General features: G+C 33.0%; 185 protein-coding genes, 1 tRNA gene and 7 pseudogenes (1 of these 193 running past the window's edge). 72 read left to right on the top strand and 121 right to left on the bottom strand.

What is annotated here, in order from left to right; genetic code table 11:
* Positions 1-228: 228 nt before the first annotated feature.
* The 10 genes and pseudogenes from AAGD45_RS05840 to AAGD45_RS05885 form a co-directional block, all read right to left on the bottom strand.
* On the bottom strand, positions 229-1,032 hold the full coding sequence (locus AAGD45_RS05840; protein ID WP_341761010.1) for a DUF2163 domain-containing protein: 804 nt from the start codon (positions 1,030-1,032) through the stop codon (positions 229-231).
* A complete protein-coding gene (locus AAGD45_RS05845; RefSeq protein ID WP_341761011.1) occupies positions 1,029-1,619 on the bottom strand; it encodes a TIGR02217 family protein in 591 nt (196 codons plus the stop codon). Before AAGD45_RS05845 ends, AAGD45_RS05840 begins: the two co-directional genes overlap by 4 nt.
* Before the next feature lie 382 nt (positions 1,620-2,001).
* Complete coding sequence (locus AAGD45_RS05850; protein WP_341761012.1) at positions 2,002-2,283, bottom strand: nucleotidyltransferase domain-containing protein; 282 nt, start codon at positions 2,281-2,283, stop codon at positions 2,002-2,004.
* A gap of 33 nt (positions 2,284-2,316) precedes the next feature.
* A complete protein-coding gene (locus tag AAGD45_RS05855; RefSeq protein WP_341761013.1) occupies positions 2,317-3,177 on the bottom strand; it encodes an Rpn family recombination-promoting nuclease/putative transposase in 861 nt (286 codons plus the stop codon).
* Positions 3,178-3,214: 37 nt separating this feature from the next.
* Positions 3,215-3,622 carry a hypothetical protein gene (locus AAGD45_RS05860; RefSeq protein ID WP_341761014.1) on the bottom strand — a complete coding sequence of 136 codons (408 nt, stop codon included), beginning with the start codon at positions 3,620-3,622 and terminating at the stop codon, positions 3,215-3,217.
* A complete protein-coding gene (locus tag AAGD45_RS05865) occupies positions 3,612-3,950 on the bottom strand; it encodes a phage head closure protein (RefSeq protein ID WP_341761015.1) in 339 nt (112 codons plus the stop codon). Before AAGD45_RS05865 ends, AAGD45_RS05860 begins: the two co-directional genes overlap by 11 nt.
* A gap of 6 nt (positions 3,951-3,956) precedes the next feature.
* On the bottom strand, positions 3,957-4,496 hold the full coding sequence (locus AAGD45_RS05870; protein ID WP_341761016.1) for a head-tail connector protein: 540 nt from the start codon (positions 4,494-4,496) through the stop codon (positions 3,957-3,959).
* Between the two features lie 242 nt (positions 4,497-4,738).
* Positions 4,739-6,274 (bottom strand): phage major capsid protein, encoded by a 1,536-nt coding sequence (locus AAGD45_RS05875; protein WP_341761017.1) that lies wholly within the window; start codon positions 6,272-6,274, stop codon positions 4,739-4,741.
* A 706-nt stretch (positions 6,275-6,980) separates the two neighbouring features.
* On the bottom strand, positions 6,981-7,700 hold the full coding sequence (gene terL / locus AAGD45_RS05880; RefSeq protein WP_341761018.1) for a phage terminase large subunit: 720 nt from the start codon (positions 7,698-7,700) through the stop codon (positions 6,981-6,983).
* 37 nt (positions 7,701-7,737) lie between these two features.
* A pseudogene (locus AAGD45_RS05885) lies at positions 7,738-8,304 on the bottom strand (phage portal protein); the annotation flags it as partial.
* 552 nt (positions 8,305-8,856) lie between these two features.
* On the opposite strand from AAGD45_RS05885, the gene AAGD45_RS05890 reads away from it, so the two are divergent.
* From AAGD45_RS05890 to uvrC, 7 genes are all read left to right on the top strand, one after another.
* On the top strand, positions 8,857-9,531 hold the full coding sequence (locus tag AAGD45_RS05890; protein ID WP_341761019.1) for a hypothetical protein: 675 nt from the start codon (positions 8,857-8,859) through the stop codon (positions 9,529-9,531).
* Between the two features lie 177 nt (positions 9,532-9,708).
* Complete coding sequence (locus AAGD45_RS05895) at positions 9,709-10,533, top strand: IS110 family transposase (protein WP_341761020.1); 825 nt, start codon at positions 9,709-9,711, stop codon at positions 10,531-10,533.
* A gap of 224 nt (positions 10,534-10,757) precedes the next feature.
* Positions 10,758-11,189, top strand: coding sequence for a tRNA (adenosine(37)-N6)-threonylcarbamoyltransferase complex ATPase subunit type 1 TsaE (gene tsaE, locus AAGD45_RS05900; RefSeq protein WP_341761021.1), 432 nt, complete (start codon positions 10,758-10,760; stop codon positions 11,187-11,189).
* 54 nt (positions 11,190-11,243) lie between these two features.
* Positions 11,244-11,480: a DUF6290 family protein gene (locus AAGD45_RS05905; RefSeq protein WP_341761022.1), complete on the top strand. Its 237-nt coding sequence runs from the start codon at positions 11,244-11,246 to the stop codon at positions 11,478-11,480.
* Positions 11,471-11,749, top strand: a complete 279-nt coding sequence (locus AAGD45_RS05910; RefSeq protein WP_341761023.1) for a type II toxin-antitoxin system RelE/ParE family toxin — start codon at positions 11,471-11,473, stop codon at positions 11,747-11,749. Before AAGD45_RS05905 ends, AAGD45_RS05910 begins: the two co-directional genes overlap by 10 nt.
* 404 nt (positions 11,750-12,153) lie before the next feature.
* Positions 12,154-13,563, top strand: a complete 1,410-nt coding sequence (locus AAGD45_RS05915) for a sodium:solute symporter family protein (RefSeq protein ID WP_341762227.1) — start codon at positions 12,154-12,156, stop codon at positions 13,561-13,563.
* Positions 13,564-13,870: 307 nt separating this feature from the next.
* Positions 13,871-15,808 (top strand): excinuclease ABC subunit UvrC, encoded by a 1,938-nt coding sequence (gene uvrC, locus AAGD45_RS05920; protein ID WP_410521060.1) that lies wholly within the window; start codon positions 13,871-13,873, stop codon positions 15,806-15,808.
* 179 nt (positions 15,809-15,987) lie between these two features.
* On the opposite strand, the gene AAGD45_RS05925 is transcribed toward uvrC, so the two are convergent.
* The 7 genes from AAGD45_RS05925 to AAGD45_RS05955 form a co-directional block, all read right to left on the bottom strand.
* On the bottom strand, positions 15,988-17,658 hold the full coding sequence (locus AAGD45_RS05925; protein ID WP_341761024.1) for an IS1634 family transposase: 1,671 nt from the start codon (positions 17,656-17,658) through the stop codon (positions 15,988-15,990).
* Positions 17,659-17,963: 305 nt separating this feature from the next.
* A complete protein-coding gene (locus AAGD45_RS05930) occupies positions 17,964-19,385 on the bottom strand; it encodes an FAD-binding oxidoreductase (RefSeq protein ID WP_341761025.1) in 1,422 nt (473 codons plus the stop codon).
* Entirely contained in the window at positions 19,327-19,713 is a 387-nt protein-coding gene (locus AAGD45_RS05935; protein ID WP_341761026.1) for a cytochrome c maturation protein CcmE, read from the bottom strand. The genes AAGD45_RS05930 and AAGD45_RS05935 overlap by 59 nt, the downstream gene beginning before the upstream one ends.
* Before the next feature lie 365 nt (positions 19,714-20,078).
* Entirely contained in the window at positions 20,079-21,353 is a 1,275-nt protein-coding gene (locus AAGD45_RS05940) for an MFS transporter (protein WP_341762229.1), read from the bottom strand.
* 170 nt (positions 21,354-21,523) lie between these two features.
* Positions 21,524-23,338, bottom strand: coding sequence for an aspartate--tRNA ligase (gene aspS, locus AAGD45_RS05945; RefSeq protein ID WP_341761027.1), 1,815 nt, complete (start codon positions 23,336-23,338; stop codon positions 21,524-21,526).
* 131 nt (positions 23,339-23,469) lie between these two features.
* Positions 23,470-25,443, bottom strand: coding sequence for a UvrD-helicase domain-containing protein (locus tag AAGD45_RS05950; protein ID WP_341761028.1), 1,974 nt, complete (start codon positions 25,441-25,443; stop codon positions 23,470-23,472).
* A 125-nt stretch (positions 25,444-25,568) separates the two neighbouring features.
* The gene (locus AAGD45_RS05955) at positions 25,569-26,471 is read right to left on the bottom strand and encodes a PD-(D/E)XK nuclease family transposase (protein ID WP_341761029.1); all 903 of its coding nucleotides are present in this window, start codon (positions 26,469-26,471) and stop codon (positions 25,569-25,571) included.
* Between the two features lie 102 nt (positions 26,472-26,573).
* Here AAGD45_RS05955 and AAGD45_RS05960 point away from each other — a divergent pair, with 102 nt between their 5' ends.
* Entirely contained in the window at positions 26,574-26,804 is a 231-nt protein-coding gene (locus AAGD45_RS05960) for a palindromic element RPE1 domain-containing protein (RefSeq protein ID WP_341761030.1), read from the top strand.
* Between the two features lie 319 nt (positions 26,805-27,123).
* Here AAGD45_RS05960 and AAGD45_RS05965 read toward each other — a convergent pair whose 3' ends face one another.
* Positions 27,124-29,505, bottom strand: coding sequence for a glycosyltransferase (locus AAGD45_RS05965; protein WP_341761031.1), 2,382 nt, complete (start codon positions 29,503-29,505; stop codon positions 27,124-27,126).
* The gene (locus tag AAGD45_RS05970) at positions 29,502-30,416 is read right to left on the bottom strand and encodes an NAD-dependent epimerase/dehydratase family protein (protein ID WP_341761032.1); all 915 of its coding nucleotides are present in this window, start codon (positions 30,414-30,416) and stop codon (positions 29,502-29,504) included. Before AAGD45_RS05970 ends, AAGD45_RS05965 begins: the two co-directional genes overlap by 4 nt.
* Positions 30,417-30,505: 89 nt before the next feature.
* Between AAGD45_RS05970 and AAGD45_RS05975 the strand changes: the two genes are divergently transcribed.
* The gene (locus AAGD45_RS05975; RefSeq protein WP_341761033.1) at positions 30,506-31,642 is read left to right on the top strand and encodes a glycosyltransferase family 4 protein; all 1,137 of its coding nucleotides are present in this window, start codon (positions 30,506-30,508) and stop codon (positions 31,640-31,642) included.
* Positions 31,643-32,178: 536 nt separating this feature from the next.
* On the opposite strand, the gene AAGD45_RS05980 is transcribed toward AAGD45_RS05975, so the two are convergent.
* The 6 genes from AAGD45_RS05980 to AAGD45_RS06005 form a co-directional block, all read right to left on the bottom strand.
* Positions 32,179-33,360, bottom strand: coding sequence for a hypothetical protein (locus AAGD45_RS05980; RefSeq protein WP_341761034.1), 1,182 nt, complete (start codon positions 33,358-33,360; stop codon positions 32,179-32,181).
* Positions 33,361-33,593: 233 nt separating this feature from the next.
* Entirely contained in the window at positions 33,594-35,459 is a 1,866-nt protein-coding gene (locus AAGD45_RS05985) for a patatin-like phospholipase family protein (RefSeq protein WP_341761035.1), read from the bottom strand.
* A gap of 37 nt (positions 35,460-35,496) precedes the next feature.
* Positions 35,497-35,940 carry a DUF2335 domain-containing protein gene (locus AAGD45_RS05990; RefSeq protein ID WP_410521061.1) on the bottom strand — a complete coding sequence of 148 codons (444 nt, stop codon included), beginning with the start codon at positions 35,938-35,940 and terminating at the stop codon, positions 35,497-35,499.
* A complete protein-coding gene (locus AAGD45_RS05995) occupies positions 35,930-36,100 on the bottom strand; it encodes a hypothetical protein (RefSeq protein WP_341761036.1) in 171 nt (56 codons plus the stop codon). The genes AAGD45_RS05990 and AAGD45_RS05995 overlap by 11 nt, the downstream gene beginning before the upstream one ends.
* A gap of 522 nt (positions 36,101-36,622) precedes the next feature.
* On the bottom strand, positions 36,623-37,390 hold the full coding sequence (locus AAGD45_RS06000) for an NAD kinase (RefSeq protein ID WP_341762230.1): 768 nt from the start codon (positions 37,388-37,390) through the stop codon (positions 36,623-36,625).
* Positions 37,381-38,049 carry a phosphatase PAP2 family protein gene (locus AAGD45_RS06005; RefSeq protein ID WP_341761037.1) on the bottom strand — a complete coding sequence of 223 codons (669 nt, stop codon included), beginning with the start codon at positions 38,047-38,049 and terminating at the stop codon, positions 37,381-37,383. Before AAGD45_RS06005 ends, AAGD45_RS06000 begins: the two co-directional genes overlap by 10 nt.
* 256 nt (positions 38,050-38,305) lie before the next feature.
* Between AAGD45_RS06005 and AAGD45_RS06010 the strand changes: the two genes are divergently transcribed.
* Both AAGD45_RS06010 and AAGD45_RS06015 read left to right on the top strand, forming a co-directional pair.
* A complete protein-coding gene (locus AAGD45_RS06010) occupies positions 38,306-39,979 on the top strand; it encodes a ribonuclease J (protein WP_341761038.1) in 1,674 nt (557 codons plus the stop codon).
* 57 nt (positions 39,980-40,036) lie between these two features.
* On the top strand, positions 40,037-41,359 hold the full coding sequence (locus AAGD45_RS06015; protein WP_341761039.1) for a hypothetical protein: 1,323 nt from the start codon (positions 40,037-40,039) through the stop codon (positions 41,357-41,359).
* A gap of 250 nt (positions 41,360-41,609) precedes the next feature.
* On the opposite strand, the gene tsaB is transcribed toward AAGD45_RS06015, so the two are convergent.
* Positions 41,610-42,290 (bottom strand): tRNA (adenosine(37)-N6)-threonylcarbamoyltransferase complex dimerization subunit type 1 TsaB, encoded by a 681-nt coding sequence (gene tsaB / locus AAGD45_RS06020; protein WP_341761040.1) that lies wholly within the window; start codon positions 42,288-42,290, stop codon positions 41,610-41,612.
* Between the two features lie 53 nt (positions 42,291-42,343).
* Between tsaB and AAGD45_RS06025 the strand changes: the two genes are divergently transcribed.
* Positions 42,344-43,756, top strand: a complete 1,413-nt coding sequence (locus AAGD45_RS06025) for a phosphomannomutase/phosphoglucomutase (RefSeq protein WP_341761041.1) — start codon at positions 42,344-42,346, stop codon at positions 43,754-43,756.
* A 111-nt stretch (positions 43,757-43,867) separates the two neighbouring features.
* On the opposite strand, the gene AAGD45_RS06030 is transcribed toward AAGD45_RS06025, so the two are convergent.
* On the bottom strand, positions 43,868-44,467 hold the full coding sequence (locus tag AAGD45_RS06030; protein ID WP_341761042.1) for a bifunctional (p)ppGpp synthetase/guanosine-3',5'-bis(diphosphate) 3'-pyrophosphohydrolase: 600 nt from the start codon (positions 44,465-44,467) through the stop codon (positions 43,868-43,870).
* A 211-nt stretch (positions 44,468-44,678) separates the two neighbouring features.
* On the opposite strand from AAGD45_RS06030, the gene AAGD45_RS06035 reads away from it, so the two are divergent.
* The 5 genes from AAGD45_RS06035 (at position 44,679) to AAGD45_RS06055 (ending at position 49,182) form a co-directional block, all read left to right on the top strand.
* Positions 44,679-44,807: a hypothetical protein gene (locus AAGD45_RS06035; protein WP_341761043.1), complete on the top strand. Its 129-nt coding sequence runs from the start codon at positions 44,679-44,681 to the stop codon at positions 44,805-44,807.
* A 639-nt stretch (positions 44,808-45,446) separates the two neighbouring features.
* The gene (locus AAGD45_RS06040; protein ID WP_341761044.1) at positions 45,447-46,100 is read left to right on the top strand and encodes a queuosine precursor transporter; all 654 of its coding nucleotides are present in this window, start codon (positions 45,447-45,449) and stop codon (positions 46,098-46,100) included.
* Between the two features lie 427 nt (positions 46,101-46,527).
* Entirely contained in the window at positions 46,528-47,070 is a 543-nt protein-coding gene (locus AAGD45_RS06045; RefSeq protein ID WP_341761045.1) for a hypothetical protein, read from the top strand.
* A gap of 282 nt (positions 47,071-47,352) precedes the next feature.
* The gene (locus tag AAGD45_RS06050) at positions 47,353-48,699 is read left to right on the top strand and encodes an IS110 family transposase (RefSeq protein ID WP_341761046.1); all 1,347 of its coding nucleotides are present in this window, start codon (positions 47,353-47,355) and stop codon (positions 48,697-48,699) included.
* A gap of 15 nt (positions 48,700-48,714) precedes the next feature.
* A complete protein-coding gene (locus tag AAGD45_RS06055) occupies positions 48,715-49,182 on the top strand; it encodes a transposase (protein ID WP_341761047.1) in 468 nt (155 codons plus the stop codon).
* Here AAGD45_RS06055 and AAGD45_RS06060 read toward each other — a convergent pair.
* The 4 genes from AAGD45_RS06060 to AAGD45_RS06075 are packed head-to-tail and all read right to left on the bottom strand — an operon-like array spanning position 49,179 to position 50,824.
* Complete coding sequence (locus AAGD45_RS06060) at positions 49,179-49,286, bottom strand: hypothetical protein (RefSeq protein ID WP_341761048.1); 108 nt, start codon at positions 49,284-49,286, stop codon at positions 49,179-49,181. The two genes, AAGD45_RS06055 and AAGD45_RS06060, sit on opposite strands and share 4 nt — an antisense overlap.
* A 2-nt stretch (positions 49,287-49,288) precedes the next feature.
* Positions 49,289-49,909 (bottom strand): DUF2163 domain-containing protein, encoded by a 621-nt coding sequence (locus AAGD45_RS06065; RefSeq protein ID WP_341761049.1) that lies wholly within the window; start codon positions 49,907-49,909, stop codon positions 49,289-49,291.
* Complete coding sequence (locus tag AAGD45_RS06070) at positions 49,906-50,514, bottom strand: DUF2460 domain-containing protein (RefSeq protein WP_341761050.1); 609 nt, start codon at positions 50,512-50,514, stop codon at positions 49,906-49,908. The genes AAGD45_RS06065 and AAGD45_RS06070 overlap by 4 nt, the downstream gene beginning before the upstream one ends.
* Positions 50,515-50,569: 55 nt before the next feature.
* Positions 50,570-50,824, bottom strand: coding sequence for a type II toxin-antitoxin system Phd/YefM family antitoxin (locus AAGD45_RS06075; protein WP_341761051.1), 255 nt, complete (start codon positions 50,822-50,824; stop codon positions 50,570-50,572).
* A 114-nt stretch (positions 50,825-50,938) separates the two neighbouring features.
* On the opposite strand from AAGD45_RS06075, the gene AAGD45_RS06080 reads away from it, so the two are divergent.
* Both AAGD45_RS06080 and AAGD45_RS06085 read left to right on the top strand, forming a co-directional pair.
* Complete coding sequence (locus AAGD45_RS06080; protein ID WP_375331066.1) at positions 50,939-51,028, top strand: ATP-binding protein; 90 nt, start codon at positions 50,939-50,941, stop codon at positions 51,026-51,028.
* Positions 51,029-51,152: 124 nt separating this feature from the next.
* On the top strand, positions 51,153-51,866 hold the full coding sequence (locus AAGD45_RS06085; protein ID WP_341761052.1) for an Eco47II family restriction endonuclease: 714 nt from the start codon (positions 51,153-51,155) through the stop codon (positions 51,864-51,866).
* Here AAGD45_RS06085 and dcm read toward each other — a convergent pair.
* The gene (gene dcm / locus AAGD45_RS06090; protein ID WP_341761053.1) at positions 51,847-53,064 is read right to left on the bottom strand and encodes a DNA (cytosine-5-)-methyltransferase; all 1,218 of its coding nucleotides are present in this window, start codon (positions 53,062-53,064) and stop codon (positions 51,847-51,849) included. The two genes, AAGD45_RS06085 and dcm, sit on opposite strands and share 20 nt — an antisense overlap.
* Positions 53,065-53,410: 346 nt before the next feature.
* Here dcm and AAGD45_RS06095 point away from each other — a divergent pair, with 346 nt between their 5' ends.
* Both AAGD45_RS06095 and AAGD45_RS06105 read left to right on the top strand, forming a co-directional pair.
* On the top strand, positions 53,411-54,016 hold the full coding sequence (locus AAGD45_RS06095) for an IS110 family transposase (RefSeq protein ID WP_410521062.1): 606 nt from the start codon (positions 53,411-53,413) through the stop codon (positions 54,014-54,016).
* Positions 54,017-54,040: 24 nt separating this feature from the next.
* Positions 54,041-54,502 (top strand): transposase, encoded by a 462-nt coding sequence (locus AAGD45_RS06105; protein WP_341761054.1) that lies wholly within the window; start codon positions 54,041-54,043, stop codon positions 54,500-54,502.
* 128 nt (positions 54,503-54,630) lie between these two features.
* On the opposite strand, the gene AAGD45_RS06110 is transcribed toward AAGD45_RS06105, so the two are convergent.
* Complete coding sequence (locus tag AAGD45_RS06110) at positions 54,631-54,819, bottom strand: hypothetical protein (protein WP_341761055.1); 189 nt, start codon at positions 54,817-54,819, stop codon at positions 54,631-54,633.
* A gap of 345 nt (positions 54,820-55,164) precedes the next feature.
* Between AAGD45_RS06110 and AAGD45_RS06115 the strand changes: the two genes are divergently transcribed.
* Positions 55,165-55,503 carry a hypothetical protein gene (locus AAGD45_RS06115; protein ID WP_341761056.1) on the top strand — a complete coding sequence of 113 codons (339 nt, stop codon included), beginning with the start codon at positions 55,165-55,167 and terminating at the stop codon, positions 55,501-55,503.
* 183 nt (positions 55,504-55,686) lie between these two features.
* Here the strand turns inward: AAGD45_RS06115 and AAGD45_RS06120 are convergent, their stop codons facing one another.
* The 14 genes from AAGD45_RS06120 to AAGD45_RS06185 all read right to left on the bottom strand — a co-directional run bounded on the left by AAGD45_RS06120 (position 55,687) and on the right by AAGD45_RS06185 (position 69,044).
* The gene (locus AAGD45_RS06120; RefSeq protein WP_341762232.1) at positions 55,687-55,920 is read right to left on the bottom strand and encodes a type II toxin-antitoxin system RelE/ParE family toxin; all 234 of its coding nucleotides are present in this window, start codon (positions 55,918-55,920) and stop codon (positions 55,687-55,689) included.
* 116 nt (positions 55,921-56,036) lie between these two features.
* A complete protein-coding gene (locus AAGD45_RS06125) occupies positions 56,037-57,707 on the bottom strand; it encodes an IS1634 family transposase (protein WP_341760830.1) in 1,671 nt (556 codons plus the stop codon).
* A 215-nt stretch (positions 57,708-57,922) separates the two neighbouring features.
* Complete coding sequence (locus AAGD45_RS06130) at positions 57,923-58,219, bottom strand: type II toxin-antitoxin system RelE/ParE family toxin (RefSeq protein ID WP_341760859.1); 297 nt, start codon at positions 58,217-58,219, stop codon at positions 57,923-57,925.
* Entirely contained in the window at positions 58,209-58,460 is a 252-nt protein-coding gene (locus tag AAGD45_RS06135; RefSeq protein ID WP_341760858.1) for a type II toxin-antitoxin system Phd/YefM family antitoxin, read from the bottom strand. The genes AAGD45_RS06130 and AAGD45_RS06135 overlap by 11 nt, the downstream gene beginning before the upstream one ends.
* A gap of 72 nt (positions 58,461-58,532) precedes the next feature.
* A complete protein-coding gene (locus AAGD45_RS06140) occupies positions 58,533-60,380 on the bottom strand; it encodes a phage terminase large subunit family protein (RefSeq protein WP_341760857.1) in 1,848 nt (615 codons plus the stop codon).
* A gap of 33 nt (positions 60,381-60,413) precedes the next feature.
* Positions 60,414-60,878 (bottom strand): hypothetical protein, encoded by a 465-nt coding sequence (locus AAGD45_RS06145; protein WP_341760856.1) that lies wholly within the window; start codon positions 60,876-60,878, stop codon positions 60,414-60,416.
* A 252-nt stretch (positions 60,879-61,130) separates the two neighbouring features.
* Positions 61,131-61,421: a hypothetical protein gene (locus AAGD45_RS06150; protein ID WP_341760853.1), complete on the bottom strand. Its 291-nt coding sequence runs from the start codon at positions 61,419-61,421 to the stop codon at positions 61,131-61,133.
* A gap of 214 nt (positions 61,422-61,635) precedes the next feature.
* Positions 61,636-62,079, bottom strand: coding sequence for a hypothetical protein (locus AAGD45_RS06155; protein ID WP_341760852.1), 444 nt, complete (start codon positions 62,077-62,079; stop codon positions 61,636-61,638).
* A gap of 394 nt (positions 62,080-62,473) precedes the next feature.
* Positions 62,474-62,806 carry a hypothetical protein gene (locus AAGD45_RS06160; protein ID WP_341761057.1) on the bottom strand — a complete coding sequence of 111 codons (333 nt, stop codon included), beginning with the start codon at positions 62,804-62,806 and terminating at the stop codon, positions 62,474-62,476.
* Positions 62,807-64,191: 1,385 nt separating this feature from the next.
* Entirely contained in the window at positions 64,192-66,432 is a 2,241-nt protein-coding gene (locus AAGD45_RS06165; protein ID WP_341761058.1) for an AAA family ATPase, read from the bottom strand.
* A gap of 8 nt (positions 66,433-66,440) precedes the next feature.
* Entirely contained in the window at positions 66,441-67,211 is a 771-nt protein-coding gene (locus tag AAGD45_RS06170; protein ID WP_341761059.1) for a PD-(D/E)XK nuclease family protein, read from the bottom strand.
* Between the two features lie 2 nt (positions 67,212-67,213).
* Complete coding sequence (locus AAGD45_RS06175) at positions 67,214-67,750, bottom strand: hypothetical protein (RefSeq protein ID WP_341761060.1); 537 nt, start codon at positions 67,748-67,750, stop codon at positions 67,214-67,216.
* A gap of 2 nt (positions 67,751-67,752) precedes the next feature.
* Positions 67,753-68,574, bottom strand: coding sequence for an ATP-binding protein (locus tag AAGD45_RS06180; RefSeq protein WP_341761061.1), 822 nt, complete (start codon positions 68,572-68,574; stop codon positions 67,753-67,755).
* The gene (locus AAGD45_RS06185; protein ID WP_341761062.1) at positions 68,571-69,044 is read right to left on the bottom strand and encodes a hypothetical protein; all 474 of its coding nucleotides are present in this window, start codon (positions 69,042-69,044) and stop codon (positions 68,571-68,573) included. The genes AAGD45_RS06180 and AAGD45_RS06185 overlap by 4 nt, the downstream gene beginning before the upstream one ends.
* Positions 69,045-69,360: 316 nt before the next feature.
* Here AAGD45_RS06185 and AAGD45_RS06190 point away from each other — a divergent pair, with 316 nt between their 5' ends.
* From AAGD45_RS06190 to AAGD45_RS06205, 4 genes are all read left to right on the top strand, one after another.
* Positions 69,361-69,600, top strand: coding sequence for a hypothetical protein (locus AAGD45_RS06190; protein ID WP_341761063.1), 240 nt, complete (start codon positions 69,361-69,363; stop codon positions 69,598-69,600).
* Positions 69,593-69,904, top strand: coding sequence for a hypothetical protein (locus AAGD45_RS06195; RefSeq protein WP_341761064.1), 312 nt, complete (start codon positions 69,593-69,595; stop codon positions 69,902-69,904). The genes AAGD45_RS06190 and AAGD45_RS06195 overlap by 8 nt, the downstream gene beginning before the upstream one ends.
* Complete coding sequence (locus AAGD45_RS06200) at positions 69,901-70,152, top strand: hypothetical protein (protein WP_341761065.1); 252 nt, start codon at positions 69,901-69,903, stop codon at positions 70,150-70,152. Before AAGD45_RS06195 ends, AAGD45_RS06200 begins: the two co-directional genes overlap by 4 nt.
* A gap of 122 nt (positions 70,153-70,274) precedes the next feature.
* Complete coding sequence (locus AAGD45_RS06205) at positions 70,275-71,867, top strand: recombinase family protein (RefSeq protein WP_341761066.1); 1,593 nt, start codon at positions 70,275-70,277, stop codon at positions 71,865-71,867.
* A gap of 36 nt (positions 71,868-71,903) precedes the next feature.
* Here AAGD45_RS06205 and AAGD45_RS06210 read toward each other — a convergent pair whose 3' ends face one another.
* From AAGD45_RS06210 to AAGD45_RS06245, 8 genes are all read right to left on the bottom strand, one after another.
* Positions 71,904-73,712: an AAA family ATPase gene (locus AAGD45_RS06210; protein WP_341761067.1), complete on the bottom strand. Its 1,809-nt coding sequence runs from the start codon at positions 73,710-73,712 to the stop codon at positions 71,904-71,906.
* 382 nt (positions 73,713-74,094) lie between these two features.
* Positions 74,095-74,361, bottom strand: coding sequence for a transposase (locus AAGD45_RS06215; RefSeq protein WP_341760918.1), 267 nt, complete (start codon positions 74,359-74,361; stop codon positions 74,095-74,097).
* Positions 74,362-74,381: 20 nt separating this feature from the next.
* On the bottom strand, positions 74,382-74,762 hold the full coding sequence (locus tag AAGD45_RS06220; protein ID WP_341760917.1) for a transposase: 381 nt from the start codon (positions 74,760-74,762) through the stop codon (positions 74,382-74,384).
* Between the two features lie 94 nt (positions 74,763-74,856).
* Positions 74,857-80,274 carry a pentapeptide repeat-containing protein gene (locus tag AAGD45_RS06225; protein WP_341761068.1) on the bottom strand — a complete coding sequence of 1,806 codons (5,418 nt, stop codon included), beginning with the start codon at positions 80,272-80,274 and terminating at the stop codon, positions 74,857-74,859.
* A gap of 245 nt (positions 80,275-80,519) precedes the next feature.
* A complete protein-coding gene (locus tag AAGD45_RS06230; RefSeq protein WP_341761069.1) occupies positions 80,520-82,586 on the bottom strand; it encodes a tetratricopeptide repeat protein in 2,067 nt (688 codons plus the stop codon).
* A 270-nt stretch (positions 82,587-82,856) separates the two neighbouring features.
* Positions 82,857-85,472 (bottom strand): pentapeptide repeat-containing protein, encoded by a 2,616-nt coding sequence (locus tag AAGD45_RS06235; protein ID WP_341761070.1) that lies wholly within the window; start codon positions 85,470-85,472, stop codon positions 82,857-82,859.
* Positions 85,432-85,920 (bottom strand): hypothetical protein, encoded by a 489-nt coding sequence (locus AAGD45_RS06240; RefSeq protein WP_341761071.1) that lies wholly within the window; start codon positions 85,918-85,920, stop codon positions 85,432-85,434. Before AAGD45_RS06240 ends, AAGD45_RS06235 begins: the two co-directional genes overlap by 41 nt.
* Positions 85,921-85,968: 48 nt before the next feature.
* The gene (locus tag AAGD45_RS06245; protein WP_341761072.1) at positions 85,969-86,463 is read right to left on the bottom strand and encodes a hypothetical protein; all 495 of its coding nucleotides are present in this window, start codon (positions 86,461-86,463) and stop codon (positions 85,969-85,971) included.
* A gap of 1,180 nt (positions 86,464-87,643) precedes the next feature.
* On the opposite strand from AAGD45_RS06245, the gene AAGD45_RS06250 reads away from it, so the two are divergent.
* The 5 genes from AAGD45_RS06250 to AAGD45_RS06270 all read left to right on the top strand — a co-directional run bounded on the left by AAGD45_RS06250 (position 87,644) and on the right by AAGD45_RS06270 (position 92,001).
* Positions 87,644-88,363 carry a hypothetical protein gene (locus tag AAGD45_RS06250; RefSeq protein ID WP_341761073.1) on the top strand — a complete coding sequence of 240 codons (720 nt, stop codon included), beginning with the start codon at positions 87,644-87,646 and terminating at the stop codon, positions 88,361-88,363.
* Between the two features lie 496 nt (positions 88,364-88,859).
* Positions 88,860-89,015 (top strand): hypothetical protein, encoded by a 156-nt coding sequence (locus tag AAGD45_RS06255; protein WP_341761074.1) that lies wholly within the window; start codon positions 88,860-88,862, stop codon positions 89,013-89,015.
* Complete coding sequence (locus AAGD45_RS06260; RefSeq protein ID WP_341761075.1) at positions 88,984-89,169, top strand: hypothetical protein; 186 nt, start codon at positions 88,984-88,986, stop codon at positions 89,167-89,169. The genes AAGD45_RS06255 and AAGD45_RS06260 overlap by 32 nt, the downstream gene beginning before the upstream one ends.
* Positions 89,170-89,371: 202 nt before the next feature.
* Positions 89,372-90,187 carry a hypothetical protein gene (locus AAGD45_RS06265; RefSeq protein WP_341761076.1) on the top strand — a complete coding sequence of 272 codons (816 nt, stop codon included), beginning with the start codon at positions 89,372-89,374 and terminating at the stop codon, positions 90,185-90,187.
* A gap of 458 nt (positions 90,188-90,645) precedes the next feature.
* Positions 90,646-92,001 (top strand): recombinase family protein, encoded by a 1,356-nt coding sequence (locus AAGD45_RS06270; protein ID WP_341761077.1) that lies wholly within the window; start codon positions 90,646-90,648, stop codon positions 91,999-92,001.
* A 220-nt stretch (positions 92,002-92,221) separates the two neighbouring features.
* On the opposite strand, the gene AAGD45_RS06275 is transcribed toward AAGD45_RS06270, so the two are convergent.
* The 7 genes from AAGD45_RS06275 to AAGD45_RS06305 all read right to left on the bottom strand — a co-directional run bounded on the left by AAGD45_RS06275 (position 92,222) and on the right by AAGD45_RS06305 (position 113,937).
* The gene (locus AAGD45_RS06275) at positions 92,222-94,069 is read right to left on the bottom strand and encodes an AAA family ATPase (RefSeq protein ID WP_341761078.1); all 1,848 of its coding nucleotides are present in this window, start codon (positions 94,067-94,069) and stop codon (positions 92,222-92,224) included.
* 338 nt (positions 94,070-94,407) lie between these two features.
* The gene (locus AAGD45_RS06280; RefSeq protein ID WP_341761079.1) at positions 94,408-102,882 is read right to left on the bottom strand and encodes a Ulp1 family isopeptidase; all 8,475 of its coding nucleotides are present in this window, start codon (positions 102,880-102,882) and stop codon (positions 94,408-94,410) included.
* 49 nt (positions 102,883-102,931) lie between these two features.
* Complete coding sequence (locus AAGD45_RS06285) at positions 102,932-105,211, bottom strand: hypothetical protein (RefSeq protein ID WP_341761080.1); 2,280 nt, start codon at positions 105,209-105,211, stop codon at positions 102,932-102,934.
* A 20-nt stretch (positions 105,212-105,231) separates the two neighbouring features.
* Positions 105,232-105,729 carry a hypothetical protein gene (locus tag AAGD45_RS06290; RefSeq protein ID WP_341761081.1) on the bottom strand — a complete coding sequence of 166 codons (498 nt, stop codon included), beginning with the start codon at positions 105,727-105,729 and terminating at the stop codon, positions 105,232-105,234.
* Positions 105,716-108,694, bottom strand: a complete 2,979-nt coding sequence (locus tag AAGD45_RS06295) for a hypothetical protein (RefSeq protein ID WP_341761082.1) — start codon at positions 108,692-108,694, stop codon at positions 105,716-105,718. Before AAGD45_RS06295 ends, AAGD45_RS06290 begins: the two co-directional genes overlap by 14 nt.
* Positions 108,695-108,737: 43 nt before the next feature.
* Entirely contained in the window at positions 108,738-111,092 is a 2,355-nt protein-coding gene (locus AAGD45_RS06300; protein WP_341761083.1) for an ankyrin repeat domain-containing protein, read from the bottom strand.
* A 238-nt stretch (positions 111,093-111,330) separates the two neighbouring features.
* Positions 111,331-113,937, bottom strand: a complete 2,607-nt coding sequence (locus tag AAGD45_RS06305; RefSeq protein ID WP_341761084.1) for a hypothetical protein — start codon at positions 113,935-113,937, stop codon at positions 111,331-111,333.
* 309 nt (positions 113,938-114,246) lie between these two features.
* Between AAGD45_RS06305 and AAGD45_RS06310 the strand changes: the two genes are divergently transcribed.
* The 5 genes from AAGD45_RS06310 to AAGD45_RS06330 all read left to right on the top strand — a co-directional run bounded on the left by AAGD45_RS06310 (position 114,247) and on the right by AAGD45_RS06330 (position 122,042).
* On the top strand, positions 114,247-117,258 hold the full coding sequence (locus AAGD45_RS06310; protein WP_341761085.1) for a LuxR C-terminal-related transcriptional regulator: 3,012 nt from the start codon (positions 114,247-114,249) through the stop codon (positions 117,256-117,258).
* 262 nt (positions 117,259-117,520) lie between these two features.
* Positions 117,521-118,240, top strand: a complete 720-nt coding sequence (locus AAGD45_RS06315; RefSeq protein ID WP_341761086.1) for a hypothetical protein — start codon at positions 117,521-117,523, stop codon at positions 118,238-118,240.
* Between the two features lie 631 nt (positions 118,241-118,871).
* Positions 118,872-119,057: a hypothetical protein gene (locus tag AAGD45_RS06320; protein WP_341761087.1), complete on the top strand. Its 186-nt coding sequence runs from the start codon at positions 118,872-118,874 to the stop codon at positions 119,055-119,057.
* Positions 119,058-119,259: 202 nt separating this feature from the next.
* Positions 119,260-120,075: a hypothetical protein gene (locus AAGD45_RS06325; RefSeq protein ID WP_341761088.1), complete on the top strand. Its 816-nt coding sequence runs from the start codon at positions 119,260-119,262 to the stop codon at positions 120,073-120,075.
* A gap of 431 nt (positions 120,076-120,506) precedes the next feature.
* Positions 120,507-122,042 carry a recombinase family protein gene (locus AAGD45_RS06330; protein ID WP_341761089.1) on the top strand — a complete coding sequence of 512 codons (1,536 nt, stop codon included), beginning with the start codon at positions 120,507-120,509 and terminating at the stop codon, positions 122,040-122,042.
* Here AAGD45_RS06330 and AAGD45_RS06335 read toward each other — a convergent pair.
* Both AAGD45_RS06335 and AAGD45_RS08755 read right to left on the bottom strand, forming a co-directional pair.
* Positions 122,004-122,094: transfer RNA gene (locus AAGD45_RS06335), tRNA-Ser, on the bottom strand. The genes AAGD45_RS06330 and AAGD45_RS06335 overlap by 39 nt on opposite strands.
* A 146-nt stretch (positions 122,095-122,240) precedes the next feature.
* Positions 122,241-122,480 carry a transposase gene (locus AAGD45_RS08755; protein ID WP_375331516.1) on the bottom strand — a complete coding sequence of 80 codons (240 nt, stop codon included), beginning with the start codon at positions 122,478-122,480 and terminating at the stop codon, positions 122,241-122,243.
* 90 nt (positions 122,481-122,570) lie between these two features.
* On the opposite strand from AAGD45_RS08755, the pseudogene AAGD45_RS06340 reads away from it, so the two are divergent.
* A pseudogene (locus AAGD45_RS06340) lies at positions 122,571-123,174 on the top strand (IS5 family transposase); the annotation flags it as partial.
* An 86-nt stretch (positions 123,175-123,260) separates the two neighbouring features.
* On the opposite strand, the gene AAGD45_RS06345 reads toward AAGD45_RS06340, so the two are convergent.
* On the bottom strand, positions 123,261-124,931 hold the full coding sequence (locus AAGD45_RS06345; RefSeq protein ID WP_341760830.1) for an IS1634 family transposase: 1,671 nt from the start codon (positions 124,929-124,931) through the stop codon (positions 123,261-123,263).
* A gap of 167 nt (positions 124,932-125,098) precedes the next feature.
* Here AAGD45_RS06345 and AAGD45_RS06350 point away from each other — a divergent pair.
* Positions 125,099-125,347, top strand: a pseudogene (locus AAGD45_RS06350) (transposase); the annotation flags it as partial.
* 318 nt (positions 125,348-125,665) lie between these two features.
* Positions 125,666-126,656 (top strand): annotated as a pseudogene (locus AAGD45_RS06355) (IS481 family transposase).
* Between the two features lie 13 nt (positions 126,657-126,669).
* Here AAGD45_RS06355 and AAGD45_RS06360 read toward each other — a convergent pair.
* Positions 126,670-126,795: a hypothetical protein gene (locus AAGD45_RS06360; protein WP_341761090.1), complete on the bottom strand. Its 126-nt coding sequence runs from the start codon at positions 126,793-126,795 to the stop codon at positions 126,670-126,672.
* A gap of 8 nt (positions 126,796-126,803) precedes the next feature.
* Positions 126,804-127,679: a transposase gene (locus AAGD45_RS06365; RefSeq protein WP_341761091.1), complete on the bottom strand. Its 876-nt coding sequence runs from the start codon at positions 127,677-127,679 to the stop codon at positions 126,804-126,806.
* A 130-nt stretch (positions 127,680-127,809) separates the two neighbouring features.
* Here AAGD45_RS06365 and AAGD45_RS06370 point away from each other — a divergent pair.
* The 3 genes and pseudogenes from AAGD45_RS06370 to AAGD45_RS06380 all read left to right on the top strand — a co-directional run.
* Positions 127,810-127,977 (top strand): annotated as a pseudogene (locus AAGD45_RS06370) (transposase); the annotation flags it as partial.
* 257 nt (positions 127,978-128,234) lie between these two features.
* Positions 128,235-129,497 (top strand): ankyrin repeat domain-containing protein, encoded by a 1,263-nt coding sequence (locus AAGD45_RS06375; protein ID WP_341761092.1) that lies wholly within the window; start codon positions 128,235-128,237, stop codon positions 129,495-129,497.
* A 114-nt stretch (positions 129,498-129,611) separates the two neighbouring features.
* A pseudogene (locus AAGD45_RS06380) lies at positions 129,612-130,183 on the top strand (DDE-type integrase/transposase/recombinase); the annotation flags it as partial.
* 364 nt (positions 130,184-130,547) lie between these two features.
* Here the strand turns inward: AAGD45_RS06380 and AAGD45_RS06395 are convergent.
* Together AAGD45_RS06395 and AAGD45_RS06400 are read right to left on the bottom strand one after the other, a co-directional pair.
* Entirely contained in the window at positions 130,548-132,272 is a 1,725-nt protein-coding gene (locus AAGD45_RS06395; protein ID WP_341761093.1) for an aminopeptidase P family protein, read from the bottom strand.
* 24 nt (positions 132,273-132,296) lie between these two features.
* Positions 132,297-132,968, bottom strand: a complete 672-nt coding sequence (locus tag AAGD45_RS06400) for a helix-turn-helix transcriptional regulator (protein WP_341761094.1) — start codon at positions 132,966-132,968, stop codon at positions 132,297-132,299.
* A gap of 386 nt (positions 132,969-133,354) precedes the next feature.
* Between AAGD45_RS06400 and AAGD45_RS06405 the strand changes: the two genes are divergently transcribed.
* The gene (locus AAGD45_RS06405) at positions 133,355-133,582 is read left to right on the top strand and encodes a hypothetical protein (RefSeq protein WP_341761095.1); all 228 of its coding nucleotides are present in this window, start codon (positions 133,355-133,357) and stop codon (positions 133,580-133,582) included.
* Positions 133,583-133,763: 181 nt separating this feature from the next.
* Here the strand turns inward: AAGD45_RS06405 and AAGD45_RS06410 are convergent, their stop codons facing one another.
* The 7 genes from AAGD45_RS06410 to AAGD45_RS06440 all read right to left on the bottom strand — a co-directional run bounded on the left by AAGD45_RS06410 (position 133,764) and on the right by AAGD45_RS06440 (position 140,797).
* Positions 133,764-134,696 carry a lipid A biosynthesis lauroyl acyltransferase gene (locus AAGD45_RS06410; protein ID WP_341761096.1) on the bottom strand — a complete coding sequence of 311 codons (933 nt, stop codon included), beginning with the start codon at positions 134,694-134,696 and terminating at the stop codon, positions 133,764-133,766.
* Entirely contained in the window at positions 134,680-135,642 is a 963-nt protein-coding gene (gene lpxK, locus AAGD45_RS06415) for a tetraacyldisaccharide 4'-kinase (RefSeq protein ID WP_341761097.1), read from the bottom strand. Before lpxK ends, AAGD45_RS06410 begins: the two co-directional genes overlap by 17 nt.
* Before the next feature lie 4 nt (positions 135,643-135,646).
* Positions 135,647-135,964 carry a multidrug efflux SMR transporter gene (locus AAGD45_RS06420; RefSeq protein WP_341761098.1) on the bottom strand — a complete coding sequence of 106 codons (318 nt, stop codon included), beginning with the start codon at positions 135,962-135,964 and terminating at the stop codon, positions 135,647-135,649.
* A 4-nt stretch (positions 135,965-135,968) separates the two neighbouring features.
* Positions 135,969-136,994: an RP853 family protein gene (locus AAGD45_RS06425; RefSeq protein WP_341761099.1), complete on the bottom strand. Its 1,026-nt coding sequence runs from the start codon at positions 136,992-136,994 to the stop codon at positions 135,969-135,971.
* Between the two features lie 14 nt (positions 136,995-137,008).
* Positions 137,009-138,514, bottom strand: a complete 1,506-nt coding sequence (locus AAGD45_RS06430) for a hypothetical protein (RefSeq protein WP_341761100.1) — start codon at positions 138,512-138,514, stop codon at positions 137,009-137,011.
* A gap of 66 nt (positions 138,515-138,580) precedes the next feature.
* Positions 138,581-139,222 carry a hypothetical protein gene (locus AAGD45_RS06435; protein WP_341761101.1) on the bottom strand — a complete coding sequence of 214 codons (642 nt, stop codon included), beginning with the start codon at positions 139,220-139,222 and terminating at the stop codon, positions 138,581-138,583.
* 3 nt (positions 139,223-139,225) lie between these two features.
* Entirely contained in the window at positions 139,226-140,797 is a 1,572-nt protein-coding gene (locus AAGD45_RS06440) for a hypothetical protein (protein WP_341761102.1), read from the bottom strand.
* 414 nt (positions 140,798-141,211) lie between these two features.
* Between AAGD45_RS06440 and AAGD45_RS06445 the strand changes: the two genes are divergently transcribed.
* The 9 genes from AAGD45_RS06445 (at position 141,212) to AAGD45_RS06485 (ending at position 153,941) form a co-directional block, all read left to right on the top strand.
* Positions 141,212-141,937, top strand: a complete 726-nt coding sequence (locus AAGD45_RS06445) for a hypothetical protein (RefSeq protein ID WP_341761103.1) — start codon at positions 141,212-141,214, stop codon at positions 141,935-141,937.
* 314 nt (positions 141,938-142,251) lie between these two features.
* Positions 142,252-144,894 (top strand): alanine--tRNA ligase, encoded by a 2,643-nt coding sequence (alaS, locus tag AAGD45_RS06450; protein WP_341761104.1) that lies wholly within the window; start codon positions 142,252-142,254, stop codon positions 144,892-144,894.
* A 440-nt stretch (positions 144,895-145,334) separates the two neighbouring features.
* Complete coding sequence (gene pal / locus AAGD45_RS06455) at positions 145,335-145,799, top strand: peptidoglycan-associated lipoprotein Pal (protein WP_341761105.1); 465 nt, start codon at positions 145,335-145,337, stop codon at positions 145,797-145,799.
* 476 nt (positions 145,800-146,275) lie between these two features.
* The gene (locus AAGD45_RS06460) at positions 146,276-147,232 is read left to right on the top strand and encodes a transposase (protein WP_341760848.1); all 957 of its coding nucleotides are present in this window, start codon (positions 146,276-146,278) and stop codon (positions 147,230-147,232) included.
* A gap of 170 nt (positions 147,233-147,402) precedes the next feature.
* Positions 147,403-147,780: a Na+/H+ antiporter subunit C gene (locus AAGD45_RS06465; protein WP_410521063.1), complete on the top strand. Its 378-nt coding sequence runs from the start codon at positions 147,403-147,405 to the stop codon at positions 147,778-147,780.
* Entirely contained in the window at positions 147,777-149,327 is a 1,551-nt protein-coding gene (locus tag AAGD45_RS08760; RefSeq protein ID WP_410521064.1) for a proton-conducting transporter membrane subunit, read from the top strand. Before AAGD45_RS06465 ends, AAGD45_RS08760 begins: the two co-directional genes overlap by 4 nt.
* An 82-nt stretch (positions 149,328-149,409) precedes the next feature.
* Positions 149,410-150,879: a proton-conducting transporter membrane subunit gene (locus tag AAGD45_RS06475; RefSeq protein ID WP_341761106.1), complete on the top strand. Its 1,470-nt coding sequence runs from the start codon at positions 149,410-149,412 to the stop codon at positions 150,877-150,879.
* Positions 150,880-151,058: 179 nt separating this feature from the next.
* Complete coding sequence (locus AAGD45_RS06480) at positions 151,059-152,780, top strand: IS1634 family transposase (RefSeq protein ID WP_341760804.1); 1,722 nt, start codon at positions 151,059-151,061, stop codon at positions 152,778-152,780.
* 147 nt (positions 152,781-152,927) lie between these two features.
* Positions 152,928-153,941 carry an IS110 family transposase gene (locus tag AAGD45_RS06485; RefSeq protein ID WP_341762235.1) on the top strand — a complete coding sequence of 338 codons (1,014 nt, stop codon included), beginning with the start codon at positions 152,928-152,930 and terminating at the stop codon, positions 153,939-153,941.
* A 719-nt stretch (positions 153,942-154,660) separates the two neighbouring features.
* Here the strand turns inward: AAGD45_RS06485 and AAGD45_RS06490 are convergent.
* The gene (locus tag AAGD45_RS06490) at positions 154,661-157,012 is read right to left on the bottom strand and encodes a hypothetical protein (RefSeq protein ID WP_341761107.1); all 2,352 of its coding nucleotides are present in this window, start codon (positions 157,010-157,012) and stop codon (positions 154,661-154,663) included.
* Between the two features lie 547 nt (positions 157,013-157,559).
* On the opposite strand from AAGD45_RS06490, the gene AAGD45_RS06495 reads away from it, so the two are divergent.
* Positions 157,560-157,760 (top strand): transposase, encoded by a 201-nt coding sequence (locus AAGD45_RS06495; RefSeq protein WP_341761108.1) that lies wholly within the window; start codon positions 157,560-157,562, stop codon positions 157,758-157,760.
* On the opposite strand, the gene AAGD45_RS06500 is transcribed toward AAGD45_RS06495, so the two are convergent.
* Positions 157,750-157,881 carry a hypothetical protein gene (locus AAGD45_RS06500; RefSeq protein ID WP_341761109.1) on the bottom strand — a complete coding sequence of 44 codons (132 nt, stop codon included), beginning with the start codon at positions 157,879-157,881 and terminating at the stop codon, positions 157,750-157,752. The genes AAGD45_RS06495 and AAGD45_RS06500 overlap by 11 nt on opposite strands.
* Positions 157,882-158,408: 527 nt before the next feature.
* Here AAGD45_RS06500 and AAGD45_RS06515 point away from each other — a divergent pair.
* The 4 genes from AAGD45_RS06515 (at position 158,409) to AAGD45_RS06530 (ending at position 164,249) form a co-directional block, all read left to right on the top strand.
* Positions 158,409-158,789 (top strand): transposase, encoded by a 381-nt coding sequence (locus AAGD45_RS06515; protein WP_341760917.1) that lies wholly within the window; start codon positions 158,409-158,411, stop codon positions 158,787-158,789.
* A 20-nt stretch (positions 158,790-158,809) separates the two neighbouring features.
* Positions 158,810-159,076 (top strand): transposase, encoded by a 267-nt coding sequence (locus tag AAGD45_RS06520; RefSeq protein ID WP_341760918.1) that lies wholly within the window; start codon positions 158,810-158,812, stop codon positions 159,074-159,076.
* Positions 159,077-159,588: 512 nt separating this feature from the next.
* The gene (locus AAGD45_RS06525) at positions 159,589-161,430 is read left to right on the top strand and encodes an AAA family ATPase (protein ID WP_341761110.1); all 1,842 of its coding nucleotides are present in this window, start codon (positions 159,589-159,591) and stop codon (positions 161,428-161,430) included.
* Positions 161,431-162,848: 1,418 nt separating this feature from the next.
* Entirely contained in the window at positions 162,849-164,249 is a 1,401-nt protein-coding gene (locus AAGD45_RS06530) for a tyrosine-type recombinase/integrase (protein ID WP_341761111.1), read from the top strand.
* Positions 164,250-164,301: 52 nt separating this feature from the next.
* Here AAGD45_RS06530 and AAGD45_RS06535 read toward each other — a convergent pair whose 3' ends face one another.
* Entirely contained in the window at positions 164,302-165,126 is an 825-nt protein-coding gene (locus tag AAGD45_RS06535) for a Dam family site-specific DNA-(adenine-N6)-methyltransferase (RefSeq protein WP_341762236.1), read from the bottom strand.
* 501 nt (positions 165,127-165,627) lie between these two features.
* Here AAGD45_RS06535 and AAGD45_RS06540 point away from each other — a divergent pair.
* The 3 genes from AAGD45_RS06540 (at position 165,628) to AAGD45_RS06550 (ending at position 168,351) form a co-directional block, all read left to right on the top strand.
* Entirely contained in the window at positions 165,628-166,662 is a 1,035-nt protein-coding gene (locus AAGD45_RS06540) for a sensor histidine kinase (RefSeq protein ID WP_341761112.1), read from the top strand.
* Between the two features lie 353 nt (positions 166,663-167,015).
* The gene (locus AAGD45_RS06545; RefSeq protein WP_341761113.1) at positions 167,016-167,615 is read left to right on the top strand and encodes a bifunctional (p)ppGpp synthetase/guanosine-3',5'-bis(diphosphate) 3'-pyrophosphohydrolase; all 600 of its coding nucleotides are present in this window, start codon (positions 167,016-167,018) and stop codon (positions 167,613-167,615) included.
* Positions 167,616-167,685: 70 nt separating this feature from the next.
* Entirely contained in the window at positions 167,686-168,351 is a 666-nt protein-coding gene (locus AAGD45_RS06550; protein ID WP_341761114.1) for an HD domain-containing protein, read from the top strand.
* On the opposite strand, the gene AAGD45_RS06555 is transcribed toward AAGD45_RS06550, so the two are convergent.
* The 5 genes from AAGD45_RS06555 to AAGD45_RS06575 form a co-directional block, all read right to left on the bottom strand.
* On the bottom strand, positions 168,331-169,659 hold the full coding sequence (locus AAGD45_RS06555; protein WP_341761115.1) for an MFS transporter: 1,329 nt from the start codon (positions 169,657-169,659) through the stop codon (positions 168,331-168,333). The two genes, AAGD45_RS06550 and AAGD45_RS06555, sit on opposite strands and share 21 nt — an antisense overlap.
* 171 nt (positions 169,660-169,830) lie before the next feature.
* Entirely contained in the window at positions 169,831-170,349 is a 519-nt protein-coding gene (locus AAGD45_RS06560) for a hypothetical protein (protein WP_341761116.1), read from the bottom strand.
* Between the two features lie 51 nt (positions 170,350-170,400).
* Positions 170,401-170,922: a lysozyme gene (locus tag AAGD45_RS06565; protein ID WP_341761117.1), complete on the bottom strand. Its 522-nt coding sequence runs from the start codon at positions 170,920-170,922 to the stop codon at positions 170,401-170,403.
* Positions 170,852-171,370 (bottom strand): hypothetical protein, encoded by a 519-nt coding sequence (locus AAGD45_RS06570; RefSeq protein ID WP_341761118.1) that lies wholly within the window; start codon positions 171,368-171,370, stop codon positions 170,852-170,854. Before AAGD45_RS06570 ends, AAGD45_RS06565 begins: the two co-directional genes overlap by 71 nt.
* 17 nt (positions 171,371-171,387) lie before the next feature.
* Positions 171,388-172,263, bottom strand: coding sequence for a hypothetical protein (locus AAGD45_RS06575; protein WP_341761119.1), 876 nt, complete (start codon positions 172,261-172,263; stop codon positions 171,388-171,390).
* Between the two features lie 241 nt (positions 172,264-172,504).
* Here AAGD45_RS06575 and AAGD45_RS06580 point away from each other — a divergent pair, with 241 nt between their 5' ends.
* Positions 172,505-173,434, top strand: coding sequence for an Rpn family recombination-promoting nuclease/putative transposase (locus AAGD45_RS06580; RefSeq protein ID WP_341761120.1), 930 nt, complete (start codon positions 172,505-172,507; stop codon positions 173,432-173,434).
* A 105-nt stretch (positions 173,435-173,539) separates the two neighbouring features.
* On the opposite strand, the pseudogene AAGD45_RS06585 reads toward AAGD45_RS06580, so the two are convergent.
* From AAGD45_RS06585 to AAGD45_RS06685, 20 genes and pseudogenes are all read right to left on the bottom strand, one after another.
* Positions 173,540-174,359: pseudogene (locus AAGD45_RS06585) on the bottom strand (DNA adenine methylase).
* Between the two features lie 8 nt (positions 174,360-174,367).
* Positions 174,368-178,384, bottom strand: coding sequence for a hypothetical protein (locus tag AAGD45_RS06595; RefSeq protein WP_341761123.1), 4,017 nt, complete (start codon positions 178,382-178,384; stop codon positions 174,368-174,370).
* 4 nt (positions 178,385-178,388) lie between these two features.
* Complete coding sequence (locus AAGD45_RS06600; protein ID WP_341761124.1) at positions 178,389-180,512, bottom strand: hypothetical protein; 2,124 nt, start codon at positions 180,510-180,512, stop codon at positions 178,389-178,391.
* Positions 180,513-180,532: 20 nt separating this feature from the next.
* Positions 180,533-181,099: a hypothetical protein gene (locus AAGD45_RS06605; protein ID WP_341761125.1), complete on the bottom strand. Its 567-nt coding sequence runs from the start codon at positions 181,097-181,099 to the stop codon at positions 180,533-180,535.
* A gap of 434 nt (positions 181,100-181,533) precedes the next feature.
* The gene (locus tag AAGD45_RS06610; RefSeq protein ID WP_341761126.1) at positions 181,534-181,914 is read right to left on the bottom strand and encodes a hypothetical protein; all 381 of its coding nucleotides are present in this window, start codon (positions 181,912-181,914) and stop codon (positions 181,534-181,536) included.
* Positions 181,915-182,099: 185 nt separating this feature from the next.
* Positions 182,100-185,705 (bottom strand): hypothetical protein, encoded by a 3,606-nt coding sequence (locus tag AAGD45_RS06615; RefSeq protein WP_341761127.1) that lies wholly within the window; start codon positions 185,703-185,705, stop codon positions 182,100-182,102.
* Positions 185,706-185,882: 177 nt separating this feature from the next.
* A complete protein-coding gene (locus tag AAGD45_RS06620; RefSeq protein WP_341761128.1) occupies positions 185,883-187,112 on the bottom strand; it encodes an ankyrin repeat domain-containing protein in 1,230 nt (409 codons plus the stop codon).
* Positions 187,113-187,500: 388 nt separating this feature from the next.
* Positions 187,501-188,061, bottom strand: coding sequence for a hypothetical protein (locus AAGD45_RS06625; protein ID WP_341761129.1), 561 nt, complete (start codon positions 188,059-188,061; stop codon positions 187,501-187,503).
* A 54-nt stretch (positions 188,062-188,115) separates the two neighbouring features.
* On the bottom strand, positions 188,116-189,459 hold the full coding sequence (locus tag AAGD45_RS06630) for a phage capsid protein (protein WP_341761130.1): 1,344 nt from the start codon (positions 189,457-189,459) through the stop codon (positions 188,116-188,118).
* Between the two features lie 204 nt (positions 189,460-189,663).
* Entirely contained in the window at positions 189,664-190,455 is a 792-nt protein-coding gene (locus AAGD45_RS06635) for a hypothetical protein (protein ID WP_341761131.1), read from the bottom strand.
* 4 nt (positions 190,456-190,459) lie between these two features.
* Complete coding sequence (locus AAGD45_RS06640; RefSeq protein ID WP_341761132.1) at positions 190,460-191,419, bottom strand: Rpn family recombination-promoting nuclease/putative transposase; 960 nt, start codon at positions 191,417-191,419, stop codon at positions 190,460-190,462.
* Positions 191,420-191,452: 33 nt separating this feature from the next.
* Positions 191,453-191,746, bottom strand: coding sequence for a hypothetical protein (locus AAGD45_RS06645; protein ID WP_341761133.1), 294 nt, complete (start codon positions 191,744-191,746; stop codon positions 191,453-191,455).
* A gap of 7 nt (positions 191,747-191,753) precedes the next feature.
* Positions 191,754-193,331, bottom strand: coding sequence for a portal protein (locus AAGD45_RS06650; protein WP_341761134.1), 1,578 nt, complete (start codon positions 193,329-193,331; stop codon positions 191,754-191,756).
* Complete coding sequence (locus tag AAGD45_RS06655) at positions 193,324-194,751, bottom strand: hypothetical protein (protein WP_341761135.1); 1,428 nt, start codon at positions 194,749-194,751, stop codon at positions 193,324-193,326. Before AAGD45_RS06655 ends, AAGD45_RS06650 begins: the two co-directional genes overlap by 8 nt.
* A 79-nt stretch (positions 194,752-194,830) precedes the next feature.
* A complete protein-coding gene (locus tag AAGD45_RS06660; protein WP_341761136.1) occupies positions 194,831-196,279 on the bottom strand; it encodes a hypothetical protein in 1,449 nt (482 codons plus the stop codon).
* On the bottom strand, positions 196,245-196,781 hold the full coding sequence (locus AAGD45_RS06665; RefSeq protein WP_341761137.1) for a hypothetical protein: 537 nt from the start codon (positions 196,779-196,781) through the stop codon (positions 196,245-196,247). Before AAGD45_RS06665 ends, AAGD45_RS06660 begins: the two co-directional genes overlap by 35 nt.
* Positions 196,782-197,407: 626 nt before the next feature.
* Entirely contained in the window at positions 197,408-199,222 is a 1,815-nt protein-coding gene (locus AAGD45_RS06670; protein ID WP_341761138.1) for a DnaA N-terminal domain-containing protein, read from the bottom strand.
* Positions 199,223-199,709: 487 nt separating this feature from the next.
* Complete coding sequence (locus AAGD45_RS06675; RefSeq protein WP_341761139.1) at positions 199,710-200,249, bottom strand: demethoxyubiquinone hydroxylase family protein; 540 nt, start codon at positions 200,247-200,249, stop codon at positions 199,710-199,712.
* 41 nt (positions 200,250-200,290) lie between these two features.
* Positions 200,291-201,160 (bottom strand): phosphatase PAP2 family protein, encoded by an 870-nt coding sequence (locus AAGD45_RS06680; RefSeq protein WP_341761140.1) that lies wholly within the window; start codon positions 201,158-201,160, stop codon positions 200,291-200,293.
* The gene (locus tag AAGD45_RS06685) at positions 201,147-201,935 is read right to left on the bottom strand and encodes a phosphatase PAP2 family protein (RefSeq protein WP_341761141.1); all 789 of its coding nucleotides are present in this window, start codon (positions 201,933-201,935) and stop codon (positions 201,147-201,149) included. The genes AAGD45_RS06680 and AAGD45_RS06685 overlap by 14 nt, the downstream gene beginning before the upstream one ends.
* A 426-nt stretch (positions 201,936-202,361) precedes the next feature.
* Between AAGD45_RS06685 and AAGD45_RS06690 the strand changes: the two genes are divergently transcribed.
* The 4 genes from AAGD45_RS06690 (at position 202,362) to lpxC (ending at position 205,689) form a co-directional block, all read left to right on the top strand.
* Positions 202,362-202,736: a cupredoxin domain-containing protein gene (locus AAGD45_RS06690; protein ID WP_341761142.1), complete on the top strand. Its 375-nt coding sequence runs from the start codon at positions 202,362-202,364 to the stop codon at positions 202,734-202,736.
* Between the two features lie 16 nt (positions 202,737-202,752).
* Positions 202,753-203,580 (top strand): FTR1 family protein, encoded by an 828-nt coding sequence (locus AAGD45_RS06695; RefSeq protein ID WP_341761143.1) that lies wholly within the window; start codon positions 202,753-202,755, stop codon positions 203,578-203,580.
* Between the two features lie 8 nt (positions 203,581-203,588).
* The gene (locus AAGD45_RS06700) at positions 203,589-204,131 is read left to right on the top strand and encodes a septation protein A (RefSeq protein ID WP_341761144.1); all 543 of its coding nucleotides are present in this window, start codon (positions 203,589-203,591) and stop codon (positions 204,129-204,131) included.
* 697 nt (positions 204,132-204,828) lie between these two features.
* Entirely contained in the window at positions 204,829-205,689 is an 861-nt protein-coding gene (gene lpxC, locus AAGD45_RS06705; protein ID WP_341761145.1) for a UDP-3-O-acyl-N-acetylglucosamine deacetylase, read from the top strand.
* Between the two features lie 88 nt (positions 205,690-205,777).
* Here lpxC and AAGD45_RS06710 read toward each other — a convergent pair whose 3' ends face one another.
* Entirely contained in the window at positions 205,778-205,969 is a 192-nt protein-coding gene (locus AAGD45_RS06710) for a hypothetical protein (RefSeq protein WP_341761146.1), read from the bottom strand.
* Positions 205,970-206,200: 231 nt separating this feature from the next.
* On the opposite strand from AAGD45_RS06710, the gene AAGD45_RS06715 reads away from it, so the two are divergent.
* The 3 genes from AAGD45_RS06715 to AAGD45_RS06725 all read left to right on the top strand — a co-directional run bounded on the left by AAGD45_RS06715 (position 206,201) and on the right by AAGD45_RS06725 (position 207,992).
* Positions 206,201-206,389 (top strand): Rpn family recombination-promoting nuclease/putative transposase, encoded by a 189-nt coding sequence (locus AAGD45_RS06715; RefSeq protein ID WP_341761147.1) that lies wholly within the window; start codon positions 206,201-206,203, stop codon positions 206,387-206,389.
* A 234-nt stretch (positions 206,390-206,623) separates the two neighbouring features.
* Positions 206,624-206,785, top strand: a complete 162-nt coding sequence (locus AAGD45_RS06720) for a hypothetical protein (RefSeq protein WP_341761148.1) — start codon at positions 206,624-206,626, stop codon at positions 206,783-206,785.
* Positions 206,786-206,930: 145 nt separating this feature from the next.
* Positions 206,931-207,992 (top strand): IS110 family transposase, encoded by a 1,062-nt coding sequence (locus tag AAGD45_RS06725; RefSeq protein ID WP_341760931.1) that lies wholly within the window; start codon positions 206,931-206,933, stop codon positions 207,990-207,992.
* A gap of 371 nt (positions 207,993-208,363) precedes the next feature.
* Here AAGD45_RS06725 and AAGD45_RS06730 read toward each other — a convergent pair whose 3' ends face one another.
* The gene (locus AAGD45_RS06730) at positions 208,364-209,221 is read right to left on the bottom strand and encodes a hypothetical protein (RefSeq protein ID WP_341761149.1); all 858 of its coding nucleotides are present in this window, start codon (positions 209,219-209,221) and stop codon (positions 208,364-208,366) included.
* A gap of 19 nt (positions 209,222-209,240) precedes the next feature.
* Here AAGD45_RS06730 and AAGD45_RS06735 point away from each other — a divergent pair, with 19 nt between their 5' ends.
* Entirely contained in the window at positions 209,241-209,480 is a 240-nt protein-coding gene (locus tag AAGD45_RS06735; RefSeq protein ID WP_341761150.1) for a hypothetical protein, read from the top strand.
* Between the two features lie 201 nt (positions 209,481-209,681).
* Here the strand turns inward: AAGD45_RS06735 and AAGD45_RS06740 are convergent, their stop codons facing one another.
* The 12 genes from AAGD45_RS06740 to AAGD45_RS06795 form a co-directional block, all read right to left on the bottom strand.
* On the bottom strand, positions 209,682-211,802 hold the full coding sequence (locus tag AAGD45_RS06740) for a hypothetical protein (protein WP_341761151.1): 2,121 nt from the start codon (positions 211,800-211,802) through the stop codon (positions 209,682-209,684).
* 20 nt (positions 211,803-211,822) lie between these two features.
* Complete coding sequence (locus AAGD45_RS06745) at positions 211,823-212,389, bottom strand: hypothetical protein (protein ID WP_341761125.1); 567 nt, start codon at positions 212,387-212,389, stop codon at positions 211,823-211,825.
* A 2-nt stretch (positions 212,390-212,391) separates the two neighbouring features.
* Positions 212,392-212,973 (bottom strand): Panacea domain-containing protein, encoded by a 582-nt coding sequence (locus AAGD45_RS06750; protein WP_341761152.1) that lies wholly within the window; start codon positions 212,971-212,973, stop codon positions 212,392-212,394.
* On the bottom strand, positions 212,970-216,488 hold the full coding sequence (locus tag AAGD45_RS06755; RefSeq protein ID WP_341761153.1) for a hypothetical protein: 3,519 nt from the start codon (positions 216,486-216,488) through the stop codon (positions 212,970-212,972). The genes AAGD45_RS06750 and AAGD45_RS06755 overlap by 4 nt, the downstream gene beginning before the upstream one ends.
* A 264-nt stretch (positions 216,489-216,752) precedes the next feature.
* Entirely contained in the window at positions 216,753-217,742 is a 990-nt protein-coding gene (locus tag AAGD45_RS06760) for an ankyrin repeat domain-containing protein (protein ID WP_341761154.1), read from the bottom strand.
* Positions 217,743-218,271: 529 nt separating this feature from the next.
* On the bottom strand, positions 218,272-218,832 hold the full coding sequence (locus AAGD45_RS06765) for a hypothetical protein (protein ID WP_341761155.1): 561 nt from the start codon (positions 218,830-218,832) through the stop codon (positions 218,272-218,274).
* A 54-nt stretch (positions 218,833-218,886) separates the two neighbouring features.
* On the bottom strand, positions 218,887-220,197 hold the full coding sequence (locus tag AAGD45_RS06770; protein WP_341761156.1) for a phage capsid protein: 1,311 nt from the start codon (positions 220,195-220,197) through the stop codon (positions 218,887-218,889).
* 150 nt (positions 220,198-220,347) lie between these two features.
* Complete coding sequence (locus tag AAGD45_RS06775) at positions 220,348-221,136, bottom strand: hypothetical protein (RefSeq protein ID WP_341761157.1); 789 nt, start codon at positions 221,134-221,136, stop codon at positions 220,348-220,350.
* 4 nt (positions 221,137-221,140) lie between these two features.
* Positions 221,141-222,040 carry a PD-(D/E)XK nuclease family transposase gene (locus AAGD45_RS06780; protein WP_341761158.1) on the bottom strand — a complete coding sequence of 300 codons (900 nt, stop codon included), beginning with the start codon at positions 222,038-222,040 and terminating at the stop codon, positions 221,141-221,143.
* Positions 222,041-222,091: 51 nt separating this feature from the next.
* Positions 222,092-222,364 carry a hypothetical protein gene (locus AAGD45_RS06785; RefSeq protein WP_341761159.1) on the bottom strand — a complete coding sequence of 91 codons (273 nt, stop codon included), beginning with the start codon at positions 222,362-222,364 and terminating at the stop codon, positions 222,092-222,094.
* Positions 222,365-222,371: 7 nt separating this feature from the next.
* Positions 222,372-223,949: a portal protein gene (locus AAGD45_RS06790; protein WP_341761160.1), complete on the bottom strand. Its 1,578-nt coding sequence runs from the start codon at positions 223,947-223,949 to the stop codon at positions 222,372-222,374.
* Positions 223,942-225,303 carry a hypothetical protein gene (locus tag AAGD45_RS06795; protein ID WP_341761161.1) on the bottom strand — a complete coding sequence of 454 codons (1,362 nt, stop codon included), beginning with the start codon at positions 225,301-225,303 and terminating at the stop codon, positions 223,942-223,944. The genes AAGD45_RS06790 and AAGD45_RS06795 overlap by 8 nt, the downstream gene beginning before the upstream one ends.
* 511 nt (positions 225,304-225,814) lie before the next feature.
* On the opposite strand from AAGD45_RS06795, the gene ltrA reads away from it, so the two are divergent.
* The 3 genes from ltrA (at position 225,815) to AAGD45_RS06810 (ending at position 228,894) form a co-directional block, all read left to right on the top strand.
* Positions 225,815-227,278 (top strand): group II intron reverse transcriptase/maturase, encoded by a 1,464-nt coding sequence (gene ltrA / locus AAGD45_RS06800; RefSeq protein ID WP_341761162.1) that lies wholly within the window; start codon positions 225,815-225,817, stop codon positions 227,276-227,278.
* On the top strand, positions 227,238-227,609 hold the full coding sequence (locus tag AAGD45_RS06805) for an HNH endonuclease (RefSeq protein ID WP_341761163.1): 372 nt from the start codon (positions 227,238-227,240) through the stop codon (positions 227,607-227,609). The genes ltrA and AAGD45_RS06805 overlap by 41 nt, the downstream gene beginning before the upstream one ends.
* Before the next feature lie 202 nt (positions 227,610-227,811).
* Positions 227,812-228,894 carry an IS481 family transposase gene (locus AAGD45_RS06810; RefSeq protein ID WP_341761164.1) on the top strand — a complete coding sequence of 361 codons (1,083 nt, stop codon included), beginning with the start codon at positions 227,812-227,814 and terminating at the stop codon, positions 228,892-228,894.
* A gap of 368 nt (positions 228,895-229,262) precedes the next feature.
* On the opposite strand, the gene AAGD45_RS06815 is transcribed toward AAGD45_RS06810, so the two are convergent.
* From AAGD45_RS06815 to AAGD45_RS06825, 3 genes are all read right to left on the bottom strand, one after another.
* The gene (locus AAGD45_RS06815; protein WP_341761165.1) at positions 229,263-229,979 is read right to left on the bottom strand and encodes a recombinase family protein; all 717 of its coding nucleotides are present in this window, start codon (positions 229,977-229,979) and stop codon (positions 229,263-229,265) included.
* Between the two features lie 345 nt (positions 229,980-230,324).
* Complete coding sequence (locus AAGD45_RS06820) at positions 230,325-230,513, bottom strand: hypothetical protein (protein ID WP_341761166.1); 189 nt, start codon at positions 230,511-230,513, stop codon at positions 230,325-230,327.
* Between the two features lie 77 nt (positions 230,514-230,590).
* Positions 230,591-230,686, bottom strand: the final stretch of a protein-coding gene (locus AAGD45_RS06825) for a hypothetical protein (RefSeq protein WP_341761167.1). Its footprint extends 1,347 nt past the window's final position; the window shows 96 of its 1,443 coding nt (coding positions 1,348-1,443); its start codon lies off the right edge, out of view; the stop codon is at positions 230,591-230,593.

Here is a 230,686-nt window from a genome sequence, read left to right on the forward strand (position 1 = left end):
GCTGCTTTCAGCGACTCCTCGCTAATAGACGATCAGCAGCCATTTTAATAGTGGTTATATAAAAAATGTAGGGTACTATGGTTGACACTTATAAGACCAAAAACGATGTCATTCCCGCGTAGGCGGGAATCTAGAATGTTTAAAGCACCCTTCCTGTCTATTTTTTAGATCCCAGCTTTCGCTGGGATGACATCGTTCATACGATATATGACATTGGTTCTGCCTTACCTAAATCACTTTGATAAAGTTATCATCAGGAATCAATGGCTCTCCTCTGAAATTTACTGCATTGTTGAACTTATTGCAACAAGTTGTAAATTTTTTATCACAACCTACAGTAAGTAAAACAGTTTTATTATGCTTCATACTATCGGGAATTGTTTTATCCAATGTAATTAAATTCTCAGAATGACTAAGGATTTTACTATAAAATTGAACATCAGCTTGAACATCATCTAAAGTAGCATCCCCATAATTGAAATAACCATTTTCTTTATCAAGGTTTGAGATGACCATAGTTCTACCAAACATTTCCTTAATATTATATATCTGACTATAAACTGTTTTATCTATTTTGCATTTCAAATCACCAAAATTAGCACGACAATTCTTACTAAAAGATTGCAATAATGACTGATTATATACATCTATATTTGGCTCTAAACGTAAAGTAAAATCCAAATCTCTTTTAGTATAAGTGATGCAGCGATAAGTAACAAAATGCCTACAAGAGTTAGCAAAACAAACATATATCTTGACCATAGCCTCTGCTAAATCATGCTGTTGCTTTACTCCCTCATTCTCAAAAACTCCTTCTAAGATAATGTAATTCTGAGCAGAATCATTAAATCCTCCTTCCTTTAAAGTCACTCCAGAATTCGGAACAAATATTACATTATCAATTGATAAAGATCTATCAGACTCGGTAAGATACAGATCAAGACTATCTTGTAGTTTTATATGGAAACAATAAGTAAACCCCTGTAATTCAGCTATGGGATTATCAATATTTTCTGCTAAAGCTACTGTCATACAACCTCCAATAGTTCTATGGGAGATAATTCTATTGACCCATCAGAAGAATAAAAATACTCAAAACTATCACTAGCAAATCGCACAGCTACATCAAAAATAAAATTACCTGTCAAAATTTGATCTTTATCTAATGGTTTTGGCAAGCTTACTACTCCAGTATTATAATCAACTTGAACCTCTGTATTGATATTATTAACATAGAATTCTCCACTAGCAAATACCGGTTTACTAATTATCCTAGCATAGGGCAAAATTGGGTCTTCATATAGTTTAACCAGTTGGAATTGCGTTAGTTCCCCATCACCTTTGCCAATAATTTGCCTTGATACTTGATAATCGACATTATCTCTAAAGCGGAAGGCAAAATTCCCTCCCCTTCTTGCTCTAAAGAAAGAACTAAACTGTTCAAATTCGAGACTACTCAGACGACAATTTTTAATCAAATATTTTTGTTTAGCATATTCTCTATCTAAATTTCTTACTTCCCTGCCCGATAATGTCATAGCACAAGAAGTAGCAAATTCTGGTCTGCCAACAGCAAAAGTTTCAATAAATTTTGGCATACGTATATCATGAAAATTCATAATTTCTCCTATAAATACGCGAATTCGGGATAAGAATTGACAAATTCTTATCCCAAATTCGGTAAAATTATAGATTGCTTCGTCGACCTACGGTCTCCTCGCAATGACGTTTTATAGACGTATATGTCTATTAGCGAGCGAACGTACGTGAGCGTGGCAATCCATGAAGCTTGTCATATCGAAACAATTAGATTTGAGACGGCTCTGCATCTGATTGTTAAATTAATATTTTGCTAAAAACATGATTTTAATTTTTTAAAATCATGTTTTTAGCTTTAGAAAGGTTTAAAATGCATTTGCGTTAGCCGCTTTAAGAATGCATTTTTCCTTATATTAAAGCCAGTTTTGGATTAAAATTAAAAATTTTAATCCGAAATTGAGGTTATAAATGTGTTATATCTTTTTCTATCAGCGACCTAAAATCCTCATTCATATCAACAAGCCATCTTTTAACATCTACTTTAATTGGCAAATCAGATTCTTCTAATTCCTCTTGCAAGTTAAGTAATTCTTCATCACTTATTAGTTCCATAATGTAGAGGTCAAGATCAGAAAATTTCCTATTGCTACCTTTACTGCGAGAGCCATATGCTTTAAATGTATATGGATATTTTTTTAAGATAGATTTCAATAATAAAAAATCTTCTTGTTCAAGATTAATCATTTAATTTCTCCAAATCATTTGAGTATACAAAGCTTATTTCTTTATCTGTTCTATTTCTTCTATTGATAATTTTGTATATTTAACTATTTTTTCTATCGGCTCATTATTAGCTAGCATTTCTTTTGCTATTGTTATTTTTTCTTCAGCTTTACCTTCATTAAAATTTTCTGCTAGAGCAAGTTCTTCTGCATCTTCCTGCAATTTGGTTCTAATATATAAGTCGTATTCTGCTGGGGTAAGCTTATACCGTTCAATCATATGGTAAGCATCTAATACCTTACTGCTCTTAATATCTTTAGGTGGTTCTGTCTCTTGTGTTGCACATTTGAATAGATGTAACCACTCATCAGCAACACTGGTTAATTGTGTTTTTTTAAATTTTCCAAGCTCTATAAATATATAAGAGAGGTCAAATAAATATTGTTTATTAGTAGTAGTCTCAACATTTTTATGAATACTTATATAAGGCACTTCTTTGTCAAATATTCTAGTTTTTACCAATGAAATCACTATTACTGGCAATAAATCCAAGTGAGTTAAACCTTCTATAAGTTGCCCAACATATGAATGGGCAGAATAATATTGTACTCTTTTTAAATAATCGGTTTCATTTCTTTTTTGCATTTCGATAATGTACCAGTTTCCTGATTCATCTTTAACTTTTAAATCAAATACACTTCTCCTACCCTTATGAATCCCCGCTAATTCTTCTACTGGAATAAATTCAATTTCCTTAATTCTGTACATTTCAGATAAATCAAGAACACTATTAAGAAATTCTTTTAAATTCTCCTTATCACGGAAGATTTTCTTAAACAGACTATCATTTGTTGGGTCTAAATATTTTTCCATATCAATTACTCCCTTTTCCTTCAATATTATTAACTCTATCATTTTCTGATCTTTGAGTATATGGAATAGTTGATTTTCATTAACTATTCCCCTTCAATAAAGCTTTATAATCTATCGTAAGCTTAGTAGTTATAAGGTCAGAACTACGCTGAAAATTTATATTACATGCTTTCATACTAGCAACAATATAATCTTGAAGAATACATGCATTAGCTGTTAATTTATTAGTAATTTTTTCAGCAAGTAAAGTCAACAGACCTTGGTTTTTATCCCTAGCAAAAGCACTTATCTCAAATTCCACCTGGTAAATATTTTGATCTAATCTTGATATATTTTCAACTTTCAAAATATTTATTAGTAAAAACGGATATTTTGCATCCTGAACTACCGATATATAAATTCGGTCAACACTAAGTCTAATATCTTGGTCATTAGATAATAATTTATATATTGTCATGTGAAAATCATGAATAAAATTAACAGACATATATTTCTAGCCCTACGATATTCAAGAATTTACTTTGTTCTGCCACGTTAATAATCCGCTTAATCTCAAATTTCCTATCTCTAAATGATATACGCATCTTGGTGGTAATACCTTTGATAAATCTTATTTTAAACAGATAAAACCCTTCCGTCATAATATGACCAAAATTCACAGGTTCTATCGATATAAATCGATTATCACAAATAGGTTTTATTTCAGCATAAACAGATAATTTCTCTTGCCATTTTTCTTGCTCTATTTCACTTGTAGAAAAATTTTCTAAAATTTTTACCTGATGCTGCAAACTACGTGCTATTGATTTTTTCATTTTTAACTATATTTTTAATTGTCTATATGCTAAATATAAATTTTTAACTTCCGTTGACAAAGAAGTAGCATTTTGCCTTTCTCTGTCATACATTTCTGCTATATGCATTAATATTCCATGTCTTATTGATGCTGGGATACTAATCCTGTCATAACCAGCAAAATATTCAACCGTTAGTTGGCAATTTTCTAATTTTTTATTTAAATATAATAGTGATCTAGCCATATCTAGGTAATATTGCCTAGATTGCAACTCAATCACTGATCCATCACTATTTGTTAGAGTAATTTTTACTAGCTCCTTTATCGGTTGATATTTTAACTGAAAATTTTGCTGATTTTTAATATTGCAAACAAATTCTATCCTCCTTGTTATTATCGTAAGTTTAGTAAAATTCTCAGCGGCCATAATTGCCGCATCTATTAGACTATTAATTAAATCATCATCATAATTACCTTCTATCCTCATATAGTTTTTAACTTCTACTAAAGTCCAAATAGTCTGAGGAATTAATTCAATAACTTTAAATATATTTTCTTTATGCATATAATACCTAGTAAAAACTGTTGAAAGTTAGTAAATACATCTTTCCTACACGTCATTGCGAGGAGCTGTGCAAAGCACAGCGACGCGGCAATCTAGGATACGCGAAGCGTTACTCTAAAAAAACAGCTTCGCTGTTTACCTGGATCGCCACGGCGTCTGTCGACGCCTCGCGATGACGATTGTTTAACTTTCGACAGTTGTAGTGCAAGCACCTTCTCACCAATAGACGTTTCATTTCTGATTCAACCAAACATCGCCAATTTAATAGCACTCTGATTTACTACATCGCCCCCTACTCTTTTGACTGCATAAAATTTTACAAATGGCTTATCGGTATAAGGGTCTCTCATGATATTAATACCACCACGATCTATAATTTTATATGCTGATTTAAAATCACCTATGGCAATTGCAATATTATCTTTCTTTATCAAAGGCATCTCAGAACAACAAACCACAGGCACTCCAAAAATTGTTTGCTTTAAAGAGTCCGAGAGCGATTGTTGCCAAATAAAACGACCATTATTATCTTGCAGTTTTTGAATAAATGATAAGGTAGTACGGTGCATTAAAAAACTAGCATTTGCCAAATATTCTTCATCAAGTAAATTGATAAAATCCAGTAATTTTTCTGCGGTAACTTGCTCACCCATATCAAAATGTTCTATTTTATCATGATATCCAGATAAAATACCCTGTGGTCTCTTCTTACCATCTACATTAATAAACGCATCATTTTCGGCTTTTACAAAACTATCTCTTAAACGTTCTATCAGCCAGTTCTCTATCCTAATAGCTGAATCATCTATCAAAGTTTGGCTAGCTTTTGGCTGAGCGTAAAGGTCATGTACAAAAATTCTCTGTTGCTTTAACTTAGGAGCAGTTGTTTCATCTCTTGCCTCTAGATCGCCAACCCAACCACTAGCAAAATTGCCATCTTCAATTACTATATCAAGGGCATTACTAGAAATTATTTCAATTGATGCTAATTGCCTCATAGGTGATCTAGCGTTAATCTCAGTGATTATACTATTATATAAAGTTGGTACTAATAATACCCCGCCTTCTTGATCCCCACTATTTAAGGATTTTTGGATTAATTCACTTTGGCTACCTTTACGAATATAACTATCAAAAGCTGTTTTATACTCAATATCTTGCATCCCCCCTATTTCTGGACGAGACAAAAAATTTTCTAGATTATATATTTTCTCCTGTAACTCATTGATTTTCATCTCATTACTGTTTTCGTTATTGTTTTGTTTGGTCATTAATTCTGTATCCATGTTATTCTCCTTTTCCATTAAAACTTGTTTTGTGATATGCGAAATCTTAGCATGATAATTGGCTGGGAAAGTTACTATACTAACCTCCATTAATTCAGCTTCAGTGATAACTCTTTGATTTAAGTTATTGTAATTTGATAGTTTTATATTAAAACCGATGGAAAGACTATCAACTGCCCCTTGACGGACAAGTTCTATAGCTTCTTTGCCTTTTTCAATTTTATTATTAATTACAGCTTCAACTTTTAAGCCGTAATCATCCTCTATCAAAGACTTAATTACACCTATTGGTTTTTGCCAATCATGTTGCCAAAGAAACTTGATATGCGAATAATTAGCTGAGGCAAAAGCTCCTTTAACAATTAGGTCATTATGCTGGTCAGAAATATTATAAACACTAGCATAACCTGAAATAACTACGCTATTGTCTGTACTAGATTTTATGATTAAATTTTGAATCACTTGATTCTGCTGTAAGTTTTGAGTATACATATTACCTTATAATTGCAACAATTAATGGTAATATATATTATAAATCTCTAGCACTAAGTGTTTTATGAAAAAAATTTATAAAAAAATAAAATGAGATTAGTAAAAGAGACAAAGTACTAATAATTGTTGACGGTACGGGTATATTAATTCCATAGTACCTTACATTTTTTGTATAATCGTCATCGCGAGGCACCGTTAGGTGCCGTGGCGATCTCGTGACTCATCTTCGAGACGAAAAAGTGCTTTAAACGTCTAAAGAATCAGGTTCGCAGCGGTTTTGGAATGAAGTTTGTAGTCATGTAAACATCACTTTTCTACTTGACATACTAAAAATTAGTCAACATAATGCTTCTTATGTGTATTACCATTGTTTTGTTTCAAATAAAAACTCTTGTCATTAAAGTACACTTTTATCAGTATTTCTTTATTATAAAATTCCACAGGTGAAAAAATGTAGTCAGTAACGAGAATTTAATTCTACACTCCACTCGTCGCATAATACTCACGTTCTATAGCATAATTTCTGCTCATATTTATCTCGAAGATGAGTCGTGAAGTGAGGAGTAATACTTCACAAGATTGCCACGTCGGCGATTTCATCGCCTCCTCGCAATGACGGTTGGAAGGCATATTAATAGTGGTCATACAAAAAATTTAGGGTACTATGATAAAAAGCAAACAGGGGATGACTTATAAATGTAACCAACTAAAACCCTCGTATCCTTACTGTTGCTTTGTTAGATTGTTTCTTTATAAAATTCAAAAATTGGCTGACTGAATCAACTATGTCATCATTTTTGCAATGTGGAAAACTTAACAATTCGTTAAGTAATATAGTATTAAAAGCCGATTGTTTTGGCAAAGCTACGGCTGAAGATTGGAATAAAGTTAACACTGAGGAAAATCTAGTGATTTTATCAAGTTTTGGTTTTATGGCAACTATGTTAACAACTCCATCTAATCTTAGATCTTGTATAACTTGCTGACCACTTGCTTTATCTTCAATTAATATATATCTAGGACAATATTTCTTGGCTAATTTCTCTACTTGACTCTTTAACTCTGGATAAGTAAGTTTTTGCCTGAACATTGATACAAGATAATATCTCTTATCTAAAATGCCCCAAGAGGTACAAACACTATAATCAGCATTCTCTGAAATTTTAATGGTAGTATCCCAGCTTTGCACAAAATAATCAAATATCGAAGGCAAGCTCTCATAAAAGCTAATATCCTCCATATTCAATAATATACAATTATTAGCTATTGGCTCTTGCAAATATTGGGCAGCATAATTATGTATACCAATTTCCTGTTCTAATTTTATAAGATATTCAGGATTATCTCGAAAACCATGTAAAATATCGCCTTTAACATATTGATGTTTATAATTATTAATAGAATATACTTGATCTCGTTTAGCCATAGCTGGAATTTTTAAGTGATGCCAAGAATTGGAATTAAGAAGCGGCATCAAGGCAAGATAATCCATAACACGAATTAGTAGGATGATAATTTTTTAAATGTAACACCTTACTCATTCGATTAATTGCTGAGATAGGATAAATTTTCTCTCCACTACTACTCATATATCTATACGCTACCGGATAGTTCTTATCTAACACTAACTCAGTTGCATTGCTAGGCAGTAAGTAAATCTCCCGGGGGCGATTATTCATTAATGTAGCTAAAATATAGGCATTACCATATAACAGCTTACTTGCTATCACTTCACCGAAAAAATCTGCTCCTGCTTTCTCTGGATTAGGCCTTTTCAATAAATTATAAACAGGATGATTTGCTATTCTTTCAAAAGATCCTCGATTATTTTTACTAACTATCCAAGGCACATGGCTTGCTGATTGTGCTATTAAATTCACACATCGATAAACTATAACATTTTTACGATATGCCTCTATACCAACTTTTACATCCCTAAATTCCGAATTCCCTAGAGCAGTAAAATCAATAAATGTATGTGATTTACAGGATTTAGCTTTAAAGATTTTTTTAAAATATTTTGTTATCATATTCACCTAAAATAAATAATAATTATCACTTATAACACCACTTATAACATATTTTGTACTTGCACTAAGTGTTTTGGTGCATAAATAACTTCCAAATTTTTAAATTTTACAATAGAATATGTATAATCTTAAGTTCGATGTAAGACATCGGTTTACAGGGTAATTTAAAAGTCGGGCTATAAGCCTAATAGATAAAGGAAAAAGTGCTTAATATGTACTCGATGTCATTCCATCGTATATGTCACCCCTGCGAAAGCAGGGGGCTAAAGAAATAGACAGGAAGGGTGCTTTAGAGATTCTAGATTCCCGCCGTTGCTAAGAATGACATCGTTCCTGCGTATATCTAAATTCCCGCCGTTGCTAAGAATGACATCGATGGTGGTTAAATTTATATCTATAACAACTATTAATTGTGATTTTTAAATTACCCCTATCGGTTTAATAGCCTATTGTGTCATTCCAGCTCTAACAGGGATGACGCTGACTCTAGTGTTAACTTGTTACATCGAATTCAGGGATATATAAAGAATTCAAACTAATAGAGTTATATTAATGTCTGCTCAAATAATAGAGTTATTAATTTTTGCTGGAGTCGCTTTTTTTATTATAAATAGGCTAATTGCTACTCTTGGCTCTACATCAGAGGATGATCCAGCTAAACGCAAATCTTCCTTTTTCGGTGAAACAGGAATCAAAGACGTTACTTATACAGCAAAAACTGCTGCTGGTAATATTTTTAAGAATAATTTGCCTCATAGCGTGGTAAAAACCCCTCCTATTAACCCTATGGAGTTTGATGGGTTAATAGTTGAAGAGAATTCCACTGCTATAATAGCTGGTCTTGCAGCTGTATCGGCTAAACTTCCATCATTTAAAGCAAGAAAATTTTTACATAGTGCAAAAGCAGCCTTGGAACTGATCATTGAAGCCTCTAATGATGATGATATTGAAGATTTACTTACATTGGTGGATAAAAGATATATACAAGAATTCCATATTTTTTCTGAAACCTATGGAGAATTTGTCAATGGCAGCGTACTAGATGCTAAAATTTCTGAAGCTTATACATTCGCTAATAATATTTTCATAAAAGTATTATTCACAGGTGAAAAAATAACTAGTAGTATAGAATATATGCAAGAAGAATGGACGTTTTCTAGAAGCCTTATCTCTAAAAATACAGATTGGTTCTTAACTAAGGTTGATCGCCTAGAAGAGGATAAATAGCTAGGTTCTTATATCTTTAAATTATGATATAAGTAATTGTAAGAGGGTGACTTGATAGGTTCTTGATTGAAATAATCGTGCACAGAATAAGTACCCTCTTACAAGGTTTGCTTTGAACAAATTGCAGAAGGTGCTGGAAGCAGCAGCCTTGCACAATAAGATGAAGGAGATTATATCATGAGTAAAATAATAGGTCTAGATGTAAGTAAAAAATGGTTAGATATATGTTTATATGAGTCTAACAATAAACCGATATATAATTGTTTTTCCAATGATAAGTTAGGGCATGAAGAACTGATAAAATTAATAAAAGAGCAAGAAATTAAGATAATAGTATGTGAGCCTACTGGAGGTTATGAAGCAGAGATTTGCCAAGAATTGTATAATAATAAGCAACAGATACATAAGATCAATACCTATAGTTTTAATTCATTTAGTAAATCGGTGAATTTGTGTAAAACTGATAAGAAGGACGCATTTAAATTAGCATATTATGGCGATAAGATGCAACTTACAGCTAATTATTTATATCAAGTTGAATCAGAGACTTTGAAGAGATGTCAGCAAAGGCGAGAAGATTTAGTATTAATGCTTAGCAATGAAAAGAAGAGGCTACATCATAGTATTGATGGCATTGATAAAGAGAGTATAGAAAAACTCATTAAATTTTTACAGAATGAAATAGCTGAGCTTGATAAGAAATTAAATGAGGTAATAGATGAATCAGAAGAGTTGAAAGAGAAGGTAAAAATATTAGAGAGTGTGCCTGGTATTGGTAAATGCGTAGCTAAAAAACTAATTAGTTTTTTACCTGAATTAGGAAATAAAAATTATAGTAGTAACGAATTGTCAGCAATTGTGGGGATAGCTCCTTATGCTCGTGATAGTGGTAATAAGCAAGGACGAAGATTTATTAGAGGGGCAGGAAAATACCACGAGATGCTTTATACATGGCGGTATTGGCGGGGAAAAATGGTGTCAAAAATAGTTTTCAATATTTAAAAGCTTTATATGATAGGCTTGTTAACAATTTTAAACCTAAAAAGGTTGCTATAGTTGCGTGCATGCGTAAACTACTTGAAGTGTGCCATAAACTTATTCAACAAAAACGTTGTTTTGTTATTTAGATAAATATTTTTTATTTTTTTGAAAATTTAGATAAAAGATAATTGCTGTGAACCTAGTTTCCTAGCTTCTATTGATTCACCCCCAAATTTGAATATCCAATGAAGTTTCAACAAGAGCCTATTATTTTAAACAATGAACAAGACTCTATATCGTTTGCACAAACTATTGCTAAAAATTTAGAATCCAGTGCAATTATAACTTTTTCCGGTGATTTAGGCTGCGGAAAAACATTTATATGTCGAGAGATTATAAAGTATTTTTGTGGCTCTGATACTCATATCATCAGTCCTACTTTTAATTTGCTACAAATTTATACGACATCAAAATTCACGATTTATCATTTTGATCTTTATCGTTTAAACTACTTAGAAGAAATTTATGAACTAGGTATAGAAGAAGCCTTTCAGGGTAATCTTTGTTTAATTGAATGGCCAGAACTAATTGAAAAAATATTACCTAGACCTATAACCAAAATTCACTTACAAATACTCGACGGTAACAAACGATCTTGTAGCATGGATCATTTCTGACATCCCTTGACAAAGTGATGTAAAAGTGTTACGTTGCACTTATGCTAAACATTAATGAAATTATACATCATGGCAACAAAAAATCCAAGAATCAATGTAACTTTTGAAGAAACAGCTGCTGGTTTACTCTCGCATTTAGCTCATCAGGAGCATAAGTCTGTTGCGAGTTTAGTACGTGAATTAGCTCTTGAAGCTTTAGAAATGCGTGAGGACTGCTATCTATCTAAAGTAGCAGAGAAACTTGATAAGGACGGTGTCAAAACTTATAGCCATGATGATGCATGGAAGTAAAATATCAAGTACGTTATTTAGAAGAAGTAATAAACAAACATATTCCTTCTCTCTCTACAAAAGCTAAGGCACTTATTAAAAAAGTTATTGAAGAGCGTTTGATGATCGACCCTATTGGTTTTGGAAAACCTTTACGTTACAGTCTGAAAGGCCATAGACGTCTTCGATTTAGCGATTATCGTATTGTCTATAGAATTGAGCCAAAAATTAAAACGATTTTCATAGTCGCTATAAAACATAGAAAAGATATATATAACCTCGAGTATTGATGTAATAAATTAATAGTAGGCTCAAGTAATCATTGCCATTAGGGGTGATGTCACCCCTGCTTACCATTATCATCCCAGCACCTTCAAATGTCACCCCTGCGAAAGCAGGGGTCTAAAAAAATAACATAGAAGGTATGTTTTATATAGGTTTAGATCCCAGCTTTCGCTGGGATGACATAATGGCACAAGTAGGGGTAACATCTGAAGAGGCTGGGATGACACCCTAGGCTATTAAATCGATATCTTACATCAAACTAAGGTTATATAAAGATGATTGCAGTTATTGAATACGCAAATATAAATATGCATAAGGATGATATTACCCCTAGAACTCTAAACATATAAGCGTAGTTTAAGTAATACAAAAGAGTTTTTGGTATTATACTCTGCCACTTTCAATAAAAATAATTAGAATGACCCTTGATAATATTATTGTATTGGTATACTTGCTATCAATACTTGTTGTTGGTACATATTACAGATCTAGACTTATAAGTTTTACAGATTATGCTACCGTTCAAGGTAAGACTAGCAATAGTAAACTATTGTTGGTTGCAACTATTTTTGCTTCATCTGTTGGTGGGGGGGCTACTTTTGGTATTGCTGAAAAAGCCTTTTCCGGTGATTTATCGTATAGCTACGGACTAATACTCACTCTACCAATTGATATACTCATAGCTATTTATCTTGTACCCCAAATAACTAAACATTATGGAGCAGAAAGTGTTGGCGATATAATGGTAAAATATTATAGTATATCAGGTCGTTTTATTGCTGGCACTGCGTCTGTTATGGTATCTATAGGCTTTGTTGCTGCCCAAATTAGCGTTAGTGGTTATATTTTTCAATATATTTTAAAGATTAATTATTTAGAAGGAGTAATATTAAGTTATGGAATTGTTATCATCTACACAACTATTGGAGGATTACAATCGATTATGTTTACTAATTTATTACAATTCTTTGCAATGATAATGGCTATTCCAGTTATTGCCATATGTGGTCTCAATAAAGTTGGCATCACTGAATTTATCCAACAACTACCTAGTGAAAAAGTGTATTTTATCTATAATAACAATTTTGCCAGTGAGATATTTATTAATACGATAACTGTCATGCTAGGTTTTTGTGTAATGAACTTATATCCTAATTTTATTCAGAGGGCTCTAATTAATAATAATGCAAAAAAGACTAGTACCGCTATATATATAAAATCAGTTATATATGCTATATTCTTAATATTTATCACCTTAAATGGTCTGATTGCCTATAATCTTTATCCCAACTATTCTTCTAATCTTGCATTACCACACCTAATTGATCAAATAGTACCCTCAGGGTTACAAGGCTTTGTGATAGTTGGCTTACTTGCAGCAGTTATGTCTACCGCTGATTCTGATTTAAATGTTACCTCAATAGCCTTAGTGAAGGACTTATTAAATCCTATTTTTAAAATACAAAATCAAAAGAAATTATTGTTAATTGCTAGAATTACTAATGTCGTAATTGGCAGTTTTGCAATAATTGTTGCCTTAAAATTTAATAATGTAATTGATTTAGTAATGTTTATTACCGGATTTTGGGGACCACTGATATTAGTCCCTCTAGTATTTGCTCTTTTCAACATTACTATAACACAGAGAATGATGGTTTTATGTGGATTAAGCGGAACCACATCTTTTCTCATTTGGACATATTTTTTCACTCATAATTCTTGTCTAAAGGGGGTCTTTGTTGGTACTATGTGCAGTTTGTTAGTCTTCTGCATAGGATTAATTACCAAAAAGCTAGGTAATTTGCAAGTTGAGCTATAACTCGATAATCAAGTTTTTAGCAAAATATTAATCTAACAATCAGATGCAGAGCCGTCTCAAATCTGATTGTTTCGATAATTTTACTGAATTTGGGATAAGAATTGACTAATTCTTATCTTGGTAAGGCTTAAACCGTCATTGCGAGGAGACCGTAGGTCGACGAAGCAATCTATATGACAAGCTTCATGGATTGCCACGTCGCCGCTTGCAGCGGCTTCTCACAATGACGATTTTTTAACTTTCAACAGTTATGGGATGACACAATAGGCTATTAAACCGATCTCTTACATAAAACTGAAGTTAAATTATGTTACAAAGATATAAACTTATAGGTTCTAAACTTATAGGTAGTGAATTAATAAAATCTCATCTAGAGAATGCTCCTAATCTTCCTGGGATTTATAAAATGCTGGGTGCTGATCAGCAAGTTATCTATGTGGGGAAAGCTAAGAATCTAAAAAAACGCCTTACTAACTATATTAAAACTGATCTTGACAATAAAACAATACGCATGGTATCTCTAACACATCATTTAGAGTATAATGTTACTAACTCCGAAATTGAAGCTTTATTACTTGAAGCACAATTAATCAAAAAGTTTCAGCCAAAATTTAACATATTACTTAAAGATGACAAATCTTTTCCCTATGTCAAATTACGTTTGGATACTGATTACCCACAATTAATTAAATATAGAGGAAAAAATTTATCTAGTGGTGAATTATTTGGTCCGTTTGTTTCTTCAGAGCAAGTAGATACTACCCTAAAAGAATTACAAAAAATTTTTAAACTACGTTCTTGTAGTGATAATTATTTTAAGAACCGCAAGCGTCCTTGTTTACAATACCAAATTGGTAGATGCTCTGCCCCATGCGTTGGCAAAATTAGTAAAGAAGATTATAGTGAGCTGGTTAGCCAAGTAAGAGACTTCTTAACTGGTAAAACTAAGGAGCTACAAAAAACTCTGTCTGACAAAATGGAACAATTAAGTCTACAATTACGTTTTGAAGTTGCTGCCGAAATACGAGACCGGATAAAGGCACTGAGTTATATCCAACTAAAATCAACCTTATCTAGTAGTTCTATAAAAAATGCTGACGTTATAGCCATTGTTGAAAAGAATAATTGTTATTGTATTCAACTGTTTGTATACAGGTTTGGTCAATCTTATGGAAATATAGCGTATTTTCCGTTTCAAACGGATGAAAGTAGTAAAGCTGAGATTCTAACACAATTTATTAATCAGTTTTATCAAACTAATCCAGTTCCAGATGAGATAATTATAAATCATCCAATCATTGATCTAGAATTAGTAACTAAAGCTATTAAACAACTTAGTGGTAATAATAAATTGTGTATAATACACCCTATCCGTGGTAATAAAGTCAAATTATTAGAAAATGCTGAATTGAATGGCCAGCTAGCACTTGATCAGCATTTAAAACAATTTGCTAAAAATCAAATGATTTTCCAGCAAATACAACAATTATTCAACCTACCATTACTACCAGATAGAATCGAAGTTTACGATAATAGTCACATTATGGGAACATTTGCTGTAGGTAGTATGATCGTTGCGACTAAATCAGGATTCGATAAAAAAGAATATAGGATATTTAATATACCTGTTGCCAAGGGAGATGCCAAAGGGGGAGATGCCAAAGGGGGAGATGCCAAAGGGGGAGATGCCAAAGGGGGAGATGCCAAAGGGGGTGATGATTACGAAATGCTAAGAACAGTCCTAACAAGAAGATTTACAAAATTAAAAAAAGAACCTCTAAAGAGTATAGTTAGTTTAATGATTATTGATGGAGGTAAAGGACATCTATCAGTAGTACAAAAAATAATGGCAGAATTTGATCTTGCAATTCCATTTGTTTGTATGTCAAAAGGAGCTGACAGAAATGCTGGATGCGAACAATTTCATATGCCTGGTAAAGAAGCTTTTACAATCGATAAAAACCTGCCAGTCATGAAATATTTACAAATTCTGCGTGATGAAGCACATAATTTTGCTATAAAAAATCATAGGCTACGCCGTTCCAAAGCTATTAAGGTCTCTAGTTTAGATGACATAAACTCAATTGGCCTTATCCGAAAAAAAGCCTTGTTACATTATTTTGGTTCATATAAAGCAATATGCGATGCTACTATTGAGGAATTATCTAAAGTAAAAGGTATCAGCCAAACTCTTGCAAAGCATATTTTTACATCATTACATAACAAATATACTGCTCGTAAATGAATAGTTGGTAGACGATAGTATAACTTCAAGAAGAGCTAGGAGTGTCAAAGTCGAGCTGCTAGGCGTACATTAGTACGTGAGCAGAGGAGATCTCCCGACTTCCGCATTTTTTAATAAGGCATAAGCTTAGAAGGCTCATAGTGCTGGGATTTTTAAAATTTAGGCACAACATTATTTTGTTATTTTAAATATATTGCATCATGGTCTGAACGTTTGATGTTAAAGGTTTTATAGATTTTTCTAGCTTCGTTTTTTATTGCACTTGGTAGTCTATAAAGATCACCAGTCTTTGTATGTCTTAAGATTGAAGCCTGTACTGATATTAATAATTCAACGATGTTAGTTACACTGATCTTTTGGGTCAGAGCAACCTTGTATTCTATAGTTTTAAGCACTGCAAAACTCATATAACACATAGCTATGTGTGCTTCTATCCTTTGCTTAGTCCAGTGAAAAATTGGACGCATTTGTAAATTATGTTTATTGATTCTAAATTGCTCTTCAATTACCCATAATCTAGCATATTTTGCTATTGCTTCATGTGGAGTTATAGTTTGGTCATTGGTGATTACCCCATGTATGCCATCCCACAACGCATCCTGCTCTATCTTCTCTGCGTCAATATAGCTCTTGCCATTTTCACTAGAAGTATATTTTTTTACTCCACTATTAGATATAAGTTTTTTAGTACTACCAGACTCACCAATAGTCTTATTAATTTTATCTAAAATTTTTTGTCGCTCCTGTGCATCATTAATAGCCCTTTTAGATTTATAACTGGTAATTAGACGTTTACCATCATGCTCTAGATCGGCAATCCAAGTAAGATCATTGCCTATAACAGTAGGCTTATAGTTTTCCTCTGATAATATTTCTTCTTTCTTTTCTTTCTTGAGTGTTTTAAGCTTTGCTGCCACAATATAACGATAACCACCTTCATCGAGAGCTTGCAAGTTAGCTTTACTAAACATTGCACGATCAGCAATAAAACAGACATCTTTAACTTTAAGATACGCTTGCCAGCTGTTAATTGATTTAATTAAGGTGCTAACTTCTGCGGTATTACCACTAAATAGCTCATAGCCAAGTGGTAATCCATCCTCATTAGTTGCTAGGGCAAGAACTAGTTGGGTAGTATTAAAGCGATGATCTTTACTATAGCCAAAGGCTCTTAGCTCATCTATTTCTACTGATTCAAAGTATAGTGTAGTGACATCAAAAAATACTAGGCTAATCTCTTTATTAGGAATCAGGGTTAGGGTGTTTTTAAAGCATAATTCTTTAATTTTAGGTATTTGCTCATGTAATTTGTCCATCATCCGATAAGTAGCATCTAGATCATGATGCCTGTCAAATTGATCGCTTAAATACTCAACTATCCCTTTTTTACTATTTGGTCTTACCATACGGGCTAACACTAAATCCTTCAGCATCCCAGCGTCACGTTTCCTTGCTAGTAACTGGTTAAAATGCATTTGATCATAAACATGCCCCCCTATTTGATGCACTCCTTCAACAACTCGCTTGACTTCTACAACCTCATTTAGTTTTACTTCGTTAACAGGTAGAATATCTTTTAACTGCTTGTTAGTTGGACGACCTCTTTTAACCTTGTTAGTATCATCAGTAAACAAATTCCCCTGCCCAGTTGCAGCTTCTCTCTCAGCTTTAATCTTGGCAATCAAATCTTGTGCTAGGGCAACTAATTTAGCTTCTTCTACTTCATCTACGAAGACTCCTAAATGACGTACTATACGCTGTTTGACGTTACCTTTACTATCACGATAACCTTCTACTATTTGGATAGATTGCCTTGGACTATTAGGACTTTTTTTACGACGTATGTACATATTAGGGCTATAAAATATGGGGCTATATTCAATTAATTAAATAATAAACAACATCGCAGTTAAAGTCAATAATAAAATATCTACTAGGCACAACAGAACGAGAATACCACTTCACCTTCTTACTAATGCCACTTATAACAACTAATATCAAAAAATCTGCGGAAGTCAGGACGATAGTATAACTTCAAGAAGAGCTAGGAGTGTCAAAGTCGAGCTGCTAGGCGTACATTAGTACGTGAGCAGAGGAGATCTTTGGTCGCGGGAACACCAATTCTTGAAGTTCACCGAGTATAACCTAAATTTGATTATAACTCTTCTAAGTAGTTTTTATAAAATTCATTAACAAAAATCATCTTTGGATCATATTTATTCTTTATTGTTTTAAATTGATGAAATTTTGGGTAAGCTTGCATAAATTGCAACCTTGTTTGATAAGGTCTATAAGGAAGATAATAGCTGCCGTTTAACTGTAAAGCTTTATTAGTTATCTTAATTGCCACTCTGCCTATATCTTGATCAAATTTCTCAGTTTTAGGACCACGTAATAACATCACAAAGCATAACATATCTTCTTTTGCATAATTTAGCAAAGTTTCAGAATCTCCCTCAATATGTCTCAAGGTAAGATTCATAAGATAAGGGCTAATATCCTTTTGAAGACTCTGCAAGAAACTGACAAATTCATTAAAACGGTTTATAGGAATAAAATATTCTTGTAACAGATCTATTTTTTTTGGATCTTTAGTAGTATAGACTTTTGTAGACTGGTATAATAATTGATTACGTGATGCTGTTTTAAAAACTTTGTTAACCGCTTTACTTGTCTCAATATACCAACGAATCTTCTTAAAAAATTGGTTATTATAAGTGGAGGCAAATAATAAGCTAACAAATTCATCACTTCCGTTTAAAACGGAAAGAGAAGAATTAGCAATTGGTAAATCATAATCTTCATATATCTTTACAATAAGCCTCTTTAAAAAGTATCTTTTACTAATAGAAAACCTACCGAAGAACATATTGGCTTTTGAATTATCTTTAACCTCTCTCTGAAAATAACTAAGAAATTCACCTATATTAAAAATCTCTTGTTTCAGCCGATATAATCTATTTGGAACTATTTTAAGATCAACATCTATGATAACTCCAAACATTCCATAACCACCTATTGCAGCTTTAAACAAATCATAATTCTCGTTTCGATTACAGTAAATTACCTTCCCTTCAGAAGTTAAAATATGAAAACCATGAATGGTAGAAACCATTGGCGGTTTATTAGCTTGCCAACCATGAACATTAGTTGAGACTGTACCCCCTACGCTAAAATCATAATCTGATTGCATAACAGCAATAGATAAACCTAGAGGATTTAGGAATTCAATCACTTGTTGCCATGTTGCTCCAGCTTGTATCCTCACTAAGTTCTTTCCTAAAAGTTCTATATTATTAAGATTAGATAAGTCTAGAACTATACCACCCCGGCTATAGCTGTGTCCTCCTTGGCTATGCTGCGTTCCTTTCACAGTAATATGAGTCTTTTTATCCTGTGCTTTGTTAATTATTTTATTTATATACTCAATACTATCCTCTCTGGGAATAACTTCGTACCCAAAGATTTCAGTATCATGTAAGCTACCTGTATCACGAGTAACAGGTAAAGCTTGTACTTTAACTACAAAAAAACATGTTAAAATTAAGATGATTGGTAAGATGATTCGAATAATCATTATTGCCTGATAATTTACCTACAGTTACTATCCCTTGATTCTCACGAAATAAAGCGGGTAAAACCCCTTGGTAAGATATTTCTAGGTCTTTAATGTCATCTGTAATGACAAAATGCACTTTATCAGCAGTAATTTTTCTGATTGAACCTACTTTAACTAAGCCCCCTACTCTCAATTCTTTGCCAAGTTTTGACTCGTTAATTTTTGACGGAGGGTAAAAAAATACTATACTATCTTCAAGATTGTATAATACCATATATATTCCCCCAGCACTGCATAAAAGGTAAAATAATATAAACTTTAATCTATTTTTTACCTTTTTTTGCATTACTTAGATCTAACTTTAATTTTATAATAATATTAGCCTGACATTTCTTAGTCTGACATCTCTCTTGCATTATATCCTTTTAATTTTATGATTATTATAATCTCAATTTGGTAGAAGATATTTAACTCACCTCCTTACGCATAACCCCCACAACTGTTGAAAGTTTACAAATACCTATACCATAGCGTCTATTAGCGAGCGTAAGCGAAACAATCTATAGATAATATTACTGGATTGCTTAGTCGGCTTTACAGCCTCCGTAGCTCATGACGTATAAAGAAGCTGTATTTACTAACTTTTAACAGTTGTGGGATGACATTGTTTTGACGCTAGTACTACAACTATAGTAGTATAAAAGATAAATTTTATAAATTGATATCAATTTGCAACTTAATTTTGTTTTTATAATCTTTCTCAAAACATTTTGCCATAAAATATGCTAATATTGCAAATAATATAAGATATATGATTGGCAATAATTGAAAATTTAGGTATCTCATTAATATTAAACAAACAGAACTAGCACTGCCAGACATCAACATTGACCCAATATTATGACCAAGACTTACTGCACGATAACGATCATTGACAGCAAAAGCTTTTGTCATGATACCATGAGAAAGAGCATTGAAAGGAGCAACAAAACATGCTAACATTAAACAAGAACCCAAAGCTAAATTAACCATCTGATAGTTAACGGATATAATAAATAATAGACTAGATACAATAGTACCAAATAAGCTAAACTTAAATACTAACATTTGACTAAGCCGGTCTGCTAACAAGCCAGCAATAGGCATAGGAATGGCAAAACATATGGTTATTAAAACTGAAAATGTACTAATAATGAAACTAGTTTGCGGTAGAACCATAGGCAAATATTGTTTCATGAACATAACGGATATTTGGTAAGTTGCACCAAATCCACCAGCAAGGAACACTGCCATCAAAATAACTCGCCACTGCTTCTTAATTAAACTAGCCAAGCTTTGCGTCTTCGCTTTACTGTCTTGATTCTTTTTAAATTCCGGTGTTTCATCAAATGTTCGGCGAAAATATAAAACGATTAAAGCTAAAGGTAAACTAAAGAAAAAAGGAATACGCCAACTCCAATCTGGAAAAATATGGGCATTAAAAAAATTGGTCGCCCCATTCCCTAGTAATAAACCTACAACCCCAGTACAACGAGTTATTGCTGAAGCTGTATATCGGTATTTCTCCCCTAAATGTTCGATAACATAAATAGCCGCTCCATCATATTCTCCACCTATAAAAAAACCTTGCATAAAGCGACACAAAGCCAAAATTATTGCACCCCACACACCAATAGATGAGTATTCTGGTAGGAAGCCTATAACCATCGTAGGTATTCCAATACCTATGATGGTTATACTTAATGCAGTTTTACGCCCATACAAATCTCCGATACGGCCAAAAATCACTGATCCCATAGGTTTTGATAAATATGCTATCGCATAAATAGCAAAAACATTTATTAGATTAGTTAGATAATCAGTGTTTGGAAAGAACTTTGCTGCCATAATACCAGCAGAAAAACCATACAAACCATAATCATAATATTCAACTATTGTACCTAGAAATGCTCCGATAATTTTATTTCTTGTTTTTTTTTTCACTATATACTGCTCATAATTACTAGTACTCTATTTAGGCTCTATAAAGGTTTCTATCTAATGGTTGATTTCTTCGTTATTTTCGTTCTCGAATCCTCACGTACAGTTAGTACGCTGCGGTTCTGCGAGCGAAAATGCCTATAAATCTACTCATTACATAGAAACCTTTATAGAGCCTAAGAACCTTCAGTTAACAATTTATTTCTGACTGAAGGTGCTAAGTTAATATTAAGCTCTTTTAAAGCTTTTTCATCAATATAATCAGGAGCATTCATCAATAAATCTTCCGCTTGCTGATTTAGTGGGAAAGCTATTACCTCTCTAACATTAGTTGAATCAGTTAATAACATAACCATCCTATCTATTCCAGGGGCTATCCCGCCATGTGGAGGGGCTCCAAATTTAAAAGCCCTGATCATACCACCAAATTTTTTATCGACAACTTCCGGGGAGTATCCGGCAATCTCAAAAGCTTTATACATTATTTCCGGTTTATGATTTCTAATTGCACCACTAGATAACTCGATACCATTACAAACAATATCATATTGATAAGCTTTAATGGCTAGTAGATCATCTACTGTTTTGGCTGATTCTAAACCTGCCATACCACCTTGTGGCATAGAAAATGGGTTATGGCTAAAATCTATTTTTTTGGTTTGTTCATTTAATTCATAAAATAGGAAATCTGTTATCCAACAAAACTCAAAACAATCTTTTTTAAGTAAATCTAATTCTTCCCCTAATTTAGTTCGTAGCTTGCCGGCAAGTTTAGATGCTTTATCAACTTTATCACTAGAGAAGAAGACAGCATCACCATTTTGTAGATTCGCTAAAGACTTTAAATTCAATAATTGCTCATCTGTTAGAAATTTAACAATAGGTCCTTTAGCTTGCCCATCTTCTAGGAACTGGATGTAACCAAGCCCACTTGCCCCCTCATAAGTCGCAAATTCTGCCATTTTGTCAAAGAAGCTTCTAGGTAAAGCAGAAGCTTTAGGAGCTGGCACGGCTCTAACAACAGAGCCATTTTTTATATTCTCTTTAAAAATAGCAAAGTTAGAGTCTCTAAATAATTCTGTAACATCTGCAATGATCAGTGGATTTCTAAGATCTGGTTTGTCAGTACCATATTTTAGCATTGCTTGTTCATATGGAATTTGTATAAAAGGTGTATTTGATACTTTTTTATCGGAAAATTTGCTGAATATCTCATACATTACCGGCTCAATGATATTAAATACCTCTTCCTGCGTGACAAAAGACATCTCCACATCCAATTGATAGAATTCACCTGGTGACCTATCAGCCCTAGCATCTTCATCTCTAAAACAAGGTGCTATTTGAAAATAACGATCAAATCCTGATACCATAAGCAATTGTTTAAATTGCTGAGGGGCTTGCGGCAGTGCATAAAACTTACCAGGATGCAATCTACTTGGCACCAAAAAGTCCCTAGCTCCTTCTGGTGAACTAGCCGTTAGAATCGGTGTTTGAAATTCCGTAAACCCTTTTTGTGTCATCAGATGGCGTATATGAGCTATAACTTGCGATCTTAACATAATGTTATTATGTAATTTCTCGCGTCTAAGATCTAAGAACCGATATTTTAACCTAGTCTCTTCAGGAGCGAGTTGATCAGAATTGACTAACAATGGTAAACTTTCAGCATTAGACTCAACTATAAACTCACTTACCAATATTTCAATTTTACCAGTCATTAACGAGTCGTTTATTGTTTCATCACTCCTTGCTACCACTCTACCTACAACAGTTATAACTGATTCATACCTTAACCGACTAGCATCATCCATTAAACTTGGATTTTGATCAGTAAACACCAACTGGCTTATACCAAAATGATCTCTAAGATCAATAAAGACTAAATTACCGTGATCCCTTCTTCTATGTACCCAGCCGGATAATTTTACCCTTTGCCCAGCATCCTTTAATCGCAATTCATTACAATTATGCGTCCTATATTTATGCATTCTATATCTCTTAAAATGAAAAGATTATATAAAAATATCTCTATTAAGCAAGCAATTATCTTTTACCTAAAGGACAGCATAGCATAAAAATTAACTACACTAATACCATTTATGAAATAATTTTATAAAGATTAAAAAGAAACTTTGTGTTTTGTACCTAAATAATTAAGTTGTTTAGTTGAAGAAGTTCTAATACAAACATTATCTGGTATTTCTCCAAGAAACCTAGAAGGAGAGTATCTTATTATTTCATAAAACATAAAACGACTTTCTGCATAAGTAATATACAGGTCTTTCTTAGCTCTAGTAATACCCACATAGGCGATTCTCCTCTCTTCTTCTAGACCTTTCTCACCCTCTTTTAGTGATCGCTGATGTGGAAACACCCCCTCTTCCCAACCTGGTAGAAAAACTAGATCAAATTCAAGACCTTTAGCAGCATGGAGCGTCATAATGCTAACAGAACCACCAAAATTTGATTCTAATTCCTCATTTTCCATTACCAAACTAGAATGTTCTATAAAATCTTGAATATTATCAAATTCTGCGATTGCTCTAAGCATTTCGTTAATATTTTCAATTCTGCCAGTTGCTTCATCTGTTTTTTCTTCTTGTAGCATCTCAAGATAACCTGATTCTTCTAGTAAAGATTTAGTGACATTAACAGCCGGGTCATTTTTATATCGAAAACTCCAATTATCGATATTACTAATAAATTTGTTTAGACTATCTTTGACTTTATTTTTAAAAGTTTCTGCTTGTAACATCTGACGAATGGCAGCAATAATAGGTATATTATGTTCAACCGCATAATCTTTTATTTGTTTTAATGTGGTATTACCAATAGCTCTCCTTGGAACATTTATTATGCGTTCAAGAGCAAGATTGTCACTATGATTTAAAGTGATACGTATATAGGCAAGTAAGTCACGTATCTCCATTCGTTCATAAAACTTAAGACCACCAATAATTTTGTATGGTAATGCATTACTAATAAACACTTCTTCAAATGCTCTAGTTTGGAAACCTGCTCTAACTAATATCGCAACTAATCCTGCATTATACTTTCCCTCTGTAACTAACTTGCTAATTTCAGATACAACGAATCTTGCTTCTTCTTTATCATTCCAACAAGATATAATTTTAATTTTTTCTCCATCATTTTTATCAGTCCATAATGTTTTACCGTGACGATTCTTATTATGGTCAATTACACTTGATGCAGCTAATAAGATTTTTGAGCTAGATCTATAATTTTGTTCTAATTTTATTATTGTAGCATTTGGAAAATCCTTTTCAAAACGTAATATATTACCAACTTCTGCACCCCGCCAACTATATATAGATTGATCATCATCACCAACACAGCAGATATTTTTTGAGCTACTTGCCAACATCCTTGCCCAAAGATACTGAACAGCGTTAGTATCTTGATACTCATCAATCAGAATATATTTATATTGTTCCTGATAATACTTTAATATTATAGGGTTTTTTATAAACAATTCATTATTGTAAAGTAGTAAATCCCCAAAATCTACTACATTAGATGCTAGTAAATTTTGCTGATATTCGTCATAGACAAATTGAGCCACTTTATGAATTGGTAGCTTAATATCAGATTCAGAAAGTTTATACGGCAATAACCCCTGATCTTTCCAACACGAAATAATAATATGTAAAAGTTTGGGGACATATTTTTTGGTATCTATATTTTTCTGCTTAACTATATCTTTAACCAATTTAAGCTGATCATCAGGGCTAATAATAGTAAACCTACTATTCAAGCTAAAATTCAAATGTTCTGCTTGCTGACGCAAAATTTTTGCTGCTATAGAATGAAATGTACCTATATTTAGCCCATAACAATCAATCATTTTGTTGATTCGATCTTGCATTTCTCTAGCAGCTTTATTAGTAAAAGTAACTGCTAGAATATTTTGAGGTAGAGTTAACCCTTGCTGGATTATGTTGGCTATTCTAGTCGTTAACACTTTAGTTTTACCAGTCCCTGCTCCAGCCAGTACAAGAATAGGACCATGTACATGGGACACTGCTAGCAGTTGTTGAGGATTTAATGAGTTTAGGAAACTTTGTTGTGTCATGATCTAGTACTACAATTGTAGATTAGTGGAGTTATAGTCAGATAGTTTGATATTTTATTTATAATGATGCCGGAAACATCAAAAACTTATCATGCCAATTCTCAATTTTTTAAAATTTCCATAAGCTAAACTTGAGGTTCATTAGCTACAAGAATTAATTTTTGGATTTCCTCTATACTCAAACCAGTAGACTCAGCAATGACGTCAATTGATAATCCAGCTTGAAGTAAATTTTTAGCTATAACAATTTTTTCTCTAGCTGCACCTCTAGCTTCAGCAGCTTGCAATTCATCTCTATCGTTATAAAGTTTCTTTTGGTAATAGGAGTAGTTTGCCCTCTCTTCTTTGGTCATTTTGAGAATGTTAAGCTTGTCCGCTACTTGCCTCATATAAGGCGAATGATAGTTTGGTGGTACTTCATCATATTTCATGACATGTAGCCAGTCATCAATCTCTTTCTCTAAACGATCATTAAACAGAGGCACTGATATATAAAAATACTCTGGTAGGATGTCAGTAGCATCAAAAACCTCAAAAGTCTCCATATTCTTAATATGCACATTTAATCTTTCATTAGTTTCTATCTCATGAATAATAGTTTTACCATGGTAAATAACTCCATTACCATTTCCTATAGGAAAATAGAGTAGGGATATATGAAATATCTTTATTATTTGGGTATAATCTTCTCTTTGAGCAAGGTTATCAACTATAAGTCTTGAGGTGTTAAAGCAGGCCTTATGAATAAAAGAATCCTTAACATTACGCTCGATTTCATTACGCTCGATTTCAATAATATATTTATGGTGATCTTCATCTTCTACAATTACATCAGCTAGACTTCTTTTGCTTTTACTATCTTCTTTGTTACTCTCGGTCTCAAGTAAGGCTACTATTTTAACGTCCTTATAACCCTTGGTCTTAAGAAGAGCTGAGATAAAACCTTCTACTACAGCATAATCGCCTTTATCTTTCAGAAGGTACTTAATAGCATAGTCAAAGGAAATTAACGGTTTATCGTTACTCATAATAATTATTTATGTTATTAGTAGTACTCAGTTATACTCAAATGATCCTACGAATTGGATTTGAAAATGAATGGTGAGAAGGCGTAACGTACATATTAGTACGTGAGCATACAAATCCATAATATTTTCAAAAAACAATTTTTCAAAGCAGAAGAGTATATTAGACTTCCTGCAGAATTCGCTTTTGCTGAGGAATTTGTAGGAGACACGGAACCTCGACCCGCAGCGTACTCAAATGTACGTGAGGATTCGAGTACCGGTATCACGCACAAATTACCAGCAAAAGTAGAATTATGCAGGAAGTCTATTAATATTAAAGCTAATATAGCATAAAATCAATAGTACTGCTAGCTTCATTATTAAATTAACCAGTGTACGTGAATTCGGGATAAGAATTTATCAATTCTTATCCCGAATGAGGTAGTGTGATTGAAGTTAAGTAGTAACTCACCTTACGCATAACCCCCATGGCAATTTAAAAATTGCAGAAGAGTACAAGAGTCATTGCGAGACCACATAGTGGTCGTGGCAATCCACATTTATTAGATTGCTTCATCGTTACCAAACTAGCTCCCCACAATGACGTCAGGCTGTTTTCTTCCTTATGACTTTTAAATACCACGCGTAAGGTGAAGTAGTAAGATATATAAATCTACACTGTAGTATTATGATTATCTTTTATCACTGTTAGCAAAGAGTTTTTTAAAATAAGAGCTTTTTCATTATATTTTTTAATGAAGTCAGGTAGCTTAGAACAGATTATATCAATATTTTGTTGAACCTTTTCTACGGCATTAAATATAGTTAACGGACAGTCAACACGGTTAACCGTTAACATATCACGTAAAAATTCATCATCATAAACATCCGCTGTAGGGCCAACTAAGCAAGGCACTCCTAAACCTAGGCTTTCTAAAACTATCATAGGGGAACATTCCGAATTAGTAATGTATAAAGTTAAATTAGTATTTGCCATCAATTTTATTAATTCTTTATGTGGTAAATTCTCAGGGAAAACTTTAAGTTCTACATCTTCCATCATCCAAGAAGCATATTTATTGTTATCAAAAGAGAAATTAGTATAACAACAAACTCGATCTTTAAACATACTTATCGCCGCAAATTGAGGGTAGAGATTCTTGATCCATATGTTTGATGTACTCCATATACCAATTTTAAATTTACCTGGTAAATTTAAAATTTCTCGGGAAATTATCTTTTTTTCTAGCAACAATGGTATGAAGTTTTGTAATAGATAAGATTGTATACCATTGGCTATAAGAAATTGTTCTAGACCACTTTTCAGAGTAACAATGGCTTTAATTTTATGCCGCTTATATAAATTCAACCATCTATAAAAAATTTGGCAATGACCAATATTTACCCATTGGGCAGGAGAACCATGCCATAAATAGTAGATATTTAAACAATTATCCCCTTTCATTTCATGTAGCTTCTCTACTAATTGAATATGAACATCAAGCCCTCCAGATATAATTAAGTTTTTAATACCTGTCTTTATAAGTAATTTTGCTATTTGAGTAATAACTTTGTCAGGTAAATACGAGTTAATATAACTTATCAAAACGTTGAGTTTCCCCATAGGAAAAGGAATTGTTTTATCAAATAATCCTTTAGTGGAATTAGCAACTCCAAGAAAAATGCTAGGATAAATTACATAAATATCATCAATATCTTTTTGTCCTAGAGGCAGCGGATATAGATTTCCACCGTTGCTGGAATGACATCGATCTTGATTTTGTCCTTGATATTTGATTATAAAATTTTTAAAATTATCATAGTCATTTTTTGGAAAAAAAGAATAGAACATAGTAATTATTCGTCTAACAGACAACTTAACCCAAGAATATTTTAGAAGAAATCGTGCTATTTCTTTAAGAAAGGGGGAAAAAAGGATTTTTGAGAGTAGTCTATACGTTACAAAGGAAGAATCTTTATTATTAACAAGCTCTATATTTCTTAAAATTTGTTGTTTTGTTTGTAATATCTGTTTTTTGGTATGATTGTTTACTGAGTCTTCTATAAATGAATACCATAAGTTTTGCATTTGAGTTTTATTTGCAAAGATTTCCTGATAAGATAAACAGTTTTGTTGTTTAATCTTTGCTAATAGTTCCCTTTCAACATTTAATTTTTTTATTGCATTTATAAATCCTGTATGATTCCTGTTAATTATAAATTCATGCTGCACCTCAGGTAACACCTCCCTAGCAATACCTACATCCGTAGTGATAATTGCACAACCAAATGCCATAGCTTCAATGATGGTTAGCGGCGTTCCTTCTTGCACAGATGCTATTAGCAAAATGTCTGTTTTTTTTAAAATCTCCCAAATTTCTTGTTTAGAACGTATTCGCTCATTTTTATCCACTATACATCTTTTGATATGAATTCCATCTTTATCAAGCTGTTCTAGTGCCGGTATAATTACTGTTTTTAGACCTTTATAATCAGGAGTACTACTATGCCAACTTCCCCAAGAACTATTACCAATCCATGTTATAACTAAACTTGCAGGATCTTCATCATGACTTGATTCCACATCATGAATTAGTACATTATCATAAATTACTTGCCAAGGCTTTGGATAATCTATGATATTTGCATAAATATCATATAATCTTTTAGAAGTAGTGTAGTAGTTATCAATAAATTGGAAAGTTGGTAAATTTTTTAATATTTCACTTTCACTTTCAATAAATAGATGATCAGGTATGCTAGTGGTAATGGTAGTATTTACTAATATTTCTCCTGTAGCCTTACTATTACTAGAATTATCTGCTATGCTTGTTAGTAATTCTGTCAGATAGCCACGATAGAAAAAATGTATTAATTTAATAGAAGTATATTGGTTTAATTTGATTAAAAAATCCTTATATGTTTTGTAATCACAGCTGTAAATAATATGACAATCATATTGGTCACTTAGTAAAGATTGAACATATTGAGCGACGTTATCAAAAGCCCATCCCCTAACATCAGATACTAAAATCAGGGTTTCTTTTGAATTCATAAATTTACACTAAATAACTCTAATAATCCAGCTTCTAACCCATATACTGGCATATAATTTAAAAGTTGCTGAGCCAATTCTGTGCTGCCAACAGAAATATTTATATTCCCAGCCTGACTTGGTAGATATTTTATCCCTTTGACAATAGCAATCTTATTAATTAGTTGAATAAGTTCGTTTATAGAGTAGGTACGTCCCGTGCAAACATTTAGTACAGGGGCTGAGGTACTCGCAATAGACAAGGCTCTAACGCACATATTGGTAACATCTGAAACATGTATAAAATCACGACTTTGATTACCATCACCAAAAACAACCAACTCCTTACCTTCTTCTACTTTCTGTTTAAATATTGATATTACACCAGAGTAATCAGAACCTCTAAGTTGCCCTTTACCATAAACATTAAAAAGGCGTAAGCCACAGGTTTTAAGAGATTTAAGCTCACCAAAAACCTTAGCTTGCAGCTCACAGGCTAATTTATCCACTGCATAAGGAGAAAGCGGGTTTACCTTACCATTCTCTTGTAAAGGAAAGTCACTTACTGTACCATAAACGGCAGCAGATGATGCATATATAACTGGTATATTCTGTTTACTTGCCTGAAGGAATATATTAATAGTTCCCGTTAAATTCACTTGATGATTGTGATACCAATTATCAATTGATTCCTGTACATTTGCTATCGCTGCAAGATGGAAGCAACCATCAATATTTCTAAATAATTTTTCTAAAATATCTTGATCTAAGATATTCCCTTGAACAAATTCAACATTTTTATTAAACGAATAATTGAAATTACCTGTTGAAAGATCATCTAATATTACAACCTGATTGCCTTCTTTTACTAGTAAGTTAACAAGATGTGAACCGATAAAACCAGCACCTCCAGTGACTAAATAATTTGACATATGGTATTAGTGCAGTTAATTTTTATGATATAATTAAGTGGGTATTTGCTCTATGGTATTATTTATAGAATTATTATTAAGAAAAGCAAATGAAAAAAATTATCATTTTCACAAATACAGATTGGCACTTTTATGCCCATCTTCTGCCAATTGCTTTAACCGCTAAAATGCAAGGCTATGAAGTTAAAGTATTAACAAATATTAGTGAATTTAAAGATAAGATAGAACAGCATGGTTTACGAGTAATTCCAATTTCAATAAAGCGTGGAAGTATCAACCCTTTTACTGATTTAGTATTATTAAGCAAGTTAATTAGCATATTAAATAAAGAGAAACCGGATATATTGCATAATTTTACTATAAAACCAATTTTTTATGGGAGTATAACTGCCTTCTTGTGTAGCATATGCTCAAAACAGAAGAGTTTACCGCAAGTTATTAACACTTTTGTTGGTATGGGTTTAATTTTTATAAGTAGTAATTTTTTGCTAAGATTAGTTAGAAGCATTATAGTTAGAATAATATCTATAATAGGATATTATAGAAGCATGCTATTTGTCGTACAAAACGATGATGATTTAGCCTTACTGGTAAAATTAGCTATAGCACCCAAAAATTTAATTGTTAAACAATGCAGCGTTGGTATAGAAACTGAAAAGTTTCCTTTTCTTCTAGAACCACTAGGTAGTAAAATAGTGGTGGCATTGGTAGCTAGAATGATTGTTGATAAAGGTATATATGAATTTATATATGCTGCAAAAATATTAAAACAAAAAGGTATAGATGCTGAGTTTTGGTTAGTTGGCGAACCTGACAAAGATAATAAGCAATCAATAGCACAATCAATATTAGAAGACTATCAAAATCTAGGATATATCAAATATCTTGGTTATCAGAAAAATATAGAAAAAATATGGAAAAAAGCACATATTGCAGCATTACCTTCCTACCGTGAAGGGCTAAGCCGTAGTCTTTTAGAGGCTGGGGCATATGGTAGAGCCATTATTACTACTGATGTCCCAGGTGGTAGAGAATTAATACAAGACCAAATAAACGGATTATTAGTTAAACCGCAAAATACAGAAGATTTAGCAAGAGCTATGGAGCTATTAATCACTATGCCTCTACTTAGAAAACACCTAGGTAAAAAAATTCGACAAGATATTTTAGAAAAATATGATTGCCAATTAATATCCGAGAAGATGACTAATTTTTATATAAACTAATTTTTAGATTTGGTATACTCGGTGAACTCCAAGAATTGGCGTTCCCGCGACCAAAGATCTGTGCTGCTCCGTTACTCATGTACGCTACGCCGCTCGACTTTGCTACTGCCTAGCTCTTCTTGAAGTTATACTATCGTCTACCAACTCTTCATTTACGAGCAGTATATCACAATTTAACAATAAACCATGGCAGTTTTAATGGATGGCAAGAAACTAAGGCAGGTTTTTAAAAACTTATGGGTAAAACCCCAATTCGGGATAAGAATTAGTTAATTCTTATCCCGAATTGGCTTTAATACAAGGAAAAATGCATTCTTAAAGCGGTTTTGCGAATGCATTTTAAACCTTTCTAAAGCTAAAAACATGATTTTAATCTTTTAAAATCATGTTTTTAGCAAAATATTAATTTAACAATCAGATGCAGAGCCGTCTCAAATCTGATTGTTTCAATAATTTTACCGAATTTGGGATAAGAATTGACAAATTCTTATCCCGAATTCGCGTGTAAAGATATGATGTGTACAATGATGACTATATTATAAAAAATCTTCAGACACTGTATCAATTTCACCTGCAATAGGAAGCGATTCAGCTTGCTGTGGGTCACAATTGTTATAAACTGTATCTGAATTTTCATCTGAAGTAATGGATTTTGATTCAGTGTCCTTTGTTACATTTTTTGAAAAAATTGAATATCCTGCTACACTATTACGCTCAACAAGATACTTGGTCTCACTGCGAATATTCTTAAATTTTTTTTCTAGGACTTCTAATAAAGGGTTACACTCAGGCAGGCTATCATAGCTGCTTGCAGAGAGATACAACCATGCTCCAGTATTAATATTTGGATCATCTATAGCTTTCCCTAAAGTTTGAAGAAATCCTACACTATTGAATCCCGCAGTTTTAATTAACTCACTGAGAATATAGCTAAACACATATACGTCACAATCTCTAACATGATGAGTGCTAAGAACATAAAGAGAACTAATATCATAATGACTCTTAAAAAGCGTTTCACACTTCTCAACATTACCTGTCTTTATTGCATCTAACAAATCTTTCTTAGAGCTAAAACTTGAAAATAAATTACTTGTATCAGTGGGTTCTTCAATTCTAAAATTTTCTAAGTCCGCTATTTTTAACATTGTATTAGCAGCAATATCTGAATTTTCATCTGAAGTAATGGATTTTGATTCAGTGTCCTTTGTTGCATTTTTTGAAAAAATTGAATATCCTGCTATACTATTACGCTCAACAAGATACTTGGTCTCACTGCGAATATTCTTAAATTTTTTTTCTAGGACTTCTAGGACATTTAATAAAGGGTTACACTCAGGCAGGCTATCATAGCTGCTTACAGAGAGATACAACCATGCTCCAGTATTAATATTTGGATCATCTATAGCTTTCCCTAAAGTTTGAAGAAATCCTACACTATTGAATCCCGCAGTTTTAATTAACTCACTGAGAATATAGCTAAACACATATACGTCACAATCTCTAACATGATGAGTGCTAAGAACATAAAGAGAACTAATATCATAATGACTCTTAAAAAGCGTTTCACACTTCTCAACATTACCTGTCTTTATTGTATCTAACAAATCTTTCTTAGAGCTAAAACTTGAAAATAAATTACTTGTATCAGTGGGTTCTGCAATTCTAAAATTTTCTAAGTCCGCTTTAAACTCGTTTATATTTACTACTTCCAACATAATATACCTTTATTAATTTCATTTAAATGTTCATCTCCCAAATCTACATATTCTAGTTCTTTCTCTATCCACTTTAGCATCTTCTTTTATCAACCTATTATTTGTTTACTTGGTTGATATTTATACACTATTCTTCTACTACTTACAACTTATGGGTAAAGATATGACTATATGTACACCTAGCATGCTCACCATTCATTTTCAAATCCAATTCGTAGGATCATTTGAGTATATCATCCCCCCTTAGTCTGCCCTACTCCCTTTCCTCCACTACTAATTCGAAATGCCTCACTTTTATTTTTACCTAGAAAATCTTTAAAATCTTCTTTTGTAAACTTAAATTCAGTAATATTCTTTGCTGGACTTTTACTTGTATCAAATCTCTGTTCTTGTTTTTTATCAATAGCTAATAATTCTACAAAATCATTTTTAATTTTACTCGGTGTTGTTGGATTATTTAAGGTCTTAATCAGTGATTCTATAGACTTGGTATCATTTCTAAGTTCATTATTGCGTGCAGTTGCTGCAACTATTACATACTCTTTTAATACAGCCTTGTTATCTTTTCCCTTCCAGCGTTCTTCCGTACAAAAAGATAACAATGTGTCAGCTTTTTCTTGATGATTTCGCATAACATCACGATCTTGCCAAGAGTTCTTTTTTTTAGTTTCTTCCGCTGGAGCTATATGATCTAATAGCTTATTAAAAAAAGTTTTATTCAAATTTTCATTATCATAAACTTCATAAACATTTAGGAAAAATTTTTGTTGTTCAAATGCTTTATCTACCCCTTTACCAAGTTCAAAATTATCTAAATACTCCAAAGTCTGAAAACGACCTTTAATATGTAAATAACCTGCATATTTTTCAGCATCATCAAAGCTGAAAGTAGATATACCTTGAGTATCTAATGTAACCGTATTTAATGCATTCTCACGTAAATCATCAAAAGTCTTTTCATTAGTTTTTGTGTATATAAAATTTCCACCAACTTTAGCTAGCATTTTATATACTACATCAAGTAAAAATTTCACTAGGACATTTGGACCTTCAAAATTCTTGGCACTATATATAGCAATATTTGCTGAATCATCCATACCACTACCGAAGGCAAGAGCTAAAACCCTACCTTGCTTTTTTGCTAGGGTAACATTCTCAAAACCATCCAACTCTTCCGCAACATCGACTTTACTGTCATTTTCGGGGAAATAGCCTATAGGAGTATTGTCTCTATACCCCCCATCGACATACTCGACACCATCAATTTTTACAGGTTGAAAAACTAAAGGAAGAGAAGCGGAAGCATGGCAAGCTCTAGCAATTGGAACATCAGGAGTATTTTCAGCACTAAAAATTTGTAAAGTACTATCATCTCGCCTTACTGCAGTAATTAATAAGTCTTTAAATTGCACTGGATCAAGAAGTCTTAAAAGAGCTAAATCCTTAAAAAGGAGTTCACCACCCTTTTGACATTTGTTTGTTAATTCAATGAATTCTTTACCATTAGATTCTATTATAGCTTGAATTTTCTTGGATTGTTTTTTAAAATCTTGTTCCTGAAAATCTAAACCTCGAATATTTTCATTTATATCAGCAATCTGCTGACTATTATTATCATCTTGTTGTTTTAATGTTTCAATCTTATTTAAAAGATCTTGCCTTTTTTTGTCTAACTCTCTCAGTTCTTCTGAAATCCTTTCATGTCTCACTGTAGCAAGTTCCACAAAATTCTTGCCTTTTAAAGAATTATAAGCACCTTTTCTTATAGTCTTATCTACAAGCTCGTATAATGGAGTACCATCTTTACTAAGCGGCACCGGACCAATTGAAAATCCTTGAGTCCCAAGTAAATCTTTGAAGTTTGTATTTTTTGAAATAGCTTCATATTCTTTAGGTGGTATACCAAATGCAGTCACTGCAGCAGCTATTGCCCCTGCCGATGATCCTGCAACTGCTTCTACCCCTTCAATTACTTTAGATTCATTCAAGCCCTCATAAACACCAGAATATCCAGCCCCCTTAGCTCCACCACCACTAAAAACCACATATTTAAAAGGACTTTGCTGCCTTTCTTGCATTTCTTTTTGTAACTTACTCATAATCTTTACTCAATTATTATAAAATTCTTATATAATTTCACCTTCTAGTATAGTCTTTCCGCTTAGTAAATTTAGCAGAAGACAAGAATACTCCAGTTCCTATGCCTAACAATACTGAAACAGTGAAAATACTGGCAATCATAAAATGCCCCAACACAGCCAAAACTATAGTAGTAATACAGACCATTATCATGAATATAATACTACTTATTCTACCTTTTTTTGTTACGCTTTCATAAACCTCAATACTTTTAATATCCATCTGATGTCTATGTACTTGCTCTTTTTCTGCCATGGCAATTAGCTTTGTCAATGTTCCTGGATAAATATTTTCATATTCTGCCATTAAATCTACAGGTGGCAAAACATGTGCAAACTTCTTACTATAGAAGCTATTATCAGACTCCTTAGGATTACTAACTTTTAAATATCCTTTGTTCAACCTATTGTTATTAGCAAAAAAACTTTTACTATCTTTCATATTCTTTTCTTATTTCTTGAAATGTTGAATTAATATCTTTTTCTACCCTAATAAAGTATTCAAGTAAATCTATCTCTGGCTTTTTTCTTACTGTCGTTTGAGATATTTTAAATATACTAAAAAAGCCTATTAGGAAATGTCTTACAAATTCTTTATTCATTTATTCTCATATTAAATTTATTAACTTATTACTATCAAATTCAGGTTAACTAGAGTGATTATAACAAAGCTTTAAGAAAAAAGGGAGAAATAATCTTTAGTTTTGATAAAAATTATTTTTTTAGGAAAGTAAAGATGTGGTGTAATACCATTTACCATTATTAACTACGCTAATATTATAGTTGTAGTTACTACCCAAAGCTGTCATTCCTGCTTCGGTGCATAGGCGTCAACTTAAGAGCGTAATGATTGAACATGTATAAACAAATTAAACACATCCGTCATAGCAAGGCTCGTTAGATGCCGTGGCGATCCAGATAAACAGCGAAGCTGTTTTTTAGAGTAACGCTTCGCGTATCTTAGATTGCCGCGTCGCCGCTTGCAGCGGCTTCTCGCAATGACGTTTAGGTTTGATTTACTTATACATGTTCAATCATTACGCTCTTAAGTTGACACCTATGCGCCTCCTCGCAATGACGTCTTGTACTTTTCTGCAATTTTTAAATGTTATACGTAAGGTGAATTACTCATTAAATTGCTCTTTAATAATTCGATTTTCAAGGCTATTTTTTTTATCAAATAATAACTTTATCTTCTTGTTTTTTACAGATTTAATTAATACTGACTTAATATTATCAAACTCTTGAAAATCTGCAGCTGCATTTACTGGTCTTTTATTACTTTCTAAGATTTCAAACTTTATAGTAGTAGAAAATGGTAGTAACGCACCATGCCAGCGTCTTGGACGGAAAGGACAAATTGGTGTTAGGCATAATACGTTTGACTCAAGTGGCAAAATAGGACCTCCAGCAGATAAGTTGTACGCACTACTGCCAGCTGGGGTTGCAACCATTGCCCCATCAGCTACTAATTCACTCATACGCTCAACTTGATCAATTTCGATCCTGAATTTAGCAGCTTGGTTGGTTTTACGAAATATTGATACTTCATTAATAGCTAGGGCAGTATAGGTTTTATTGTCTATGCTTTCTGCTTGCATTTTTAAAGGGTATAAATGAGAAATTATAGATTCTTGTAAATTATCCATTAACTTTTCAACAATAACTGGATTCATTAAAAACCCAATGTTACCAGAATTAATTCCATAAAAAGAAACATCAAGATGCATATAACGATGTATCGCATGTAGTAATTCCCCGTCCCCTCCAACTACAACAATTATTTCTGCTTCTTCTACCTTACAAAACTTATAAACTACTTCAAGCTGTCTAACTAGTTCTAATGATTTTGTAGAACTATTATAAACAATCGCAATTTTATTTAAATTAATTTTAGTTTTTGCCAACATAAATACAATAAATGATTAATTGTTAATATAACAACACAAGAAGCCAGTACATCACTTAAAAAATGCCCTCCCATTAATATACGACTTAGTCCAACTAATGTACCAAAAATCAATGTAATACTGTAAATTCTTGAGAAAAACATCAAAGGAGCAACATAAGCAAGATTAGTTAAGCTATACCCCATAGCTGCATGGCCTGATGAAAATGAGCAATTATGTAAACATTCATTAGAGATTGAGAAGGCTCTAGTAAAATTTTTTGTACCATTAAACTCTTTAATCTGCAGCGGACGAGCCCTACCAAAATTTTCTTTAAATATATAATTTACTAGTAGCCCAGGACCTATTGCTGTAGATAAAATTATATAAATGCTCCCTGAAATAATAAGCCTATTAAAAGTTTTGTACTTAACAATTAAGTAAAGTAGGTATAATAATATTACTATAGTCAGTAGTTTAGTTAATATGGGAATAACTTCAAATAATAATTGTATAATATTATTGTTACGATAGATAAATCCATTATTGCTGTCGTAGAATAATTTTGAGAAATCTATATCCAAATTAGGAAATAGTATAGTTAGTAATAAAACTATACCAAAGGTGAATATACTAGTATAAACTAAATTAGTATTAATCATAGACTACAAGCCAAAAATAAGTTATAAAAGTATACTTAAACACCAAGTATGCAAGTTTAAATAGCCTAAATTATGCGCAAAGATGTCACCCCCGCGTAAGCGAGGTCTAAAAAAATAACAAGGATAGATACTTAATATTTTTAGATTCCGCTACCTACGCGGGAATGACATCGAAGATGCTGTAAGTATCATTCCCAATCCAAGTTATTTAAACTTGCACACTTGATATCAAACCCTACATAATATAGAAGTTAATATGCCATTCAACATTAAAAACCATAAAAATGATTTACTATTTTTACCACTTGGTGGTGCAAATGAAATAGGCATAAATGTCAATCTATATCATTATCAAGGAAAATGGTTGATGGTTGATTGCGGCAGTGGTTTTCCCGATGAATATTTACCAGGTGTTGATATGATAATTGCTGATATTAGCTTTATTGAACGCTATAAAAAAGATCTGTTAGGTTTAGTTCTAACTCACGCACATGAAGACCATTTGGGAGCAATCCAATATTTGTGGAGTAGCCTAGAATGTCCAATATATGCCACTACCTTTACAGCAAATTTTCTAAAACTTAGATTAGCAGAATATGATTTTGCTAAAACTATAAAAATTCATGAAGTAAAACCTTCGGCAAAAATAAATCTTGATCCATTCCAGCTAGAAATGATACCATTAACCCATTCAGCTCCAGAAATGCAGGCAATTATGATACGTACAGAAGCTGGCAATATTCTCCATACAGGAGATTGGAAATTTGATAATGATCCGGTACTTGGTAAGAAAGCTGATGAAGATCTACTAAAATCTTATGGTGATGAAGGGGTTCTAGCTTTAGTCTGTGACTCAACTAATGTATTTAATGAAGGAACTTCTGGTTCAGAAGGAGAAGTGCGTAAAAGTTTAGTAGATATTATCGCAGGTTGTCCTCAGATGGTTGTGGTAACAACTTTTGCCTCAAATTTGGCTCGTCTTGAGACCCTAATTCACGCAGGTCAGATGGCAAAAAGAAAAGTTGTCCTATCGGGAAGAAGTTTGCATAGAATTTTGCTTGCAGCACAGGAAAGTGGTTATATGAAAGATATTGCCCCTTTGATCGATGAACGAGATATAGCAAGATTTAAAAGGCAAGAACTTTTAGTTATTGCTACTGGTTGCCAAGGTGAGCCTCTAGCAGCTACTGCAAAAATGGCAAATAATAGTCACCATAGTATAAAGTTAGCTCCTAAAGATACAATCATATTTTCTTCAAAAATTATTCCCGGCAATGAAAAGAAAATTTTCCGTATGTTTAATATTTTTGTAAGGTCAGGAGTTGAGGTGATAACTGAACGAGATCACTTTGTACATGTTTCTGGGCATCCAGCAATTGACGAACTCAAACACATGTACTCTCTAATTAGACCTCAGATTTGTGTACCAGTGCATGGTGAGCCGGTACATATACATGAGCAAGCAAAATTAGCTCGTAAAAATGGTATAAAACACGCTATTGAGGTAGAAAATGGTAGCTTATTATTACTTGATCCTCATAATCCTCGTATTTTATCCAAGGTAACAACAGGTTATTTGGCTGTTGACGGCAATTATCTTTTACCAGCAGAATCATCAATTTTTAGAACTCGTAGACGTATGCGTGATTCTGGTATAGTAGTGGCAAGTTTGGTAATAAATAAAAATGGTAGCCTTAGTTGCAGCCCTATTTTATCTATGCCGGGTCTTCTTGACTCTGACGATGATGCACAGCTAATTAATATGATTAAAGATGATATTACTGAAACGATAGAAATTCAGAGAAAATCAAAAGGTAGCATTCTCAATGAACAGATTGAGAATGCTGTAAGGTCAGCTATTCGTAAAACATTGAAACATGAGATAAATAAATCACCCATTATCATAGTCAATGTAGAAAAGGCTTATTGAAAACTAGTTTATTAATCTAGTTTATTGAATGCAAGTTAACTAAGGAGATATTATATTATGAAATCATATAGTTTTACATCTGATGATGCTGCACAAAATATAGATAAAGACTTACAATATATAGCAGAGTCCTTTGATCCTAAGCATAACAAAGATTATCAAAAAAAACCTAGCTCTAGTGAAAAACAGGTTAACAAGGATATAGAACGTGGTGTCTTTTATATTGAAACCCCAGATGGACAAATAGTAGACTTACTAGCTAAGTGTAAGTCAGCCAAAGCTCAGGATCATAAGGTAACTTATCAAGATATGCATGATATATTAACAAATGATTATCATTTATCAAAAACACAAACAGAATATATTTTAGCTGCAAATCACCAAGGTAGTCTAGCTGCTGCTACAGCTGGATTCACCCCACTAAAAATGAAAGCATTTGATAACTATGGATATGATCCTGGAAGTGAATGGCTAAGAGATGGTAGTATGTCCAAGATCACTATAGATAAAGATCATAACGTATCATATATCGGCGGACAAAAGCTCATGTTTGATTGTAGTATGAATGCTTTCTTGCCAAAGAGTGACCTTAGGAATATGATGGGTACGGAATTTAATAGCCAAGATTATATGGCTGTAAATATTACCGCCACGTTAGGAAAAGCAGGGGATTCTGAATTAACACCGCAAGTAGTAATTGATGTAGCTGGCACTGGCAAAATTGCTGATCGATTTATTAGTGATATACAAGCAATCCAAACAAATTGTGAGCAAAAAGACCCTCAAGCAATTATTGATAGTAATAAGGCTTTATCGAAAGAATTACTAACTGTTCCTCTTAATGAGCAACAATATAAAACAGATATGAAAGAAAGAGTTTCAGAAATCATATCAGATGAAGGAGTGAAGCCGGAAACAATAAGCACATTTAAAAAAGCAAATGGTGCTACAGAGGCTTTAGCTGACATATTGATAGAGCGAATTGATCAAGCAATTGCAACTCAAAAAGATACAAAAACAGAGAAATTAAGTTTACAATCCATTAATGACATTGCTAAAAAAGCTGCGGAACAGTTAAATAAGTTTATCGATAATCCAGATAAATATACAGTAAAGAAATTTACTAAGCAATTAGTAAACGATCGAGCTGAATCATCGAATACGATAATGCCAAGGAAAAATTTTATTGCAAGAATTTGTGAATATTTAAAAGACAAATGGCATGGATATTCTAGTGATAAGAGCAAACTACCATTGGCTGAACAATTGAAGAATGAGGCAAAATTTGTCGGACAAAAAGCAAAATCACATATGTCATCTAAAACACCAACATCACCACCTCCACATAATGAAAAGACGGAAGCTAAAGGAAGAGGGTAGGAAATTTTTAATAGACTTCTTGCAACCTCAATTTCGGATTAATTTCATTAATCCGAAATTGGAATGAGAAAGTAAACAATCAGGCTTAAAGCGGCTATCACGCCTGATTGTTAAATATTTCATTTGCTAATAATCTTATTTTTATTGATATAAAAATAAGATTATTAGCGATAATAGATTAAAATGCATTCGTAGAACCGCTTCAAGAATGCATTTTTCTGATATTATAGCCAGTTTTGTAGTAGTAGAATTATGTAAGAACTCTAATCTTTGCATCAGCTGGTCTAATATATAACGGCTCTATGGAGTTAGAGAAATTGTACTTTCTAGCTATTTTGTCGGCTATATATTTGCATATATGCAGTGCCTTAACTCTAGTAAAACGAGGTAAAATTGTTAAATTTTTTATATCCCTAATCTTGTCGTATATCATCTCTACCCCGCTACCTGCACAAACATTAATAGTAGCATCTTCTGTGTTTAATAACTCCACAGCTTGGTCATAATTTATCAGTGAAGGAATAGAAGCTTGTTCATTTTGATCAAAAACTTGGCTATATAATTGCCCTCTATATGCATTGAGAAAAATAAAAATTTTATTATAATTTTTTACTTGCCTGCTGGCTCTCCACCAAAAATACTCAAAATTAGATGTAGTGATGCCTGTTATATCTGTACTTAGCAACAAGCCTTTTGCCACTGATAACCCTATTCTAATGCCTGTAAAACTGCCCGGACCGTTTGTAACGGCTAAACAATCTAGGTCATGGTAAGATATCTTTGCTATTTTCAATGCTTCTTCAACCATTGGCACTATAGTTTCAGCTTGCATAGAAGACCTTAATTCCTCAATATAGGCTAGAATAATCTGATCTTCAGAGATTGCAACAGATGCACTATTATTTGCCGTATCAAATGCTAAAATTTTCATTTATAATATAATCAATATTTCAAGTTTTGTAAGTATACTCAATTATAATGACAATGGAAATAAATAGAACAATTTTTAGACTGTACGACATTCGTGGCAGCAGTCTAATAGATATTAATCCAACTATTGCTTATAAAATTGGCTTTTGTTTTACCAAAATGCATATATCCAAGCAAGGGAACGAAATATTTATAGGACGTGATGGTAGATTAAGCTCCCCTGCCCTTTACCATGCTTTGGTTAATGGCATTATTTCAGCTAAGGGAAAGGTTACCTCAATAGGCATTGTCCCCTCCCCTGTTTTATATTTTGCTGATAAAATATTTAAGCCACAAGCTAGCATAATGATAACAGGATCCCATAACCACAAAGATGATAATGGCTTTAAGTTGTTATCACAAGGAAAGTCTTTTTTCGACCAACAAATACAAGATTTACTGAATAATATTCTAAGTCAAGATTTGTCCACCAATTTTATTATACCAAAAAAATTTCCAGCACTAAGTAATATATGCAATTTAAATGTTACCGATAAATATCTAGATAGGATTTTGCAAGGAATAACTATAGAACCTCAAATAAAAATCGCATGGGATCCTGCCAATGGTGCGGCTGGAAATATTATTGACTTATTAGCATTAAGATTACCTAACAAAAATATCGTTATAAATTCGCAAATTGATGGTAATTTTCCTAATCACCACCCAGATCCAACTATTCCCAAAAATCTAGAACAACTAATAGAGATAGTTAAGACTCAGGATTGCGATATTGGTATTGCATTCGATGGGGATGGAGATCGTATAGGCATTGTAAGTAAGAAAGGACGAATAATTTTAGGCGACCAAATCCTTGGTATATTGGCAAAAGATGTAATTGATCAAAATCCAAATGCAACTATTATAATGGATATCAAATCAAGCAGTAGCATATTTAATCAGATTAAGTCATATGGCGGAAACGTGATAATGTGCAAAACAGGCCATTCCTTTATCAAAGATAAGATGCAAACAACTAAGGCGTTACTTGGCGGTGAAACTAGTGGTCATATATTTTTTGCTGATAAATATTATGGATATGATGATGCAATTTATGCTGCCTTACGGTTTGTTGATTTACTATCAAGGTCAAAAAAAACTTTAGACGATATGATAGATGAATTACCTAAATGTTATAATAGCCCTGAAATTAAGATTTCTGTACCAGATAACCTTAAATTTGATATTATTCAGCAAATAAAAGAGGATTTAAACAGCAGAAATATCAGTTTCAACGATATTGATGGTATAAGGGTTGACTCACATAATATGCCCAATGAATTTCAGGGGCATGCATGGTGGTTACTAAGAGCTTCGAATACTGAAGCTAAAATTATTGCTAGATATGAATCAGATAGTTTGGAAGAACTAAATAGTATAAAACTAGAGCTTTCATCTTTACTAGCCAAATATGGTTTGAAGCTATAGCTAACCCAAAAAAATTTTAGCATATACCCCAATTCGGGATAAGAATTAGTTAATTCTTATCCCGAATTCGCGTTAAGCACATATTTTAGTTACTCAATAACACTATGCACTTCATACTTTACGCAAGTTGTCTTGATAAATACGATAAAGATTTATAATTGTTTGCTCATAATCAATAAGTTCTTGTATAGTCCAATTAAAATGGGTAAAGATGTCGTACGCTTTATTTAGCTCAGTATTAATATCAGCTACATTCAATATACCAGTAGGCAGTAACTCTCTTATCTTTGCTGCCTGCGTCTTTTTATATTCATCGTGATTTGCTGTACCAAATTCTGCTATATCATGCATCTCATTGGTTCGTACCTGCATTTCCACATCACGTCTAGGGTTGCCGACACTCGTAACAATATGCAAGGAACGATAACCATTATCTTTAGGATAATCAATATAGTTCTTTTTCTCTGTTGTTTTAACAGAATAGATACCACAAATAATATCCAACACTTTATAACAATATTCTAGCTTATCAACTATAAATCTAAAAGCCACTAGATCCGTTAATTCGTTAGTCTTTAGTATCATCTTATTTAAGGCAGAACAAGGGTCTTTTAATCTATAATATGTTGTTGCTGCTATATCATTTTCATTTAGCTTAGTACTAATAATATCAGCTATTTTACGTAAATCGTTAGTATCTTGAGATTGCATATTTGATATTCTAGTTGTAGTGAATTTGTTTTTAAAATAATATTATGGTAGTCTTTGATGCTAACAAATAAAAATAAGCTTGTCAATTGCTAGAAAATCATTTATTGAACAAGTATATAGGCAATTATACCTACTAAGAGTAAACATATACAACCTAATGTGTTTTGTACTCAAGCATAGCAAACAAAAAAACTCATAATAAATTATTACAATGGCTACAAAGAAGCTGAAGCATGATGAAGTTGTTAAAGCAGCCACAGAATCTCGACCTGCAGCGGACGATGATGTACGTGAGGAGCAGAGTACCGGAAGCATGAATAAATTACCAGCAGAAGTATAGTTTCGCAAGATATCTAATGAACTAACCTTAATTACGGTACTTATACCATTTCCGAAAACTAATCATCACGTCGTCGTACTTTATGATCTCCACTCCTCACGTACTAGTTGTACGCGAAGGTAGCCGACACTCGTACTCCGAGTAGCAATTTAGTTTTGGAAAATGGTGTTATAACCATCAGAGTAGCCATGCAAAGTACCTTAATTTTCTTGAGTACAATTGTAACCTTATAAAAAAATTTAATTTAGAGTTAAGACGAGTTAATATAGATATTGGTGCATTTAGTAAAGAATAATTGTATTATTCTACATACAAGAAAAGTAAAATTTCTGTATTAATGTCACAATATTAATTATATGGTGAAACCGTGGTGGATGATGATGTATACTCGATGAAAATCAACAATTGCGTTGTCGTTGTCCAAGACCTGCGGTACTAATGTACGCTGTGCTCCTCGTCTTGAACACTCCTAGCACTTGTTGATTTTGATTTTCGTCTACCAACTCTTCATTTACGAGCAGTATAATACAACAAACTTTACCATATATAAATAATTTTATAAGTTGAATTTTAGGTAAACTTATTTATTTTAAATTATAGTTTTTACTCAAAATATTCTTAATTTATGATTCCAAAAACATGACCATAGATGAAAAAATTTATATTACTATATGCGTATTATTTGCAATTCTCATTGTAATAGGTAATTTAATATATCAAAAGTTTGTTTTCTTACCAATATTACCTTTTTATACTTTTGAACTTTCTGTAGGTGCGATAACATACCCATTAACATTTTTACTTACTGATTTAATTGTTGAATTTTATGGGAAAACCAAAGCTAATTTCTGTGTTAAACTTGCACTAGCTATGAATATAATTGTTGTATTAATTATAGCAATAATGGATAGGTTAAATGCCACAGAATGGTCTAAAATCGATAATATAACTTTTCATAAGGTTTTTGGGTTATATAGTATTGCTTTCATAGGCTCAATTATTGCCTGTTACACTGCTCAACTTATTGATATTACAATTTATTTATGGATACGTAAAGTCACTCATGGTAGATGGCTATGGCTTAGGAACAATGGCAGTACAGCAATTTCGCTATTTATAGATACTTGTATTGTTATTAGCTTCATGAGTATATTTGGAGTGCTACCAATAGATCGTATGTGGTCACTTATAGTGAACAGCTATTCATTTAAACTTTTCTTCACAATATGTAGCACTCCTTTATTTTACATAGGAGTTAGCATAATAAAATATGTTACTAAATATAAAAGTTAATTTTTTTATTCCCCTATAAATTGTTCTCGTATCTCACACAAGTCATTTGTTACTTACATCTATCAATAACATTCTAAAATGACCAATATTTATAACATAACCTTGTATGGATCTCCCGTAAAATGCAAGAAAAAACACATATTCCTAGTTAGAATTTCTTGCATATTCTTTGTTTACCTAAAGAAATAACATACAGAGATCGAAAGCAAGCTAGATTCATTAATTGATTTCTCAGTACAGGACAAAGAGATTAAGGAGAGAATAAAAAATAGTAGATAACGCGTAGACAAAGCTCTATTACTTAGGTTGTTAAAGACTTAAGAGGCAAGAGAATGATTACAGCGTTATCACAATTAATAGGAGACTACTTTTTTAATAGTTTTGCAAGCATAAAATTAATAGGACAAATAATATTAGATTACTGCAAGTGAGAGATGTAAATCTTACACAACTTGCCTTAACGATAAAAGGAGACAAGCAAGAATCACGCTATAAGAAATTACAGAGATTTTTTGCCAAATGTGAATTATCATACACATCCTTAGCCAAGTTACTGGTTAGGTTGGCTGGAATTGATGCTGAACAATGGTTATTAGTGCTTGATCGGACAAATTGGAAATTTGGTAAGCTTGACATCAATATTTTAGTATTATCTATTTGCCATAAAGGCATTGCTATACCAATTATGTGGGATATGTTGCCAAAAGCAGGAACTTCTAATAACGTTGAACGTCAGCAATTAATGGAAAGGTTTATTACTGTATTTGGCATAGAGAAGATGTCAGCATTGCTTGGGGATCGGGAGTTGATTGGTGATTTATGGCTAAAGTTTTTAGCTGATAAAATGATACCATTTTATATTAGAATCAAAGCCAATCTTACCATTGGTAGAGCAGAAGATGAATTAGTTACTGCTAATCATTTAATTAAGAGCACCAAACAAAATGCTAAGCATTATGTAAAAACATAAACAAACTTTGGTGGTAAGGTATCAACCTCAGAGTATAGTATTCACGACTATACTGTGTTAAAGTTGCAGTTAGCCGAGTTGGTTAAAGAGCTTATAACCGGTGTTGTCAATGGTGCAGCGAAAGCAGCCCGTTTAAGAGCATGGTTTTGGAGTTTTTGGTAAGATCATTGATGGCATTATGTGTTTATAACACATAAGAGACCTCGTTTAGAAGATTAATTTTTTCATTCAATACTCCAACTTAAAATTAGCTCGGTCTAATTACTAGACGTAGGAGGTTGTATGACAAATAAAAAGAATGATAAACAGAAATTATCTGTAATCAATCCTAATGCAGCATGTATTGATATTGGTTCTAGAGAACATTACGTTTGCGTACCAGCTGATAGGGATGAAAAAAATGTACAAAAATTTGCTGCTTTTACCAGTAATTTAAGAGAAATGGCAGATTGGTTAAAAAAATGTGGAGTTAAGACGATAGCTATGGAATCAACAGGGATATATTGGATACCTGTATTTCAGATTTTAGAGACTACTGGCTTTGAAGTTATATTGGTGAATGCTAGGTATGTGAAAAACGTACCTGGACGTAAAACGGATGTAGCTGATTGTCAGTGGTTACAACAACTTCATAGCTATGGATTGTTAAGTGGTTCATTTCGTCCAAAAGATCAGATATGTGAATTAAGAACTCTTACTAGACAAAGAGACAGATTAACAAAGAATGGTGCAACCCATGTAAACCGTATGCAGAAAGCACTGAATGAAATGAATATCCAATTACATCATGTGATTAGTGATATAACAGGCGTTACAGGAATGAGTATAATAAAAGCAATTATTGCTGGTGAAAGGGATGCAAATAAATTAGTCACATTTAGGGATAGTCGTATAAAAAGTGATGAAAAGACTATTATCAAAGCTGTGGAGGGAGATTATCGCAAAGAGCATCTTGTAGTATTAAAGCAAGAATTAGATATTTATGAATTTTACCTAAAACAAATCAAGGAGTGTGACGAAGCAATAGAAAGCTGTTACAAAGAGTTTGATAAACGTGGTGATGGTGATGTAACAAATAAGCAACGCAAGAACAAAAATTCTCCAAAGTTTGATTTACAACAATCACTATATAATGCAGCAGGAGTAGATTTTACTGCAATTCCAGGGCTAAGTGAGCTAAGTGTACAAACGATAGTATCGGAAGTGGGGTTAGATATGGACAAATGGAGTACAGAGAAACATTTTACATCTTGGCTTGGCTTAAGTCCTGCTAATAAAATTACCGGTGGTAAAGTATTTGATACTAGAACAAAAAAGGTAGAAAATAAAGCAAGTATGGCTTTCAGGATGGCCGCTCTTAATCTAGGTAGAGGTAAATCAGCACTAGCAGGATTTTACAGAAGGATAAAAAGTAGGGGTGGTACACCAAAAGCTATTACAGCAACAGCAAGGAAGTTGGCATGTATGTTTTATCGATTATTAAAATATGGTCAAGACTACGTCGAACAGGGAATTGAAACTTACGAAAAACAATACCAAGAAACAATGGTGAAAAACCTACAAAAACAGGCAACACGACTAGGGTTTAGCGTAGTTAAAATAGAAGCTTCTTTAGAACCAGTTTGTTAGAAGAATGGTGAATATATGTTGTTTAAAGGAAAAAGATATTTGGGTAAGAATTATAAAGGACCTAAAGTATCTGTAGCGGCATTGCGTAATGATCAAGGAGAATTAGTAATCATAGCTACCAATGATAACCCTAATATAGCACTAAATATATATAAAAAAAGATGGGAAATAGAAAATCTTTTTGCTTGCCTTAAAACACGAGGATTTAACTTTGAAAACACCCATATAATACATTTAGATAGAATTAGTAAATTGCTTGGTTTACTTGCTATAGCATTTACTTTTGCTTATGTTGTGGGTCAATGGCAAAATTCTATCAGACCCATAAAGCTTAAAAAACACGGTAGAAAGTCTATCTCCTTATTCAGGTATGGCTTAGATTACTTGCAGAGAATATTTTTGAATATTGAAGAAATGATGGAAGTTATAACAAAATTTATTAAGCCCATAACACCATCTTTACTTCGATTATCACCTTGTTAATCTCTTTGTCCTGTACTGAGAGCAAATTTATCAGATACACTAATAGCAAAAGGCATTGGTAGGGCTAATATTATCTTTGTATCAGCAAAATCTTTTACTTCCATCTTTAGTCCATGATTATTACCGCTATTCCAGTAAACCAGCCATTGGGCTGATCAAGGTTTTGAGCAAAGAAGCTTTGCTGGTCAATCACCTTCGATACTGTTTCTTCCACAGTAAATCCTAGCTGTTGCAAGTTAAACTTGCATTTTGTATCACCAAGATTAGCTCGACAATGAGGCAGATAAGTTTCACACATTGTTTGTGATAAGAATTGTGTAAGCCCTCTTATTTCAGCACAAAACATGTTGCTGTTTAAAGTTACTTCTCCTAATATTCCACGCTTTTGTATTAGCTTACCACTATTTGGTTCTTGATAATTTACTAAAAATATTTCAACTTCAGCGAAATCATATTTACCAGCCAGTAAATCGCTAGCATTTATTTTAGGGGTAAAAATTTGTCCTGATAAGTCAAGATTATCTACTGCCATGTTACTGCTACTCTCAACATTGGTTGGAGTAAAACTAGCAATAGATTCATATTGCAAATCATCAATTAGTAAATTTTGGTCATAATCAGTAAATCCTAAAATTATTTTATCCAGTCTAGTAATTTTCCAGCAAGTAGCAAGGCTTGTCACCTTGGATTTTAAGTGATGAGTTAATGTTGGCGGTAAATTTCTCATACTCTAATTTCAATGAGAGGAATATTACCCCAAGAGCCTATGTTAAAGCTATCCATCGATAAATCAAGGTGATCCGTGTCAAACCTAACTGGTACGTCAAATTCAAAATCTGCCTTTATTTCTTCATCTCTTCTCGGAGGTTGAGCAAAGACAATTGAACCAGTGGTAAAATCAATGTCAATTTCTTCTGTCTGCACTACACAAGAATCAAGATAAATCTTGCAAAAACTATTTTTTACTGGTTTAGTTATAATTCTAGCATAAATATATCCACCACTAATATAATTTTTAACTAATTGGAATTTTTTTATTTGACCATCCCCTTTGCCTAATAACTGATTTATACCTTGATAATCAGACCAGTCTTTATAACGAAAACCTATAGCTCTGCCACGTCTTGCCCGAAAAAAACTTATTAGCTCTTGCCACTGGGCTTGTGTCTTGATACCACTCCCTATATCATATCTGCTTCTTGCCATTTGCCAGTTAATATTGCGTTGCTCATGACCACTAAATGTTGTAACGATGTTAGTTGAGAATATTGGGCCACCCTTAGAACCATAAGATATCTCAGGCGGAAATTGCACCTCAGCAAAGACTATCATAAATGATTAAATTAGCTTGTTAATCAGAGAGTTAAGATTATTATATATATATCTTCTAAATATCTTCATTTTTCTTAAAGTCAGCTAGAGATATAGTGCCATGTTGCTTGGCTTCTTCTAGGGATTTTCTTGCATCCTCTACATCTAATTTATCTTCAAGAGCTTCAAGCAAATTTAAATCTTCCATAGGTATTACGGCAACAAGGTTTTTTCCTCGCCTTGTAAAAATGATTCTTTCTTTCCCATAAGCACTACGATTCAGTACTTCAGAAAAATGTTCTCTTGCTTCTACAGTGGTAATAAAATTCATAGTAGGATTGTAACCCTCTTTAATCTACTACTCAAATGTACGTTACGTACAAATTTTTGTCAAGTTATATGTCACAAATTCCTAGAATGACCACAAGTCTTTGGTTGTAATAAAATGACGGTAGCATTACTTGACAGAATTTGCCACAACTGTAACATCATCAAAATTGGTAACGAAAGTTATCGTATGAGAAAACGAAAATAACTAATTTTACCCTCTACAATATTGCTCGCTAAACGGGTCATTTTTCAACGTTTATTGACAATAATTTATTTTCATCTAAAATTTAGATAAAAGATAATTGCTGTGAGCAAAATTGGAGAAAAAAATGTCTTATTTGAGTTTTATTAAGGATGATATACTTGAAGCTATAGTAAAAGAAGTATTTAATAAAGCCGCTAACGCTATAGCTATGTCCGAAAAAAAGCTAGATAGAAATGTCATTGACCCATTTTCAAGCTTATTTGAAATGAGTAGCCTTGAAATCGATGCAGAAGGTTGGCTAGCAATGGAAAAAGTTAGACAAGCTCAAAAAACTCTCTCAAATCATATAGGGCACTTTCACCAAAGCGTGATCGGTGCCATAAATGGCTGGACAAACCTTAGGGCAAACCAGCAAATTGACCTAATAAACGAAGATCGACAAATCATTGCAGAAATTAAAAATAAGCACAACACTATCAAAGGCTCAGACAGGTGCAACACTTACACTGCTTTAGAGGGTCTTGTGATGCCAAAGGGTCATAAATATAAAGGCTATACAGCTTATTACGTTGCAGTCATTCCTAAAACAGCAGAAAGATATGACAAAGAATTTACCCCGTCCATTTCCAAAACGACGTCGTCTTGCAGCCCAAACCATCTAATAAGAGAGATAGATGGCTATAGCTTTTATGCTCTTGCAAGCGGCGTAGAAGATGCCATGTCGCAAACCTTTGATGCTATAATGTCCATAGTCGCAAAGCTTAAGCCACATTACAAAGTTGATGATAAATTCATTAGAGGATATTTTAACAAGACCTTTATGCCGCAAGAGAAATAGTTGTATCATGGCAACTATCCAATATTCTAATCAGAGCTTTTCCTATGTGGTATCCTAAATTCACTGGCACAGCATTGCCAATTTGTCTATATTGTGCCGCAATAGAACCGCTGAATGCCCAATCATCAGGAAATGACTGTATACGAGCGTATTCTCTAATAGTCAAAGGTCTAGTTTCTGATGGGTGGCATCTCTCGGTCTGTTTTTGTGCTGGGTTACATGTCAGCGTCAAAGAAGGTTCATCCCAAGCCAAACGCCTAGCCATTCCAGTTTTCCCACCACCTAAAAAGTAGCTCGCACCCATGAAAGATCTTTGGAGTTCATCTGGTAAATCTCTCCAATAACCTCCTTCTGGTATTAATTCCATCAATCTTCTTTTGCTTTCCGTATATTGTTGCCCAAGCGAGCTTGGAACATCTTTCAAGACCTCTCTCAAAGACACAGTATAATCTTGCTCTGCTGGGAATAAGACCGTGGCTTTGTAGTCTTTGTGAATACCTATAATCACAAGTCGCTCTCTTTTTTGAGCTACGTCTAGATACTGAGATCTCAAAACACGATAAAACATATTATAACCAAAATCATCCAGTATTTGGATCATTGTAGCCAGTGTACGCCCTTCGTCATGCTTCTCAAGTCCCCTGACATTCTCTGCTAAAATTACTTTTGGATTTATTTCTTTGACGGCTCTTGCATATTCAAAAAATAATGTCCCTCTAATATCATCAAAACCCATTCTTTTACCAGCATAACTAAAGGCTTGGCATGGAAACCCACCAGCAACAATGTCGGCTTTAACCCCTGTAAAATCAACTTTAGTAATGTCATTTTCTATGACATTCCAATTTGGTCTATTTGTTCTTAACGTTTGAGTTGCTAGTTTATCAATTTCAACAAGCATTTTAGTTTCAAGTCCAGCATTATGCATACCAAGGGCTAATCCGCCAGCCCCCGCAAATAGTTCTACGACGCTATACTCACTCTTATAATTTGTTGAAAGGACTTTATAACCACTATCACTCGAGCATTTTGCTAGCTTAGACTGAAGTCTTTTTAGTTCATCTATTTGGAATATGCGTTGTCCAAGAGTGCTACGATGACCTTTGACCAATCCCTTTTTTTCCCAACGCCTTATTGTATCGAGTGAAACCCCTAATAGAGTACTAGCATCTGCTATTGATAAACATTTCTCTGTCATAGTAACCATTTGCTTATGCAATGGTTACTATAACATTTGCGTAAAATGATTTCAAGGAGAAATATGCAGCAATTCCCCAAGGTAATTTAAAAGTCCCAACTAATGATAGAAAAGTTTGTTTTTTAAAATGCATAAATGTCTATTAGCGAGAAGCCGCAAAGCGGCGACGTGGCAATCCAAAAGTTGCAGTGGCAAAAAATAAAACAGCAAGCTTATATCTTAAAAACATGTTATAAGTAGTTGTAAGAGGGTGACTTGAAGCAAGCTAGACTGAAATAGTCGTGAACAGAATAAGTACCCTCTATCGTTAAGTTTGCTTTGAACAAATTGCAGAGGAGATTATACTATGAAAAAAATAATAGGTCTAGATGTAAGTAAAAAATGGCTTGATGTATGTATATATATTTCAAACAGTAAACCGGAATATCATCGTTTTGCAAATGATAATTTAGGTCATGAAGAGCTTATAAAATTAACAAAATATCAAAAAATTGAGCTAATAGTGTGCGAACCCACAGGAGGCTACGAGGATGAAATTTGCCAAAAATTATATAGTAATGAGCAACGGATTCATAAGGTAAATACCTATAGTTTTAATTCATTTAGTAAGTCAGTAAATTTTTGTAAAACGGACAAGCAAGATGCTTTTAAATTAGCGTATTACAGTGATAAGATGCAACTTACAGCAAATTATATACATCAAATTGAATCAGAAAATTTGAAGAGATATCAGCAAAGACGGGAAGATTTAGTATTGATGCTTAGTAATGAAAAAAAGAGGTTGCATAATAGTGTCGATGGTATTGACAAAGAAAGCATAGAAACATTAGACTTCTTTCGAAACTCTACTTCTGCTGGTGATTTGTACGTCGATGCGGTACTCGAATCCTCACGTACATTAGAGTACGCTGCGGTTCTGCGTTCCGCGTCTCCTTCAAATCCCTCAGCATAAGCGAGTTTCGAAAGAAGTCTATTGATGGGATGCTTACAAAAGGAAATATCTAAAATTGATGATAAATTAAATGAGATAATAGATGGATCAGAAGAACTACAAGAAAAAACAAAAATATTAGAAACTGTACCTGGCATTGGCAAATGTCTAGCTAGTAAATTAATTAGTTTTTTACCTGAGTTGGGAAATAAAAATTATAGCGGCAACGAATTATCAGCTATGGTTGGAATAGCGCCATATGCTCGAGATAGTGGTAATAAACAAGGTCGAAGATTCATTAGAGGAGGCAGAAAGATACCACGAGATGCACTATATATGGCAGTACTAACAGGTAAAAATGGCTTTCAATATTTAAAAGCTTTATATGACAGACTTATTAATAATTTTAAACCTAAAAAAGTTGCGACAGTAGCTTGTATGCGTAAATTACTGGAAGTTTGCCATAAGCTTATTCAACAAAAACGTGTATTTGTTGTTAATCAATAATATTTTTTATTTATATAAAATACAGATAAAAAATATTTAATTTTTTTAAAAAGATAATTGCTGTTTATTTGGATCGCCACGCCACTTTTCTAGAGATATTATTACTTTTTTAAAGGGATCAATTTTCGTTACAATCTTTGCTCTAAAGGGGGCAAAACCTGATTACAATTTACAGCAATAGCAGCAACGTCAAAACTAGTGGTATAATTACGAAAGCTATAAGATAAATTCCAGCCTTCATTAGCAGGATATTTGTTTAAATATCGTCGCCATTCGACAGTTTCACCTGCAGAAAATGATGTTGGTTCAGAAATCACCGTAAGATATAATTAAAAAAACTTATTGTTGACTTTTGCTAACTATAGTTTAAAACTAAAAGTGAAATAACTGCAAGGTTATTTTGGGGTTTCGCAGCCACTATCAACAGCGGTATACAACAACCGAAAATGTTGTTCCTTGATTATTATGATCGGGGGGGTGGTAGCGTATGTTCAAGGCTTGTGGTGTAAACTTCAAGCCTAAAGGCTACCATACCGGCTGTTGACGGTTTCTGCGAACTTCCCGATCGCCAAGATATGTATAACCTATAAATTTTTCTTTTATCATTTTATCTTTGGCGATCAAAACTCTTAATTATTAAAACATTAGAGAAGGGGTCGCATATGAACAACCAACAAGCCATTATCTTATTATATTCATCACATGCCCGTTTTGAACTCATAAGGCAATCTTTGATCAATTTTTGTAAGGAAAATAATTTTACAATAATAAAAATTATCTACGCACCAAATAAATACGATGACAGTATACTTCACGAATTAATTTATACAGTAAGCAAACAAAATAATTATAATAATCCTATCAATCTAATCATCGATGACAGTATATTTGGTAATATTTGTTATTTCGTAACTTGGGTGGTAATTACTACTTTATTAGAAGCTAAGCTGATTAATAGGCTTTATATTCAAGAAAATATATTGCCATACCACCAATACTGAAAAAGATAAATTCGATAATTTTTTAGCAACTAACATAATAACTGAGCATTATTTATTAAAATTCTGTTTCTCATATTTTAACATTATAATGCATGCTGCTAAAGCAACAATAGATTTCGATGATGAAGAATTACATAAAGGCGGCAATGCATAATATATCGAGGTTTTTTTAAATTCCCGTACTTACTTGTTTTTTTCCAGCCTAGAAGTTAATTGTTTATATACTTCGTTACGGTTTCTTTTCCCTATGCTTAAAACAAGTACTGTTATTCGTATGTCATCAACCTCATAAACTAACCTATATCCTGCAGACTTTAGCTTTATTTTATATAAATTAGTCCCTCCACTTAGGGCATCTTTTGGTATATGAGGATTAATTAATCTGCTTGATAATTTCTTTTTAAATTGTTGTTTAATAACTTCACCTAATTTATCCCATTCTTTCTTCCCGACTTCCGCATTTTTTAATAAGGCATAAGCTTAGAAGGCTCATAGTGCTAGGATTTTTAAAATTTAGGCACAACATTATTTTGTTATTTTAAATATATTTCAGCATGGTCTGAACGCTTGATGTTAAAGGTTTTATAGATTTTTCTAGCTTCGTTTTTTATTGCACTTGGTAGTCTATAAAGATCACCAGTCTTTGTATGTCTTAAGATTGAAGCCTGTACTGATATTAATAATTCAACGATGTTAGTTACACTGATCTTTTGGGTCAGAGCAACCTTGTATTCTATAGTTTTAAGCACTGCAAAACTCATATAACACACAGCTATGTGTGCTTCTATCCTTTGTTTAGTCCAGTGAAAAATTGGACGCATTTGTAAATTATGTTTATTGATTCTAAATTGCTCTTCAATTACCCATAATCTAGCATATTTTGCTATTGCTTCATGTGGAGTTATAGTTTGGTCATTGGTGATTACCCCATGTATGCCATCCCACAACGCATCCTGCTCTATCTTCTCTGCGTCAATATAGCTCTTGCCATTTTCACTAGAAGTATATTTTTTTACTCCACTATTAGATATAAGTTTTTTAGTACTACCAGACTCACCAATAGTCTTATTAATTTTATCTAAAATTTTTTGTCGCTCCTGTGCATCATTAATAGCCCTTTTAGATTTATAACTGGTAATTAGACGTTTACCATCATGCTCTAGATCGGCAATCCAAGTAAGATCATTGCCTATAACAGTAGGCTTATAGTTTTCCTCTGATAATATTTCTTCTTTCTTTTCTTTCTTGAGTGTTTTAAGCTTTGCTGCCACAATATAACGATAACCACCTTCATCGAGAGCTTGCAAGTTAGCTTTACTAAACATTGCACGATCAGCAATAAAACAGACATCTTTAACTTTAAGATACGCTTGCCAGCTGTTAATTGATTTAATTAAGGTGCTAACTTCTGCGGTATTACCACTAAACAGCTCATAGCCAAGTGGTAATCCATCCTCATTAGTTGCTAGGGCAAGAACTAGTTGGGTAGTATTAAAGCGATGATCTTTACTATAGCCAAAGGCTCTTAGCTCATCTATTTCTACTGATTCAAAGTATAGTGTAGTGACATCAAAAAATACTAGGCTAATCTCTTTATTAGGAATCAGGGTTAGGGTGTTTTTAAAGCATAATTCTTTAATTTTAGGTATTTGCTCATGTAATTTGTCCATCATCCGATAAGTAGCATCTAGATCATGATGCCTGTCAAATTGATCGCTTAAATACTCAACTATCCCTTTTTTACTATTTGGTCTTACCATACGGGCTAACACTAAATCCTTCAGCATCCCAGCGTCACGTTTCCTTGCTAGTAACTGGTTAAAATGCATTTGATCATAAACATGCCCCCCTATTTGATGCACTCCTTCAACAACTCGCTTGACTTCTACAACCTCATTTAGTTTTACTTCGTTAACAGGTAGAATATCTTTTAACAACTTGTTAGTTGGACGACCTCTTTTAACCTCGTTAGTATCATCAGTAAACAAATTCCTCTGCCCAATTGCAGCTTCTCTCTCAGCTTTAATCTTGGCAATCAAATCTTGTGCTAGGGCAACTAATTTAGCTTCTTCTACTTCATCTATGAAGACTCCTAAATGACGTACTATACGCTGTTTGACGTTACCTTTACTATCACGATAACCTTCCACTATTTGAATAGATTGCCTTGGACTATTAGGAGTTTTTTTACGACGTATGTACATATTAGGGCTATAAAATATGGGGCTATATTCAATTAATTAAATAATAAACAACATCGCAGTTAAAGTCAATAATAAAATATCTACTAGGCACAACAGAACGAGAGTACCACTTCACCTCCTTACTAATGCCACTTATAACAACTAATATCAAAAAATCTGCGGAAGTCAGGAGGCGGCAATGCATAATATATCGAGGTTTTTTTAAATTCCCGTACTTACTTGTTTTTTTCCAGCCTAGAAGTTAATTGTTTATATACTTCGTTACGGTTTCTTTTCCCTATGCTTAAAACAAGTACTGTTATTCGTATGTCATCAACCTCATAAACTAACCTATATCCTGCAGACTTTAGCTTTATTTTATATAAATTAGTCCCTCCACTTAGGGCATCTTTTGGTATATGAGGATTAATTAATCTGCTTGATAATTTCTTTTTAAATTGTTGTTTAATAACTTCACCTAATTTATCCCATTCTTTCTTTGCAGCAGGAACAAATTCAAGTTTATAAATCATTTAGATCAACTGCTATAGCTTCTTTCTTTTCTTTTAGTCTTTCTTCAGCAAGTTTAAGTAAATCTCTATCATCTAATATTTCAACCATTTGTTCGTATAGTTCAGCTGGAACTAAATAAGCCGTTGGTTTATTATGATTCAATAAAGCAATAGGCTCACCACTAGACTTAGCAAGCAATGCTGTAGGACTTTTTTTAAATTCTGATATACTGGCAGTAAGATTAGTATAAATATGATTCATTGTTATACCATGATTAATATTTAATTATATACCTATTATAGTACTTAATTTAGGTTTTAACAATATTTTAATCTACCAATTTTTGACAAAGCTAGTTGTTTTTCTGATTGGCTTGATAAAGTTTAAACTCAGCTTTTTCTCAGTTTCTTTAACTTCTACTTTTGTTGTTTGCTCAAGCATTTTATTTGCTAAAAGTTCTAAATTTGGGTTTAGTATGTACAAGGCTGCTAAGGCATAAACCCTGCAATCAAGTGCCTCATTACGTTTACCAGCTGGCTTCTCCCATTTGCGGGTTGGAAAGCCTTTATTATAATAAGTAACGATTTTCTCTGCCGTTAGTTGTTTAAAATATTCAGCATCATAATTTATTGGGAAATGACAATATCCCGGCCCTAGTTCAGTAATTTTTAACCGGCTGTAGATCATTTCTTTGGCTGTATCAGTGCCAATGGAAAACAACTTAACTCGCATTCTATTGGCAATTGATGGTCTACTAACCAAGGCTTTACCTGCTATTGATGAACCCTTTATGGCAAATATCCTACGTAACTGTCTTTTCTTACAGTATGCATAAACTGCTTGGGTGTGATGACCGCCTGAATCAACACAAACTGAGGCAATCCTAAGGTTAATGCCGCTTTGGTGTTTAATGTTCTGCTCTAGGATGTTATCAAGATCGTCCCATATCTCACTCCTAGCAGGATCACCATAGATTACTCTATAATCAAGCGACCAGCTTTCTTCTTTTACACCCCAACCAACTATTTCCACTTCAAGTCGATCATTTTGTACGTCTACACCAGCAGTAATAATAACAACACCGTTAGGTACAACATTGCCCCAATTTTCTTTTCTCGATAATAGTGAAGTCTCATCTACCTTATCTCCTCCTTCCTCCCAAGTTTCACCAAGACTGGTATTAACCCAAGTCTTTAAGGTTTCAGGCATCATTTTCGCTTTCAGGAATTCTGCCGTCATTCTAGCCCAAGTAACCCAAGGCGAATAGATCTCGCTTAAATGAAAACCAGCAATGTTGTTACTTTCTCCTTTAGCTTCAGATATCCACTCGCCACGCTGCAGCATCGACATTTTATCATTATCGTGCAGAATGCAGCCATTTACCTCACAAACATAATGTGCTTCTTCAGGTTTGTCTTTAGGCCACCGTACTTGAGGCCATTTTAAGGTTTGGTACTCACCGCATAATTTACATGGAACATAATAACGTCTTTGATCACTTTGCAGATAAGCCAGTTCTATTCTGCTAAAATATTTGATAGTTGGGGTGGAAGTTAAAATAATTCTTCTATTCCAAAAAGTTGTGGCTCTTTTTTTGGCTAAATTAACTGGATCTCCTTCTGAACCACTACTAGCAGGATAACGATCTACCTCATCACATAGCACAATCCTGACTGGCCTGCTTGCCAGTGAAGAAGGTGAGTTACTACCAGCCATGGTAATGTGTCCACCCGGAAAACGCTTGTATAAGATCTTATTGCCGGAATCTCTACTTTTTGGGTCTTTGACTAAGTTCTTAAACACCTCACTATCACGCAGCATAGGAGTTAAACGATCCGTTGACCAGCTTTCTGCTAGCTTTTCAGTAGGTTGCACTATCAGCATTGGTGCTGGGTCTTGATGAATATGATAGCCAACAATATTATTGATCACTTCGGTTTTACCAACTTGTGCTGATGACATTACTACGATCATCTCTATTTTAGGATCATTTACTGCATCCATGATTTCACGCTGATACGGAGTCTTACTAGTATGCCAGCTGCCCGGCTCAGCCGAAGACTCACTTGACAGCTTACGGTAATTATCAGCCCACTGGCTTACGCTTAACTTTGGTGGTGGTGCTACTAGTTTGGCTATTTTCTTGGTAATCTGACTCCAAATTATTTGGCTTGTTGGCATAATGGGATTGTTGCAAGATGAAAATTTTTTGAATCAGTTTACAACAGTCCCATAATTGCTAAGTTCCAAAAGTGCCTTATGTATCTCCGCCTCTAAGCAATGCACAATGGCTACAAAATCATTATCAAGTACTATTATTTGCCTAGCTATATTGTTTGGAAGACTTAGCATCCTAGCTCTAAAGGCAATGATCAAATTAGACCAATGAAGCTCCACCTCACCGCTAGCTAAGTATTTGCCTTCTAGTATCTGTACTTCTAATTCTGCTTTATCAGCTTGAGCTTTAAGTAATCGTAGTTTTTGGGCGTTTAAATTATCAGAGGTATTTTTGCCAACTGACCTTGATTCAAGATACCGTGCATAAGACTTTATGCAGTCAGCTAAATCATACTTACCAGCTACTGGAGCAGGCAGTATAGCTTCCTTAACCAATTGTTGCACTCTACGTTCACTTAATTGCAAAGCTTTGGCAATGTCTGATACTTTATGGTTATTCATTAAACTAAATACTAACTAATTATATTTTTATATTTCGCTTATTTCGTTTTTTACTACAATTGGTAAAATGTGAGAGCTGTATATTTAAGGGGTTACAGAGCTTTTGTTAAATTAAAAGAAACGAAATATACCAAAAATTTTTATCGCTAGGCAAGGGTCGGGGTGGTCAGTCACCCAGGTTCGACAAGCTTAGAAAGTACCTTGTTTCGTTTCGTTTTTTCCATACTATTTGTTAAATTGCTTCTGTCTCCTTTATTTTGCTGTGTCTAAGGCAAAGTTAAAAGAAGTCGTAAACACCTTATCAAAGCGGCTATTAAAAGTATTAACTGCTGTAGCCTTAAACCCAAACCTTGGGTTAACTTTAGCTTCATGGGTTAGGCTATATAGCCTTTCCAGTCTTTGACTACTACCCCTACGATAAATAGATTTGCCAAGTTTAAATATACTTCTATTCCCCTGTTGATCTCTCAAAGCTTTTGAACTTCTTTGCTTTTTTGGTACATTACTGGTTGGTACAGCAATCATACTGCCACGATATGACACTTTAATTCCACCTTCTTCCTGAATGTAGGCAAAATGAGCCTTATTGGTACTCTTTTGCAGATTTGCTCTTGAACAAGCAATGCTATTTTGTTCAAAGTCAAGTTAACTGCAAATGGTAACTGTTTCTTTTCGATATTATCCATATAACGGGCTATCTTGTTTATATCACTTTTCACATCAATAGTAAAACTCATAACTGCAACCTTTCTAATTTTTAAGCTACTGGACGATATTTAGGATCGTGCAATATTGCAGCAACACCCATTAAAACCCCCTCTCCAAGGTCACCTGTTACTTTAATTGCTGGTCTTACAAACCTCTTATCACCAATATAACCTGCCATAAAAGCAGTAGTATCATCAGGTCTAGTTTTAAGGTAAGCAAAAGTGCCAGTATTCTCCCCAAGCACAGCTCCTATAATCTCTGTATCAAGACAATCAGTAAAGTTAACATTGTCGTTTGAATGTTGCAACCTGATTTGTACATGCCTGTCATCATTCGGATTCACGTTAGCCGCTCCTACCATTACCGTAAAAATACCACTTTCAAAACCTGATACATCCACCGCCTCTACATCAAGTTTATCTACATTAATCGCTACTGGTGCTAACAATTGCTGCAGTTTGCTATTGGTTTTTTCTTCTCTCGTTATTGCCATTTATTCCTCTTTTTCCCTTACGCCAAGCTACCAAGCTTACTATCCCATTCTTGCCTTTTATTATATCCTAAGGTTTATTAACTTGCAATAATTTTTAATTAAAAGTTATTATAAGTTACTACTCACCCCTAGAGTTATGCTGCTTTCAAGGCAAAAAATTTTACTTTAAGTTACATTTTACCAAAATTCTTGCCATCTTCTTTGTTTTTTCTTCTCTTGTTATCGTCATTTATTCCTCTTTTCCCCTTACGCCAAGCTACCAAACCTACTATCCCATTATTACCTTTCATTATACCCTAAGGTTTACCAGCTTGCAATAGCCTAAAACTAAAAGTTACTGCAAGTTACTACTTACCCTTAGAGTTATACTGCTTTCAAGGCAAAAAATGTTACTTTAAGTTACACTTTTGCTAGAATTCTTTAGCCCCTCTTGCCGATAAACCTCAATCAAATCATCTAGTGCCTCACGTAATCTAGTGCTGCCCGCACCTTTAGGCCACTGTGGTATTTGCTTTAGCTCAAATTGCCGCAACGGCAGCTCCAGTAAGCAAAAATGCTCAACTATCTCCTGTGACTTCCTACCAAGCTTAGCAAATATTCGTTGATGAATGCGAGCTGCCTGTACTTGCCTCTCCAACCCCAGCATTTTGCTAAAGTCCTTGTTTGGCTCAATTTGGATTATACCGCTACCACCAAACATGGTTGTTCTTTGGTAATTACAAGCCAAACGATCAGCTACCCTAAACTGCTCATGGTTGATCCCATGCCTCTTACCTTCTGCTACTCCATTTGCCTCATCCTCCAGCCAACAGCGATAAAACCTAGCTACTCATCTTCGAGATAAATATGAGCAGAAATTATGCTATAGAACGTGAGTATTATACGACGAGTGGAGTGTAGAATTAAATTCTCGTTACTGACTACATTTTTTCACCTGTGGAATTTTATAATAAAGAAATACTGATAAAAGTGTACTTTAATGACAAGAGTTTTTATTTGAAACAAAACAATGGTAATACACATAAGAAGCATTATGTTGACTAATTTTTAGTATGTCAAGTAGAAAAGTGATGTTTACATGACTACAAACTTCATTCCAAAACCGCTGCGAACCTGATTCTTTAGACGTTTAAAGCACTTTTTCGTCTCGAAGATGAGTAGCTATTGGTCTTTTGTCGAATTTGTTTAATTCTGTTCTTTCAGTTTTATGATGTTTCATGTTTGTTACCTTGTAAAAATTATTGCAGATCCACTTTGCCAGCAGAAGCAAAAATATATATCTACGGCAGACTTTTTATAAGTCTGCTATATATATTTATATATATACAAAATCCTGCTTTTTTGACCTACCTTGAAAGCCTTGCAGTATAAGGTCTTGCGGGTAGTCCAAAAACGCATTTTTATTTAAAAGCATACTGCTTTTTTGGCTTGCCTTGTATCCCAGTTTCTAAAAGGGTTTGCGGGTAATCCAAAAGAGCAGTGCGTTTTTACTGCATCTTTGCTGCGTTTTTAAATGCATTTTTGCTATCTTCTGAAAGCCTTATAGTATAAGGGTTTGCAGTGTTTTTCAAAAGAGCAGTGCATCTTTACTGCACTTTTAATATCCCCTGAAAGCCTTGTAATATAAGGGTTTGCAGGTAGTCCAAAAAAGCAGTGTTTTTTGCTGCGTCTTTAAAATTTCTGCATCTTTGCTGCACTTTTTAAATTCTATACAAGCCAGTCTTTTAAAAAGTTTTGCAAATATTTCAAAAGAGCAGTACGTTTTTACTGCATCTTTGCTGCACTTTTGACATCCCTTGAAAGCCTTGTAATATAAGGTTTTGCAGGCAGTCCAAAAAAGCAGTACTTTTTTGATGCATCTTTAAATTTCTGCATCTTTGCTGCACGTTTAAAATTCTATACAAGCCAGTCTTTTAAAAAGTTTTGCAGATATTTCAAAAGAGCAGTGCGTTTTTACTGCATCTTTACTGCACTTTTAATATCCCCTGAAGGCCTTGTAATATAAGGGTTTGCAGGTAGTCCAAAAGAGCAGTTTTTTTTGCTGATCTTTTAATTTCTGCATCTTTGCTGCACTTTTGTTTTTTTGGCAATTTTTTGTTCCGTATTTTATCTTCATTTAATCCTCATGCTTTCTTCTAAATCTATGTGCCAAATTTTAGGATTAAGTACATCATCTTTTTTGCCATCACCGTCACGTTTATAATGTGTGGGCAGTATCGCTTTATAGTTTTTGGATATTTCACCAGTGTTGGCATCTATATATTCACCTAAATACATTCTCATCCCTTCAGTACACATAAAACCAAAATTTGCTTTCCCTTCTTTGACAAGTTTTAATCCATAATCTTTTGGATTATCAAAAAACTTAATAAGTCCTTTAGTAGCAGCTGCAGAACAATCATCACAAATAGCTCTTTTATTTCCTAAATCATTAGTATTACGAAACTTTTCACCAAATTGCTTCATTAAAAAAAACTTGCCTTTGATAGCTTCAGATTCAAGCAAATTGAGGATCACCATAACCCTTCTCTGTCGTTCTCTATCAAATAACAAACCACTTTTTTTAAATGCTATTCTTTTATTATTTGAAACAGATTCTTCTACCCATTGTCCATCTTTCTTACAAATGGTTTTAGTTGGTATTTCCTTGCCATTACGCAACTCAAAGATCAGGTGGCGGTCGTTGCTTTCAAGATCAGGCTTATACAGCAAAGCACCAGCGGTGTAATAACCACGCAAACTACTAGCACCGCTAAAAGCTTGAAATGGATCTTCGTCAAACTGAGTTTTAGTGATTTTTTTAGTGTGATGCACTAGTATAATACCAGCATCTAGATTTACTTGGTCTCTTAGTAACTCAATCCTCTTTTGCAAAAAAAATAACATCGCATCATTGTCATTCTCAGTAGCCCCATTTCTGCCGCCATCAAAAACATTACGAATAGGATCAATTGCAATAATGTCTAGTTTATCAGGAAATACCCGCTTAATGTGTTCAGCCAATGCCTCTATCGTTTTTTCATCCAAACTCAACTTTGAATTTGGAGTAATGTATAAATTATCTTTAGCTAGATTAATCAACCCTTCTGATAATTGCATATTTTGCAGTCGCTCCCGCAAGTAATGATAACCAATTTCTGCCTGAAAATAGAAAATCCTCAGTGGTCTTGGTGGCACAAAGCCAATAAATTCCTGACCAGCTGCCATATGCACAAGTAGTGACAACAAAAAGTCGCTTTTTCCAACTTTAGGTGAACCACCAAACACAAGCATGCCACCTAGTGTTAAAATACGTGGGGCAATTAGGTCTTCAGGTAGGCTACTTTTGTCCCCTAAAAGAGACTTAAATGAAAAGCTTTTAATTATAGGCAATTTGCTATTTTCTTTACAGTTTACCTTTTTCGGTTCGCCGTATTTTTGTAAATGCAACTTCCAAAGACCATTAACCGTCTGTTTGATTTTTTCAAGAGACCAAGAAGGGATTACATTAGATAGGTTATAGCTATGAATTTCCTCAATAGCCTCATCCTTGCTAATTAATCCATCATGACAGCGTCGTAACCAATAGCCAATTACCCGGCTTAAATGGTTAAACCTAGTACGCTCACCATTGCCTCCCTCATAAACTTTATTGGTTAGTAAACTATTAAAAGGCAATGTATTATTATTTGGTGGTTTTAAAGTGTTAACAGCAATATTATTACTTAATGCAGGAAAATAGCTAGCACGTGTCATTAGCTCTTCTATTTCATATTCTACTGGATTATACGAGCTAATCTTAACTAGATGATGCTTACCCCCTTTATGGTAAACTGAGCCAGCAACCCTAATTGGTTGATGAGCTGACTTAAAGTGAGTATCACCACCGAAAGCTAAGGCAATTTGGTATCTAAGTTTTAGAAGTTTCTGCAAATCATCACCCGTTACTGCCTTGGTTAATTGCCAATAAATATGTAGCTTGCTATGACCTGAATCAGTAATACCTCCAGACTCAACAACCATAGTTGGCTCACCTAAAGCTGCAGTTAAATCAGTTAGTTTACGTTCAGTATCACCTTCATCAATATCAATAAGCAATGTTTGCATTTGGATGACATCAACACTACCAGCTACTCCAGCTTTAACAACAGTGCCGGGGACAACATAAAAAGCAGAGCTTCGTTGATTAGCTAGCTTTGCAAAATTAGCAGCATGCTCTACCACCTCATCATCAGCCTTTATCCACGTGTTACTTGGTGGTCGGCTGTTGTTATTGCCTTTTTCAGCAAAAGACCTCAATGGTATAAAACCTTCTAAATAGCCGAATACTACGTAAAAGTAAGTTTTTATATAATCTCTTGATGGTTGTAACATAGTTCTCTTTATGACCCCCAACATTTATCTTGGTAATGGCACATTTTACACTCGAAATAATCCTTGCTGGTAAAAGCCCTTGGCAGTAATTCATCAGCTTCTATAGCCCTGATAATATTTACTGCCTTATCACTCATTTTTTGGGCAAGTTCCTCGTCAAATGGTATCAATTCGTGGTAAATTTCTGCATTATCTTTGTTAACAGCTGTAAATAAGCATGGATTCTTTGAAATACTAGGAATAGTCTCTGTCATATAAGCTTGGTACAAAGCAATCTGAGCAGCATAGAGCGGCTTAGACAAGGTTAACCCTTTTTTTACAGTTTCCTTCCATGCTCTATTGTTCATTGATTTTGCTTCCCATAAGGCAGGACAGGTAATATTGATTCCGCTAGGAGCAGTCTTAATAATCCCATCGATATGCCCAGCTATTCGAGTATCAGCTGCCATAAAACCAAATTGCTTACCGTTGTCATCAACAGTAATCAGCTCAAATCCAGCTAGGCGTAACCATCTTGCCGCTAGTTCTTCAAACAAATGCCCGGCTTCAAAGATACGAAGTGTTTGACCGCTAAAGCCTGAAGCTTCATGATGTACAGCACTAAGATATTCATACTGCAACGCTCTACTACAAGGATGACCAAGGCTAGAAGCACCTAAATACTTACGTTTTGGCAGCGTTTTTCTTTCTAATGTTAAAGCTTGGTTCAACAATAGATTCAACTGCTCATTAATAGTACTACTGACAGGTGTATTGATTGGCCTATTAAAATCCAGCATAATCAGCCCCAACTTGGTATATTACTAAGACCCATTACAGCAACATAATCCTTATGCTCTAGACCAATGGCACATTTGATCACGTTTCTATTATTACCTTCCTGATCTTGTTCAACATCTATTTTAACCACAAACTCCAGTCCATTAAGGTCAGCAAAACTGTCAATTTTTCTAGCAGTTTGTGCAGCTTCACAATTATCCTTATCACTAAACCCCTTAGCTGAATTTAAGATAGAGCGGATAAAACTGCGACCCATAGCACCCCAGCGATTATTGTTTTTCTCGCTGTAAAGACCAATTAGTTGCCATATTTTGTAACCTATATATTTTTCATCTAATTTTCCTTGTAAAATTGTAAATGCACAGTTAAGATAAACAGCCCCGCTTGCTAAATTCTGAGTAGCATAACCCAAAGTCCAACCTTGTTCTAGGTCATCATAACCACCCATCTTAATTCGTAAAGCAACCTTAGCTATAGTCCCAACTGGGATTAGTTCAAAATTAAACTGTTCAATATTATTAAAATCGTAAAAGCTCATAATTATTTTCCTCCTGTTGTTATTCTTGTTGCTGATTTAATTTTTTCCATTAATTTGCCAAGGTCAGCTGGTTCGATCATTGCTAATTTGCCTGATCGGTCTTTGGCAGGATAACCATATGGATTGTTGGTATGGTTAATAAAAGCCCGGTAAGTTGAATTATCTTGTGCTTTAAGCTCTGCCATAGTAATGACCTGATCAACTATACCCGGTAGCTCATTTGCCGTTTTGCTACCATCTATTTGCAGAGCAAAATTCTTGCGGTTTAAATCATCAAATTTTTCCTCTAAAATTCCAACAAACCAAATATTCTTACTTCTGCTATGCTGTAAAGTAGTAAGCCAGCTAATCATTTCTTGTCCATGCAGCCCATAGGCTGAACGCATATCTTCTTTGCCGGTTTTATCGCTAATTACCTGTGGCTGTCCCTTACACCATTGCAAACACAATCGACCTGCAACAGTAATGGAATCAATGAAGATAGTCTGATATTTATCCAACATTGCAGCTTCCCCAAAGCGTTTGCAAACATCTTGATAATGAGCATTACTGTAAACAAAACCATCACGAACTGCTGGATTAACACCACCAATAAATACTGCAAGGTCTCGACATTCTTGCCAAGTGCGAGGTCTAATAGTATCTCCTTGCCAACCTTCTACTGCTAAATCACCTACCTCTAGATCAAGGAATAAAGTGTTATCTTTTGGCAATGTCCAAAGTAAACTGGTTTTACCTACTCCGTAACCACCAAAAATACAGCCCTTAATACCTCTTGTTTCAGCTAAGCGTTCATCGGCACTGATAATAGGCAGCTTGCTCATAATGCTACCTCCTGATCCAGTCTGTTTAGTTTATAGATCGGCTTACCCAGCTTTAAAGTTCGAGCAGGTTCAAAAATCTTCTTAATTGTGCTAGACCAACTGTTATACTCAGCCTCTAGTACATTGTAGTAGGTTTCAACGAAGTCACTTAAATTCCCTCCGTTAATTAAAATATCAGTAGCAATTTTTGCCAACTTCTGCTGATCCCATTCAACCTTTTTAACAACATCGCAACTAATCTTAAAGCCATTATCCTCGAGATGTATAACGCCCGTATCTTTCTCAAGACGTAGCCTTTTAGCTCTAATATGTTCCCCATACTTTAAGCTAATGGCATACAAAAGCCATTCTCTAGCTTTTTTTGCTTGCTCAAGTTGCTCTAATACTTGCTGCAATAACTGGTACAAATCTTGTATTTGGTATTTTGCTAGCGAGCCAATTGGTATGTGTAAAACATTATCTTTATTCATTATTAATCTCCTATTTGAAATATAAAACGGTCTTAATAGGATTCCTTGAATTTTCAATTTTTGCAACCTTAAGTTATTAAAAATAACTTGTTTAAACCGGATATCTAGCATAGATCAAGCAAAAAGCTCTTTAATTTAAAAGAACATTTTTCCACAGATTTATAATTTTAAATTACAGTATCCATAATTAGAAATCAGTCCATGACTCAGTACGTTTCTAAAACTCGTATGCAGAACTTTTTATTTAACAAGAAATACTTTTTTATACATAACAATTAGCTAGGTTTTATAACCTACAATTAAAATTAATAAGATTATGAAACTTTCAACTTGGATGTCAGTAAATAAAATAAAGCCTACTGCAGCTGCTCGCTTATTTGAAACAACTCATGCCCATATTTACAGATATCTTTATGAAACAGCTATTCCAAGAGAAAAAATTATGTTGAAGATTTTTATAACTACTCGAGGAGCTGTAACACCAAACGATTTTTACGGAACTACGGATGAATTTCTTGAACAAGAATTATTAAAAGAATTAAAACAAGATGACTAATGACATTAAACACAGTCTTCAAACTATCCTAGCACTTGACCTTGGCACGACCCTAGGCTGGGCAATACGATATCCAACAGGTCGTATTACCTTTGATACAATCACTTTCAAGCTAAAGCGATTTGAAGGAGGAGGCATGCCATATTTACGTTTTAAGCAATTTACAGGTAAAGGCAATGCTTCAAAACAGGAAGTAATTAAGGCAGTTAAACGCAAAGGTTTTACTACAGAAGACCATAATGAAGCTGATAGCTTAGCATTGCTGGATTTAATTTTATCGAAATATAATGAAGAAGAATTATGATAAATAGATTACCAAACGCTGATTTAGGTGATAAAAAGCCTCATAAAAATATTAAAGCTAGAAGATCAAGAGAAGAAATTTTTAACTGTTTAGCTAACTGTATTCGTAATGCTCATGATGAAGATATAAGTGAGGAGGAGTCAAGGAAATTAGCAAGAAACTTTATAAATTTTTGCCAAAAATTTGTAGAGATTCAAGTTAGGTTAGAAAAGGAGAAAGAACTAAAAAATTACTTAAATCAAAATTGACTTTCTAAATTTTTTTTTAAAGATAATAAGTTATTTGTAAATTAAAGATTGAAAAGTTAGTTTTAAATGCTAATATTAATGGACATAAATAAATATAGAAAATTCTGTGGAGGACTCTATTAATGATTGATCGTTATAAAGCTACCAAAGCAATTATCTTATCACGTGTTTCATCAAAAGATCAACAAGAAGGTTATTCTCTTGAGGTACAAACTGATAGATTGGAAAAATATTGTGAGCGTAAGGGGTTATTTATTTTAGACCGCTTTAAGCTTGTTGAATCATCGACCAAAGGTGATCGTAAACATTTTATGGAAATTATCAAATTTATAAAAAAGCAACGTGAGCCTATTGCTTTTGTAGCTGATAAAGTTGATCGTATTCAAAGAAGCCAAAAAAAAACGCCTATTTTAGATGATCTAATAAGGCAAGGCAAGTTAGAACTACATTTTAACAGTGAGGGTTATGTAATCCATCAGCATTCCAGCGCACATGAATTAATGATGTGGGGTATGAGTGTTGTATTTGCCAAATCTCATACTGATTTGCTTAGCGAGAATGTTAGGAAAAGTTTTAAACAAAAAATAGAAGTACATGGAGAGTGGTATGGTCCAGCTCCTATTGGCTATGTAAATAAACGGGATGAAAGGGGGAGAGGACTAATAGTGGTAGACCCAGTGAGTGGTCCAATAATAAAAAAAATCTTTGAAACTTATGCTACAGGAGTTTATACTTTGTCTGAAATGGTAACCAAGGCTAGAGAGTGGGGTTTAAGGAGTAAAAAGGGTTTTCATTTTACTAAATCACCTTTGCACCGACTTTTACAAAATCCATTTTATTACGGAGAAATGAGGATTAAAGAAGAATTATGGCCTCATAAGTATGAACCACTTACCACAAGAGAGATTTTTATGACATGCGAAACAGTAAGAAATGGTTGGAATAAAACACCTTTTCAATATAGAGGTAAAGAATTTTTATTTAGGGGTATTCTCAAATGTGCTGTTACTGATAAACTAATTACTGCTGATACTAAAACCAAAAGATACAAGAATGGTAAAGTATCAGAATGGACTTATTTACGTACTTGGGATCCACAAAATCCTGAAAAGATGATTTGGGTCAGAGAAGATCAAATAGTGCTGCAGCTTGAAGAAGTACTGAAAAGCTTAAAAATTAAAGATACTGAAATATTAAAACAGACGATGGAATATCTTATGAATGTTAATCACGGAAAGGCACATGAATTTAATCGTGAAGTTGGTGCATTAAAGCAAGAACATACCCAAATTCAAAATAAACTTGACTCAATTGTAGACTTAGTTACAGAAGGGGTTTTAACTAGGGAAGAATTTTTGCGTAAGAAAACACAATTAAGAGATAGGCAATATGAATTAAGTGAATTGATTAAAAGTTATGACAAGGTAGATGACAAATTATCAAAAAAGCTTGTAGACCTGATAAGTATTACTACAAACGCTTATGAAACTTTTAGGGATTCGACGATAGCTGAAAAACGGGAATTATTAAATTTTATGTTTGCGAACCTAAATCTTAATGGTCAGAAACTAGAGTACGCTCTAGCTTTTCCCTTCACAGAACTAGCAAAATTAACCAATTGTCCCATTTGGCGGGGCGTAGTGGACAATTTCAGAACCAAAATTGAAATAAAAATGCTCATAACACATTATCGCTCTCAGGAATTTATTAAATGACAATTATATTAATATTAATTAATATAATTGCAATAATTAGCGTTCTGTCACCTGATATTGTAAATCCATATTTTTACCACAAAAAGCCATGCAGATTTTTAGTATTTGCTTAACATATTGATACTGTCTTATTTTTACATCGTATTGCTTATCTATGATCTGTTTTAATCCCATTTGGGCTACCAAGGCTAAATCTTCTGCATTTTTGGCTATCTTATACTCAATAATAATTGCCTTATCTCCTTTACTAGATTTTGGAATCATGATAATATCAGCTCTTCCACTTCCTGACTCCTGTTCACTTGCTATTATGTAGCTAGGTGATAATATATTAACAAGTCCTAGCATAAAGCCACTATAAAATAACTCTGCTTTCTTTTCTCCCGTTTGATAAAAACTGGTAGAATTTACCAACAATTCTTGTAACCGTTCTTTAAATTCTTCTATTTTACCTGCTGCTAATAAACTGATAAAAGAGTAATATCTAGAACTATCAATTTTTAACTGACTAGTAACCCATTGGAGCATCCTTGCTTTATATATATATCTTACTTCTCGATTTGGTGCTGACAATTCATATATATTTTCTTCTGAATTTTGAACTGTAGGGTTTAAATAACCGCTGAACAGTAATAAACTGAGCAATCCTACTGGTTTGTTAATATCAGCAAAACTAATTTGTTTAGTAATAGGTGAGACAATACTTTTTCCAGCAGCTAAGATCTGTAAATCTTCCTGCATTTCGTCTGACAATAATGCTTTATCCACAAGACCTGTGCCTCCACTATCTAGCCAATAATAATCAAGCTTACCTTTATGTGCTAAACATTGCATTATTGACCACGGATTGTAAATTACCTCTCCACCAAATGTATAACCATTATACCAATCCTTAATTTGTTCAGTATTAGTGTCAAGCGGTACTTTTGTAAGCAAATCATCTACCTCTGCTTGAGTGAAACCATAGAACTTAGAGAAATCATCATCAAGTAAGGTATATTCAGTAACATTATTCAAGTCTGAGAACAAATTAGCTTTAGCAACCCGTAATATGCCAGTAATTATGCCTTTTTCTAAGTAAGGATTAGTTTTTAGACTACTACCAAATATGCCACGAAATAGTTCAAGTACTTGTTCAAATTCTTCTGATTTATCACCAAATTTAATATATGAACTATTAATCGGTGTATCATACTCATCGATCAATATATAAACTTTTTGATTAAAGTGCTTAAACAGTAGTTTACTTAAGAAAGATAAACTAATTTTCAACTGCACTAATTCTACCTTATCTGTACCTGTTAAATAATCTTGAAAATTCTTTTTTTCTTCTACACTAAGTTTATCACTACTTTCTAGATATTTATGATGGTCATAAGCATTTTTAACATTTATCCTTATCCCACTCTCAATTTCTTGATAACTACTACCTTTAACGTCCTTAAAATTTATGGAAATAATAGGAAATTGACCTTGACGCTTCATAGCATTTGTTATATTAGCAATTTTTAACGGTTTCAGTGTTTTAGTCTCACCAAAGCCTGAATCTACTTTTCCACCAACAAACAATTTGATATTGTTCTGATACTCTAGTGCTAATGGATTTCCCTGTCCATCTATTTCGATTTCTAAGAATCTCCTAATCATATCCATGTTCAAGCTCTTACCCCAACGTCTTGGTCGAGTAATTAGGGTGACTTTACCGCTATCTTCTAATAATTCCTTGATCATTAAACTTTTATCAACGAATATATCGCTATTAATTAGCAGATCATAGAAGTCATCACTACCCACTAACATCTTTGGTTGATAATTAATATTATTTTTGCTCTTTTTCTCTGTCATTGTTTTTACGAGTTTCTATTGACTATAATATCATTATACACCTGTTTTATTATCCACTAATAGATATTAGTAAAATTTCTGCTAATCATACTATTTTTTATCAATATTGAAGTCAAATCTAATTTTGGAAAATTAGGAGTCTATTAGGTAATTTAAACTCAAGAATTTTTTCTTTATACTTCATAATTTTACTCCTTGTTGTTTAGACACTGTTAACAAAGGTTTCGAAGATTTATTTTAATAGCAGCAAAAGCAATAAAAGACAGGAAGGAAAGATCATCTTTTTCATAACGAAGTCCAAGACGCCTGTTTTCTTTAATCTTACCAAAAAATCTTTCTATTGCTCCTTCTAACAAACTGTTCTAATAGTTTGTTTATGTTTTTACATAATACGTAGCATTTTGTTTGCTGCTCTTAACTTATATTTTTCCTTGTCATATATAATCTCTATCTTCCTATTCTTTCTTCCGGGAATTACCGGTATATTATTTTGTGAAACAAGATTCTGACGATTTTTATTACTATCATATCCACGATCTTGAATAACACAGCACCCTACAATTCCTGCACTTAACTCTTCTGCCATAGCAATATCATTTCTATTCCCTCCTGTCAGGAATCCTTCTACTATATGCCCTTGTACTGTCATCGTAAGGTGCAGCTTCGTACTCATTCCTCCCTTGCTCTTCCCCTTGCTTTGACTCCCCCTTTTAAGCCGCCGCCATGTCGGTGCACCTTGAATATACTGCTATCTGAGATAACTATATTAATCGTTATCTTCTTGCTACACTGTAGAAGCATTAATATCTTCCACCATATTCCTCTTTCACTACCTCGTTTAAAACGTTGATAGATAGTATGCCAGCAACCATAACATTTTGGTAAATCTCTCCATGGTACGCCAGTTCTCAGCACATACATTATTGCACAAAATACTCTGTAATGACTTATTTGAACAGGTCGACCCTTCCAAATATAATTCTTCTCTATAATTGGCTCTATTTCTTTACGGAAAAAATCAGCCTTAATAGGATATAATCGTTGATCCATATATATCTCCTTTTTAAGACCATTCTATCCTATTCTTACTTTCTTTTCTATACCTTTGTTAACAGTGTCTAATAAGTTTATGATCATAATTACCTTAGTATTCACAATAATTCCCCAATAATTCCTGTAACAAGTTTTGGTCAGAATTACATATGTAGTTAAAATCTTTACTTCCAAATAAATTAGTGAGATAATCGCTCGCGTCTATAGCCTTATTTATGTTAATGTTTAAGTTACTAGCAAGTTTCTTAAGTAATACCGAGTTATTAAGTAATGGATTATCATACTTAATGCCCTCTAGTACATTAACTGATGTATAATCATTTTGAGTTGAAATATCTACTTTAATAGGTTCTTTTATAAACTTACTTTTAACTTTTACTAACTTTAATGCTTTTTGTTCAGCAGCAGCATCTAATTTTTTTTCTAAGAAAGTATGTGGCTTTTTATTATTAATTTTTTTGGAAGCATTAGCTTTGTTAAGGTTAACTGCTTTATTCTCTCGACTACCTATTACATTATCAGCCACTTTAGCTCCTTTTTGCTCAAAAACTCTTTGGTTTTTAGTGGATATAACAGTGTTTTCAATAGTTACATCCTCTACTAATAAAGGAGATTCAGATGCTGATATTTCTTTTATTAGATGCCATACAACTTTCTTTGATTGTGGATTGGTTCTTTTCTCCCATATTTTTAATGTTGCATCATCAGAACCTGAGGCAAGGTATTGACCATCAGGGGAATAGCTTATACAACTGATTTCAGCAATGTGTCCTGTTAGATGTTTAAGTAACCTACCATTTTTAATATCCCATATTTTTATTGCCGAAGAACTTGAGGCAAGGTATTGACCATCAGGGGAATAGCTTAGACACCTACCACTAGTAGTGGACTCTTCTAGATTTTTTAGTAAACTAAAAAATTTAACACCATACCAATCCTTAATATACCATACTTTTACTGTATTGTCATTAGAACATAAAGCAAGGTATTGACCATCAGGGGAATAGCTTACACGCTGAGGACCGTTGGAGTACCCCTCTAGAGTTTTGAGTAACTTACCATTTGTAGCATTCCATATTCTTACTGTTTTATCACAAGAACATGAGGTAAGATATTTACCATCATGAGAATAGCTTATACACTCAACAACATAGGTATGTTTTGTTAGATTATAGAGTAACCTACCATCCTCAACATTCCATATTTTTACTGTGTGGTCATAAGAACCTGAAGCAAGATACTGCCCATCAGGGGAATAGCTTATACACTTGATACTCCAAGCATGTCCCTTTAAATTTTGTAACCTACCATTTTTAATATCCCATATTTTTACTATGTTATCCTGAGAACCTGAGGCAAGGTATTGACCATCAGGGGAATAGCTTATACACTCAACAATGGCGGTGTGTTCTCTGATCTCTTTGAGTAATCTACTATTTTCAACATCCCATATCTTTACTGTTTTATCATAAGAACCTGAAGCAAGATATTTACCATCAGGGGAATAACTTAGACAGTATACAATATTGGTGTGTTCTTTGAAATCTTTGAGTAACCTACCATCCTCAACATTCCATATTTTTACTGTACAATCCTCAGAACCTGAGGCAAGATATTTGCCGTCAGGGGAATAGCTTATACATTTGACACCACCGGTGTGTCCTGTTAAAGTTTGGAATAATTTACTATTCTCGATGTCCCATATTATTACTGTTTTATCCAAAGAACCCGAAGCAAAATATTTGCCATCAGGGGAATAGCTTATACACGTATGTCCCTTTAGATTTTGGACTAATCTATCATTCTTATCATTCTCAGGATTCTCAACATTCCATATTTCTAATATGGGGTTCATATAACAAGAACCTGAGGCAAGCTGTTTTCCATCATGGGAATAGCTTATATACCCTACACCATAGAGTGTATGCCCTTCTAGATTTTGGAGTAACCTACCATCCTTAGCATTCCATATTTTTACTGTGTTATCAGTAGAACCTGAGGCAAGATATTTGCCGTCAGGGGAATATCTTATACACTTGATGTACCAAGTGTGTCCTTCTAGATTTTGGAGTAACTTACCATTCTTAGCATCCCATATTCTTACTATTTTATCATTAGAACCTGAAGCAAGATATTTACCATCAGGGGAATAACTTAAACAGTATACAGGAGCATTATGCTCTAAATCAGGATGTATTGATAACTTAATATCTGTCATATTAGTACCAATAAACTTAGCACCTACTAGATTTGTATTAGTTAAATTAACTTCAGTTAAATCCGCATTGCTAAAATCTACATATTGAAAAATCCCATTTCTGATATTTGCTCCTTTGATAGATATATTACTTAAATCTTCTCCAGAAAATGAATATTGTGATGCTACAAGTAATGTTATGCTATTGGCGGCTAAAGTCACTGCTTTAACAGATTTGTCTTGCTTAGTTACATCAATGGATTCCCTTAAAAAAATTTGTAATTCTTTGTTATAAACCAAGTCATCTGCTATTAATTTGATTAATTCAACATCATTAACTATGCTTTTATTACTAAGTATTTCACTTTTCTTTGATCTTGCAATTTCATCTTTGATTGCTTCAAATAAATAATAATTTTTAAATATAACATGGGCAAATCCTATTTCTACTTCTTGCTTTATTTGAACTTTAGACCCTGAAGTTTTAGTTTCAATTTTTAGCGGCAGAAGCTTTAGTATATGATATAATGCTTGTTGCATGAATAAAGTTGATTCTTCATATCCAAAAGCCTTAAATAACTCACTGTCATCTTTAATCCTAAATTCATTTGGTAAATGTAGCTGCATGGCTATGTATTTACCTAGCTCTTTTAACAGTTGATTTAATTCTAGTTCCTGAGGGGTTTTTTTATGGTCTATATTAAGGTCTAGCAATAATTTGACCATTTCGTCTTGTTGATTTTTGTGTAGTTCTTTTACTCGCGTGCCTTGCTGAATTTTAAGATATTCATCATAAATATCTTGTCTGGTAATAGGTTTTTCTTCCGTTGAAGGTATATGTATTGAAGGTATTGTTTGCATCACAATTGTAAACATAAAACCAGTATCAATCATTGATTCCATTTTTAATTTAGCAATTCTATCTAAATAATATTTTTCATCATGATCTGGATCATTGTTACACTTATCAACATATTTAACATATTGGCTTACATAGTCTTCTAATTTTTGTTCATCACTATAATTAATAGGAGCAATATAACAAACTTCAAGTTGCTTTGACTCAGGCATAAACCAATTATAATCATTATTACTTGGTAAGTAGTCTGTTCTACAAGAAATTAATATTTTAGGATTTTCTAACTTTTTAATATAATCCTTAATTAATACTTCACGACTAGCAGCAATTCCTAATCCTTCGTCAAAACTATCAATATACAAATGGGCATTTTTAAGATCATTAAGTTTAAGATTAGTACCTAGTGCATTATTAATAGAATCTATGATTTTAACTAAATCAATATTACTAGCCAAATTAAAATATATTGGAAGTGGGTCACCAATCTTCCAGTTTTTTACTGCCTCAATAAACTTTAATTGTAGGGTGATACTTTTACCAGCACCAGCTACGCCAAGCAGTAACATTACCTCTTTTTGACTGCCCCAAAAACTATCTATTTTACTGGATAAAATATCGGTTTTTAACTTGGCATACCTATATGGATCAAGTCCGGTACTATAAAGTTCTATGTATAAATTTTCAGTATTTTCTATATTTTGATTGCTGACTAACTTTCTTACTTCTATATCACTTATTAAGTTTTCTATATCTTCATTAATACTTATCGATGATTTGTTACTTTTAAGTCGTTCTTTGATTTTATTGATATAGTGGGTAAAAATAATATTATTTTTATAATTGTCATCACCAACTGCTTTTATTTGTACTATGGCATCTGCGATTGAAATCCTTTGCTTTGGGTCTGGATTTGTTAAGCCGCTACTTAACTTTTTAACCTCCTCTTTACTAACATCTGTGCCACCTTGTATAATACCTTCTATAATTTTACCGCAAGCAAATGACAAGGCTTTCTTAATATCAATAATTCCTTTGTTTTGTTGTAATTCTGGAGCACTAAACTCTTTTGTATGTTGAAAGGAATATTTACGGATATTAAATTTTGTTTTTTCTTCTTCTTTGTCAATTTTAACTATTCCACCAAGATCAATGATTGTCGCCTTCCTTGTATCTGTATCATAAAGAGTATTATCTAGCTTTAGATCTGTCATTGCAACATTCTGCCCTAATAAATCTCGTGTTTTTTGAAACACATCTAATAGATAAGGTTTTTGATATTCCCACTTTTGGTAGTTTGGATTTGCAAACACTTTAGTTGCTGTATTTTGTGGTAGCACTTCCATCATCAAATATCCTTTACGATGATTCTGCCCTACATCTCTATCAGTAACCAACGCCATATCAAAAACACTTGGTGCATATATTATATCTGCTACATCATTGGTAAAATAATCTCTAAGGGTTGTGTCAATAATTTGTTCATAAGATGGCTCTAGAGAGTTAATACTTTTAGTCTTTTTGATACAAATCAAATCACTAGGCTTGGATTTAGCATCAAATAAGCTTAAAGCAAACCTTACTGTACCAAAACCACCTTTACCAATTGTAATCTGTTGTTTTCCTCCTTGTAACTTATCTTTTAGGTAATCACTGCTAGCAACTTCTTTAATAACTTGTTCATTATCACTTAGGTTATTTAGCAGCAAATACATACCACCATCTTCACCCATAATCACTGTACTAGGTAAATTAAACTCCTCTTTATCAAATCTGCTAGTTAAAATTGCTTCCTTCAGTTGATTAAATTTATTCTGATCACTAAAATGATTTTTTAGGGTTTTTAGTGCATCAGTAGTTAGCTTAGTACTATCAACAGCAATGTTTGGGTCTTTCCATAAAAGAAACTCAATTGCTTTTTCTATTTCGGCTTTAATTGGCTTAAATAAATCTTCTTGTAAAATATCTATTGCATCTTCTTCAAACAAGATATCGCCTACTTCAAGCATTTTCTTTGCTATTCGCCAGTCTATTTGGTCATTTTCATTCTCAAATAGCAATTCTTGTACTAGTATACTTATACCATTTATGAATATGTTACGTTCTGCTCCTTTTATAGATTCTGCTTCAACCTTACATGATACATCAAAATAACGTACCCATGGTTTATATAATTCGTCTCCCTGAAAAGCGTTATGCAACTCTCTCATGATCCTATTTGAATCAGATATATACTTTTCAGCCTTAGGATTCTTTAAATTATTTAGGTATTTTATTCCTAAATCCAGTCTCTCATACTTATCTAGGGATGGATCACTTAGTACTTGTTTCAGCAGATTAAATTTCTTTTCATTACTTATATCTTTTGAATCTAAAGTAGTTTTTACTTCATTTATATTTGTTATTTTCCCTTCTACTAGTACTGGAACAACTTCTTGCATTTGTTCTTTAGACATATTCGTACCCCAGCTATAGTAGTTAATTTATATGAAAGTCTTTATATTTTTATTAAAATTGTAACAGTATTCGTATTTGATTAGTACACTTGAATATTCATCTGACAGTCAAAACTTAACTGACAATCAGAGGGTGATTTTACAGTATCTATCAGATCAAATCCTGACTTTTGCAAAATCATATACCCACATCTTTTGAAAGCGAGACTCAATAGAATCCCTCTCTTATTCAGCAAGGATTCTACTCAAATACATTCACTACTATTATCTGCTAAACTTAGTAAACCACCTAATACAATAAAAGGGTCGTTATTTTCTATTGCCTCTTCTATTAAATATGGATTTAATTCCTTACTTAACTTTAACACCTCATTAAAGTTACCTCCCCATAATTTGGTTACATCTTTCATTAACCCTAAATTATTTAATAAAGGGTTGTCGTAAACTACTTCATTTAAAAAATGAACCTGTTTTGTTGTTTCAGCGTTAGGATTAGCCTTGTTGTATAGTTCGTTTAATAACTGTTTAATTCCAACGTCATTTTTAAACTGAGCCACTATTTTCTGACCTAATATATTAACATCTTCATTATTTCCCACAAGTTGGTCATCAGATTTAACGATACTATAAATAAATAGCACTACATCTTCCAAAACCATCTTACTTACCTCATTTTTTGATACACTCGGTATTTTAGTAATTTTTGATTCTAGTTTGTCTAATACCTTACTTAACCATTCTTTTGCTTTATCAATTCCTTCAGGCTTTTTTTCTTTAGATAATATTACGTTTGAAGCTTTAATTTTAGCAATGTCAATTGCTGAACTTGCTAGTGCCATATCTAAATCTTTTGGAAGGATAAAACCAGATATACTATCAGCTACTTTTTTTGCCGTCCGAACTAACTTAACTTCAGTATATTTTTCATAAAAACCATTTATAACACCTATTCCTCCTCCTGCAATTCCAAGTGGTGGAAAAAACTTGCCAGCTAAACCTAAGCCGTCAGATATCTTTTTTATTATTGAACTATAATCGTCTCCCTTTCCTTTTATTAAACCAGTGCTTATCAATTTATATGCAAGTAAGCAATCGCTTAAAGTACAGTAAAACTTAGTAGCATATTCGCACACCTCTGAACCATGTTCTTTTTCTAATAACTCAAACTTTTTCTTAATTTCTACCTCAGTATCTACATTAGCTTTGGTTAAAATATCGTCAATATAGACTTTCCACTCTTTTATCCCATTTACATCTGTTTCAATTATTTTAAGCTGATTATCATATAAGCTAATAATTTCATCTTTGTAAGTTGATTGTAATTTCTCAAATTCCTCTTTTGTCACCAATTGATACAATTGCTCTTTAATCTCTTCTATATTCCCTGTTGCTACTTGTAAGTCTCTTTCCAATACACCAACTTTTTCTGTTACTACTTTTATATCTTCTTTTATCTTTTTCTGTTCAGTAAGTCCACTTTCAAATGAAGCATTAATATTATCTTGTGTTGATGTATAATTCATAAAAGATTTTTCCAGTGCGTTAAGTTTTTCTTTACATTCTTGGAGTTCCTTTACTAATTCATTATTCGTACTGCCCTTTATTTGTGCTTGTATTCCTTTAACTTTATTTTCTAGTTCTATGTAAGGAGCTAAAATCTCTGTGATATAAGTAATATTCTGCTTAGTTAATCCTTCTATTTTACCTTTGTTAACTAATGTAACTGCTTCGTTAAAGCAGTTTAGACCTTCTTCTTTTCTACCTGTAATACTTAGAAGTACGCTTCCTTTATTACAATAATATAGAGGATTGGGGTTTCTAGTTCTAGCGTTAATTGCATCTTCAAAAGCTTTAAGAGCCTCCTCATTTTGTGCTTCAACCACGTAAGTTAGTCCAATGCTATTGTAAACAGCAGCTTTATCCTCTGAACTTGCTGACCTATCATTTTTATATGCTTTAAGCCCCTTATCATATTGTTCAAGTGCCTCATCATACCTAGTAAGTTTACGTAAACAATCTCCTAGAGCTTTATATATATTCACTTTAGGCTTAAGTTGTTTTTCAGCAATTTCTTTATAATACTTTAAAGATTGCTCATATTCTTCGATTCCATACAATATGTTACCGTATTTATGTAAATATATGATTTCTTTTGTATCTCCTGAGGTATCATTTCTATTAGATTTCTGTATCCCAGCCACATCTTGAAGAAGATTTTTAGCTTCGTCTAAAGTATTTGTTGCTACTTCAATATTTCCTTGTTGTTTTTCAGAGTCAGCTTGTGTAAGCAACTTAAGAACTCTATCTTTCATAATTTTACTCCTTGTTATTTAATAAGTTTATGATCATAATTACCTTAATATTCACAGTAATTCCCTAATAATTCTTGTAACAGGTTTTGGTCAGAATTACATATGTAGTTAAAATCTTTGTTTCCAAATAAATTAGTGAGATAATCGCTCACGTCTATAGCCTTATTCAAGTTAATGTTTAAGTTACTAGCAAGTTTCTTAAGTAACATCGGATTATTAAGTAATGGATTATCATACTTAATGCCCACTAGTACATTAACTGATGTATAATCATTTTGAGTTGAAATATCTACTTATAATAGGTTCTTTTATAAACTTACTTTTAACTTTCACTAGTTTTAATGTTTTTTGTTTAGCAGCAAGTTCTAATTTTTCTTTTAATAAAGCATTTTGCTCTTTATTGACAGTTTGCTTGGGAATAACAACTTCATTAGAGTTAACCTCTTTATTCATGATGGGTATATCTATTTTATTATTAGCTACTTTAGCTCCTTTTTGTTCAAAAACCTTTTGATTTTTGACAGATATAACAGCTTTTTCAATAGTTGCATTTTCTACTGCTAAAGAGGATTCAGTAGAAGATATTTCTTTTGTTAGACACCATATATTTTCTTTTGACCGTGGTTTGATTTTTTTCTCCCATATTATTACTCTGTCATCCCAAGAACCTGAGACACGATACTTTCCGTCATGGAAATAGCTTAGACAGATGATGTGATTGGTGTGCCCTACTAAGGTTTGCAGTAAGCTATCATTTTCAGGATTGTCAGCATTCCATATTTTTACTGTTTGATCTTCAGAGCCCGAGGCAAGATATTTATCATTATGGAAATAGCTTAGACAGTAGATCGCCTTGCTATGTCCTTCTAAAGTTTTGAGTAATTTATAATTCTTATCATTCTCAGCATTCCATATTTTTACTGTTTTATCGCTAGAACCTGAGGCAAGATATTTGTCATTATGGGAATAGCTTAGACAGTTAATCCTCTTGGTATGTCCTACTAAAGTTTTGAGTAACCTATCGTTTTCAGTATTCTCGGGATTTTCAGCATTCCATATCCTTACTGTCTTATCTTTAGAACCTGAGGCAAGATATTTGCTATTATGGGAATAGCTTAGACAGCAGATCGCCTTGGTATGTCCTTCTAAAGTTTTGAGTAATCTATCGTTTTCAGTATTCTCTGGATTCTCAGCATTCCATATCCTTACTGTTTTATCTTCAGAACATGAGGCAAGATATTCGCCCTTATGGGAATAGCTTAGACAGTTGATCCTATTGGTATGTTCCACTAATGTTTGTAATAATATACTATTCTCTGCATTCCATATTTTTACTGTTTGATCTTCAGAACCTGAGGCAAGATATCTGCCCTTAGGAGAATAGCTTAGACAATTGATCTTATTGGTATGTCCTTCTAAAGTTTGTAGTAAAATACCATTCTCAGCATTCCATATTTTTATTGTTTGATCTTCAGAACCTGAGGCAAGATACTGTCCGTTATGGGAATAGCTTAGATAGTAGATCTCTTTGGTATGTTCTACTAAGGTTTTGGGTAAGCTATCATTTTCAGGATTGTCAGCATTCCATATTTTTACTGTTTTATCGCTAGAACCTGAAGCAAGGTATTGCCCATCAGGAGAATAGCTTAGACAGCTGACAAGATTGGTATGTCTTGTTAGCTCTTGAAGTAAATTACTTTCCACAGCATTCCATATTCTTACGGTACAATCATCAGAACCAGTTGCAATATATTTTTCATCAGGAGAACAGCTTATACACTCGACTACATCCACATGTTTTAAATCAAGATATATTGATAACTCAGTACCAGTCATATTAGTACCAATAAACTTAGCACCTACTAGATTTGCATTAGTTAAATTAACACCAGTTAAATCTGCATTGCTAAAATCTACATATTGAAAAATCCCATTTCTAATGTTTGCTCCTTTGATTGATATATTATTTAAATCTTCTCTAGAAAATGAATATTGTGCTGCTATCAGTAATGTTATACTATTAGCTGCTAAAGTCACTGCTTCATCAGATTTATCTTTTTTAGTTTCATTAATTGACTCTCTTAAAAATTCTTGTAAATATTGTAAATCCTTGTTATAAGCTAAATTTTCTGCGATTAATTTAATTAGCTCAACATTCTTAACTATGCTGTGACTAGCAAGTATTTCACTTTTTTTGGATTCTTTAATTTCATCTTTAATTGCTTCAAATAAGTAATAATTTTTAATTATATCATGGATAAACCCTATTTCTATTTCTTGCTCTACTTTAATTTTAGAGTCTAAAGTTTTAGTTTCAATTTTTAGTGGCAGAAGTTTTAATATATGATATAATGCTTGTTGCTTGAATAAAGTTGAGTCTTCGTATCCAAAAGCCTTAAACAAATCATCAACATCTTTAATCCTAAATACATTTTGTAAATGTAGCTGCGTGGCTATATATTTACCTAATACTTTTAATCGTTCTTCTAACAACTGTTCTGTAGCATTATTTGGATTTCCTTTATTAAAATTTAATAACTCAACTATTTTTTCCTTTTGTTTGTCGTATAACGTTTTTATTTTATCGTTTTGCTCAATCCTAACATACTCATCGTAAATATCTTGTTTGCTAACATGTTCTTTTTTTATTGAAGGTATTGATTGCATCACAATTTTAAACATAAAACCAGTGTCAATAATTTTTCTTATTTTTAATTGATCAATTCTATCTAAGTAATATTTTTCATCGTAATCAGTTTCATTACATTTAACGGTAACATATTTTTTTACATATTCTTCTAAGTTTTGATTATTATTATAATTAATAGGTGCGATATAATAAGCTTCAAGCTGTGTTTGACTCTGGCATAAACCAACTATGATCATCATCATTTAGTAAATAATCTGTTTTACAAGAGATTAATATTTTGGGATTCTTTAACTTTCTAATATACTCTTTAATTAAGGTTTCACGACTTGTAACGATTCCTAACCCTTCATCAAAACTGTCAATATAAAGATGTGCATTTTTAATGTCCTCAATCCGAAGATTAGTGCCAAGCTCCTTATTCAAAGAATCTATGATTTCAACTAAATCAATATTGCTAGCCAAATTAAAATATATTGGAAGTGGATCACCAGGTTTCCATTTGCCAACAGCTTCCATGAATTTTAATTGTAGAGTAATACTTTTACCTGAGCCAGCAGTACCAAGCAACAACATCACTTCTTTTTGACCATTCCAAAAATTGTCTATTTCTATTGATAAATCTTTAGTGTCTAAATTAGCATATCTATAAGGATTAAGTTTAGTAGCATTAAGAGCAGCAAACAAAATGCTACGTATTATGTAAAAACATAAACAAACTATTAGAACAGTTTGTTAGAAGATATCTATTGTATCTTCTTCAAACAAGATATCTCTTACTTCAAGCATTTTCTTAGTTATTCGCCAGTCTATTTGGTCATTTCCATTCTCAAATAGCAATTTCTTCACTAGCGTAGTTATACCACTTGTAAATATACTATGTTCTGATTCTTTTATAGATTCTTCTTCAACTTTGCATGATACATCAAAATAACGTACCCATGGTTTATATAATTCGTCTCCCTGAAAAGCCTTATGCAACTGTTCCATGATCTTATTTGAAGCAGATATATATTCCTCAACTTTAGGACTCTTTAAGTCATTTAGGTATTTTATTGCTAATTTCAGTCTTTCATGCTTATCTTCGGTTTTATTATTTAGTACTTTTTCAAGTTGGTTAAATTTGTATTCATTACTTACATCTTTTGAACCTAATATTAGTTTTACTTCCTCTATTGTTTTCCCTCCTACTAGTACTGGAACACCTTCTTGCATTAGATTCTTAGACATAATTTAATTCTCTGACTATAGTCATTAATAGTTAATTTATATAAAAACAGTATTTTACATGATTGTCTATAATTAATTTTAATAAAGTAATTAATTTTTATTATTTTTTTTAATTGTGACTTTTTTTACACCTTAAATAGACTTACCAAAAAGATACCTCCTATTCTTTAGATATACATCCTTCTTTTTGACTACCTATTTCCATTCCCCTACAGATAAGAGATGTTGTAGCAAAGGAGATAGAAACAGAATTATATATTAATATGGAGATACTACTAAAAAAGCCGCTAAGATATTAAAACAGCAACAACAAGCAGAGGCAGATGAAAAAGTCAGACAAGAAGCTGAGAGACTTAAGCAAAAGGCAAAGCTTAGAGAGCAAGAGGAAGCTAAGGCAATAGAAGAAGCAGCTAAATTAAAAGCCATAGAAGAGGCAGAAGTAAAAGAATATGTCCCAGAGATACCTGTTGTGAAATTATTTGAGGTAGCAGATGGGGATAATCAGTTTGATAATGATGATCAGGATACTTTATTTGGCGACTTAAAATATGATTTGTAATGCTAAAAGATTGCAAAACAGTTTGCTGCACATATACGTTTTACCAAGTTCATTGGGTTTTTTAATTAATATCTATTAAATTGAAAGTAACCGTCTAGTAAAGGTGGTCTTATAAAAGAAGGAAGATGTAAGGTAAGTAAATATAATAACCTAATTGAAGAAATAGCTGATGATGGAATAAAAATGTTTTTTATTTAACTTATTCCGATGCTTATCTCAGCAATGGAGATTACAATAAAGCCTTGAATTATTGTAACAAGGCAAAACAACAAGCAGAAAAACTACATCTTGAACAAGAACTAAATCACATTCACCATAAGGAAAACACTATTAAAGCTTTATTACAGAAAAATTAATTAAATTTTACTATAACTATTTATCCCCTAACTATAACGATAATTTTACCCACTGTCTCCGTTTTACCGCTGATCTATCAAATTTCATAAAAAAACACCCTAGGTGCTAAAACTTCTCTGGACTCTGTTAGTGATAAGGATAATATATTAGTAGTGACCCACGTGGTGTGGTGTTCAAGTACCGAGGTTAGAGTAAAGAAACGGAAATTTTTTAGTTCTAACCTCAGTGTCTATTTTTTGTACTCAAAAAACAGGAGTTAATTCTATGTTTACCAATATTAAAAATCAACAAAATAATAATAAACAAGATAAATTAACAAGTGATATTTCTTTTGAACTAGAACAAGCTAAGCAAAAACTACAAGCTGATGAAAAATTGACCTATCTAAATCTTAGCAACCATGATATTGGTAGTAGTATCAAACTGCTTAACGAAGCTTTAAAAAATAGTGAAACGGTAACCTACTTAAATCTTCATAATAGTAACATTGACGATGAAGGAGCAAAGATAGTTGCGAAGTTTTTGCAAAACAACAATATAGTAACCAAAATAGATTTAAGCAACAACAATATTAGCTGTGAAGGAGTAAGTCACCTTGTCCCAGTGTTAAAGAGTAATAATACTTTGGACGAAATGAACCTTGCAGATAATTATATTAACGATCAAGGAGCAGACATACTAGCCAAATTTTTAGCAAATAATAGGACTCTCAAGCGAATACATCTCGATAATAATCATATTGATCCTAGTGGGAGTTTTAAACTTTGTAAAGCTTTAGAACTTAATAGTACTCTAACCGAAATAACGCTTAATGGCACTTTGTTGTATCATAATGAGGCAGAGGAGCTTGTAAAAAGTTTAAAGAATAAAAAGATTGTCAGCAAAATAATGTTAAGTTTTTATGACCACGAAAAATATGATATGAATTCTAATTATCATAAACTATTAGAGTTATTAACCGAGACTTATAACTACATAGAATAAATATAAACTAGATATAGATTCCACTACTTTTTCAGTTAGTCTTGTATTGTTATTTTCCTGAAGACTAACTGAAATCTAAATTTATTGGTTTTATTACCGATCTTACTTACCTTAGCAAATTTCAGATAAAAAATCACCCACCAAAAGTAGTCTTTTACTAGTTCAATCTGCCTTTAAAGCAGTTTTATATTATTACAAAATCATTAAGTATTCCCAGTATATTTGTAATTTATATCTTTTCAAATTTTGTTTAGATTTATACCGTTCTTTTTTTACACCTAACTCATATTTTCTACCTATAACTATTTTTTAGATAAACCATTTTCTTTTTACCTCTCTTTTCTTCACCTACCATACCTAAATAACCCACTTAAGGAGCATTCTGCTGCCTATATAAAGCTTGCCAATAAAATAAACTATGTAGTTACAAGTTAGGTTTTAGCATTTGCTTTTGGAATCCCTCTACCCGCACTTGGGCAAACTAGGTAAACCTAGTTTGCCTGCGCTCAAAGATTCAGTTTTTGTCATTGCTATTACCCAAAACTTACAGCTTATAGCGGTAATAGCAATGGCAATATATCACTGTAATAAATCAGAAGTACGAAGAAGCAAAGGACAAAATGCAGTTGCAGCATGTAAGAGAGATAAGTAAACAATTAGTAGCAGAAGATTTAGCAACAGAAAATGTTAAGGAAAATCCTGTCCAAAATTTAACTATTTTGGCAGATGGTAGTAAGCAAGATAGTGAGGTATCTAGCACAACTAGTACGGTAGAAGAATTTAACAATTTTAGTCACTGTCTCTAGTTCAACACTGCTATAATAAATTTTACAAAAAAATCACTAATAGTGGAAAAAACCGCTGTACTTCTGGGATTAATGATGATACCTGTGAAGATGATACTACGTGGTGTGGTGTTAAGCACCGAGGTTAGAAGCAACAATCATCAAATTTTTAAATCTAACCTCAGTGTCTATTTTTCAAACACAAAAAACAGGGGTCGATTGTATGACGAGCAATATCAAAAATCAACAACAAAATGATTCAACAAATGAAAAAATAAATAATATCACTAACATTGCTGCACAAATACTTAGAGAAGTTTTGCAGAGCAATAATATAACTTATATAGAATTTATCGAAGTTCGTATAGGTTTAGAAGGAATTGAAATAGTTGGCAAAGTTTTAGAAGATAATAAGCTTATAACCGCAATACGTCTTTGCGACAACGATATTGACCTTAAGGGACTAAGTCTGCTTATCGAACTGTTAGAGCATAATCATAGTTTGATTAATATAGATATTGAATATAACAACATTGGGGTTCAAGGGCTAATCATACTAGCTGAATTTCTAGAAAATAATAAAACCATAAAGCAAATAAGTCTTATAGGCAATGATATTGGTGATGAAGGGGCGGATATACTGGCAGGAGTTCTAACAAATAATAAAGTTATAAAGCAAGTGGATATTGATAACAATAATATTACTGATAAAGGAGCAATCATACTAGCAAGATTTCTAAAAAATAATAACACTATAAATAAAGTATCTCTTAGTAATAATGATATTGGTGATGTTGGGATTGTCCAGCTTGTTAAAGCTTTGGAAACTAATAGAACCATCAGCCAAATAGACCTTAGCTATAACAATATTACTGACAATGGAGCAATAACACTGGTGGGACTTCTAGAGTCTAATAATAAAATTACAAGCAAAATAATAATAGATTTCACAGATTTTGACAATGAAAATATTAGTTATCAAGTAGAAGAGCTGTTAATTGAGACTCTAGAAAGCCACAACAAAAAACTGGGGGTATAATTTTAAAAATATTCATCTGTATCATATCTGATACAGAATATCAATAAGGGGATCGATGTAAACAGTGGTATTCGGTTAAGTTTTTAACTTATCTATTTTAAAGCAAACCCATATAAATAAAAAAGCCCATATTTAGACTTAGAGCGTAATAATTCAAAAAACTAGTCCTATACCATAATGATACTAAAAAGCCGTGTAATAGCCTTAAAATAGTTAAATAGGGGTATCTATGATAAACCACTTGATAAAGTTACTCCTGCTACGAGTTAAAACAATTATTTTTACAATAACCAAAAATTATTAATGCTAAAAAAATGTGACACTTGGCTCTAATACTGAAGGAGATGGGGTAATTTAATAATAATTCAACTTGACTTGTGCGGTGCTTGATATATCTCTGCTCTTTGAGTAGATACTACTTTCTAATTAAAGCAAAATTTATTATCTAAGGAGAAAATATGACAGACAAAGCAACAAAATCAATAATTTTAGTTCGTGTTTCAACAAGGGAACAAGAAGAAGGGTATTCAATTGAAGCTCAAAAATATAGATTAGTAGAATATTGCCAACGTAAAAATCTTGAAGTTATCGAAACTTTTGAAATTATCGAATCTTCAAGCAGAGGTGATCGCAAACAATTTAAAGAGATGATCAAATTTGCTAAAAGCCATAGAGAAACAATTGCTATAGTTGCTGATAAAGTAGATCGAGTACAAAGAAGAATCTCAGAAATTTCATTACTAGAAGAACCAATAAAAGCTGGTAAGATAGAATTACATTTTAGAACAGAAGGTTACATAATAGATAAAGATTCTCAGTCTCATGCAAAGCTAATGTGGGGAATGAACGTGTTGATGGCACAATCTTACGTTGATAGTTTAAGTGATAACGTTAAAAGAAGCCTAGATCATAAATTGCGTAAAGGAGAGTGGATAGGACCAGCCCCTCTTGGTTACCTAAATAGTCGAGATGAAAGAGGAAACAGTATAGTAATTCTCGATCCTGTAAGAGGTTCTATCATAAAAAAACTCTTTGAAGAATATGCAACAGGAATGTATACTCTTAATTATTTGACTGAAAAAGCTAAGGATCTTGGTCTTAGAAGCAAAAACAATTGCTACGTCAATAAAACAGTAGTGCATCGAATGATCCAACAACCATTTTATTACGGTGAAATAAGAGTAAAAGGAGAGATGTGGTCACATGGTTACCAAGCAATTATAACAAAAGAGACTTTTATGGCATGTAAAGATGTACGTTTAGGGTGGAAGAAGAAGCCTTTTAAATATGGTGGTAAGGATTTTCTTTTTAGAGGGTTAATAACCTGTGCAGTAACTGGTAAAGTTGTAACAGCTGAAACTCACAGCAAAACATATTCAGATGGCAAAGTGGACGAATGGACTTATTTAGGGACATGGGATCCAAAGAATCCAAACAAAAAGATTTATGTAAGAGAAGATGAAGTTTTAAAGCAGGTAGAAGAGGTTTTTAAAAGAATAGGTATAAGAGACCAAGAAATGCTAAAAGAGACTCTAGCCTATTTAAAAAACACAAATGAGCTAAAGAAAGATGAGCATGGGCAAGCAACAGCTGCTTTAAAGAAAGAACATACCGAAAATGAGAATAGATTAAATTCATTAATAGATTTGCGACTCAATGGAGAACTTAGTACAGAAGAATTTCAAAGAAAAAAACAACAATTAAAAGATCGCCAATATGAAATTGCTCGTTTAATTAAAGTTTATGAGGAAGCAGACGATAAATTTACTGATACCGCTACAACGCTAATAACTCTAGCATCGCAAGGTCTATGAAACTTTTAAAGGTTCTGAAAGCCCTCAAAAACGCAAAATGATAAATTTCGTATTTCAGAACCTTAAACGTCAGGGGCAAAAAACTTGAGACCTCTCTACGTTTCCCGTTCGATATTTTTGAAAAAACGACAACTTGTACCGAATGGCGGGGCGTAGTGGACAATTTCAGAACCACGATAGACATAAAATTACTGATTATTCAAACGCTTACAGTCTATTACTAAAGCTCTGTAACCTGATATTGTAAATCCATATTCTTACCGCAAAAAGCCATCGAAAGTTTAATGATTTTTTTGACATGAGAATATTCTTTTATCTTAGTGTCATATTGCTTATCTATAATCTGTTTTAATCCCATTTGGGCTACCAAGGCTAAATCTTCTGTATTTTTGGCGATCTTGTACTCAATAATAATAGCCTTATCTTCTTTACCTATCTTGGGGATCATGATAATATCAGCTCGTCCACTGCCTGACTCTTGTTCACTGGTTATGATGTAGCTAGAAGATAACATGTTAACAAGTCCTAGCATAAAGCCGCTATAAAATAATTCAGCTTTTTTATTTCCTGTTTGGTGAAAACTAGTAGCGTTTAATAACAATTCCTGAAGCCGTTCTTTAAATTCTTCTAACCGACAAGCAGGTAATAGAGTAGAAAAAGGATAATATAGTGAACTATCAATCTGTAACTTATTACTAACCCATTGTAATAATCTCGCATTATAGATATGTTTTACCTCTCTATTAGGGGCGGATAGTTCATAAACATTCTCTTCTAACTCAATGACCATTGGATTCAAGTAACCACTAAATAGTAATAGACTAAATAGTCCTGAGCGTGAATTAATATCATTGAAACTTATTTGTTTAGTAATCTGCGATATAATACTCTTACCACTAGCAAGTAATTGTAAATCTTGTTGCATTTCATCTGACAATAATGCCTTATCAATTATTCCCGTACCCCCACTATCTAGCCAATAGTGATCAAGCTTACCTTTATGTGCTAAACATTGCATGATTGACCATGGATTATAAATTATTTCGCCACCAAAGGTGTAACCATTATACCAATTTTTAATTTCTTCAGGATTCGTTTCAGTTGGAACGATGGTTAGTAACTCATCAACTTCTGCTTGGGTGAAGCCATAGAACTTAGAAAAGTCATCATCAAGTAAGGTATATTCACTAACATTATTAATATCTGAAAACAAATTAGCCTTAGCAATACGTAATATGCCAGTTATTATTCCTTTTTCTACACAAGCATTACCTTTTAGGCTGCTGCCAAATATTCCACGAAATAGTTCAAGTACTTGTTCAAATTCTTCTGATTTTTTACCAAATTTAATATAAGAACTATTAATTGGAGTATCATATTCATCGATCAATACGTAGACTTTTTGGTTAAAATGTTTGTAAAGTATTTCACTTAGGAACTTTAAACTATACTTTAAATCTTCTTTCGTCAGCTCTTCTGTAAAATATCGTTCTAATTTTGCTTTTTGTACACTATTTAATAGTCCTATATCTTGAGTTGAGTAATGTTTTAAATAATAATGATTGGCAAATAGTTGTATAACCTGATTCCGTATACCGTTCTCAATGTCTTGGTAATTACTACCCTTAATATCCTTAAAACTTATAGAAATAACCGGATAATTACCTTGTTGAACCATAGCGTATTCATTACTATTAATCTTTAAAGGTTTTAGAGTTCTTTTACCTTTAATGCCTAAATCTACTGTACCTCCAAGAAATAGTTTGTTATTTATCTTTTGTTCAAGTGGTAACGGCTTGCCTTTTTCATCTACTTCAATTTCAAAGAATTTGCGAAGCATGTCCATGTTAAGGCTTTTACCCCATCGTCTTGGTCTAGTGATTAATATAACATCTCCACTATCTTCTAGTAATTCTTTGATCATTAGACTTTTGTCAACAAATACGTCACTATTTAATAATAATGTTTTAAAGTCATCAGTACCTACCCTCATTTTAGGGGACTTGCTACTCTCAATAGTATTAATGTTCTTGAGATTTGTCTTGGTATCAGAAAGTTTGTTAATCATATTACTTGATATTTTAGTAGTTTGTTGATTTCTTTAACATTTCAACTAGTAATCAAAGCTATATACTCAGATGTCATATTCTCTTTAAGTAAATTTTTAGCTATAGCAATTTTTTCTTTTCCTCTCTACTCATTTTTGCAGCTTGTTCAATTTTTTTAGATTGAGAAAACGGGAAATAGCCATACTAAATAATAAAATTATATCAATCATTTTATACGATAAAGTATAGCACATAAACTATGAAGCACTAAGTAATATAATGCAGATCGTAAAAATCTAAGATTGTGGGTAAAGCTAAGCCTTTACTAGACGGTTACGGATATTCATATGTATTAGATTTAGAGAGTTGACTCGAATTGATCCTCACATTCGCCGAGTAATATCTTTTGCTCATTATTCTCATTTACACTTAAATTCTCAACAATATTGTTATATGCTTTATGATATTTTTCTGAGCTTTTTTGAATAGTAAGATATATTTGTTTAGTTACAATGTTATATAATTCGGTTTTGAGAATATTTTTTAGAACTTCTTGTAAATTGCCATTTTCAATACTACCTTCTAAATTATTAAACACAGAATCAATTTTACGTGCAATACTAACAAATTGATCTAGTTCTGTAATGCCAGTATTAGGAACGGCTTGTAGCAGTTGAGTTAAACTATTAGCTGCAAGTCCTTTTTGCAAGTTGTTGCGTATATCATTAACCTGCTTGACAGTAGTAACAAACTGGTCTAATTCTGCAATGCTAGTATTAGGCACGGCTTGCAGCAGCTGAGTTAAACTACCAGCCGCAAGTCCTTCTTGCAAGTTGTTATGAATCTGTTTAATCTTCTGTGCTACATCAATAATATTATCCAGTTCCGGGATGCCTGTCATTTTCCCTATATCTTGCAGTGCTTCTAACATTTTTGTAGCACTACCGGATTCTCCAGCTTTGCGTACTCCGTTAATCTTCTGTGCTACATCAATAATATTGTCCAATTCCGGGATGCCTGTCATTTTCCCTATATCTTGCAATGCTTCCAATATTTTTGTAGCACTACCGGATTCTCCAGCTTTGCGTACTCCGTTAATCTTCTGTGCTACATCAATAATATTGTCCAATTCCGGGATGCCTGTCATTTTCCCTATATCTTGCAGTGCTTCCAATATTTTTGTAGCACTACCGGATTCTCCAGCTTTACGTACTCCGTTAATCTTCTGTACTACATCAATAATATTATCCAGTTCCGGGATGCCTGTCATTTTCCCTATATCTTGCAGTGCTTCTAACATTTTTGTAGCACTACCGGATTCTCCAGCTTTGCGTACTCCGTTAATCTTCTGTGCTACATCAATAATATTGTCCAATTCCGGGATGCCTGTCATTTTCCCTATATCTTGCAGTGCTTCCAATATTTTTGTAGCACTACCGGATTCTCCAGCTTTACGTACTCCGTTAATCTTCTGTACTACATCAATAATATTATCCAGTTCCGGGATGCCTGTCATTTTCCCTATATCTTGCAGTGCTTCTAACATTTTTGTAGCACTACCGGATTCTCCAGCTTTGCGTACTCCGTTAATCTTCTGTGCTACATCAATAATATTGTCCAATTCCGGGATGCCTGTCATTTTCCCTATATCTTGTAGTGCTTCTAACATTTTTGTAGCACTACCGGATTCTCCAGCTTTGCGTACTCCGTTAATCTTCTGTGCTACATCAATAATATTGTCCAATTCCGGGATGCCTGTCATTTTCCCTATATCTTGCAGTGCTTCTAACATTTTTGTAGCACTACCGGATTCTCCAGCTTTGCGTACTCCGTTAATCTTCTGTGCTACATCAATAATATTGTCCAATTCCGGGATGCCTGTCATTTTCCCTATATCTTGCAGTGCTTCCAATATTTTTGTAGCACTACCGGATTCTCCAGCTTTACGTACTCCGTTAATCTTCTGTACTACATCAATAATATTATCCAGTTCCGGGATGCCTGTCATTTTCCCTATATCTTGCAGTGCTTCTAACATTTTTGTAGCACTACCGGATTCTCCAGCTTTGCGTACTCCGTTAATCTTCTGTGCTACATCAATAATATTGTCCAATTCCGGGATGCCTGTCATTTTCCCTATATCTTGTAGTGCTTCTAACATTTTTGTAGCACTACCGGATTCTCCAGCTTTGCGTACTCCGTTAATCTTCTGTGCTACATCAATAATATTGTCCAATTCCAGGATGCCTGTCATTTTCCCTATATCTTGCAGTGCTTCTAACATTTTTGTAACACTACCGGATTCTCCAGCTTTGCGTACTCCGTTAATCTTCTGTGCTACATCAATAATATTGTCCAATTCCGGGATGTCTGTCATTTTCCCTATATCTTGTAGTGCTTCTAACATTTTTGTAGCACTACCGGATTCTCCAGCTTTGCGTACTTCGTTAATCTTCTGTGCTACATCAATAATATTGTCCAATTCCGGGATGCCTGTCATTTTCCCTATATCTTGTAGTGCTTCCAATATTTTTGTAGCACTACCGGATTCTCCAGCTTTACGTACTCCGTTAATCTTCTGTACTACATCAATAATATTGTCCAGTTCCGGGATGCCTGTCATTTTCCCTATATCTTGCAGTGCTTCTAACATTTTTGTAGCACTACCGGATTCTCCAGCTTTGCGTACTCCGTTAATCTTCTGTGCTACATCAATAATATTGTCCAATTCCGGGATGCCTATCATTTTCCCTATATCTTGCAATGCTTCCAATATTTTTGTAGCACTACCGGATTCTCCAGCTTTGCGTACTCCGTTAATCTTCTGTGCTACATCAATAATATTGTCCAATTCCAGGATGCCTGTCATTTTCCCTATATCTTGCAGTGCTTCTAATATTTTTGTAGCACTACCGGATTCTCCAGCTTTACGTACTCCGTTAATCTTCTGTGCTACATCAATAATATTGTCCAATTCCGGGATGCCTGTCATTTTCCCTATATCTTGCAGTGCTTCTAACATTTTTGTAGCACTACCGGATTTTATACCATTACGAAATCCATTAACTTTACTAGCTACGTTTACAATATCGTCTAATTCCTTAATCCCTGTATTAGGTATTGATTCCAATATTGCCGTTAAACTACCCGTTTCAAGACCTTTTTTTAAAGATATAGCAACTGAAATATATTTTTTTACGTCTTCTAATCCTAAACTTTCAAAATCTACCTTCTCAATAGTTTTATCAATTATTTGCTTTGACAAACCATCAAATAAGGATTTTGTTTTTTGTGTAGCCTCATTAACTTTTTCTAAAGTTTTTGTTAATTTAACTATAATTTCATCTACTTTATCAGCTAGTTTATTACATATTTTTCCAAAAGTTCCAGTAAAACTCCTTAAACTTTTAGACACTTTTTGGCATGCCGTTATACCACCATTAATTACACTAGGCATCTTTGCTATAGCACCTATACCCATAGTACCTAAAGTTATACCCACAGATATACCTTTCTGTTTAGCATATGATTCCCTAGCCTCTTTATCAAAACTTTCACACTTATCAGCAAATAAATCTATTAGGTTACTGATTATATCTGATATACCTTCTGAAACACATGTAGATGCTATTGGACACAAAGCAGGAGCTGCTGGGGGAAAAGCAGCTGCTGAAGTATACAAAGCAAGACCAGCTGCAATTTGTGCATCTGCAGCTATTACTTTTTCTAGTGGAATATCTCCTATTTCTTTTACTTTAAAAATATATTTCAATCCTATAGAAGAAAGTTCTAGTAATTCTGGTTTTTTTATTATACTTTTTAATTGTTCTTCTAATTCTTTAGCTTTCTTTACATTTTCTTCAGCCTCTTTCTTGGCTTCTTTATCCTCAATCTTATTTAAATCAGTATTCCCACCAAAATCAATAGTCTTCAAGTCAAGATTAATTATTGATTTAACAGCTATATATCCAGCAGCTTTTTTAGCACATTCCTCTATTGAAGTTTTGTTACCTTGAATATATAAGATATATGTTGTAAGAGCTGTTATTTTGGAATTTAAATGATTTATTAACAAAGAATTTTTAGGTTGCTCTTCCTTTTCTAAAACTTTAATAGATTCATCATTATTCTCTTGATATTTTATAAGGGAATCTATAACAACTACTAATTGATTTATAAAAATAGTTTTATTTTCTATTTCCTTAGATTTTGTATAATCAAAATTAAGTAAGGGGGAATATAAATTCCTAATGTTTTTACTATCTTCCTCAGATTCAATATTAAAATACTCTATATATTTATCTATATTATTTTCTATAGCTTTTTTATCTTTAATCCCAGCATTTAACAAGGGTTTAAGTAAATCTATAACCTTTTCTTGAAAATTATTTTCATTATCTTTTTGTTTTTGTACATCAGGGGGTAATAAATAAACAGTATTTAATATCAAGGAATATAACTCTTTATTTTTTTCTATCCCTTCTTTAGCTTTATCTAGGTTTCTTTTTGCCTCTGATATTACACACTCTCTAGTATTTTTATCTTTAAGATTTAAAAATGGTATAATAGATTCTACTGCCTTTTCCAGCACACTTTCAGCTGTTTTACCCAATGCAACTTCCGTAAAAGCTAAAAGATAGTAAGCTCCCGGAATCATCATTTCGTTATTTTCTAAACTTATAGCTTTTTGTAAAGCTTTTTTCGCAAGAGTAAACTCTCTTTGATTTATACAATAACCACCTATGTCTATTAAATAAAACGGATTCTCAATTACTTCTAAAGAACCATTTTCATCGTCTTTTTGCGTAAAATATCTTCTTATATTTGCTTGAAAACCCTCAAATTTCTTATTAATTTTCTCTATATCCCCTTTATCAAAAGTTTTTTTGTCATCTAAGTTTAAATCTTTTAACCAAAAACCCCAACGTTCTTCAATTGCTTTTATTACTATATAAAACCAATTAATTCCTTCATTATCTTTTTTTAAGTCTTTACACAACTGAGAAAATTTATTAAATAACTCATCAGCTATATTTATTGATTCTAATCTAAGGTCTATAATTTCAGAAACTCTTTGATTCTCAATTTCGTTCCTACATCCTTCGATCATTTCAATATAATGCTGCTCTGAACAATCCTTATTATTTTTCCTTAACCATTCATCCACATATTCCTTTAATTCCTTTATAAACTTATTTTCTTTTAAAATTAATTGACCTGTCCCTGGTTTTCCTTGCCGTGAAGTTCTGCCTAAAGCTTGTTCTTCAACTCTTTCATTTGGTGGCAAAAAAGTTAAACATAGGTGCATCCCATTATTAGCTTCTAATGTTGGAGAAATTTTTATATCTGTACCTCGTCCAGCTAAATTAGTTGCTACTAAAATATCTCCTACTTCCATTTTTTCTTCTGTTACATTTGATTGATCATCTTTCAAATAACATTTTAAATCCCCTTGCTTATCCTGTAATTTTTGATGCAAAGAAATTCTGTTATATATTAACTTTGCTTCTTCAATCGTTTCACATATAATAAGTACCGCTCTCTCCTTAGTTCTAGAAATAGCATCGCTTGTTATAGATTCAAGCCATTCATCTTCTGATTTTTTTAATATTGTTGGCTCTTTTGTAAAAATTTTCTTCTTAAAGGTTGGAATCTCTAAAAAATCAATTCCATTATAAGATTTACTGAGTAATTCTCTTTCTTTATCTCCACCTAAAGTACCAGTTAAACCAAAAATAGAGGGTTGTTCTTGAGCTTTTTCTCCTTGTGAATCAACAAAATGTTTAACATATCTTTTTACAAAACCTATATTAGAAATATAACTTGTATTACAACTTTCTGCTGTTAAACGAAGTCCATGTTTTAATTGTAAAAATTGCTGTAATCCATTTGACCAAATTGTTCCCTTTTGGATAGTGCCAGTATTACTAGCATCAACAGGGGCAATGATCAATTCCTCTCCATTTTTTTCTAGCGTATATTCTCTATCTACTTGATAGATAAATGCAGCCTTAAAAGCATTATCAACCCACTTATCTACCTGAGATGATGTATATTCTTTTAGGTTTGATTCATCTTCAGATTCCTTATTTTTATCCTCTGAGTCCTCTTTACTCTCAGGTGAATTCTTGCTTTCAAGTGCTATAGTACCTTTTGGTACACTTAAAACTTCTTTATTAAAACAATTATCTACTTGAAACGACAGATATTTTTTTAAATGTACTGGTAGTAAAATATCAAATTCCTTTTCACCCTTAACACCATTATCGTCGATAGAAGGTAATATTAATTTTCCATCATCAATCAAATTTTTAACTTTAGTTACAATCTGTTCTTTAAATGTCTTATAATTTTTTATTTGAGTTAAATCTTTCTGAATAAGTTGAGTTAAAAGCATTATATTTGGTGATAGTTTTTTTACCTCATACCATATATAAACTAAAAATGGTTCTAAATACTCCATTCCAGGGAGAGACCCAGATAATTTTGCTAAATGACCTCCATTATCAACTAGCATGCTATCTGCTTCATCTACTATTACTACATCAAAAGCCCTTTCTTTACCTTGTTTTCCTCTTGTTTCTAAATCTTGATGTTCATGTTTTAGTAGGTCAAACTGGAAATTACTAATACTTCCATATAAAATATCTGCCTCATAACATTCCTTAGATCCTCTAATATAGGTTAAATTCATCCCATTATGAGATACAGATAAACCGAATAATTTGTATAAACTTTCCTTTTCTGAAGCGTCCCTTTCTGCTAAAATCCCTGAGCTAGTTAAAACATCTACCTTCTTACCTTGAAGAGCTTTAATAATTGCAAGTACTGATACTATAGTTGATTTTCCCTCTCCTGTTTTTATTTGTTCAAGTCTTCCATTTTTCTCAGCATCAAAAAATGATAATACAGATATTATCTGTGTATCTCTCAAAGTATGACCATTACCACCTCGCTCAAAGGTATCTATATAATTAGCTCTATTAACTACAGCTATACATTCTTCTATTGATTTCGTTTTAATATCAGCTTCTTTCCATTTAAGAATGTCATCTTTTGAAAAATTTTCATATTTAGGTATTTCATTTTTTACTATTTTTAGCTTCGTTATTAGTACTTCAAGCTGTTTATGAAGTTTCTCATCTTTATTTAATTGTTTTAATTCTATCAATCTATCCTGATCTTCTACAACTGAAGAATCAGGTAACTCTTTTTTTATTATATCTCTTAATTTTTCACTATTTGGATGTGTACCATGTATACTAAGCTCTTCAGCATAATGATATGCTTCCTTGTAATTTTTTAATTCAAAACTTTTATGAGCTATAGTATATAAAACTTTTGATTTATAACCTTTTATCTCAGTATTCGATCTGTCTAATTTAATTAACTTATCAAGTTCTTTTAATATTTTTTCAGCTTCTTGTTTATAAGAGTCAAAGTCTTCATCAATCACTAAATCTTTTTCAACTTCTTCAAATTGAATTTGAACCTTTTTAAATAATTCTTGAGCCACTTTTTTACCTTGCTCAACTTGTTGAGTAATTATTGCATTGTGATTTTTCCTTACAAAATAAGCATCTTCTGCAGTGCAAAATTTAATACTCTGAAAATTATCAACTAAATGTTCTTTCCCATTCTCTTTGAGGGTTCTTGCTATGATCTTAAGGTTTTCAAGACACATAGGACCACAGTTATAACTATCTTTTTGATCCTTTATTTCACTGTAAATAAAATCTGTATCTGCTAAATCTATCCCTATTTCCTTAAATTCTCTTTTAAATTTCTCAGCGACATATTTGTGTGTATTACCAAGAGAATCCTTGAATAAAAATTTTACTCTTCCTTTGTAATTTAAAATACATATAGCTATCCAATGATTATTATTAACATTAAAAGAAATATATTTAGGAGAATCTATAAAAGGTTGATTGGTATTAGCCTCAATCTTTGAGTAATTATTGGATTGTAATTCTTTTTTGTGGTTATAATCTGACTCCTTACTTTCAAGCAACTCCTTTCTCTCAAATACTATAGTATCTTTTGGTATGCTTAAAACCTCTTGAACTCCAACATTTATAGTTTTTATAAAATCATTATCTATTAAACTATAAGTTAATCTTTCTATATATTGATAAGTTCCTACGTCACAATAAGGTGCTAGTATCTTTTTACCTATAATCCGCATGTGATTATCATTATACCACTCATCATCACTTATTTGCTTTGCTTTCTCCCCACATATTTGCCTTAATTGTGATTCATCATCAATGATTTTTTCTAAATTTCTTTTGAAAAAAATGTGATTTTGTGGAGGTAATAATGTTTCATAAAACTTATTTATTTGCTTTATACTATTTAAATCATTCTCTGAAATTTCTTCTTGAGATAATAAATTTTCTTTAAAACCTTTTTTTGCTAAGCATTTTATTATTTCAACAGCATCGGAATGTTTGAGGCTATCACTTGGTGAAGATTGAGATTTATTAGGGTCTAAAATTCCTTTAGTAATAATGCTTATGTTCTTAATACTTTCAATACTAACAAAATCTAAATCTCCTTTGCCATATTTAAAAAGCTCATTAAACTCTTGAACATTGTTATTGTTTTTATATTTCTCTTTTAACTCCTCTAATTCTATCTGTAATTTTTTTGATTTTTCTTTTATTTTTTCTAAATCGTCTTTTGATTTACTTTTTATGCCTTTAAGAGATTCTTTTAACTCACTAATACTATCGTTATTTTGAATAGCATTATAGTATCTCATAAATTCTACATCTTCCTTAGCTTTTACTAAAAATGAACTTATTGACTTTTTTGATTTTTCTTTCATGTAAACACCTGTAATATGTACAAATATTTAAAAGCAAAGTTATCAACTTTTACTCACCATACCATATATCAGCACTAGATCTACTTTCTACTCCAATGTCACCAGCAAGTACGCTTTCTTGAGCAACTGAATTACTCGCATATAACTCATCTAAAATATTACCTAACTGTGCATTACTATTTTCTAACTCAGCTTGTTTATCTTTTAGTGTTTTATTTTCCTTTACTAATTTTTGATAATTATTTTCTAGTTCTCCTGTTGCATTATTTTTGTCAAAAAATGTCGATGAGATGGTTAAACTAGATATTTTTGTTCCACCATATAATTTTGTCAAAATTTTCTGATTATCCTTATCAAAATCTAATTTATTCTTTAAACTAAGCAGTTCTTTTACTCTTAATGGATCTGCTTGCTCTGGTTGATACGTACTACCAAGTAGAGAAGCACCTTTAATACTCATTTCAAGAGTCTGATTTAGTGGTTCTTCTCTTTGCTCTAAGGATTGTTCATTATTGATCTTAATGATTAACTCTCTTATTTCTGTTTTTGCCTTAGGCATATTGAATAGAGCTAATCCATTCTCATCTTTTGCCTTACCTTTAATATCTTTAAACACCTGATGTTTATATTTATTTATAGACTCTTGAATTACATCAAACTTTTCTTTATTTGCTACTAATCCTTCCCTTATTGCTGCCAAATCAAATTCTGAATTAATTTCATCCATCTTTGCCATGCACTTTTCATGAATTTCATTTCTATGTTCTTCAGCTTTTTTGAAGTTTGTATCACATTCATCTCTTAACTGATTTACATTAGCACTTACTTCCTGTATCTGAGTATTCGTCTTATCGTAAATTTCATTTCTATGTTCTTCAGCTTTTTTGAAGTTTGTATCACATTCATCTCTTAACTGATTTACCTTAGCATTTACTTCCTGTATCTGAGTACTCGTCTTATCGTAAATTTCATTTCTATGTTCTTCAGCTTTTTTGAAGTTTGTATCACATTCATCTCTTAGCTGATTTACCTTAGCATTTACTTCCTGTATCTGAGTATTCGTCTTATCATAAATTCTTTCTCTATCTGCTTTTGCTTCGGCAAACCCCTTATCTAATCCATCTTTTATCTTTTTTTGTCCTTCATTTAGCTCATCTAAACGACCCTTATTTTCCTCATAGAATTTTTCCCTTTGAGCTTTCGCTTCCGAAAATCCTTTGTTAGCCTCTTCTCTTGATTCCTTAACCTCTTGATGAGTTTTGTTTAATAATTCTTGAGCTTCTTTGTGTTTTTCAATTCTATCTCTTGATGCCTCCTCAAATTTTGTTTTAGCATCAGCTCTTGAAGCTCGAACTTCTTCATTTAATTTATCTAATTTTTCTTGTTGTAATTTATAAATACTGTTTCTTTGTTCTTGTGCTTTTGCAAACTTCTCATCCGCATCCTTTCTTGACACTACTACTTCATCTTGAATTTTATTTAATTTATCTTCTGTTTTTTGATATAATTCTTGTCTCTCTGAGGATGCTTGTTCAAATCTTGTATTGATTTCTTCTCTTGATTTTAATAATTCTGCTTTCTGTTGTTCAAATCTTCCTTCTCTATCTCGCATTGCTTCTTCAAATTTTAAATCTTGAAATGCTTGTAGTCCTGTAAGGGATTGCTTTTGTTCTTCATGCTTTGCCCTCCTGTCTTCCATTGCCTCTTGAAAATTTTTTTCAGTTTCCTCTCCTAACCTTTGTACCCCATATTTAACTTCTTGCAATTTATTCTCTAAATCTTGCTGAATTTTTTCCCTATGATTACTTGCTTCCTCAAAATGCTTGTCTGCTTCTTCTTTGGCTTTCAATATATTTTTATCCAAACTTTCAGTTTTTTCCATTAGCTCTTGATGCTTTTTACCCATATCTTGTAATAATTCTCCAAACCTTATATCAAACTTATTGCTTGATTCTACAATCTGTTGATGATTTTTCTCTAATCCCACTTTTATTGCGTCAAAGTTCTTTTTATTTTCCTGTTCTAATTTTTCAAAATTACTCTTAGTTTCTTGTTGAAATTTACTAAGCATTTCTTGCGTAACATTAGCTTTTGCAATCATTGCATCAAACTTAGCCTTTCGATCTTCACTGGCCTTATTAAAATTTTCCATTATTTTTGTTTGGTTATCTGCCATTTTCTTTATAATAGTAGTATTCTTTTCTATTATTTGTTGATGATTTTTACTGTTTTGCTCAAAGATCTTTTTAAACTCTGATTCCATTTTTTTTCGCAATTCTTCAATCGCTTTTATTACTTCTTTATGATTATTATCTACGATTTTTTTCATTATTTTGTACCTTTTTCAATTTAACAATTAAACTCTAACTCTTCTTTTACAAACTGATATAATGTACTATTTACTCCTTTAGCTTTTTCCAATATTTCCTTATAAACCTTATTTTTATATTCTAATGCTTCTTCAAATTTTGCATTCAAAAAAGCTCTTTCTCTCTCTATATTATTGTTAACTTTATCTAATACATTTTGTGTTTCTAAATAAATTTCTTTATTTTCTAATAAGCTATCCTTAATTTTTTTATTTAAAATTTTCCTCTTTAGCATATTATTATTATCTAAATAGCTATTACTCTCACATATTAAATTTTCTAACTTTTTTTCTGCCTCAGCTCTTAAATGAAAAACCTTTTGCATCGTCTTTCTAATTTCTTCTTCTGTTTCCTCATAAACTTTAATCCTTTGCTTAGAAATAATTTCCAACGTATCATCTGCTATCTTCTTAATTAATAAAATTTCCTTCATTACTTTTTCTAATCCAAACCTATCTATATTATTAGGAACTCTCATGTAACAGCTCTCCCATTATTTTTGTTTGTATATTCTCTAAGTATGTATTTCCTTCATTTGCAGAAAATGATTTAAATATCTCTTGTATTTCTGTTTTAAGCTCTTCTCTATCTATTTCTGAAGTAGCAATTAACTTTTGCAACTCAGAGTTTTCTGACATCATGACTTCTATCATCTTCTTTAACTCTTTTGGTTTATTTTCTAGTAGATCATTTAATTCATTACGATGCTCCTCCGCTACTACTACCTGATTGAGGATGAAAGATAATATATCCGAAGAGTTGCTATTAATACTCTGCAAAGTTTTTTCAACATGTTTATCAAAATCTAATTTATTCTTTAAACCAAGCAACTCTTTGACTCTTAATGGATCAGCTATTTCTAGTTGATATGTACTACCAAGTAGTGAAGCACCTTTAATACTCATTTCGAGAGCTTGGTTCAGTAATTTTTCTGCTTGATCTAAGGATTCCACATTTTTGATTTTAACGATTAACTCTCTTATTTCTGTTTTTGCCTTAGACATGTTAAATAAAGCTAATCCGTTCTCATCTTTTGGCTTGCTCTTAATTTCTAAAATTTTTGGATGAGTATTCTTTTGTAACTGATCTTCAAGCGAGTCAAAGTTTTCCTTTCTTGATTGCAATAACTTTATACATGCATCTCTTTGCACAATAGTAGATTGCAATTCCTCTAGTTTTTTATTTACTTCTGCAAAAGTCTCATTTCTATGATCTTCTGCTTGCTTAAAGTTTGCATTAATCTCTTCTCTAGCTGTGTTTACCTTCTCATTAACTGACTTAAGCTCTGCTGAGGTCTTATTGTAAATCTCACTTCTATGTTCTTCTACTTGTTTGAAATTTGCATTAATCTCCTCTCTAGCTGTGTTTACCTTCTCATTAACTGACTTAAGCTCTGCTGAGGTCTTATTGTAAATCTCACTTCTATGTTCTTCTGCTTGCTTGAAGTTTGCATTAATCTGTTCTCTAGCTGTATTTACGTTCTCATTAACTTCTTGTATTTTAGCACTTGTCTCTTCATAAATTCTTTCTCTATCTGCTTTTGCTTCCGCAAAACCTTTATCTAATCTTTCTTTTATTTCTCTTTGTCCCTCATCTAACTTATCTAAGCAACCCTTGTTTTCTTCATAAAATTGTTCCCTTTGAGCTTTCGCTTCTAAAAATCCTTGTTCCACTTCGTTTCTTGCTTCTAAAACTTCTTCTAAAACTGCTGTTAATTTCTCTTCTCCTTCCTTGTATTGCTCTTGTCTTTCCTTTGCTGCTTTCTCAAAAGCTGCATCTGCTTCCTTTCTCTGTTCCAAAACATCATTTTCTATTGTTTGTAATTTCTTCTCCTGAGCTTCAGACTGCTCTTGTCTTTCCTTTGCTGCTTTCTCAAAAGCTGCATTTGCTTCCCTTCTCTGTTCCAAAACATCATTTTCTATTATTTGTAATTTCTTCTCCTGAGCTTCAGATTGCTCTTGTCTTTCCTTTGCTGCTTTCTCAAAAGCTGCATCTGCTTCCTTGCTAGCTTCTAAAATTTTACTCTCTATCTCTCTTGATTTTCTTTCTGAATCATTAACCGCCTTCACAAAGGATTCTTCACTTGCAATTTTTAGTTCTTTAATAATATTAACTTGATTAGAATTTTGTTCATGTCTCTGCTTAGATGCGAATTCACACTTTTCTATAAAATCCTGTCTATATTGTTTGATATCAATAATTAATTGTTCTGTAATCTTATGATTACTTTCGTAAATTTCTTGCCTATTATCTTTCGCTAATGCAAAGTTTTCTTCCATTCCTTTAGCATGTTCAGAATATTTTTCTATTAGGTTGTTAAATTGTGCTGTACTAATTTCGAATCTAGAATTTCTTGCTTCCTGAATATTGCTAAACTGCTCTTCCATTGCCTCTCTTGAAGCGGCAATTTCATTACACAATTCTTCCATTTTTTCTGCAATTCTTTCATTTAATTCAGTTATTTTGTCTTTCGTAGAATTAAATCTTTCTTGAAATTCTTTCTGTAACTCTTCTATAGAATCTTGCATGTCCCCTTCTCTTGTAATGAGTTCATCATACTTCTCTCTCATATCATTAAAAGCTTCTTGGAATTTTCCTATAATTTCTTCATTTTCATCAAGCTTAACAAAAATATCATTAAAACTATCCATTTTTGTTTGATGATCAGTTGTCATATCCTCACTTAACTTTTTAAAATTCTTCTCTAAATCAACTTTAACTTTATTTATTGATTCTAATTCTTCATTAAAATTATTAGTTATTATAGTTGTATATTCTTCTAATTTTTTTACATGATCTTCTTGTAATTTTTTAAACTGTGCTTTGTTTTTCCTAGAGAAAATATCTTTTAAATCTAATTTTTGTCCATCATCAAAAGTGATTTTCTCCGTAGATAGATTTTTTAATTCATTAATTGCTTTGTCTAAATCAAAACTTTCCACCTTTTTATCATCCAAAAGATTGGCTATTTCAGAAAGTTTTTCTTGAATTTTGCTTTTATTAAGTTGTTTGATTTTCTCCGCCTCATTCGTATTAATCATATGCAATGATTCTGTTATAAATATGACCTTTAATTCTCTTTTTCTCATGTCAAGAAGACCAATTGCTACTGCAGTAGCAGTTGCTACAATTAGAGGTATTGCTGCACCAAAACTCAAAGCAATTGCTACTGCACCAGCTGCTAAGCCAGCCGCTATAGCTCCTGCTATAGCTCCTGCCTTAGCAGCTGGTGTGGGTTCTTCTAACCACTCTAGGTTAAATACCCCATCTTCATCTGTTCCTTTTTTATGATCATAAACTCCATAATCCCAATTAATTCTAGACCTTATATCACTAGGATTTTCATAGTGTCTCCAATGAGCCTTGCCTTTATGATTAGAACCACCAGCCCCTTCAATACCAGCCCAAGCACTATTTTTTTTTGCAATTATTTCAAAAGTCATAATTTACCTCATATTGTTTTCTTTTTTGTAACAAATTGTAACATTAAAGATCCATACCTTGATCTGTCGCTAATCCAATAAGATCAGTATTATTAGGATCTACATAGAGACCTTGCTTGATTACAGGTGAATAGATGCTTGCTTCATAATTATTATCAACTAAAAACTTCGCATATTGATGAAAATATTTACCGCTTTTGGTATGTAGTTTAGTTAGTTGAGCATGGTATTCTTTTTTCTCTTCTTTTGTTACATGAAAATCTTGTGTTAACATTTCAAGTATATTTGTACGAGTAGATATAGATCTCTCATACTCTATCCCCTTACCATCAATGTTTTGTGCCGCTTCTAATGCTTCTTCATATGATTTTTGATTTAGATAAGCTGTACATAAATTATTTTGATATATATTATCTTTTAATAACTTTGTTGCGTTCTGGAAACTTTTTTCTGCACCATCATTGTTTCCTTGTTCTAAATATTCTTCTCCTCTTCTATTATAAGCTAATGACATAATATCTTTAATATTCTCGTCTTGAGGATTAAGTTTTTGTGCCGCTTCTAAATGTGAGATTGATTTATCGAATTCTTTTTTACCTAAACAACACCAAGCTAAATTAATTAATACTACCTCCCTATTACTATTATTACCTTCACTGTATTCAAGTGCTTTTTGAAAGAAAAAATCAGCTTCCTTATAATTCTCATTGTTATAAGATTTAATGCCTTTCTCTGTATAAAGTTTGCATTTTAACTGATCTATTTCCTGATTTTGTAATCTTAATGGTTCTAAATAACTTAATGCCTTCTCAAACTCATTTGACTTAATTAATAATTTGCTTATCTTTATACTACAATTAGTATCATGTGGTTGTAATTTCAGAGCAGTCTCGAAATCTTTTATTGCAGCTGCAGGGTTGTCTTTTGATTCATGGATATAAGCCTGTACTCTATAGACTCCAAACTTACAAAGCTGATCATATGGTTTTATTTTTAATGCCTTTTGGTATTCTATAAGAGAACTTTCATACTTGCCTTCATCATAACTCTTCTTACCAACATCCATGAATTTTTTAAAATTGTCCTCAGTAGTTATTCTTTGAGAAAGATTAGTAAGTAAAGTACTTATTTTTTCTGAAGGAAAGAAGCCCTGAGCTTTTTGTACAAGATCAAAAGCTTTGTCGTAATTTTCTTTTTTTTGTTCTACAATAGACTCATTATATAATTTTTCACTTTCTTCAAAATTTTTCTTGCGTTTTAGAGCTTCACTAATCTTATCCTCATAATCTTTTGAAGGACATTTTCTATTAGCATCTTGATATTTTTTTTCTGCTTCATCAAAATTAAGTGACCTTTCTAACTCTATACCTTTCTTATAAAGAATATTTGCTTCCTGAGCTGCTTTATTCTTTGATTCTTCTTGCTGCCGTAACTGATAGTCTCTTTTTTGTTCTTGAGCATGAACAATATAATTATCACAAATACCATTATTCATTACTTTTTTTGCTGCTATATATTGTGCTATGGCATTATCATGTTGATTTTCTCTGAGAAACTTATCTCCTTTTTCTATAAATTGTTGCTGTTCTTTTTCTTTTGCTGCTTGAATTTTTGCTAATTCTATTCTTTCGTTATACTCTCTTTGGGCTTTTTCTTTTTCTGTGTTAATTCTTGCTAATTCTATTCTTTCGTTATACTCTCTTTGGGCTTTTTCTTTTTCTGCGTTAATTCTTGCTAATTCTATTCTTTCGTTATACTCTCTTTGGGCTTTTTCTTTTTCTGCGTTAATTCTTGCTAATTCTATTCTTTCGTTATACTCTCTTTGGGCTTTTTCTTTTTCTGCGTTAATTCTTGCTAATTCTATTCTTTCTTGATATTCCCTTTGAGCTTTTTCTGCTTCTCTTTTCTCTTGCCGGTCTCTTTCCTCTTTTGCTTTCCGGAGTAATTCTACTATGTTAGTCTTGCCATTCTTTTCCGCATCATGTAAAGGAGTTCTACCATAACGATTTGGAATATTAAGATCAGCCCCTTTATCCAGTAGTAACTCTACTATGTTAACACGTACAAAAGATGCTGCCCAATGTAAAGGAGTATTACAATCATTGTCTTGTGCATTAATCTTAGCCCCCTTATTCAGTAGTAACTCTACTATATCTACATAACCTTTTTCTGCTGCATCATGTAAAGGGGTCCTACCATAACGATTTGGAATATTAAGCTCAGCCCCTGTATCTAGTAGTAACTTTACTATTTTAACATATCCATGATATGCTGCATAATGTAAAGGAGTAGCCCTAATATTGTCGTCTTGTTCATTAATATAATGTCCCTGACTCAGTAGTAACTTTACGTTCTCAATTCTCCCCTGCTGTGCAGCCTTACATAATTCATAACTCATATCACCCTACCCTACAATAAATTGTTATAATAATATTATCTAAATCTCAGCAGCTGACAAAAAGGGTAATAAAGTAAATAGTTAATTATCATATACCCCTTATGTCAGACCAAAAATAAAAAATTTATAGATGCTCTCATGGTGGTTTGCTCACAAGTTTGCTATAATTAATATTGATCTCAATATGATACATAAATTGCCTTTTCCCTTATTATGGATACTTTATAGTTAATTGTGATTACATAATATCTTCACCATAAATAGGTGATATACTTCCTACTAATTCACAATTTACTTTACCAAAAAATGGCAATCTCAAAGTTTCAAAGCTTTCCTGAACATTTTTTTCAAAAGAAACATACTCGTTAATAATTTCCTCTATATCCAAAGAAAGTTTTTCTCTTGTTTTTTCTACAGTTTCTTTAATTTCTCCTTTTTCTCTAATACCACCATTTTCTGCTCTTTTTTCACTAGCCATCATATAACTACTTTTATGGCCACAACTTATTAATGAAATTTGTGTTAAATTTTGTACAAAACTATAAAATACTTTTACTGCGGTATCACCATAATATCCTCCCATTCCTGCTCGCCCATCAGAACCAATATCACCTCTTGCCCCTTCTTTTATTTCTTTGTTTATAACTATATTTTCCCCTTGAAAATCAAAAATATTAACTTTACCTCCTATGCCACCATCTCCTCCTTCCCCTCCAAGACCTGCATCTCCACCTTTTCCACCTACAGCACCACTTTTAAGGTAATATGTATTTTTTCCTTTACCTGCTGGTAAATCAAATGAATGATCCGCCTTTTGTACATTATCCAGCACTGCATTTACTCCCTTTGTTCCTTCTGCTCCATCTCCGCCTTTTTGACCATTTCCTCCCTTGCCACCATTAGATATTATCTGTAGAGTCTCAATTTGGTAAAATTCTTGTGCTAAACCCAAAAAACTTCCTCCAGCTAAACCAGTTAAACCTTTCAGACCATTCTCACCACAGTCTCCATCATTTGAACCATTAGAAGCTTTTTCTACATCATTAGGGTAGGATTTTTGGCTTGCACCACTTATATTAATTGTTACATGACTTTTAGTCACAATCCATTTAGGAGCTACAATAGCAAAATTAGATGATTGGAGTTTCTCTGAAGTCAGGTCATCATCTAAAATAAAACTATTTAAGCAATAAACTTTTATCGATTTTAAATTTTCTACTGTTATGCTTTTATCTGCTTCAATCTTAGCCTTTATAGAGGACATCTCTATAAAATGTCCTTTACAAGTAATTGTTCCACTTTCAAAAACAGATTCCACCTTTTTAGATAATTGAGGTAATTCCTTTAAGGACTTAGCTAAATATGCACCTAATTCAGGTAGTTTTTCTATATACTTTTGTGTTGAACTAAAACTCTCATTTTTACTTTCTTCCATAAGAGCATTAAAAGTATCAATCACTTTATTAGTACTTTCACATTGCTCTTTAGTCTTTGGACTCAAAATATCATCATCTATTACCTCTAAAAATTTTGTTAAACTTGTTGGAGTAGTACCCATTCTAGAAATTTCCTCTAAAGATTCCTGAATTTTTTTTATCTCATCTACATTATGAGTTTCCTTTAGTGTTTTACTTATAGATTTATCTATCCCTTTCTTGATTTCATCCGATAATTTTTCATACAGTTTTTGTTGCACATGATTAATATAATCCCCTAACTGACCACTATGTTCCTTAGACACCACAATTTTTATATTGGCAGTCTCATGAGACATAAATTCTAGTTTATTGTTAATAAGGTTCAAAATATTATATTTCTGATCAACATCTATAGGACCTTCTTTGTTTGGAGATTTAAAAGTAGCAAATATATTATTCTTAATAATATACTCTAAGACTTGTACTTCGTTTTTAGATAATCCTTCAGACTTAGATTTAATAAATTCCTCTAATTTTGATTTCACAAGAATTTCTGATGATTGACTAGTTTGCTTTTCTTTTAATGATTCTAGGTCTCTGTTGTATTCTTGCAATTCTTTCAAACAGTCCTGTATATCATCTTCTGAATTTGAAATTTTTATTAATTTTTTATTTTTTAAAATATCTTTTTCAAGCTTTTTTATCCTATCAGTTAGTTCATCTGTAACTTGAGTTACTACTATCCCTATAGATTTACTTAATTCCGCTAGTGCTGTTTGATTTTTGAATGCTCCATAAAAATTACCTAAAGCCTTATAGCTCTTAAGAAAATTCACACCTCTGCCCGTAGGATCAGTTAAATCACTATAAGAACAAACTAATAATATTTTTATATTTGATACCCCCTCTGTTACATATTTACGAAAAAATAAATTTGCAATATCGATAGCTGCTCCCCTGCTATCACCAAAACCAGGACAATCGACAAAACTATAATTAGCACCATCTGGAGAATATACTTCCGGATACAAAGTTTCCGATATATTAGTACTATGACCTATATTAAATCTTCCCGGCAAGCTGTTGCTTATTAATTTTATTTTTAGTTTACCATCTATATATTCTCCTACTAATTCACTACCATTTAAATAATTTATTAATGTGCTTTTTCCTACACCACTAGTACCCACTATTAATACTTCGCTATCTTTTTTAATAAGATGATGATCAGTCTTTGCAAACTCATCCATTACCTTTTTGCCATGTTCTACAAAGTCTATTAATGCTTTCTCACTATAATTTTTACCATCCAGCGATTCTATTTTTACTACTAATTTGTCCTGACTTTGTAATTCTAAGGAGTTTGCTCTACTTCTTAAAATTGGTGTTTTAAAATCCTCTAGTTCTTTATATTCCTGTGATTTCATGTTCTATACCTTTAAAATGATAATTAAAATTATTACACTTGTTAAAAAAGTGTGATTTTTTCAAAGCATTAGTTCTCTATAAGTTTGAATAGACAGCTTTAATTTTGTCCATTTTCAAAAACATTAAATTAGAAAATTATTAGTATCAATGCTCACAAAATCAGTAGGTACTGTACGTAAGTAAAAAATACTTAGAGATAATTTTAAAAATCTTTCTATTTATCTTTGCATTTAAAACAGATACCTATAATCTTAAATTAGAAATTTTTAACCTTGTAGGATAATAATAGTTAAAATAAATTAGATTTTATGGAAGACAAAGAGATACTGTGTCCACAAGAGATTTATAAAAAATATTTGTTGATTATTGATGGTATAAGATTCACACCAAGGGAAATAGATATAATAGCATCTATTATGCATGGGAAAAATGCGAAAGGAATAGCTAATTTTCTATCAACTAAAGATAAATCGCTTGAAACCAAGACTATTGAAAGTCATATTCTTAATATCAAACGAAAAATAGCAGCAAATTCCCGAGAAGGGATTATAAGTTTTATAGAGAAATCTGATAAATACAAACTAATACACCGTTATTATTTGAGCTTATTAATCCAACAAGAATTTAATAAAATTCTACAGGAAATTTTAATATTAACAAAATCTGATAAGTTGTCCTTTCTCATTGTTTTACCAAGGTTAGGAAAGGATAACTTAAACTTGCTGGTCAATAAACTATGTATTGATTTACGACTTATAGGCATAACAGTTTCTATAGAGTTTCAAGAGAATCCTAATACTACTCCTATAGTAGTATGCTTAAAGCATAAGGAGATCAGTTCTACAGGCATACAATTAAAACAATGCACAATCTATGTTCTAGCTTTAAATGAAGCTAATATACCCGACCAAGAGGGACATAGTTCTATCATTGTAGATGATGATAAAGAGATATCTAAAGTGTTCTTCCTTTTAGAAAAAGAAGAACAATGTATAAAAATATTATCTCAACAAACGAGTCAAACTAATTTTGAATATATTAATCCCTCACAATACAAACAATATCATTTTTTGTTTCTTGAAATCATCACAAGACTTTTCCCTAATACAAATATCGAGAATATTATCCGTAAGTTTAAGGAAAGATATAGTAATATAATAGAAAACTCTAGTTCAATTTATCCTATACCTCCTCCGGTAAATAGAGATGTACAAGGTAACACAAAAAATATTTATATATTAATATTCAGTGTAATTAGCATAATTGCTTTGGTAATGTTTTGTCTTTGCTTTTTTACACTTGAACCTAAAGCAAATGTTAATAAAACTATTAGTAGTCAAGGAGAAGAATCGCTATTTCTTACAGCACAAAAGTCAATAATATCTACTAAAAACCTGACAACTTGGAATATACCTAGACAAGATCATATTTTTATCGGCAGAAAAAATTTATTGGATGATTTATATAATAAATTACATCACCATCATACACCACAAACAATCAGTAGTTTAGCAATTAGTGCCTGTGCTGGGCTTGGAGGAATCGGCAAGACACAATTAGCCTTGCAATATATCACTCATACAAAACATCCTTATACGCTTAAAGTTTGGTTTCCTGCTGAAAATGTTGATCATTTATATAACAAGTATGTTGAGTTTGCCAAATTATTAGGATACGCAGAAGTCAACTATACCAAAGAAAGCATTATTGCTTATGTTAAACAATGGCTAGTTGACAATCCTGGATGGCTTTTAGTTTATGACAATGTCAACAACTATCGTGAAATTGAAGCATTTTTACCAAAAGCTGGCGGATATGTTATTTTAACAACTCGTCAACGTCATTGGCCAACAAATTTTTCAATATTGCCTATTGATGTTATGACAGAACAGGAAGCTGTAAAAACAATAAGGTCCTTAATACAGCAAGATACAGCCAAAGAACAAAATGAAATAAAAAAATTAGTAGAAATTTTAGGATACTTACCATTAGCACTAGTACAAGCTGGTGCTTATATTAGGCAAAACCATATAACTATCCTAGAATATTTAGATCTTTACAAGAGTCATGAAGCAGAATTACTAGCAAGCAATATTTTGCCGGAAGGTACAGATAACCATCCTGTTGCCATAACATGGAACATTAGTTTAGAAGCAATTGTTAGAGAGGCTAAGATTAATAATGAACCGCCAATAGCTATTGAACTTTTAACAGTATGTGCTTACCTAGCACCCGATAAAATCTCTCGAAAACTATTACTCACATGGCTTCAATCAGCTTATCCTCATTTATCATCGCCACAATTAACGTTAAATAAGCACATTGCTTTATTGTGGCAATATTCCATGATCAATTGTAATGATAATGATCATATTGCTATTCATCGCTTAGTGCAGGCAGTGTTACGTCACCAACTCCAGCAAACCCTAGACAGTAAAAATAATATTTGTTCTACATTAAATTTAAGATGGTTTGAATCATTATTGCAGTTTTTTATAGATAATGAACATGAATTTAAACTTACTAATTCCTTTCAACAACTTATTGAAACTAACCAACAATTTAAAAGTAAATTTAAGGATAACTATAATAAAAATCTTGCGGCAATGGATTTAATGACTTCTTCTGTCTATTTTCATCAAGAAAAATATCAAGAATTTCTAAAGATTCTTGATGAGGTCAATAGATATTTGCAGAAAACTGACGGTTTAGAAATATTAAAATGTAAAATTCTATATTTATATTCAGCATATTTTTGTAAAATGGGTAACTATAAAAAGGCTGAAGAAAAAATAAATGTAGCAATTAACATATATAATAATATAAAAGTAAGTAAGTCAATAAAGGATAATGATCTAAAAATTTTAAAGGCAAACTTATTGTTTAATAAGGCTACTCTTGGTTTAGTCAAAAATAAAACAACAACTAAGATTAATAGAAATAAACTAGAAATAGAGATTTCCATTAAATCAATTCAAGAAGCAATAGCTCTGTTTAATGAAACTCATAATACTAAAGGCTTTTTGCGATCAATAATAGTATATGGGAATCTACTTATTTTAACAAACCAAGCTGATAAAGTAATAGTAGAGTTTAATAAATATACTAGTTTAATTGAGAAAATAGCTGATGATAGCACAAAAATATTTTTTTATTTAACTTATTCTGATGCTTATTTTAGCCATGGAGATTTTAACAAAGCTTTGGATTATTGCAATAAGACAAAACAACAAGCAGAAAAACTACATCTTGAACAAGAACTAAATCACATTCATCATAAGGAAAAAAGTATTAAATTTTATTACAGAAAAGTTAATTAAGTTTTATTATAACTATTTTTCTCCTAACTATAACAATAATTTCAGCCACTGTCTCCGTTTTACCGCTGATCTATCGAATTTCAAAAAAAAATACTCTAGGTGCTAAAACTTCTCTGGACTCTATTACTGATGAGGGTAATATATTAGTAGTGACCCACGTGGTGTGGTGTTCAAGCACCGAGGTTAGAAGCAAAGAATCGCAAAATTTTTAAATCTAACCTCAGTGTCTATTTTTTATAGTCAAAAAACAGGAGTTAATTCTATGTCGACCAATGTAAAAAATCAACAACAAAATAATAAACAAAATAAATTAACAAGTGATATTTCTCTTGAACTAGAACAAGCTAAGAAAAAACTACAAGCTGATGAAAAATTGACCTATCTAAATCTTAGCAACCATGATATTGGTAGTAGTATCAAACTGCTTAACGAAGCTTTAAAAAATAGTGAAACGGTAACCTACTTAAATCTTCGTAATAGTAACATTGACGATGAAGGAGCAAAGATAGTTGCGAAGTTTTTGCAAAACAACAATATAGTAACCAAAATAGATTTAAGCAACAACAATATTAGCTGTGAAGGAGTAAGTCACCTTGTCCCAGCGTTAAAGATTAATAATACTTTGGACGAAATGAACCTTGCACATAATGATATTAACGATCAAGGAGCAGACATACTAGCCAAATTTTTAGCAAATAATAGGACTCTCAAGCGAATACATCTCGATAATAATCATATTGGTCCTAATGGGGGTTTTAAACTTTGTAAAGCTTTAGAACTTAATAGGACTCTAACCGAAATAACGCTTAATGGCACTTTGTTGTATCATAATGAGGCAGAGGAGCTTGTAAAAAGTTTAAAGAATAAAAAGATTGTCAGCAAAATAATGTTAAGTTTTTATGACCACGAAAAATATGATATGAATTCTAATTATCATAAACTATTAGAGTTATTAACCGAGACTTATAACTACATAGAATAAATATAAACTAGATATAGATTCCACTACTTTTTCAGTTAGTCTTGTATTGTTATTTTCCTGAAGACTAACTGAAATCTAAATTTATTGGTTTTATTACCGATCTTACTTACCTTAGCAAATTTCAGATAAAAAATCACCCACCAAAAGTAGTCTTTTACTAGTTCAATCTGCCTTTAAAGCAGTTTTATATTATTACAAAATCATTAAGTATTTCCAGTATATTTGTAATTTATACCTTTTCAAATTTTGTTTAGATTTATACCGTTCTTTTTTTACACCTAACTCATATTTTCTACCTATAGCTATTTTTTAGATAAACCATTTTCTTTTTACCTCTCTTTTCTTCACCCACCTATCCTACCTAAACAACCCACTTAAGGAGCATTCTGCTGCCTATATGAAGCTTACCAATAAAATAAACTAGGTAGTTACAAGTTAGGTTTTAGCATTTGCTTTTGGAATCCCTCTACCCGCACTTGGGCAAACTAGGTAAACCTAGTTTGCCTGTGCTCAAAGATTCAGTTTTTTTATTGGTGATTGCTATTACCCAAAAACTTACAGCTTATAGCGGTAATAGCAATGGCAATATATCACTGTAATAAATCAGAAGTACGAAAAAGCAAAGGACAAAATGCAGTTGCGGCATGTAAGAGAGATAAGTAAACAATTAGTAGCAGAAGATTTAGCAACAGAAAATGTTAAGGAAAATCCTGTCCAAAATTTAACTATTTTAGCAGATGGTCGTAAGCAAGATAGTGAGGTATCTAGCACAACTAGTACGGTAGAAGAATTTAACAATTTTAGTCACTGTCTCTAGTTCAACACTGCTATAATAAATTTTACAAAAAAATCACTAATAGTGGAAAAAACCGCTGTACTTCTAGGATTAATGAGGATATGTGTGAAGATAACACTACGTGGGGTGGTGTTAAGCACCGAGGTTAGAAGCAACAATCATCAAATTTTTAAATCTAACCTCAGTGTCTATTTTTCAAACACAAAAAACAGGGGTCGATTGTATGACGAGCAATATCAAAGATCAACAACAAAATGATTCAACAAATGAAAAAATAAATAATATCACTAACATTGCTGCACAAATACTTAGAGAAGTTTTGCAGAGCAATAATATAACTTATATAGAACTTATCGACATTCGTATAGGTTTAGAAGGAATTGAAATAGTTGGCAAAATTTTAGAACATAATAAGCTTATAACCGCAATACGTCTTTGCGACAACGATATTGACCTTAAGGGACTAAGTCTGCTTATCGAACTGTTAGAGAATAATCATAGTTTGATGAATATAGATATTGAATATAACAACATTGGGGTTCAAGGGCTAATCATACTAGATGAATTTCTAGAAAATAATAAAACCATAAAGCAAATAAGTCTTATAGGCAATGATATTGGTGATGAAGGGGCGGATATACTGGCAGGAGTTCTAACAAATAATGAAATTGTAAAGCAAGTGGATATTAGTAGCAATAATATTACTGATAAAGGAGCAATCATACTAGCAAGATTTCTAAAAAATAATAACACTATAAATAAAGTATCTCTTAGTAATAATGATATTGGTGATGTTGGGATTGTCCAGCTTGTTAAAGCTTTGGAAACTAATAGAACCATCAGCCAAATAGACCTTAGCTATAACAATATTACTGACAATGGAGCAATAACACTGGTAGGACTTCTAGAGTCTAATAATAAAATTACAAGCAAAATAATAATAGATTTCACAGATTTTGACAATGAAAATATTAGTTATCAAGTAGAAGAGCTGTTAATTGAGACTCTAGAAAGCCACAACAAAAAACTGAGGGTATAATTTTAAAAATATTCATCTGTATCATATCTGATACAGAATATTAATAAGGGGATCGATGTAAACAGTGGTATTCGGTTAAGTTTTTAACTTATCTATTATTTTAAAGCAAACCCATATAAAAAAAGCCCATATTTAGACTTGGAGAGTAATAATTAAAAGTACTCCAAAAAATACGCAAGAATACTAAAATGCGTTGTGCGAGGCTTAAAATAGCTAAATAGGGGTATCTATGATAAAGCACTTCATAAAGTTACTCCCGCTACGAGTTAAAACAATTATTTTTACAATAACCAAAAATTATTAATGCTAAAAAAATGTGACACTTGGCTCTAATACTGAGGTTACTTGGATAATTTAATGCAAACTCAACTTGACTCATCCAGTATTTAATCTATCTCTGAATGCATAATACTTGTATCAAAGGAGAAAATATGACAGACAAAGCAACAAAATCAATAATTTTAGTTCGTGTTTCAACAAGGGAGCAAGAAGAAGGGTATTCAATTGAAGCTCAAAAATATAGATTAGTAGAATATTGCCAACGTAAAAATCTTGAAGTTATCGAAACTTTTGAAATTATCGAATCTTCAAGCAGAGGTGATCGCAAACAATTTAAAGAGATGATCAAATTTGCTAAAAGCCATAGAGAAACAATTGCTATAGTTGCTGATAAAGTAGATCGAGTACAAAGAAGAATCTCAGAAATTTCATTACTAGAAGAACCAATAAAAGCTGGTAAGATAGAATTACATTTTAGAGCAGAAGGTTACATAATAGATAAAGATTCTCAGTCTCATGCAAAGCTAATGTGGGGAATGAACGTGTTGATGGCACAATCTTACGTTGATAGTTTAAGTGATAACGTTAAAAGAAGCCTAGATCATAAATTGCGTAAAGGAGAGTGGATAGGACCAGCCCCTCTTGGTTACCTAAATAGTCGAGATGAAAGAGGAAACAGTATAGTAATTCTCGATCCTGTAAGAGGTTCTATCATAAAAAAACTCTTTGAAGAATATGCAACAGGAATGTATACTCTTAATTATTTGACTGAAAAAGCTAAGGATCTTGGTCTTAGAAGCAAAAACAATTGCTACGTCAATAAAACAGTAGTGCATCGAATGATCCAACAACCATTTTATTACGGTGAAATAAGAGTAAAAGGAGAGATGTGGTCACATGGTTACCAAGCAATTATAACAAAAGAGACTTTTATGGCATGTAAAGATGTACGTTTAGGGTGGAAGAAGAAGCCTTTTAAATATGGTGGTAAGGATTTTCTTTTTAGAGGGTTAATAACCTGTGCAGTAACTGGTAAAGTTGTAACAGCTGAAACTCACAGCAAAACATATTCAGATGGTAAAGTGGACGAATGGACTTATTTAGGGACATGGGATCCAAAGAATCCAAACAAAAAGATTTATGTAAGAGAAGATGAAGTTTTAAAGCAGGTAGAAGAGGTTTTTAAAAGAATAGGTATAAGAGACCAAGAAATGCTAAAAGAGACTCTAGCCTATTTAAAAAACACAAATGAGCTAAAGAAAGATGAGCATGGGCAAGCAACAGCTGCTTTAAAGAAAGAACATACCGAAAATGAGAATAGATTAAATTCATTAATAGATTTGCGACTCAATGGAGAACTTAGTACAGAAGAATTTCAAAGAAAAAAACAACAATTAAAAGATCGCCAATATGAAATTGCTCGTTTAATTAAAGTTTATGAGGAAGCAGATGATAAATTTACTGATACCGCTACAACGCTAATAACTCTAGCATCTGAAGCCTATGAAACTTTTAAAGGTTCTGAAATGCCCCAAAAACGCAAAATGATAAATTTCGTATTTCAGAACCTCAAACTAAGGGGCAAAAAACTTGAGACCTCCCTACGTTTCCCGTTCGATATTTTTGAAAAAACGACAACTTGTACCGAATGGCGGAGAGAGAGGGATTCGAACCCTCGATACGGTTAACCCGTATAACGGTTTAGCAAACCGTCGCCTTCAGCCTCTCGGCCACCTCTCCAAATCATAACATGATTATATTATGAGTCACTTATAGCATTGAATCGTTTATATTTCTATAATTATTTTATATAAGTTCAATAGGGTAATTTAAAAGTCACAATCAATAGTTGATGCACATGTGTATACTAGGCTTCTGATACTGTCTTAAGAGCCAAGGACTAAAATAGGATTAAAGATAGAATTATTTTTAATTACTCCAAAGACAATATGTAATAATTTACGCATAATAGCAACAATAATAACCTTAGTAGGTTTACCCTTACTAGATAGCTTTTGGGTAAATTGTTTAAATATAGGGTTATGATTTTTAGCTACTATAGCAGGAAAGTATAGTGCTTTACGTAGTTTAGCTGAACCAATCTTTGATATAGCACTTTTCCAAATACTCTATGTTTAGGTGTAAGAGCTTGTCCGCAAACTAAAATTAAGGTATGATGAAGTGAACAAAGTATTATTAGTAAGAAGTATAAAAGAATGAGCAGAAAAAATTATCCAACAGATTTAACAGATGAAGAATGGTTAAGGATAGAGGGGTTGTTTCAAGTATCGTATGTAAAGGGAGGTAGACCTTTAAAACATAGCAAAAGAGAGATTTTGAATGCAATTTTTTATGTATTACGTACTGGGTGTCAGTGGAGATATATGCCGCATGACTTTCCAATTTGGAAGACAGTATATGAACAATTTAGAAGATGGAAGAAGCAAGGTGTATTTGAACGTATGAACCATGAACTTATCAAGGATGTTAGAAGAAAATTAGGTAGAAATGATTATCCTAGTGCTTGCATAATAGATAGTCAGTCTGTAAGACAACAGAAAAAGTGGAGCTAAAGGTTATGATGGAGCTAAGAAAATTAAGGGCAGAAAGAGGCATATTATTACCGATACACAAGGCTTTGTGTTAGGTTGTTATGTCGGTTCTGCGAATGAGAATGATCGATACGGAGCTACAGTGCTACTCAGTAACATGCAAAAAGAGTACACTACTATTAAACAAATGTGGGCTGATATGGGGTATCAGTCTAAAGATTTAAAGGGTCTCATTAAGGAAAAGTATAACATAGATTTAGAAATTGTTCCCGACTTCCGCATTTTTTAATAAGGCATAAGCTTAGAAGGCTCATAGTGCTAGGATTTTTAAAATTTAGGCACAACATTATTTTGTTATTTTAAATATATTTCAGCATGGTCTGAACGCTTGATGTTAAAGGTTTTATAGATTTTTCTAGCTTCGTTTTTTATTGCACTTGGTAGTCTATAAAGATCACCAGTCTTTGTATGTCTTAAGATTGAAGCCTGTACTGATATTAATAATTCAACGATGTTAGTTACACTGATCTTTTGGGTCAGAGCAACCTTGTATTCTATAGTTTTAAGCACTGCAAAACTCATATAACACACAGCTATGTGTGCTTCTATCCTTTGTTTAGTCCAGTGAAAAATTGGACGCATTTGTAAATTATGTTTATTGATTCTAAATTGCTCTTCAATTACCCATAATCTAGCATATTTTGCTATTGCTTCATGTGGAGTTATAGTTTGGTCATTGGTGATTACCCCATGTATGCCATCCCACAACGCATCCTGCTCTATCTTCTCTGCGTCAATATAGCTCTTGCCATTTTCACTAGAAGTATATTTTTTTACTCCACTATTAGATATAAGTTTTTTAGTACTACCAGACTCACCAATAGTCTTATTAATTTTATCTAAAATTTTTTGTCGCTCCTGTGCATCATTAATAGCCCTTTTAGATTTATAACTGGTAATTAGACGTTTACCATCATGCTCTAGATCGGCAATCCAAGTAAGATCATTGCCTATAACAGTAGGCTTATAGTTTTCCTCTGATAATATTTCTTCTTTCTTTTCTTTCTTGAGTGTTTTAAGCTTTGCTGCCACAATATAACGATAACCACCTTCATCGAGAGCTTGCAAGTTAGCTTTACTAAACATTGCACGATCAGCAATAAAACAGACATCTTTAACTTTAAGATACGCTTGCCAGCTGTTAATTGATTTAATTAAGGTGCTAACTTCTGCGGTATTACCACTAAACAGCTCATAGCCAAGTGGTAATCCATCCTCATTAGTTGCTAGGGCAAGAACTAGTTGGGTAGTATTAAAGCGATGATCTTTACTATAGCCAAAGGCTCTTAGCTCATCTATTTCTACTGATTCAAAGTATAGTGTAGTGACATCAAAAAATACTAGGCTAATCTCTTTATTAGGAATCAGGGTTAGGGTGTTTTTAAAGCATAATTCTTTAATTTTAGGTATTTGCTCATGTAATTTGTCCATCATCCGATAAGTAGCATCTAGATCATGATGCCTGTCAAATTGATCGCTTAAATACTCAACTATCCCTTTTTTACTATTTGGTCTTACCATACGGGCTAACACTAAATCCTTCAGCATCCCAGCGTCACGTTTCCTTGCTAGTAACTGGTTAAAATGCATTTGATCATAAACATGCCCCCCTATTTGATGCACTCCTTCAACAACTCGCTTGACTTCTACAACCTCATTTAGTTTTACTTCGTTAACAGGTAGAATATCTTTTAACAACTTGTTAGTTGGACGACCTCTTTTAACCTCGTTAGTATCATCAGTAAACAAATTCCTCTGCCCAATTGCAGCTTCTCTCTCAGCTTTAATCTTGGCAATCAAATCTTGTGCTAGGGCAACTAATTTAGCTTCTTCTACTTCATCTATGAAGACTCCTAAATGACGTACTATACGCTGTTTGACGTTACCTTTACTATCACGATAACCTTCCACTATTTGAATAGATTGCCTTGGACTATTAGGAGTTTTTTTACGACGTATGTACATATTAGGGCTATAAAATATGGGGCTATATTCAATTAATTAAATAATAAACAACATCGCAGTTAAAGTCAATAATAAAATATCTACTAGGCACAACAGAACGAGAGTACCACTTCACCTCCTTACTAATGCCACTTATAACAACTAATATCAAAAAATCTGCGGAAGTCAGGAGGCATATTATTACCGATACACAAGGCTTTGTGTTAGGTTGTTATGTCGGTTCTGCGAATGAGAATGATCGATACGGAGCTACAGTGCTACTCAGTAACATGCAAAAAGAGTACACTACTATTAAACAAATGTGGGCTGATATGGGGTATCAGTCTAAAGATTTAAAGGGTCTCATTAAGGAAAAGTATAACATAGATTTAGAAATTGTTAAACGACCAGTGTGCAGATTTTGGATACCAAAAAATCACACTACTGGACAAAAAGGTTAGGTTGGTTGCACAAAGTGTAACTTAAACAATTTTATGATTAAGGAATCAAAAAATTGCTTAGAACGACTATAAGCTTGTTTAATTGATCTTATATGTAAAAGTAAAGACTTGATCTGACAGTTTGGAGTTGTTGGGTACGAAAATATGGAATAAAATCATACCCAGCAAATTTTAACAACCTCTTATTAAGGAGACTGTCAGATGACAACATATCAAGAAAAAATTATAAAACCAAGAATTGGTTTATTACAATTAGCAGAACAACTAGGAAACGTATAGCCAGCTTGTAAAGTAATGGGCTATAGGCAGAGATACATTTTACCGCTATAAGGAACTGCATGAGCAAGGTGGAGCAGAATCTTTGTTTGAGATGACTAGAAAGAAGCCATGTTTGAAGAATCGTGTTCCATCTAATATCGAGGATGCAGTAGTTAATATAGCTGTTGAATTTCCTGCTTATGGTCAGGAACGTACTGCTAATGAATCACGTAGGAGAGGTATCGTTATCTCTGGAGGTGGAGTAAGGTCTGTTTGGCTACGTCATGATCTAGAGAATTTCAAAAAACGTCTAAAAGCATTGGATGCTAAAGTTGCAAATGATGGTATTATTTTGAGTGATGCACAACTTGCTGCACTTGAGAAAATCAAGAATAAACGTGAAGCAACTGGTGAGATTGAAACCATGCATCCTAGTTACCTTGGCTCTCAAGATACCTATTATGTTGGAAACATTAAAGGCATAGGACGTATCTACCAACAAACCTTTGTAGACACTTATTCTAGGGTAGCTATTTGTAAGCTTTATACCGAGAAAACAGCTATTACTACAGCAGACCATTTGAATGATAGGGTTATTCCATTTTTTGAAAAGTATAATATCCCTTTGCTTCGAATACTTACAGATAGAGGCACGGAATATTGTGGTAAACCTGAGAATCATGCTTATCAACTATATCTTGGTATTGAGAATATAGATCATTCTAGAACTAAAGCATATAACCCTCAAACTAATGGTATATGTGAGCGTTTTCACAAAACTATGCAGGAAGAGTACTATCACATTCTATTTCGTAAAAAGCTCTATAATACATTAGATGAGTTACAAGCTGATATAGATACTTGGCTTACAAATTATAATAACGAAAGGTCTCATTCAGGTAAACATTGTTTTGGTAAAACACCAATGCAAACTTTTAGAGATTCACTTTATATTGCTAAAGATAAAAATATTAGTAATATAGAGAGAATATCAGACAACTTGGCTATTACTTATCAAGCTGCCTGATTATTACTTATTGTCAGATTAAGTCGTAACTAGTACATCTTATACCTAACTGTAGTACAGAATAACTCCTACATCCTAGCGTTTTCTTCATTTTTATCGGTTGCTCTTGCTCTCCAATTGCTCCTATTTTTATTGCCATTGCATATGCTATAAGGTTTTATTCTGTCCCAGTGAAATTTGATCATAAAATAAACATTTTATAAAATTCTCTAATCGTACTTTACTCTTTATATGCGTATCTTCCATTCTAAAACCATTACTTTTACACCCTTTAAAGCCTACCTCGATATCCCATCTCTTCCGATATATTTCAGATCCATTTGACATGTTCTTACTATACACTATCGATAGATATTCTCCGCTTGCTAATTTGATATGATCAAATTTCACTGGGACAGAATAAAACCTTGTAGAAAAATTTCTTATCTTTATTTCTTTCATGCTATCGATCCTAATCCATTGACCTTCTTTATTAACTATTCTATTTGTCCTTCTCACCCTTAATGCATAATTAATATTTTTATTGTGAAGATAGGTAATTAATTTCTCATTATCAAATTCCCTATCTCCTAATATTCCCTCTATCTTTTCCTTACCAAATTCCTCTATAAATTTCGATATTACTGCAATTTGATCGTCTGCCGTACATGCTCCTTTATAAGGAATTATTTTATATATTAATGGCATAGCAATTTTATTATATGATACCGACAATACTAATATATTTCTTATCTCCTGTCCTAATTCCCAAGTGGTTCTATCTATTGATAAAACCACTTTCCCTTGAGGAATATAATTTTTCATAAACTTATAATAATCATCAATATTGATATTGTCTTCTTGAAGAAATCTATATACCGCTTTTATTTTTGAATCTAATAATTTATCTCCTTCTATTTCTTCTGCCATATTTTTATATTTGCTTCCTCGACACAACATTAATGATTTTATTATGCCCTTGAACGTGTTTAGTCTTGTATCTTTCATCTCAAAATGATTATATAGTAATTCGGCTAGTAACATAGAGTACCACAGATTTTTTTGTGTTCAATCTAAAATACTCTATTTACTAGCTCTTGCAACCACCCCATCTCTTTTGTCCAGTAGTGTGACCAAAAAATACACCACTAGAACTATTGCCAAAAGGGAAGTTGGGTTTAAAGTACAGCCAAGGCGATGGGTTGTTGAGAGAACCTTTGCTTGGATAAATAGAAATAGAAGGCTCTCCAAGGAATATGATTTTCTTACTGATTCTAGTGAAAATATAATTTTTTTGGCTATGAGTCGATTACTTCTTCGTAGGATTACTTCTATTACTTAGTTTGCGGACAAGCTCTAAAATCTAAGATTATAATTAACAGGTCATTATTTTTTATTAAAAATACTTTACATATTAAAATAATTATATTATTCTATATAAAATAATATTAGTTCGCTACTTTCGTGTATACCAGTTGAATTTCAAGAGTTGGCTAGAAGTGCAAGTGGTAAGCGAGCGTGCTAGGCGTACATATAAGGAATTTCTAATCTAGGCTGGAAAGGTACGGGAATAATTTTATATTTAAAGATGAGGCTATTTTGACAAAACAACGTATACAAGAGCTTCTACATCAACAGGAGGAAGCTCGGCACAGTGTTAATAAGGAATCATATTATTATACTGAAACAATATCAACAAATCATACAGTGACAAGGTTTAACCAAGGAAAATATGATCAAGATATGGCGGCAACGAATGCTAGAATTAATGACTTAGAAATAGAAATTAATAGTTTAAGACAACAGGAAGCTGCTGAGGAACAGGCAAGACAACGAGCAATTGCTGAAGAAAAGGCAAGATTAGAGGCTATTGAGCAGGAGAAACAGCAAAAAATAGCTGCTGAACAAGCAAGATTAGATGCAGTAAAACATGGCAATGATGTAATAAGTGCTAATATTAGCAAGCAGCAAAAAGCTAATTTTGATATGTTTCAATCACTTAATAGCAAACAGCGAGCATTTTTCTTATCTGAACTATTTGGTAAGTCTGATAGTGAATCAATGACGATGATTAGTATAATAAAATCTCTAGGAGTTGATGCTGATGAGTTAGCATATTATGCCATTAAGAAAACACATAATGAGTTATTTGAATTAGCTCTATATTATGGGGCTAATTGTTGTAATTACTCGGTTGAAGGCAAAACCTTATTACAACAATTAGTACATAATGGTAATGAAAGCTTTATTAAAAAGGTTCTGGCAACAGGACAGGATTTAGCTAGTACGGTAGTGGAGGCAATAGGTCAAAATGATATTGTTACCATAAGTAAATTATCATCTTATGATAGTAGCCTTCTATCACAAAAATTTGCTGGTTATACACTGCTACAAATTGCCATATCTGCTCAGAAAACAGAAATAGTGCAGAAGATTTTACAACTAGGTAGTAGCAGTGCAGAAGTTTTAACTAATAACGGTGAATCTGCTCTGAAAATTGCTGTAAGAAGCGGTAATGATGAGATTATCAAAATGGTAGCCCAGCATGCCAATCTGCAAATAGAAATAGCTCAGCTTGGTTCTAAAGTTGATCAAGTCTTTAAAGCAATGATATTAGAACATCAGGATATTGCAACGGTAATTAAACTACTGAAAGGTAAGGAAATATCATTGCAGCAATATCTGATTGTTCAGCGTAGTAAGGATGAGGAGAAGATTGCTGCTGAACAAGCTAGAAAAGCACAGGAGGATCGTTTAGTTGAAGAGACATATCTAGAACAAGTACAAGATATAGAACGTTACCAAGAAGACACAACACTAGTGACTTTGCAAGGATTAGTTCTAGATAATCCTCTCCATTAATATGTATGATTCATAGAGATTGTTTCAATTTTAGGATGTGCTAAAATAATGGTACCTACCCTATATACAGAATGAGAAGCGCGTAAACAAGCTAAAAGATACAATTGTAATCTTCCTGGAGAAAGGGTACAGATGGACGTGTGCAAAATCGCTAACAATTTATACCAATATACCGCTATAGATTGATTGTACTAGATATAAGGTTTTGGCTTTATATAAAAGACGTACCAAATACTTTAGATTTTTTAGAACAAGTTATGGAGCGTATGCCATTTCCCATACAACGTATTCAAACTGATAGAGGACAAGAATTTTTTGCTTATAAAGTCTAGGAACGTTTAAAAGAATATGCTATTAAATTTCGTCCTATTAAACTAGCTTTTCCTCATTTAAACGGCAAAGTAGAACGCACTCAACGAACAGACTTAGATGAGTTCTATTCGAGTATTGATCTTAAAAGCCCTGATCTTATTGAGGAATTAGGATATTGGGAACATTATTACAATTGGAACAGACCACATAGCTCTTTAGGCGGTAAAACTCCAAATGAAAAATATATAGAATTGATTTATCAAACTCCACTCTATGAAGAAGTTAGTGAAAAATATGATCATTCTAAAGAGGAGATTTTAATCCATGGGTACAATAAGAATTTAGCAACAAAAATGTTGAAACGATGTCTGTGAATCCCACAAATCAGCTTATTCATAGTTAGTAATGATAACTGCCTTGGTCACTATTAAATATTTTTGGAGCTTTGTATTTATTAAGGGTATCTTTTAATAGACTTCTTTCGAAACTCTACTTCTGCTGGTGATTTGGACAATGATGCGGTACTCGAATCCGTAACGGAATTAGAGTACGCTGCGGTTCGAGGTGAAGCGTCTCCTTCAAATCCCTCAGCATAAGCGAGTTTCGAAAGAAGTCTAATACATCAGTTACCAAAGTCACATCCATTGAATTTGATAATTTATAACTCAATATGGCTTTACTATGCCAATCTATAATAGCAGCTAAATACATAAAACCACCATTAGTTCTGACATAAGATTAAATCTCAACTACTCCACTTAACCATTTCTGTCCTCTAATTGAAAGCAGGGGATAAACTTGTTGTTTAATTTTTTGATAGTATTGTTCTATATAATTTATCTCATCTGCGTTTAGCATTCTACGATCTATTAAATCTTTTGCATAAGGAACAAGGGTGAGAGTGTCAAACTCTAGAAAATTTTCATCCTGTATATTTTTGACATACATCAGATTTTCTATTCTAATGCCAAATTCGTTCGTTTTATAATAACCTGGCTCATTGGATACAATCATACTAGGTTCTAGAATAACATTACTGCGCAAACTAATATTTTGTGGTCCTTCATGAACACTTAAGAAGCTACCAACACCATGACCTGTACTATGTGGATAATCTTGTCCATCTCTCCATAAAAACTGCCGAGCTAGAACATCTAAATTAGCTCCAGTAATAAGATTAACTGGAAACTTAACCATCGACAAAGCAATATGCCCCTTAAGAACTTGAGTGTAACGTAATTTTTGTTCTTTGGTAGGATACCCACCTATAGCAAGAGTCCTAGTTACATCAGTAGTACAACCGTTATATTGACCACCAGAATCAATTAATAATATGCCTTTACCTAAGATTTTCTTTGCTCCCGTGCTTGTTGCTCGGTAATGAATTATAGCACTATTTTCCTTAAAGCCACATATAGTCGGGAAGCTATCCATAACATATTGATCTTGCTTAAATCTAAACCCTGTTAATATTGTTCCTAAATCATATTCAGTTTGATCTTGTAAATTTGGTAGTTCGAATAAATATGCAAAGAATTCGCATAGTGCCACCGCATCCTTAATATGGGAATTAATTGCATGGTTAATTTCAATATCGTTTTTACGGGCTTTAGCTAATTGACAAGGATCATTAATTTTTTCTATTATCTTAGTGCTTAGCAAATCTATGATATAATTGGAAGTGAAGTTTTCGTCAATTAGGACTTTATTAGCTTGACTCAATATATCAGCAAATTGTGCTGAAGGTAAGATAGTTATATGAGGACGAGCAAGTATAATATCTTGGTCTACCCTATTTGGATTAATAAATAAATATAGTTGGTTCTTAGTGATTAGGACTATACCAAGCATCAATGGTGAATATGGAATGTCACTTGCTCTGAGATTTAATAACCAGCATATTGAATCTGCTGCAGTAATAATCATGGTATCTGCAGAATATTTAGTGAGTAGATTACGGCACATGGTAATTTTGTCACTATACGATTGACCAGCAAACTTATCATCATAAATATATATTTTTGATGATGGTTCAACTGGCCTATTACGCCAAATTTGATCTACTAAATTATTAGATACTTTATGTAAACGAGTCTTTATTTTAGCAAATATTTTTAACTTAACATTAGTGAAGAGTTTCGCATCATATCCTAATATACCATCATTACCTAAGTAATTATCCCAAGGAAAATAGGGTAAATCTTTAATATCGAAAATCTCAAAAATTTTTGGATCTAGTTCACGCTTACTTTGTTCTAGATAACGACCATCTGTAAAAAATATAACATTATTTTTGCAGATCACCACAATACCATTTGACCCACTAAAGTTAGTCATATATTGCAGTCGTTTAGCACTTTCATGAACATACTCGCTAAAATATTGATCATTAGACGGTACTATATAGGCATCTATTTTATACTTAGCGAAAAGACCCCTAATATTGCTAATACGTTCTTGCATTAAATTATTATCGATAAAAAAGATTTATCTTCCTCTGCTGCTATTAGGCGATTTCTTAATTAAAGAACCCACATGGCTGGGAGTAACATTATCTGTAGTCAGGATCTTAGGTGATATATCACCTGCAATGGATTTCCCAATCAGTTGAGCGGCTTTTAGAACTTCAGGATTCAATGTTTTTAAGTTACCTAAAGATCTGTCTACCTGCTTCTCTCTTCCAAGCTGCGAAGTTCTACCTAACATTCCATCAATAGGAGCTTTAAAATAATCAGCAATAGCTATAACCGCTTCGGTACTTAGCATTTTTTGGTTATTATCATCTTCTCTTAAAAAAGGACGAACGCTGTCTTCACTACGACCAATTTTTGATCCTAATTCGTATTGAGTCATTTGGTTTTTGTTCATCTTCTCGGTGATAAAGCTCTTCAAATTAGCACTTAATGCTTCTGGAGATAGTTGCATATATTCTTGTTTTTCTTGAGGCTCAAACTCCTTTCTACCTAGCACTTCATCAATAGAGCAGTCAAAATAATTTGCAAGTTTGATTATGTTTTTTATTTCAGGACGTCGATTACCCAACATCCCCCTCATAGTAGTCGTAGGAATGCCTGCAAGTTCAGCAAGATCACTTGCCTTTAGTTGTTTTTCTTCCATTTTATTCCCAAGGAATTCTTGTATATTTTCAATCCAGCCCATTGTAAATATTTTTTTTATAAAATTGATCCGTGAAAAACGGTTTTTTCTTGACAACAAAAAATTGTCACAGTAAAGTTGTTTATCTTACTAAATGAACCAAGGAATTATTTAGTAAGATAAACTTTAAAAACTAAAACTATTCAGTACATAAATTCAACTACTACAAATATAGGTAAGTTGAATAAAAACGAAATAATACTAAATAGTTAGTTAAGCACAAAACCTCAATCATAAAAGGAAATGCCTTATGAATATATACAATATTTGCTCAGTAATCAAATTTATTCTTGCTTATTTAGCAACTTTCTTTTTAAAAATGCAACCTCAACTACCCTATCTAATAATGAATAGGAATATTTTACCTACAATCATAGTAAGAGGGTTTTATGCAAAATGATTTTAATGATAAAGATATAAAACAACTATATAGCAAGATTATGACTATATCAGGTTACATAGTTGCCATGAGATCAGAGTGTATAAGAGAAGCTAAAAAAACTGAGGATGCTCTAAAAATCCTAATCAAGCGTACATATGACATTAGAGGTGGGCTTTGGATATGTTTGATTACTATATGGTTTTTAGCCATACTTTTTTTGCAAAAAAACTTTTAGCCAGTACTTATTAAATTTATAAACTTAAAATTGGAAGAAGGAAAGCTAGACTTTATGTTACATTCACCGTTTGACACGTCTTATCTTCGAGATAAATATGAGAAAAAATTATGCTATAGAACTGGATTATCATACGGCGTGTTGGATGAAAATTTACATTTTCGTTACTGGCTACATGTTATTATTTGCAGATTTTGTCATTTGGGGCATAGTTATTCTTCTTCCATCTATTATGAAACCAAAACCATTGACCTGGATTTTCTTTAACCCAATTACCTAAAATTTGATTAATGGCAAACATTATATTATAACAATCTGTTTTACTATTATTAGTTTTTTGTAATTGTATTGGTGGATGGATAATAGCTTTAAAATAACTACTATTACTAGTGCGAACCACTTGTAATGGTATAATCGGGTAGCCGAATTGTAAGGCAATTTTAGCAATTGCGTGAGCAGTCATGGCCGGTTGGTCTAAAAATGGTACTTCAATGCCATTATTCATTTTTTGATCTACAAGCATGCCAATTGCATATCCTGATTTGATTGCAGATATGAGATCTCTTGCCCCCTTTTCTCCTTTTGGAATTAGCTTTATATCACTAGTTTTACGCGTATCATTAATTAGCTTATCAATATAAGGGTTATTTAATTTACGATAGATAATAGCAAATTTAGGATAAAATTTATTTATAATTTTGAGTGCAAAATCCCAATTAGCAAAATGCCCTGTAAATAATAAAAACGGTTGGTGTGATTTCTGAAATTCTATTATATTATCAAGCCCACTTATCTCTACCCTTTTGGATAACTCTTCCTCTGACATCTTATTAACATATGGAAATTCTCCTATAAAACTACCAAAATTATCCCATACTTGATTAATGGTTGCTTGAGTCTCCATCCTTAGACCATTTGTCTGATTCTTGCCAAAAATATTTTGAATATTTTCTTTTGCAATTTTATTAACTGGCAATAGAGGTCCTATTTTCCTTGCTATACACCGACAAATTTGTACAGATTTGTCGATACCAAATGTTCCTAGTATCTTTAGTATTATTAAAACGAAAAAATACTCAAGCAAATATTTAATATTTTTAAAGAATTTTCTCATATATTAAATCTGCTAATAATTTTTGATTATTTAGTAATAAATGTACATCACAACATATTACTGACAAGTCAGCATCACATATTTTTACGTAATCTTTTCTAGTTGTTATTAGAAGAGAATTAGATTTTTCTGATTGTTCTTTTAAATAGTCTAAATCTTCTTCACTATATTGATGATGATCCGGAAAAATTTTATTACCTACTAACTGCAATCCATAATTTTCTAATGTAGAAAAAAACCGTTCAGGATTACCTATACCACTAAAGGCAAAATAGCTCTTTGTTTTATCTATGTCTATAGTTGGAACTATTTGGGCTTGAAAAAAGGGAAGCTCCTTATGTAAAGAAAAAGGCATAACATTACTCGAACCAACTAGAATAACTATATCCGCTTTTTCAATAGCTTGTTTAGGATACTCACGCAAAGGGCCGGCTGGAATTAACCATTCGTTGCCAAATAACCTGTCAGCATCAACTGACAAAATAACAATATCCTTATAAAAATTAGGATTCTGCATTGCATCATCTACTATAATCACCTGTGGTTTAATCCTTTTTATAAAAGGTAGTATATATTGAATTTTCTTGCTAGCTATGACTTTACCATATTTTAATAGCATTACTGCTTCATCCCCGACATCTAGTACTGTATGATGTGGTTCAACTAACAACGCCGTTTGCAGTTTACTGCCATAACCTTTAGTAATAATTATAAAATCAATATTAATAGCCTTCAACATTTTTGCAAGGAAGATCACTATTTGAGTTTTACCAGTACCTCCAATGCTTATATTACCAACACAAATTACTTTACAAGGAAATATTATAGGGCGTGCAATTATTTTTCTTAAATAACTAAAAAAAAGATATAACCAACTTAGTGGTAACAATAAATATGATATAATAGTTTTGGTGTGCCAAAATTTAGGATAAATAAGCCTGATCATAAGTTTAAGACAACTTAAGCCCTATCATAGAAATTATCATAGTCGTAATAAAGAAAACTCGCATGGCAGAATATGGCTCGTTAAAACACACCATCCCTACTATTACTGTTCCTACAGCTCCGATACCAGTCCATATAAGATAAGCAGTACCAAGAGGAAGTTTATCTAGAGTTTTACTTAGACAAACAAAACTCAATATAGAAAAAATAATAAAAGCTATAATGGGTTTTACTTTGGTAAAACCATCTGACAATTTCAGCGATATAGAGAAACCTACCTCAAAGAATCCTGCAAGTATAAGGAGAACCCAAGTTGCTAACATATTGTTACCTTTGTTTAATTTGTCCTGAAGATTTGCTATTTTTGTTATTTTGTAAAGATTTCTTACTAGGTAAGTTAACCGATAGCTGATCTTTTATTATATCTAATTTGTTAGATTTTAGATTGACTACCGACTTGATTTGACTATCTAATTTTTGCATGGATACATTATGCTCTACTGCTCGCTGTTTAGACAAGAATTCCTTATTATTTTTCCATAAATTAGTTTTTAGAGCGGTAATTTTTTCTTCTTGCACACTCATGGATTTATCCCGACTCAGAATTACCCCGCCAATTTTTTCGCCAATTTTGGGAGCATATTCTATTGCTAGAATAGAAGCTGGTACTACCATAAAAGCAAATGTGGCACCAGCTGTTGCAACACTGATAGCCCCAACTGCTAGAACCGAAATAGCAGTTATAATTTTACTAGTTGCTTGTTTAAATATTTGAATTTTCTTATTATGTTTTACTGCAACATTTACTATTCTATTAATTTCTAATCTAGCATTAGTGCTAACTTCCTTTGGGTTTTGATATTTTTTCACCGCATGCATTACCGTTGTACAAAATACTTCTGGTTCAAGCTGTATAAAATTTGTTAATTCATAACTATTCCTTGCTGCCAGTAAATCTTTTAACACTTGTTTTATTACTTTTCTCTCTTCAGAATTTGCCTTACCAAAATTTGTACTTATTAGTGTATCAATTATTATATCTTCCGATTTGTTTAGAATATTATCTCTATCTTGATATTCTACTGCATCAGGAGAGATTGCTACCGAAAATAACATTAAAACTGTTGAAAAACTATCATCCGTAATAACTTTCTGACCAAGAAAAACTCTTAATTTACCAATACAATTACTTATATGGACATCAATCTCAGGTGTTGATTTAAGCCTAATTTCGTAATCAATAGCTATTATATTAGCAAGTGTTAAACATGCATGTTTTGTTATATTATTAAATAACTCTTCACTTATTCTTTTTTTACATATAGAAATGTTTATACTGCTAAAGATGTTCATTAGTCTTTGGCTCTTTATTTTTTAACATGAGAGTGTTTTTTTACAAATGAAGCTATCGTATCCTCAAAAGAAATAAATTTTTTATTTAGTAAGTCAATTTGCTTAGTTTTTTCATCTTCTGTTAAGAAAGAATATTTAATACTATTAGACACTATTTCTTTTAGCTTATCATAAGATGGTTTATAGCGAGTGACAAATTTTAAATATTCATCAGTTAAATTATTACGTGACACCCCTAGATCATCAGTAGAAATTGCAATTGGTACTCCATACTGCATATAAAGTCTCACTGGATGATCGTTACCTTGTACTCCTAGTAACGCTTCATTACTAGTCAAATTAATTTCTACAAGTATATTCTTGTTTAATAATGTATTTATTAATTGGTAGGGGTCAGATTCGTGCATAATATCGACACCATGTCCTATACGGTTTGCCCCTGCCACGTTAACCGCATCATTAATATGATAACTCAATTCTTCAGGAGTAACTTGGCCTAAAGTAAGCTCTCCCGCATGCAGCGACAATTTTACGTTAGGAAATTTTTGTTTTAAGAAACGAAACATTTTCATATGCAACTTATAATCACGTAAAGCGATAGGATGAGCCTCATTACCAACAATGTTAACTCCAACAAATTTGGTATTATTTTTTACCATTAAAAACGCTGAATATAATCCAGAAAATATCAGAGATGGTTTGTTGAAACGTATTACATATGGTTGAAATCGCATACTAAAATCATCCTCATCAATATCTTGCGAGTTAGATACGATTTCACGTAAATTTTGAGCAATTTCATTTTGTATAATGCTATCTTTATCTAAAACATCAACAGCCTGGCTTAAAACATCATTGATAGTAATATCATCTGTATTACTTGTTAGTTGATTAATCTTATCAAGTGCAGGATTGTAACTAGTTGGGGATGGGAACAATATAGTTTCAATATATTGGATATTTTCCGATTTAGCTCTTGCCTTCAACAAAGTCAAATTACTTTTGACATCTACTGTTGCTATTGGGGCTAAATATCCAAAAACATTAAAGAAATGTTTTAATCCATCTTCTTGAGTATAATCATGGTCGTAAAAGAATTTACCATATGACCAGTGACTTAAAATGGTGGTATATAGATCATAATTATCTTGCAGAGCAGTAACAGTAAGGCATGTTTTATTTGGTTTATTTTTTTGCACTTGATAGCTATTCTTATCTATATAAAAACCGGCCTTACTAATAAGATCTAAATAATTTTCGACATATATAGCTCCACTAAAATGATGATGAAGCTCCCCTCCTTTGGGTAATAAACTTAAAAACATATTAAGCTCTGCCATATCGTTACTGGATATTAAATTATGGTAATATTTACTAGTAGCGATATAATCTTCTGTTTTTGCTTCTATTTCTGTTTCTGTTTCTTTTGATGAGGAGTTACTAGCCATCGTCACTTCTGTAATAAAAATAATATTTAAACTAATGATAACTCTTATTAGCTTTTTTACAACAATATTCATACATTCTCTCTAAGATTTATTAATAATTTTGTTATAAATTATATATATAACTACTTAAGATTACAATTACTTATTTGCTGTTATTTCTCTTATACGCATATTAAGTTTTGTAAATATCATATCAGGTGTTCTTTCTGTTGATAGTTTATAAACAACCTTAGGCTCTAATACATCTTCTTTCTTTATGTCTATAGATAGTACAATGGTATTCTCCGGCATACAAGAGTAGATTTCTCTTATAATTGTCAAGAAAGTTGCAAAATCTTTAGTGGCAAATCTTATGTAAACATCATAATTCTTTATCCTTATAGTATCCTGCTTTGTTCCCACCATTGGGTTAATACCACTTAAGAATTCTTGTTTAATTGATATAGTAATAGGCTCATTTAAGTTGTATTTTTTTGAAAAACTATCAATTGTTGTTATTAACCTTGCTCGTTCTAAACAACTTTGTCTAGCAGAAATAGATAATAATTTCGAATATCTTGCATAAGTTTCTAGTATTTTATATTTGGAATTTATTATAGAATACAACTTTAACGTTTCTTGAGCTAGAGATTCTTCTATATTTTGATTCTTGGCAATCGACTCCATATAATCTTTATTAATACTTTGCAGTAACCATAAAATAGTAGAAATACACAAACAACACATAATAAACTTAAAAAATATAACATTTTTTAGATGAACAATAAAATTTTTAAGCATCTCTTATCCTTTTTTCTTAGTAATAATGACCTCAGCAGGTATTACTACTCTATTAGGTAACTCTAATATTTGATCAGTAAATATTATAAAATTAATATCCATATTGCTAAATATTTTACTAAAATTTGCAATTTCTTGTTTTAAGAGCTGAGTAGCATCTTCAACTAGCATATCACTAACGATAAGTTTTAATAATATCTCGATTTGTATATACTGATTAGATGATAATAACATATTATCTATATCCGACCTTTGCCATTTAATCTCTTCTAGGTGCAGATTAGGTGGTAAATTTGTTAAAAACTTTTCTAACGAGTCAAATGGCGTTGGTACGGGGATTTGCAATAATGCTTCAAATACGTATAAATCAGCTAAATTAGTGGTATTTTGAATATATGGATAGGTTTGCTTAACATTATAATAATCTTGTTCAGCACTGAAATAGTGTGAATTTAAAAGATCCAATTTTCTGTAATTTGCTATGGTTTTAATTTTGATAGCACATGCAGCAAATATCAATATTATTATTATAGTGATAAATGGTTTGAAAATTAAAGAACTGATAATATTGAGTTTAGCTATGGATTCTAAATATTTGTTAGAGGCTAGAAAGCTTTTTTGTTCATTAAATAACTTGACAACCATTGCATCTGAAAATTTGCTATTATCACCTAATACACTGTTAGACTTACGTATTACTGGATGTTCACCAAAACTGGATTGTTTTAATAACAACTTTAGACTTTGGTCTACTATAAGAATTATACAAACTTTAAGGGTTAAACTATCAATATAGCTTTTACAAGATATCAAACAATCTTCCACTTCTTGTTCTATTATACCTTGAATATATAAGTCTGACTTATCAGCTGGATAATCAAATGTTTGAATTGAGATTATATTACCTTGGTGTTTAACAACAAGTTTAATACCGTTTGTACTTAAAATACATACAAAAATTTGTAAATATTCACTATATTTATTATTTTCAACATTTTTTATAATTTTATCTATAATTATTTTCCATTCCAAAGCTAAAAAATAAATCCCACCAAACTTTTGCCTCTTACTTGTCAGAAGATTCTCAAGTAGCTTACTTAAAGGCGGGGTATAAGGAGTAGATACCAGCAAGGTATTCCACACCTCACTAGATTTGGTATTGATGTTATAGACATTGTAAGCAACTATATCATCTATAGAAAAATACTCCTCTATAAATTTTTCTACAGGATTGGTTTTTACTATTGAATGTAGTACAGGTACTATATCATGGCGTACTTCACATGCAGAACCGCTTAATAAGAAGAAAACGTAATAGTTTTTGAATTTAGCAAAAAATTCTTTATAGGAGTCTAAATTATCTTGGTTTTCAGCAGGAACAAATAAAGTATCCACAACTTTATCGTGTATTAAAGCACAAAGAAATGTACCTTTATCGCCTATTAAAATAATAATATTTCTTTTATATAAAAAATATACCACCAATTTATGTAGTTTTTTTAGTAAAACTTGTAGTTTGGGTAGTTTGGATATGTTAATCATGTAACTAATACTTAGACTTAAATATTTAAACATAGACTATTATAACAGCAATTATCTTTCCACTAAGTGATTTAGTATTTTTTTATGATTTATCTATAAAAAAATACTAAACATTATTGAATAATTATAATATTATCCGTTCCAAACGGATGATATCTATGTGAATGATATTAGGTGCAAAATCTTAAATTACTATTATTTTAAAATAAATTTTTATTTTTGTAATATTTTGTTGAACATTCTTAAATAATAAATATACTCTCCTTGAGTTAGGTTATTACAATAAATTATAAAGGACGATAACCTAATAAAATTCTAATGATTTTAATAATTGAAAAGTGAGCATACAAAATATAGATACACCTTATTAGGTAAGAATAGTATATTTTGTAGTATTACAAAATCAATTATTAGTAATATGTTGAACTAATTGAGGATTATATTATTATGTCTAAACAACAAAATTATTGGTTTAAAAAACAGGATGTAGTGAAAGCTCAGGAAATACTTACAGCTGTGCAAGAAAAAAATATTAAAGCTATATACACAATAGTAGGTTTACCTAGGGCAATACAAGAGAAACTTACTGATAAAACTAGTATAGACGCTGAAAAGATATTGACTAAACAACTCTCAGACTTAAAAAAGAGTCATGATAAAGACGAAAAAAAATTCGCTAGTATTAACAAAAACAAGCCCAAAGAACTAGATGCATTATGCGAAAAATTAGCTACGGAAAAACAAGAGTTAGAACAAGTACAAAAATGTCTAAATTTGACTCATGCCATTAATGATACAAGTGTACCTATTAAACAAATACTTACTATGAGCGACGTATCTTGTCGTGTAATAGAGAAACTGAATTTAGACAGAAAGTATACAACTATATCTGAAGTTGTACAACAATTGGAACACTTATTGTCCACATTTCCATCATCAGAAAGTGATTCTGATTATGGATCTGATCTTAGTAGATCAACTAGCGAAACACAACACACAGTGAAGTTACCAAGTAATATATTAACAAATAATCTACAACAGCATGAACTATTGTCAAGGCTCAAGGAAATATCAAATGAATTCGCTCTAAAGAGAGGACTCGACAACACTGCCCATACAAATAATCATATTGATGACGTTAGCGTAGCAGGAGAATATCCTGAGACGCATTAAACTATAGCTAGCACGGACAGATTAGTTGCAGTAATGGGATAGAATTAATGTCATTCTTAATTAAAAGCGGTAATCCAAAAAATAACCTGCAAAGGCTTTAGATATTATGGATTCCCGCTTACGTGAGAATGATATACTAGTGATCCACGCGGGTAATGCCGTAGCTAGGATGACATCTTTTCAAATTTTCTTCATAATTTTTAAACTACCATGGCGGTTATATACTAAAAAAGTTGTTATTGCAGTAGACACCACACCCCCAATTCTCTATAATACTGCTATCTTCAAGAATGTTATGCTATCAGGATTTACTAATGACTAAACTTACCACTGAAGAAATTAGAAGTAAATTTATAAGTTATTTTGTTGCAAATAATCACATGCACGTTCCAGCTAGCTCCCTAATTCCTCATAATGATCCTAGTTTAATGTTTGTTAATTCCGGGATGGTACAATTTAAAAATGTTTTTACCGGTCATGAAACTAGAAACTATCAAAGAGCCACTACTAGTCAGAAATCACTACGTGCTGGTGGTAAGCATAATGATCTTGAGAATGTTGGTTATACTGCAAGACATCATACCTTCTTTGAAATGTTAGGGAATTTTTCTTTTGGTGATTATTTTAAAGAACAAGCAATATATTATGCTTGGAATCTTTTAACCAAGGAATTTGCTATCGCCAAAGAAAAATTATATGTAACTGTTTATCATACTGATGAAGAAGCAGCAAGCTATTGGAAAAAGATTGCTAATTTAAGTGATGACCGAATTATTAAAATAGCAACCAATGATAATTTTTGGTCAATGGGAGATACCGGACCTTGTGGACCATGTTCAGAAATTTTCTATGATCATGGAGATAAGATACTAGGAGGCTTACCTGGTACAAAAGATCAAGATGGCGATCGCTATATTGAGATTTGGAATATGGTCTTTATGCAATTTGAACAATTGGATAGCAATACTAGGATTGCCTTACCTAAACAATCCGTTGATACCGGCATGGGACTAGAACGTATTAGTGCTGTATTGCAAAATGTATATGATAATTATGACATAGATTTATTTAAGGAAATAATTGCTTATACGGAAAGTATAGTAAAAGTTAAAGTAGAAGGGGAAGCAAAATTTTCTTACCGGGTTATTGCTGATCATTTACGAGCTTGTGCCTTTCTAATTAGTGATGGTGTCATGCCATCAAATGAAGGCAGAGGATATGTACTTAGGCGTATTATGCGTCGGAGTATGAGGCATGCACATATACTTGGTAGCAGTGAACCTTTAATGCACCGATTGCTAGCAAAACTAGTAGATCTTATGGGTGCAACTTATCCTGAACTGAAGAGGGCTGAGGCTTTTACCCGTAGTATCTTGGAACAAGAAGAATTAAGATTTAAAGCAACTCTTGAACGAGGTCTTAAGCTGCTTGACGATGAAACACAGCATCTTAATAAAAATTCAGAACTTTCAGGAGAGATAGCCTTTAAATTATATGATACATATGGTTTTCCTCTCGATTTAACTGAAGACATATTAAAAGGTAAACAGATATCAGTTGATCTTGATAGCTTTAATAATAAGATGCAAGAGCAAAAAGAAAGGGCAAGAAAAGCTTGGTTAGGTTCGAATGAATCTAAAACAGATAAGATATGGTTTGATATTAAAGCAGAATTTGGTAGTACTGAATTTTTGGGTTACTCTTTGGATAAGGCAGAGGGTAAGATATTAGCTCTAATTCAAGATAATAAATTAGTCAACAATATAGAAACTAGCGAAGAGCAATTTATTCTAATTAGTAATCAAACTCCTTTTTATGGGGAGTCTGGTGGACAGATGGGAGATATAGGGTTTATCAAATCAGCAGACAATAAAATTAAGGTAGTAAATACTTTAAAATATCTTGGTTCAATAATTGCTCATATATGTGTTTTACAGGAAGGAACAGCTATCCAAGTGGGAGATAATGCTGATTTCACTATTGACGTCAAGTACCGTAAAAATTTAAGAATTCATCATTCTGCAACTCATATACTACATACAGTATTACATGAAGTGCTGGGGAAACATGTAACACAGAAAGGATCGCTGGTAGCACATGATCGTCTGCGTTTTGATATTAGCCATATGACACCACTAACAAAACAAGAAGTTATATTGATAGAAGATAAGGTAAATCAAATTATCACTGATAATTTTAAGGTTACTACAACATTAATGTCAACAGATGAAGCTATTAAGGCAGGTGCTATGGCTTTATTTGGTGAGAAATACGATTCTGAAGTAAGAGTGGTAGCAATGAGTAACTCGCTTGAGTTATGCGGTGGCACGCATGTTAATAGAACTGGGGATATTGGAATATTTAAAATTACTAGCGAAAATGCTATTGCAGCTGGCGTTCGAAGGATAGAAGCTGTTTGTGGTGAATTTGCATTAAAATTAATTAGACAAAACGATACTATAATTGATGACTTGTCTTCAATCTTAAAAATAGGTAAGAATGAAATTACTGATAAAGTAAATAACTTGATTGCCAGTAAAAAACAATTAGAAGATAAGTTAGTAGCTACTCAGGTCTCTATGCTTGATTTGAATATTGAACAAATTGCCAAAGAATCAATCCGTGTATCAGGTACAAATTTTCTCTATAAACTAGTACAAAACTTGGATACTAAAATATTACGCTTATCTGCCCAGCGAATAGCTGATAAGTCGGATAATCTAGTGATTGTATATATAGGTATGCCTGATTTGCAGGGTAAATTATCTATTACTATTGCGGTTAGTAAAGAAATTAGCAATAAGGTACATGCGGGTAACTTAGCTAAAGAAGTGTCTGTATTCCTTGGTGGTAGTGGAGGTGGTGGTCAGGCGAATATAGCCCAGGCTGGTGGCACGGATGTAAGTAAAGTAGGAAAGTTACAAGATATGATAAGGGAGCTGTTATCTAAGTTCTAGGTTCTGAATTATTAAACGTCGGCTATATACACTTCAGTTATGGATTAAAATTTTTAATTTTAATCCATAACTGGCTAGAATATCAGAAAAATGTATTCTTGAAACGGTTCTACGAATGCATTTTAATCTATTATCGCTAATAATCTTATTTTTATTGGTATAAAAATAAGATTATTAGCAAATGAAATATTTAACAATCAGGCGTCAAACCGCTTTAAGCCTGATTGTTTACACTATCATTCCAATTTCGGATTAATTTCATTAATCCGAAATTGAAGTTATACGATATTTTTACCACATTTATCCAAGAGTTTAATGCTAAAACTATTTTAGGCTTTTAAGTGGTAGTATGATAATATATAATACATGATAAGATGTTTAACAATTTTTTCTGTTAAGCAAATATAATCAATAGCTTTATTTAAATTAAGGAGTTTGTTATGCTAATAAAAAAAACTGCAATAGCTTTTTTAGCACTATTTGTGCTTTCTGGATGTGGTTCTAAAAAGAAACCGACAGAAGTGGAGGTGACCCCTAGTGTCGAGGAAAGTTCTTTAGCTGCTGATTTCGAAAGAAATGTTGGTGACAGGGTATTTTTTGCTTTCAATAAATCAGATATTTCAAGTAAATCAAAAGAACAGCTAAATAAACAAGCCGTTTGGTTAAAAAAACATTGTTGTACTAAAGCTACTATTGAAGGACATTGTGATGAAAGAGGCACAAGAGAGTATAACTTAGCACTTGGTGAAAGAAGAGCAGAAGCTGTACGAAAATACCTAGTTGGTTTAGGAATCGATAATAACAGACTTGATACTATCTCTTACGGTAAAGAGAAACCAGCTGTTATGGGTTGTGACGAAGCAGCTTGGGCACAGAACCGTAGAGCTGTAACTGTTATAAAATAAAGTAATTAGCGTAAATTGTCGTAAGTAACCTGAATTCGACATAAAAATAATTATTATTCTAGACCCCTGCGTAGGCAGGGGTCTAAAAAAATAGCCAAGAAAATTATTTAGACTTTTCTAGCCCCCTACTTTCGCAGGGGTGACATCGTCACAACTGTCGAAAGTTCAACAAACGTCATTGCGAGGAGACCGTAGGTCGACGAAGCAATTGTAAGTTAAAAGTATGATATAATAGATATTGAAGTCAATGTAAATAATGATTTATACTGACTTATAAGGGGGTATTACAGCGATAGTCATTAATAATATAAATGACTATCGCTGTGCAGGCGTGAGCGACCGTGAAGCAATTGGTTTTAAGACCGAATGGATATTGGTACTCTAGCCCAAATCCCCGAGACGTTTGAATAGTTGATTGGGATGCCTTTGCACGCCCGCTTACAATCGTAAACAACATTAAAAGTCTTCGAGGTATTATGCTATTATATAATAATTTTATCGGTCTTGATATAGGAAAATTCAATTTTGTTGTTGCTATTCATGGAAAAAAAGAAACTAAAGAATATAATAACAACTCTAATGGAATAGCTGATTTTATCAAGGATTACAAAAAAGAGATTAGTTCTGCATTGTGTGTTTTAGAAACTACTGGTGGATATGAAATGGAACTATTACTAACGCTTTGCAATCAGGGTTTTGCTGTACATAGAGCCAATACTCGTAAAGTTAAAAACTTTATTAGGTCTTTTGGTAATGCAGCTAAAACTGACAGTCTTGACGCTAAAGCTCTAGCACTTTATGGTTTTGAACGATCAGAAAGATTAGAGCTATTTAAAGTACAATCTAAGCAAGCTTTAAACTTGTATGAATTAGTAGGACGTAGGAACGATCTTAAACAAATGTTGATTGCAGAAAAAAATAGGTTTCAGTCCCCGAGAGCTGATTTAATCAAGTCTAGTTGTGTTAAAATGATCGAAGTACTAGAAGAACAAATTGCATCTATTACTAAAGAAATAGATGACTTAATAGCAAAAGATAAGCTCTTGCAAGCTAAGAAAGAGACTCTGCAAACTATTAGTGGTATAGGCGCAGTAGTATCTAATGAGCTTATAGCTTTGTTACCTGAACTTGGTACATTGAACCGCAAACAAATAGCATCATTAGTAGGTGTTGCACCAATATCTAATGATAGCGGTAGATATAGCGGATATAGACATACAGGTCATGGTCGAAATTTTGTTAGACCTATGTTGTTTGTAGCTGCTATGGCTGCTAGAAATTCTAACTCTGAACTGAAGGTATTTTATGAGAAATTGATCAATAGAGGAAAAAAGAAAATGGTGGCGATGGTAGCATTAATGCGTAAAATCATTGTGATTGCAAACGCTAAGTTACGTGATTTAACTAGCTCTGCACAAGCAATAAAAATTTAAACCAAATTTATTTAAATTTTTATTGCGAACATAGTTGATCCATTTTTGGTTACTTTTATGGATTGCTTCGTCGCTACTAAACTAGCTTCTCGCAATGACGTTTGCGAATTTGGTGTAATGTTATTCGGGTTAACTATATGCAGGAAGTCTATTAATTAAGTTAAGCAATAATGTTTTTAGAAACTATATATATCTCAAAAATTTTATATTTTTTTACACTGTTAGTGTTAGTTAGTGGTTTATTTATAATGTTAACTAGTGATAATTATATTCGTAAAATTATTGGGCTTAGTGTAATGCAAAGTTCGGTGCTAATTTTTTACCTTATGCTTGGTAAGGTAAATGGAGGTATTGTACCAATTGAACGTACAATACTACATAGCTATTCAAGTCCACTCCCTCAGGTGTTAATGCTCACGGCTATTGTTGTTGGGTTTGCTACTTTATCATTGGGTCTTAGCTTGATTTACCGTATTTCTAAGCAATTTAATACTATATCAGAAGGTGAGATTAATTTTAGCGAAACGACTAATGATCGAAGTGAATGACATTAATTAAACATTTCCCCGCTCTGCAAGTATTGCTACCATTTTTTGGAGCGTTATTCTCAATACTCACTTTTCGCTATAGGCTAGCTACTCGAATTATAGCAGTTATATCGATTGCACTAAGTTTATTTTTAAGTATTTACGGTTTATCTGTAATTAATAAAGAGGTCGTATCATATAATTTTGGTGATTGGCATGGCCCTATAGGTATTGAATATCGGCTAGACTATCTGAACCAACCTATAATTATCTATATTAATTGCGTATTATTATTTTTTCTAATCTTTTGTAACAAATTGGTTACAAATACCATACTTAGATTTCTTGATAGAAAAAGACAATCGTTATTTTATGCAGTTTTATTATTTGCCCATAGCGGCTATCTTGGTATTGTAAGTACTAATGACCTCTTTAATCTTTATGTATTCATTGAAATATCTTCATTAAGTAGCTATGTATTAATGGCACAGGGCAATAATCCTAGGGCTGTTATCGGTGCTTTCGATTATCTTATGCTTGGTACTGTCGGGGCTACTTTGATATTAATAGGCATTGGATTTTTATTAAGTAGCACAGGCAGCCTTAATATGTTAGATGTTTCAGATATCTTGCAAAATTCTACTTCTGCTGGTAATTTGGATGTCGCTCCGGTACTCGAATCCTCACGTACACTAGAGTACGCTCCGGTTCTGCGTTCCGTGGCTCCTTTAAATTCCTCAGCAGAAGCGAATTTTGCAAGATATCTAATGCTTCTTAAGACGCATTATGACTCCAAAATAGTGATGCTAGGCATTAGTTTTTTTCTCATTGGCTCTATACTAAAAACAGCTTTTTTTCCTATGCATTTTTGGATGATCAGGACCTATAGTTCAGCTGCTCCTGTTATTCTGACATATCTTGCTAGTATATCCAGTATAATTGGTATTTATATAATCTTGAGGTTCATTCATTTTACTATTGATTACAATGTGATCATTAAGTATCTATCAAATTTTATCAGCTTAATAGCTTTGGCAACTATTATTTTATGTACATATTTTGCTTGCAGAAGCCAAAGAGTCAGAAATATTGTTATATATTCTTCGGCGGTGCAAATTGGTTATATGTTTTTGCTTTTAGTTATTCCTAGAGGTGAATCACTGTTATTTCCCTTTTTGTTTGCTGATAGCCTTAACAAGATCGCTTTATTTCTGATCATTGCTTATTCTGATATTTCGAAACCATTTAGTATGTTATGGCGTGTTTTGGTAGTTTTTAGTCTAATTTACAGCTGTGGTTTACCAATAAGTAGCATGTTTTTCATTAAGATTAGTATTTTCGAGTTGTTGATTGTTGAAAATATGTGGTTAGAGTTTGTTATTGTTGTCATAAGTTCTGCTATGTCGTTACTTTATCATTATAAAATTGCCAAAAAACTATGTTGGGATCACTACGATTATACACAATTAAAATCGAACACTAAGTATTGTGGACTAATTTTTATTAGTATAATGCAATTTTTTCTACCAATATTCTTACCTTTTTTAGGAGTCATGAAAACGATATGAGATATAGTGCTTCCATCGCTTGCAGACACAACATCGGGAAAAGTGCAAATACCCCTGAGTTACAGCCATTCAGAGGGCAGTAATGTATTCTGCTATTACCCCTAGTTTTTTGATTTCATCGACTTTACTGCTAGCTATGCTAAATTTAGTAGCTCCCCTTATCAGTAATAGTAATAATAACACCCGTAACTCTTTATTAATTACCATTAGCAGCTTCTTTTTTGTCAATATTTTAATTATTGACTGGTTATTTCTGAAAGGCGTAAAAGCAAATCTGTCAATAAACATATATGGTAATTTTTCTATAGGGCTGCATTTAGAAGCACTCAGTCTCATTTTTTTAACTTTGCTGAGCTTTTTATGGATTTGTGCTTTAATTTATACAACCAAATATTTGGCAATCAATAATATCGATAATTCAAGTTGTTTTCTATTCTTCCTTAATCTAAGTGTGTTATTTGGCGGGATGGCAGCATTATCTTCGAATCTTTTTACTATGTTTATTTTTTATGAACTATTAACATTATCAACTGCTCCACTAATTGGTCACAGTGGTGGAGATAAAGTTATGGCAGGGGTTTATAAATATTTAAAAATATTAATGATTTCAGGGACATTACTATTCTTGCCAGCACTAATAATTATTTATGCTAAAGCAGGTCATGGAGATTTTACATCGCAAGGTTTTATCAAGTATTATTTCTCCAAGAATCAAACAATAATTTTGTTATTAATGTTTATTTTTGGTATATCAAAAGCAGCTTTATTTCCTGTACATCAATGGCTACCAGCCGCGATGGTAGCACATTACCCAGTAAGTGCCTTACTACATGCTGTGGTAGTTGTTAAAACTGGACTTTTTTGCATTTATAAAATTCTGATGTATATTTTTGGTCTTAAATATTTACAATCTCTTTTTGTAGAACTTAACTGGGTTATTTTCTTACCAATTATAACTATAATTTATAGTTCTTTCAAAGCATTAAAGAGCGATAATATTAAGAAGATATTAGCCTATTCTACCATTAACCAATTATCTATAGCTTTACTTAGTAGCTTCATGTTTACATCAAAATCTATGGGAGCTGCTATCCTACATTTATGTTCACATTCATTTACTAAAATCTGTTTATTTTATGGAATGGGAAGTATTTATAGCTTAAAGAATACCAATCAAGTTTCTGATCTTATAGGTACTGCTAAAGAAATGCCAAAAACCAGCTTTATGGTACTCATTGCCAGTTTATCCTTAATAGGCATTCCTCCTTTTGGTGGTTTTATTAGTAAATTTTATATTATGTTAGCTGCTGCAGAACAAAATCAAATACTAGTTATGGTAGTACTAGCTTTAAGTACGCTATTCTCTGCACTGTATTTAGCAAAGCTGATAATATTTATTTATAAGCCTATTGATAATAATTCAAAAATATTCTCTATAGAAAATAAATTGCCTAATTCTATGCTATTGAGTTTAGTTATATGCTCGTGCATGGTGGTATTATTTTATTTTATACAAATTTTTATTAAGAAGTTTTTTGTATTTATAACTTGAATTCGATGGAGCGAAGCCTATAGATAAAATGAAACCACAAACCAGGCTTAAATGCCATAGTACCCTAAATTTTTCTATAATCGTCATAGCAAGGCTCTTTAGATGCCGTGGCGATCTAGGTAAACAGCGAAACTGTTTTTTTAGAGTAACGCTTCGCGTCTCATCTTCTAGACGAAAAAGTGCTTAAAACACCTAAAGAATCAGGTTTGCAGTGGTTTTGGCATGAAGTTTGTAGTCATGTAAATGATATTTTTTATTTGACAATGCTGGAATTTAGAGATATAATCTCTTTCATGTATATTACAACTGTTCCAAATAGAAATTCTCGTCCTGCAATATTGCTTCGTACCTCTTATCGCGAAGACGGGAAAGTATTAAATAAAACCATAGCTAATCTAACTAATTGGGATGAGTTACGTATTGAAGCTTTTAAGAAGATGCTTAAAGGTGAATTTGATGGTTTAGATGGTGTTCCTGAGGTTGGTGAAAGTTTTGGGACTATTTTTCTACTAAAAAGAATTGCTGATGAAATTGGTATTACTAAGGCTCTTGGTACTAGAAGCAAAGAAGCTTTATTGAGTCTATTTTTGGTTTTAGCACGCTTTGCTCACCAAGGGTCTAGACTTTCCAGCGTGAAATGGGCGAAATCGCATGCGATATCTGATGTATTATCTGTCGATTCATTTGATGAAAACCATTTATATCAGGCTCTAGAATGGTTAGAAGAGAACCAAGAAAAGATCGAATTAAAATTATTTAAAACTTATCAAAAGAAAAATAACAAGCCGCCTGTTATGCTTTTATATGACGTCACTTCCAGCTATTTCGAAGGAACAGAGAATGAACTTGCGGAATATGGGTACAATCGGGATAAAAAGAAGGGTAAAAAGCAAATAGTGATTGGTCTATTAACTGATGATCATGGCGAACCTTTGGCTGTTAGAGTTTTTAAGGGTAATAGTGCTGATCCTTCTACCATTTATGAGCAGATTGAGCTAGTAAAATCTAATTTTGGTATTAAGAATATCGTCTTTGTTGGTGATAAAGGAATGATTAAGAGGACAGGCAAAGAAGCCCTGAGCAAAGAAGGATGGGACTATATTACAACCTTAAGTAAAGTTGAGATTGAAAGCTTAAAGAAAAGCGGAGTTTTGCAATATAGTTTTTTTGAAGAACAGCTATGCGAAGTAACCAATAATGGCAAAAGATATATTTTAAGGAAAAATGGTTCTATAGCCCGAAAAGTTGAGTTTGATAGGAATAACCGAGTTGAAAAATTGGTTGCAAAGATTGAAGAACGTAATATATATGTATCAACCCATAAGAAAGCAAAGCTAGAACTTGGTTTAAATAATATTCAAAAAATTGCCAAAGAATGGCGGATAGATAAATTTATCAACCTAAAATTAGATGGCAACCAAATAGTGGTTGAAATTGATCAAGATAAGAAAAAAGAGTTGTTTGCTCTTGATGGTTGTTATGCGATTGAAACACAGATTGAAATTAAACTGATGAGTAAAGAATTGGTTGATAAAGCTTACCATAATTTACATGAAGTAGAATCGAATTTTAGCAGTATGAAGACAGGATTACTCGAAGTAAGACCGATCTTTTTAAGGAAAAGCAACAGAACGAAGGGACATGTATTTGTTTGTATGTTGGCATTAAAAATATGGCACTATATGAAAAATAAGTTGAAACAAGGTTGTGGCGTAACCAAGGATGGTAAATATAATGTGACCATTGAGGAAGCATTAAGAGAGCTGGATAAAGTATGTTTTTTATATTACACAATCAAGGGTTGCAAAGTTGCAAGATTACCAAAATTAAGCGAGTTTCAACAAAATTTATTCAATTTATTTGATTTAACGATGCCCCAAATGACAAAATCTGCAAAATGATAAAATAATGGTATGGACCTCCTGATATACAGAATGAAAAGCAGTTGCTAATCTTCTAAAGTTAATATTAAATATTAAAATAACAATCAGGAGGCTAAGATGGAAGTTACCACAATTGGTATAGATATTGCAAAAAGAATTTTCTAAATTCATGGTGTAGATAAAAATGGTAAGACGGTATTAAAGAAAAAATTAATGAGAGATCAAGTTTTAACATTTATGGCTAATTTACCAAAATGTTTGGTAGGGATGGAAGCTTGCGGCGGAGCTAGTTACTGGGCAAGAGAAATAACTAAATTGGGGCATACAGTAAAACTAATGGCAGCACAATTTGTCAAACCGTATGTTAAAACTAATAAAAATGATCAAGCTGATGCAGAAGCTATATGTGAAGCGGTAACAAGACCAAATATGAGGTTTGTACCAATTAGAACTGTAGAACAACAAGATATTTTATCAATTCATCGAGTAAGAGAGAGATTGGTAAAAAATCGTACTGCCCTTGCTAATGAAATTAGGGGTCTACTACATGAATTTGGTTTTATTATTCCTCAAGGGATCAATAAGGTTATGATAAAATTAACCGAGATTTTAGATGAAGGGAATTTAAGCCAGCTGGGTTATCAAACATTTAGTGAACTGAAAGAGGAATTTTTGGATAATGACAAAAAAATAAAAGAGATAGAAAAAAGATTAAAAATAATAGCTAGCAACTTAACTCAATATCAACGATTAACAGCTATACCTGGTCTTGGTTTAATTACTGCTACTGCTTTAATAGCATCAATAGGTAATGCTACAAGTTTTGAGAATGGTAGGCAATTATCGGCATGGTTTGGATTAGTGCCAAGGCAGCATTCCAGTGGAGGGAAAGATAAGTTGCTTGGAATTAGCAAGCGAGGTGATGTTTACTTGCGTACTTTATTGATCCAAGGAGCTAGAGCTGTACTAAATGCCAAGATAAGATTTACATCGGAAGAACAAAAATCTAAAAAAGATTTTAGCAAATTTACGCAGTGGATGTTTAATTTATCTGAGCGAAATGGACATAATAAAATAGTAGTTGCTGTAGCTAATAAACTGGCAAGAGTGGTGTTTGCAGTACTAAGGTCAGGGGATGATTATGTAGAGAGTAAAGTTTGTAGCACAAAGCTATTATAATTAACATAAAATAAATAGTGGTTTATTAATTAATAGGTAAACAAAGAATATGTAAGAGATTCCAACCCGGAATATGCGTGAGATAATAATATTGATGGTAAATAAGACAAACCTTAGCTTACAAAAAAACTGATGACTACAATGGCTCTTTGAAGCCGATAAAATGATAAGTATATAGTAAATTTGTAAGCCAGCGAATTCCATCAGGGCTGTAGGATAAATTACACATAATTTATTAACTATAAGCCGGATACATGTATGCATTTGCATTTTTGCTATTAGATGTTATTTTTTTCTTGCATTTTACAGGAGGTTCATACATGTAGTCAGTAACGAGAATTTAATTCTACACTCCACTCGTCGCATAATACTCACGTTCTATAGCATAATTTCTGCTCATATTTATCTCGAAGATGAGTCGCGTATCCTAGATTGCCGCGTCGCCGCTTTGCGGCTTCTCGCAATGACATTACTAAATTACAGAAACAAATAGTTGTCATCGCGAGCCACAAAGTGGCGTGGCGATCCAAATAAATAGCTTGCTGTTTTATTTTTGCCACTGCAACTTTATTGCGAAGCACAGTTAGGCACTGTGGCAATCTTCATTAAGCAAGGCCTCCTTCACAAGATTGCCACGTCGCCGCTTTTTCGCGACTCTCGCAATGACGGTTATTTCTTAAACTAACGTCTATGCACTTTCGCAGGGATGGCAATGACTTTTAAATTCCCTCTTCCCCTAATAAATTTATTGTATAATCATCGTGATCGTAATAATAACCTGCATTACCGTTGTGATCATATCTTTCTTTATATGAAATAGTAGCAGTAAATATTTTATTTACAAGATTGAACTCATCATCTGAGTAATTTGATAGTAATGCCGTTGATAATTCTGCGTTAAAAGTGTCTTTATTACTGTTTGGATTGTTAAGAAACTCATTTATCTTTTTTACAACTCTATCGATCTGTGAGTAAGCTAGATTTAACTTTTGAAGTTGCTCGAATACTGGTTTTGTATTAGGGTACTCTTTCAACAATTGCTGGATTTTTGCTTTTTCAGCAACTTTCTCTGCCTGTACTTTGTCTGTTGCTGCCCTTGCCGCTATATTTGTTGTTGTTTCATTTGCATGTTGCCATGCTTTATAATCCATAGTGTACTCTCTTGCTTTTCCTGTATTTTTTAGTGCTTGGTATTTACAGAGTTCTTGCTCTATAAATATCTGTACCAGTGGCTCTTCGTTTATGCTAGACCAATTTAATGACTTTCCTACACTTAGGAATTGCATAATAGCATTTTCTGTACTACTAGAAACTTTTAGCTCATTTTTGTCAAGTTCTAAAAGAAATTTTTCACGTACAATCGATGCGCCTGTGATAAGACTAATCAATTTCTGTCTGTCTTGTCCAAAAAGTGACTGTTGAACACAGATATTTCCCAAATAATCTTTTTGTGAAGGATCTTGATAATATTTCTTTAAAAGTATTGTACTGTAACTACTCAATGTTGGTAGTTTGTTGTCTTCAAGCCATTTGTTTATTTTTTTTACCTCTTCATCTGAATTACGTGGTTGAGTTATTGCAGATTCTTGAGGCTTACTTTGTGCTAGGCTTGTTCTAGCTTTTGGTACGGGCGATTGTTGCAATTGTATACCAGCCATACCTGAAATCAATGGGGTTTCCTCTACAACAGGCTTTTGCTTCGGATGATGGAAAGATTGATCATTAAAACAGGAGTTTCTTAAGGAAATAATCTGTTGTGTAATCTTTGCTCTGTATTCTAGCATGCATTCACTGTCTATTATACTCTGAATACTACTAATATTACCATATGTATAATATTCTAAAAACTTAGATTCACAATGTTTTTTGAACTGATGTAAGTGAGCAGGTATTGGTCTAAATAAAAGTTTCATTTCTTTTAGAAAATAATTCGCTTGGGTGTGATCTAAACTATTAAAAGCATTGCCCTGTTCAGCATTGAAAGTATCAAGCTGATGATTTCCTGCACGAGCATCATTAAAATCACCACCAAATCCACCTTGCTCAACCCCACGCTTATAGATTGCCATAGTTCCAAACTCATCCTGTTCATTTAAATCATTATGCATTGGTCTTTGGGCTCGAGCATTGGATAAACTATCTAAGACGTCTTCATCTTCATCATCTCTGAAGTTATTGAACTGATGATTTCCTACGTGAGCGTCATTAAAACCACCAGCAAATCCACCACGTGCAACCTCACGGTTATAGATTGCCATAGTTCCAAACTCATCTTGTTCATTGAAATCATTGAAATCATTATGTATTGGTCTTTGGAATCGAGCATTGGATAAACTATCTAAGGCGTCTTCATCTTCATCATCTCTGAAGTTATTGAACTGATGATTTCCTACGTGAGCGTCATTAAAACCACCAGCAAATCCACCGCGAGCAACTTCACGGTTATAAATATCCATAGTTGTTCCAAACGCATCCTGTTCATTGAAATCATTATGCATTGGTCTTTGAACTCGAGCATTGGATAAACTATCTAAGGCGTCTTCATCATCTCTATCTACATAATTATACGCTGGTGCTTGGGCTTGAGCATTAGGTAAATTATTAAATTGCGGTAACACTAAATCTTTTGCTTCATAACCTAAATATTCTAAGACTTCATTTAACGCATTCTCACTATATATTTTTGGAGCATGACTCTTGTCTTGCTCAAATTTCTGCCATAAACTATTTATCAGTTCTTTTTTAATTTCTATAGCTTGTACACTCTGTTCAACCTTTGTTTTTATTTTATTTGCTTCATTTTTTGTTAGTGTAACTGATATGCCAAGTACATTGTCAAAAGTTACTGTTATTTCATTATTATTTTCCATCAATTCTAAAGCACGTTCAGCATCATAGTATCGTTGTGCATTTTTATACAATTCTTCGCTCTTCTGCCCAAACATTTGATTTCGTATTTCTCCTATCAACTTACTTAATACGTTAAAATCATTATCATTGTACTCCTGCCCTCTTAGACCATTAGTAAGTTTTAGGTATTGTTCAATATTGAAGTTTTTATTTTTTGCCATAATTTATAATATTTTAAAGTTATTTTTTTTATTTTGATAAACTAATATTACCGGTACAAACGGTTTTTATTAAAAACCAGCATATTATATGAAGTATTTTAGAAATTGCAAGTATTTTTATTGAAATGTTGAACCAAGGCAGTTTAAAAGTTATAACTAATGATAGAAAATACTAAATTACAGAAACAAATAATTGTCATCGCAAGCCACAAAGTGGCACAACTGTTGAAAGTTTACAAATACCTATACCACAGAGTCTATTAGCGAGCGTAAGCGAAGCAATTGTAAGTTAAAAGTATGATATAATAGATATTGAAGTCAATGTAAATAATGATTTATACTGACTTATAAGGGGGTATTACAGCGATAGTCATTAATAATATAAATGACTATCGCTGTGCAGGCGTGAGCGACCGTGAAGCAATTGGTTTTAAGATCGTATAGATCCTGGTACTCTAGCCCAAATCCCCGAGACGTTTGAATAGTTGATTGGGATGCCTTTGCACGCCCGCTTACAATCGTAAACATTAAAAGTCTTCGAGGTATTATGCTATTATACAATAATTTTATCGGTCTTGATATAGGAAAATTCAATTTTGTTGTTGTTATTCATGGAAAAAAAGAAACTAAAGAATATAATAACAACTCTAATGGAATAGCTGATTTTATCAAGGATTACAAAAAAGAGATTAGTTCTGCATTGTGTGTTTTAGAAACTACTGGTGGATATGTACTAGTTACGACTTAATCTGACAATAAGTAATAATCAGGCAGCTTGATAAGTAATAGCCAAGTTGTCTGATATTCTCTCTATAATTACTAATATTTTTATCTTTAGCAGTATAAAGTGAATCTCTAAAAGTTTGCATTAGACTTCTTTCGAAACTCTACTTCTGCTGGTGATTTGTACGTCGATGCGGTACTCGAATCCTCACGTACATTAGAGTACGCTGCGGGTCGAGGTTCCGCGTCTCCTTCAAATCCCTCAGCATAAGCGAGTTTCGAAAGAAGTCTATTGGTGTTTTACCAAAACAATGTTTACCTGAATGAGACCTTTCGTTATTATAATTTGTAAGCCAAGTATCTATATCAGCTTGTAACTCATCTAATCTATTATAGAGCTTTTTACGGAATAGAATGTGATAGCACTCTTCAGAAGCTCTGACAAGGAGCAAGCCTTATGGCAAGATTACTTCCAAAAAGATTTTAGATTTATTATGTCAACAAAAAAAATATGATGTGGCAGTGATTAAAAATTTTAATCACTGTATACCATGCAAACAATTTGAGCTAAATCACCAAAAAAAGCTAAAAAGGTAGTGTACTAGACACTGTTAACAAAGGTATAGAAAAGAAAGTAAGAATAGGATAGAATGGTCTTAAAAAGGAGATATATATGGATCAACGATTATATCCTATTAAGGCTGATTTTTTCCGTAAAGAAATAGAGCCAATTATAGAGAAGAATTATATTTGGAAGGGTCGACCTGTTCAAATAAGTCATTACAGAGTATTTTGTGCAATAATGTATGTGCTGAGAACTGGCGTACCATGGAGAGATTTACCAAAATGTTATGGTTGCTGGCATACTATCTATCAACGTTTTAAACGAGGTAGTGAAAGAGGAATATGGTGGAAGATATTAATGCTTCTACAGTGTAGCAAGAAGATAACGATTAATATAGTTATCTCAGATAGCAGTATATTCAAGGTGCACCGACATGGCGGCGGCTTAAAAGGGGGAGTCAAAGCAAGGGGAAGAGCAAGGGAGGAATGAGTACGAAGCTGCACCTTACGATGACAGTACAAGGGCATATAGTAGAAGGATTCCTGACAGGAGGGAATAGAAATGATATTGCTATGGCAGAAGAGTTAAGTGCAGGAATTGTAGGGTGCTGTGTTATTCAAGATCGTGGATATGATAGTAATAAAAATCGTCAGAATCTTGTTTCACAAAATAATATACCGGTAATTCCCGGAAGAAAGAATAGGAAGATAGAGATTATATATGACAAGGAAAAATATAAGTTAAGAGCAGCAAACAAAATGCTACGTATTATGTAAAAACATAAACAAACTATTAGAACAGTTTGTTAGAAGGAGCAATAGAAAGATTTTTTGGTAAGATTAAAGAAAACAGGCGTCTTGGACTTCGTTATGAAAAAGATGATCTTTCCTTCCTGTCTTTTATTGCTTTTGCTGCTATTAAAATAAATCTTCGAAACCTTTGTTAACAGTGTCTAGAGATGTCTGTCCTTTTGCATTCATCCTTGAAGCAATCTTTTTAGCAATTATAGAATTCATGCTATTTCTGCATTATATTACTTAGTGCTTTATAGTTTATGTGCTATACTTTATCGTATAAAATGATTGATATAATTTTGATTATTTAGTATGGCTATTTCCTGTTTTCTCAATCCAAAAAAATTGAACAAGCTACAGAAACTAGCGGAGAGGAAAAGAAAAAATTGCTATAGCTAAAAATTTACTTAAAAAAATATGACATCTGAGCATATAGCTCTGATTACTAGTTGAAATATTAAAGAAATCAACAAACTACTAAAATATCAAGTAATATGATTAACAAACTTTCTGATATCAAGACAAATCTCAAGAACATTAATATTATTGAGAGTAGCAAGCCCCCTAGAATGAGGGTAGGTACTGATGACTTTAAAACATTATTGTTAAATAGCGATGTATTTATTGACAAAAGTCTAATGATCAAAGAATTCCTAGAAGATAGTGGAGATGTTATCTTAATCACTCGACCAAGACGTTGGGGTAAAAGCCTTAATATGGACATGCTCAAGAAGTTTTTTGAAATAGAAGTGGATCAGGACGGCAAGCCTTTACCACTAGAACAAAAGATAAATAACAAACTATTCCTTGGAGGTACAGTAGATTTAGGCTTTGATGAAACTAAAGAGTTAAAGTCCTTAAAAATTGCAGACATAGCAAGTAGCATGAAACGCCAAGGGCAATATCCGGTTATTTCTATAAGTTTCAAGGATGTTAAGGGCAGCAGTTACCAAGACATTGAGAACGGGATAAGAAATCAAGTTATTAAGTTATTTGTAAAACATCGTTATTTAAAACATTATATAGCAAAAAATAAGAATTTACTGGATGATGTACAAAAGGAACAGCTAAAACGATATTTTACAGGAGAATTTGATAAAGACGATCTTAAAGATAGTTTAGGCTTCTTAAGCGAACTATTGTTTAAACATTTTAATCAAAAAGTATACATATTAATAGATGAATATGATACACCAATTAATAGCTCATATATTAAATTTGGCAAAAAATCAGAAGAATTTGAACAAGTACTTGAACTATTTCGCGGGATATTTGGCAGCAGCCTAAAAGGTAATACTTGTGTAGAAAAAGGAGTAATAACTGGCATATTAAGAATTGCTAAAGCTAATTTATTTTCTGATTTAAATAATGTTAGTGAATATACCTTACTTGATGATGATTTTTCTAAGTCTTATGGCTTTACCCAAATAGAAGTTGATGATTTATTGACTAAAGTACCTACCAAAACCAGTCATGAAGAGATTAAAGACTGGTATAATGGTTATACATTTGGTGGAGAGGTAATTTATAATCCATGGTCAATCATGCAATGTTTAGCACACAAAGGTAAGCTCGATCATTATTGGCTTGATAGTGGGGGGACAGCTTTAATAGATAAAATACTGCTATCCGATGAAATGCAAGAAGATTTACAGAGCTTAGCTGCCGGGAGAAGTATTATCTCACCTATTACCAAACAAATAAGTTTTGCTGATATCAATGAACCAATAGGATTACTCAGTTTATTATTGTTCAGCGGTTATTTAAACCCTACTGCCAAAATACCGGAAAAGAATGTTTATGAGCTATCTATCCCTAATTATGAAGTAAAATATATCTATGAAACAAGAGTGCTGCAATGGGTTACTGAACAATTAAAAATTGATAGCTCTAGATATTATTCGTTTATTAGTTTATTGTCAACAGGTAAAGTAGAGGAATTTAAAGAGCGTTTACAAGAATTGTTGCTAAATTCTACTAGTTTTCATCAAACAGGAGAGAAAAAGGCAGAATTATTTTATAGCGGCTTTATGCTTGGTTTAATTAATATGTTAGCACCTAGTTACATAATAGCAAGTGAACAGGAGTCAGGAAGTGGTAGAGCTGATATTATCATGATCCCCAAAGCTGGTAGAGAAGATAAAGCAATTATTATTGAGTATAAGATTGCTAAAAATGCAGAAGATTTGCTTTCAGTAGCCAAAATGGGCTTAAAGCAAATTATAGATAAACAATATGACACTAAGATAAGAGAACACAAACATGTCAAAAAGATCATTAAAATCTCTATGACCTTTTGTGGCAAAAAAGTAGTACTAGAATACCAAATTGATTAAGAAAAATATTACATACATAAATTCTTTACCCCTATTATTAAAATTTACTCTTTAGTTAGGTTATTTGGGGCTAACTATAAAAGCCCTGTTAAAGGCAGAGTTTTGTTATAATTAGCCTTTAAAGGGATTTGCAAAAGTTCTAACCTAAACTGGTAAAAAGTTCGCAACGTATACCATGTGGCATCCTGCTGTAAAATTGCCCCCATGAGAATTGAAAATTAAAACTCTAAAAGCTTATATCTTAACTAGGTTTTAGTATGACTAGGTTAGGGCTTTAGTCACATTACAATTTTTTTTCAAAAGGGGTCAAATCTACACTTTAAAATTATTCAGGCAAGATACTCCCAAAGATTAATTAAATTGATACATCTATACAAATGTACGATAAGGATGCTGGTTTATCACATTTCTTACTTCGGTTTGGGTTCTAAAATCATCCACTACGCCCCATCATTCTTCGATTTTAGTGCATTTTACGAATGCATTAAAACTGGCTAGAATGTAGTAAAAATTTTGCACCATCGCAGTGGTGCTATTTTTGCTATTGTTTTGTAGCATTGAAGCCCTAATACTCATAAGCTTTTCTCCTATAATTTTAATTAACATTTTAGCAATTATTTCGACTTAATATATTAGTCAATTTTTCGTGAAAATTGAGGAAAATCACTATAAAATCACTATAAAAATAGTGTTCTTATAATCATACTTTTAGTTGTACTATTATTATAATAGTCAACAAAAATAGGTTAATTTAAGCACTTAATTAATTTTAATGTTTTTATATAATTATATTAAAATTATGCAACAAATTTAGTTTATCTAGCCCCTGTGGACAAAATTTAAATTGTTTATATTTTGAGTATTTTTAAGAGAAAATTAATAAAATTTTTGCCATAATAGTTAATCCTATTTCAAAAAAATCTTATAATTTGCAGCTAAAAAGTTAAAATAGAGTAATTTGAATTTTGTTCAGAGCCTAGATATATGACACCAGTTCATTTCATCTTCCTAAAAATACAATAACCAAAACTACCAAACTGAAAGTTCAGAACAGCAAAAATGTTAACCCTCGAAAACTATAATAACAATTTTACTGCCTGTTATTAGATTAACATTATTCTGAAGAGCCTAAAAAATTTTTTAATTTTATTAAAAAATCCCCTTTACTCTGCGGAAAAATAATTGTATTTATGCAAGACGATACTACGTGGTGTAGTGTCAGCACCGAGGTTAGAAGACAATCTATCAAATTACAATCTAACCTCAGTGTCTATTTTTCGCAAAACAAAAAACAGGATTTTACTCTATGCCCTCCTATATTAGAAATCAATAAAAAACTACTTAATTTAAATAAAAAATACCAATAACATCATCAGTGACAACACTGTTATAACTAACAATATAATTATGGTAGATATATGACAACTTTTGACTTAGATTTTACTCAAAAAACTGTAAGTAAAATGATTCTTCCTAAAACTAAACAAGATTTTTATAATGATACCAAAGAAAAGGGCTTGTATCTTATTGTGAACAAAAGCAAGACTTTTTACTTACGTAAAACAGTAGAGAAGAAAGGTCGTTGTCGGGCAATTAGATTAGGTAAATTTCCTTATATGTCGGTAGCAGAGGCAAGAAATAAAGCTGCTGAACTAAAAAGCCAAATAGAAAGAGGCATTAACCCTCTTGAAAAATTAGCTATTGCAAATAATCAAATAGATAATCAACCAGCCGAACTAACAAATAATCCAATAGATGATAAATTAACCAAATTAACCGTTAAAGAGTTTTTTGATAAACATTATATTGAAGAACACTGTAAACGTAGAAATAGAGGCTGGGAAAATGATATTGCTAGAATGAAACGATTAGGTAAAGATTATTATGACATGAAAATAGCTACTGTAACAAGGGCTGATATTCAGAAAACGTTTAATGATATTAGCAATAATAGAGGTCTATATAGTGCTAACGACTTTGTTAAGTTATTTAGTGCGATGTTCAATAGGGGTATTAAATGGGAAATGTTAGAGAAGAATCCAACAAAGGGTATTGAAAAGAATCCGGAAAAAGTTAGAGAACGATATATTGCAACCATAGAGGAATTGACAAAGTTTATTAAGACAGTTATTGCAGAATGTACTAGTATAACTGCAGATGCTATCTTAATGCTATTATTTACTGGAGCTAGGAGAAGTAATGTTTTATCTATGAAATGGCAGGATATTAATTTTGAAAACATGACATGGACTATACCAGCTAAGATTGCTAAAAATAATAAAACACAAAGAGTTCATTTAGTGAACTCTGCCCTAAGCATATTGACAAGAAGACAAAAAGAAAATAATAATAAATCAGTATGGGTATTTCCAAGTAGCCATAAAGATAGTAAGAGTGGTCACATATCAGTCCCACAGGAGGCTTGGCAGAAAATTTGTAAAGTAGCGGGTATTGACGACTTAAGGATACATGACTTAAGAAGAACACATGGTAGTTGGATGCGTAAAGCTGGAGCAGATAGAGAGATAATAGGTGAGGCTTTAGGTCATAAGGATCAAAGGTCAACAGAAGTATATGATATTATAGCTAAGGAGCAAGTTAGAGAGTTTCAGAACAAAGCTGCGATTCCATTCGACAAAATTCTGAAAGACACAGAATTTTTTACAGAAAATAAAGTAGCTCTGCCAAAGGAAACAAAAGAAATTACTGATAATGTTCAATTTAATAATATTATTGAGGCATTGCAAATACAGATTGAAGCACAGCAAAAAATGATTGAAGAATTGATACAACAGAGAAGAGATGTTAAATATACTTAAACGCAAGAGTAATGCTGAGTATATGTTGAGTAAACAGCATAGCTACTTAAGCTTATTCATAGTTAGTAATGATAAGTTCTTTGGCGATTTCTTTCTGTACGTTTACTTTCTGTCCGGTTATGGTGTATTTAATGTCAACAGTATTTATGGTAAAATCTTGGTATATTTCTCTGATAAAATTGGTGTCACTATTGGAAATCATTAGTTTTACCCCTTTGCTAGTGAGTTCTTTGGCAAAATCTCTCAGCCTGATTTGTTCTGTCTCATTAAAGGGTAAACGAGTGTAAAACCTTTCCCCAGCCTTATGATAAGGCGGATCAAAATAGACAAAATCATTTTCCTTAGGTTCGATAAATGAGAAATCAGTGACGTAAATTACGGTATCACTTAGAAAGCTACTGCATTGTTTTAGCCTTTTCTTAAAATGAGAAATACCATAGTTATGAGTAGAAAAGTGCAAACCAAGCTTGCCCTTTTTGTTGATACAATAAATACCATTGAAACAATATTTATTTAAATAAAGAAACCGAGCAGTGATGTTAGTAGGGTCATTGCTGTTATCGTTGTTTAGTACACTGTAATAATATTCTTTTGAGTGCTGTGCTTTGTGTTCAGACAATAAATCATTTACTGCTATTGGATTCTTTTTTACCATATTATAGCTGGTAATTAATTCTAAATTAATATCAGATAGAAAACATTGTTTGAATCTATCTTTGATTTTAAAGAACAATGCCCCACCGCCAAGAAAAGGCTCGTAATAATTATTGAACGAGAGAGAAGTAGGAAGGCGGTCTATTAACTGTTCGACAATTTTCCTCTTGCCGCCAACCCAATAGATAAACGGTTTGGGCTTAGTCGTGGTATTAGGCATAATTATAAATTGGTATTGCTTAGCTATGAAATAATCTTAACAATTGAACTAAATAGACAGTCTAATAAATAAGTTGTCCATTGTATCATAAATACCACAAAACTACCACAAGAATTTGTCAGTATAATTAAATAAATTGAATAATTGGAAAGTAAAACAACATGTTGAGACTAAGCAAATAATCTGCAATTTTGCCAAGTCAATTCTTGAAAAAAGAAGAGTATATATCAGCAACTAACTAAATTACGGCTCACTTATCAGCTCTTTAGCCAGCAACCATAATGACAATTTTAGCTAATGTTACTAGATTGACACTATTCAAAAAAATTTTGAAAAAAAATTACTAATCGTGAAAATTCCCCTTTACTCTGCGGAAAAATGATAGTATTTGTTAAGACGACGTTACAATAATGTAAATGTCAAGCACTAAGGTTAGATAATCAACGCAAAATTTTTCTCTAACCTCAGTGTCTACTCTGACTCAACAAAATAGGAGTTAATTCTATGCCTATCGATATTAAAAATCAACAAGAAAACAAATCTACCTGTAAAAAAAATATCAATAAAAATGTTACCAGTGACAAAATCCCTGGAAGTAACGATGAAACAAATAATATCAGTAGTGACATTATTGTTGAGCTACAACAAGCCAAGAAAAATCTACAAGTAACTAATTTCATCTACCACAACTTCATAATCAATATATTGCTTAATAAAAAAACTTTCGGTATTACCATTTGGGACAAGGCTACAACACTCCTTTTGGAGAAAGATGACGTTAAAGAGCATTCTATAATTGATATTATCAGTTGTACTAGAGTGCAAATGGAGTACAGCGAAACTATGCTAAAGTTTGCTCAGTGCAATTCACACTTAATTGCTACCACAAAAGTAGCCTTAGTACCGATGATTCCTAATAAATCCAACCCTAGGAAATTAGTAGACAGAGTTATTACTAAATTAGGACTAACCTCTAAATGTAAAGGTATAAGGGTTGTAGATAATTTCTACAGTAATATCCCAAATATCCTCATTGTTGATAGTTACCGACTTGAGGCGATGTTAACCCAATTAATTACTAATGCCATTAATTTCACTGAAAAAGGCGGAGTTGTCGTAAGTACCAATTTTTTTCCAGCAAGCACTATACTATCACAAATTGAGAAATATTGTGGAGGTGGAGAAGCAGCTACAGAGAGCAAAGATACTTTACAATTCATTGTTCATGATACAGGTATTGGTATGTCTGAAGAACAGCAACAATATATCTATAAGCAATTAAATGGTTTTGATAGTTCTGCCTTTAGTAACTTGACTAGCAAAGCTAGTGGCGAGGAATTGGCGACGGATTCAAACTCAGAATCAACTTTAGAATTAGGTCTAGGTTTAAGTCTAGTCAAACAATTTATTGGTGATCTGAATGGTAAAATTAAACTTAGCAGCCAGCAAGGTAAAGGTACAACTTTTACTTTGCAAGTGCCGGTAACATTACATTCAACTGAAGAGCTTAATAATGACAACAATATGACTAATGATTAGGATGCCACGTGGGGTGGCATCAAGCACTGAGGGTAGAAGACAATCTATCAAATTACAATCTAACCTCAGTGTTTATTTTTCGCAAAACAAAAAATAGGAGTTAATTTTATGACTAACGATGTTAAAAATCAACCACAAATATTGCTGCACAAATATTTTTTGGAAATAAATATAACAAACTATTGCAAGTATTTTTATCATTAGTATAATATGGTTTTATATTTAAAGTATAATTTATGAGTCTTTTACGACAACTTTCCGTTAATTTCTTAACTAATTAATTGCTGATAATTGACAAACCAATTATTGGTTGTTAACATTAAAGATTATGAGTATAGAGTATAATATTAATTATGCAAGGTAGCACTACTAATGATTTACGTAACATTATAGCTAATATTAGGACTAATCTGAGTAAAAATGATGTAGAAGCTGAAATACAGTACAGATTAAAAGACCCTTATTCTGCTTTAAAAAAGATGTTAAGGAAGAATATAGAGGTGAGAAAATTAACTGACCTAATTGGTTTTAGGATTATAGTGAACAAACAATATGACTGTTATAAAGTATTGATTACTCTTTACAATATCTATTCTGTTCATATGGGAAAGACTAAAGACTATATTACTAATCCTAAGGATAATGGTTATCGCTCTTTGCATCTCGTAGTTATAGCCGATATCTATAACTATAACATAGAAATACAAATACGGACTAGAAGGATGCATAATATAGCCGAATTTGGCATAGCCAACCATGAGGACTATAAAAAAACGCAGGAAGAAAAATTAAGAAAGTTATTTTATGAGGAGAGACTTAATACAGTTGCTATTAATGATGAAATAAATGAAGCCTATGATATTTTTAACCAGTTTAATTGGACTATATCAGAACTCGTTGCTTATGAGCAGGCAATTGAAAATCTTTGGCATAAATTCCAAAATAATTCTTAAAAAATATAACAAAATCATTGGCAATATTAGTTTAATTTAATGTATTATTAAAATAATGGAGAGGCATTTTATGGAAGATATTGACAATTGGCAGATAAAGTTTAAATCTTGCGAATATTCTGCTAAATTACTTAGTAAATTGATTTTACTAAATGAAAAAGTAACCAACCCAGTAAATATCAGAGAAATTATCAAAGCTATCTATTATGCTAAGAAATATCATGGTAGTCAAATGCGGCAATCGGGTGAACCATATTACTCACACCCGATTGAAGTAGCTTATATGTTTGCTAGCTATACAGCTCAAGCAGTTCAGCAATTGTTTAACACTAACATGATCGTTACCAGTTTACTGCACGATACTGTTGAAGACACAACACTTACCGAAGAGATGATTGCTCAAATTTTTGATAGTACCATTGCTAGTCAAGTAGAAGACCTGACAAGGGTCAAGCCTTATGGCAAAATTAGCTCCAAAGAGACTCTAGATTTATTAATTCAACAAGAGAAATATGATGTAGCATTGATTAAAATTTTTGATCGCATTCACAACTTACAAACTCTAGGAGCTAAATCACCTGAAAAGGCACTGAAGATAGTTAATGAAACTACAGGATATTTTTTAACTCTTTGTATTCGCTTAGAAATACCAACAGCCGAGCAACAATTAATAAATCTATGTTACAAAAATTTGCCTATTAACTCCATACCGGCTCTAGACTATACAGTTTTCTGAGTGGATGATTTTAGCTATTTTCGTCAGCTTTTCAAAATGCAATAATCCGTAAGTAAAACCAATGATTATAGGAATCATAATAAACCATATTCCCCAATTGCCAAAATACTCAACAAGGTAGACAAAACCAAAAGCACTAATAACATATATCATAGCACGAGATACAGAAAATGTCATGCTAGCATAGGTAAAACGTTTAAATATAGGAAAGCTTTTTAAACAAATAGAAGTAGCGGGGTTTAAGCATTGTTTCCATAAGACTATAAAGAATTGAATAAAAAATAACTGATAAGGAGAATTAAGATTATTCAATAAATACGGACAAAATATTATAAAAATAGAAAATATTAGCAGTGTAATTTTTATGATTAATAATGGATATACTTTTAAACTTAAACAACATAATATTAATGTGGTTAACAACTCCATTATACAGACAAGAAAATTATGATGAATAACTTCAGACAGTGTGTAACCAAAGCTAGTTTTTAAAATATTACCACAATATATATAAATAAAATAAACACATACCGGTAAGGCACATTGTAGTAAAAAGAAAGCTATTACAGTTTTTTTATTAACTTTTTCTTGCCAAATAGGATCGTTTTTTAAAATATTTATATCTGTATTAGTTATTTTAAAAACTTTTTTTATTCGACGTTTGGCATCGGCAAATTCTGGAGCTTCTCTAAGTTTTGTTCTTGCAACAGAACCAACAAATGCAATTATTGCACCAATCCAAAATGCTATACGCCAATTAATACCACAACAAACAACAAGTGAGGCAATTGCCAAAGCTCCTACTGTTCCTAGAACAGCACAAGCCCCTATCAATCCAACACTTGCATATTGTATTGGTGGGTGAAGCATTTCAGTTAAATAAAGTTCTGCCCCTACTACTTCGCCCATAGAAGACATACCTTGAACAACCCGGCAGATGGTTACTAACCAAGTCGCTAAGATTCCTATTTGTTCGTAAGTAGGCAGATTAGCCATAACAACGCAAGCAGATGACATCATGAAAGTTGTGATGATAACTGTTGATTTACGCCCTATATTATCACCTATCCATCCAAATATTAAAGCCCCTAATGGTCTAAGTAGGTAAGTTGCACAAAAAGCACCTGCATAATACAAAGCAGTAGTGTGTGGATCAGTTTTGGGAAAAAATAATTCATTAATAAATCCCGCCATGTGTACATATATCATCAAATCAAAATATTCAAGGCAAGTTCCTATTGATAGTAACCCCACAGCTTCTTTTTGTTCTTTGTTTAAACTTCTTTGTTCTTGAGGATACCCTATCATTTTCCTTACCATCGATAGCTTGGTCGTTAATGATAGCAAGAAAAAATAATATTAAAAGTGAAAATATATTTTAGTTAACAATAACCTCAACTATTGATGTAAGACATCGGCTTAATAGCCTATTGTGACATCGTCCGTAGGTTAACAATATCACCGAATATTTAATAAAGATTAATAAAGCCGAAATAGTCTAGGGGATATCTCTTTGACATATTCACTATATATTTCAGGACAATCACCTTTAAACTTTGGTAGGTCAAAGGTTTTGCGGGTAGCGTGCTTCCACGATACAAGAATATGATCACCTTTTTTTAGGTAAATATGGAATTGCATATAATTCATCACTTCTAACTTTAAGCTATCTTCCTTGCAGAGTAGTTGTTGATGTATCTCTTCCAACTGATTCAGCTCTTTTACTTTTTCAGCTATTGCATCATTTGCTTCAATAATATTTTCGCTATCAACATTATTGCTAGAAATAGCGTAGTGTTTTGCATAGTGTTTTCTTGCCTGCTCAACAGTTTGGGGCATAGTTTGCGATATCACCTCAGGGGTACTCTGTTTTACAGTATCATTTAAAACAATTTCCTGAGGTTTATTTTTCTTTTTGCTCAAATTAACAACATTTTGGCTAACAATGTTTTGATACTGATCTTGATTTTTCTCTATTTTTATCCTTGCGGCTTTCATTTTTTTATCCTTGTCATATGATGCTGTTTTTTTATAAAATTTTCACATAATCTAATTTTGCAAAAATATTTCTCTCTCTAATAATCGTCTTCTAACTAAACCTTTAAGCTTGATACCTCTAGCATAAACCCATTTAGGAAATTCATCGGCAGCCGATAAATATTCACCTCGTAGCAGCTTTTGTCGTAAACTGGAAGCTTGAAAGACACCAGCTCCGCAGTTGAAAATAAATGATATCAAAGCCCCTTCTTGTGAGCAGTTTAATGGTACGCGACAATGTCGATAAATGGCATATTTAGCTTGTTCTATATCCTGCTCTAGCAAGTAATCAGCGTGTTCTCGCGATATACCACCAGACATTTGTTGTTGTTCGTACTCTTTTATCACATGCCCCCAGCCAATAGTTTTTAAACCAGCTGGGCAGTAATATGGTTGTAGTCTCAGCCCTTCAAAGATTTTAATGATATATTCTGCTTTACTATTACTATCATTTGCAGCAAGGTTAATATTTGTATCCATTAACTTTACCATTACTACTGCCGTTGACATAGGTGTAACCGTTATTGTTACCATAACCATTCACTCGGTATCTGCCAAAAGCCCGATGACCAAACCAAAAACCAATAACTGCACAAAATATACCCTGATCCTCACTGCTCCATATGCTGTCAACTGATGCACTAAATTTCATGAAGATAGCTAATTTTAATGCTATATAGAGCAGAAAAAATATATAAGTAATCATTGGTCTAACAGTGCTAGATAAAAAATCCACCCAATTATTACTGCTGTTATTTGCTATTTGCATACCGGCATATTGATACAGATATTTACTCTCATCATTATCAGCCTGAATTTGGATTTCCTCAAGTCTAGCACTATGGACAGTATTTGAAGCTTTGATTTGCAGACCGATTAATTTCAGCTCATGTTCCTTGTCTTTCTTATCTTTAAGAAAATGCAAAATCTCCGGTATAAAACTACTGAAGAAGCCTATAAAGGCACTTAATATTGCGATCATATAATTATCACCTTTATTTAACGAGCATTAATAGAACCACAACTACTACCACCAATAGTTAGAACCTTATTAGCAATATCAATGGTAACATTACCTGCAATATTGTTGACGCTGGCATAAGTTTTCCAATTTGTTAATGTGGCAGTAGAACCACCAAAACTCAAGTTGCAAGATGATGCGTCAATATTACCATTGATGTAATTTGGTAATGTTAAAGTCCAAGACTGACCACCATAAGACGGAGCAATAGTACTTTGCCTTTGAGTTTGTACCTGAGTTTGTAAATTAGCGACTTGCGTAGTTAAACTATTAACAGTATTATCTCTTGCTCTTAGGCGTTGTTCTAAATCACCTATTTGATTAAGTAAGTTCTCAGTTTCATCTTCTGCCGCAATATCTGATAGGTGTAAACTAGCTAGCGAGGTTAGGCTTTGGCTTAAATCTTTACTATTCTCAAGACTAAGGCTATTTAGGTTGTCAGAACTATTAACACAGATGATATATTTTAGCTTTCTAACATTATTAGTAATCCGGTTTATTAGGTTCTTCAGATTATCTCTACCAACTCGGCTACCTAAGTTCCAAGGCAGGACGATATAATTACCTTCATCCTCAGAATTCATGGCTACTTTAGTGAAAGGATGTTGCCTACCCAAATAAAAGCTTAGTGCTGCTTTAGAAAATTCTATAATTTCAGTGCCGCTCGTAGTTGTTATGTGCAATTCCGCTTTTTCTACCTGATTAGGTATGAAAATCTTATCGCCTAAGTGAAATTTAGCGATATCCGGTAAATGATCACTATTACTTGCATGAACATTTTTCATGATTTTTCTAAGATTTTCGATATCTTGTGATCTGTTAAATTCGACAACAATTTTTCGTATTTTTCGCATATAATCCCCTGTAGTATCTGTATTGTAGGGGAATTATTATAACATAAAAAATCACAATTTGCATCAAGTTTTGTGATATTTTTACATCATATTTTCACTAATATAAGTTAAATTGTTTTTCAACTTAACTTAGCAAATATTTGTTACTCAAAAACTATATAACAAAACGAAAAAACTGTTGCCTGTTAAAAGTTTTTATGTCAAAACACATTAAGGAACTCTCTAAAATTAGGTAGGTAAAATGACTACTAAACGTTTGAAGCATGACCAAATTTTTCGCAAAGCAATGGAAAACCCACTAGTAGCACATGAATTCTTAAACGCTCATTTGCCTAAACATATTAAAGCTCTGATAGATTTTCCTAGTTTAAAATTTGAAAACACCAGTTTTATAGAGCAAAATCTAAGAGATTCTATCTCTGATGTGTTATTTTCTGCTAAGTTTGATGGTAAGGACGGTTATCTGTTTCTCCTAATTGAGCATCAAAGTTCGGCTGATCATTTTATGGCATTCCGTTTGTTACGATATATGTTAAATATCTGTGATAGATATTTAACTGCAAATCCTAAGGCAAAGTCTTTGCCATTAATATACCCACTAATATTTTTTAATGGTACAGGGGACTATAATGCCTCTCGTAATTTGTGGGAACTTTTTGAAGATAACCTACTAGCTAAAGAGATTTGGACAAATGATTATCAAATAGTTAATGTTAATGATATTCCTGATGAGCAGTTAAAGCAAAGGGTGTGGTCTGGGATATTTGAGTTTTTTGCAAAACATATAAGAGAACGCGATCTACTTAAAAAATGGCAAGAAATAGCCGATATGTTACCTGAACTAGTCAAGGTAAGTATTGGCTATAACTATATAGAGCTGCTACTACACTATACGTTGACAAGAATAAATAAAGAGGATAAACTAGAATTAGAAAAGCTATTAACAAGTAAGTTAAATCAGGAAACAGGTACAAGGCTTATGGGTAGTTTGGCACAACACTGGGAACAAATAGGAGAAGCTAGAGGAGAAGCTAGAGGAGAAGCTAAATTAATAAGAATGTTAATGAGAAAAGGAAGGTCTGTTAAGGAAATCGCTACAATGACTGGCTTACCTATCAGTAAAATTAACGAGCTATTAAAAATAGATATTCAAGAGGAAAGTCCGGAATAATAAAAACAATAAGAAATGCTTCAGAGGAAGAGGAGCTATTTGGCAAGTAATCAATATCTGTTAAATTGAAACTATAAAGCTCAATTAGTACAGATTAGTAACTAGCTAAATATAATTCCTAATCAAAACCTCTTCTGCATTTTTCCTTGCATTAGCTTTACAATTAATACTCCTTGGTGCTTCGATAATTTCTATATGAAAATCTTTATACATCTGCCTTATAAACTGAATATTAGAATTTGAAAGCATAAAATATACACCCTTATCGTTTAACTCTTTACATTTTTGATAAAGTTTAATTTGGTCTGTTTCTGTAAAATCAGATTTTGTATATTTAGTAAACGATTTATTATTTATAGGATAATAGGGAGGGTCAAAAAAAACAAAATCACCTTTATTGGGAGAAATTTTGCTGAAATCTTGATGTTTTATATCAACATTTTGTAGAAATTCACTACAAGCTATTATATTTGTCTCATCAACTATTGCTGGATTTTTGTACTTCCCTATAGGCACATTAAATTCCCCTTTGTTATTGACTCTATACAAACCATTATAACAGGTTTTATTAAGATATATAAAATGTCCAGCAATTTCTATATCATTAACCATTAAATTGTTTTCGGATTTTGTAATAATATTCTTCACAATGGTTTACTTTATGTTTTGCCAATAGCTTTATCAATTCTTGAGGTTTATGTTTAATCACAGCATATGTAGTAATTAAATCTCGGTTTATGTCTGATATAGTCGCACTAGCTGGAGCAAGAGCAAACAATAGGATTCCACCTCCTACAAATGGCTCATAATAGCTTTTATAAGTTTGCGGTATTCTTGTGGATAATTCTTTTATTAAACGTCTTTTGCCACCTGCCCATTTTACAAATGGTTTTGCCTTATCATCATTTTCAATTATTATGTGCATTCTTTCTCCTACCAATTCAAGCTATGACAGTCATGGAAGCCACATAGATCGGGTTGCAGGTAGAATAAATTACGACCCGGGATGTTTCTTTGAAGAGATTTTTTAAGCAACTTTTCTGCCTTATCCAACTCACCATTTTTGATTAAAGTAAGTATTGTGCCAAAATCAATAATATCGCTACCCATAGTTCCTGCTAAAGCTTTAAGCAGATTATTATAACTATCATACTCATTAAAGAAAAAATCCCCAAATAATCCAAGACCTCCACCTTGTAATAAGGACGCTATAAATACTCCTTCTTCGTTTGGTGCAATCCATTCTTTCCCTTCTACCAACCTTTTAGCATTGATCGACAAGTAACCAAGTCCTATAGAACCCGGCAATAATTGAAACAACATTTTAATAGTAGTCGGGTTTCTCATTGATTTAGCAATATCCTTCCATGTTCCTAAATCCAACAAATTGCCACTACCTATTTGTTGGTGGGTTGGTATTTGATCGATGGTTATTGATTTTAACGGTCTAGTAATGTAAGTATAGGCAAAAGTTTTGAATTGCATTATACACTGAATCACCGCGGCAGCTGGCGAACCTGCCTTAATGCCTAAATTACCGAGTAACACGGCATTTTTCTCGGCAGTATGCGGAGTGGCAATAGCTGTATCAACCCGGTCAAGTAAATATCTTCGCAAATTATTGGTCAAATCCTGCTTGAACCTAGCTATATCGAGACTGCTAATTGTACTTTTACCAGTTTGTAGTTGTAAATGTTGGTCTAGTAAATGATCAGGTAGTAGTGCCATATCAGGTATTAAATATGGCTTATTCTCTATTTGCTGTACTAAATGTTTATAAAGATGCCAATTACTTTCATTAATCCCATATCTATTAAGCAAAGTTTGTAAATTATGATATAGCGAATTAAAGGGCTTATTGATTTGTGATGCTAAATTATGCGATAACAAATTACCAACTGTAGATTTCCAAGTATTATCCCACCATTCCATAAAGTTTAGCTTAAAAAATGCATTGGTAAGTTTAAATATGCTACCAGATATGGGGTATTCTCCTGAAAAACGAGAATAACTATGACCAAGCAGTGAATCTACAGCGATACCAAGCAAACTAGCAAGCTCTTTTTTCTTTTTACCATTAAATCCTGTAGCTGCCACTTGCAATATATTCGCATAAGATTGCATTAGTGGTATGCCATTATTCTGTAACTCACTGACAAAACTTATCATATCAGGGATTGAAGAAAGTACCACTTTGCCAAGATTTACCATACACTTCCAAGCACGATAAGCCCCAAGGATACGGTCAACTGATGGTATTTGTGGTTTAACTCCTAGCATTAGGTCTAACTGATTGACAAAACTGTTTGGATTACTCAGTAACGCTAATTGCTTTAAAATAGCTGGGTCTTTAATTGCTAACTCTTGTAGCTCCTTGGTAAAAGTGCCTTTAATTGATTGTAGCATTAATTCAGGATTACAACCCATACTCTCCATCATACCGATGCTTCGACCTAATATATTAAGGTTACTAACTATCGAATCAGCAATGAAGGATCGACTTTTAATTAAAGGGCTAATGAGCTTGTCAACAAAGTCATTTTGTACGTAATTACCAAACTCCTTCTGATATGTTAACCAAGCTTCTGACGATTTAAAATGTAGTTTCCTACTAGCTGACACCACATCAGCTACGTTACTTCCTCTAACGTAAGTAAATGCTATATTTAAATATTGGTCAGTATCTTTTAAATGAATACTACTAGCAAGATTGTTAAATATTGCCTTATAATCTAGTTTATCATTTAGTTTAGCAATTTTTTGGTGATCAAGTAGCGGATAGATAAATTTCAACCATGCCTCATAACCAGCTTCTCGGAGTTTAAGACTATTATGCTCTTGTTTAGTAATATAACCCTCTAACGGTATTATATAACCACCGGCTAGATTAGCTCTATTGATGGCAGCTGTTTGCCATTTATTGATTATTTGAGCAACTATCATTGCCCTCTCACTCCCTGTCGGATTTTTATCAGGATGGCTGATATTCCATAATTCCTGTATTATGTCCTTTTCATAAGCAATATTTCCAAACTCGCGATCTACACCAGCTTTTTCTAAATCTCTTGTAATGCCATATAACAGCTCTTTAGCAATAGTTTGTTGCCGTAAATCAACCTGCCGTAAATATTCTTTTATCGCAGCAATCTTATTGTCATGATTTCTAACAAATCTCTCTATGGTAGCCATCTTGATTAAATTCAGGGCATTATTTCTTTTTTTTACAAACTGTTCCTTCTTAAAATCATCAATGAACATATCTATTTGTTTGTCTCTCTCTAGCAAATCCAATCTTTTCTGTCCAACAAATTCTTTATGGATAGTTTTTAGCTCATCCACTAACTGTGGATCGATGAGACTGAGAGTTTTAAATAACTCCTCTAGTTCTGAAGGGTTAGCCCCTTGCTTAATCTTACGTAAGATTTCTTCGGTTCGTTGATAAATAACATCTTGCTTGATGGATTCTGCTTGATAACTAACCTTTTGTTGTTCAGGTAAATTGGCTATCTCAGCTTCTAAAGAAGCTAGATGCTCTTGTAGATTAGGACTGGCATTGTTATTCTCAAATTTCTTATCATCACCATGGTAAAAAGATTCAGCTTTTTGTGGATTCTCAAGATTTATATGTTTGCCTTCCTCTAGCTGTTTTCTTGCTATATATAACTCTTCGGGTGATAAATCATAGCCTTTAGTCTCCCATTGCTGACGTCGTAAATTATTGATAATTTGCTGATCTAATTGTTTTACTGCTGTCAAATATTCCTGAAACTCCGGGTTATTAATATGCTCCTGATATAATTGTTGTAATTTACCTTCTTCCTCTAGTAAAATATCCAAGAACCATCTTGGTATTGCTTCAGTTTTACCATTAGTACCAAACTGATCATGCATATGTTGTTGTAATTCTGCTATTTGCCTCTGCTGGGCAGAATATGAGGGAAATTGTTGCTCGGCTGCCGTAATTAATTGTAACTTCTTTGCTTGTAACTCAGCTAACCTTGATAAAGAACTGTTTCCAATATTAGCATCGGTACTTGTTGGTACTTGACTATCAACTCGCTCAGTTTCTATTATATTCTCCTGAGGAGATGATTCTTTTAGTACAGTGTCAATATTATCTTTTAACTGACTATCAACTATCGGATGTAAGGTCTCAATTTCAGGATGTAGCTTATTTGAATATAAATACAATCTGTCTCGCAAATATTTAGCCGAATAACCAAGACCGTGCAAGGTTGCCCCAAATAAACCACTTTCTATAATATTAATCAAACTATTTGACAAGTCATAAGGTCTTTGTTCAGTATGTCGTTCATTATGAAGAACTGGCTCGGTAGCTCCCTGACCTATAGCACCACCAACCAAACCTTTAGCTAATGTTGTTGGAAGTTTGCCATATTTTAGACTAGCCGCCGCCCACATTGCTGGTCTACCAATAGGAACGAAGCTAGCAGCAATGTTAATTACCGACAAATTACCAAATACTACCTCAGCTCCAAATTTGCCAATAGCTTCAACTAATCCGCCTTTACCTGCAGCAATGATATACTCATTAATTTCTCGCTGCTTTTTCCTCTCTAAAATATCTTCTACTAATTGCTTGGTAAAATTAGGGTCATACTTTAAACCTGATTCAGCATATTTTTGCTCAAACTCTTCCTTGGTTAATTTATTATTGTAAGTTTTAAAATATTCAGCAATATCCTGCAGTTCAGGATCAATAATATATTGTGGGTCAAAAGCTCGCCATAAAGTTGATAGGCTTGGACTATCTGCATAAGCTTGCCTAGCAGACGCCCGCCAAACATCTAATTTACTACTACCTAACAGATCAACGATACTTTTATTAAATCTACGCTCCGGTAATAAGGTAGAATAGTAACGCGGGTGAATTGGTTCGTTATTCGACCGATAATGTAAGTAATTATTTGAGCTGTCATTATTTTCCATCGTACTAATCATATTGTGGATACTCAGAGATAGTTTGTAATAATCTTTGCTTTTGTTGCTCTAAAGCTTTAGGGTTATTTAACTCTAGCAAATCAAATTTTAACATTTTACCATCTTTTGTTAAAACAGGCAGATACTGACCATCTTTAGTCGGGAAACTATAATAGACACTCTTTTTGTCAGATGTTAGATTCCATCTACCTTGTTGCAAACATTCTCGTGCCATTGCTATAGCTGCATATTGTCCTATTGGATCATTGCCACCACTATCCTTAACTAAAAAAGTAGCCCCATAATCATAAGTTATAGTTCCGTTAATCAGACCATGTTGCAGCTCTGTTAGGCTGCTCTCTACCCAATCAGCGTTTAAATTTTCGATCATACCTCGCACTATTATCTGACGGGGTATTTGCAGATTTTTACTATCTAGTCGCATATCGACCTCACTAATCAATTTGGTGGTTGCTTTTTTTACTGCTTTGTCAATATCTAAATCTTCAGTGTGTTGGTAATATTTAGCTAAATATTTTATAGCTTGCCGTGTTTGGTTAATCTCTGTTTCATTTTGAATATCAACCTTAGCTAAATCCTTACTCCATTGTTTGATTATAGCATTTTTGTTAATTTCTTGGTTAAATTCTGTCATTTCATGACCGATAAATAATGGCTGACTTTTTAATGATAGCTCGTTAACTAGTGCTATCATCTGTATAAAGGCTGATGCAGTCTTACGGTCGTAAAGTCTATTTTCAGCATAGAATTGAGTCAGACACTCTATATCTTCTTTACCCCTTAAGATTTCGTCCAATATCTCCAAACCATATTGATTACTACCCCCTTCATCATCTCGTAGACTGATTATACTATCGATGGCTTGTTGAATTTGGTTAACATCTTTAGTCTCAATCTTTTTTAAATACTCATCACGTTCTTTGTTCATTAAATATCTCTGATCGTAACTAGGGATGCCTTTTTGCTGTTGCAATTGTTTCCTAAGCAATAAACGTTGTAATAATGGTATGTCTTTGGGTATTTCACCGTTTTCCTCAGCTAGCCTAGCTGGGTCTGTTTGAGCCAATTTAAGCTGTTTGTTAAACTGCTCGGTTAAAATATGATATAGTTTCTCTTTCTTGTCATAATCACTATCCCCACCCTTTGGGGCAATTTGTTGTAATATTTCCTGACCTTGGGTGAATGGTAGGTGTTTTATTTGTTGTGAGATAACAAAAGCCTGCTTATACAAAGCTTCTTGGCTTCTAAATTGCAGTAATCGTGGATCACCAGCATTAAAGCTGGCTTGCAGTATATTTTCAATGCCCTCAACACGTTCTCCAGTATTTAAGATACTGTGCAAATCGGCATTGATAAGCGAACTAAGTTGATGTTGTCTCAGTAATTGCTGATGATGCAGTAGATTATTTGCTTGATGTTCTAGCTTAACCCTTTGTTCAAACGATAAATCTTCTTTCCATTCAGCAACTATATTGGGATTTAATATAGCATCCGGCGAATGCTTTAAAGTAGCTTGTGCCGCGGCAAATGCTAAATCATGTTTGGCATTAATCAACATTTGATCTCGCTCTTGTGGCAGTAATGATAGAGAATTAATAGCTACTGCGACATCTTGTAAGTGACTAGTATAAAACTGTGGATTGTCATAAGTAGCATTCTTTAACTTTTGGATAGCTTCAATTGCTAAATGGTGACGTTTACCATCAATTAGCTTGGCTTCTGCACTACTTATATGTCCAGCTAAAGATACTCGATAATCATTAATCTTGGCTTGCAACATACGCTTGGTTAGTGGATTATTGGTACGCTGCAAATAATCATTGGTTCGTTGGTCATATTTACTTAAAAAGTAATCAAGACATGGTTTGTTATTCTCAAGAAAATCCGGATGCATCTCATCAAATTGCGTTAAACATGTCAGACCACCAGTTTTACTATTGGGAGCTACTTCAATATTACTTTGTGACTGGTGTAAATGCTTGGTGGTATCGTTAAGGAAATCTGACCATAAATGTGGCGTTTCTACGTTAGCATCTTTTTCAAGCTTGCGTATCAAATAGCCTTTAGCTTCTTCATTAATTCTCTGACTTATCCCTGCTATAACTTGCCATTTCATCTTTGTTTATCACTTTCCTTTTACTTTTCTATTATTCCTTCATTAATTCTTGATATTTTAGCAAGGTCAAATACACCGCTTAAAACCGTACCAAGATTCTGCCAAGGTGAGGCTGACTTGATCGAACTAATATTACGGTTAATTGCTTCCTTATTTAAATCAATCATTGTCGTGTTTAAGTTTGATCTTGGTCGTTGGTGAAAATGTTCAGCTTCTACGCTTCTTGCCTTCATCTCATCCATATAAGCCATATGTCGTAGTAATAAGCCAGCTGAATCAGTGCCAGTTATACCAATGCCGGTTTTCAGGATATTATAGCCCAGCTGTTGGCGATTATATAACTGCTCTTGCCTTAACATATCAACGTGATAACTCGATATTGCTCCATATTCAGCGGTTCGCTCAAATAATTGTTGACGATCAAACTTAAGATGCTCCTGTTGCTGTCTCAATAAATGCTGCTGCTCATATAAGGCTTGCTTGGTCTTCTCTTTATTACTTCTTAGTTGGGCGTAAGTATTAAATAAAGATGCTCCTGTAGCAAATATACTCTCTCCACTTGAGAAAAAATTTAAAAAATCAAACATAGTTATTTCTTTTTTATTACTTACTAAATCATTCTATCATTAATTATGCTATCACTAAGTTATTTTACCATTTTTTTTATCATTACCTAGAATCTTACTTTTTAGCATTTACTTTGTTGCAAAAATATGTTACATTATAACTAGTATTAGTTGTGTAATGTCTGAAAAATCTGCTTTTGGCAGTCGATTCTTTCGGAGAATTAGGGCATTGCCCGATTGGTACTTGTCTGCAAGGATGACATGGACTGGGGAACTCGGTTGGCGTTATGACCTCTGTGTTATAGGGGTCTCTCGCTTTAAAGAAAAATCTTACCAAACTGGTAAAAGTAAATATAAAGCCATAGTTAATTTTAGGGAGAAATTTCTAAATTGACACAGTTCAGAACGATCTTTATTTAGGCTTCTCTCCCTCTCATGCTAGACTTAGGTTATTATTAACCTTCGCTCATATCATTGATGTCACCCATTGGCGTGGTACAAACCTCTACAGGATCACTTTGATTTGATGACGGCACGGAATTAAGTGCTTTGGTTAGTAAACCCTTTATATCTGAGTCAAATTTAACAAGTTCCTCAGATATATTGTTTAATAAAGGGTTATCGTATATTATTCCAGTAATATAGTGTACTTGTTTATCATTATTACCTGCTTTTTTATCATCATTATCTTTCTGTGCTTGTTCCTTTTCTTGTTCTCGTTTCTTATATTCCGTATAGGTCACTTTCTCACCATCTGGGGTTTTAGCTACCTCACGTCCTTTTTTAATTTTTTCCCATTCTTCAGGGCTATAGCCCGTTGGTTTGTCTTTACTCATATTCAAATACCTCTAAATTGATTGTTATTTAGTAGATTATGGTAATATATATTAACTCGCAAAGATATTTATACTCTCATTGTTGAGCAAAATACTCAGCAACTATGATGTTAATATAATTTATTACTAACATCAATAAGATATTTTAATTATATTGGTTAAGACAATTTAAAGATTACTTTTCATCAACTACCCTTATAATTTGCCAAAATCTTTGCCTTAGCATATATCTTGAGGATACTAACCGGGTAGGGCTTATCGACCTTAAAAGTCACATCAATATCAGTTTTAATTTCTCCGTGCATAATAAAATTCACCCAGCCTGATTGGTAAGGAGTGGCAAATAAGTCACATACTTCTTTAGTAGCTGTTGATGTTGTTAAATATTTCTTATCATTCACCAATCTAATCAACGCATCACTATCTACATATCTACTATTAATATGTTGCCTGTCTATTTGTCCATTATCTAGCCTTTCTTCAATATAACCACCTTTACTATTAAAGACTTTTAATCCTAATTCAGCGTCTTTTTTCGGAGCATGCTCGTATTCATCCGGAAATATCAGAGGAAAAGTCTGTAATATTGAAGAATAAGGAAAGCCTACCGACAAATGTCTTACTGGATGTTTTAGCTTAATCAGCTCATTATCGATAATCCTTAAATCATGTAATTCCTCATCACCAATAATAGATACAGCAATTTTCTGAAAGATTGGTAATATAGTGGCAATATTGATTTGCTGGAATGATGGTAGGCAGTTACGAGCTATACTACTTAATTCATACCCACCAATATCAGGAAATAGTTTTTTAAAAACTGGAAAATATCTTTTTGATAATAGTAAATATTTCTCTAATTTTATGCTCTTCTCATCTTCAAGGATATCTTTCAGTAAAGCTGGATGAAAGCTCGGCATAATTAACTGACAATACTCAATAATGTTACGCTGCAAATAAGCTAGCCCTTCTTTGAGTTCTTGCATTTGCTCAAATATTCTATCCTCTAATGGGTCAGTATAACCTTCTTTACTATATACCGACGCTCTAGAGGACGATAATGAGGACTTACGATCTCTGCCCATTATCGGGGCAATTCTGTTTAGTACTTCATCTACAATTCCATCGATAGTTTGACTAAAAATATCAGATAGAATATATTCCCTAATATCTTTGCTTAATGGTTTATCGAGTATGATACTCCTTAAGCATTCAACTATTTCTTCTCGTCTTTTGGAGTTACTAAGTTCATTAATCTTGTTATCACTATGTATTTGTTGTAGCTTATCGATTAACTGATTAGTAATGCTTGATAGTTTATTGTCTAGTTGCTCTTTGCTAGTATGTCGGTCTAAATCTACTATTTGTTGGTTAACTAATTGTTTAACCTGCTCACCAAATATATATTTAGTCAGTTCCGGATGAGCGATATTTAGCAATTCTGGGTAAAAATCTACTGCAGTTTTGGCAAAAAACTTTTGTAAATTAACTAGCAGTCCGGATTTTTTATCACTATCCTGCTCGGCATAATATAGCAATATTTTCTTATTGAGGTGACTAACCGCTAGTCGCATTTCTTGTATCTCTCTACTTACTTCAAATTGTAGTTCAATATTCTGTTTGGCAGTTGCCATAATATCTTGCACCGTACCAGCAATAAACCTGATTAACTCAGTATTTAACTTTTTTATTTGCAGGCAAATAGTTGGACAAAAAGAAAAAGCACTATTAGGCAGATATTCCATCAAACCACCATCTCTTAAAATAGCTGGTACATCTATTTCATTTAGTAGCTCCACGGCTTCAATAATATCACCACCAAGCCGCTCACCATCATATAATAATTGCTCGATTGTAACAAAGCTTTCAGGATTATTTAAAAATAGATTGTCTAACTCTGCATAAATACGCGAGAATATTCGATGATAGGCAAAAGATACCGCCAAAATATTCATAATCTTAGGTAAATAATTTTGATAATATTTTTGTAAAAAATTCTCTATCTCTGCTCTATGTTCATCATAATTAGCAACTAGCCTATTTTTGTATTTAAAAGAATTGCCAACATTATCTAACTTAAGTCTTAGAATAGTTTCTGCTTGAGCTTGTACAATATGCTCTAATTTTGTTATATCACCTCTAAACTCATAAGCACTATCGTCTTTTAATGCTTGTATGATTGAGCGGTAGGCGGCATTCTCTCCGGGCTGTTGGATATTTACATGACAATCGGCATATACTGCTTTATCAGTAACAAAATTCTTAGCAGAAAAATAACGAGTTTGCAGCACTTCTAGATATTCCTTGCTGCTTCTACCAGTATCATCACTTCTCCGAACATGCAAATATAACATATCGCTACTTTCAGCATAGATTGGCGTGATGCCTAATACTTGACCATTACCACCTAGCCAATGTTGTGACCAGCCCATAATTTTTAAATCATGCGAATAGATAAAACTAGCAAAAGAGCCATTTTTTAGCACTGCCACTACCATTGAAAATGGGCTATTACAGCCGACAATTTGTCTGATGCCACCAGCAAATATATGTTCAGCATAGGCAGTAATGTCTGATATCTGAAAACCGCCTTTTTCTTGTGAATAATACAAACTATTTATTTTACAGCCATTACCTTCAACAAAGAAGATAGTCTTACCGATTACTACTGGTTTCAGTGGTGATATCGGTAACTCAATCTCTTTATGGATTTTGACAAATTCCCCCTTAGCTCGATCTCCTTCTTTGACTAAATAAATGCCATCACTAGTACCTAATAATAATTCATCAGCAAAAGGTACTGACCACAGGACATTATCAAAAGTAGATGAAGAGAAAGTTGCTGAAAAAGCGGTTAATGGATTTCGTGCTTCTAGTAAGGTTCTATATGCCATCCTAAAATCACTAAAATCTCCCTTATAACTTGCCCAAATTGAATGAATATTTTTATTAACCCCAAAGCACCATAATCGGTTTTCAAAAGTAACCACTGAAGTACAATATAACTTCTCCTTATTGGCTTGGTAGATATTGCTTTGTCCAGCTGACTGGCTAGCTGCTCGTTGGTGAATAGCTTTTAGCTCATCGTTAATTTTGTCTACCTCTGCTCCGTAGATTACTTCATTAAAAGGTTTTTGTATTAAGCGTTCTCTTTGGTCACTTCGTCCGGTCGAAAAATAGTTAACATGACATTTCAATGCTTCAATGATAAACATCTTATCTTTGTTAGGGAAATTGCTGGCTAGCTCATAGCTGCTACTGGACGCTATCTCAGCTCTTTCACCATATTCTACCTGTCTCTTTCTTGCCTGCTCTTCAATATGTTGGTAAAATTGCTCAACAATTTCCGGGTCAATGGAGAATTTAAAGATTGGTCGCTTCTCACCAAAGGAAATATAAGCAATCCCTTGAAAAACTACGTAAGAAAAATCTTTAGGACGAAAATGAAAATTTTGCCCTTCATCCTGTATAACTTTACTAGTTAACAACAATTCACCACCAACAAAAAATAAGCAACGAGTTTCTAGGTGATGCGATTCAAAAACCAGCAAGTAGGATAATTTCCTTGAGAACATTACTGCTGCCATTTTCTTTGGCACATTATCAGTGAACAAGTGAACAAATTGTGTACCGTGTCTACGCATAATGCCACCTGATGGCAGCAGCATGAAGTTAATCAACTTCTTAACTCCGTTCTGATACAAAGCCAGCTCGGTTCTCCCTTCAATGGTGGGAGTTAGCTCACCACCTGAGAAGTTGTTTTTTTGTGAATATACAAATTGCTCTTGCATAATCTTTAGTTACCAATAGTTATTATTTATGGTATAATCTATTTATAATTGTATGTCAATAATTATTTTCCTACTTTTAGATGTTTTTTAAAAAATCTTTTAATCTACGATATTTATATAATATTACCTGTAATTTTATAGTTAATCTAGATATGAAATTATAAATCACAACAAATTTTAATAATCATAATTTTCATGTGTCTTTCCTAAATCACCTATTACATCACTTGAATCAGCATCCTCTGTAGCTACATCAATATGAGATGGAAGTGTATCATTATTTTGAAGATTTACATCCGCTGTTTCATCGCATAATAACTTTTTTATATCTAGGTTATCACTTTGTTCTGCTATGTTTGCAGCTGTCTCTCCATTCTCATTAATAATATTTTTATCAGCTCCATAACGGAATAGTAATTTAACGCTCTCTACATGCTTGCTCTTTACTGCATATATTAGAGCCGTATTGTTATGGTTATCTTGTGCATCTACAGTATGCCCTTTCTCACATAACCGTTTACATAACAACTCTACTACATCTGTCCTACCATAGGCTGCTGCATATATTAGAGCTGTAGCACTGTCTTCATTTGCAACATCTAGCTTAGCTCCATACTTGATTAGTGAGTTAACTATGTCTGTATGACCTTTTTGAGATGCCATCATTAGAGCTGTAGTACCAGCTTTACTTGCAACATCTAGCTTAGCTTCATGGTTGATTAGTGAGTTAACTATGTCTGTATGACCTTTTTGAGATGCCATCATTAGAGCTGTAGTACCAGCTTTACTTGCAACATCTAGCTTAGCTTCATGGTTGATTAGTGAGTTAACTATGTCTGTATGACCTTTTTGAGATGCCATCATTAGAGCTGTAGCACCATCTTTATTTGCAACATCTAGCTTAGCTCCATACTTGATTAGTGAGTTAACTATGTCTGTATGACCTTTTTGAGATGCCATCATTAGAGCTGTAGCATCATCTTTATTTGCAACATCTAGCTTAGCTCCATACTTGATTAGTGAGTTAACTATGTCTGTATGACCCTTTTGAGATGCTATCATTAGAGCTGTATACCCCTCAACATTTTTGATATTTACCTTAGCGTCATAGTGTATTAGTAAATTAACTATCTTGATATGATTATTATTGGCTGCATAGATTATAGCTGTATTTTTATACTGATCTAAAAGATTTACATCAGCATTGTAAGAGCATAACAACCGAGCTGACTTGAAATGGTCTTCATTACTATTTGCACACCACATTAAAGCTGTAAATCCAACTACGCTTTGAGTATTTATCCAACCTGTTTTACATAAAACCCCTAGTGCATATGAATTGCATTCCAAAGCTACTTGCAGTACATTTATAAATGCATCTTTCTTTTGTATAGTATCAATTTGCATATAACTATTCCTCATATAAATATTATTAATATATCAATAACTATTATAGCCTTACTAACAAATTTAGTAAAGAAGTTAGAAGTACTAGAATAGCAGGGTAATTTAAAAGTCGGGCTGCAAGCCTAATAGATAAAGGGAAAAATGCTTAATATGCACTCGATGTCATTCCCGCGTAGGCGGGAATCTAAAAAAATAAGCCTGAAAGACTATTAAGTAATATAGATCCCGCACCGAAGCAGGGATGACATCGATAGTGGTTAGATTTGTATCTATAGCAACTAATGATTGTGACTTTTAAATTACCCTGAGGGTAGGACAATTTATCACCAAACTGGAAAAGTCTTAGCCATACTACAATTATGACTAATCTTTTTAGGCTAGCTCTATATTATACTTCTCCTGAGTTAATTAAATTATAATCAACCGAGTAAATCCTTCTTGTTTCTTCTAATTTGATCAAATATTGTTTCTTTAGTCCATCAGTAAACACACTATCAGAATACATAGCAAATGATACTTGTGAGGCTAACGATAAAGCAGCTAATAACTTAAAGCTGCTTGGCACTTGTTGCCAAATAGTCGTATCATTATTTAGCAAATTATCAACGATGTTTCTGCTGTAGTAAAACAGCGAGGTAAGTTTACCACCCTTAAAGTAAATCTTACCTGCTTCCGTATAAAATTGTAGATTAGATGGCACTATTACCGCACATTTAATACAATCATTAATATCCGGTATTTCAGTGAAGTTTTGTCTATTACCTTCGATATTATCGACTCTCCGTAAGGCAAATGACCATTTAACCATTAGCACAGTATCTTCAATAGCAGGATTAACAAACTCCTCACATAATTCTTCGGCTTTTGATATCCTGCCACCACCAATGCTACTAATACCAACATTTGACCCAAGTAGTACTACTGCCTTCTTGATAATCTCATATTTCATGGTAGTTACACTCAACTACAAATAATACAAATTTTCCATAAATAAATTTTGTAGTTATGCCTCATTCTCACTCTCAACAATACCACCACCAAAGTTATCATCCTCAATAATACCAACATCATCACCAACACCAGCAGCAACAACATCACCTGCTCTTCTCATTACTACTACTTGTGGCTTTTTAGTAGTAGCTAAATTATTATTAGCAATTACTGTTAAAGCATCATTATTAATATCAGCAGTATCATCACTATTCCGACACTGATGACCAAACATCTGCCATGGCATTGTTATGCTATGCAAACCTCTTCGATGATCCTCATTGGCTATTGCTCGCCACAATACACCCTGATGGCTGCTGCGGTCATAATCCTCTAAACATTTAATCACCACTACTGCTTGTTCATTATCACGACTAGCTCCAAAAGCTTCACTGTAATATAATACCTTGGCATAGTGATATTGTACTAGCTCTTCAATGCCCTTCTTGTTAGAACCACTGACCGTGTTAAATCTTATCGCTCCTTCATTAAAGGCGTAGCAATCCTTTACAGCATATCTAGGGCGATTAGCATCACCAGCATCATCAAATATACCACCCAACATCTCGCTAGTAATAAAGGTAAATCCTAAGAAACTATTAACTTCACCACTCACTAAAGCTCTAACGTTATTATAGTCATAATTGGTAATTTGCGGATCGCGTAACAAGTCGGAGATTTGATTACTTGAACATAGTAAGTATAATTTATTATACATACCAAAAGAGCGTTTTTTTAAGATATGATGAGCTTTTATTAGTTTATCAACAGTTAGCCCGGCTCTTTTCGAATTAATGATGCCTCTGTTGGCAGCAACTGCAGCTTGAGCATTTAAGGTTAAATCAGCATCCGTAACCCTAATTCCTACCGGTATTATATTATTAGCTACATCAAAGTAAATCACATCATTGCCTGTCCGCCCTGCTCTGACAGGACTGGCAAAAGCACTAATAATTACCCGGTCTTGTTGTCTACCCATTGCCCAACCTGCCATTTTAGGAAAATGTGAGGTGGGATCGGTTAATAGGTTTAACTTATCATTCCTATCCATAGTAGCGTTCCAATGATAGCTTGATGCCGTCAAAAAGCGTCTTGAAATAGTGGGAATTTTAAATTCTATTTGTTCTAATCTAGCAGGGTTTCTAGCATCCGCATAATGTCCATGTAAGTCATTATGATCAATTGGGTGTCTAGTTCTGCTCTCCACCTCATGGGTAGTCATTGACTCAAAGCTAATTACCTCAGTGTCCTGCGTACCATTAGTAACGCACTTCCGTAATTTTGATCCCTCCTGTTGGATAACTAAGCTGATATTTTTAGCAAATTGTTCTTTAAGGCTATCGGTTATTTGTTCCATTTTTCCTCCTCAAATAATCTATCAATATTTAAAGTGCGATATCATTTATACTCGAATTTGGTCGTTGTCCGCTATGCAGCTAACGAGTTTTCGGGTATCTATGCTATTAGTGGCTCTTTTCTGATAGGTTATTGCGAAGTGGCAGCCTTAAAATGAGTTGTCACCTACTTCATGACTTTAATGATTGGTTGGTTACGTTATTTTTTATTGTTTTGTATCATAAGCGATTTTGTATAATTGTTGCATACGTTTCACAGCTTGATCATGTCCCGTATGGTCTTTACTCCTTAATTTTACCATAAACTCGGGGTCAGAATCAAGTTTTTCTATCTCTGACAATGCAGCTTCCCGGCTATTAATTGCAGGTAGCTCTTTACCAGTTACTAACGAGTCAGATTTTAAAGTTTCACCAACCCTAACTAACAAATCTACTAAGGCTGGCGAGTAATTGGAATCTTCAATTAATTCAGCTAGTTCTTTAGTACCAAACTTAGATAAAGCTGCCTGCATCACTGTCATCTTACTGTCAAAACCTTCACCATAAGTGTTTTTCAACCAACCAATGTGAGAGTGACGTGTTTGCTCGATAGCATTTTTTTGCTGTTTTTGTAAATCCTGCGAAAAACCATACAGAGAATTAAGCAGCTTCTCACCTTGTCTTTTAGATAGTCCGCTTTGGTAAAACATGTCTTCATAACGAGTTAAATACTCCTCATCTTCCTTAGATCGTTTATCAGTATATCTCCTATCTTCAGGCAGCCCCATCCTAGAATAAAATTTATGCCACTCCTCATCAGAGCTGTCATCTTTTGGCACAGCAACTCGTTGATTCAAGCTCTTCTCTGCTTCCAAATAGCTCTGAGCTAAAGATGAGACATCCTTGAATTTACCCAGTGACTCAGCTTTACGTATTTCCTCAGGCATATTAGCTAGCCAATCGCTAGCAGAGGAAGTAGGGTTAATTTCATAGTTATTAGCAGTTCCTTCTTTGCTCATTTGCTTATTCTTCTTTTAACTCTTCTATTTCTTTTTTTAACTGTTCTATTTTTTCAATAGTTAGTTTTGTATATTTAACTATTTTTTCTATTGGCTCATTATCAATTAACATTTCTTTTGCTGTGGCTATAGCATTTTTTTTAATACCTCTAGCTTCACCTCTAGCTTCACCTCTAGCTTCACCTCTAGCTTCACCTCTAGCTTCAGCATCTTCAATTTGTTGCTGTTCTACCGCTAAATTATCAAGACGAGCTTTGGTCATTTGCTCATAGGTGTTAAGTTCTGCCTCTGACCAGCTAGCTTGGTCTACAGCCTCAAAGGCTCTTCTAATAATTTCATCCTTACCTATTAAATGCTCTATTTCTGTTAATGTTAATTTACTATCTCCTGCATGCTTAAAAAAATACATCCACTTCTCTTCAATAGTCTTTAGCTCATCTATAGTTTTTTTAAATTTTTCAAGCTCTAAAAAAACAAAGTAAAAATCTTTTAAATCATGAGCATAGCTCTCTGTATCTAAAAGACGATGTTCTGATTTCCAATGTTTTTTATCTTCAAACATTACAAAATTCGCTATCGCTAAAAATATTACTCCTTTTAATTTAGCGTATACTGCCAGTTTCTTGTGTTTCTCATCTTCCTCAATTCTTTGCTGAGAATATGCTTTAGCTGCATAATATTGGGCTCTTTTTTCAAATCCTGGATGCTTACTTACCTGCATCTCTACTATGAATTGATTACCGTGTTGATCTTTACATAACACATCAACAATAGACTTTCTGTAAATAGCAATATCAGGGTCTTGGATAGTTGGTAAAAACGTCACCTCAATTATTTGCTCATTTTCTTTACACTTAAGAACATCGTTTAAAAAATGTACAAGTATATCTTTGTTCTTTTCAGTACCAAAGATTTTACGAAAACAAAAATCGTTTTTAGGATCAAGAAACTTTGATAAAAACATACATAACCTCTTAATTGTTACTAAATATCGCTATTACTTATCTGATTCATTAGTATTTTTAGCACCATCAATATTATTAACTCTATCATCTTCTGAAGCTTGCGAGCATATGTACAAAAACAAAGCTCGCATGCCTTCATTGAAAGCGGTGTAGTTGCTTTCTTGTAGAAAGTTGCTGCGATACACACCACTTAATTGAGCCAAGTCTTCTAATACTATTCTACCATCTTCTCCACTAAAAATCTTCAAATAAATTGATTTTAATTGCTCTTTTGTAAGTATTGAGGGTGGAGATGGGGTTGCTTCCGAGTTAATTGATAGTTTCATGTACTCCTTACCCTTGTATCTGTTGTTGCTGTTGTAATTGTTGCATTTGCATCATCTTACGTTGTTGTCTGATTTGTAATACTTCTTGTTCACTCTTGAGGATTGAGCTTGGGGCTTCTCGTAGTTCAAAAAATAGTTTAAAACACTCATCCCAGTTAATATTATCATAAATCTCAGGAAAAAAGTTACTTATACCACTTCTTTGGAAAAAACCTAATACCTGTTCAACGCTGGCTATTGCTGATGTTTTCTGTACCCTAGATAGTGGTGAAACATATCCAATCTCTATCTCAGGGGGGCTATTTGCTCCCTCTAAGATCGGTACTCTGTTATATTTGATTAGTGTTTGATATATCGCCATAATTAACGGATTTAACAACTCACTCTCAATTCTTCCAACCATCGGGGACATTAAACGGTATTGTTCTTCCGTTCTAATTTGCACCTCAGTGGCAGTCATTTCTTTGTTTTCTTTCTGCATTCTGAATATATCAACATAGAATGCCTTAAATATAGCATCGCGGCATTGATTCTGCTCGATTTCAGTTGGTAGGATATTCTCCATACCAGTTAGGGGTATTATTTTATCCGCCATACCGTTACGATAGAAATTAACACTACCCGGAGTGGTGTAAAGAGGTAAGTAATAGCCATCCTTAGGCACTAATAATGGTGGGTCTAGTTGTTTTTGGGCTACTTTTAGGGTAATTTGTCTCAAACTATTGAGTAATTTAATATCAGGTAGCACATGATGAGCCGGAGCATAGCCATATACTTCACCTTCTTCTTTTACCCACCGCGTGACAAAAAATGGGAAATAAGAATAGCCTGATTGACTGATAATTTTTTGTTCAGCTAGGTAGATATATTCTGAGCTATAGGCAAGTGTTGATGAGCTAGATGTTGAAGGACTAGCTGCCGTTAATTTTCTGCCTTTACTTTTCTGATTTTGAGCTTGTGGGCTAACTATATGCAATATTTCTACTATTTCATCAGGATTCCGGGCTAACCTTTCCTTGAAAGGGGTAAAGTTTACCCATTTCGCTGATGCCGATTTTATTGGCATGCTAAATAGTCGGTACATTGTATTAACAAAACCAAACTTATCCTCTTCAAAATAACATTCCTGTAAATTAATATTACGAAAGAACAGAGTCTGTGCTAATTCTATATCTTCTTCAACATAGAATATTGCAGTACCAAAGGCTGATAAATTCAAAAAAAACTGGTGAATTTGATTATAAAAATTAGAAGCCGGACTGTTGAATATATCCATTAAAGTTTTTTCTAGCATTTGGGCTAACATGTTGCGTTCAGCTGTGGTTAAATATTGCTGTTGCTCATCATTTTCAGCAACTATAGTAAGATTAAACCAGTTCATTGCTGGGTTTACCAGCAAGCTTTGTAGACCTGATGCTAATTGCTCCCTTGACCAAATGGAAGTTGAATCAAATATTACCTTATTGCTTTCAGTTTGCGGACAAACATATTTCTTCAACTCATCCCATATATGATGCCATTTCTCCCGTTTGGTTTTAAGATTATCAAAATATTCAATTTTTTTGTTTAAATCATTATCAGCCATAAGATGTTACCATATTTGTGTTGTTGTAATTGGTACGTGTTGCATTTAGGTTTATGGTTGAGTTTGGGTTTAAGTATGGCGTACCAAGCTTCTTTGACACTTTTTTGAGCTTCTTGATAAACTCGTTATCATATAACACCTCATAGTTATACTTTTTACCGCTAGCTGCAGTCATGCTAGGTAAGCCTAGAGTTAAGCCTTCAATATCCTTAAGAGACACGATCTTGCCAAGAGATTCATGTAACGGCGGCAAATCTTTTAATCGTGGCACTGACCGCATGCCAAAATGTTCCAACGCTTGTTTTAGACCACCAAGCTCAGGTATGGCTCTTTTGTCTAATCCTGATGGACCGTATCTTGCTATTCGCGACAAATCAGCCCCTATACTTGGATCATTGTTGTTAAGATTAATTCTTTCAAAACCAAGTTTGTGACCAATATTGGCTGTGTTCATATAATGACCAATACCAATAAGTCCGCCAAGTACCGCACCTCCACCTAATCCCAAGGTTAAAGCAGCAAGTCCAAGTCCTCGTACTAACCCAGTCTCTCTTGCAGATTTTTGATACTTACCGGCTCGCCACTCTAAATCTCTAGCATAGCTATCCAACTGGCTTTGAGCTGCCGCCCCATAACTTCTTAACTGGTTTTGCAACCCTTCAGCATGCGATTGCTGCCTTGTATAGTCAGCAGTGATTTGCTCTTGTCTGTTCTGTTCTTGTTTGTATTGTTCAATCATGCTGAGTAATTGTTGTCTAGCATTATCAAAGTTACTAGTCTCCTGCAACAATCGATTTTGCTGTGATTGATAGTTGCTAAGCTGATATTCAAGATTAGCTTTTTCCCTTGTTAGCTGTTGATGCTCTTTGGTGATGCTATCCATCGAATGGCGTATTTTGCTTTCTGTTTCGCTACGTTGATTTTTTAACAATTCAACATCTTGCTTATATTTATTAATATGGCTACCGGCTTCCTCTTCGGTTAAACCTTTCAAGCTTTCTCTTCGCTGGGCTACTTGATCATACAGGTTTTGGAACTGACCCGGTAATTGCTCTACCTCACTTATTTTTGCATCAAGAGCAGGAGATTTTTGTGTAAATGCTGCAAAAGCTTGTTTTAGCTGTTCAGCTGATGTGGTCAAACTAGCTCTTTGTGATTCTATATTTCTTAAACCACTCTCATATTGTCTGCTATGGTAATCGAGCTGGTTTTGCATATCATAGCTTCTTGAGCTAGCTTGATATTTTTGTTCCTCCAAAGAATGTAAGCCCTGCTGAACATGTTGCAATTGCTGCGACAAATTATTGATAGTATTTTGTGCTTCACTCGCATAACTACTATAACGATCTCGCGACTCGTTATAGATACGCTTCTGTCGTTTTATATCTCTACCGGTAATAAAATTCCAAAATCCACCCATAGTCCTACCCTAAATTATTTATAGAGATTACTACAGTACCTACTACTAGTGAAAATATAACTAATGATAATCTCATTTTTTAACTCTTAATTTCTAACGCATTGTAATCATTCATTACTTTACGATATTGTAATATATTATATTGCGATTGTTGTTGCTCATTACCAGTTTTAACATCCATGGCAAGATAACAAAAGCTCTCGGTTATATCAGTTGCTCTAGATGAATTAGAATGCACACCTCTTTTAGTAGCATCAAACTCATAAAGACCGTTAATACCACGCTGACATTTTTGGGCGTCAATGCGGCATTTACTGAGTAGTATTCTTGCTTTAGTTATCATCTCTTCCCGTAAATATTTCCTACCAATAGCAAAAGGCGAGAAGCCTACTTTCTCTGCTACCTCATTAGCTTGTTGTAATCTTGTATCCAAAGTTGGCATTTGTCTTCGACTCATATCATGGGGCAATACGTTACGTCCATATTGATAGGGTCTAGTTCTTAAATGATTCAAGTAAAACTCTAAATCTTTGCCTCGGTTCATGTAAAAGTCAATAATATCGATAGAATCTTTTTTTTCTTGAACAAACCAAATAACCGTATAATCAACAATGCCTATATCCCAGTAAGTATTAACCTGATAGCTTGCATCAAATGGCACATAGCCAATACGCCCCTGACTTTCAGCAAGCCGTAATTGTTCAACAAAAGTACCACCTTGATCAGCTCTCTTGTAGCGATAAGCAACAAAATCACAATAAAACTCTCTTTGAATCTCTTCGTTACTCATGTCGACCGAAGTCAACTTGTTTTTATCAACTAATGGCTGCCCCTCATGATCAGTAGTATCTTCAATAGTTTTGATTTGGCAAAATACTTCCGGACTATCTTGATATTTTCGGTATAATTCTTCACCATGTACAAGTTTTGGATTATCAGAAGGGGTATACAAATAAAGCAACCAACCATTATTACGAATTACCATCGGCTCTATAACGCAGCTCATAGCTCTTGGATCATGATAAGAATACTCTGAGATAACTGCTCCCTTAATACCACTACCCCTGATAGTCGCATAACGATCGCTACCAACAAACTGAATCACTGAACCATTTTTAAACAATATTCGTTGCTTGTATTGCTGACTACGAGCAATAATGCTTTTAGGGATAAACGACATATAAGGACGCCCCGATAATGTCATACCATCCCATATGCTCATTTTAGCTTGATTATAGGTAGGATAGACATACCAATAAATGCCAACTTCTCGAATAGCACTAGCAGTGATCCAGTTAATACCCATAATATCCTTACCAGCTCTTCTATGCCAAATGGCTATAGCTTTCTTACCACCCGAGTATAAATATCTCCACAAAGGCAACTGAAATGGATAGGGTGACCAATCCACTGGAAATTTAAGACTTTTAGAAGCAGAGCTAGTAACCTCTTTGCTGGCTTTAGCTTTACTAATAGTTTTCATCACTTTGGTCTTACTGTCCTTTGGCAAGTGCATATTCTGCTTCATACGATTCTATTTCAAAATTAGCTACATCTATCATTTTTGACATTCCTTGGGCTTTGGTTACTTGTTCAGCTTCATCACTATTTTTCCTATGGTAACTAGCATCATGCCTCCTCGTTTGATATTTTTGCGAATTGGCTTTAAGATATTCCAGCAATGACTTAGAACAATATTTTTTCTTAGTAGCTATTGCCTGATTATCCTTGTTATAAGTCACTTCCTCGTAACCGTTAATTGCCCTATCATATAACACCCCTTCTGCTCTATCTACTGCAATGGCTAAAGCTAAATTGACGCATTTGGCTAGATATTTATCGCTATTAATAACTCGGTGCAACCTAAGTGGTGAAATACAACCAGCCTTCTTAGCTGCAATAACGATGTTACCATGTTCACAAAGATATAATAGGAAATTAGAGATATCATCTATTGAGCCAAACTTACTGATGGTATTAGATGATATCTTTGCTAAATATTTTTCAAACAAACCATAATTTTTAATCATGTACATCTCTTTAAAAATTCCTTGTAATTCCCTTTATTATAGCTGATTTCTAGGTTTTTTGCCACTTGAAAAATAAAAACTAAAAAAGTGAAAATTTTTAATAACAAGCGATTAATTACCTCAAAAAAATTTTTCGCGTGACGCCCCCTATACCCCATTTTGCATAGCTACCACCCCCCGGGTGATTCCGCGAACAATTTTTGCCAAAAAATGTAAAAAAGTGACAAAATTCGCTAAAAATCTTAGCAAAATAGCTATAAATAGCAATTTAAGGTACACCCTTATGATTCTTTATCAGAGGTTCGTACACTTATAAGCCGCATTACTATCAAGTTTTTTAAGTTTTGATAATTTTTTATTTTGGTTTTATTTTGGTTTCAACCCTAATTAAATAATTCTTGATTATTATTAACCTTATCGTAATCATTTTTTTCTCGCTTAATACAATTAGTTTCATCAACTTAACTACCAATTCAAATTTTTGTTTGTTATTGCAATAATACCTTAAAATTTCGCAAATACAGACTCGTACAATAGCGCTATTTATTTTTAATATCTTTCTAGCTAAAAAATAAAATCTTTCTATAAACATATTTAAAATAGCTTTAAATGCTATTTGCCATAGCTTACAGCCCAGCCATTCTATCGACTTTCATAAACTCAAAAGTATAATTCAGTTTACTGCAAGCATATTCCAAATCTTTGCTGTACTTATTCTTAATCCAATCCCCAATAAAGGCAGTAGCTGGTTTGAGAATAAGCTTATTGCAAGTCGTATCTTCTTCAATTGCTTCTAACTTGCTAAACCAAGCTTTGTCCAAGTGTTCACCGTATAATTTTAACAAATATTTCCTTACTTTGTACCACACGGACTCTGGATTTAGTCCACTTAGCTCTAAATCATAATCCGATACCTCTCTTTTGTTGGTAATACGCAATTGCTGAACATCTTTGCCATATACTTCTTGCACTGTCTTGAGCAATGTGCATTTGTCAGTTTCTGACAAAGAGATATCCGCTAGATCAATCTTGTATTCATCGTCACATACTCCAAAAAAACTGCACCTCTTCAGCAATTGATAAGCAGTGCTAGGCTGATGCTCAAAAGCTTCAACAATCTTACGTTTCAACTGATTCAGTGGTTTAACGCCCTTACTATCTTTTACCTTTTGCAAATAAGCCTTTCTTGTCTTAGTAGCATTGTTCAGATCGAAGCTAAAGTTTGGGTTATTTGCTACAGATGGTGGACGCCTTTCATGAATCAAACTTATCTTCATGTAATTCAGTACTGCTTGCTTGCAGGCAAAGCGATTATTAGGAGAGTCCACGCTATGTTTAATCAACAGCTTGTTGACAAAACTCAATTCGTAATTACGGCCTGTTGTCCTTCTTAACCAAGCAGCATCTTCTTCGGTCAATGGGTAAAACATCTCTAGCTTCCTAGGTGAATACCAGCCTTTAGCCTGTTTGGTAATATCACTGAGCCACCTAGGCAATTTCCCGCTAGCTTCTTGCTCTTCGCTATTTCCTGAAGATTCCCCTGTTGAATCGGAATCTGAATCGCAGTCTGACTCGTCATCAGTTGGAGCTGCCTCAGAGGAATTGCAGTCTGTGGAATTGCAGGGTAACGTTTCATTTACTGAGTTTACCGTTGTCTCCATAGGTAAATTAAAACTTTTTTCTTCAGTTGACTCAAGCTTTGGTAAACTTTTTTCACCTGAATTTACCGTTATCTCCGGCGATGAATTAAAGCTTTGCTCCGTAGTTGACTCAACTTCTGACAAACTTTGTTCACCTCTTTTTGCCGTTACCTCAAGCGGAAAATTAATGTTTTGTTCCTCAGTTGATTCAGGCTCTGACACAATTTGTCCACAGACTTGTCCACAATTTTCTTGATTTTTTCCATATCTAGATATTATAGATATATATATAGATGCGTTTTTTTGAAAATTTTTTACAGTTGGATGGTAATTTTTTTCAGGTTGAGCTGAAATTTTTTGATGGCTAGATTGAATATTTGTGTAATTAGAGTGATAAGAACTATCATTAGCTTTACGAAAATTTATAAATTTCTTAAGGAGTTTGATAGATAAAATATTACGGCATTTTAGGTTATGTTTGACCGTAGTAATCAAAGTGTGATAAATGAACCCACTTGTTTGTAATTCTATTAGACATTGTTTAACCCGTCTTTGGCAGACTCTTAGCTCTTTCTCGAAGAAATGATAGCCTTCTTGTAATTCTTGTGTATTGTTGTAGCTATCAGTTTTCGTGCAAGAAACTATCAAAGATAGAAGTTGAAGAGAAGTTTTACTTAATTGCTTACCACAATTATTGGTAAGATTTCGCCACTCAGGTGGGACAAAATTACCGACTATATTATAGAAAATAGTGTCAGGATTTTCAATTAAGTTGTCGGAAAAAATTAACGATTCTGTCATATTTCCTCCCCGTGAAAAACGGTTAAAAATAGACTATTTTGTAGGTCAATTTTGAGGAATTTTGCTAAAAAAACACTATAAAAACAGTATAGAATTTTTTTAATGAAATGATCAAATAGTTGGAACGGTAATATATATGCTGGTTGGAAGGAAATTTTTAAACCACACCCTACGTTCCTGGCTAGAATATCAGAAAAATGCATTCTTGAAGCGGTTCTACGAATGCATTTTAAACCTTTCTAAAGCTAAAAACATGATTTTAAAAGATTAAAATCATGTTTTTAGCAAAATGGATTGCCACGCTCACGTATGTTTGCTCGCTAATAGACATATACGTCTATAAAACGTCTATTAGCGAGGAGTCGCGAAAAAGCGGCGACGTGGCAATCTAGGATACGCGAAGCGTACTAGACAGCTTCGCTGTTTACCTAGATCGCCACGGCATCTAAAGAGCCTTGCTATGACGATTATAGGAAAATGTAGGATACTATGCTTTTTTACTCACATTAATAGCCATATTACACATTAATTTAATAACTGTATTGATTAAGGAAGCAAATACTATCTTACTGCTACCTTGTACTAGGGCTATATCTTTATGTTCAATTTCCTCAGCCTGAAATTGTTTTATGCTATCTACCAATTCTTTCTCTAAATTATACAATTCGAGATAATCTATTTGTTTCTGATAATGTTGTTCAATCACTTCTTCTACACTTTGCGTTAGTAGCATGGCAGTTTTTGTTCCTATCAATATCGATCCACTACCAAGTATATAGCCAATAATATGCCAAAATGGTATAAAAATAGTTGGTCTAACATTACGTTGTAATAACAAATTAGTAAAGTAGCTCAAATGTACTTCTTCTTGCTGCATCATATGTTTTATTATAGAGGAAGCTTCGTGGTTTTTGCAATAATTTAATTGCCCTTGATAAATTCGTTTAGCTCCATATTCTCCAGCATGATTTACTCTAATAATTTCTTTTATGATATTGTCTGAATTGGTGAAATCGGGTCTTGCCATATGCTGCTTTAGTATCTAAATAACGGATAATTTATTGCATTTTATAATATATCAATTTTATTAGATCGGGTAATCTTAGAGATAGTACTAGGAATTAATACAAAAATTCCAAAAACAAGAACACTATATTTTAATATAATACTACAATAGAAAATAAAAATGTTTATTTTTAGAGTAGGTATGAATTTTGCTATGCCAATTAAAATGGCTAGGGATATTAGAGCGGTTGGAATACTAATTTTGTGCTGTAGACCAACTGCCTGATTTTCTATCCATCGTAAGGATAACCCAAAGCCAATGAGAGCTCCTATTGCCATCGGTATCATAGGTGGCCATGGTAAAGATTGAGACACTATAGTGTATAGTGAGATTATTATAGCAAGTAAAAACCAAAATTTTTTGCAACTATGTTGAAATACTTCTACAAGTAATGCTCTTTCTAAATATGTTTTCCATATATGGAAAACACAAAACCCAAATATCAAACCACCAATTACATCATATATACTATGAACACCAAGATATACTCTTGAAAGACCAATACCAATTATTGGCAGTAAGCATAAATACTTAAAAGGACTATTTTTAAGACTTAAAAAGATTGCTAGCCAAAAAGTGGTTGCCACTTGAACATCACCACTAGGAAAGCCAAAAGGATCATACACAGATATTAAATGTAAAGATATGTCAGGACGCGATATTTTAAATAAATTCTTTAACAAGCAATTAAGTAAAGTACAAAAAGGTATTAAAAATCCTAATGATCTAAATAATAATGCCGATGGATTTAACCAATATCCTAAAGCAGTAATGGTAATGTAAAAGTAATCACTAGCAAAAAATGGAAATAACTTAAATATGGTTGTTAGAAAATCTGTTCTTATTTCTACAATCCAACTAGTATCTATCATGAAAAGAACGCTTATAATGATTGATATAGTTTGCAATAAAAACTGATGCTGGGATACAAAATCCGATTATAGCCCATTGCATTTGCCTGATAGCTAATGGTAAAGAGGAGATATAACCAACTGTAAAAAGCATTTTGACTATAAAGAGCATGAAAAAACACAGTATTGTTGCTGATATTTTGCTTCGTAGATTTATAATTGTTATTTTTTTTGTAAAAATGTTTTCAGAAAATATTACTCCAATAAGAGCGTAATATGCCATATATAGATGTTCTTCTACCTTATGTATAGATGCAATGTACAACATCAAAAATGTAGTAAAAGTCAATAAAACTGGTGGCAATATTTGCTTTTTTGTGCTTGCAAGAAATGTATAAAAGGCTATTAATAAAGAACCAAAAAATATGGCTCCTAGAATATCAAAATAATTATGATAGCCAAAATAGACTAAACTCATTCCTATTCCAAATAGCAAGCCAGTTATCAGAATTTTACATATACGGCTTTGTGTTTTTGTCATCAGCCAACCATACAAAACAACTGAAGACTGCATATGACCACTTGGAAAAGCAAAACCTTGTTTACCAATATGAGCAGATAGTGGTACTTGAAATATAATTTTTAGAGCAAAATTAAATAACATACTTACTAATATTAAACATATTGCATTAAAAAACACTTTTTGCTCTAACCAAATATAGCCTAGTATCAGTAGTGGGATAATGACTATATCATGACTAAAACTTAAAAAAATCTTAGCAACATTATCTAGCATAAAAAATTGTAGAAGATTTGAACTTATAGACACTATTTACCTAGTCGCCAATTAAACTTCACCCATTATACAGAGTATCTGTATACAAGATTTTATCATTTTGTCAATAGCTAATTACCCAGCTAAAAGCTCCAGTGATTATAATTGTCTTTTTATAGGTGATCATTTATAATTACCTAATTACTTACTGTACAAACTATCAGAGTTGGCTAGAGGAAAAACAACATATTGTTATAAAAAATATTTGATCCTTGATGACTTAGTGGAAATCTAATATATTGTATAATATAGGGAGGGTGCTTATGAATTTATCCAAAAAAATAAAGAACCATAAAAAACAAAAAAACTACACTCTGTTATATGTGCTTGTAGCTATGATTGTATTGGTGTATTTTGTAACTTTAATAAAGCTTTCAAGTTAAAACTATGGAAAAAAAAACTATCCTTCAATTTTTTGGAGGTATTATTCTATTGATAGGTGTAATAATTTTTGCAATTAGTCATCGAAGCACATCTAAGAATGATGTAGATATTAATATAGTAGAAATTGTAACGGTTATAAAGAATCATAGATTTGAGCCAAATATTATTAGAGTAGAAAGTGGTAAGAAGATTCGTTTTACTATCCACAACCAAGATAGTACAGTAGAAGAGTTTGAGAGTCATGATCTGCACCGCGAAAAGATTATTATGCCAAATGACTCTATAAATATCATCCTTGCCCCTTTAGCCCCGGGTAAATATGATTTTTTTGGAGACTTTCATCAAGAGACAGCACAAGGGTCTCTCATTGTTAATTAAATTTATTTAGGTTTAGATGTTTAAAATAGCATTAGTGGTATTCAGGGAATGCCTAGAAATAGCTTTGTTGCTTGGGGTAATACTTGCTGTGACAAAACAATTAGAAAAATCTAGAATTTATATAATTGCTGGAGTCATGCTTGGTACAGTTTCTGCTGCGTTATTTGCTTTCTTTACTCGTAGTATAACCGTAGCATTTAGTGGTCTAGGTGATGAGATATTTAACTCTGGAGTTATTTTGTTAACAGTTGCATTAATTGGTTGGACTATAGTATGGATGCAAGGTTATGGTATTAAGATAAAACAAAATCTTAATGATTTGTCTGTAAAAATTAGTAGCGGTGATAGTAGTTATATAATGCTAGTACTGATTGTTGCGGCAACTATTCTTCGAGAAGGAATGGAAATTATTATATTAGTTTATAGTATTTCTTCAGTCGAAATTATTGACAGTAATAGCTATCTATTAGGATTAATTATTGGTATAGTCAGTGGTCTAACTTTGGGTGTCATTATCTATTTAGGTTTAATAAAAATAGTAAACCAACAATATATATTTCGTATATCTTCCATTTTATTAATGCTTGTTGCTAGTGGCTTTGCAGCAGAAGCTGCTGGTATATTGAGTTCTTCAGGGATTATTACTATTTTATCCGACCAGCTTTGGGATAGCTCTTGGCTCATTTCTGACAGAAGTATCTATGGTAAATTCCTAAAAATGATTACTGGATATATTGCTAGACCTAACGGATTACAAGTTGTTTTTTATGTTTGTACTCTAGGTTTAATTAATATCTTAATACAAATAAAAATCAGACACACAAAAGCAGTAACAGAGAAATAAAACTATTTATGATTAATTTTTTATCAGAAGTTGCTCCGCTTATAGCTTTTTTTATTGGCTATTTTTATGGTGGTAGTATACAAAGTGCGACGTTATATATACTTATTACTTCAATTATTTGTGTTAGTTTGTGTTATCTTATAGAAGGAAAAGTTTCCAAATCCTCCTTAATATCTTCTGGAGTGTTATTAGTTTCAGCTAGTATAGTTTTGATTAGTGGTAACTCTATGTATATCAAAATCAAACCAACTATTCTATATGTAATTTTTGCTAGTATATTTTTTATCAGTGCCATAAGAAATAAGGCCTTTTTGAAATATATGTTTAATCATTTTGTCCAACTTGAAGATAAGAACTGGAATATTTTAAGCTATAGATCTGCTGCTTTTTTACTGTTCATGGCAGTGTTAAATGAAATAATATGGCGTAATTTTGCAGAATCTACATGGGTTATATTTAAAATATTTGGAGCAATACCTGTAACGATCATTTTCTTTTTACTACAACTACCTTTTATATTGAAGAACAGACTTCCAGATTCAACAGAGTAAGGTATATTCGATGAAAATCAAGAATTGCGTTGTCGTCTTCAGGACACAACTGTTGAAAGTTAAAAAATCATCTATTAGCGAAGTGCTGTTGTAAGGCTTAAACCGTCATTGCGAGACGCCGCTGCAAGCGGCGACGTGGCAATCCATGAAGCTTGTTATATAGATTGCTTCGTCGACCTACGGTCATAACTGTCGAAAGTTAAAAAAGGTATTAAAATATAACTAAAGATTGTGTATAAATTAAGTTCATATAAATACAAAAAGTTGAATAATATACAAATATTATAAATTTAGTAGGTGAAGATAAACTAAATGAAGTAAATAAATTATACAAAATAGATAGGTCATTGCTTGAGACAGAAATTATCAAAGATATAGTATTATTTTGCAGCGGAGAGCCTAATCTTGTAGATTTAAAATTATAAATGTTAGATTATTATTTATGTATAATTTTTGGTTGCAATGAATTATAGTTTTTAACTTTCGACAGTTGTGGACCTACGGTCTCCTCGCAATGACGTTTTGTACTTTTCGGCAATTTTTAAATGCTATACGTAAGGTGAATGACTCAGAAAAAAACTTGATTATCGAGCAGTATATAGATTGATGAAATATTTTGTAACATAATGTAACTTGCATGTAGTTGTTTAAGGCATTAAAATAAGTTGAATTTCTAAAATGTTAGTAAAATTAACCAATGCAAGTATCAATACTAAACCCAGTAAGTTGTTATGGTGTGGGCGTTCATTCCGGTAACATTACTCAGATGACTTTAAGACCAGCTGTAGAAAATACCGGTATTGTTTTTGTCAGAACTGATGTAAGGCAAGAGATAAATTTTATTCAAGCTAGTTGTTTAAATGTTTCAGAAACTTCTTTATCTACTACCATAAAAAATGAACATCATATTTATGTTTCAACTATAGAACATTTAATGGCAGCTCTTTGGGGATGTGGAATCGATAATTTAATAATTGAAATCGATGGTCCTGAAGTCCCGATAATGGATGGTAGCAGTAAACCATTCGTCTTTATGATAGAATGTGCTGGTAGACAATTACAAAATACTCCAAAGAAATACCTAAAAATCTTAAAAGAAATTAGGGCAATTCACAAAGATTGCGAGTTAGTAGCTAGCCCTGCTCATAGCATGACGGTTGATATAACAATAGATTTTGCTAGTAAGGCTATTGGCAAGCAAAATTTAGTCTTCTCAGAGAATGAGTCTTTCAAAAATAACATTGCTGATGCTAGAACTTTTGGATTTATCCATGAACTTGAATATTTAAAAAGTAAGGGCTTAGCACGTGGTGCATCTCTCGATAACGCTATAGGTATAGATCAAGATATTATAATGAACCACGATGGACTAAGATATACTGATGAATTTGTGCGTCACAAACTTCTCGACCTGTTTGGAGATTTATATACTACAGGAGGTCATCTAATAGCTGATATCACGGGTTATAAAACTAGTCATGCTCTTAATAACCAATTCTTACGACAAGTATTTAGTGATCGCAGCTTCTATCAATGGGTTAGTGCTAGAGAAATTTAGGTTATTTTTTACCCAAAAACTTGAGAATTGGTTTACCAACTCTTCAAGTTTTTGCAGTATACTCGAATAATTTAAAGAGGGGGTATTTCTATTTATAATGCTCGTAAATGAAGAGTTGATAGACGATAGAATCAAAATCATAATAGTAGCAGGAATTACCAAGTCGAGGAGTGGAGCGTACATTTAGTACGTTAGCACCGCTAGAATCTTGGATAATGACAACGCAATTCTTGATAATATCGGCTATTTTACGTAAATCGTTAGTATCTTGAAATTGCATATTTGAAGTTGTAGTAAATTTGTTTTTAAATAATATTATGATAGAAAAATAAGCTTGTCAATTAATAGCAAATCATTTATTGAATAAGTAATAGGCAATTATACCTATTGAGAGTAACCCTGCCTATTCTTTTTGCTCTTTAGCTAGGCTTCTTTATTATTGATCACAAAGACCACAAAGAAGTCCAAAAAGTCAAAGAAGCCGAAGTATGATGAAATTGTTAAAGTAGCAATGGAAAATCCTATGGTAGCTTATGATTTTCTTAAAACTCATTTGCCTAAGGATGTGCTGGCTATAATTGATACGTCTACGTTAAAAATAGAAAACGCAAGCTTTATTGAACCAAGGCTTACTCGTAGTAGCTCGGATGTATTATTTTCAGCTAAATTTAATGATCAGGATGTTATATTTTCACATTGATAGAACATGTGCGACATGAAGTTGCACAAAAGAATATGCATTAGGACAGCATCGAAATCCTATTGTCACGCCTTTGGTGCAAATCGGGTAACTAATTTGTGCTAAGCAAGGGCGAAAGCCGAACCAAAGTATTTAGTTGGAAAAAAAATGGAGGCAAGACAAAATCGAAATAGATTGAACGCAAGTGAATCTTTGATTTAAAATACCGTAGCGACTCATCTTCGAGACAAAAAAGTGCTTAAAACGTCTAAAGAATCAGGTTTGCAGTGGTTTTGGCATGAAGTTTGTAGTCATGTAAACATCACTTTTCTACTTGACATACTAAAAATTAGTCAACATAATGCTTCTTATGTGTATTACCATTGTTTTGTTTCAAATAAAAACTCTTGTCATTAAAGTACACTTTTATCAGTATTTCTTTATTATAAAATTCCACAGGTGAAAAAATAATGGTATGGACCTCCTGATATACAGAATGAAAAGCAGTTGCTAATCTTCTAAAGTTAATATTAAATATTAAAATAACAATCAGGAGGCTAAGATGGAAGTTACCACAATTGGTATAGATATTGCAAAAAGAATTTTCCAAATTCATGGTGTAGATAAAAATGGTAAGACGGTATTAAAGAAAAAATTAATGAGAGATCAAGTTTTAACATTTATGGCTAATACGCCAAAATGTTTGGTAGGAATGGAAGCTTACGGTAGAGCTAGTTACTGGGCAAGAGAAATAACTAAATTGGGGCATACAGTAAAACTAATGGCAGCACAATTTGTCAAACCGTATGTTAAAACTAATAAAAATGATCAAGCTGATGCAGAAGCTATATGTGAAGCGGTAACAAGACCAAATATGAGGTTTGTACCAATTAGAACTGTAGAACAACAAGATATTTTATCAATTCATCGAGTAAGAGAGAGATTGGTAAAAAATCGTACTGCCCTTGCTAATGAAATTAGGGGGCTACTACATGAATTTGGTTTTATTATTCCTCAAGGGATCAATAAGGTTATGACAAAATTAACCGAGATTTTAGATGAAGGAAATTTAAGCCAGCTGGGTTATCAAACATTTAGTGAACTGAAAGAGGAATTTTTGGATAATGACAAAAGAATAAAAGAGATAGAAAAAAGATTAAAAATAATAGCTAGCAACTTAACTCAATATCAACGATTAACAGCTATACCTGGTCTTGGTTTAATTACTGCTAGTGCTTTAATAGCATCAATAGGTAATGCTACAAGTTTTGAGAATGGTAGGCAATTATCGGCATGGCTTGGATTAGTGCCAAGGCAGCATTCCAGTGGAGGGAAAGATAAGTTGCTTGGAATTAGCAAGCGAGGTGATGTTTACTTGCGTACTCTATTGATCCAAGGAGCTAGAGCTGTACTAAATGCCAAGATAAGATTTACATCGGAAGAACAAAAATCTAAAAAAGATTTTAGCAAATTTACGCAGTGGATGTTTAATTTATCTGAGCGAAATGGACATAATAAAATAGTAGTTGCTGTAGCTAATAAACTGGCAAGAGTGGTGTTTGCAGTACTAAGGTCAGGGGATGATTATGTAGAGAGTAAAGTTTGTAGCACAAAGCTATTATAATTAACATAAAATAAATAGTGGTTTATTAATTAATAGGTAAACAAAGAATATGTAAGAGATTCCAACCCGGAATATGCGTGAGATAATAATATTGATGGTAAATAAGACAAACCTTAGCTTACAAAAAAACTGATGACTACAATGGCTCTTTGAAGCCGATAAAATGATAAGTATATAGTAAATTTGTAAGCCAGCGAATTCCATCAGGGCTGTAGGATAAATTACACATAATTTATTAACTATAAGCCGGATACATGTATGCATTTGCATTTTTGCTATTAGATGTTATTTTTTTCTTGCATTTTACAGGAGGTTCATACATGTAGTCAGTAACGAGAATTTAATTCTACACTCCACTCGTCGCATAATACTCACGTTCTATAGCATAATTTCTGCTCATATTTATCTCGAAGATGAGTCTCAAGATTGATATGTTTGCCTTCCTCTAACTGCTTTCTTGCTATATATAAATCCTCAGGCGATAAATCATAGCCTTTAGTTTCCCATTGCTGACGCCGTAAATTATTGATAATTTGCTGATCCAATTGTTTTACTGCTATCAAATATTCCTGAAACTCCGGGTTATTAATATGCTCCTGATATAATTGTTGTAATTTGCTTTCTTCCTCTAGTAACATATCCAAGAACCATCTTGGTATTGCTTCAATCTTACCATTAGTACCAAACTGATCATGCATATGTTGTTGTAATTCTGCTATTTGCCGCTGCTGGGCAGAATATGAGGGAAATTGTTGCTCGGCTGCCGTAATTAATTGTAACTTCTTTGCTTGTAACTCAGCTAACCTTGATAAAGAACTGTTTCCAATATTAATATCGGTACTTGTTGGTATTTGACTATCAATTTGCTCAGTTTCTATTATATTCTCCTGAGGAGATGATTCTTTTAGTACAGTGTCAATATTATCTTTTAACTGACTATCAACTATCGGATGTAAGGTCTCAATTTCAGGATGTAGCTTATTTGAATATAAATACAATCTGTCTCGCAAATATTTAGCCGAATAACCAAGACCATGCAAAGTTGCACCAAATAAACCACTTTCTATAATATTAATCAAACTATTTGACAAGTCATAAGGTCTTTGTTCAGTATGTCGTTCATTATGAAGAACTGGCTCGGTAGCTCCCTGACCTATAGCCCCGCCTACCAAATCCTTAACTAATGTTGTTGGAATTTTGCCATATTTTTGGCTAAGTGCCGCCCACATTGCTGCTCTACCAATAGGAATGAAGCTAGCAGCAATGTTAATTAGTGATAAATTACCAAATACTATCTCAGCTCCAAATTTAAGAGTAGCTTCAACTAATCCGCCTTTACCCGCAGCAATAATATATTCATTAATTTCTCGCTGCTTTTTCCTCTCTAAAATATCTTCTACTAGTGCTTCGGTAAAATTAGGGTCATATTTTAAACCTGATTCAGCATATTTTTACTCAAACTCTTCCTTGGTTAATTTGTTATTATAACTTTTTAAATATTCAGCAATATCCTGCAGTTCAGGATCAATAATATATTGTGGGTCAAAAGCTTACCATAAAGTTGATAGGCTTGGACTATCTGCATAAGCTTGCCTAGCAGACGCCCGCCAAACATCTAATTTACTACTACCTAACAGATCAAAAACGCTTTGATTAGGCACATAATCTGGTATCAAAATAGAATAGTTTCTACCGAGCATGATATATTTCACCTAAATCATTTACTTGTAATAATTGTTTTAATCTTTGTCTTTGCCGCTCTAAGGCTAGGGGGTTATTTAGCTCTAGCAAATCAAATTTTAATATTTGACCAACTGTTGCCATGATAGGCAAATAATGACCCTCTTTAGTAGGAAAAGTATAATAAACACTCTTTTTATTCGGCGTTAGTTTCCATTTCCCTTCTCGTAAAACTCTTTCAGCCGCATATTTTCTAGCTGGGTCACTCGTAGCATCACCTGTTACTGAAAAACTAGTAGCGTAATTATACGATACATTGCCAGTAATAATACCAACTTGTAGCTCTGATAGACTAGCTTCAATATAATCAGCATTTAAATCATGAATCATGCCCTCTACTATTATCTGACGAGGGATTTGCAGATTTTTACTATCTATTGACATATAAACCTCACTAATCATTTTCTTGGTTGCCTTGGTTACTGAGTCCTTAATTGTTAAACCCTCAACTCTTTGGTAATATCTTGCTAAATATCTTATCCCCTGCCTCATATAGTTAATCTCTGCGGCACTTTGGATATTGGCTCTAGCTAAATTCTTACTCCATTCTTTTATTGTATTATTTTCGTCAATTGCTTTGTTAAATTCTGTTTTTTCCTGATTGTTAAATAATTGATCTTTAATGGGCAACATTTCTAAAAAGACTGAAGCAAAGTTACGGTTATACATCTTATTGTCAGCATAGGAGTGAATCAGTAGCTCTATATCTCCTTTATCGCTTAAGATTTCTTCCAGTATCTCTACTCCGTATTGTCTACTATTTTCTACATTGTCTCTAATATCTTGCAGATTAATTATACTATCAATTGTTTGTTTAATTTGATTAATGTCTTTACTAGCAATCTTTTTTAAAAATTCATCACGTTCAGCTTGCATTAAATATTTCTGATTGTAACTAGCTATGCCTTTTTGCTGTTGTAATTGTTTTCTGAGCTGATAACGTTGAAATAAAGGCATGTCCTTAGGAATATCTTCAACATATAATTGTTCAACATATTTAGCCGGGTCTGTTTTAGCTAATTTAATTTGTCGATCACATTCTTGCTGCAAAATATGATATATTTGCTCTTTTTGATGATAGTCAATATCTCCTGAATTAGGGGCAATTTGTTGTAATATTTGTTGATATTGGTCTAATGAAGCAAGCTTTAATTGCTGTCTGATAATAAAGGCTTCTTTGTACAAAGTTTCTTGAGCTTTGAACTGCAGCAATCTAGGATCATTAGGATCAAAACTTTTTTGTACTAGATTGTCAATACCATCAATGCCTTGTCCTTTTTCTAAAATACTATCAAAATGAGATTTTATTAACAAATGCAATTGCTGTTGTTGCATTATTTGTTGGTGGTGCAGTAGATTATTGGCTTGTCCCTCTAGCTTAATTCTCTGCTCTAGCGATAAATTTTGTTTCCAGTCAAACATCATATTGGGGTTCAATATAGAATGTGGTGATTGTCTTAAAGTACCAAGAGCTGCTGCATAAGCTAAATCTTGCTTAGCACGCAAAAGCATGTTGTCTTGTTCTAATGGTGGTAGAGATAAAGAGCTAAGGGCAATAGTAATATCTTGTAAATGATTAGTGTAAAGCTGTGGATTGTCATAGGTAGCGTTTTTTAGTTTTTCAATGGCTTCAATTGCTAAATGGTGACGTTTACCATCAATCAGCTTGGCTTCTGTGTGACTTATTTGCCCAGCTAACGATATCCTATAATCATTAATCTTAGCTTGCAACAAACGTTTGGTCAGTGGATTATTAGTACGCTGCAAATAATCATTGGCTCGTTGGTCATATTTACTTAGAAAGTAATCAAGACATGGTTTGTTATTCTCAAGAAAATCCGGGTGCATCTCATCAAATTGCGTTAAACATGTCAGACCACCAGTTTTACTATTGGTAGCTACTTCAATATTACTTTGTGACTGGTTTAGATGCTTGGTGGTATCGCTAAGGAAATCTGACCATAAATGTGGCGTTTCTACGTTAGCATCTTTTTCAAGCTTGCGTATCAAATAGCCTTTAGCTTCTTCATTAATTCTCTGACTTATCCCTGCTATAACTTGCCATTTCATCTTTGTTTATCACTTTCCTTTTACTTTTCTATTATTCCTTCATTAATTCTTGATATTTTAGCAAGGTCAAATACACCGCTTAAAACCGTACCAAGATTCTGCCAAGGTGAGGCTGACTTGATCGAACTAATATTACGGTTAATTGCTTCCTTATTTAAATCAATCATTGTCGTGTTTAAGTTTGATCTTGGTCGTTGGTGAAAATGTTCAGCTTCTACGCTTCTTGCCTTCATCTCATCCATATAAGCCATATGTCGTAGTAATAAGCCAGCTGAATCAGTGCCAGTTATACCAATACCAGTTTTGAGGATATTATAGCCTAGCTGCTGACGATTATATAACTGCTCTTGCCGTAACATATCCACGTGATAACTCGATATCGCTCCATATTCAGCGGTTCGCTCAAATAATTGTTGACGATCAAACTTAAGATGCTCCTGTTGCTGTCTCAATAAATGCTGCTGCTCATATAAGGCTTGCTTGGTCTTCTCTTTATTACTTCTTAGTTGGGCGTAAGTATTAAATAAAGATGCTCCTGTAGCAAATATACTCTCTCCACTTGAGAAAAAATTTAAAAAATCAAACATAGTTATTTTGTAATATCTTCTGCAGGAATTCCACTGTCATAATTCATCCACCATTGATCTTCAGCATTTTCTATTTGAACAATATCTTCTTTTGAAATTGATAAAAGATAATCTTTAATATTCTTTATTACATCAGTTTTAAAGAACTTACACATTTCTTCTTTCGTAATAATTTTATCTTGGCGTATAATAGCTTCACACCAAATAGAATGTGTATGTATTAAATTACGTAAATACGCAGCTGTATGCTCACCATAAAAAGAATAGACTTTATAAATTAATTCTTTCTGATTTTTGCTATAAATATCAAAATCTATTTCTCTAGGCGGAGGAATGCCATCATCTTCAAAATTACCAAATGTTGAACGTAAAGCTCGTACTACTGTTCCATGTTTCCATACTTCAATCTCTTCTGCAAAAAGTGGTCTATCAAATAAAGCAAGACTTATTCCTTGAGCAAAATATATTAGTTTTTGTAACTTTAGCTGGGTTAGGGTATCGCCGGCTTTTCTATCTACTAAAACTAAAAAATAATTAGCTATATCCAAACAACTAAGTATCTTGTCTCTTTGTTTTTTATTCATATACCCTTGTAATTTGGTAAAATCTTTGCTTTAGCATAGATTTTTAATATACTAACTGGATAAGGCTTATCGACCTTAAAAGTCACATCAATATCAGTTTTAATTTCTCCGTGCATAATAAAATTCACCCAGCCTGATTGGTAAGGAGTGGCAAATAAGTCACATACTTCTTTAGTAGCTGTTGATGTTGTTAAATATTTCTTATCATTCACCAATCTAATCAACGCATCACTATCTACATATCTACTATTAATATGTTGCCTGTCTATTTGTCCATTATCTAACCTTTCTTCAATATAACCACCTTTACTATTAAAGACTTTTAATCCTAATTCAGCGTCTTTTTTCGGAGCATGCTCGTATTCATCCGGAAATATCAGAGGAAAAGTCTGTAATATTGAAGAATAAGGAAAGCCTACCGACAAATGTCTTACTGGATGTTTTAGCTTAATCAGCTCATTATCGATAATCCTTAAATCATGTAATTCCTCATCACCAATAATAGATACAGCAATTTTCTGAAAGATTGGTAATATAGTGGCAATATTGATTTGCTGGAATGATGGTAGGCAGTTACGAGCTATACTACTTAATTCATACCCACCAATATCAGGAAATAGTTTTTTAAAAACTGGAAAATATCTTTTTGATAATAGTAAATATTTCTCTAATTTTATACTCTTCTCATCTTCAAGGATATCTTTCAGTAAAGCTGGATGAAAGCTCGGCATAATTAACTGACAATACTCAATAATGTTACGCTGCAAATAAGCTAGCTCTTCTTTGAGTTCTTGCATTTGCTCAAATATTCTATCCTCTAATAGGTCAGTATAACCTTCTTTACTATATACCGACGCTCTAGAGGACGATAATGAGGACTTACGATCTCTGCCCATTATCGGGGCAATTCTGTTTAGTACTTCATCTACAATTCCATCGATAGTTTGACTAAAAATATCAGATAGAATATATTCCCTAATATCTTTGCTTAATGGTTTATCGAGTATGATACTCCTTAAGCATTCAACTATTTCTTCTCGTCTTTTGGAGTTACTAAGTTCATTAATCTTGTTATCACTATGTATTTGTTGTAGCTTATCGATTAACTGATTAGTAATGCTTGATAGTTTATTGTCTAGTTGCTCTTTGCTAGTATGTCGGTCTAAATCTACTATTTGTTGGTTAACTAATTGTTTAACCTGCTCACCAAATATATATTTAGTCAGTTCCGGATGAGCGATATTTAGCAATTCTGGGTAAAAATCTACTGCAGTTTTGGCAAAAAACTTTTGTAAATTAACTAGCAGTCCGGATTTTTTATCACTATCCTGCTCGGCATAATATAGCAATATTTTCTTATTGAGGTGACTAACCGCTAGTCGCATTTCTTGTATCTCTCTACTTACTTCAAATTGTAGTTCAATATTCTGTTTGGCAGTTGCCATAATATCTTGCACCGTACCAGCAATAAACCTGATTAACTCAGTATTTAACTTTTTTATTTGCAGGCAAATAGTTGGACAAAAAGAAAAAGCACTATTAGGCAGATATTCCATCAAACCACCATCTCTTAAAATAGCTGGTACATCTATTTCATTTAGTAGCTCCACGGCTTCAATAATATCACCACCAAGCCGCTCACCGTCATATAATAATTGCTCGATTGTAACAAAGCTTTCAGGATTATTTAAAAATAGATTGTCTAACTCCGCATAAATACGCGAGAATATTCGATGATAGGCAAAAGATACCGCCAAAATATTCATAATCTTCGGTAAATAATTTTTATAATATTTTTGTAAAAAATTCTCTATCTCTGCTCTATGTTCATCATAATTAGCAACTAGCCTATTTTTGTATTTAAAACAATCACTAACATTATCTAGCTTAAGTCTTAGAATAGTTTCTGCTTGAGCTTGTACAATATGCTCTAATTTTGTTATATCACCTCTAAACTCATAAGCACTATCGTCTTTTAATGCTTGTATGATTGAGCGGTAGGCGGCATTCTCTCCGGGCTGTTGGATATTTACATGACAATCGGCATATACTGCTTTATCAGTAACAAAATTCTTAGCAGAAAAATAACGAGTTTGCAGCACTTCTAGATATTCCTTGCTGCTTCTACCAGTATCATCACTTCTCCGAACATGCAAATATAACATATCGCTACTCTCAGCATAGATTGGCGTGATGCCTAATACTTGACCATTGCCACCCAGCCAATGTTGTGACCAGCCCATAATTTTTAAATCATGCGAATAGATGAAACTAGCAAAAGAGCCATTTTTTAGCACTGCCACTACCATTGAAAATGGGCTATTACAGCCGACAATTTGTCTAATACCACCAGCAAATATATGTTCTGCATAGGCAGTAATGTCCGATATCTGAAAACCGCCTTTTTCTTGTGAATAATACAAACTATTTATTTTACAGCCATTACCTTCAACAAAGAAGATAGTCTTACCGATTACTACTGGTTTCAGTGGTGATATTGGTAGCTCAATCTCTTTATGGATTTTGACAAACTCTCCCTTCGCTCGATCTCCTTCTTTGACTAAATAAATGCCATCACTAGTACCTAATAATAATTCATCAGCAAAAGGTACTGACCACAGAACATTATCAAAGGTAGCTGAAGAGAAAGTAGCAGAAAAAGCGGTTAATGGATTTCGTGCTTCTAGTAAAGTTCTGTAAGCCATTCGAAAATCACTGAAATCACCTTTGTAGCTTGCCCAAATTGAGTGGATGTTGTGATTAGCACCAAAACACCATAGTCGGTTCTCAAATGTAACTACTGAGGCACAGTATAATTTCTCCGACGTGGCTTGGTATATATTGCTTTGTCCAGCTGATAGGTTAGCCGCTCGTTGATGAATAGCTTTTAGCTCATCGTTAATTTTGTCTACCTCTGCTCCGTAGATTACTTCATTAAAAGGTTTTTGTATTAAGCGATCTCTTTGGTCACTTCGTCCTGTCGAAAAATAGTTAACATGACATTTCAATGCTTCAATGATAAACATCTTATCTTTGTTAGGGAAATTGCTGGCTAGCTCATAGCTGCTACTGGACGCTATCTCAGCTCTTTCACCATATTCTACCTGTCTCTTTCTTGCCTGCTCTTCAATATGTTGGTAAAATTGCTCGACAATTTCCGGGTCAATGGAGAATTTAAAGATTGGTTGCTTCTCACCAAAGGAAATATAAGCAATCCCTTGAAAAACTACGTAAGAAAAATCTTTAGGACGAAAATGAAAATTTTGCCCTTCATCCTGTATAACTTTACTAGTTAACAACAATTCACCACCAACAAAGAATAAGCAACGAGTTTCTAGCTGATGCGATTCAAAAACCAGCAAGTAGGATAATTTCCTTGAGAACATTACTGCTGCCATTTTCTTTGGCACATTATCAGTGAACAAGTGAACAAATTGTGTACCGTGTCTACGCATAATGCCACCTGATGGCAGCAGCATGAAGTTAATCAACTTCTTAACTCCGTTCTGATACAAAGCCAGCTCTGTCCTTCCCTCAATGGTTGGAGTTAGTTCACCACCTGAGAAGTTGTTTTTTTATGAATATACAAATTGCTCTTGCATAATCTTTAGTTACCAATAGTTATTATTTATGGTATAATCTATTTATAATTGTATGTCAATAATTATTTTCCTACTTTTAGATGTTTTTTAAAAAATCTTTTAATCTACGATATTTATATAATATTACCTGTAATTTTATAGTTAATCTAGATATGAAATTATAAATCACAACAAATTTTAATAATCATAATTTTCATGTGTCTTTCCTAAATCACCTATTACATCACTTGAATCAGCATCCTCTGTAGCTACATCAATATGAGATGGAAGTGTATCATTATTTTGAAGATTTACATCCGCTGTTTCATCGCATAATAACTTTTTTATATCTAGGTTATCACTTTGTTCTGCTATGTTTGCAGCTGTCTCTCCATTCTCATTAATAATATTTTTATCAGCTCCATAACGGAATAGTAATTTAACGCTCTCTACATGCTTGCTCTTTACTGCATATATTAGAGCCGTATTGTTATGGTTATCTTGTGCATCTACAGTATGCCCTTTCTCACATAACCGTTTACATAACAACTCTACTACATCTGTCCTACCATAGGCTGCTGCATATATTAGAGCTGTAGCACTGTCTTCATTTGCAACATCTAGCTTAGCTCCATACTTGATTAGTGAGTTAACTATGTCTGTATGACCTTTTTGAGATGTCATCATTAGAGCTGTAGTACCAGCTTTACTTGCAACATCTAGCTTAGCTTCATGGTTGATTAGTGAGTTAACTATGTCTGTATGACCTTTTTGAGATGCCATCATTAGAGCTGTAGCACCATCTTTATTTGCAACATCTAGCTTAGCTCCATACTTGATTAGTGAGTTAACTATGTCTGTATGACCTTTTTGAGATGCCATCATTAGAGCTGTAGCACCATCTTTATTTGCAACATCTAGCTTAGCTCCATACTTGATTAGTGAGTTAACTATGTCTGTATGACCCTTTTGAGATGCTATCATTAGAGCTGTATACCCCTCAACATTTTTGATATTTACCTTAGCGTCATAGTGTATTAGTAAATTAACTATCTTGATATGATTATTATTGGCTGCATAGATTATAGCTGTATTTTTATACTGATCTAAAAGATTTACATCAGCATTGTAAGAGCATAACAACCGAGCTGACTTGAAATGGTCTTCATTACTATTTGCACACCACATTAAAGCTGTAAATCCAACTACGCCTTGAGTATTTATCTAACCTGTTTTATATAAAACCCCTAGTGCATATGAATTGCATTCCAAAGCTACTTTCAGTATATTTATAAATGCATCTTTCTTTTGTATAATATCAATTTGCATATAACTATTCCTCATATAAATATTATTAATATATCAATAACTATTATAGCCTTACTAACAAATTTAGTAAAGAAGTTAGAAGTACTAGAATAGCAGGGTAATTTAAAAGTCGGGCTGCAAGCCTAATAGATAAAGGGAAAAATGCTTAATATGCACTCGATGTCATTCCCGCGTAGGCGGGAATCTAAAAAAATAAGCCTGAAAGACTATTAAGTAATATAGATCCCGCACCGAAGCAGGGATGACATCGATAGTGGTTAGATTTGTATCTATAGCAACTAATGATTGTGACTTTTAAATTACCCTGAGGGTAGGACAATTTATCACCAAAACGGAAAAGTCTTAGCCATACTACAATTATGACTAACCTTTTTAGGCTAGCTCTATATTATACTTCTCCTGAGTTAATTAAATTATAATCGGCAGAGTACAGCCTTCTTGTTTCTTCTAATTTGATCAAATATTGTTTCTTTAGTCCATCAGTAAACACACTATCAGAATACATAGCAAATGATACTTGTGAGGCTAAGGACAAAGGCGCTAATAACTTAAAGCTGCTTGGCACTTGTTGCCAAATAGTCGTATCGTTATTTAGTAAATTATCAACAATATTTCTGCTATAGTAAAACAGCGAGGTAAGTTTACCACCCTTAAAGTAAATCTTACCTGTTTCCGTATAAAATTGTAGATTAGATGGCACTATTACCGCACATTTAATACAATCATTAATATCCGGTATTTCAGTGAAGTTTTGTCTATTACCTTCGATATTATCGACTCTCCGTAAGGCAAATGACCATTTAACCATTAGCACAGTATCTTCAATAGCAGGATTAACAAACTCCTCACATAATTCTTCGGCTTTCGATATCCTGCCACCACCAATGCTACTAATACCAACATTTGACCCAAGTAGTACTACTGCCTTCTTGATAATCTCATATTTCATGGTAGTTACACTCAACTACAAATAATACAAATTTTCCATAAATAAATTTTGTAGTTATGCATCATCCTCATGCTCAATAATACCAACATCATCATCAACACCACCAACAATAGCACCGACAGCTGCTCTTCTTACGGCAAGCCTTTGTACTCTAGTAGCTAAATTATCGTTGGCGATTACTGCTAAATCATTTTCATTAATATCCTCTGTATTGTCACTATTCCGACATTGATTGCCAAACATCTGCCATGGCATTGTTATGCTATGCACACCTTTCTTGTGATTCACATCCTCTATTGCTTTCCACAACTCACCACGATGGCTGTTGCGGTCATAATTCTCTAAACATTTAATCACTACTACCGCTTGTTCATTATCACGGCTCGCTCCAAAAGCTTCACTATAATATAATACCTTGGCATAGTGATATTGTACTAGCTCTTCAATGCCCTTCTTATTAGAACCACTGACTGTGTTAAATCTTATAGCTCCTTCATTAAAAGCATAGCAATCCCTAACAGCATATCTAAATTGAACCGCATCCTCAGCATTATCAAATATACCACCCAACATCTCGCTAGTAATAAAGGTAAATCCTAAGAAACTATTAACTTCACCACTCACTAAAGCTCTAACGTTATTATAGTCATAATTGGTAATTTGCGGATCGCGTAACAAGTCGGAGATTTGATTGCTCGAACATAGTAAATACAATTTATCGTACATGCCAAAAGAGCTTTTTTTAAAGATATGATGAGCTTTTATTAGTTTATCAACAGTTAGTCCGGCTCTTTTCGAGTCAATGATGCCTCTGTTGCCAGCAACTGCAGCTTGAGCATTTAAGGTTAAATTAACATCAGTAACCCTAATTCCTACCGGTATCACATTATTAACTACATCAAAGTGAATCACATTGTTGCCTGTCCGTCCTGCTCTAACAGGACTGGCAAAAGCACTAATAATTACCCGGTCTTGTTGTCTACCCATTGCCCAACCTGCCATTTTAGGAAAATGTGAGGTGGGGTCGGTTAATAAGTTCAACTTATCATTTCTATCCATGGTAGCGTTCCAATGATAGCTTGATGCCGTCAAAAAGCGTCTTGAAATAGTGGGAATTTTAAATTCTATTTGTTCTAATCTAGCAGGGTCTCCATCATCAGCATAATGTCCATGTAAGCCATTATGATCAATTGGGTGTCTAGCTCTACTCTCCACCTCATGGGTAGTCATTGACTCAAAGCTAATTACCTCAGTATCCTGCGTACCATTAGTAACGCATTTGCGTAGCTTTGAACCTTCCTGTTGGATAACTAGGCTGATATTTTTGGCAAATTGTTCTTTAAGGCTATCGGTTATTTGTTCCATTTTTTATCTCCTCAATATTCTATCAATAGACTTTTTTAAAATTTCAAAGTCTAATATTAATCACTATTGTCCAGTGGCTCTTTTTTGATAGGTTATTGCGGATTGCAGCCTTAAGAGAGTTATCACTTACTTCTTGTTTGCATTATTTACTTATTGCGTTTTGTCATATGCGATTTTGTACAGTTCTTCCATACGTTTAACAGCTTGATTATGTCCTGTATGATCTTTACCATTCAATTTTACCATAAATTCAGTATCAGATTCAAGTCTATTAATTTCTTGCAATGCCTTATCTCGGCTGGTAATTGTTGGTGATTCATTACCAGTTACCAACGAATCGGATTTTAACGTTTCACCGACCCGAACTAATAAATCTATTAAAGCTGGTGAGTAGCTTGATTCTTCAATTAAACCAGCTAGTTCCTTAGTACCAAACTTAGACAAAGCTGCTTGCATTACTGTCATCTTACGATCGAATTCATTACCGTAATTGTTTTTCAGCAAATCAATATTTGCATTACGAGCTTGTTCGATGCCTTCTTGCTGCTGCTTCTGCAAATCCTGCGAGAAACCATACAAAGAATTCAGTAACTTCTCACCCTGCTTTTTAGACAGACCGCTTTGGTAAAACATCTCCTCATAACGAGCTATATATTCTTCATCTTCTTTGCTTCGTTTATCAGTATATTTCTTATCCTCAGGCAGCCCCATCCTAGAATAAAATTTATGCCACTCTTCATCAGAGCTGTCATCCTTTGGCACAGCAACTCGTTGATTCAAGCTCTTCTCTGCTTCCAAATAGCTCTGTGCCAAAGATGAAACATCTTTAAATTTACTCAATGACTCAGCTTTGCGGATGTCCTCAGGCATGTTAGCTAGCCAGTCGTTACTAGAGGTAGGGCTAGTTTCATAGTTATTAGCAGTTACTTCTTTGCTCATCGGCTTACTCTTTTCTTAACTCTTCTATTTCTTTTTTTAACTGTTCTATTTTTTCAATAGTTAGTTTTGTATATTTAACTATTTTTTCTATTGGCTCATTATCAATTAACATTTCTTTTGCTGTAGCTATAGCATTTTTTTCTTCACCTTTTTCAATACCTTTTTGCTCAGCTGAAACTATATAATCACGTTGTTTTAAGGACTCATTGACATATTTATTATAAGCTATACGTTCTTGAGTAGTCATTTTGAGAACACTAAGACGCTCAGCTACTTTCTTCATATAAGGTGACTTAAAATCATCTCTAACCTCAGCATGTTTAGCAAAATATAACCATTCATCCATTTCCTTTTTTATAATATCGTCAAAAAGTGGTACGGAAATAACAAAATATTCTGGAAATACATTATGAATATCCACTACCTTACCTTCTGTATCAGCAAGATGCAGGTCTATAGGATGTTCTCGATCGATTTCTCTAAAAATAGTCTTACCGTGATATAAAGGCGATTTCATCCCTGCATAAGCAAAATATATTAAGTTGATATGAAATACTTTCTTGATAGTAGTATAATCCTGACTAGCATAAATACTATCGACAATCAATCTACTAGTATTAAAACAAGCTTTATGGAGAAAGAGGCTAGTATATGTGCGATCTATTTCAACAATATATTTATGACCTTGTTGGTCTTCAACAATAACATCAGCAACGCTTTTCTTTAAGTCTTCACTTTCTTTATTACTTTCACTTTCAAGTAAGGCAATGATTTTTACTGCCGAATAGCCGCCAACATCTCTAAGTATCGCCGAAATAAAACCCTCGACTATCTCATAGTCACCTTTATTCTTGAGTAAATATTTAATTGCGTAGTCCAACGATATCAGCGGTTTACTGCTCATAAGTTATCCTCATTATAAAAAAATCTTTGTCTATTTAAAAAATACTTTTCACTATTGTAAACTACTAATTTTAGCACCATCAATATTATTAACTCCATCATCTTCTGAAGCCTGCGAGCATATATATAGGAACAACGCCCGATGTCCTTCCAAAAAGGCAGTGTACTCACTTTCTTGCCGAACAAAATTGCTGCGATATATGCCACTCATTTGAGCTAAATCCTCTAATATTATTTTACCATCTTCTCCACTAAAAAGCTTGCAATAAATTGATTTTAATTGTTCTTTTGTTCGTAAATTTGATGGGGATGATGATAGTTTCATGTACTCCTTACCCTTGTATCTGTTGTTGCTGTTGTAATTGTTGCATTTGCATCATCTTACGTTGTTGTCTGATTTGTAATACTTCTTGTTCACTCTTGAGGATTGAGCTTGGGGCTTCTCGTAGTTCAAAAAATAGTTTAAAACACTCATCCCAGTTAATATTATCATAAATCTCAGGAAAAAAGTTACTTATACCACTTCTTTGGAAAAAACCTAATACTTGTTCAACGCTGGCTATTGCTGATGTTTTCTGTACCCTAGATAGTGGTGAAACATATCCAATCTCTATCTCAGGTGGGCTATTTGCCCCCTCTAAGATCGGTACTCTGTTATATTTGATTAGTGTTTGATATATCGCCATAATTAACGGATTTAACAACTCACTCTCAATTCTTCCAACCATCGGGGACATTAAACGGTATTGTTCTTCCGTTCTAATTTGCACCTCAGTGGCAGTCATTTCTTTGTTTTCTTTCTGCATTCTGAATATATCAACATAGAATGCCTTAAATATAGCATCGCGGCATTGATTCTGCTCGATTTCAGTTGGTAGGATATTCTCCATACCAGTTAGGGGTATTATTTTATCCGCCATACCGTTACGATAGAAATTAACACTACCCGGAGTGGTGTAAAGAGGTAAGTAATAGCCATCCTTAGGCACTAATAATGGTGGGTCTAGTTGTTTTTGGGCTACTTTTAGGGTAATTTGTCTTAAACTATTGAGTAATTTAATATCAGGTAGCACATGATGAGCCGGAGCATAACCATATACTTCACCTTCTTCTTTTACCCACCGCGTGACAAAAAATGGAAAATAAGAATAGCCTGATTGACTGATAATTTTTTGTTCAGCGAGATAGATGTATTCTGAACTATAGGGCAGTAGCGATGAGCTAGATGTTGAAGGACTAGCTGCCGTTAATTTTCTACCTTTATTTTTCTGATTTTGAGCTTGTGGGCTAACTATGTGCAATATTTCTACTATTTCATCAGGATTTCGGGCTAACCTTTCTTTGAAAGGGGCAAAGTCTGACCATTTAGCTGATGCGGCTTTAATTGGCATGCTAAATAGTCGGTACATTATATTAACAAAACCAAACTTATCCTCTTCAAAGTAACATTCCTGCAAATTAATATTACGAAAGAACAGGGTCTGTGCTAATTCTAAATCTTCTTCAACATAGAATATTGCAGTACCAAAGGCTGATAAATTCAAAAAAAACTGGTGAATTTGATTATAAAAATTAGAAGCCGGACTGTTGAATATATCCATTAAAGTTTTTTCTAGCATTTGGGCTAACATGTTGCGTTCAGCTGTGGTTAAATATTGCTGTTGCTCATCATTTTCAGCGACTATAGTAAGGTTAAACCAGTTCATTGCTGGGTTTACCAGCAAACTTTGTAAACCTGATGCTAGTTGCTCCCGTGACCAAATAGAAGTTGAGTCAAATATTACCTTATTGCTCTCAGTTTGTGGACAAACATATTTCTTCAGTTCATCCCATATATGATGCCACTTCTCCCGTTTAGTTTTGAGATTATCAAAATATTCAATTTTTTTGTTTAAATCATTATCAGCCATAAGCTGTCATCATATTTGTGTTGTAATTGGTACGTGTTGCGTTTGGGTTTATGGTTGAGTTTGGGTTTAAATATGGCGTACCCAGCTTCTTTGACACTTTCTTGAGTTTTTTGATAAACTCGTTATCATATAACACCTCATAGTTATACTTTTTACCGCTAGCTGCCGTCATACTAGGCAAACCAAGGGTTAACCCTTCAATATCCTTAAGCGACACGATCTTGCCAAGAGATTCATGTAACGGCGGCAAATCTTTTAATTGTGGCACTGACCGCATACCAAAATGTTCCAACGCTTGTTTTAGACCACCAAGCTCAGGTATGGCTCTTTTTTCTAATCCTGATGGACCGTATCTTGCTATTCGCGACAAATCAGCACCTATACTTGGATCATTGTTGTTAAGATTAATTCTTTCAAAACCAGCAAGTTTACGACTAATATCGGATCTGTTCATATAATGACCAATACCAACAAGCGGAGATAACATTTGGATTCCCGAACCTATCCCAGCAAGTATTGAACCCTCAGCAGCAATCCCTCCTAAGCCTGCCCCAAGTCCAAAAGTTAAAGCTGTTAGTCCCAATCCTTGTGCTAGCCCAGTATCTCTTGCAGATTTTTGATACTTACCAGCTCGCCACTCTAAATCTCTAGCATAGCTATCCAACTGGCTTTGAGCTGCCGCCCCATAACTTCTCAACTGGTTTTGCAGCCCTTCAGCATGCGATTGCTGCTTTGTATAATTAGCAGTGATTTGCTCTTGTCTGTTCTGTTCTTGTTTGTATTGTTCAATCATGCTGAGTAATTGTTGTCTAGCATTATCAAAGTTACTAGTATCCTGCAACAATCGATTTTGCTGTGATTGGTAGTTAGCAAGCTGATATTCAAGATTAGCTTTTTCCCTTGTTAGCTGTTGATGCTCTTTGGTGATGCTATCCATCGAATGGCGTATTTTGCTTTCTGTTTCACTACGTTGTTTTTTTAACACTTCAACGTCTTGCTGATATTGAGTAATATGGCTACCTGTTTCCTCTTCGGTTAAACCTTTCAAGCTTTCTTTTCGCTGGGCTACTTGATCATACAGGTTTTGAAACTGACCCGGTAATTGCTCTACCTCGCTTATCTTTGCATCAAGAGCAGGAGCTTTTTGTGTAAATGCTGCAAAAGCTTGTTTTAGCTGATCAGCTGATGTGACCAAACTAGCTCTTTGTGATTCTATGTTTCTTAAACCACTCTCATATTGTCTGCTATGGTAATCAAGCTGGTTTTGCATCTCATAACTTCTCATGCTAGCTTGATACTGTTGCTCCTCTAGAGAGTGTAAGCCCTGCTGAGCATGTTGCAATTGCTGCGACAAATTATTGATAGTATTTTGCGGGCGATGTGAGGTTGCTTATGAAATTGTTGAACTATGAAAATAGATTTAACCTGTTGTTCTACCAACAGTAGCCTACTGATACAAGCATTGAAGTGATTCACTGTTTGAAGCTATCAGGACAATGTACTTGGCTCGTAAGAGAGTTAAAACCGTGAGGGAATAACTAGACTGCTAGCATCAAACGGTTAGAGGCTAGGCTTAAGTGGTATGGTTAATGTATATGAACTACTGATAAATGTCGTGACCATCAAAGAGCCAAAGATGCTGACAGGCTCTGCCCAAAAGGGGAAGTGATTTGGTTATTGTGTTACAAAATCGCAATACGTAAACTAAACGATCACCGGCAGACAGGTAGAACCTAACTCATTTACTGTTACATAAGCAAAACACAGTAAGCCTGTATCTCTTCCCTTTAGGGAAGGTGAATCGTAAGAGGAGCTGATAGAGGTGCAGGTAGAGGAAAGACGGAGAAAGCAAATGCTGTTTTGTAATGAAGCAGATAGGGATTGAAACATTATTCCACGCGAAAGCGGTCAGACTTCCGTTGTGGTCTCTTATTACGAGAGAATTTGATGAAACTTTTAAAGGAGGAAAGCAAATGGTGGTTGTAAGTCAAATTACAGCTAGTGCGTCTACTGATAATGATAGGAATTGGCACAATATTAATTGGTGTCAATGCAATAAAGTTGTTAAAAGTCATCAAGTGCGTATCGTAAAGGCAACGAAGGAAGGTAGATGGGGTAAGGTTAAAGCCTTACAACGCTTACTAACCCACTCTTTTAGCGGAAAAGCTATTGCTGTGAGAAGAGTGATTGAGAATCGAGGAAAAAGAACTGCTGGGGTAGACGGAGAAATCTGGAACACTCCAGAACTTAAATCTCAAGCAATTACTAACTTGAAGCAACATGGTTATAACCCAGCTTCTCTTAGAAGGATTTATATACCTAAAGCAAATGGACAACGTAGACCTTTAAGTATACCTACTATGAAAGATAGAGCCATGCAAGCTTTATATAAGTTGGCGTTAGAACCAGTTGCGGAGATAACAGCCGATAGGCATTCTTATGGTTTTAGACCGGAGCGCTCAACTGCAGATGCAATACATCAATGTTATATTGTACTATCTACAGGAAAATCTGCTCAATGGATATTGGAAGCTGATATTAAGGGGTGCTTTGATAATATTAGTCATCAATGGCTTCTTGATAACATCCCAATGGACAAAACTATATTAAAGAAGTGGCTAAAAGCTGGATATATGGAAGCTGGTAATATCTATCCTACTGAAACTGGTACTCCGCAAGGGGGCATAGCATCGCCATTACTTGCAAACATGGCACTGGATGGGTTAGGTAAATTATTAGCTAAAAAGTTTCCGATGAAAATATCCTCAAGAAAGCCAACTCATAAGATTAACTATATAAGATACGCAGATGATTTTGTTATCACAGGCATATCTAAAGAGCAATTAGAAAATCTTGTTTTGCCGATAGTTGAACAATTCTTGCAAGAGCGAGGACTTGAACTATCAAAAGCTAAAACTAGAATTACTCATATTGATCAAGGCTTTGATTTTTTGGGGCAGAATGTACGCAAATATAATGGCAAATTCCTTACTAAGCCATCTAAAACTAGCTTACAAACTGTCATAAGAAAAATAAGAAAAGTGGCTAAAGATAACAAGATGATTAAACAAGTTCTATTGATTACTATGCTCAATCCCATTATCAGAGGTTGGACATTGTACCATAGACATATAGTTGCTAAAGAGAGTTTTAGTAAATTAAGGCATGAGATATTTAAGATTTTATGGCGATGGGCTAAACGTAGGCATCCAAATAAGAGTAGTAGTTGGGTTAAACATAAATATTTTAAACTTATAAATGGCGATACTTGGAGGTTTGCTTGTGAAGGTGTCAAACCAAAATCAGGTGAAAAAACCAGTAATCTATAAGTTAGTTGACCCAGCTAAACTTCCTATTAAGCGACATGTAAAGATTTTATCTGAAGCTAATCCATATGATAAAGAATGGGATGGTTATTTTGAGAAAAGATTAGGACATAAAATGTATAACTCTTTAGCAGGAGACCAGACATTGCAAAAATTATGGAATAAGCAAGAAGGTAAATGTCCGAATTGTAAGCAAGTAATAACTCTAGAAACTGACTGGGATATACATCATATCATTCCAAAGTCTAAAGGTGGAGATAATAGGAATTCTAATTTAATGATGCTTCACATTAATTGTCATAAACAAGTTCATAATCCGAGATTCAAATGTTGAAGCTGGTTCTAAAGAAATTGGGCTTAAAGAGGCTTGAGCCGTATGACGGGAAACTGTCATCACGGTTACAACAATGTTGCACACTGATATTATTTGTAAAAGTAAAGACTTGATCTGACAGTTTGGAGTTGTTGGGTACGAAAATATCGAATAAAATCGTACCCAGCAAATTTTAACAACCTCTTATTAAGGAGACTGTCAGATGACAACATATCAAGAAAAAATCATAAAACCAAGAATTGGTTTATTACAATTAGCAGAACAACTAGGAAACGTATCGCAAGCTTGTAAAGTAATGGGCTATAGCAGAGATACATTTTACCGCTATAAGGAACTGCATGAGCAAGGTGGAGCAGAATCTTTGTTTGAGATGACTAGAAAGAAGCCATGTTTGAAGAATCGTGTTCCATCTAATATCGAGGATGCAGTAGTTAATATAGCTGTTGAATTTCCTGCTTATGGTCAGGAACGTACTGCTAATGAATTACGTAGGAGAGGTATCATTATCTCTGGAGGTGGAGTAAGGTCTGTTTGGCTACGTCATGATCTAGAGAATTTCAAAAAACGTCTAAAAGCATTGGATGCTAAAGTTGCAAATGATGGTATTATTTTGAGTGATGCACAACTTGCTGCACTTGAGAAAATCAAGAATAAACGTGAAGCAACTGGTGAGATTGAAACCATGCATCCTGGTTACCTTGGCTCTCAAGATACCTATTATGTTGGAAACATTAAAGGCATAGGACGTATCTACCAACAAACCTTTGTAGACACTTATTCTAGGGTAGCTATTTGTAAGCTTTATACCGAGAAAACAGCTATTACTACAGCAGACCATTTGAATGATAGGGTTATTCCATTTTTTGAAAAGTATAATATCCCTTTGCTTCGAATACTTACAGATAGAGGCACGGAATATTGTGGTAAACCTGAGAATCATGCTTATCAACTATATCTTGGTATTGAGAATATAGATCATTCTAGAACTAAAGCATATAGTCCTCAAACTAATGGTATATGTGAGCGTTTTCACAAAACTATGCAGGAAGAGTGCTATCACATTCTATTCCGTAAAAAGCTCTATAATACATTAGATGAGTTACAAGCTGATATAGATACTTGGCTTACAAATTATAATAACGAAAGGTCTCATTCAGGTAAACATTGTTTTGGTAAAACACCAATGCAAACTTTTAGAGATTCACTTTATATTGCTAAAGATAAAAATATTAGTAATATAGAGAGAATATCAGACAACTTGGCTATTACTTATCAAGCTGCCTGATTATTACTTATTGTCAGATTAAGTCGTAACTAGTACATACTCAGGCAATTTGTTTACTTTAATACACAACATTGATTTCTTCACTTCCAATTTCGATTCTTTTCACCACACATCTAATCATATTTCGTTTACCATGCCAATCCAATTTGTCAAGATTCTCATCAATTCCGACTGTAAAATTCTCTAAATTAGTAACAATCAACCCTATTTCTTTTGTTAAAGTTTCTTTCTCAACTAACAGAAATATAAATCCAATCTTCTTTATCCACAGAATACCTAGATGAATTGTTTTTTGGCTGCTCGCTCGAATCTCTTCGTGGTCTTATGTAGGATAATCTTACTCCAGTTTTTCTTCTTCCAAATGCAGCTTACCCTTTATAGGTAGGATTTTTTAGCATGTACCAAACCGTACTTCTATCCCACCACATTTTGCCTTTCTTGGTCAAAATCTTATCCTTATTTAACAGGCGTATCACTTCTCCAATGGTTAGGCGATCTTTTCCAACCCAGTTGAACATTTTTCTTATAATTTCTGCTTCATCATCAATAACCTCAAAAGAGGCTTCTCCCTGACCTGTATGTTTGTCAATATAACGATAACCATAGGGTGCAACCGAAAGTACATTGACAGAACCTCTTTTTGCTGCATGAATTTTTCCCCGGCGATGTCGCTCCATAATTTTTGAACGTTCATATTCAGCAATCATTCCCTGCATTTGTAATAATAACTGTGACTCTGGATTTTCATTCGATTTTTGAAAATTTAAGAAAACAACGTCCGCACCATACCTCTCAAATTCTTCTATTAAAATCATTTGGTATGCGTATTTTCTCGATAATCGATCAGGTGAGTGAATGTAAATTTTGTCTATTATACCTGCTGCAACTTGATCACGTAGTTTTTCTAATGCGGGGCGAACAAGGTTTGAGCCACTATAACCATTATCAATAAATTGATGCTCGTCTAATAGAGGTAAACTATCAGCAATTATTCTCGATTTTAAAGCTTCTACTTGACTTGCTACTGTATTTTCTTGAGCTTGTTTCTCCGAAGATACCCTTGCATATAATGCTGCTGTTATCATTTTAAATTTTCTCGAAAAATGGTTAAACAAGGTTTCAATTCAATATTCATTTCAGATTCTTTATTTTTCACTTTATACTTTTTTCTAGGTAATAATTTTTCATAAGCGTCTATTAAATTGTTTAACGCTAGTCGATTTGGTTCATAGTTGTTAGATATATACCATTTTTTTTCACTTCTTTACTCCATTAAATTTAAACACGGATACACGATTTTCAGAGTAGAACTCAATGAATTAACTTCATAAGTAAATTTTTTCCCTAGATTATTGAATGTAAAAGCTCGTGGAATAATTTGCATGATTTCTAGAGAGTTTGCAATATTATTGTAACTGTATGTACGGTTCTTAGGGGACAGAGAAAATGGCAACATTTTCTCTATTACCCGACGCTTCACTCGCATAACTACTATAACGATCTCGTGATTCATTATAGAGACGCTTCTGTCTTGATGTATCAGCTCCAGTAATGTACCTGTTCCTAGATGCACCAACCGCTAAAGCACTAAGTCCTAGTAAACCTAATATTGGCCACATATATTACTTTGCCTTAATTATTTATTAATTACCATATATTAATTATTTCACCATCAATTCTTGCTTCTTCTGCTCCATCATCTTTCCAACGCATTGTAATCATTCATTACTTGACGATATTGTAATATATTATATTGCGATTGCTGTTGCTCATTACCAGTTTTTACATCCAT

It is taken from the genome of Candidatus Tisiphia endosymbiont of Thecophora atra (assembly GCF_964026395.1).
Classification (GTDB): Bacteria; Pseudomonadota; Alphaproteobacteria; order Rickettsiales; family Rickettsiaceae; genus Tisiphia.

Coding starts and splice junctions, on each gene's coding strand:
- AAGD45_RS05865 (WP_341761015.1), bottom strand. CDS start 3,950: ATGAAAAAATCAATAGCACGTAGTTTGCAGCATCAGGTAAAAATTTTA.
- AAGD45_RS06715 (WP_341761147.1), top strand. CDS start 206,201: ATGGAAAATCCTATGGTAGCTTATGATTTTCTTAAAACTCATTTGCCT.
- AAGD45_RS05850 (WP_341761012.1), bottom strand. CDS start 2,283: ATGATTAATCTTGAACAAGAAGATTTTTTATTATTGAAATCTATCTTA.
- AAGD45_RS06095 (WP_410521062.1), top strand. CDS start 53,411: ATGAAAAAAATAATAGGTCTAGATGTAAGTAAAAAATGGCTTGATGTA.
- AAGD45_RS06490 (WP_341761107.1), bottom strand. CDS start 157,012: ATGGCAAAAAATAAAAACTTCAATATTGAACAATACCTAAAACTTACT.
- AAGD45_RS06175 (WP_341761060.1), bottom strand. CDS start 67,750: ATGAGCTTTTACGATTTTAATAATATTGAACAGTTTAATTTTGAACTA.
- AAGD45_RS06245 (WP_341761072.1), bottom strand. CDS start 86,463: ATGTCTAAGAATCTAATGCAAGAAGGTGTTCCAGTACTAGTAGGAGGG.
- AAGD45_RS06125 (WP_341760830.1), bottom strand. CDS start 57,707: ATGTACATACGTCGTAAAAAAACTCCTAATAGTCCAAGGCAATCTATT.
- AAGD45_RS06010 (WP_341761038.1), top strand. CDS start 38,306: ATGCCATTCAACATTAAAAACCATAAAAATGATTTACTATTTTTACCA.
- AAGD45_RS06475 (WP_341761106.1), top strand. CDS start 149,410: ATGTATTCTGCTATTACCCCTAGTTTTTTGATTTCATCGACTTTACTG.
- AAGD45_RS06115 (WP_341761056.1), top strand. CDS start 55,165: ATGAACAACCAACAAGCCATTATCTTATTATATTCATCACATGCCCGT.
- AAGD45_RS06065 (WP_341761049.1), bottom strand. CDS start 49,909: ATGAGAAATTTACCGCCAACATTAACTCATCACTTAAAATCCAAGGTG.
- AAGD45_RS06625 (WP_341761129.1), bottom strand. CDS start 188,061: ATGAAATATGAGATTATCAAGAAGGCAGTAGTACTACTTGGGTCAAAT.
- AAGD45_RS05975 (WP_341761033.1), top strand. CDS start 30,506: ATGAAAAAAATTATCATTTTCACAAATACAGATTGGCACTTTTATGCC.
- AAGD45_RS06055 (WP_341761047.1), top strand. CDS start 48,715: ATGTTGTTTAAAGGAAAAAGATATTTGGGTAAGAATTATAAAGGACCT.
- AAGD45_RS06540 (WP_341761112.1), top strand. CDS start 165,628: ATGCCTATCGATATTAAAAATCAACAAGAAAACAAATCTACCTGTAAA.
- AAGD45_RS06025 (WP_341761041.1), top strand. CDS start 42,344: ATGGAAATAAATAGAACAATTTTTAGACTGTACGACATTCGTGGCAGC.
- AAGD45_RS06015 (WP_341761039.1), top strand. CDS start 40,037: ATGAAATCATATAGTTTTACATCTGATGATGCTGCACAAAATATAGAT.
- AAGD45_RS06200 (WP_341761065.1), top strand. CDS start 69,901: ATGATAAATAGATTACCAAACGCTGATTTAGGTGATAAAAAGCCTCAT.
- lpxC (WP_341761145.1), top strand. CDS start 204,829: ATGCAAGTATCAATACTAAACCCAGTAAGTTGTTATGGTGTGGGCGTT.
- AAGD45_RS06310 (WP_341761085.1), top strand. CDS start 114,247: ATGGAAGACAAAGAGATACTGTGTCCACAAGAGATTTATAAAAAATAT.
- AAGD45_RS06080 (WP_375331066.1), top strand. CDS start 50,939: ATGACGGTAGCATTACTTGACAGAATTTGCCACAACTGTAACATCATC.
- AAGD45_RS06730 (WP_341761149.1), bottom strand. CDS start 209,221: ATGTGGGCGGCACTTAGCCAAAAATATGGCAAAATTCCAACAACATTA.
- AAGD45_RS06810 (WP_341761164.1), top strand. CDS start 227,812: ATGACAACATATCAAGAAAAAATCATAAAACCAAGAATTGGTTTATTA.
- AAGD45_RS06260 (WP_341761075.1), top strand. CDS start 88,984: ATGCAGTTGCAGCATGTAAGAGAGATAAGTAAACAATTAGTAGCAGAA.
- AAGD45_RS06275 (WP_341761078.1), bottom strand. CDS start 94,069: ATGATTAACAAACTTTCTGATACCAAGACAAATCTCAAGAACATTAAT.
- AAGD45_RS06300 (WP_341761083.1), bottom strand. CDS start 111,092: ATGAGTTATGAATTATGTAAGGCTGCACAGCAGGGGAGAATTGAGAAC.
- AAGD45_RS06235 (WP_341761070.1), bottom strand. CDS start 85,472: ATGATCATAGTTGGTTTATGCCAGAGTCAAACACAGCTTGAAGCTTAT.
- AAGD45_RS06145 (WP_341760856.1), bottom strand. CDS start 60,878: ATGAATAACCATAAAGTATCAGACATTGCCAAAGCTTTGCAATTAAGT.
- pal (WP_341761105.1), top strand. CDS start 145,335: ATGCTAATAAAAAAAACTGCAATAGCTTTTTTAGCACTATTTGTGCTT.
- AAGD45_RS06580 (WP_341761120.1), top strand. CDS start 172,505: ATGACTACTAAACGTTTGAAGCATGACCAAATTTTTCGCAAAGCAATG.
- AAGD45_RS06365 (WP_341761091.1), bottom strand. CDS start 127,679: ATGTTACTAGCCGAATTACTATATAATCATTTTGAGATGAAAGATACA.
- AAGD45_RS05890 (WP_341761019.1), top strand. CDS start 8,857: ATGTCTGCTCAAATAATAGAGTTATTAATTTTTGCTGGAGTCGCTTTT.
- alaS (WP_341761104.1), top strand. CDS start 142,252: ATGACTAAACTTACCACTGAAGAAATTAGAAGTAAATTTATAAGTTAT.
- AAGD45_RS06575 (WP_341761119.1), bottom strand. CDS start 172,263: ATGCGAAAAATACGAAAAATTGTTGTCGAATTTAACAGATCACAAGAT.
- AAGD45_RS06760 (WP_341761154.1), bottom strand. CDS start 217,742: ATGTGGTGTGCAAATAGTAATGAAGACCATTTCAAGTCAGCTCGGTTG.
- AAGD45_RS06105 (WP_341761054.1), top strand. CDS start 54,041: ATGGGATGCTTACAAAAGGAAATATCTAAAATTGATGATAAATTAAAT.
- AAGD45_RS06345 (WP_341760830.1), bottom strand. CDS start 124,931: ATGTACATACGTCGTAAAAAAACTCCTAATAGTCCAAGGCAATCTATT.
- AAGD45_RS06155 (WP_341760852.1), bottom strand. CDS start 62,079: ATGGCAATAACGAGAGAAGAAAAAACCAATAGCAAACTGCAGCAATTG.
- AAGD45_RS06360 (WP_341761090.1), bottom strand. CDS start 126,795: ATGGCAATAAAAATAGGAGCAATTGGAGAGCAAGAGCAACCGATAAAA.
- AAGD45_RS06670 (WP_341761138.1), bottom strand. CDS start 199,222: ATGACAGAATCGTTAATTTTTTCCGACAACTTAATTGAAAATCCTGAC.
- AAGD45_RS06430 (WP_341761100.1), bottom strand. CDS start 138,514: ATGAATATTGTTGTAAAAAAGCTAATAAGAGTTATCATTAGTTTAAAT.
- AAGD45_RS06745 (WP_341761125.1), bottom strand. CDS start 212,389: ATGTTTGATTTTTTAAATTTTTTCTCAAGTGGAGAGAGTATATTTGCT.
- AAGD45_RS06325 (WP_341761088.1), top strand. CDS start 119,260: ATGACGAGCAATATCAAAGATCAACAACAAAATGATTCAACAAATGAA.
- AAGD45_RS06545 (WP_341761113.1), top strand. CDS start 167,016: ATGCAAGGTAGCACTACTAATGATTTACGTAACATTATAGCTAATATT.
- AAGD45_RS06315 (WP_341761086.1), top strand. CDS start 117,521: ATGTCGACCAATGTAAAAAATCAACAACAAAATAATAAACAAAATAAA.
- AAGD45_RS06655 (WP_341761135.1), bottom strand. CDS start 194,751: ATGGGTGGATTTTGGAATTTTATTACCGGTAGAGATATAAAACGACAG.
- AAGD45_RS06610 (WP_341761126.1), bottom strand. CDS start 181,914: ATGAGTAAAGACAAACCAACGGGCTATAGCCCTGAAGAATGGGAAAAA.
- AAGD45_RS05855 (WP_341761013.1), bottom strand. CDS start 3,177: ATGATAGAGTTAATAATATTGAAGGAAAAGGGAGTAATTGATATGGAA.
- AAGD45_RS06435 (WP_341761101.1), bottom strand. CDS start 139,222: ATGCTTAAAAATTTTATTGTTCATCTAAAAAATGTTATATTTTTTAAG.
- AAGD45_RS06230 (WP_341761069.1), bottom strand. CDS start 82,586: ATGAAAGATAGAGTTCTTAAGTTGCTTACACAAGCTGACTCTGAAAAA.
- tsaB (WP_341761040.1), bottom strand. CDS start 42,290: ATGAAAATTTTAGCATTTGATACGGCAAATAATAGTGCATCTGTTGCA.
- AAGD45_RS06740 (WP_341761151.1), bottom strand. CDS start 211,802: ATGAAATGGCAAGTTATAGCAGGGATAAGTCAGAGAATTAATGAAGAA.
- AAGD45_RS06075 (WP_341761051.1), bottom strand. CDS start 50,824: ATGAATTTTATTACCACTGTAGAAGCAAGAGAACATTTTTCTGAAGTA.
- dcm (WP_341761053.1), bottom strand. CDS start 53,064: ATGACAGAGAAATGTTTATCAATAGCAGATGCTAGTACTCTATTAGGG.
- AAGD45_RS06465 (WP_410521063.1), top strand. CDS start 147,403: ATGTTTTTAGAAACTATATATATCTCAAAAATTTTATATTTTTTTACA.
- AAGD45_RS06205 (WP_341761066.1), top strand. CDS start 70,275: ATGATTGATCGTTATAAAGCTACCAAAGCAATTATCTTATCACGTGTT.
- AAGD45_RS05905 (WP_341761022.1), top strand. CDS start 11,244: ATGAAATTATACATCATGGCAACAAAAAATCCAAGAATCAATGTAACT.
- AAGD45_RS06525 (WP_341761110.1), top strand. CDS start 159,589: ATGATTAACAAACTTTCTGATATCAAGACAAATCTCAAGAACATTAAT.
- AAGD45_RS05910 (WP_341761023.1), top strand. CDS start 11,471: ATGGAAGTAAAATATCAAGTACGTTATTTAGAAGAAGTAATAAACAAA.
- AAGD45_RS06615 (WP_341761127.1), bottom strand. CDS start 185,705: ATGCAAGAGCAATTTGTATATTCACAAAAAAACAACTTCTCAGGTGGT.
- AAGD45_RS06780 (WP_341761158.1), bottom strand. CDS start 222,040: ATGAGCAGTAAACCGCTGATATCGTTGGACTACGCAATTAAATATTTA.
- AAGD45_RS06665 (WP_341761137.1), bottom strand. CDS start 196,781: ATGATTAAAAATTATGGTTTGTTTGAAAAATATTTAGCAAAGATATCA.
- AAGD45_RS06225 (WP_341761068.1), bottom strand. CDS start 80,274: ATGTCTAAAGAACAAATGCAAGAAGTTGTTCCAGTACTAGTAGAAGGG.
- AAGD45_RS05895 (WP_341761020.1), top strand. CDS start 9,709: ATGAGTAAAATAATAGGTCTAGATGTAAGTAAAAAATGGTTAGATATA.
- AAGD45_RS05970 (WP_341761032.1), bottom strand. CDS start 30,416: ATGTCAAATTATTTAGTCACTGGAGGTGCTGGTTTTATCGGTTCACAT.
- AAGD45_RS06620 (WP_341761128.1), bottom strand. CDS start 187,112: ATGCAAATTGATACTATACAAAAGAAAGATGCATTTATAAATGTACTG.
- AAGD45_RS06135 (WP_341760858.1), bottom strand. CDS start 58,460: ATGAATCATATTTATACTAATCTTACTGCCAGTATATCAGAATTTAAA.
- AAGD45_RS06460 (WP_341760848.1), top strand. CDS start 146,276: ATGCTATTATATAATAATTTTATCGGTCTTGATATAGGAAAATTCAAT.
- AAGD45_RS06530 (WP_341761111.1), top strand. CDS start 162,849: ATGACAACTTTTGACTTAGATTTTACTCAAAAAACTGTAAGTAAAATG.
- AAGD45_RS06650 (WP_341761134.1), bottom strand. CDS start 193,331: ATGGCTGATAATGATTTAAACAAAAAAATTGAATATTTTGATAATCTT.
- AAGD45_RS06410 (WP_341761096.1), bottom strand. CDS start 134,696: ATGAGAAAATTCTTTAAAAATATTAAATATTTGCTTGAGTATTTTTTC.
- AAGD45_RS06695 (WP_341761143.1), top strand. CDS start 202,753: ATGTTTAAAATAGCATTAGTGGTATTCAGGGAATGCCTAGAAATAGCT.
- AAGD45_RS06040 (WP_341761044.1), top strand. CDS start 45,447: ATGACCATAGATGAAAAAATTTATATTACTATATGCGTATTATTTGCA.
- AAGD45_RS06210 (WP_341761067.1), bottom strand. CDS start 73,712: ATGACAGAGAAAAAGAGCAAAAATAATATTAATTATCAACCAAAGATG.
- AAGD45_RS05840 (WP_341761010.1), bottom strand. CDS start 1,032: ATGACAGTAGCTTTAGCAGAAAATATTGATAATCCCATAGCTGAATTA.
- AAGD45_RS05955 (WP_341761029.1), bottom strand. CDS start 26,471: ATGAGTAACGATAAACCGTTAATTTCCTTTGACTATGCTATTAAGTAC.
- AAGD45_RS05990 (WP_410521061.1), bottom strand. CDS start 35,940: ATGAAAGATAGTAAAAGTTTTTTTGCTAATAACAATAGGTTGAACAAA.
- AAGD45_RS06290 (WP_341761081.1), bottom strand. CDS start 105,729: ATGAGAGTTCCTAATAATATAGATAGGTTTGGATTAGAAAAAGTAATG.
- AAGD45_RS06280 (WP_341761079.1), bottom strand. CDS start 102,882: ATGAAAGAAAAATCAAAAAAGTCAATAAGTTCATTTTTAGTAAAAGCT.
- AAGD45_RS06400 (WP_341761094.1), bottom strand. CDS start 132,968: ATGGGCTGGATTGAAAATATACAAGAATTCCTTGGGAATAAAATGGAA.
- AAGD45_RS05845 (WP_341761011.1), bottom strand. CDS start 1,619: ATGAATTTTCATGATATACGTATGCCAAAATTTATTGAAACTTTTGCT.
- AAGD45_RS06710 (WP_341761146.1), bottom strand. CDS start 205,969: ATGCAATTTCAAGATACTAACGATTTACGTAAAATAGCCGATATTATC.
- AAGD45_RS05875 (WP_341761017.1), bottom strand. CDS start 6,274: ATGTATACTCAAAACTTACAGCAGAATCAAGTGATTCAAAATTTAATC.
- AAGD45_RS06700 (WP_341761144.1), top strand. CDS start 203,589: ATGATTAATTTTTTATCAGAAGTTGCTCCGCTTATAGCTTTTTTTATT.
- ltrA (WP_341761162.1), top strand. CDS start 225,815: ATGAAGCAGATAGGGATTGAAACATTATTCCACGCGAAAGCGGTCAGA.
- AAGD45_RS06140 (WP_341760857.1), bottom strand. CDS start 60,380: ATGCCAACAAGCCAAATAATTTGGAGTCAGATTACCAAGAAAATAGCC.
- AAGD45_RS05935 (WP_341761026.1), bottom strand. CDS start 19,713: ATGCAAAAAAAGGTAAAAAATAGATTAAAGTTTATATTATTTTACCTT.
- AAGD45_RS06165 (WP_341761058.1), bottom strand. CDS start 66,432: ATGTTACAACCATCAAGAGATTATATAAAAACTTACTTTTACGTAGTA.
- AAGD45_RS06250 (WP_341761073.1), top strand. CDS start 87,644: ATGTTTACCAATATTAAAAATCAACAAAATAATAATAAACAAGATAAA.
- AAGD45_RS06680 (WP_341761140.1), bottom strand. CDS start 201,160: ATGATAGATACTAGTTGGATTGTAGAAATAAGAACAGATTTTCTAACA.
- AAGD45_RS06050 (WP_341761046.1), top strand. CDS start 47,353: ATGACAAATAAAAAGAATGATAAACAGAAATTATCTGTAATCAATCCT.
- AAGD45_RS06640 (WP_341761132.1), bottom strand. CDS start 191,419: ATGTTTTTATCAAAGTTTCTTGATCCTAAAAACGATTTTTGTTTTCGT.
- AAGD45_RS05995 (WP_341761036.1), bottom strand. CDS start 36,100: ATGAATAAAGAATTTGTAAGACATTTCCTAATAGGCTTTTTTAGTATA.
- AAGD45_RS06785 (WP_341761159.1), bottom strand. CDS start 222,364: ATGAAACTATCATCATCCCCATCAAATTTACGAACAAAAGAACAATTA.
- AAGD45_RS06190 (WP_341761063.1), top strand. CDS start 69,361: ATGAAACTTTCAACTTGGATGTCAGTAAATAAAATAAAGCCTACTGCA.
- AAGD45_RS05870 (WP_341761016.1), bottom strand. CDS start 4,496: ATGCATAAAGAAAATATATTTAAAGTTATTGAATTAATTCCTCAGACT.
- AAGD45_RS06600 (WP_341761124.1), bottom strand. CDS start 180,512: ATGAAATGGCAAGTTATAGCAGGGATAAGTCAGAGAATTAATGAAGAA.
- AAGD45_RS06570 (WP_341761118.1), bottom strand. CDS start 171,370: ATGATCGCAATATTAAGTGCCTTTATAGGCTTCTTCAGTAGTTTTATA.
- AAGD45_RS06195 (WP_341761064.1), top strand. CDS start 69,593: ATGACTAATGACATTAAACACAGTCTTCAAACTATCCTAGCACTTGAC.
- AAGD45_RS06085 (WP_341761052.1), top strand. CDS start 51,153: ATGTCTTATTTGAGTTTTATTAAGGATGATATACTTGAAGCTATAGTA.
- AAGD45_RS06035 (WP_341761043.1), top strand. CDS start 44,679: ATGGCTACAAAGAAGCTGAAGCATGATGAAGTTGTTAAAGCAGCCACA.
- AAGD45_RS06630 (WP_341761130.1), bottom strand. CDS start 189,459: ATGGAACAAATAACCGATAGCCTTAAAGAACAATTTGCTAAAAATATC.
- AAGD45_RS06215 (WP_341760918.1), bottom strand. CDS start 74,361: ATGACAGTACAAGGGCATATAGTAGAAGGATTCCTGACAGGAGGGAAT.
- AAGD45_RS06595 (WP_341761123.1), bottom strand. CDS start 178,384: ATGGAAAATAATGACAGCTCAAATAATTACTTACATTATCGGTCGAAT.
- AAGD45_RS06515 (WP_341760917.1), top strand. CDS start 158,409: ATGGATCAACGATTATATCCTATTAAGGCTGATTTTTTCCGTAAAGAA.
- AAGD45_RS06560 (WP_341761116.1), bottom strand. CDS start 170,349: ATGAAAGCCGCAAGGATAAAAATAGAGAAAAATCAAGATCAGTATCAA.
- AAGD45_RS06265 (WP_341761076.1), top strand. CDS start 89,372: ATGACGAGCAATATCAAAAATCAACAACAAAATGATTCAACAAATGAA.
- AAGD45_RS06305 (WP_341761084.1), bottom strand. CDS start 113,937: ATGAAATCACAGGAATATAAAGAACTAGAGGATTTTAAAACACCAATT.
- AAGD45_RS06330 (WP_341761089.1), top strand. CDS start 120,507: ATGACAGACAAAGCAACAAAATCAATAATTTTAGTTCGTGTTTCAACA.
- AAGD45_RS06070 (WP_341761050.1), bottom strand. CDS start 50,514: ATGATAGTCTTTGCTGAGGTGCAATTTCCGCCTGAGATATCTTATGGT.
- uvrC (WP_410521060.1), top strand. CDS start 13,871: ATGTTACAAAGATATAAACTTATAGGTTCTAAACTTATAGGTAGTGAA.
- AAGD45_RS06425 (WP_341761099.1), bottom strand. CDS start 136,994: ATGAACATCTTTAGCAGTATAAACATTTCTATATGTAAAAAAAGAATA.
- AAGD45_RS06185 (WP_341761062.1), bottom strand. CDS start 69,044: ATGAATAAAGATAATGTTTTACACATACCAATTGGCTCGCTAGCAAAA.
- AAGD45_RS06220 (WP_341760917.1), bottom strand. CDS start 74,762: ATGGATCAACGATTATATCCTATTAAGGCTGATTTTTTCCGTAAAGAA.
- AAGD45_RS08760 (WP_410521064.1), top strand. CDS start 147,777: ATGACATTAATTAAACATTTCCCCGCTCTGCAAGTATTGCTACCATTT.
- AAGD45_RS06295 (WP_341761082.1), bottom strand. CDS start 108,694: ATGACTTTTGAAATAATTGCAAAAAAAAATAGTGCTTGGGCTGGTATT.
- AAGD45_RS06675 (WP_341761139.1), bottom strand. CDS start 200,249: ATGGCAAGACCCGATTTCACCAATTCAGACAATATCATAAAAGAAATT.
- AAGD45_RS06770 (WP_341761156.1), bottom strand. CDS start 220,197: ATGGAACAAATAACCGATAGCCTTAAAGAACAATTTGCCAAAAATATC.
- AAGD45_RS06735 (WP_341761150.1), top strand. CDS start 209,241: ATGAAGCTAGCAGCAATGTTAATTAGTGATAAATTACCAAATACTATC.
- AAGD45_RS05965 (WP_341761031.1), bottom strand. CDS start 29,505: ATGAATTCAAAAGAAACCCTGATTTTAGTATCTGATGTTAGGGGATGG.
- AAGD45_RS06685 (WP_341761141.1), bottom strand. CDS start 201,935: ATGCTAGATAATGTTGCTAAGATTTTTTTAAGTTTTAGTCATGATATA.
- AAGD45_RS06750 (WP_341761152.1), bottom strand. CDS start 212,973: ATGAATAAAAAACAAAGAGACAAGATACTTAGTTGTTTGGATATAGCT.
- AAGD45_RS05950 (WP_341761028.1), bottom strand. CDS start 25,443: ATGACACAACAAAGTTTCCTAAACTCATTAAATCCTCAACAACTGCTA.
- AAGD45_RS06180 (WP_341761061.1), bottom strand. CDS start 68,574: ATGAGCAAGCTGCCTATTATCAGTGCCGATGAACGCTTAGCTGAAACA.
- AAGD45_RS06395 (WP_341761093.1), bottom strand. CDS start 132,272: ATGCAAGAACGTATTAGCAATATTAGGGGTCTTTTCGCTAAGTATAAA.
- AAGD45_RS06405 (WP_341761095.1), top strand. CDS start 133,355: ATGCAAAATGATTTTAATGATAAAGATATAAAACAACTATATAGCAAG.
- AAGD45_RS06555 (WP_341761115.1), bottom strand. CDS start 169,659: ATGATAGGGTATCCTCAAGAACAAAGAAGTTTAAACAAAGAACAAAAA.
- AAGD45_RS06815 (WP_341761165.1), bottom strand. CDS start 229,979: ATGATAACAGCAGCATTATATGCAAGGGTATCTTCGGAGAAACAAGCT.
- AAGD45_RS06500 (WP_341761109.1), bottom strand. CDS start 157,881: ATGCAAACTTTTAGAGATTCACTTTATACTGCTAAAGATAAAAATATT.
- AAGD45_RS06270 (WP_341761077.1), top strand. CDS start 90,646: ATGACAGACAAAGCAACAAAATCAATAATTTTAGTTCGTGTTTCAACA.
- AAGD45_RS06130 (WP_341760859.1), bottom strand. CDS start 58,219: ATGATTTATAAACTTGAATTTGTTCCTGCTGCAAAGAAAGAATGGGAT.
- AAGD45_RS06495 (WP_341761108.1), top strand. CDS start 157,560: ATGCTATTATACAATAATTTTATCGGTCTTGATATAGGAAAATTCAAT.
- AAGD45_RS06420 (WP_341761098.1), bottom strand. CDS start 135,964: ATGTTAGCAACTTGGGTTCTCCTTATACTTGCAGGATTCTTTGAGGTA.
- AAGD45_RS06605 (WP_341761125.1), bottom strand. CDS start 181,099: ATGTTTGATTTTTTAAATTTTTTCTCAAGTGGAGAGAGTATATTTGCT.
- AAGD45_RS06060 (WP_341761048.1), bottom strand. CDS start 49,286: ATGGAAGTAAAAGATTTTGCTGATACAAAGATAATATTAGCCCTACCA.
- AAGD45_RS06445 (WP_341761103.1), top strand. CDS start 141,212: ATGTCTAAACAACAAAATTATTGGTTTAAAAAACAGGATGTAGTGAAA.
- AAGD45_RS06725 (WP_341760931.1), top strand. CDS start 206,931: ATGGAAGTTACCACAATTGGTATAGATATTGCAAAAAGAATTTTCCAA.
- AAGD45_RS05925 (WP_341761024.1), bottom strand. CDS start 17,658: ATGTACATACGTCGTAAAAAAAGTCCTAATAGTCCAAGGCAATCTATC.
- AAGD45_RS06765 (WP_341761155.1), bottom strand. CDS start 218,832: ATGAAATATGAGATTATCAAGAAGGCAGTAGTACTACTTGGGTCAAAT.
- AAGD45_RS06320 (WP_341761087.1), top strand. CDS start 118,872: ATGCAGTTGCGGCATGTAAGAGAGATAAGTAAACAATTAGTAGCAGAA.
- AAGD45_RS06790 (WP_341761160.1), bottom strand. CDS start 223,949: ATGGCTGATAATGATTTAAACAAAAAAATTGAATATTTTGATAATCTC.
- AAGD45_RS05985 (WP_341761035.1), bottom strand. CDS start 35,459: ATGAGTAAGTTACAAAAAGAAATGCAAGAAAGGCAGCAAAGTCCTTTT.
- AAGD45_RS06550 (WP_341761114.1), top strand. CDS start 167,686: ATGGAAGATATTGACAATTGGCAGATAAAGTTTAAATCTTGCGAATAT.
- lpxK (WP_341761097.1), bottom strand. CDS start 135,642: ATGATCAGGCTTATTTATCCTAAATTTTGGCACACCAAAACTATTATA.
- AAGD45_RS06440 (WP_341761102.1), bottom strand. CDS start 140,797: ATGTTTAAATATTTAAGTCTAAGTATTAGTTACATGATTAACATATCC.
- AAGD45_RS06775 (WP_341761157.1), bottom strand. CDS start 221,136: ATGAGCAAAGAAGTAACTGCTAATAACTATGAAACTAGCCCTACCTCT.
- AAGD45_RS06285 (WP_341761080.1), bottom strand. CDS start 105,211: ATGAAAAAAATCGTAGATAATAATCATAAAGAAGTAATAAAAGCGATT.
- AAGD45_RS05860 (WP_341761014.1), bottom strand. CDS start 3,622: ATGTCTGTTAATTTTATTCATGATTTTCACATGACAATATATAAATTA.
- AAGD45_RS06635 (WP_341761131.1), bottom strand. CDS start 190,455: ATGAGCAAAGAAGGAACTGCTAATAACTATGAAATTAACCCTACTTCC.
- AAGD45_RS05930 (WP_341761025.1), bottom strand. CDS start 19,385: ATGATTATTCGAATCATCTTACCAATCATCTTAATTTTAACATGTTTT.
- AAGD45_RS06005 (WP_341761037.1), bottom strand. CDS start 38,049: ATGATTAATACTAATTTAGTTTATACTAGTATATTCACCTTTGGTATA.
- AAGD45_RS05980 (WP_341761034.1), bottom strand. CDS start 33,360: ATGTTGGAAGTAGTAAATATAAACGAGTTTAAAGCGGACTTAGAAAAT.
- terL (WP_341761018.1), bottom strand. CDS start 7,700: ATGGCTAAACGAGATCAAGTATATTCTATTAATAATTATAAACATCAA.
- AAGD45_RS06520 (WP_341760918.1), top strand. CDS start 158,810: ATGACAGTACAAGGGCATATAGTAGAAGGATTCCTGACAGGAGGGAAT.
- tsaE (WP_341761021.1), top strand. CDS start 10,758: ATGAAGTTTCAACAAGAGCCTATTATTTTAAACAATGAACAAGACTCT.
- AAGD45_RS06565 (WP_341761117.1), bottom strand. CDS start 170,922: ATGGTAACAATAACGGTTACACCTATGTCAACGGCAGTAGTAATGGTA.
- AAGD45_RS06030 (WP_341761042.1), bottom strand. CDS start 44,467: ATGCAATCTCAAGATACTAACGATTTACGTAAAATAGCTGATATTATT.
- AAGD45_RS06170 (WP_341761059.1), bottom strand. CDS start 67,211: ATGCTGGATTTTAATAGGCCAATCAATACACCTGTCAGTAGTACTATT.
- AAGD45_RS06690 (WP_341761142.1), top strand. CDS start 202,362: ATGGAAAAAAAAACTATCCTTCAATTTTTTGGAGGTATTATTCTATTG.
- AAGD45_RS06645 (WP_341761133.1), bottom strand. CDS start 191,746: ATGAAACTATCAATTAACTCGGAAGCAACCCCATCTCCACCCTCAATA.
- AAGD45_RS06820 (WP_341761166.1), bottom strand. CDS start 230,513: ATGTGGCCAATATTAGGTTTACTAGGACTTAGTGCTTTAGCGGTTGGT.
- aspS (WP_341761027.1), bottom strand. CDS start 23,338: ATGCATAAATATAGGACGCATAATTGTAATGAATTGCGATTAAAGGAT.
- AAGD45_RS06660 (WP_341761136.1), bottom strand. CDS start 196,279: ATGAAGCAGAATATGCACTTGCCAAAGGACAGTAAGACCAAAGTGATG.